At 54.6% G+C, this 230,686-nt stretch carries 207 protein-coding genes, 4 tRNA genes and 1 pseudogene (2 of these 212 running past the window's edge); 105 read left to right on the forward strand and 107 right to left on the reverse strand.

Annotated features, from left to right (window positions below; translation table 11 throughout):
- On the forward strand, positions 1 to 51 hold the 3' end of the coding sequence (locus tag LG297_RS12795) for a hypothetical protein (RefSeq protein ID WP_404420806.1). 399 nt of this gene lie to the left of the window's left edge; 51 of the gene's 450 nt are visible here — the last part of the coding sequence; the start codon falls outside the window, past its left edge; its stop codon occupies positions 49 to 51.
- Between the two features lie 83 nt (positions 52 to 134).
- On the opposite strand, the gene upp is transcribed toward LG297_RS12795, so the two are convergent.
- Together upp and LG297_RS12805 are read right to left on the reverse strand one after the other, a co-directional pair.
- Positions 135 to 785, reverse strand: a complete 651-nt coding sequence (gene upp / locus LG297_RS12800; protein WP_062951457.1) for a uracil phosphoribosyltransferase — start codon at positions 783 to 785, stop codon at positions 135 to 137.
- Between the two features lie 221 nt (positions 786 to 1,006).
- Entirely contained in the window at positions 1,007 to 2,092 is a 1,086-nt protein-coding gene (locus tag LG297_RS12805; RefSeq protein WP_404420808.1) for an SPOR domain-containing protein, read from the reverse strand.
- A gap of 706 nt (positions 2,093 to 2,798) precedes the next feature.
- Between LG297_RS12805 and LG297_RS12810 the strand changes: the two genes are divergently transcribed.
- Positions 2,799 to 5,111 (forward strand): methyl-accepting chemotaxis protein, encoded by a 2,313-nt coding sequence (locus LG297_RS12810; RefSeq protein ID WP_404420810.1) that lies wholly within the window; start codon positions 2,799 to 2,801, stop codon positions 5,109 to 5,111.
- Between the two features lie 69 nt (positions 5,112 to 5,180).
- Here LG297_RS12810 and LG297_RS12815 read toward each other — a convergent pair whose 3' ends face one another.
- A complete protein-coding gene (locus LG297_RS12815) occupies positions 5,181 to 6,332 on the reverse strand; it encodes an alpha-hydroxy acid oxidase (RefSeq protein ID WP_404420812.1) in 1,152 nt (383 codons plus the stop codon).
- A 4-nt stretch (positions 6,333 to 6,336) separates the two neighbouring features.
- Complete coding sequence (locus tag LG297_RS12820) at positions 6,337 to 6,954, reverse strand: helix-turn-helix domain-containing protein (RefSeq protein WP_404420814.1); 618 nt, start codon at positions 6,952 to 6,954, stop codon at positions 6,337 to 6,339.
- Positions 6,955 to 7,366: 412 nt separating this feature from the next.
- Between LG297_RS12820 and LG297_RS12825 the strand changes: the two genes are divergently transcribed.
- From LG297_RS12825 to LG297_RS12845, 5 genes are all read left to right on the forward strand, one after another.
- Positions 7,367 to 8,401 carry a TRAP transporter substrate-binding protein gene (locus LG297_RS12825; protein ID WP_404420816.1) on the forward strand — a complete coding sequence of 345 codons (1,035 nt, stop codon included), beginning with the start codon at positions 7,367 to 7,369 and terminating at the stop codon, positions 8,399 to 8,401.
- A 131-nt stretch (positions 8,402 to 8,532) separates the two neighbouring features.
- A complete protein-coding gene (locus LG297_RS12830; RefSeq protein WP_404420818.1) occupies positions 8,533 to 9,051 on the forward strand; it encodes a TRAP transporter small permease in 519 nt (172 codons plus the stop codon).
- An 8-nt stretch (positions 9,052 to 9,059) separates the two neighbouring features.
- On the forward strand, positions 9,060 to 10,364 hold the full coding sequence (locus tag LG297_RS12835; RefSeq protein WP_404420820.1) for a TRAP transporter large permease: 1,305 nt from the start codon (positions 9,060 to 9,062) through the stop codon (positions 10,362 to 10,364).
- Positions 10,365 to 10,394: 30 nt separating this feature from the next.
- On the forward strand, positions 10,395 to 11,294 hold the full coding sequence (dapA, locus tag LG297_RS12840; RefSeq protein WP_404420822.1) for a 4-hydroxy-tetrahydrodipicolinate synthase: 900 nt from the start codon (positions 10,395 to 10,397) through the stop codon (positions 11,292 to 11,294).
- Between the two features lie 23 nt (positions 11,295 to 11,317).
- The gene (locus LG297_RS12845; protein ID WP_404420824.1) at positions 11,318 to 12,751 is read left to right on the forward strand and encodes an FAD-binding oxidoreductase; all 1,434 of its coding nucleotides are present in this window, start codon (positions 11,318 to 11,320) and stop codon (positions 12,749 to 12,751) included.
- 97 nt (positions 12,752 to 12,848) lie between these two features.
- On the opposite strand, the gene pepN is transcribed toward LG297_RS12845, so the two are convergent.
- Positions 12,849 to 15,476 (reverse strand): aminopeptidase N, encoded by a 2,628-nt coding sequence (gene pepN / locus LG297_RS12850; protein ID WP_404420826.1) that lies wholly within the window; start codon positions 15,474 to 15,476, stop codon positions 12,849 to 12,851.
- A 419-nt stretch (positions 15,477 to 15,895) separates the two neighbouring features.
- Here pepN and LG297_RS12855 point away from each other — a divergent pair, with 419 nt between their 5' ends.
- The 8 genes from LG297_RS12855 (at position 15,896) to LG297_RS12890 (ending at position 23,659) form a co-directional block, all read left to right on the forward strand.
- On the forward strand, positions 15,896 to 16,567 hold the full coding sequence (locus LG297_RS12855; protein WP_404420828.1) for a response regulator: 672 nt from the start codon (positions 15,896 to 15,898) through the stop codon (positions 16,565 to 16,567).
- A 94-nt stretch (positions 16,568 to 16,661) separates the two neighbouring features.
- Positions 16,662 to 17,174 carry a hypothetical protein gene (locus tag LG297_RS12860; protein WP_404420830.1) on the forward strand — a complete coding sequence of 171 codons (513 nt, stop codon included), beginning with the start codon at positions 16,662 to 16,664 and terminating at the stop codon, positions 17,172 to 17,174.
- A gap of 103 nt (positions 17,175 to 17,277) precedes the next feature.
- Complete coding sequence (locus LG297_RS12865) at positions 17,278 to 18,438, forward strand: AI-2E family transporter (RefSeq protein ID WP_404420832.1); 1,161 nt, start codon at positions 17,278 to 17,280, stop codon at positions 18,436 to 18,438.
- A 130-nt stretch (positions 18,439 to 18,568) separates the two neighbouring features.
- A complete protein-coding gene (locus LG297_RS12870) occupies positions 18,569 to 19,366 on the forward strand; it encodes an outer membrane protein (protein WP_404420834.1) in 798 nt (265 codons plus the stop codon).
- 207 nt (positions 19,367 to 19,573) lie between these two features.
- Positions 19,574 to 20,128 carry a PRC-barrel domain-containing protein gene (locus tag LG297_RS12875; protein WP_404420836.1) on the forward strand — a complete coding sequence of 185 codons (555 nt, stop codon included), beginning with the start codon at positions 19,574 to 19,576 and terminating at the stop codon, positions 20,126 to 20,128.
- A gap of 168 nt (positions 20,129 to 20,296) precedes the next feature.
- Positions 20,297 to 21,142 carry an AraC family ligand binding domain-containing protein gene (locus LG297_RS12880; RefSeq protein WP_404420838.1) on the forward strand — a complete coding sequence of 282 codons (846 nt, stop codon included), beginning with the start codon at positions 20,297 to 20,299 and terminating at the stop codon, positions 21,140 to 21,142.
- Between the two features lie 95 nt (positions 21,143 to 21,237).
- Complete coding sequence (locus LG297_RS12885) at positions 21,238 to 21,855, forward strand: LysE family translocator (protein WP_404420840.1); 618 nt, start codon at positions 21,238 to 21,240, stop codon at positions 21,853 to 21,855.
- 886 nt (positions 21,856 to 22,741) lie between these two features.
- On the forward strand, positions 22,742 to 23,659 hold the full coding sequence (locus tag LG297_RS12890) for a Kiwa anti-phage protein KwaB-like domain-containing protein (RefSeq protein ID WP_404420842.1): 918 nt from the start codon (positions 22,742 to 22,744) through the stop codon (positions 23,657 to 23,659).
- A gap of 874 nt (positions 23,660 to 24,533) precedes the next feature.
- On the opposite strand, the gene LG297_RS12895 is transcribed toward LG297_RS12890, so the two are convergent.
- Positions 24,534 to 28,511, reverse strand: a complete 3,978-nt coding sequence (locus LG297_RS12895; protein WP_404420844.1) for a NahK/ErcS family hybrid sensor histidine kinase/response regulator — start codon at positions 28,509 to 28,511, stop codon at positions 24,534 to 24,536.
- A 134-nt stretch (positions 28,512 to 28,645) separates the two neighbouring features.
- Between LG297_RS12895 and LG297_RS12900 the strand changes: the two genes are divergently transcribed.
- The gene (locus tag LG297_RS12900; RefSeq protein WP_404420846.1) at positions 28,646 to 29,038 is read left to right on the forward strand and encodes a hypothetical protein; all 393 of its coding nucleotides are present in this window, start codon (positions 28,646 to 28,648) and stop codon (positions 29,036 to 29,038) included.
- 46 nt (positions 29,039 to 29,084) lie between these two features.
- On the opposite strand, the gene LG297_RS12905 is transcribed toward LG297_RS12900, so the two are convergent.
- Positions 29,085 to 29,588 (reverse strand): winged helix-turn-helix transcriptional regulator, encoded by a 504-nt coding sequence (locus LG297_RS12905; RefSeq protein WP_404420848.1) that lies wholly within the window; start codon positions 29,586 to 29,588, stop codon positions 29,085 to 29,087.
- Between the two features lie 111 nt (positions 29,589 to 29,699).
- Between LG297_RS12905 and LG297_RS12910 the strand changes: the two genes are divergently transcribed.
- Positions 29,700 to 30,359, forward strand: coding sequence for a glutathione S-transferase family protein (locus LG297_RS12910; protein ID WP_404420850.1), 660 nt, complete (start codon positions 29,700 to 29,702; stop codon positions 30,357 to 30,359).
- 99 nt (positions 30,360 to 30,458) lie between these two features.
- Here LG297_RS12910 and LG297_RS12915 read toward each other — a convergent pair whose 3' ends face one another.
- The 3 genes from LG297_RS12915 to LG297_RS12925 all read right to left on the reverse strand — a co-directional run bounded on the left by LG297_RS12915 (position 30,459) and on the right by LG297_RS12925 (position 33,537).
- Positions 30,459 to 31,553 carry a TRAP transporter substrate-binding protein gene (locus tag LG297_RS12915; RefSeq protein ID WP_404420852.1) on the reverse strand — a complete coding sequence of 365 codons (1,095 nt, stop codon included), beginning with the start codon at positions 31,551 to 31,553 and terminating at the stop codon, positions 30,459 to 30,461.
- Between the two features lie 256 nt (positions 31,554 to 31,809).
- Positions 31,810 to 32,904, reverse strand: a complete 1,095-nt coding sequence (locus tag LG297_RS12920; RefSeq protein ID WP_404420854.1) for a TRAP transporter substrate-binding protein — start codon at positions 32,902 to 32,904, stop codon at positions 31,810 to 31,812.
- A gap of 153 nt (positions 32,905 to 33,057) precedes the next feature.
- Entirely contained in the window at positions 33,058 to 33,537 is a 480-nt protein-coding gene (locus LG297_RS12925; protein WP_404420856.1) for a hypothetical protein, read from the reverse strand.
- A gap of 291 nt (positions 33,538 to 33,828) precedes the next feature.
- Between LG297_RS12925 and LG297_RS12930 the strand changes: the two genes are divergently transcribed.
- Entirely contained in the window at positions 33,829 to 35,154 is a 1,326-nt protein-coding gene (locus tag LG297_RS12930) for a protoglobin domain-containing protein (RefSeq protein WP_404420858.1), read from the forward strand.
- 139 nt (positions 35,155 to 35,293) lie between these two features.
- On the opposite strand, the gene LG297_RS12935 is transcribed toward LG297_RS12930, so the two are convergent.
- The 10 genes from LG297_RS12935 to LG297_RS12980 form a co-directional block, all read right to left on the reverse strand.
- The gene (locus LG297_RS12935; protein ID WP_404420860.1) at positions 35,294 to 36,241 is read right to left on the reverse strand and encodes a TonB family protein; all 948 of its coding nucleotides are present in this window, start codon (positions 36,239 to 36,241) and stop codon (positions 35,294 to 35,296) included.
- 3 nt (positions 36,242 to 36,244) lie between these two features.
- Positions 36,245 to 36,661, reverse strand: a complete 417-nt coding sequence (locus LG297_RS12940) for an ExbD/TolR family protein (RefSeq protein ID WP_404420862.1) — start codon at positions 36,659 to 36,661, stop codon at positions 36,245 to 36,247.
- Positions 36,658 to 37,047, reverse strand: a complete 390-nt coding sequence (locus tag LG297_RS12945) for an ExbD/TolR family protein (RefSeq protein ID WP_404420864.1) — start codon at positions 37,045 to 37,047, stop codon at positions 36,658 to 36,660. Before LG297_RS12945 ends, LG297_RS12940 begins: the two co-directional genes overlap by 4 nt.
- Positions 37,048 to 37,073: 26 nt before the next feature.
- A complete protein-coding gene (locus tag LG297_RS12950; RefSeq protein WP_404420866.1) occupies positions 37,074 to 37,952 on the reverse strand; it encodes a MotA/TolQ/ExbB proton channel family protein in 879 nt (292 codons plus the stop codon).
- A gap of 242 nt (positions 37,953 to 38,194) precedes the next feature.
- Positions 38,195 to 38,270: transfer RNA gene (locus LG297_RS12955), tRNA-Lys, on the reverse strand.
- A gap of 232 nt (positions 38,271 to 38,502) precedes the next feature.
- Positions 38,503 to 38,578 (reverse strand) — tRNA-Lys (locus LG297_RS12960).
- 152 nt (positions 38,579 to 38,730) lie between these two features.
- Positions 38,731 to 39,261 (reverse strand): peptidylprolyl isomerase, encoded by a 531-nt coding sequence (locus tag LG297_RS12965; RefSeq protein ID WP_404420868.1) that lies wholly within the window; start codon positions 39,259 to 39,261, stop codon positions 38,731 to 38,733.
- Positions 39,262 to 39,322: 61 nt separating this feature from the next.
- Positions 39,323 to 39,850: a pantetheine-phosphate adenylyltransferase gene (gene coaD / locus LG297_RS12970; protein ID WP_404420870.1), complete on the reverse strand. Its 528-nt coding sequence runs from the start codon at positions 39,848 to 39,850 to the stop codon at positions 39,323 to 39,325.
- 12 nt (positions 39,851 to 39,862) lie between these two features.
- Positions 39,863 to 42,661 (reverse strand): DNA gyrase subunit A, encoded by a 2,799-nt coding sequence (gene gyrA, locus LG297_RS12975; RefSeq protein WP_404420872.1) that lies wholly within the window; start codon positions 42,659 to 42,661, stop codon positions 39,863 to 39,865.
- Positions 42,662 to 42,853: 192 nt separating this feature from the next.
- On the reverse strand, positions 42,854 to 43,816 hold the full coding sequence (locus tag LG297_RS12980) for a DMT family transporter (protein WP_404420874.1): 963 nt from the start codon (positions 43,814 to 43,816) through the stop codon (positions 42,854 to 42,856).
- 140 nt (positions 43,817 to 43,956) lie between these two features.
- On the opposite strand from LG297_RS12980, the gene LG297_RS12985 reads away from it, so the two are divergent.
- Positions 43,957 to 44,349, forward strand: a complete 393-nt coding sequence (locus LG297_RS12985) for a hypothetical protein (RefSeq protein WP_404420876.1) — start codon at positions 43,957 to 43,959, stop codon at positions 44,347 to 44,349.
- A 10-nt stretch (positions 44,350 to 44,359) separates the two neighbouring features.
- Here LG297_RS12985 and LG297_RS12990 read toward each other — a convergent pair whose 3' ends face one another.
- Positions 44,360 to 45,199 (reverse strand): DUF547 domain-containing protein, encoded by an 840-nt coding sequence (locus LG297_RS12990; protein WP_404420878.1) that lies wholly within the window; start codon positions 45,197 to 45,199, stop codon positions 44,360 to 44,362.
- 140 nt (positions 45,200 to 45,339) lie between these two features.
- Here LG297_RS12990 and LG297_RS12995 point away from each other — a divergent pair, with 140 nt between their 5' ends.
- Complete coding sequence (locus LG297_RS12995) at positions 45,340 to 46,134, forward strand: putative metalloprotease CJM1_0395 family protein (RefSeq protein WP_404420880.1); 795 nt, start codon at positions 45,340 to 45,342, stop codon at positions 46,132 to 46,134.
- Positions 46,135 to 46,167: 33 nt separating this feature from the next.
- Here LG297_RS12995 and LG297_RS13000 read toward each other — a convergent pair whose 3' ends face one another.
- The 3 genes from LG297_RS13000 to LG297_RS13010 all read right to left on the reverse strand — a co-directional run bounded on the left by LG297_RS13000 (position 46,168) and on the right by LG297_RS13010 (position 47,897).
- Positions 46,168 to 46,554 carry an ester cyclase gene (locus tag LG297_RS13000; protein WP_404420882.1) on the reverse strand — a complete coding sequence of 129 codons (387 nt, stop codon included), beginning with the start codon at positions 46,552 to 46,554 and terminating at the stop codon, positions 46,168 to 46,170.
- 77 nt (positions 46,555 to 46,631) lie between these two features.
- The gene (gene pyrC, locus LG297_RS13005; RefSeq protein ID WP_404420884.1) at positions 46,632 to 47,684 is read right to left on the reverse strand and encodes a dihydroorotase; all 1,053 of its coding nucleotides are present in this window, start codon (positions 47,682 to 47,684) and stop codon (positions 46,632 to 46,634) included.
- Positions 47,685 to 47,820: 136 nt separating this feature from the next.
- Positions 47,821 to 47,897: transfer RNA gene (locus LG297_RS13010), tRNA-His, on the reverse strand.
- A 320-nt stretch (positions 47,898 to 48,217) separates the two neighbouring features.
- Here LG297_RS13010 and LG297_RS13015 point away from each other — a divergent pair.
- Positions 48,218 to 49,219: a Gfo/Idh/MocA family protein gene (locus LG297_RS13015; RefSeq protein WP_404420886.1), complete on the forward strand. Its 1,002-nt coding sequence runs from the start codon at positions 48,218 to 48,220 to the stop codon at positions 49,217 to 49,219.
- Positions 49,220 to 49,330: 111 nt separating this feature from the next.
- On the opposite strand, the gene LG297_RS13020 is transcribed toward LG297_RS13015, so the two are convergent.
- On the reverse strand, positions 49,331 to 49,567 hold the full coding sequence (locus tag LG297_RS13020; RefSeq protein ID WP_404420888.1) for a 4-oxalocrotonate tautomerase family protein: 237 nt from the start codon (positions 49,565 to 49,567) through the stop codon (positions 49,331 to 49,333).
- 52 nt (positions 49,568 to 49,619) lie between these two features.
- Positions 49,620 to 50,333: an SDR family NAD(P)-dependent oxidoreductase gene (locus LG297_RS13025; RefSeq protein ID WP_404420890.1), complete on the reverse strand. Its 714-nt coding sequence runs from the start codon at positions 50,331 to 50,333 to the stop codon at positions 49,620 to 49,622.
- A 172-nt stretch (positions 50,334 to 50,505) separates the two neighbouring features.
- On the opposite strand from LG297_RS13025, the gene LG297_RS13030 reads away from it, so the two are divergent.
- Positions 50,506 to 51,432 (forward strand): LysR family transcriptional regulator, encoded by a 927-nt coding sequence (locus LG297_RS13030; protein WP_404420892.1) that lies wholly within the window; start codon positions 50,506 to 50,508, stop codon positions 51,430 to 51,432.
- Between the two features lie 12 nt (positions 51,433 to 51,444).
- On the opposite strand, the gene LG297_RS13035 is transcribed toward LG297_RS13030, so the two are convergent.
- Positions 51,445 to 52,311: a LysR family transcriptional regulator gene (locus tag LG297_RS13035; RefSeq protein WP_404420894.1), complete on the reverse strand. Its 867-nt coding sequence runs from the start codon at positions 52,309 to 52,311 to the stop codon at positions 51,445 to 51,447.
- A 116-nt stretch (positions 52,312 to 52,427) separates the two neighbouring features.
- On the opposite strand from LG297_RS13035, the gene LG297_RS13040 reads away from it, so the two are divergent.
- Positions 52,428 to 52,778 carry a rhodanese-like domain-containing protein gene (locus LG297_RS13040; protein WP_404420896.1) on the forward strand — a complete coding sequence of 117 codons (351 nt, stop codon included), beginning with the start codon at positions 52,428 to 52,430 and terminating at the stop codon, positions 52,776 to 52,778.
- 72 nt (positions 52,779 to 52,850) lie between these two features.
- On the opposite strand, the gene LG297_RS13045 is transcribed toward LG297_RS13040, so the two are convergent.
- Positions 52,851 to 54,023 carry an aminotransferase gene (locus tag LG297_RS13045; RefSeq protein ID WP_404420898.1) on the reverse strand — a complete coding sequence of 391 codons (1,173 nt, stop codon included), beginning with the start codon at positions 54,021 to 54,023 and terminating at the stop codon, positions 52,851 to 52,853.
- Between the two features lie 419 nt (positions 54,024 to 54,442).
- Between LG297_RS13045 and LG297_RS13050 the strand changes: the two genes are divergently transcribed.
- The 3 genes from LG297_RS13050 to LG297_RS13060 all read left to right on the forward strand — a co-directional run bounded on the left by LG297_RS13050 (position 54,443) and on the right by LG297_RS13060 (position 58,186).
- A complete protein-coding gene (locus LG297_RS13050; RefSeq protein ID WP_007091888.1) occupies positions 54,443 to 54,781 on the forward strand; it encodes a P-II family nitrogen regulator in 339 nt (112 codons plus the stop codon).
- A 64-nt stretch (positions 54,782 to 54,845) separates the two neighbouring features.
- Complete coding sequence (gene glnA / locus LG297_RS13055) at positions 54,846 to 56,255, forward strand: type I glutamate--ammonia ligase (RefSeq protein WP_404420901.1); 1,410 nt, start codon at positions 54,846 to 54,848, stop codon at positions 56,253 to 56,255.
- A gap of 149 nt (positions 56,256 to 56,404) precedes the next feature.
- Positions 56,405 to 58,186 carry a tetratricopeptide repeat-containing sulfotransferase family protein gene (locus LG297_RS13060; protein ID WP_404420903.1) on the forward strand — a complete coding sequence of 594 codons (1,782 nt, stop codon included), beginning with the start codon at positions 56,405 to 56,407 and terminating at the stop codon, positions 58,184 to 58,186.
- Between the two features lie 32 nt (positions 58,187 to 58,218).
- Here the strand turns inward: LG297_RS13060 and LG297_RS13065 are convergent, their stop codons facing one another.
- Positions 58,219 to 59,913, reverse strand: coding sequence for a diguanylate cyclase domain-containing protein (locus tag LG297_RS13065; RefSeq protein WP_404420905.1), 1,695 nt, complete (start codon positions 59,911 to 59,913; stop codon positions 58,219 to 58,221).
- Positions 59,914 to 60,050: 137 nt separating this feature from the next.
- The gene (locus tag LG297_RS13070) at positions 60,051 to 60,392 is read right to left on the reverse strand and encodes a hypothetical protein (protein WP_404420907.1); all 342 of its coding nucleotides are present in this window, start codon (positions 60,390 to 60,392) and stop codon (positions 60,051 to 60,053) included.
- A gap of 197 nt (positions 60,393 to 60,589) precedes the next feature.
- Between LG297_RS13070 and LG297_RS13075 the strand changes: the two genes are divergently transcribed.
- From LG297_RS13075 to LG297_RS13085, 3 genes are all read left to right on the forward strand, one after another.
- On the forward strand, positions 60,590 to 60,994 hold the full coding sequence (locus tag LG297_RS13075) for an OsmC family protein (protein ID WP_404420909.1): 405 nt from the start codon (positions 60,590 to 60,592) through the stop codon (positions 60,992 to 60,994).
- A 137-nt stretch (positions 60,995 to 61,131) separates the two neighbouring features.
- Complete coding sequence (locus LG297_RS13080) at positions 61,132 to 62,436, forward strand: alpha/beta hydrolase (RefSeq protein WP_404420911.1); 1,305 nt, start codon at positions 61,132 to 61,134, stop codon at positions 62,434 to 62,436.
- Between the two features lie 53 nt (positions 62,437 to 62,489).
- On the forward strand, positions 62,490 to 63,431 hold the full coding sequence (locus LG297_RS13085; protein WP_404420913.1) for an alpha/beta fold hydrolase: 942 nt from the start codon (positions 62,490 to 62,492) through the stop codon (positions 63,429 to 63,431).
- 16 nt (positions 63,432 to 63,447) lie between these two features.
- Here LG297_RS13085 and LG297_RS13090 read toward each other — a convergent pair whose 3' ends face one another.
- Positions 63,448 to 64,386 carry a helix-turn-helix domain-containing protein gene (locus LG297_RS13090; protein WP_404420915.1) on the reverse strand — a complete coding sequence of 313 codons (939 nt, stop codon included), beginning with the start codon at positions 64,384 to 64,386 and terminating at the stop codon, positions 63,448 to 63,450.
- Between the two features lie 140 nt (positions 64,387 to 64,526).
- On the opposite strand from LG297_RS13090, the gene LG297_RS13095 reads away from it, so the two are divergent.
- Positions 64,527 to 65,510 (forward strand): phytanoyl-CoA dioxygenase family protein, encoded by a 984-nt coding sequence (locus tag LG297_RS13095; RefSeq protein WP_404420917.1) that lies wholly within the window; start codon positions 64,527 to 64,529, stop codon positions 65,508 to 65,510.
- Positions 65,511 to 65,549: 39 nt separating this feature from the next.
- Here the strand turns inward: LG297_RS13095 and LG297_RS13100 are convergent, their stop codons facing one another.
- From LG297_RS13100 to LG297_RS13115, 4 genes are all read right to left on the reverse strand, one after another.
- Positions 65,550 to 66,533, reverse strand: coding sequence for an adenosine deaminase (locus LG297_RS13100; RefSeq protein ID WP_404420919.1), 984 nt, complete (start codon positions 66,531 to 66,533; stop codon positions 65,550 to 65,552).
- A gap of 65 nt (positions 66,534 to 66,598) precedes the next feature.
- Entirely contained in the window at positions 66,599 to 68,368 is a 1,770-nt protein-coding gene (locus tag LG297_RS13105; RefSeq protein WP_404420921.1) for a tetratricopeptide repeat-containing sulfotransferase family protein, read from the reverse strand.
- Between the two features lie 106 nt (positions 68,369 to 68,474).
- Positions 68,475 to 69,371 (reverse strand): DMT family transporter, encoded by an 897-nt coding sequence (locus LG297_RS13110; protein ID WP_404420923.1) that lies wholly within the window; start codon positions 69,369 to 69,371, stop codon positions 68,475 to 68,477.
- Positions 69,372 to 69,476: 105 nt separating this feature from the next.
- A complete protein-coding gene (locus tag LG297_RS13115) occupies positions 69,477 to 70,358 on the reverse strand; it encodes a helix-turn-helix domain-containing protein (protein WP_404420925.1) in 882 nt (293 codons plus the stop codon).
- 154 nt (positions 70,359 to 70,512) lie between these two features.
- Between LG297_RS13115 and LG297_RS13120 the strand changes: the two genes are divergently transcribed.
- Complete coding sequence (locus LG297_RS13120; RefSeq protein WP_404420927.1) at positions 70,513 to 72,120, forward strand: adenylate/guanylate cyclase domain-containing protein; 1,608 nt, start codon at positions 70,513 to 70,515, stop codon at positions 72,118 to 72,120.
- A 133-nt stretch (positions 72,121 to 72,253) separates the two neighbouring features.
- A complete protein-coding gene (locus LG297_RS13125; RefSeq protein WP_404420929.1) occupies positions 72,254 to 73,321 on the forward strand; it encodes an EAL domain-containing protein in 1,068 nt (355 codons plus the stop codon).
- A gap of 322 nt (positions 73,322 to 73,643) precedes the next feature.
- Here the strand turns inward: LG297_RS13125 and LG297_RS13130 are convergent, their stop codons facing one another.
- Positions 73,644 to 74,285 carry a TetR family transcriptional regulator gene (locus LG297_RS13130; protein ID WP_404420931.1) on the reverse strand — a complete coding sequence of 214 codons (642 nt, stop codon included), beginning with the start codon at positions 74,283 to 74,285 and terminating at the stop codon, positions 73,644 to 73,646.
- 148 nt (positions 74,286 to 74,433) lie between these two features.
- Between LG297_RS13130 and LG297_RS13135 the strand changes: the two genes are divergently transcribed.
- Positions 74,434 to 75,273, forward strand: coding sequence for an NmrA family transcriptional regulator (locus LG297_RS13135; protein ID WP_404420933.1), 840 nt, complete (start codon positions 74,434 to 74,436; stop codon positions 75,271 to 75,273).
- A 54-nt stretch (positions 75,274 to 75,327) separates the two neighbouring features.
- Here the strand turns inward: LG297_RS13135 and LG297_RS13140 are convergent, their stop codons facing one another.
- Complete coding sequence (locus LG297_RS13140; protein ID WP_404420935.1) at positions 75,328 to 76,227, reverse strand: helix-turn-helix domain-containing protein; 900 nt, start codon at positions 76,225 to 76,227, stop codon at positions 75,328 to 75,330.
- A gap of 204 nt (positions 76,228 to 76,431) precedes the next feature.
- Here LG297_RS13140 and LG297_RS13145 point away from each other — a divergent pair, with 204 nt between their 5' ends.
- Positions 76,432 to 77,340 (forward strand): DMT family transporter, encoded by a 909-nt coding sequence (locus LG297_RS13145; RefSeq protein WP_404420937.1) that lies wholly within the window; start codon positions 76,432 to 76,434, stop codon positions 77,338 to 77,340.
- 48 nt (positions 77,341 to 77,388) lie between these two features.
- On the opposite strand, the gene LG297_RS13150 is transcribed toward LG297_RS13145, so the two are convergent.
- Positions 77,389 to 78,384 (reverse strand): D-2-hydroxyacid dehydrogenase family protein, encoded by a 996-nt coding sequence (locus LG297_RS13150; protein ID WP_404420939.1) that lies wholly within the window; start codon positions 78,382 to 78,384, stop codon positions 77,389 to 77,391.
- Positions 78,385 to 79,224: 840 nt separating this feature from the next.
- Between LG297_RS13150 and LG297_RS13155 the strand changes: the two genes are divergently transcribed.
- The 4 genes from LG297_RS13155 (at position 79,225) to LG297_RS13170 (ending at position 82,877) form a co-directional block, all read left to right on the forward strand.
- Positions 79,225 to 79,413 (forward strand): type II toxin-antitoxin system HicA family toxin, encoded by a 189-nt coding sequence (locus LG297_RS13155; protein ID WP_404420941.1) that lies wholly within the window; start codon positions 79,225 to 79,227, stop codon positions 79,411 to 79,413.
- Positions 79,414 to 79,474: 61 nt separating this feature from the next.
- Positions 79,475 to 79,843, forward strand: coding sequence for a type II toxin-antitoxin system HicB family antitoxin (locus LG297_RS13160; protein ID WP_404420943.1), 369 nt, complete (start codon positions 79,475 to 79,477; stop codon positions 79,841 to 79,843).
- Between the two features lie 710 nt (positions 79,844 to 80,553).
- Positions 80,554 to 81,741: a DUF1611 domain-containing protein gene (locus tag LG297_RS13165; RefSeq protein ID WP_404420945.1), complete on the forward strand. Its 1,188-nt coding sequence runs from the start codon at positions 80,554 to 80,556 to the stop codon at positions 81,739 to 81,741.
- A gap of 2 nt (positions 81,742 to 81,743) precedes the next feature.
- Positions 81,744 to 82,877: an alanine/ornithine racemase family PLP-dependent enzyme gene (locus tag LG297_RS13170; RefSeq protein ID WP_404420947.1), complete on the forward strand. Its 1,134-nt coding sequence runs from the start codon at positions 81,744 to 81,746 to the stop codon at positions 82,875 to 82,877.
- 35 nt (positions 82,878 to 82,912) lie between these two features.
- Here LG297_RS13170 and LG297_RS13175 read toward each other — a convergent pair whose 3' ends face one another.
- Positions 82,913 to 83,086, reverse strand: coding sequence for a hypothetical protein (locus LG297_RS13175; protein WP_404420949.1), 174 nt, complete (start codon positions 83,084 to 83,086; stop codon positions 82,913 to 82,915).
- A gap of 107 nt (positions 83,087 to 83,193) precedes the next feature.
- Between LG297_RS13175 and LG297_RS13180 the strand changes: the two genes are divergently transcribed.
- Together LG297_RS13180 and LG297_RS13185 are read left to right on the forward strand one after the other, a co-directional pair.
- Positions 83,194 to 83,571: a helix-turn-helix domain-containing protein gene (locus LG297_RS13180; protein ID WP_404426954.1), complete on the forward strand. Its 378-nt coding sequence runs from the start codon at positions 83,194 to 83,196 to the stop codon at positions 83,569 to 83,571.
- A 15-nt stretch (positions 83,572 to 83,586) separates the two neighbouring features.
- Complete coding sequence (locus LG297_RS13185; protein ID WP_404420951.1) at positions 83,587 to 84,207, forward strand: hypothetical protein; 621 nt, start codon at positions 83,587 to 83,589, stop codon at positions 84,205 to 84,207.
- A 197-nt stretch (positions 84,208 to 84,404) separates the two neighbouring features.
- Here the strand turns inward: LG297_RS13185 and LG297_RS13190 are convergent.
- The 13 genes from LG297_RS13190 to cysE all read right to left on the reverse strand — a co-directional run bounded on the left by LG297_RS13190 (position 84,405) and on the right by cysE (position 95,006).
- Positions 84,405 to 84,481 (reverse strand) — tRNA-Met (locus LG297_RS13190).
- A gap of 182 nt (positions 84,482 to 84,663) precedes the next feature.
- Positions 84,664 to 85,812 carry a tRNA 2-thiouridine(34) synthase MnmA gene (mnmA, locus tag LG297_RS13195; RefSeq protein ID WP_404420953.1) on the reverse strand — a complete coding sequence of 383 codons (1,149 nt, stop codon included), beginning with the start codon at positions 85,810 to 85,812 and terminating at the stop codon, positions 84,664 to 84,666.
- 290 nt (positions 85,813 to 86,102) lie between these two features.
- On the reverse strand, positions 86,103 to 86,801 hold the full coding sequence (tenA, locus tag LG297_RS13200; RefSeq protein WP_404420955.1) for a thiaminase II: 699 nt from the start codon (positions 86,799 to 86,801) through the stop codon (positions 86,103 to 86,105).
- A 150-nt stretch (positions 86,802 to 86,951) separates the two neighbouring features.
- Positions 86,952 to 87,149 (reverse strand): Fe-S cluster assembly protein IscX, encoded by a 198-nt coding sequence (gene iscX, locus LG297_RS13205; RefSeq protein ID WP_007091921.1) that lies wholly within the window; start codon positions 87,147 to 87,149, stop codon positions 86,952 to 86,954.
- 36 nt (positions 87,150 to 87,185) lie between these two features.
- Positions 87,186 to 87,521 (reverse strand): ferredoxin family 2Fe-2S iron-sulfur cluster binding protein, encoded by a 336-nt coding sequence (locus LG297_RS13210; RefSeq protein ID WP_062952122.1) that lies wholly within the window; start codon positions 87,519 to 87,521, stop codon positions 87,186 to 87,188.
- Between the two features lie 113 nt (positions 87,522 to 87,634).
- A complete protein-coding gene (gene hscA / locus LG297_RS13215) occupies positions 87,635 to 89,536 on the reverse strand; it encodes a Fe-S protein assembly chaperone HscA (protein WP_404420958.1) in 1,902 nt (633 codons plus the stop codon).
- 26 nt (positions 89,537 to 89,562) lie between these two features.
- The gene (gene hscB / locus LG297_RS13220; protein WP_404420960.1) at positions 89,563 to 90,207 is read right to left on the reverse strand and encodes a Fe-S protein assembly co-chaperone HscB; all 645 of its coding nucleotides are present in this window, start codon (positions 90,205 to 90,207) and stop codon (positions 89,563 to 89,565) included.
- A gap of 159 nt (positions 90,208 to 90,366) precedes the next feature.
- On the reverse strand, positions 90,367 to 90,708 hold the full coding sequence (locus tag LG297_RS13225; RefSeq protein ID WP_007091925.1) for an iron-sulfur cluster assembly accessory protein: 342 nt from the start codon (positions 90,706 to 90,708) through the stop codon (positions 90,367 to 90,369).
- A 44-nt stretch (positions 90,709 to 90,752) separates the two neighbouring features.
- Positions 90,753 to 91,157, reverse strand: a complete 405-nt coding sequence (gene iscU, locus LG297_RS13230) for a Fe-S cluster assembly scaffold IscU (protein ID WP_007091926.1) — start codon at positions 91,155 to 91,157, stop codon at positions 90,753 to 90,755.
- Between the two features lie 59 nt (positions 91,158 to 91,216).
- Positions 91,217 to 92,440, reverse strand: a complete 1,224-nt coding sequence (locus LG297_RS13235; RefSeq protein ID WP_404420963.1) for an IscS subfamily cysteine desulfurase — start codon at positions 92,438 to 92,440, stop codon at positions 91,217 to 91,219.
- A 27-nt stretch (positions 92,441 to 92,467) separates the two neighbouring features.
- On the reverse strand, positions 92,468 to 93,598 hold the full coding sequence (locus LG297_RS13240; RefSeq protein WP_404420965.1) for a cysteine desulfurase family protein: 1,131 nt from the start codon (positions 93,596 to 93,598) through the stop codon (positions 92,468 to 92,470).
- A gap of 58 nt (positions 93,599 to 93,656) precedes the next feature.
- Positions 93,657 to 94,139, reverse strand: coding sequence for an Rrf2 family transcriptional regulator (locus LG297_RS13245; protein ID WP_404420967.1), 483 nt, complete (start codon positions 94,137 to 94,139; stop codon positions 93,657 to 93,659).
- Positions 94,140 to 94,277: 138 nt separating this feature from the next.
- Positions 94,278 to 95,006: a serine O-acetyltransferase gene (gene cysE, locus LG297_RS13250; RefSeq protein ID WP_404420969.1), complete on the reverse strand. Its 729-nt coding sequence runs from the start codon at positions 95,004 to 95,006 to the stop codon at positions 94,278 to 94,280.
- Between the two features lie 244 nt (positions 95,007 to 95,250).
- On the opposite strand from cysE, the gene LG297_RS13255 reads away from it, so the two are divergent.
- Positions 95,251 to 95,889: an alpha/beta hydrolase gene (locus tag LG297_RS13255; RefSeq protein WP_404420971.1), complete on the forward strand. Its 639-nt coding sequence runs from the start codon at positions 95,251 to 95,253 to the stop codon at positions 95,887 to 95,889.
- 32 nt (positions 95,890 to 95,921) lie between these two features.
- Positions 95,922 to 96,527 (forward strand): hypothetical protein, encoded by a 606-nt coding sequence (locus LG297_RS13260; protein ID WP_404420973.1) that lies wholly within the window; start codon positions 95,922 to 95,924, stop codon positions 96,525 to 96,527.
- A 24-nt stretch (positions 96,528 to 96,551) separates the two neighbouring features.
- Here LG297_RS13260 and LG297_RS13265 read toward each other — a convergent pair whose 3' ends face one another.
- Positions 96,552 to 97,682, reverse strand: coding sequence for an anhydro-N-acetylmuramic acid kinase (locus tag LG297_RS13265; protein ID WP_404420975.1), 1,131 nt, complete (start codon positions 97,680 to 97,682; stop codon positions 96,552 to 96,554).
- A gap of 109 nt (positions 97,683 to 97,791) precedes the next feature.
- Between LG297_RS13265 and LG297_RS13270 the strand changes: the two genes are divergently transcribed.
- From LG297_RS13270 to tyrS, 3 genes are all read left to right on the forward strand, one after another.
- Positions 97,792 to 98,082 carry a BrnT family toxin gene (locus LG297_RS13270; RefSeq protein ID WP_404420977.1) on the forward strand — a complete coding sequence of 97 codons (291 nt, stop codon included), beginning with the start codon at positions 97,792 to 97,794 and terminating at the stop codon, positions 98,080 to 98,082.
- Entirely contained in the window at positions 98,042 to 98,428 is a 387-nt protein-coding gene (locus LG297_RS13275) for a helix-turn-helix domain-containing protein (protein WP_404420979.1), read from the forward strand. Before LG297_RS13270 ends, LG297_RS13275 begins: the two co-directional genes overlap by 41 nt.
- Positions 98,429 to 98,553: 125 nt before the next feature.
- On the forward strand, positions 98,554 to 99,807 hold the full coding sequence (gene tyrS, locus LG297_RS13280) for a tyrosine--tRNA ligase (RefSeq protein ID WP_404420981.1): 1,254 nt from the start codon (positions 98,554 to 98,556) through the stop codon (positions 99,805 to 99,807).
- A gap of 65 nt (positions 99,808 to 99,872) precedes the next feature.
- Here the strand turns inward: tyrS and LG297_RS13285 are convergent, their stop codons facing one another.
- Positions 99,873 to 103,469, reverse strand: coding sequence for an AsmA-like C-terminal domain-containing protein (locus LG297_RS13285; RefSeq protein ID WP_404420983.1), 3,597 nt, complete (start codon positions 103,467 to 103,469; stop codon positions 99,873 to 99,875).
- Positions 103,470 to 103,756: 287 nt separating this feature from the next.
- Between LG297_RS13285 and LG297_RS13290 the strand changes: the two genes are divergently transcribed.
- From LG297_RS13290 to adhP, 5 genes are all read left to right on the forward strand, one after another.
- On the forward strand, positions 103,757 to 106,726 hold the full coding sequence (locus LG297_RS13290) for a bifunctional [glutamine synthetase] adenylyltransferase/[glutamine synthetase]-adenylyl-L-tyrosine phosphorylase (RefSeq protein ID WP_404420985.1): 2,970 nt from the start codon (positions 103,757 to 103,759) through the stop codon (positions 106,724 to 106,726).
- A 130-nt stretch (positions 106,727 to 106,856) separates the two neighbouring features.
- Positions 106,857 to 107,321 (forward strand): thioredoxin-dependent thiol peroxidase, encoded by a 465-nt coding sequence (bcp, locus tag LG297_RS13295; RefSeq protein ID WP_404420987.1) that lies wholly within the window; start codon positions 106,857 to 106,859, stop codon positions 107,319 to 107,321.
- A 239-nt stretch (positions 107,322 to 107,560) separates the two neighbouring features.
- Complete coding sequence (locus LG297_RS13300; RefSeq protein WP_404420989.1) at positions 107,561 to 108,331, forward strand: hypothetical protein; 771 nt, start codon at positions 107,561 to 107,563, stop codon at positions 108,329 to 108,331.
- Positions 108,332 to 108,471: 140 nt separating this feature from the next.
- Positions 108,472 to 109,290: a ferritin-like domain-containing protein gene (locus tag LG297_RS13305; RefSeq protein ID WP_404420991.1), complete on the forward strand. Its 819-nt coding sequence runs from the start codon at positions 108,472 to 108,474 to the stop codon at positions 109,288 to 109,290.
- Positions 109,291 to 109,428: 138 nt separating this feature from the next.
- The gene (gene adhP / locus LG297_RS13310) at positions 109,429 to 110,451 is read left to right on the forward strand and encodes an alcohol dehydrogenase AdhP (protein WP_404420993.1); all 1,023 of its coding nucleotides are present in this window, start codon (positions 109,429 to 109,431) and stop codon (positions 110,449 to 110,451) included.
- 74 nt (positions 110,452 to 110,525) lie between these two features.
- Here the strand turns inward: adhP and LG297_RS13315 are convergent, their stop codons facing one another.
- The 4 genes from LG297_RS13315 to LG297_RS13330 all read right to left on the reverse strand — a co-directional run bounded on the left by LG297_RS13315 (position 110,526) and on the right by LG297_RS13330 (position 113,673).
- Complete coding sequence (locus tag LG297_RS13315) at positions 110,526 to 111,053, reverse strand: methylated-DNA--[protein]-cysteine S-methyltransferase (RefSeq protein WP_404420995.1); 528 nt, start codon at positions 111,051 to 111,053, stop codon at positions 110,526 to 110,528.
- The gene (locus LG297_RS13320) at positions 111,050 to 112,579 is read right to left on the reverse strand and encodes a DNA-3-methyladenine glycosylase 2 family protein (protein ID WP_404420997.1); all 1,530 of its coding nucleotides are present in this window, start codon (positions 112,577 to 112,579) and stop codon (positions 111,050 to 111,052) included. The genes LG297_RS13315 and LG297_RS13320 overlap by 4 nt, the downstream gene beginning before the upstream one ends.
- A gap of 82 nt (positions 112,580 to 112,661) precedes the next feature.
- A complete protein-coding gene (locus tag LG297_RS13325; RefSeq protein WP_404420999.1) occupies positions 112,662 to 113,264 on the reverse strand; it encodes a nucleoside deaminase in 603 nt (200 codons plus the stop codon).
- A 157-nt stretch (positions 113,265 to 113,421) separates the two neighbouring features.
- Entirely contained in the window at positions 113,422 to 113,673 is a 252-nt protein-coding gene (locus LG297_RS13330) for a hypothetical protein (RefSeq protein WP_404421001.1), read from the reverse strand.
- Positions 113,674 to 113,994: 321 nt separating this feature from the next.
- On the opposite strand from LG297_RS13330, the gene LG297_RS13335 reads away from it, so the two are divergent.
- Positions 113,995 to 114,492, forward strand: coding sequence for a DUF2165 family protein (locus LG297_RS13335; protein WP_404421003.1), 498 nt, complete (start codon positions 113,995 to 113,997; stop codon positions 114,490 to 114,492).
- Positions 114,493 to 114,549: 57 nt separating this feature from the next.
- Here the strand turns inward: LG297_RS13335 and prfB are convergent.
- The 4 genes from prfB to LG297_RS13355 form a co-directional block, all read right to left on the reverse strand.
- A protein-coding gene (gene prfB / locus LG297_RS13340) for a peptide chain release factor 2 (protein WP_404421005.1) occupies positions 114,550 to 115,678 on the reverse strand; the annotation gives its coding sequence in 2 pieces (ribosomal slippage) (positions 114,550 to 115,608 and positions 115,610 to 115,678; 1,128 coding nt in all).
- 171 nt (positions 115,679 to 115,849) lie between these two features.
- A complete protein-coding gene (locus LG297_RS13345; RefSeq protein WP_404421007.1) occupies positions 115,850 to 117,421 on the reverse strand; it encodes an alkaline phosphatase D family protein in 1,572 nt (523 codons plus the stop codon).
- Positions 117,422 to 117,634: 213 nt separating this feature from the next.
- Positions 117,635 to 120,064 (reverse strand): penicillin-binding protein 1A, encoded by a 2,430-nt coding sequence (locus LG297_RS13350; RefSeq protein ID WP_404421009.1) that lies wholly within the window; start codon positions 120,062 to 120,064, stop codon positions 117,635 to 117,637.
- Between the two features lie 250 nt (positions 120,065 to 120,314).
- Positions 120,315 to 121,493, reverse strand: a complete 1,179-nt coding sequence (locus tag LG297_RS13355) for an N-acetylmuramoyl-L-alanine amidase (protein WP_404421011.1) — start codon at positions 121,491 to 121,493, stop codon at positions 120,315 to 120,317.
- On the opposite strand from LG297_RS13355, the gene LG297_RS13360 reads away from it, so the two are divergent.
- Both LG297_RS13360 and LG297_RS13365 read left to right on the forward strand, forming a co-directional pair.
- Positions 121,474 to 121,836, forward strand: a complete 363-nt coding sequence (locus LG297_RS13360; protein WP_404421013.1) for a hypothetical protein — start codon at positions 121,474 to 121,476, stop codon at positions 121,834 to 121,836. The two genes, LG297_RS13355 and LG297_RS13360, sit on opposite strands and share 20 nt — an antisense overlap.
- A 407-nt stretch (positions 121,837 to 122,243) precedes the next feature.
- On the forward strand, positions 122,244 to 125,267 hold the full coding sequence (locus LG297_RS13365; RefSeq protein WP_404421015.1) for a ribonuclease E/G: 3,024 nt from the start codon (positions 122,244 to 122,246) through the stop codon (positions 125,265 to 125,267).
- 87 nt (positions 125,268 to 125,354) lie between these two features.
- Here the strand turns inward: LG297_RS13365 and LG297_RS13370 are convergent, their stop codons facing one another.
- Both LG297_RS13370 and LG297_RS13375 read right to left on the reverse strand, forming a co-directional pair.
- On the reverse strand, positions 125,355 to 126,506 hold the full coding sequence (locus LG297_RS13370) for a pyridoxal phosphate-dependent aminotransferase (protein WP_404421017.1): 1,152 nt from the start codon (positions 126,504 to 126,506) through the stop codon (positions 125,355 to 125,357).
- 83 nt (positions 126,507 to 126,589) lie between these two features.
- On the reverse strand, positions 126,590 to 127,879 hold the full coding sequence (locus LG297_RS13375; protein WP_404421019.1) for a gamma-glutamyltransferase: 1,290 nt from the start codon (positions 127,877 to 127,879) through the stop codon (positions 126,590 to 126,592).
- Positions 127,880 to 127,892: 13 nt separating this feature from the next.
- Between LG297_RS13375 and LG297_RS13380 the strand changes: the two genes are divergently transcribed.
- The 3 genes from LG297_RS13380 to LG297_RS13390 all read left to right on the forward strand — a co-directional run bounded on the left by LG297_RS13380 (position 127,893) and on the right by LG297_RS13390 (position 130,830).
- A complete protein-coding gene (locus LG297_RS13380; RefSeq protein WP_404421021.1) occupies positions 127,893 to 129,317 on the forward strand; it encodes a M48 family metalloprotease in 1,425 nt (474 codons plus the stop codon).
- On the forward strand, positions 129,314 to 129,982 hold the full coding sequence (locus LG297_RS13385) for a hypothetical protein (RefSeq protein WP_404421023.1): 669 nt from the start codon (positions 129,314 to 129,316) through the stop codon (positions 129,980 to 129,982). The genes LG297_RS13380 and LG297_RS13385 overlap by 4 nt, the downstream gene beginning before the upstream one ends.
- An 86-nt stretch (positions 129,983 to 130,068) precedes the next feature.
- A complete protein-coding gene (locus LG297_RS13390; protein WP_404421025.1) occupies positions 130,069 to 130,830 on the forward strand; it encodes a DsbA family protein in 762 nt (253 codons plus the stop codon).
- A 112-nt stretch (positions 130,831 to 130,942) separates the two neighbouring features.
- Here LG297_RS13390 and thiS read toward each other — a convergent pair whose 3' ends face one another.
- Complete coding sequence (gene thiS, locus LG297_RS13395; protein ID WP_404421027.1) at positions 130,943 to 131,938, reverse strand: sulfur carrier protein ThiS; 996 nt, start codon at positions 131,936 to 131,938, stop codon at positions 130,943 to 130,945.
- Positions 131,939 to 132,182: 244 nt separating this feature from the next.
- Here thiS and aroQ point away from each other — a divergent pair, with 244 nt between their 5' ends.
- From aroQ to LG297_RS13420, 5 genes are all read left to right on the forward strand, one after another.
- Positions 132,183 to 132,629 carry a type II 3-dehydroquinate dehydratase gene (gene aroQ, locus LG297_RS13400; protein WP_404421029.1) on the forward strand — a complete coding sequence of 149 codons (447 nt, stop codon included), beginning with the start codon at positions 132,183 to 132,185 and terminating at the stop codon, positions 132,627 to 132,629.
- An 11-nt stretch (positions 132,630 to 132,640) separates the two neighbouring features.
- On the forward strand, positions 132,641 to 133,090 hold the full coding sequence (gene accB / locus LG297_RS13405) for an acetyl-CoA carboxylase biotin carboxyl carrier protein (RefSeq protein WP_404421031.1): 450 nt from the start codon (positions 132,641 to 132,643) through the stop codon (positions 133,088 to 133,090).
- 16 nt (positions 133,091 to 133,106) lie between these two features.
- Positions 133,107 to 134,450 carry an acetyl-CoA carboxylase biotin carboxylase subunit gene (gene accC / locus LG297_RS13410; RefSeq protein ID WP_404421033.1) on the forward strand — a complete coding sequence of 448 codons (1,344 nt, stop codon included), beginning with the start codon at positions 133,107 to 133,109 and terminating at the stop codon, positions 134,448 to 134,450.
- A gap of 181 nt (positions 134,451 to 134,631) precedes the next feature.
- On the forward strand, positions 134,632 to 135,279 hold the full coding sequence (gene aat / locus LG297_RS13415; RefSeq protein WP_404421035.1) for a leucyl/phenylalanyl-tRNA--protein transferase: 648 nt from the start codon (positions 134,632 to 134,634) through the stop codon (positions 135,277 to 135,279).
- A gap of 54 nt (positions 135,280 to 135,333) precedes the next feature.
- Positions 135,334 to 135,816: a GNAT family N-acetyltransferase gene (locus tag LG297_RS13420; protein WP_404421037.1), complete on the forward strand. Its 483-nt coding sequence runs from the start codon at positions 135,334 to 135,336 to the stop codon at positions 135,814 to 135,816.
- Positions 135,817 to 135,898: 82 nt separating this feature from the next.
- On the opposite strand, the gene LG297_RS13425 is transcribed toward LG297_RS13420, so the two are convergent.
- The gene (locus LG297_RS13425) at positions 135,899 to 136,960 is read right to left on the reverse strand and encodes an ElyC/SanA/YdcF family protein (RefSeq protein WP_404421039.1); all 1,062 of its coding nucleotides are present in this window, start codon (positions 136,958 to 136,960) and stop codon (positions 135,899 to 135,901) included.
- 223 nt (positions 136,961 to 137,183) lie between these two features.
- Positions 137,184 to 138,425, reverse strand: a complete 1,242-nt coding sequence (gene serA / locus LG297_RS13430; protein ID WP_404421041.1) for a phosphoglycerate dehydrogenase — start codon at positions 138,423 to 138,425, stop codon at positions 137,184 to 137,186.
- Between the two features lie 228 nt (positions 138,426 to 138,653).
- Here serA and LG297_RS13435 point away from each other — a divergent pair, with 228 nt between their 5' ends.
- Positions 138,654 to 139,802: a GNAT family N-acetyltransferase gene (locus LG297_RS13435; RefSeq protein WP_404421043.1), complete on the forward strand. Its 1,149-nt coding sequence runs from the start codon at positions 138,654 to 138,656 to the stop codon at positions 139,800 to 139,802.
- A gap of 69 nt (positions 139,803 to 139,871) precedes the next feature.
- Here LG297_RS13435 and LG297_RS13440 read toward each other — a convergent pair whose 3' ends face one another.
- The 7 genes from LG297_RS13440 to LG297_RS13470 form a co-directional block, all read right to left on the reverse strand.
- Positions 139,872 to 141,554, reverse strand: coding sequence for a methyl-accepting chemotaxis protein (locus LG297_RS13440; RefSeq protein ID WP_404421045.1), 1,683 nt, complete (start codon positions 141,552 to 141,554; stop codon positions 139,872 to 139,874).
- Between the two features lie 12 nt (positions 141,555 to 141,566).
- Positions 141,567 to 142,184: a hypothetical protein gene (locus LG297_RS13445; protein WP_404421047.1), complete on the reverse strand. Its 618-nt coding sequence runs from the start codon at positions 142,182 to 142,184 to the stop codon at positions 141,567 to 141,569.
- 516 nt (positions 142,185 to 142,700) lie between these two features.
- Positions 142,701 to 143,255, reverse strand: a complete 555-nt coding sequence (locus tag LG297_RS13450) for a hypothetical protein (protein ID WP_404421049.1) — start codon at positions 143,253 to 143,255, stop codon at positions 142,701 to 142,703.
- A 101-nt stretch (positions 143,256 to 143,356) separates the two neighbouring features.
- Positions 143,357 to 145,678, reverse strand: coding sequence for an ATP-dependent Clp protease ATP-binding subunit ClpA (clpA, locus tag LG297_RS13455; protein WP_404421051.1), 2,322 nt, complete (start codon positions 145,676 to 145,678; stop codon positions 143,357 to 143,359).
- 3 nt (positions 145,679 to 145,681) lie between these two features.
- Positions 145,682 to 146,008 carry an ATP-dependent Clp protease adapter ClpS gene (gene clpS / locus LG297_RS13460; RefSeq protein WP_062952188.1) on the reverse strand — a complete coding sequence of 109 codons (327 nt, stop codon included), beginning with the start codon at positions 146,006 to 146,008 and terminating at the stop codon, positions 145,682 to 145,684.
- Positions 146,009 to 146,271: 263 nt separating this feature from the next.
- Positions 146,272 to 147,546 (reverse strand): phasin family protein, encoded by a 1,275-nt coding sequence (locus LG297_RS13465; protein ID WP_404421053.1) that lies wholly within the window; start codon positions 147,544 to 147,546, stop codon positions 146,272 to 146,274.
- A 274-nt stretch (positions 147,547 to 147,820) separates the two neighbouring features.
- Complete coding sequence (locus LG297_RS13470; RefSeq protein ID WP_404421055.1) at positions 147,821 to 148,555, reverse strand: hypothetical protein; 735 nt, start codon at positions 148,553 to 148,555, stop codon at positions 147,821 to 147,823.
- Between the two features lie 189 nt (positions 148,556 to 148,744).
- On the opposite strand from LG297_RS13470, the gene LG297_RS13475 reads away from it, so the two are divergent.
- The gene (locus tag LG297_RS13475; protein WP_404421057.1) at positions 148,745 to 150,058 is read left to right on the forward strand and encodes a serine hydrolase; all 1,314 of its coding nucleotides are present in this window, start codon (positions 148,745 to 148,747) and stop codon (positions 150,056 to 150,058) included.
- 72 nt (positions 150,059 to 150,130) lie between these two features.
- On the opposite strand, the gene pgmG is transcribed toward LG297_RS13475, so the two are convergent.
- The 6 genes from pgmG to LG297_RS13505 all read right to left on the reverse strand — a co-directional run bounded on the left by pgmG (position 150,131) and on the right by LG297_RS13505 (position 156,480).
- On the reverse strand, positions 150,131 to 151,546 hold the full coding sequence (gene pgmG / locus LG297_RS13480; protein WP_404421059.1) for a phosphoglucomutase/phosphomannomutase PgmG: 1,416 nt from the start codon (positions 151,544 to 151,546) through the stop codon (positions 150,131 to 150,133).
- Positions 151,547 to 151,554: 8 nt separating this feature from the next.
- Positions 151,555 to 152,871, reverse strand: a complete 1,317-nt coding sequence (locus tag LG297_RS13485; protein ID WP_404421061.1) for a UDP-glucose dehydrogenase family protein — start codon at positions 152,869 to 152,871, stop codon at positions 151,555 to 151,557.
- A 78-nt stretch (positions 152,872 to 152,949) separates the two neighbouring features.
- Complete coding sequence (gene galU, locus LG297_RS13490) at positions 152,950 to 153,837, reverse strand: UTP--glucose-1-phosphate uridylyltransferase GalU (RefSeq protein ID WP_404421063.1); 888 nt, start codon at positions 153,835 to 153,837, stop codon at positions 152,950 to 152,952.
- Between the two features lie 113 nt (positions 153,838 to 153,950).
- Complete coding sequence (locus tag LG297_RS13495; RefSeq protein WP_404421065.1) at positions 153,951 to 154,766, reverse strand: DnaJ domain-containing protein; 816 nt, start codon at positions 154,764 to 154,766, stop codon at positions 153,951 to 153,953.
- The gene (locus LG297_RS13500) at positions 154,766 to 155,527 is read right to left on the reverse strand and encodes a VWA domain-containing protein (protein ID WP_404421067.1); all 762 of its coding nucleotides are present in this window, start codon (positions 155,525 to 155,527) and stop codon (positions 154,766 to 154,768) included. The genes LG297_RS13495 and LG297_RS13500 overlap by 1 nt, the downstream gene beginning before the upstream one ends.
- A 53-nt stretch (positions 155,528 to 155,580) precedes the next feature.
- Entirely contained in the window at positions 155,581 to 156,480 is a 900-nt protein-coding gene (locus tag LG297_RS13505) for a division plane positioning ATPase MipZ (RefSeq protein ID WP_404421069.1), read from the reverse strand.
- 208 nt (positions 156,481 to 156,688) lie between these two features.
- On the opposite strand from LG297_RS13505, the gene LG297_RS13510 reads away from it, so the two are divergent.
- The 4 genes from LG297_RS13510 to LG297_RS13525 all read left to right on the forward strand — a co-directional run bounded on the left by LG297_RS13510 (position 156,689) and on the right by LG297_RS13525 (position 160,781).
- Positions 156,689 to 157,723, forward strand: coding sequence for a hypothetical protein (locus tag LG297_RS13510; RefSeq protein WP_404421071.1), 1,035 nt, complete (start codon positions 156,689 to 156,691; stop codon positions 157,721 to 157,723).
- A 21-nt stretch (positions 157,724 to 157,744) separates the two neighbouring features.
- Positions 157,745 to 158,878, forward strand: a complete 1,134-nt coding sequence (locus LG297_RS13515; RefSeq protein WP_404421073.1) for an NAD(P)/FAD-dependent oxidoreductase — start codon at positions 157,745 to 157,747, stop codon at positions 158,876 to 158,878.
- Positions 158,879 to 158,979: 101 nt separating this feature from the next.
- A complete protein-coding gene (locus LG297_RS13520; protein WP_404421075.1) occupies positions 158,980 to 160,062 on the forward strand; it encodes a hypothetical protein in 1,083 nt (360 codons plus the stop codon).
- 125 nt (positions 160,063 to 160,187) lie between these two features.
- The gene (locus LG297_RS13525) at positions 160,188 to 160,781 is read left to right on the forward strand and encodes a 2-hydroxychromene-2-carboxylate isomerase (RefSeq protein ID WP_404421077.1); all 594 of its coding nucleotides are present in this window, start codon (positions 160,188 to 160,190) and stop codon (positions 160,779 to 160,781) included.
- A gap of 90 nt (positions 160,782 to 160,871) precedes the next feature.
- Here the strand turns inward: LG297_RS13525 and LG297_RS13530 are convergent, their stop codons facing one another.
- Positions 160,872 to 161,105: a hypothetical protein gene (locus LG297_RS13530; protein WP_404421079.1), complete on the reverse strand. Its 234-nt coding sequence runs from the start codon at positions 161,103 to 161,105 to the stop codon at positions 160,872 to 160,874.
- Positions 161,106 to 161,681: 576 nt separating this feature from the next.
- Between LG297_RS13530 and LG297_RS13535 the strand changes: the two genes are divergently transcribed.
- Positions 161,682 to 162,725 carry a Glu/Leu/Phe/Val dehydrogenase dimerization domain-containing protein gene (locus tag LG297_RS13535; RefSeq protein ID WP_404421081.1) on the forward strand — a complete coding sequence of 348 codons (1,044 nt, stop codon included), beginning with the start codon at positions 161,682 to 161,684 and terminating at the stop codon, positions 162,723 to 162,725.
- An 81-nt stretch (positions 162,726 to 162,806) separates the two neighbouring features.
- Here LG297_RS13535 and LG297_RS13540 read toward each other — a convergent pair whose 3' ends face one another.
- Complete coding sequence (locus tag LG297_RS13540; RefSeq protein WP_404421083.1) at positions 162,807 to 163,877, reverse strand: anti-sigma factor family protein; 1,071 nt, start codon at positions 163,875 to 163,877, stop codon at positions 162,807 to 162,809.
- Positions 163,874 to 164,395 (reverse strand): RNA polymerase sigma factor, encoded by a 522-nt coding sequence (locus tag LG297_RS13545; protein ID WP_404421085.1) that lies wholly within the window; start codon positions 164,393 to 164,395, stop codon positions 163,874 to 163,876. Before LG297_RS13545 ends, LG297_RS13540 begins: the two co-directional genes overlap by 4 nt.
- Positions 164,396 to 164,562: 167 nt before the next feature.
- On the opposite strand from LG297_RS13545, the gene LG297_RS13550 reads away from it, so the two are divergent.
- Positions 164,563 to 164,946, forward strand: coding sequence for a DUF4168 domain-containing protein (locus LG297_RS13550; RefSeq protein WP_404421087.1), 384 nt, complete (start codon positions 164,563 to 164,565; stop codon positions 164,944 to 164,946).
- 261 nt (positions 164,947 to 165,207) lie between these two features.
- On the opposite strand, the gene LG297_RS13555 is transcribed toward LG297_RS13550, so the two are convergent.
- Positions 165,208 to 165,357 (reverse strand): hypothetical protein, encoded by a 150-nt coding sequence (locus LG297_RS13555; RefSeq protein WP_404421089.1) that lies wholly within the window; start codon positions 165,355 to 165,357, stop codon positions 165,208 to 165,210.
- Positions 165,358 to 165,621: 264 nt separating this feature from the next.
- On the opposite strand from LG297_RS13555, the gene LG297_RS13560 reads away from it, so the two are divergent.
- Positions 165,622 to 166,002, forward strand: coding sequence for a DUF4168 domain-containing protein (locus tag LG297_RS13560; protein ID WP_404421091.1), 381 nt, complete (start codon positions 165,622 to 165,624; stop codon positions 166,000 to 166,002).
- Positions 166,003 to 166,254: 252 nt separating this feature from the next.
- Here LG297_RS13560 and LG297_RS13565 read toward each other — a convergent pair.
- The 3 genes and pseudogenes from LG297_RS13565 to putA all read right to left on the reverse strand — a co-directional run.
- Positions 166,255 to 166,380: pseudogene (locus LG297_RS13565) on the reverse strand (bacterioferritin-associated ferredoxin); the annotation flags it as partial.
- A gap of 157 nt (positions 166,381 to 166,537) precedes the next feature.
- The gene (locus LG297_RS13570; protein ID WP_404421093.1) at positions 166,538 to 167,167 is read right to left on the reverse strand and encodes a BON domain-containing protein; all 630 of its coding nucleotides are present in this window, start codon (positions 167,165 to 167,167) and stop codon (positions 166,538 to 166,540) included.
- Positions 167,168 to 167,422: 255 nt separating this feature from the next.
- Positions 167,423 to 171,232 carry a bifunctional proline dehydrogenase/L-glutamate gamma-semialdehyde dehydrogenase PutA gene (gene putA / locus LG297_RS13575; RefSeq protein ID WP_404421095.1) on the reverse strand — a complete coding sequence of 1,270 codons (3,810 nt, stop codon included), beginning with the start codon at positions 171,230 to 171,232 and terminating at the stop codon, positions 167,423 to 167,425.
- A gap of 186 nt (positions 171,233 to 171,418) precedes the next feature.
- Between putA and LG297_RS13580 the strand changes: the two genes are divergently transcribed.
- The 7 genes from LG297_RS13580 (at position 171,419) to LG297_RS13610 (ending at position 178,830) form a co-directional block, all read left to right on the forward strand.
- Positions 171,419 to 171,892: an Lrp/AsnC ligand binding domain-containing protein gene (locus tag LG297_RS13580; RefSeq protein ID WP_404421097.1), complete on the forward strand. Its 474-nt coding sequence runs from the start codon at positions 171,419 to 171,421 to the stop codon at positions 171,890 to 171,892.
- Between the two features lie 125 nt (positions 171,893 to 172,017).
- Positions 172,018 to 172,626: a 2-hydroxychromene-2-carboxylate isomerase gene (locus tag LG297_RS13585; protein WP_404421099.1), complete on the forward strand. Its 609-nt coding sequence runs from the start codon at positions 172,018 to 172,020 to the stop codon at positions 172,624 to 172,626.
- A 279-nt stretch (positions 172,627 to 172,905) separates the two neighbouring features.
- Positions 172,906 to 174,516 carry a carboxyl transferase domain-containing protein gene (locus LG297_RS13590; protein WP_404421101.1) on the forward strand — a complete coding sequence of 537 codons (1,611 nt, stop codon included), beginning with the start codon at positions 172,906 to 172,908 and terminating at the stop codon, positions 174,514 to 174,516.
- A gap of 7 nt (positions 174,517 to 174,523) precedes the next feature.
- A complete protein-coding gene (locus tag LG297_RS13595) occupies positions 174,524 to 175,345 on the forward strand; it encodes an enoyl-CoA hydratase/isomerase family protein (RefSeq protein WP_404421103.1) in 822 nt (273 codons plus the stop codon).
- A gap of 2 nt (positions 175,346 to 175,347) precedes the next feature.
- Positions 175,348 to 177,351: an acetyl/propionyl/methylcrotonyl-CoA carboxylase subunit alpha gene (locus tag LG297_RS13600; protein ID WP_404421105.1), complete on the forward strand. Its 2,004-nt coding sequence runs from the start codon at positions 175,348 to 175,350 to the stop codon at positions 177,349 to 177,351.
- 1 nt (position 177,352) lies between these two features.
- Positions 177,353 to 178,282 carry a hydroxymethylglutaryl-CoA lyase gene (locus LG297_RS13605; RefSeq protein ID WP_404421107.1) on the forward strand — a complete coding sequence of 310 codons (930 nt, stop codon included), beginning with the start codon at positions 177,353 to 177,355 and terminating at the stop codon, positions 178,280 to 178,282.
- 5 nt (positions 178,283 to 178,287) lie between these two features.
- The gene (locus LG297_RS13610) at positions 178,288 to 178,830 is read left to right on the forward strand and encodes a GNAT family N-acetyltransferase (protein ID WP_404421109.1); all 543 of its coding nucleotides are present in this window, start codon (positions 178,288 to 178,290) and stop codon (positions 178,828 to 178,830) included.
- On the opposite strand, the gene LG297_RS13615 is transcribed toward LG297_RS13610, so the two are convergent.
- The 4 genes from LG297_RS13615 to LG297_RS13630 form a co-directional block, all read right to left on the reverse strand.
- Complete coding sequence (locus LG297_RS13615; protein WP_404421111.1) at positions 178,788 to 180,455, reverse strand: methyl-accepting chemotaxis protein; 1,668 nt, start codon at positions 180,453 to 180,455, stop codon at positions 178,788 to 178,790. The two genes, LG297_RS13610 and LG297_RS13615, sit on opposite strands and share 43 nt — an antisense overlap.
- 114 nt (positions 180,456 to 180,569) lie before the next feature.
- Entirely contained in the window at positions 180,570 to 181,967 is a 1,398-nt protein-coding gene (locus LG297_RS13620; RefSeq protein ID WP_404421113.1) for an MATE family efflux transporter, read from the reverse strand.
- A gap of 34 nt (positions 181,968 to 182,001) precedes the next feature.
- Positions 182,002 to 183,360 carry a hypothetical protein gene (locus LG297_RS13625; protein ID WP_404421115.1) on the reverse strand — a complete coding sequence of 453 codons (1,359 nt, stop codon included), beginning with the start codon at positions 183,358 to 183,360 and terminating at the stop codon, positions 182,002 to 182,004.
- Between the two features lie 386 nt (positions 183,361 to 183,746).
- Positions 183,747 to 185,435, reverse strand: coding sequence for a methyl-accepting chemotaxis protein (locus LG297_RS13630; protein WP_404421117.1), 1,689 nt, complete (start codon positions 185,433 to 185,435; stop codon positions 183,747 to 183,749).
- Between the two features lie 598 nt (positions 185,436 to 186,033).
- Between LG297_RS13630 and LG297_RS13635 the strand changes: the two genes are divergently transcribed.
- Positions 186,034 to 186,474, forward strand: a complete 441-nt coding sequence (locus LG297_RS13635; protein WP_404421119.1) for a helix-turn-helix transcriptional regulator — start codon at positions 186,034 to 186,036, stop codon at positions 186,472 to 186,474.
- Positions 186,475 to 186,563: 89 nt separating this feature from the next.
- Here the strand turns inward: LG297_RS13635 and LG297_RS13640 are convergent, their stop codons facing one another.
- From LG297_RS13640 to LG297_RS13650, 3 genes are read right to left on the reverse strand one after another with little or no spacing between them, the layout of a single operon-like run.
- Positions 186,564 to 187,088 (reverse strand): DUF934 domain-containing protein, encoded by a 525-nt coding sequence (locus LG297_RS13640; RefSeq protein WP_404421121.1) that lies wholly within the window; start codon positions 187,086 to 187,088, stop codon positions 186,564 to 186,566.
- Positions 187,075 to 188,730 carry a nitrite/sulfite reductase gene (locus LG297_RS13645; protein ID WP_404421123.1) on the reverse strand — a complete coding sequence of 552 codons (1,656 nt, stop codon included), beginning with the start codon at positions 188,728 to 188,730 and terminating at the stop codon, positions 187,075 to 187,077. The genes LG297_RS13640 and LG297_RS13645 overlap by 14 nt, the downstream gene beginning before the upstream one ends.
- 12 nt (positions 188,731 to 188,742) lie before the next feature.
- Positions 188,743 to 189,036, reverse strand: a complete 294-nt coding sequence (locus LG297_RS13650) for a DUF2849 domain-containing protein (RefSeq protein WP_404421125.1) — start codon at positions 189,034 to 189,036, stop codon at positions 188,743 to 188,745.
- Between the two features lie 218 nt (positions 189,037 to 189,254).
- Between LG297_RS13650 and LG297_RS13655 the strand changes: the two genes are divergently transcribed.
- Positions 189,255 to 189,671, forward strand: a complete 417-nt coding sequence (locus LG297_RS13655; protein WP_404421127.1) for a DUF1489 family protein — start codon at positions 189,255 to 189,257, stop codon at positions 189,669 to 189,671.
- Positions 189,672 to 189,673: 2 nt separating this feature from the next.
- On the opposite strand, the gene LG297_RS13660 is transcribed toward LG297_RS13655, so the two are convergent.
- Positions 189,674 to 190,660, reverse strand: coding sequence for a transcriptional regulator GcvA (locus LG297_RS13660; protein ID WP_404421129.1), 987 nt, complete (start codon positions 190,658 to 190,660; stop codon positions 189,674 to 189,676).
- A gap of 117 nt (positions 190,661 to 190,777) precedes the next feature.
- Here LG297_RS13660 and LG297_RS13665 point away from each other — a divergent pair, with 117 nt between their 5' ends.
- From LG297_RS13665 to LG297_RS13675, 3 genes are all read left to right on the forward strand, one after another.
- A complete protein-coding gene (locus tag LG297_RS13665; RefSeq protein WP_404421131.1) occupies positions 190,778 to 191,023 on the forward strand; it encodes a DUF1127 domain-containing protein in 246 nt (81 codons plus the stop codon).
- Between the two features lie 137 nt (positions 191,024 to 191,160).
- Positions 191,161 to 192,198, forward strand: coding sequence for a polyphosphate kinase 2 (ppk2, locus tag LG297_RS13670; RefSeq protein WP_404421133.1), 1,038 nt, complete (start codon positions 191,161 to 191,163; stop codon positions 192,196 to 192,198).
- Between the two features lie 59 nt (positions 192,199 to 192,257).
- Entirely contained in the window at positions 192,258 to 193,184 is a 927-nt protein-coding gene (locus tag LG297_RS13675) for an NAD(P)-dependent oxidoreductase (protein ID WP_404421135.1), read from the forward strand.
- A gap of 77 nt (positions 193,185 to 193,261) precedes the next feature.
- Here the strand turns inward: LG297_RS13675 and LG297_RS13680 are convergent, their stop codons facing one another.
- Complete coding sequence (locus LG297_RS13680; RefSeq protein ID WP_404421137.1) at positions 193,262 to 194,776, reverse strand: S41 family peptidase; 1,515 nt, start codon at positions 194,774 to 194,776, stop codon at positions 193,262 to 193,264.
- A gap of 314 nt (positions 194,777 to 195,090) precedes the next feature.
- On the opposite strand from LG297_RS13680, the gene LG297_RS13685 reads away from it, so the two are divergent.
- The 7 genes from LG297_RS13685 (at position 195,091) to rsmA (ending at position 204,674) form a co-directional block, all read left to right on the forward strand.
- Entirely contained in the window at positions 195,091 to 196,866 is a 1,776-nt protein-coding gene (locus LG297_RS13685) for an acyl-CoA dehydrogenase (protein WP_404421139.1), read from the forward strand.
- Between the two features lie 218 nt (positions 196,867 to 197,084).
- A complete protein-coding gene (gene lptF / locus LG297_RS13690; RefSeq protein ID WP_404421141.1) occupies positions 197,085 to 198,182 on the forward strand; it encodes an LPS export ABC transporter permease LptF in 1,098 nt (365 codons plus the stop codon).
- Entirely contained in the window at positions 198,179 to 199,282 is a 1,104-nt protein-coding gene (gene lptG, locus LG297_RS13695) for an LPS export ABC transporter permease LptG (RefSeq protein ID WP_404421143.1), read from the forward strand. Before lptF ends, lptG begins: the two co-directional genes overlap by 4 nt.
- Before the next feature lie 4 nt (positions 199,283 to 199,286).
- Positions 199,287 to 201,470, forward strand: a complete 2,184-nt coding sequence (locus tag LG297_RS13700; protein ID WP_404421145.1) for an LPS-assembly protein LptD — start codon at positions 199,287 to 199,289, stop codon at positions 201,468 to 201,470.
- Positions 201,471 to 201,476: 6 nt separating this feature from the next.
- Entirely contained in the window at positions 201,477 to 202,754 is a 1,278-nt protein-coding gene (locus tag LG297_RS13705; RefSeq protein WP_404421147.1) for a peptidylprolyl isomerase, read from the forward strand.
- A gap of 20 nt (positions 202,755 to 202,774) precedes the next feature.
- Complete coding sequence (gene pdxA, locus LG297_RS13710; RefSeq protein ID WP_404421149.1) at positions 202,775 to 203,803, forward strand: 4-hydroxythreonine-4-phosphate dehydrogenase PdxA; 1,029 nt, start codon at positions 202,775 to 202,777, stop codon at positions 203,801 to 203,803.
- A 4-nt stretch (positions 203,804 to 203,807) separates the two neighbouring features.
- Positions 203,808 to 204,674, forward strand: a complete 867-nt coding sequence (rsmA, locus tag LG297_RS13715) for a 16S rRNA (adenine(1518)-N(6)/adenine(1519)-N(6))-dimethyltransferase RsmA (RefSeq protein WP_404421151.1) — start codon at positions 203,808 to 203,810, stop codon at positions 204,672 to 204,674.
- 22 nt (positions 204,675 to 204,696) lie between these two features.
- Here rsmA and gmk read toward each other — a convergent pair whose 3' ends face one another.
- Both gmk and LG297_RS13725 read right to left on the reverse strand, forming a co-directional pair.
- Entirely contained in the window at positions 204,697 to 205,329 is a 633-nt protein-coding gene (gene gmk / locus LG297_RS13720) for a guanylate kinase (protein WP_404421153.1), read from the reverse strand.
- Between the two features lie 10 nt (positions 205,330 to 205,339).
- Positions 205,340 to 206,224, reverse strand: coding sequence for a YicC/YloC family endoribonuclease (locus LG297_RS13725; protein ID WP_404421155.1), 885 nt, complete (start codon positions 206,222 to 206,224; stop codon positions 205,340 to 205,342).
- A 190-nt stretch (positions 206,225 to 206,414) separates the two neighbouring features.
- On the opposite strand from LG297_RS13725, the gene LG297_RS13730 reads away from it, so the two are divergent.
- Entirely contained in the window at positions 206,415 to 207,239 is an 825-nt protein-coding gene (locus LG297_RS13730) for an SDR family NAD(P)-dependent oxidoreductase (RefSeq protein ID WP_404421157.1), read from the forward strand.
- Between the two features lie 23 nt (positions 207,240 to 207,262).
- Here the strand turns inward: LG297_RS13730 and mltG are convergent, their stop codons facing one another.
- From mltG to fabD, 5 genes are all read right to left on the reverse strand, one after another.
- Complete coding sequence (mltG, locus tag LG297_RS13735; RefSeq protein WP_404421159.1) at positions 207,263 to 208,237, reverse strand: endolytic transglycosylase MltG; 975 nt, start codon at positions 208,235 to 208,237, stop codon at positions 207,263 to 207,265.
- A 33-nt stretch (positions 208,238 to 208,270) separates the two neighbouring features.
- Complete coding sequence (fabF, locus tag LG297_RS13740; RefSeq protein ID WP_404421161.1) at positions 208,271 to 209,530, reverse strand: beta-ketoacyl-ACP synthase II; 1,260 nt, start codon at positions 209,528 to 209,530, stop codon at positions 208,271 to 208,273.
- 85 nt (positions 209,531 to 209,615) lie between these two features.
- Positions 209,616 to 209,852, reverse strand: a complete 237-nt coding sequence (locus tag LG297_RS13745) for an acyl carrier protein (protein WP_007090351.1) — start codon at positions 209,850 to 209,852, stop codon at positions 209,616 to 209,618.
- Between the two features lie 169 nt (positions 209,853 to 210,021).
- Positions 210,022 to 210,762, reverse strand: coding sequence for a 3-oxoacyl-[acyl-carrier-protein] reductase (fabG, locus tag LG297_RS13750; RefSeq protein WP_404421163.1), 741 nt, complete (start codon positions 210,760 to 210,762; stop codon positions 210,022 to 210,024).
- A 38-nt stretch (positions 210,763 to 210,800) separates the two neighbouring features.
- Complete coding sequence (gene fabD, locus LG297_RS13755; RefSeq protein ID WP_404421165.1) at positions 210,801 to 211,742, reverse strand: ACP S-malonyltransferase; 942 nt, start codon at positions 211,740 to 211,742, stop codon at positions 210,801 to 210,803.
- Positions 211,743 to 212,248: 506 nt separating this feature from the next.
- Here fabD and rpsF point away from each other — a divergent pair.
- From rpsF to LG297_RS13815, 12 genes are all read left to right on the forward strand, one after another.
- Positions 212,249 to 212,626, forward strand: coding sequence for a 30S ribosomal protein S6 (gene rpsF, locus LG297_RS13760; RefSeq protein ID WP_085644504.1), 378 nt, complete (start codon positions 212,249 to 212,251; stop codon positions 212,624 to 212,626).
- 22 nt (positions 212,627 to 212,648) lie between these two features.
- Positions 212,649 to 212,882: a 30S ribosomal protein S18 gene (gene rpsR, locus LG297_RS13765; protein ID WP_007090355.1), complete on the forward strand. Its 234-nt coding sequence runs from the start codon at positions 212,649 to 212,651 to the stop codon at positions 212,880 to 212,882.
- A gap of 47 nt (positions 212,883 to 212,929) precedes the next feature.
- On the forward strand, positions 212,930 to 213,868 hold the full coding sequence (locus tag LG297_RS13770; protein WP_404421168.1) for a DUF2232 domain-containing protein: 939 nt from the start codon (positions 212,930 to 212,932) through the stop codon (positions 213,866 to 213,868).
- Entirely contained in the window at positions 213,868 to 214,473 is a 606-nt protein-coding gene (gene rplI / locus LG297_RS13775) for a 50S ribosomal protein L9 (protein ID WP_404421170.1), read from the forward strand. Before LG297_RS13770 ends, rplI begins: the two co-directional genes overlap by 1 nt.
- Positions 214,474 to 214,660: 187 nt before the next feature.
- Positions 214,661 to 216,199 carry a replicative DNA helicase gene (locus tag LG297_RS13780; protein ID WP_404421172.1) on the forward strand — a complete coding sequence of 513 codons (1,539 nt, stop codon included), beginning with the start codon at positions 214,661 to 214,663 and terminating at the stop codon, positions 216,197 to 216,199.
- Between the two features lie 43 nt (positions 216,200 to 216,242).
- Entirely contained in the window at positions 216,243 to 217,364 is a 1,122-nt protein-coding gene (alr, locus tag LG297_RS13785) for an alanine racemase (RefSeq protein ID WP_404421174.1), read from the forward strand.
- Between the two features lie 58 nt (positions 217,365 to 217,422).
- Positions 217,423 to 218,196, forward strand: a complete 774-nt coding sequence (locus tag LG297_RS13790; RefSeq protein ID WP_404421176.1) for an MlaE family ABC transporter permease — start codon at positions 217,423 to 217,425, stop codon at positions 218,194 to 218,196.
- 9 nt (positions 218,197 to 218,205) lie between these two features.
- Positions 218,206 to 218,982: an ABC transporter ATP-binding protein gene (locus tag LG297_RS13795; protein WP_404421178.1), complete on the forward strand. Its 777-nt coding sequence runs from the start codon at positions 218,206 to 218,208 to the stop codon at positions 218,980 to 218,982.
- A gap of 55 nt (positions 218,983 to 219,037) precedes the next feature.
- Positions 219,038 to 220,450, forward strand: a complete 1,413-nt coding sequence (gene radA / locus LG297_RS13800) for a DNA repair protein RadA (protein WP_404421180.1) — start codon at positions 219,038 to 219,040, stop codon at positions 220,448 to 220,450.
- Positions 220,451 to 220,512: 62 nt separating this feature from the next.
- On the forward strand, positions 220,513 to 221,199 hold the full coding sequence (locus LG297_RS13805; RefSeq protein ID WP_404421182.1) for a CvpA family protein: 687 nt from the start codon (positions 220,513 to 220,515) through the stop codon (positions 221,197 to 221,199).
- A gap of 62 nt (positions 221,200 to 221,261) precedes the next feature.
- Positions 221,262 to 222,722 carry an amidophosphoribosyltransferase gene (purF, locus tag LG297_RS13810; protein ID WP_404421184.1) on the forward strand — a complete coding sequence of 487 codons (1,461 nt, stop codon included), beginning with the start codon at positions 221,262 to 221,264 and terminating at the stop codon, positions 222,720 to 222,722.
- Positions 222,719 to 223,432 carry an SDR family NAD(P)-dependent oxidoreductase gene (locus LG297_RS13815; protein ID WP_404421186.1) on the forward strand — a complete coding sequence of 238 codons (714 nt, stop codon included), beginning with the start codon at positions 222,719 to 222,721 and terminating at the stop codon, positions 223,430 to 223,432. Before purF ends, LG297_RS13815 begins: the two co-directional genes overlap by 4 nt.
- 53 nt (positions 223,433 to 223,485) lie before the next feature.
- Here the strand turns inward: LG297_RS13815 and LG297_RS13820 are convergent, their stop codons facing one another.
- Positions 223,486 to 224,391, reverse strand: coding sequence for a LysR family transcriptional regulator (locus tag LG297_RS13820; protein WP_404421188.1), 906 nt, complete (start codon positions 224,389 to 224,391; stop codon positions 223,486 to 223,488).
- Between the two features lie 103 nt (positions 224,392 to 224,494).
- Between LG297_RS13820 and LG297_RS13825 the strand changes: the two genes are divergently transcribed.
- Together LG297_RS13825 and LG297_RS13830 are read left to right on the forward strand one after the other, a co-directional pair.
- Positions 224,495 to 225,532: an aldo/keto reductase gene (locus tag LG297_RS13825; protein WP_404421190.1), complete on the forward strand. Its 1,038-nt coding sequence runs from the start codon at positions 224,495 to 224,497 to the stop codon at positions 225,530 to 225,532.
- Between the two features lie 131 nt (positions 225,533 to 225,663).
- Positions 225,664 to 226,248, forward strand: coding sequence for a redoxin family protein (locus LG297_RS13830; RefSeq protein WP_404421192.1), 585 nt, complete (start codon positions 225,664 to 225,666; stop codon positions 226,246 to 226,248).
- A gap of 46 nt (positions 226,249 to 226,294) precedes the next feature.
- Here LG297_RS13830 and der read toward each other — a convergent pair whose 3' ends face one another.
- The 3 genes from der to LG297_RS13845 form a co-directional block, all read right to left on the reverse strand.
- Positions 226,295 to 227,776, reverse strand: a complete 1,482-nt coding sequence (gene der / locus LG297_RS13835) for a ribosome biogenesis GTPase Der (RefSeq protein ID WP_404421194.1) — start codon at positions 227,774 to 227,776, stop codon at positions 226,295 to 226,297.
- A 123-nt stretch (positions 227,777 to 227,899) separates the two neighbouring features.
- Positions 227,900 to 229,240, reverse strand: a complete 1,341-nt coding sequence (locus tag LG297_RS13840; protein ID WP_404421196.1) for a PQQ-binding-like beta-propeller repeat protein — start codon at positions 229,238 to 229,240, stop codon at positions 227,900 to 227,902.
- A gap of 50 nt (positions 229,241 to 229,290) precedes the next feature.
- Positions 229,291 to 229,941, reverse strand: a complete 651-nt coding sequence (locus LG297_RS13845; RefSeq protein ID WP_404421198.1) for a tetratricopeptide repeat protein — start codon at positions 229,939 to 229,941, stop codon at positions 229,291 to 229,293.
- A 476-nt stretch (positions 229,942 to 230,417) separates the two neighbouring features.
- Between LG297_RS13845 and LG297_RS13850 the strand changes: the two genes are divergently transcribed.
- Positions 230,418 to 230,686, forward strand: the 5' portion of a protein-coding gene (locus tag LG297_RS13850; protein WP_404421200.1) for a hypothetical protein. It continues 112 nt past the right edge of the window; 269 of the gene's 381 nt are visible here — the first part of the coding sequence; its start codon is at positions 230,418 to 230,420; its stop codon lies beyond the right edge, outside the window.

The raw sequence follows: 230,686 nt of genomic DNA on the forward strand, positions 1-230,686 counted from the left end.
GGATCGTTTGCCGGATCGACGGTGGATATCACGGTATCGCCCAAAGGCTGATTGCAGCCTGACCTGACCTGAAAAAAACCAAACAAAAAGGGCGCCCGACGGCGCCCTTTCGCATTTTGGTACCGCAAGATGAATTAGCGGGTGCCAAACAGACGGTCGCCTGCATCACCAAGACCCGGCACGATATAGGCCTTTTCATTAAGCTTCTCGTCAAGACCCGCCGTATAGACCGGCACATTCGGGTGCGCGTCATGGAAAACCTTGACCCCTTCCGGGGCCGCCACCAGCGCCATGAACCGAATGTCTTCGTCCTTCACACCGTATTTGTTCAGCGTATCGATCGCCGCCACCGCCGAATTCCCGGTTGCCAGCATCGGATCGACCAGAATGAAGGTCCGGCCTTCGACCTCGGGCAGCTTCACCAGATATTCGACCGGCATGTGGGTTTCCGGATCACGATAAAGGCCGATATGACCGATACGGGCCGAGGGCATCAGTTCGATCAGACCATCGGCCATGCCAAGACCGGCACGCAGGATCGGCACGACGGCAAGTTTGCGGCCCTGGATCATCGGTGCCTTCATCGGGCAGATCGGGGTGACGATATCCTCATAGCTGACCGGCAATTCGCGGGTGATCTCATAGCCCATCAGCAGCGCAATTTCCTTCAGCAACTGGCGGAAGGTTTTGGTCGAGGTATCGACCTTGCGCATATGCGTCAGTTTGTGCTGGATCAGCGGGTGATCGAGAATATGAAGATTGGGAAAATCGTTTTGCGTGGTCATGTTTCTGCCAACCATCCTGATGTGCAAAGCGGCCCGCGTGGCTGTGCGGCTTTGCTTTCCGAAAAACTCTTGGCGTACCGCCTAAAGCCTTTGCCCTGTGATGGCAAGTAGAATGCCGCAAAGAAAGCGCAAAAACAAACCCGTTCATCAGAAAACAGAAAGGGCCGGTGCAGCATCTGCACCGGCCCCGGTATCATATTGATCGACACTATATATATGTGTCAGTCCACTTCGCGGTCATTGGGTTCGGCGCGAACCGGGAACCCTTCAAGGTTCTGGTCCTTTTTGACCGCACTTGCCTTGTCGCGTGCTTCACGCATCGTCGCATATTTTCCGACACGGACATAATACCAGGCGGCATCGCCTTCGGGGCCACGGGCAACAACCGCAACCTCAAGGCCAAGCTTGCGCAGTTCCTCGGCCCGCTGGCTGGCATTTTCATGCACCTTGAAAGCACCGACCTGAACCGAAAACGGCGTTGTCGCCCCCGAAGAGGTTTCCGGGTTTGTCGTTGCGGCCGGTTCCGAATTTTCCGGAACGGCTGCGGTTTCGGCCGGGGCCGCAGGCGCGTCTGGTGCATCGGGCGCAGGCGGCGTCGCATCTGCATCTTCATTTGTCTCTGCGCCGGCATCGGATGATTTGATTTCCGGTGCCTGAAGCCTGCGCGGGGCATTTTCGGCCTGATCCGCACGGGCGGCTGCCTTTTCGGCGTCGCTCATTTCCGGGGCGGCGGGAGCAGCGGAGCCCCCATCAGAACCGGTCGGCGTATTTTCGGTATCGCCAGCCTCCCCGGATGCCTCCGCAGCATCTTCGCCTTCAAGCTCCGCACTGCGTTCGGCAATCAGATCGCCAACCGGGTCATCGGTTTCCGCCGTTGCCGGGGCTGCCGGGGCAGACGATGTTGCCGTGCCCGATGCACCGCCCGGTATGGCGCCGTTTGTCCCGGCCTCGGGCAATTCCGTCGGGCTTGCCGGTTCTTCCGGCAGGGTCGCCAAGATTTCCGCCTGCCCGGCCGCCTCGTCAGTCGCAGCCATTTTTTCATCAGGGTCCATGAACAGCCCTGCGCCGACAAGCATGCCGACAAAGAACAAGACCAGACCGAGCATGCCGGCACCGGTTGCGAGACCCAGTAAGGTTTTGCGATCCATTTCTGCTATCCGCCCATATTGTGTCTGTCGTTGACGTCCACCATCCTCTCCATGTCCGTTCCGGCCATAGATAAATGCCGGTAACGGCGCATCCTTTTGCGGTTCCGCGTCCGGTTCTGCCCGCAATTCGGGGCGCTTGTGTTCGTCTTCGCCAGCCATTTTTCTGCCGGTCCTTTACGACTGAGTGTCTGTAATGCCGATTTCCCTCGCAGTACGTCGCGAGGATGCCTGATTCTTTTAGGGTAAAGGCGGTTTATAAAACGCTAAAGCCTGCCAGGAACGTTTTGGCACGTTTTGCACGTTCCGGGATGTTGCCTGACTTGCTGACATGAAACTTTGGCGATTTCCCGGCAACGCCTGTCGCACGGCCAGGATGCAGGACAAAAAAAGGGAGGCTGGTATATAGCCCGGAATTGTCCCGCACAATTTCCGGATACCAGCCCCCTCGAGTGAGAGAGATCGACCTTCGGGGAGAGAGAGTCCCGAAGAACAGTGGCCATCAGGTACGCCATGTGAGCCTGATGACCCGTCGCAAACGACATTGCCGTCTGCATTTGACAAACACAGTCATAGAGCATCAAAAATGTAATTGCAAACGATTATCACACGCGTTCGCATATTTTTTTGTGTTTTTTCAATAGCCGTTCGATTTTCCGGGATTTTTCATATCCTCAAAGCGGGTTAAGGGGCCTCGGTCATGTACATATAAAATACTATATACGGCGCAAAAACATGGCCCGGCAGGCAACAGGCCTATTGTGTTTGGCCCCAAGCTCTGTTTGGATCAATGCAATTACCCCTTAAGAGGTAGACTGGGAACGAAGCACCAAAAGAACCATAAAAAACTGGCTCTGGAGTGTAATGAATGACGGGAGACAAAGCCGCAAAGACGGCTATTGCAGGGGGTGCTACGGGCCTCCTGACGTTACGGCGTATTCTGCTCGTAACAGGTTTGCTTCTATCGGGTGCAGTCACATGGATGTTGCTGTGGACCGGTGATACCTATCGAAACTTTGCCGTTGATACGCTGAACAATTCTGTCGGCGGCACAGTCAATTTCTTTGTCAGTTCGCGCGTGGCACAGGATTACGGCAACAGGGTCACGCCCATCGCCAATGAATGGTCGCGCCTTGGCAGTCTGGTCAAAAGTTTTCAGGATAGCGATCAGGCCCGCATGAAGGCGGAGCTTAATATTCTTTCCAATGCCAGCCAGGTCGTTCAGGGCGAACTGGTTCTGGTCGAAACCATCGCCTACGATACCGAATTCACCCCGTTGGCAACTTCGGATGCCAATCTGGGATCAAGCGTGACCGACGATCCGGCGGTGCTGGAATACCTTAAAACACGCGACAAGGCCGATGCCCGCAAACCGGTGACCTATATGTGGGCAACCCCAACCGGCAGACCGGTTTTCAGCACCATCGTTCCGGTCGGCGGTTTTCGTGCCGTCGGCTTTATGGAGGTAATCACCGATCCGCTGCCGACCCTGGCCGGGATCGGCAAGGTTCTCGGTGGCAATTTCCGTATTCTTGGCAGCGACGGCACTGTCCTGTTTGAAAGCCTTGAAAACGGTGAAGCTTCTGAGGGCGGCGAAGCCGTGGAAGCCGGGGCCGAAACCACCGATAGCGATGCCCCTGTCACCACCCTGACAGAGGCACAGACAGAGACAGATGCAGCAGAACCGGCGGGTGACACCCACCGTGCCACCGTCGATATTTCGGTTGAAGACGGTCGGGGCGGTGTCTGGGCCACGGCAACATTTGACCGTGATATTACCGGGTTCTATTCCCAGACCGACGATCTTCGCACCCTGTCGATCGAAATTCTGGTCGCCGTCCTTCTGGTTGGCTGGATTGCGGGCTGGATATTGCTCAGAACCACGGTATTTCGCAATCTGCGCGCCTTTGCCAGTGCGATGACATCGATCTCGAACGGGGATACAAGCGTTCGCCTGCCCCGCGTCGGGTCCGATGAAATCGGCGAAATGCGAAAGGCACTCGTCGGCCTGCGCGAAGCCGTGCGCCAGGCCATGATCCTGCAAAACATGGTCGAAAACACCCCGACCATGACCGCCCTGATCACGCCGGAAGGCGACCTGACATATCTCAATGCCAGTGCGCAATCCTATGTCGGCGGGGATGCAACATCGGTTTCGGGTGATTTCCTGAAAGTCGGTCCGGAATTCCAGAAACGCCTTTCCAATCCGGACAACCTGCCCTTTACCGAAGTCGTCCAGACCGAACGCGATCACCTTGAACTGCTGGCTGCCCCGGTGCGCGACAAGGACAATGTCCTTCTGGGCACCATGCTGGCCTGGAATGTGGTGACCGAACGCGAGGAAAGCCGCATCGCGGTTACCGAAATGATGGCCGAGGTCGCCCGCGTGGCGCAATCGGTCACCGAACAGTCCGAGGGGCTTCTTGGCCTTGCCCGTGATCTGACCGGCCAGTCGGAAAACACGGTCGATCAGTCGGGCAGCGCGCTTGACGTCTCGCGCGAGGCGGCAAGCAACACCCAGAACGTCGCCACCGCGGTCGAGGAACTTTCATCCTCGATTGCCGAAATCAACCGTCAGGCATCCGAGGCCGCAGACGTGACCAACCGGGCACGCACCGAGGCCGAAGAAAGCCAGCGCAATATCGTATCCCTTGAAAAGGCAAGCTCGGAAATCGGATCGATCATTGATCTGATCAACGATATCGCGCATCGCACCAAGCTTCTGTCGCTCAATGCGACCATCGAAGCCGAACGTGCGGGCGAACTGGGGCGTGGCTTTGCCGTGGTGGCAAACGAGGTCAAATCACTTGCCGATCAGACCGCAAATGCCACCGGCCAGATCGGCGATCTGACCACCGCGATCCAGCAGGAAGTCCAGAAAGCCGCCCATTCCATCAGCACGGTGGGCGACGTTATTCATCAGGTCAACGACATCCAGTCGACCATCACCCATTCGGTGGATGAACAGCGCCGTGCGACCAGCGAGATTTCGGAAAACGTGCAGCGCATTGCATCAGGCGCCGGATCGATGGATCAGATGATCCGGTTCGTCAATGACGGTGCCCAAAGCACGGGCCGCTCTGCCCATGACCTCAACACCGCCAGCCGCGAACTTTCCGACATGGCGCGCAATCTTTCCGACCGCATGAAGGAATTTAGCGAACGGATGAAACTGACCTGATCAACGCCTGCCTCAAACAGGCCACGACACAAAAAGGCGGCACATCACGTGCCGCCTTTTCATTTGCCATCATCGGGCAATTGCATTCCCATTGACCTCATCCACCCGGCCAATACCGGCAAAGATCATATTGCTTCGCATTTCATCGAGAAGCATCGCAAGAACGTCCTTGGCACCCTGCTCTCCCCCGGCGGCAAGGCCATAAAGCGGCAACCGGCCAATCAGAACCGAACAGCTCCCCAACGCAAGGTATTTAAGAACATCGCTTCCGCGACGAACCCCGCTATCGGCCATAATTTCAAGCTTTCCTCCGACCGTCGCGGCAATTGCCGGCAAGACCGTCGCTGGCGCAGGCGCAAGGTCAAAGTTCCGCCCTCCATGTGCGGACACCACAATACCATCCGCACCGATTTGGGCGGCGTGCGCCGCATCGCCAATCGACAATATCCCCTTAAGGATAAGCCGCCCGCGCCAGCGATCCCGGATTTCGGCGATATCATCCCAGCTCAGGGTCTTTTCGATTTTGACATCATCCGCAACCGTTTGGCGGGTAATTGCCGTTCTGTATTCACGCGGGTAATGCGCATAATTCGGCATACCCGTCGTCATCAGATACCGCAACATGACCGAACATAACCAGCCCGGATGACGCAGAACATCCGAAATGCCGCGCACGGTCGGGATGAACGGTATGGCAAATCCGTTACGCTGGTTATAGTCGCGCTTGGGTCCTTGCGGTGTATCGACCGTCACAACCAGCGTTTCGGCACCGCAGCCCCGTGCACGTTCCAGCAAATTCCACGTCAAGGCCCGGTTCTGCCAGACATAAAGCTGAAGCCACAATTCCGCATCGGGCGCCCCTTTTCGAATGTCTTCGATCGTCATCACGGACTGGGTCGAAACACAAAACGGTATGCCGAACTTTCCCGCCACCCGCGCAAGCTTTGCCTCCCCGTTATGGCACACCAGCCCGGCCAAAGCCGTCGGCGCAATGATCAGCGGACAGGAATATCGGCGATCAAACAGCGAAACCGACAGATCCACATTGTCATGCCCCGCCAGAACAGCCTGCTGCAATTTAATGCGATCAAGCGATTGGCGGATATCGGCCATGGCCAGTTCGGCCTCGGTCCCGCGATCAATATATTCAAACAGCCCCTTTGGAAGCCATTTGCGTGCTACCGCACGATAATCGTCGCCATTCAATAGCCCTGCTGCCATGCGATCAACTCGTCAGAACCCACAGGACAATCGCCTCTTCCGGGCCGCTCCGGGTCCAGACATGCTCAGCACTTGCGTCGTAATACATCGAATCGCCCTCATTCAGCTCCAGCGGTTCGTATATCTTGCTATGCACAATGACAGTACCGCTCAGGACGGTCATGAAAATCTCGGCGTCCGTTTTCGGCCAGACATCGTATTCCTCGACATCCCTGGCAACGACGCGGGTTTTTATCGGCGTCATGCGCTTGTTTTTCAGATCCGAACACAAAAGCTTGTTATCGCAGCTTCCAGAAAGGTGCGGTTTACCCTCGTTCGCCCGCGTAACACTTCGACGCCCCAACAGGGATGGCTGTTCATCCGGATCAGCCAGAAGGCTGATGACATCCATATCAAAGCCCCTCGCGATCCGCTGGATCGTCGAGATGGTCGGTGACAGTTCACTACGTTCAATCTTTGAAAAAGCGGATGCCGAAATCCCCGAAGCCTTGCTGGCATCCTGTAATGTCCAGTTGCGCGCCTTGCGCAATTGATGCAATCGCGGACCAAACGCATCAGGCCGGTCACCCGATGAACTCGTTTGTCGGCGATTGGACTGGAAATCTTCCAGATCGACGTTCATGCCTCGATATTCCCTTTTTCATAATCAATGCCTTTTCGTGCCAGACGCAGCTGTCTTTTGAACAACCGAAGCCTGAACACCCCCTCCGCTTTTTACAGCATCAGTAGCATATACCATATCGGAAAATATGCCATATTTGACAAAAAATATACTATAGGAAATTTTTTATCGTATTCTATTGACTTCGATTGTATCGGATATATTCTGAATTCACCGGATGCGTTTCGAACCTTGCGAAAACATCTCGCCCAATCTTCGCAGCACAACCTTTCGCGATGCGTCCGGCACCAAACCGACTTTGCGGCCAATAAGAAACTCAACCAAACGCAAGTGTCTGAAAATTTATCAGGGAAATACCAGGCCGACATCAAAGCACCATTGCTCTGTGCGCTGCCCGGTATAAGGAGAAAATATGAACATCACTCGAAAGCTTCGGCATGTCACCCTCGCCGCCACCGTTGGCCTGAGTGCATTATTTTCCATATCTGCGCATGCTCAAACGATCGTCAAATTTGCCCATGTCGATGGCGAAGGCGACCTTCTCGATAACCCGTACTGGACCTTTACCGAGGTTTTTGACAACGTCCTTCAGACCCAGTCGGGCGGGCGTTACAAGCTCGAAGTTTATCCAAACGGCCAGCTTGGGGACCTTGAATCCCTTGCCGAACAGAACTCCATCGGTCTGGTTGACATGGTTGGCGGCCTGAATGCCGGCCACCTTGCCGCATACTACCCGCCCGCACAGATCCTTGAAATGCCCTATACCTTCCCGACCACCGAAGTCGCGCGCAAGGTGCTGAACGAGGGTCCGTTTGGTAAAAAACTCTCCGACATGATTGCCGAAGGCAGCGGCGTGCGCGTGCTCAGCTATCTGACCGGCGCGTTCCGCAACTTCTCGAACTCGGTCCGCCCGGTCCGCACCCCCGAAGACATGAAGGGCCTGAAAATCCGGACCCAGACCGTCCCGCTGCATATGGAAATGGTCAAGGCCCTTGGCGCATCCCCGACCCCGATTGCATGGGCCGAACTTTACAGCGCCTTGCAGACCGGCGTGGTCGATGGCCAGGAAAACGCGCCCTACACCATGCTTCTGACCAATCTGCAAGAAGTTCAGAAGTACTACACGCTTGATCACCACCTGATCAACATGCCGCTCATCACCATTAATGATGACTTCTATCAGGGGCTGAGCGCCGAAGACAAAGCCATCTTTGACAACGCAGCCGCCAAGGCGACCTTTGCGATGCTCGGCATTATCGCGGCCAAGGAATCACAGGACCTCAAGGTCATTCGTGACGCTGGCGTCGAGATCTATCAGCCAACCCCGGAAGAATTCCAGAAATTCGTCGACGCCACCAAAAAACCGATCCGCGCTTTCATGGAAGAAAAGGTTGGTGCCGAACTGATCGACGAACTCGAAGCCGCTGTTAAAGAAGCACAGAAATAATATCTCAGAACCCGGCTGTTTTTCAGCCGGGTCTTTTGCGTTTCTGCCTGTTGTGCGAATTGCGTCCGCTTTCGCACGACGTTCCGCGATCCGTGTTTCTCTTCCAAACACGATCCGAGAGAGGACCCCTCATGCTTCAGACCCTCGATAAACTCTCATCGACTGTCGCCCGTGTAACCTCTATCGCCGCCCGACTGATGCTCGCATCTGTCGCGGTCATCCTGTTCGTACAGGTCGTTTTGCGATTTGGCTTTAACTTCTCCCTGCCGTGGCCCGAAGAAGCCGCACGCTTCCTGATGGTCTGGGTGGTGATGCTGGGCGGCAGCCTGCTTGTTCGTGACGAACAGCTCGTCTGTGTCGACTTCTTTGACAGCTTCTGGCCGCGCAGTTGGCTGGGTTATCGCAACGCCTTCTTCCGTTTGCTCCTCGCACTCCTGCTTGGCGTTCTTCTGGTCAAAGGAATTGATTCCGCCGTCTTCGGTCTGCGACGCACATCTGCGGCACTGAACCTGTCATGGTTCTGGATTTATCTCTCGGTCCCGGTTGGTGCTGCCCTGATGCTGTTCCACATGGTCGTCCTTGCCATTCGTGACCTGTTCAGAGGCCCCGACACCGAACAGGAAGCCTCACTTCTGCGTGCCGAACTCTAGGGGTTATTATGGATTACGCACTTCTTACCATGATCGGTCTGCTGCTGTTGCTGATGTTCCTTGGCAGCCCTGTGATCTTTGCGATTGGCTTTGCCGGCCTTTCCTATTTTTTCGTCAAGCCCGGCATGACCGACATGCTGCACATGTATTCCCACAAATTCTTCACCGGGATGGATGTGTTTATCTGGCTTTCGATCCCGCTATTTATCATTGCCGGTGAAATCATGACATCGGTGGGCATGACAGAACGGCTGGTGCAATTCTCCCGCCTTCTAGTCGGTCGCTGGCGCGGCGGGCTGGCCTATGTCAACGTTGTCGGGTCGATGATGTTTTCCGGCGTGTCCGGTTCGGCGCTGGCCGATATCTCCGCCCTTGGCCCTGTCGAAATCGACATGATGAAAAAGGACGGATACCGTGCGGACTTTGCCGCCGCCGTCACCGTCAGTTCGGCCATTCAGGGGCCAATCATTCCGCCCTCGATCCCGCTGATCATTTTCTCAAGCCTGACCAACACATCGGTTGCCGCCCTGTTCCTTGGCGGTGCCGTGCCCGGCGCGATGATGGGAATTGCGCAGATCATCGTGATCTATTTCATCGCACGCAAAAACAACTTTCCGGCAAACCCGATCAAGGCGCTGACACTCGCACTCGCGTTCAAAATTTTCTATAACGCGTTCTGGGCGCTGTTCATGCCGCTGATCATCATCGGCGGGATCATTTCGGGCATCTTCACCGCGACCGAGGCCGCATCAATCGCCGTTGCCTACGCCATTCTGGTCGGCATCTGCGCCTATCGCACCCTGTCGCTCAAACAGATATGGGGCATTCTTGATCGTGCGGTCCGCACATCGGCATCGGTCTATCTGATCGTTGGTTTTGCCAGCGTGATCAGCTGGATTCTGGCTACCGAACGTGTGCCGTCAGAATTGACCATGCTGGTTGAAACGCTTGATATGCAGCCCTGGATGCTGCTGCTGTGCCTGAACATTTTCTTCCTGATCAACGGTCTTTGGATCGGCGATTCCGTTCAGCTTCTTCTGTTTGCGCCGCTTTTCACCCCGATTGTGGCGGCGATGGGCGTGGACCCGGTGCAGTTTGGCGTCATCATGGTTGTGAACGTGATGATCGGGCTCATGACACCGCCTTACGGGCTGGGGCTTTACCTTGGCTCGGCCATAAGCGGCCAACCGCTTGCCGCGATTGTCCGCAAAAGCTTCCCGTTCCTGATTTCCAATATCGTCGTTCTGTTGATCGTAACCTACGTGCCTGCTGTCTCCCTGACACTGCCGCGCATGTTCGGTTTCCTGAACTGATCGCCACCACCCAAAAGACACGAGACGAATATGACTCTTACACAAAACGATATCACCGGCCTTTACACCGCGATTGTCACACCGTTTAACAGCGACAAATCCGTTGATCACAAGGCTCTTGCCGATCTCGTCACCCGACAGCTTGCTGCGGGTGCAACCGGCATCGTTCCGATTGGCGGTACGGGTGAATATCCCGCGCTGTCACGTCAGGAACGCAAGGACATTGTCAAAACCTGTGTGGATGCCGCCGGAACTGCCCCCGTTATCCCCGGCGTTCTTTCTACCGGTTTTCAGGATGCGCTCGAAGCCGGCAGGGACTTCGCGCAAGCCGGGGCTGCCGGGGTCATGACCGTGACCCCCTATTACGCGGCCGGCACCCAGGACGGCATGCGCGAATATTTTGCCAATTATCGTAACGAAGTTGGCGTCCCGGTTCTGCTTTATGAAATCCCCCGCCGCACTACCGTTTCAACCAAGGCCGAAACCATTCAGGCAATGGCCGAAGACGGTTCGATCATCGGCATGAAATGTTCAAACTATGACATGCCGGAATTCATCAAGACCATGAAACTGGCCGGTGATAAAATGGCCATTCTCAGCGGTGAAGAACCGCTCTTTGCCACCCATGTGACCCTTGGTGCCAAGGGCGGTGTTCTGGCATCGGCAAATGTGTATCCGAAAATCTGGATCGAGATTTTCAACCTTGCCCGCAACGGCAAACTGCACGAGGCGCTGAACCTTCAGAAACAGCTCGACAGTGCCATTGACGCCATTTTCCGCGAAACGAACCCCGGTCCCCTGAAAAAATACATGGAAATGGCCGGACAGCCGGTTGGTGGTGTGCGCCTACCCCTTGAAGATCCGTCGGAAATCACGATCAAGGCGCTGAAATCCGCCTTTGATACCGCTTCCCTTTCCAAAGTAGCCTAACCCCTTCTTTCCAAGGACCTGCCATGATTGATCGTCTCCACCAAATCCTCGGCGATAAAGGTTTGATCACCGATCCAAAGGATATGCACCCTTATCTGATAGATTGGCGTGATCGCAGGAAAGGCAAAGCCCTGTGCGTTGCCCTTCCAGCCAATGTCGAGGAGGTCTCCCGGACGATGAAAGTGGCGGCCGAGGAAGGACAGCCAGTATTCCCCCTCGGGGGGAATACTGGCCTCTGCTACGGCGGCGTTCCCGAAAGCCCCTTCCCCGAAGACAAACCGGGCATCGTCATCAGCCTGCAACGCATGAAACAGATCCGCGAATTTGACGCGGCGGCAAATATCGTCACCGTCGATGCAGGGGTCATCCTTGCCGACCTTCATGAAAAGAGCAAACCCTATAAACGCCAGTTCCCGCTCTATCTCGGCAGCGAAGGCAGTGCCCAGATCGGTGGCCTGATCTCGACCAATGCCGGCGGCACCGGCGTTGTCAAATATGGCCCGATGCGTGACCTCGTCTGCGGCATCGAAGTCGTTCTGGCCGATGGCCGGATTCTAAGCGACCTCGAAGGGCTCAAGAAAAACAACACCGGCTATGACCTGAAACATCTGTTCATCGGGGCCGAAGGCACACTTGGAATTGTCACCGGGGCAGCATTGCGCCTGCATCCGGAAAACACCAATGACGCACATGCCTGGGTGTCGGTTGATTCCCCCGAAACCGCCGTCCGCCTGTTTACCGAGTTTCAGGATAAATGCGGTCCCTATATCGAAGCCTTCGAACTGGTTTCCGGCACCGAAATCGACGCCGTGGTCCGCCACATTGACCGGATCACCGTCCCCTTCGACACCGTGCCCGACTGGTCTTTGATGATCGAGCTGACCGCAACCGATACGGCGGTTGATCTTAATGGCATGTTCGAAGACGTTCTGGGGGAAAACCTTGAAAACGGATCGGTTCTGGATGCCTTCATCGCCAGCAATGACCAACAGGCAAAACAGATCTGGCATGTGCGCCATTCCGTGACCGAGGCCAACAAGCTCGAAGGCATGGGTCTTGTCCACGATGTTGCCGTTCGCGTCTCAAAGGTCCCGGCCTTCATCGCCAAAGCCAAGGAAGTCACCGCCGAGAAATTCCCGATGGCAACACCGCTTCTGGTCAACCATCTGGGCGATGGCAATGTGCATTACATCCTGATGTTCCCGCACGATTACTGGAACCAGCTTTCCGACCCGGATCAGGTCACACATGACGTCCAAAGCTGTGTCCACGACATCGCGGCAAGCTTCGGCGGAACCTTCAGCGCCGAACACGGTGTTGGCCGCAAGCTGACCGATGAACTCGAACGCCTGTGCGATCCGTTGCGCTATGAACTGATGATCAGCATCAAGAAAAGCCTTGATCCGGAAAACCGGATGAACCCGGGTGTGTTGTTCAGAAACCTGAAACCAAACTGATCAGCTCTTCACGATCAGACAGATATATCTGCCTGAAACGAAAGAAGCGGCACATAATGTGCCGCTTCTTTGCATTATATGCCGGTTTACAGGTCTGTTAATTCGCCCGCGACTTGCTGGCGATTTCATACAGATCACGCGAAATGTCCGGCTTGGCGAGGATACGGTCAAGCGCTTCCTTCATCAGATCGGCCCGCGCCTCGTCATATTTCGCCCATTTGCCAAGCGGCGCACAAAGCCGTGCCGCGACCTGCGGGTTGATATCGTCAAGCTCGATCAGGCGGTCGGTATAAAACGCGTATCCGCTGCCATCCGCCGCATGGAAATGGCGCGGATTGGCCATGGCAAACGCACCGATAAGCGACCGCACCTTGTTCGGGTTGCGCATGGTAAAGAGCGGATGGCTCATAAGGTCCATCACACGCGCCAGCGTATCATCGCGCGATGACATCGCCTGCAGGCCGAACCATTTATCCATCACCACCGTATCCTTGCCAAAGCGCGCCTCGAAATCGGCAAGTGCTTCGGCCCGGCCCGGATGATCCAGATGGTTCAGCACCGAAAGGGCTGCCATCCGATCCGTCATGTTATCCGCCGTGCGATATTGCTCGGCCGCGAGATCGGCAAATTCGCCCTCCCCGCTTGCCACCAGATAGGAAAGTGCGGTTGCCCGCAATGCCCGCTGCCCGGCCGATTCCGCATCCGGGGTAAAGGCCGCGTTCGACGCATTCTGGTGATAGGCATTGTCAAATTCGGCCCGCAAATCCGATCCGATCCGCTTGCGCAACGCATTGCGCACCTGATGGATCGCTTCCGGGTTGGCCGGTTTGCGCTGCTCGGAAAGGAATTCTTCCCCCGGCAGGACAAGCGCATCGGCGCGAAACGCTTTATCCAGATCATCATTGATCAGGGTCGCCCGCATCGCCGCCACAAACTCGGTCACATCGCCCAATGCCGCATCGGCATCGCCACCATTCTTTTCAAATTCGGCAATGGCCGAAAGCATCAGCGCGGTCGCGTATTTCTGCCCTGCTTCCCAACGATTGAACGCATCGCTGTCATGCCCCATCAGGAACACAAGCTCTTCATGCGGCTGCTCGGTCGCAATATTCACAGGGGCGGAAAAACCACGATTGAACGAAACCACCGGCACCTGATCGATATTGTCGAACACGAATTCCTGTTCATCTTCGGTCAGTTGCACGGTGCGCGAAACAAGCTCCTTGCCATCCCGGCCCAGAAGCCCAATCGCGATTGGCATATGAAGGGCCACCTTGTCGGGCTGGCCCGGTGTCGGTGCGGTTTTCTGCGCAACCGTCAGGCGGAACTGCTTGGCGTCTGCATCATGCTCGCCCCGCCAGCTAAGGCTTGGCGTCCCGGCCTGCGAATACCAGATTTTAAGCTGGCTCAGGTCAACATCATTGGCATCTTCCATCGCCCTGGCAAAATCATCGCAGGTCACGGCCTGTCCGTCGTGGCGATCGAAATAAAGGTCAATCCCCTTGCGATAGCCATCTGCGCCTAAAAGGGTATGCATCATGCGGATCAACTCCGCGCCCTTTTCATAGACCGTCGCGGTATAGAAATTGTTGATTTCCATATAGCTGTCCGGGCGGACGGGATGCGCCAACGGCCCGCCATCCTCGGGGAACTGGCGCGCACGAAGCTGTGCGACATCCTTGATGCGCTGCACCGGGCGGGATCGCTGATCGGCGGAAAATTCCTGATCGCGGAAAACCGTAAGCCCCTCTTTAAGGGATAACTGGAACCAGTCCCGGCACGTCACCCGGTTGCCCGACCAGTTGTGGAAATATTCGTGCGCAACAATCGATTCGATCAATTCATAATCCGTATCAGTCGCGGTATCGGGCTTGGCCAGAATGTATTTGGCGTTAAACACATTCAGGCTCTTGTTTTCCATCGCCCCCATATTGAAGTCGGAAACCGCGACGATATTAAACAGGTCCAGATCGTATTCGAGGCCATAAACCTCCTCATCCCACTTCATCGACCGTTTCAAACTGTCCATCGCGTAATCGCAACGGTCTTCATTGCCATGCTCGACAAAAATCCGCAGCGCAACATCGCGCCCCGACATGGTCTTGAAGCTGTCTTCAACGCATGCAAGGTCGCCCGCCACCAGCGCAAACAGGTAGCTCGGCTTCGGGAACGGATCTTCCCACACCGCGAAATGCCGGTTGCCGTCAAGATCACCGCTATCGATCAGATTGCCGTTGGATAACAAAACCGGGCAGCTCGCCTTGTCGGCATGGATCGTGACCTTATAGGTCGCCATCACATCCGGGCGATCCGGGAAATAGGTGATGCGGCGAAATCCTTCCGCCTCGCACTGCGTACAGAACGCGCTTTGCGATACATAAAGTCCCTCAAGCCGCGTATTGGCCGCGGGCGATATCTGGGTTTCGATATCAACAACAAAGGTTTCGCCCGGTGCGGTAAAGCTTAAGCCCGATGGATCGACACTGTATTCATCAACGCCAAGCCTGCGATCATCAACCGCAATCGAAACCAGCTTCATGTCTTCGCCGTCAAGATGGACCATGTCCCCGCCGCCGGTCCCGCGCACAGGATTCGCATGCACAAACAGCCGCGATTTCACATTTGTAACATCCCGATCAAGCTCGAATACCAGTTCGACCTTCTCGACCAGAAAGGCCGGTGCGGTGTAATCTTCGCGGCGGATGACTTGCGGTTGATCAGACATCAGACAGTCCTTTTTCCCTTGGTCTGCGCGGCCTTGCCGGTGATTGTATAAAATCGCCAATGCTGCAGCGCGGCGCAGTTCTTCAAAACTGAATTTCGTTCATTAACCCAACAGATAAGGTAAATTTCACTTTCCGACAAATGCAGAGTTTACGAGCCCGATTTTAGTCGTCATAATCATCAGTGGTGGCGCGAGGGGGGCCGAAGTTTCACATTTCGTGGGGCGAGAGTGATCTTTGGTTTCCCTCACTCCTTTCTGCCAAAGCAGCAAGGACGCATCAGGGTCGCACCACACCAGACAAACAATGTCATCCCGGTTTATCGTCCCCTCACCTTAATATTATCGTGAGACGCCGTTAACAGATAACGGGATGGAATAATCGCGACCTTTCGGGGAAATAACTTCCGGGGAAACCGCCAATGGCTGACAGCTTCCAGATTCTGATCGCAGACGATCATCCGCTTGTACGCGGTGCACTCAAACAGGCCCTGTCATCAGAATTGGAAAATGTCACGCTATACGAGGCCGGAAGCTTGTCTGAAGCCATCGAACAGATCGAAGCCCATGGCGGCGATATCGACCTTGTCCTGCTGGACCTGCACATGCCCGGCATGAACGGTTTTACCGGCCTGTTCACCCTGCGCGCTTCCTGGCCCGACATTCCCGTTTCCATTGTCTCGGCCAGTCAGGAACTGCCGGTTGTCCGCCGCTCCATTGAATATGGCGCATCGGCCTTCGTTCCGAAATCCGCGCCGGTTGATCAGATCGGGACTGCCATCCGCACCGTTCTGAATGGCGATATGTGGATGCCCGACTGGGCGCGCGATGCCATCGAAAACGGCCCCGCCGATGACGAGGCCACCGGCCTTGCCGAAAAAATCGGTCAATTGACGCCACAGCAATTGCGCGTGCTCAACATGCTGACCGAAGGCAAACTGAACAAACAGATCGCCTACGAGCTTGACGTGACCGAAGCCACCGTAAAGGCCCATGTTTCCGCCATCCTGCGCAAACTTTCGGTCCATAGTCGCACCCAGGCCGTCATCATGGCCCGCGAACTGCAATTGCAGGAACCGGCCATCGACGCCTGACGGGTCATAAACTGTCACATCCCCGCCAGACCGCCACCAATTTATCACCGTAATTGCGCCGGATGATCTTCCTCAACGCAAAGGAGATCATACCATGAAGAAATCCCTATCGCTGTCTGCCGTGGCGATTGCCGCATCTCTTGTCGTCACCGCCCCCGCCCCGGCCTTTGCCCAACAAAACCCGGAAACCACCGCCGCCATGGCCAAAATTCTGGGCGATGTGATTGGCGAGACCATCCGCAAGGCCGCCGAAGATGTGCGCGCCAATACCGGGATCGATCCGCTGACACGCGGTTACGGCGATGATGGAAACGCGGCACCGGCACCGGCCAACCCATCCGATGACCTGCGCCGTGAACTGGCAACATTGAATGCCGCCCATGATCAGGCGATTACCGCACATCTTGAAGAACTGCACGGCTCACTGGAAAAGGCCGAACTGGAATTCCAGAACACGGCCGAACGCGCAGACAATGCCGACGCGGTGCGCGATAACCGCGACAGCCTTCAGGCCAGCGCCGACACGGCCTATGAAAAATTTACAAAAAACATTGCCGCAGAAAACGCGCGCTTTGATGAAAAACGCGCCGCCATCCTTCAGGGCTGATCTGGTCCTGACTCTGGCGGAACATCGCCCTGTCACACGGCGTTAAAAGCAGGTCACCTTCCTGCCGATTGCATCCAGCCCGGCAGCCTTCCGGAGCAATTGCATGGCCGATCCCACCGTCGCCCCCGACAACATCGATAATGAAAATGGTGCCGCGAATAATGTCGACGAAGCCGAACAACGCGCCCTAAGTGCGCGCGCACGCGCCTATCGCCGGGCGCGCACCGTATCGGTCATCGGCACCTTCGTCATTCTGGCATTTGGCTGTTTTTATGTCGCTCAAAGCCTGCTTTTGCCGGTGATCCTTGCCTTTTTGCTGGCACTGGTATTCTCGCCGGTGGTGCGCACGCTGGCACGCTATCGCATCCCGCAAAGCCTGACCGCGCTTGCGGTTGTCCTGACACTGGCGACATCGGTGATCGCCGGGGTTTACGGACTGAGCGAGCCGGTCTCGAAATGGATCGACGACGCCCCCCGGATCGAACGCCAGTTGCGCCTGCGCCTTGCCGATCTTGGCGGGCCGCTTGAAAAACTGCGCGACGTGCAAAAGAAGGTCGAGGAAGCCACCGATCAGGATGACGAAGCCGAAACGCAAAAGGTCGTCGTGCAGGAACCCACCATGATCAGCCAGGCCGCACAGGGTGCCCCGGAAATCGTTGCCGGTATTGCGCTGATGTTTGTGCTGTTGCTGTTCATCTTGTCATCGGGCGACATGATCTATCAGAAAATGGTCCGTGCCCTGCCAACCTTTGGTGACCGGCGCAAGGGACTGCGCATTGCCCACGATATCGAGCGCGAAGTATCGCGATACCTTCTGACCATATCGGCGATCAATATCTGCCTTGGCGTCATCATCGGCACCCTGCTGGCCATTGTCGGCATGCCCAATCCGGTATTGTGGGGCATTGTCGCGGCCGTTCTCAATTTCGTGCCGATGCTCGGCGCTGTTGTCGGTGTCGGGATTGTCGGCATGGTCGCACTGGTATCGATGCCGACCACGGCGACGGCCCTTTTGCCGCCCGCGATCTATCTGTTCTGCACCGTGATCGAGGGACAATTCCTCACCCCGGCCCTTGTCGGCAACCGGCTTCGGATCAATGCCGTCGCAGTGATCCTTGCCATTGCCTTCTGGGGCTGGATCTGGGGCTTTATCGGTGTGCTGGTCGCCGTCCCGCTTCTGATCGTCACCAGCGTCTTTGCCAAGCATGTCGAAGGTCTGGGAGGCCTGCGCGAAATGCTGGGGCCGAACAATAATTCAAATTGATTTACAGTTAAAAAAAACAATCTGAGCGCTATTTCATGCAACCATTGCGATTAAAGTCATTGAAGCCCCGGATAATATAAAATACTGTTCCCCCAATTTCAGCTTATGAAACAAGGAATTGGGGATTACCATGTCATGTAAACCGGGATTTTCAGGCACGTTTGCCTGTCTCGCAATGATCGCGGTTTCCGCCACAATATTTGATGCCAAAGCATCGGAAATGCAAAACTGGCAGGGCTTTTACGGCGGGTTTGCGCTTGGCGGCATGTATGGCGCTTCCAATCCCGATAGCGAAGCCCAAAGCAGCGGCTATTTCAGTGAACAAAGCGACCTTGATCAGCTCCGACCCGGTTTACAGGAAGAAATAGACGGCCATTCTGCCTCCGGATCCGGCCTGTTCGGATATGATCACCGGCAGGGCAACATGATCTATGGCATCGAAGCCGATCTGACAGTCATGGATTATTCCGAAAGCTCGAATGCCGGGCCGGTGACTTTCACGTCCTCTCCCACGGTAGACTTTTCGACGCAAACCACGGTTAAAACCAATTTCGCGTTCAGCATCCGGCCGAAAATCGGCTATGCGTTTGACAACTGGATGATCCATGCGGCCGCCGGCCCGTCGCTCAGCCGGTTCAAATACAATTTCCGTTATGTTGACGATAACGGCAGCGGCCAGCCCGCCGAGTTTGATGAAACAAGCTGGGCCCTGGGTCTGTCGTCGAATGTCGGGGCGGCCTATAATCTCGGGGATGGCTGGTCGTTGCGCGGGGATTACGTCTTCAACTACTATCCCGAAATCGTTGACAAGACTCAGTCCTTTGACAGATTTGTTCCGTTGGCGGCTGCCTCCTTTACCGGTTCGTTCAAACACGAAGCCGATTTCCAGTCGCACACGATCCGTTTTGGCCTGATCAAGCGATTCTAGGGCCACCGGCCTGATACGGGGGATGCGGTATCAGCATCCCCCTCGGCATCCCCAAAAGTCCCATACATCAGTCATCACAATAAATTCCTTGATATATGGAACTCTTTGCTCCCTCGAACTGTCTGTAATACAGGAACTATTTCTGATGGCACCCCAAAAGCCCGGAAATACGAACCTGTCACAGTCATAGCCGAAGGAGAGCTGATTATGGCCAGAACACTCCTCATAAGCACGGCAATCGCCACACTGCTCACCAGTGGCGCAATCGCACAGACTGCCACAACCGCCCCCGCAGCCGATCCGGGCCAGGCCCCGCCGGAAATGGAAATGGTCGTGCATGCGTCCGGGCATCTCGCGTCCGAACTGATGGGCAAATCCGTCTATAACCAAACCGGTGCCGATGCACAGGATATCGGCGAGGTCACGGATATCGTGGTCAACAATGACGGCGAGATCGAGGCCCTTGTCGTCGGGGTTGGCGGCTTTCTTGGCATCGGCCAGAAAGAGGTTGCCCTCCAGTACGATCTGGCAAAATGGACCGAACAGGATGATGCCCGCAGGCTTGTGATCGAAACCAATGCCGATGCCTTGCAGGCGCTTGACGAGTTTGACCGCTCGGCCTTCCGTCCCATGCCCGCAGATGCGAATGTGAATGACCCGAAACCGGCAACCGAAGATGAAGTCAAGGCTGCCGAGCAGGAAGCAGCCGCCAAAGCCGCACGGGAAGAAGCCGAAGCAGCAGCCCCTGTTACCGGCAACTGATCACTGGCGACTGATCAAAATCGTCATTCCGGGCGAAGCACAGCGCAGACCCGGAATCCATATCCCGTTGAAATATAACGGATTCCCGTCTTCTCGGGAATGACAATTCAGGCGGCACCCCTTTGGGTGCCGCTTGCGCAAAACCGGCAAACCTGCCAGCATTTGCTGATGACGCAGGACCGCATTCATATCATCGCCCATGACGCCACCGGGGTTGAGGCCGTTATGGCCGAAACACGCCACAGCTTTGCGCGCCACAGCCACGAAACATTCGGCATCGGTGTGATCTATCGCGGCGCGCAAAAATCGCTTTCCGGGCGCGGCATGGTCGAAGCCGGGGCAGGCAATGTCATCACGGTCAATCCGCGTGAAATTCACGACGGCCATCCGATTGGCGATGGGCCGCGCGGCTGGAACATGCTTTATTTCGACCCGGATCTGATCCGCGATGCCGCATACGACATGACAGATGGCAGATCAGGCGATTACGAATTCACCCGCCCGGTCATCACCTCCCCCGCCGTCGCACACTGCTTCAATGCGCTCTTTGCCGCCATCACCCAGGCTAACAGCCCAAGCAACAGCCAGACCGCAGCCCTCCGGCGCGAAGAAATGCTGTTTCTTCTGCTCCATCACGCCATCATCATACCGGGCAGCCCCGATCATCCTCGCAACCGCTCCTCAAACCGCGCCGATGCCACCATTGCACGCGCCAAAACCATGATCGATGATGCACCGGAGGAAAATCTCTCGCTTGCCGATCTCGCCAATGCCGCCGGGCTCAGCCGCTTTCAGACCGTCCGCCATTTCACCCGTGCGACGGGGCTTACTCCGCATGCCTATATCATCCAGCGCCGCCTTGACCTCGCCCGCCGCCTGATCGCGACGGGTACACCCCTGGCCGAGGTCGCCGCCACCGCAGGCTTTGCCGATCAAAGCCACCTGAACCGGCATTTCATCCGCGCCTATGGCCTTTCGCCGGGGCGGTATGCCAAAGCTCTGCTGGCAAACTGATCCATTTCCGGCCTGCAATTCCGTTCAAGAATACCCGATCAAAACACGCTTAACTGCGCGGATCAGGTCAAACCAAAAAACGGAACCACGCCATCATGATCAGCCCCGACTATCTCCTGACCTCGCTTGTTGTCGTTCTGCTGCCCGGTACGGGGGTGATCTATACCCTTGCCATCGGGCTGGGCCGGGGCATGCGCGCCAGCATCTTTGCGGCATTCGGCTGCACACTCGGCATCCTGCCCGCCATGGGCGCAAGCATCCTTGGCCTCGCGGCCCTGCTGCACACAAGCGCCCTTGCCTTTGAAATCCTGCGCTACCTCGGCGTGGCGTGGCTGCTTTACATGGCGTGGGGCATGTGGCGCGGCACGGGTGCGATGAAAGTCACCGCCAAATCCGATCCCGTCAACGCCGCCAAAATCATCCGCGACGCCATCCTGATCAACGCGCTTAACCCGAAACTGTCCCTGTTCTTCCTGGCCTTCCTGCCGCAATTCATCACCCCGAACGCCGGCGGAACCACCGCCCAGATGACCCTGCTCGGCCTGACCTTCATGGCACTCACCTTCGCGGTGTTCATCCTTTACGGCTTCTTCGCCAGCACCTTGCGCCGCCACGTCATCGAACGGCCAAGGATCATGAACTGGCTGGGGAAAAGCTTTGCCGGGGTTTTCGCTGTTCTCGCCGCGAGACTGGCCCTCGCCGGCCGAGTGTAAAATTCCCCGCCCATTGTGCTGTTGCTAGGTTTTAGGCAACGGCATAGAAGGAGTCCAGCCACAGCGGTTGTGCAGCTTGGTACCAAATTAGCATTTACCGGTTAATAGGCTGACCAACACCGTTACTGTCAGGCACCATAACCCTCAGCAATTTTTATCAGGGGCAACGGAACGCCTCCAAAAAGAACAAAACAAGAACATTGTATGTACGCACTTTTTCTAATAAAATGACTTTCCCTTGAAAAAGAGACCAGTTACAATCTTAACGAGAAATATGGCAGGTTCAAATGCAGCTCCATGTGCTTTCATCTATTCTAATATTTTTGGGATCATACACCCCTCTTAGCCTTATATTATTAATACAAGATATTGATACCAATAAACTTTCTCAGAGCCTCTGCTTAAATTTGAGCAGCAGTTCTTGTTCGTTACCTCTCCATACGCCTTACCTATCTATACCAGCGATATTGGTATGTATCTCCAGTCTCGCTGTAACATTATTGGCTATAAAACAGACATCACCCAAGATAAAAGCAACGATAATTAAAAGGAAATCAATACCAAGTGAGCTGATAAATTATTCTCTACCGTACATCGTCACTCTTATGAGTGTAAACTACAAAGATGGATTGGAAATATTAGGATTTTTTATTTTTATGATATGGATGTTTATTATAAATCATAAAAGTGGGACAATAATACTAAACCCACTACTTACTGTTTTTGGCTGGAAGCTTTACGAGGTAAACTACAAACAATCTTCTCAAAGCAAAATAAACGAAGGAAAAATGTTATTCCGCGGCAAACTATCGAACACAGAAACCGTTAAATACGAACATATACAAGATATAATGATCGCTTTTACAGATGAATAGAGGAGGATTAATTGGACACAATTAACGACCTGAAATTATTTCAAGCTAAAGAAGCTGATGTTGTACTTTGGACATTTAAATCATCCATGCGAGAAAAAAAATATGCATTCAAAGAAAGGTGGATAAAAACAAGTGAAAATTTAGACAACGCCATTCGCGAAATTATAACTTCACAAGCAAGAAAGATCGAAGAAGTTATACAATACAGTATAATTACAGAGAACCACGCTACAAGCGCACTAGAAATAGAATCTGATGAAACAATTATGTCCATATTCATCGAAATGATGAACAACCAAGACGAAGAAAAAAGAGCCCTTAAATCAAAAGAATTGATTAACTCAGAATTCTACATGATAAGAATGATGCACAATGAAGAAACTTTAATTGCAGCTAAAAAACTTCCAAGCACATGGAAAACAAAAAGAAAAAAAGGGGTAAGAAATGCAATCTTCTCAGACCATGAACTTGATATTAGCGAAGAGGAAACATTCGAAATCTACAATAGCGTAGACTTTTTCTATATTAAAGGAAAAATATTCATAATTAACAAGAATAATTTTGAATCAATATTAAGATACAAACTCTCTTACATAAACGATTTTTCAGATTTAAAGAATGAGCCGGATTTCTCAGAAATATTTACCAGTACAGAAAAGCTTTCAGACTATGTCGGAACTAATAAAATACAATTACGAAGATCAACAGCGATCAAGACCAAAGGTTTTTACAAGAACCCAATTTTCATGAAAAATCTAAAAGAAAAATACAAGACATACAAATTAAACATCCACTTCTCGGAAGATGGAAAAATTGACCCAAGCAAAAGCGACTGCAGACATATATTTCAAGCTCTTCTAGATCACAGATTATCATCTGGATTCTCGGAAAATATTTATGACGTCCAAGATACTTCTAGCGTCACTTAGTTGCTAGGATGCCCCAATCCTAGTAGGCTGATCGCTTTTGTAATTAAAGCCCTCAGCTTTGCCGGGTCCTGAGGTTTGTCTAATAGCGAGAAGTGCTAGGCGTACCCTTACCTCATCACGACTAGCCATATCAACATCTACCTTCACAGCACGGAAGGCGTCAGGCTTGTCATCCGAGCAGCAGCCACATGGCGGGAAGTCTGTCATCACTACGACAGAAACCTGGCACACGCCCCTTCTCGCCCCCACCCTCTCCTATCAAGCTACAATCGGCACCTGCCGGTGACACAAGGTCATCGCACCAGTGACGGTCGATGAACGCAGGACGGACGCACTTCCCGCCGTTGGTCACAAGCCTTCCGACATTTCCAAACGCAGTTTTCGGCCCCGTTTCCACGCCAAGCCAAGCCACACCAGACCAAATGATCCCCGACCTCGCCCCACCCCAGATCACCCTGCTCCGAACTTGCCTCCTCACCCAAAGGGCGCATCTCTCCCGTCATGATTCACACCAATTTTCCGCAAGTTCTCCACGGGCTCATCACCCGGACGCAATACCGCCGCAATGGCTTTTCCACCCGCCAGTCATGATCCGTTGGCGATATCGCCGTCGTCCTTTCGGCCTGTCAAATCGCGGCACTGTCATCGTCATTTCCAGCATCATCTTGTTCCTGTCTTTCTGGCCCGAATACGCAAAAACCCGCGAAAGCGAATCACGCTTTGCGGGTTTTGGGTCCGGGTGCATTTCTCCCGTTGACTTTGTCTTTATGCCATAAACGAAAGAACAAATCAAGAACAATTTTTAGGAAACTTGCAAAAAATCCGGATCCCTTAAAAAGATGTTATTTTTCAACATATTGCCAAGACCGAAGCTCTACTCCGCTGCATCCGAGCTTTGCCGGTTCAATGCCCGTGTCATCAATGCGCGCAGTTTCGCCGGGCGGAGCGGCTTGTTGAGCAGTGCGAATCTCTGGGCGCGGATCAGTTCCGCCGTCTCGGTGCTGCGATCCGCCGTAATCACCACGCCGGGAATGTCAAAGCCGTGCTGGTCCCGCAGCCTGATCAGGACATCAAGCCCGGTTTCGCCGGAACTCAGGTGATAGTCGGCAAGGATGATATCGGGGGCAAAGACAGGTTCGAATCCCTCCTTGTCCGCCACTACTTTCTGCGGAACCAGAAGCTTCTCGGCATCAATCCCTGAACGCGCAGTCGCCACCACACAATTCCAGTTTTCCAGCATGGCGCGCATGCCATCCAGGATATCGGGTTCGTTATCGATGCAAAGGACGCGTAATCCACCGAGTTCGCCTGCCATCCGGCGGCGTGGTTTGGGCATAGCTGCCTCGTCAACAATGCCAATCGGCACATCGACCGAGAAAACCGTCCCCCGCCCCGGGCGCGATCGCACCGAAACCGTGTGATCCAGCGACCGGCCAAGACGATCGACAATCGCAAGGCCAAGGCCAAGCCCCTTGACATCGTTGGTTTCCGGCCCCTCAAGGCGATGGAATTCGCGGAAGATGACTTTAAGCTTGTCCTCGGGGATGCCCGGCCCGCTATCCCATACCTCGATCCTGATCTTGTCGCCCCGCATCCGGCACCCGACCACCGCCCCGCCATGCCGGGTATAACGCAGCGCGTTGGAGATAAAGTTTTGCAGGATACGGCGCAAAAGCCTGCTGTCGCTTTTGACCCAGACATCACGCGGATGCACCGCAAACCGAAGCCCGGCCTTCTCCGCAACCGGGGTGAATTCGGTCTTGAGCGCATTGAGCACATCCGAAACCCGAAAATCACGGATCGTCGGCTGCATGGCACCTGCATCAAGCTTGCAGATATCCAGAAGCTCGTTGAGTAACTCCTCGACCCCCTTTAGCGACAGATCAACCTTGCTGACCAGATCATGGATATCGTCCCGAAGCTCCTTGCCGCCCAGCGCCACGGTAAACAGGCGCGCGGCATTAAGCGGCTGCAAAAGGTCATGGCTGGCCGCCGCAAAGAACCGGGTTTTGGTATCGTTCGCCGTTTCGGCCTGTTCCTTGGCGACTGAAAGCTCCGAATTAAGCTCCTCAAGCGCGTGGGTGCGCTCCGTCACGCGGGCTTCCAGCCCCTCGTTGGCATCCTTAAGCGCCCGTTCGGCATTCCGGCGTTCGGTAATGTCGTGATAGATACAGAAATAACCCAAAACTTCGCCGGTTTCGTCAAAGTGCGGGATGTAAGTCCCCTCGGCATAGCGGGCTTCACGTTCGCTGCCGTCACTCGCCCCCCAGCCTTCTTTGGGGGCGGGAAAATCGATCTCGAAGCTTTGGCGATACCCTTCCAGCACCGCGCGGATCATCGGCTCCAGCCGGACATAGCGCTCCTCACCCACCGCTTCGCGCACGGCCATGCCATGCGCCTCGACCCGGCGGATGCCAAACATCCGCTCATACGGGCGGTTGGTAAAACGAAGTCGCTGGTTCTTATCGGCATAGGCGATCATGACCGGAATATTGTCGGTATAGATGCGAATATTGCGCTCGCTTTCGCGCAACGCTTCCTCGGTCCGCACACGTGCGGTGATATCGGCAATGGTCGCGACAAACCCGCCATCGGGCATCGGGTTGGTCCGCATTTCAAGCACCATGCCGTCCGCCCGTTTGCGCTCATAGGTATGGGGTAATCGTCGCATTTGCGGCGCGGCATTGCGGCCCAGAAGGATATCGATATCAACCGCCCGCGCCCCATTCTCCCGGCAGATATCCACCAGTTCCGAAAGCGGCATATTGACCTGAATGTCACTTGCGGTAATGCCCAAAAGGTCGATAAATCGATGGTTCCAGGTCGCCAGACGCAAATTCTGGTCAAACACCCCGACCCCCTGCGAAATGTTTTCCAGCGTATTGAGCAAAAGGTCCCGGTTGAATTTGATCGCCTCGGACGCCTCGTCCAGAAGCTCCATCGCATCGCGCCGCGATACCGCCTTGTCCGGCAGCAAAAGCGCCATAACCACGCGCGATGACGCCGCACCGACCGCGCCCGAAAGCAGATGTTCGGTAAAATTCGCCGCGTCAAAATCGGCAATGTCGGACCGTTTGCTGTCGTCCCCGCGTTGCAGAAGGTAGGTGCGAAACGCACGTTGCGCCCAATGTTTGCCAAGGAACCGAGCGGCAAGGTCTTCAAGATCGCCAAGGGTCACGCGCCCCGGCCATGTGTCATTCCGTGCCTTGGTATCCTTGCGATAGATATCGACAAAAAGCTGTGCCTGACGGCGCTGGGTCACGCCTTGCACGCCAATCGCCGATCCGACAAACATCAGAACGAAATTGACTCCAAGCGACCAGACAACCCCGTGCGTCAGATGGTCCTCGATCCCGACGCCAAGCAACGCCTGCGGCCGCAGGATACCAATGCCCAGCGGCCCGTCCGTCAGGATCGACATCGGCAAAAGCCCGCTCTGGATAAAGCTTGGCAGCAGCAGGGTATAGCTCCATAGCACAAACCCTGAAATCAGGCCAAGCCGCACCCCGGTCCGGTTGATCGATTTAAGGTAAATCGCCGCCAGAACCGCCGGGCCAAATTGCGCGACCGCGGCAAAGGACAAAAGCCCGATATCGGCCAGCGCGTATTTTTCCGACAGGAACCGGTAAAAGCCATAGGCCAGAAACAGGATGGCAATGATCGCGGCCCGGCGGACTTTAAGCAGAACCTGGCTGACATCGCCTGCAAACCGCCCCTGCAATTTCTGCGACCGCAGCAAAAGCGGCATCACCAGATCGTTACAGACCATGGTCGATACCGCCACACACGATACGATCACCATGCCGGTACTGGCCGAAAGCCCCCCGACAAAGGCAAACACCGCCAGCCAGTTTTCCCCGCCCAGCAACGGCAGGGTCAAAACGAACGTATCGGGATTGACCGTCGGATCGCCCCCAAACAGCAGGATTCCGGCAACCGCAATCGGCACGACGAAAATATTGATCGCAATCAGATAGCCCGGAAACAGCCAGCGCGCCGATTTCAAATTCCGGCTGTCGTCATTTTCAACGAATGTCACATGAAACTGGCGCGGCAGACAGAAAATCGCAAACAGCGCCAGCAGCGTCGAAATGAAGAAATGCGATGACAGCCACGCATCGGGCTTGAACATCTCGGTAATGTCTGGATTGGCAGTTGCCTGCAGGTGCATGTCGCCAAAGCCGTCAAACAACCCGTAAACCACAAACAGCCCGACGAATAAAAGCGCAATCAGCTTGACCAGACTTTCGAACGCGACCGCAAGGATAAGTCCGTCATGATGCTCTGACGCATGGATATAACGCACCCCGAACAGGATCGCGAAGACCGCCATCAGGATCGTGACGTAAAACGCCGTATCCTTGGTAAAATCCGCCTCGCTGTGGCGCACGATCTTCTCGCCCACCTCGCCGATCAGAACATCGAATGACAGCGACACCGCTTTGAGCTGAAGCGCGATATAGGCCAGAACCCCGATCACGGCAATGATCGCCACAAGCGCTGCCAGGCTTTGGCTCTTGCCGTATCGCGACCCCAGGAAATCGGCGATGGAGGTAATGTTCTGTTCGCGGCACACGGTCGCGATCTTGGTCATCACGCCAAAACCGACAACCATCATGATGATCGGACCGATATAGATCGGCAGGAACGCCCAGCCGCGCGTGGATGCCGTCCCGACCGAGCCAAAGAATGTCCAGCTCGTGCAATAGACCGCCATCGACAGCGCATAGATACTGGGCTTCAGGCGCGACGCCCGCCATTTTTCGGCATATTTGTCGCCATAATGCGCAATCGCGAACAAAAGCCCGATATAGGCCATGGCAACAATGAAAATAAGTCCGCCCTGAAGCATCCGGCTTATGGCTCCGCGTATCGATCATGCCGCCAAAACAGTTGGTTGGCGTTTGGACTATACCACGACGCGCTTATGGACTAAAACGGCGCAAATCCAAACCCGACCAAAGACCAAGAACGATCAGGATTGTCATGTCTTCCGATTACGGCTTTTACGCAGGAATCCTGCGCTTTGTCGCAAAGAAAACCGAAAGCGACGACCGCGAGATAAAGGTCATGATGGGCCACCTTTCCGGCATTGCCACCGCCATCGAACATTCCGGGCGCTTTGTTATCGAACGTGCCAATTGCGAAAGTGCCGCCCGCGCCTTCGCCGGGGTCGCCAAATTCCTCCAGGAACGCATCCTGCCCGAGGCGCTGGCCGCTGGCAACGAAGGTGCGGTAAATCAGCTCAAATGGGCGATTGAAACCTCGCTCGCACTGGGCTCGGAACTGGTTAAACGCATCGCGCTTGAAGAATATGAAGGCCAGGACAAATTCACCTTCGACCTCCCCCTGCCCCCCGGCGCGCCAACCATGCATTGATCGGAGCTACCGGCGACGGTGTCCTTGCCTTTCCCTGCATCTCGCTCTATCGGTCTGCAGCATCGCGTTCTTCGGCGACGGTCCTCTCATAGGCTGCCTGCAATTGCGACAGCACCGATTTTTCCGGTGCAGGTGCCCCCAGGTGAATGTGGCGCAGTTCATCCATAAATCCCTGCCACATGGCCGGGCCACCCTCTTCCAGCAACTGCGCCCGGATCGACAATTCCCGTGATACCGGCGTATGCCGCCTGCCCCACGCGCCCATATGGGCCAATATCGGCACCAGTTGAATCGCCGGTTCCGTCAGGCTGTAAATGACCTTTTGCCGATGCGTCGGATCGTCGGTTTTCCCAAGCAATCCCTCTTCAAGCAGTCGTTTTAGACGTGCGGCAAGAATGTTGGACGCAATACCTTCTTCGGAATTGGTCAACAGCTCACGAAAGTGACGGCGATTGCCAAACATGATGTCGCGGATAACGATCAGGCTCCAGCGATCACCAAGTGTTTCCAGCGTCAGATTGATCGGGCACCCCGAACGATGATGATCCATTAATTGCAGCCCCTTCCAAGTCTGGTTGCAAAATAGGACTGGTTTTGCTAAAACACAACTGGTTGCAAAATAAAATCAGTCAGCCATCACGCCACCACGGAGGAACTTCTGATGAGCATCCGGTTTTACGGTCATCCCTTTTCATCTTACTGCCAAAAGGTCCTGATCCCGATTTACGAGAACGATATTTCGGTTGAATGGCATCAGGTCGACTTTCAGGATTCCGACAATCTTGCAGAATTTGCGGCCCTTTGGCCGATCCAGAAGATGCCGGTTCTGGTTGATAACGACAAAACCATTATCGAAAGCACCATCGCGATTGAATATCTCGATCTGTATCACCCTGGTCCAGTGCGCATGATCCCGCATGATCCAAAATCTGCACTTGAAGCGCGTTTTATGGACCGTTTTTTTGACAATTACATCGCAGCGCCGCAGATGCAGATTGTTTTCAACGCCATCCGCGATCCTGAAAATCGCGATCCATATGGCGTTGAAAAATCCCGCCAGATGCTTGAAACTGCCTATGGCTGGCTTGATGAAAAGATTAAAGACCGGACATGGGCGACGGGCGATGATTTTGGTCTTGCCGATTGTGCTGCGGCACCTGCGCTGTTTTATGCGGACTGGACACATCCAATTGATGCGAAATTCAAAAATGTCCGGGCCTATCGCAATCGCCTGATTGAAAGGCCATCCTTTGCACGATGTGTTGAGGGCGGGCGTCCTTATCGCGATTTCTTTCCACTGGGCGCACCGGATCGGGATTGATATTGATCGGGGCAGCCCTTTGGGCCTCACATCGGACATAAAAAAGCGGCATCCGGAGATGCCGCTTTTTCCTTATCCGGTCATATTGGCCGAAAGTTCTCAGGCGTCGGCCCAGACATTGGCGCGTTGCAGAAGCCCGGTGGCTTCGAACTCCTTGCCATACGGCGCGGCCTTTTTCACGAAATCCATATAGGACGCATAGATACGTCCGTTCAGCTCGTTCTGATCGGCGATTTCCTTGACCGCTGCCTTGACCTCGGTGGCAAGGGCTGCAATCACATCATCGCTGAAATGACGGATTTCCGCCCCCTTGGCCAAGACGGCCTGATAGGACTGGATGTTGTGGAAGGTGAAATCTGCGAGTGTCTGTTCAAGATTGGCCTGTGCGGCGACGGCAAAGATTTCCTGAAGGTCCTCGGGCAATTCCGCGAACTTGTCCTTGTTGACAAACACCTCAATCCCCGTCCCCGGCTCGGCAAATGCCGGGGTGTAATAATATTTGCCAACCTGGGTCAAACCAAACGCATAGTCGTTCCATGGGCCAACCCATTCGGCGGCATCAATTGCCCCCGACTGCATGGCCGGCAGGATTTCGGCAGCGGGCAACATCGTCACATTGGCACCCAGACGGCGCATCGCTTCGCCACCGATCCCGGCATAGCGCATCTTGATGCCCTTGATGTCGTCGACGGTGTTGATTTCCTTGTTGAACCAGCCACCGGCCTGCAAACCGGTATTCCCGGCCGCGAACGGCTTGACGTTGAACTGGGCATAAAGCTCATCCCAAAGTTCCTGCCCGCCGCCAAAACGCAGCCAGCCCGAAAGCTCCCACCCCATCAGACCGAACGGAATGGTCGAGAAGAAGTTTACACCCGCATCCTTGCCAGCCCAGTAATAAGGGGTGCCATGCGCCAGTTCGGCAACGCCCTGCTCGACCGCATCCATGCATTCGAAAGCCGGAACCAGTTCACCTGCGCCGTAAACGGTGATTTTAAGACGGCCGCCCGACATTTTGGTCACGCGCTCGGCAAACTTTTCGCCATTGGCACCAAGGCCCGGTGTGCCTTTCGGCCATGGCATGACCATACGCCAGTGAATTTGTTCATCGGCCTTGGCTATTGATGGTGCGGCACTGGCCGCGGCGAAAGCACCGGCAGCCATACCGGCACCGGTCAGAAACTGACGACGTTTCATTGTGGGGCTCCCCAGTTCATATTGGCAATTTTTTGCGCAAATCTGCTTCTAAAATAGCATTCGTAACTTTGCAAGGAATTGACGTTCCTGTTTTTGCCGCTACAAACAGTTCATCTGCAACGAACTCTGCATCCCGTAACGTCCATTGCGAAAATAGAAGTTTGTCTCTAAGTCGCCTGAAAGCGGAAAAAACGAAATCGGGGCCCCCGAAGGCGGCCCCGACCCGATGAATATGAATATTCAGGTTTCGAAGGGTTCAGTAACCCCAGACTTTCGCACGTTGCAAAAGTCCGGTCGCCTCGAATTCCTTACCGTAACGTGCGGCTTTCTTGACAAGCGCAAGATAGCTTTCGGCGATCCTGCCGCTCATGTCATTTTTGGCGGCAATTTCCTCGACCGCGGCATTGGACTGCTCTGCCAGGGCCAGGATGACTTCGTCGGGGAACTGACGCACTTCGACACCCTTGTCGATCAGCGGCTGATAGGATTGCAGGTTATTGAAGGTAAAATCGGCCAGGGTGTTTTCGGCAATCGCCTGCGCGGCATAGCGAATGATCGCCTGCAAGTCGGTGCCAAGCGCATCGAACTTGTCCTTGGCGATAAAGATCTCAAGGCCCGGTCCGGGCTCGTGGAAGGCCGGGGTATAGTAAAACTTGGCAACCTGATACAGACCAAATGCCAGATCATTCCATGGACCAACCCATTCAGCGGCATCGATCGCGCCGGACTGCATCGCGGGCAGAATCTCGCCCGGCGGCAGCATGGTGATGTTTGCACCAAGGCGACGCATCGCTTCGCCGCCGATCCCGGCATAGCGGGCTTTAAGCCCCTTAAGGTCCTCGACCGAATTGATTTCCTTGTTAAACCAGCCACCGGCCTGCATGCCGGAGTTCCCGGCATAGAACGGCACGACATTAAACTCGGTATAGGCTTCTTCCCAAAGTTCCTGCCCGCCGCCGAAGCGAAGCCAGGCGGAAAGTTCCCACGCGGTCAGCCCGAACGGAATGGTCGAGAAGAAGTTGAGCGCCGGGTTTTTACCCTGCCAGTAATAAGGGGTACCATGCGCCATTTCGACCACGCCCTGCTCGACCGCATCCATGCATTCGAACGGCGGTACGATTTCTCCAGCGCCAAAAACTGAAATATTCAGGCGGCCATTGGACATTTCCTTGACCATGGCGGCAAATTTTTCGGCATTGGTGCCAAGACCGGGCGTGCCTTTCGGCCACGGCATGACCATCCGCCAATTAAGGCTTTCCTGCGCGGATACGATGGCTGGTGCGGCAACCGTGGCCGCAACCGCGGCACCGGCACCAATTCCGGCACCTTTCAGGAATTGACGACGCTTCATTGATAACCCCCTAAACTCTTTTACTTTGGTGGCTTTTTGCGCAACCACCAGCATGCGTTGGGGGATTTTGGCGAAAAGATCGCGCATATGCCACTATTTTTGCGTAGAACAATGCGGATTTTTTCGCCGACGTTACGTCACCCTGACGGCAACCTAGTTAGTGCCGATATAGCGGTTGTAATTGGCAATGAATTCGTCCGTCGTGCCCTTGCCACCGGCGGTATTGTAATATTGCTTCCAATAGGCCGCGAGCCCCGCGATATCGTTGGCATCGGGCAACGGGGCACTGACCCGCATATACCGCACCCGGCACATCGCCGCAGCATACGCATTGTTGGTTGCCAGCTGATCGGCTTTCGAGGCGGGCTGCGGTGCCAGATAGGCATCTATCTTTGCCTTCAGATCGGCCCGATAATCAAGAAAATTGACATAACAGTCGTCAAGCGTTGCGGGTTCCATCTGGAAAATACCGCGCGCCGGACCGCCACCGATCTGCTCGACATAGGTGCCAAGCCCGCTTTCCTGGGCGGCGGTTCCCATGATCAGGTTTTCGGCGGCCTGTGACCAAAGACCAAGATTTTGCAGAACAGGGCGAACGATGGATTGACGCAACTGGCTGGCATTGATCGGCATGATGTTTCCTTTGCATTCATCAGGAACAGAATTGATCTGCCTGATGACGCAACAGGATCACATCCGTGATTACGTTCACATTTGGCCCCTCTATAGGTGTATAGCCGGTTTAACTGGTGGAAACCGCCGGTAAGCAACTGGTACAAAATGACATATTTTGAAAACAGGCCCGTCAGCCAGAAAACTTCCCACTCTTATGGATAGTTAACATTGAAACACCTCCATCCAACCTAAGGTGTTGCCCCGCAATATAAACGTTTGAGACAGAGAGCGACGAGGAGGGACAGCAGAATGCATCAAGAGTTGAAACGCCGCCTTGAGTTCATCGATTTCGATGACAAAAAGGCAGCCAACCTCAAAAAGGCATGGCCGGTAATAGAGAAAAATCTGGCCCCCATACTCGACGAATTTTACCGAAAGGTCATGGCACGTGGTGATCTGGCCAAAATCATCGGTGATCCATCCAATATCGAGCGATTGAAAAATGCCCAGCGCAAACACTGGGCGAAACTGTTCGATGGCACATTCGATCAGGTCTATTACGACGATGTACGACGGATCGGCAAAGCCCATGAAATCATCGGACTAACACCGGAATCCTATGTTTCGGCCTATAACTTCCTGCTCGCCCGGCTGTGCGATATTCTTTATGCCCATTTCCGCAAGGATTCAGGGGTTTCCCAAATCGTTACAGCCGCGACCAATGCCATTCTGGTTGATATGGAAATGGCGATAACGGTCTATTACGAGGAAACGCAGAAAACTTACAGCAACCGTCTGGCAAAAATGTCGGGCGAGTTCGAAGCAACCGTATCAAAAGTTGTCGAAGCACTGGCAAGTTCGGCCGAAGATATGTCAAGCGCGTCGGAAACCCTGATCAGCAGCATGGGCCAAACCACCGATCAGGTGGAAAATGCCAAGTCAGCAGCCGAAATTTCGGCCGAAAATGCATCCACCGTGGCCGGTTCTGCCGAAGAACTTGATAGTTCCATCCGCGAAATTTCAAGCCAGATTTCCCGGGCCTCGACAATTTCAAACGAGGTGGAAGGTTCTGTAAGGTCAACTTCGGATGTCATTGAGTCGCTGAATGTCTCGGCCGAGCAAATCGGAACGGTTGTCGACCTGATCGACAAGATTGCAAATCAGACCAACCTTTTGGCGCTGAACGCCACCATTGAGGCGGCACGCGCCGGTGATGCGGGCAAGGGCTTTGCCGTGGTCGCAAGCGAGGTCAAGAACCTTGCCAACCAAACCGCCAAGGCGACCGGCGATATCACCGCCCAGATCAACAATGTACAACAAAACACATCTGCCGCCGTCACCGCCATCCGCGAAGTTGCCGAACAGATCGGCGCGATCGTTGATTCGATCACCGCCATTTCCGCCGCCGTCGAACAACAAGCCGCAGCGACCACCGAAATCAGCAACAACATCACGTCCGTTTCATCGGCAAACGGCAACGTTAACAGCAGCCTAGAATCAGTCAGCGGCACGGCACATCATACCGGCACCGTTGCAGAAGAGGTTTACAAGGTTTCACAGGTCTTAAAGGAGCATTCACGCCAGCTTAGGGCCGATGTCAAAAACTTTGTGTCGCGACTGACCGAAACAGGCTGATCCTGACGGATTGTCGATCTTGGGCATCCCGACAAATTCGCATGGCGCGAACAGGTAGTATATGTCCGGGAAGACCGTTCGGAATAAACCGCGTCCTTAAAACCAAAAATGCCAGCCTTTCCGGGCTGGCGTTTTTGTTCTATCGCAGATCGTAGATCACCGGGATCGTCAGCGTAAGCTGTTCACGCCCCATATCCTCGGGGAATGGCGGGAAACGTTTGACCCGTTCGATCATATCCTGGGTGGCACGGTCCAGAATGGAAGAATTACTGGAACTGATCATTTCAAACAGCGATACGGTTCCATCCTTTTCAATCACCAGACGGACCATATTCTGACCCTCGATTCCACGACGCTTGGCCCGGTCAGGATATTCACGATACCGCATCAGCATCTGCACCACGGCTGTCTGATAATCGACAAAGGTGGCACTGCTCATCGCAGCCCCGCCACCGCTTCCCGTGGCGGAACTTGCCGCCTGGCTCTGGGTGGCTTCACCGACCGTACCACGGGATTTGACGGAATCAACCGGGCCGCTTGCCGGCTGTTCAACCGGTTTGGTTTCGGCCTGTTCGACCGGTTTCGGAGCCTTTGCCGGTTCCGGTGTCGGTTTGGGCGGCTCGGGTTTACGCCGGGCCGGAGATACATCGGCCAGAAGCGGCGTAACCTCAGGTTCAGGCTCGGGTTCCGGTTCGGGCTCAACGACTTCCTCGACCACCGGCTCCGGGATCGGTTCGGGTTCGACAACGGGTTCAGGCTCTGGCTCGGGCACAGTTTCAACGACCGGTTCTGGGTCTGGTTCCGGCTCAGGTTCAACAACCGGCTCGGGCACAGGTTCGGGCTCTGGCTTGACTTCCTCTACCGGCTTCTCGCCCTGTTTGCTGTCTTCGGAATCTGCACTTTCCTCGAGGTTTTCTGCCTCGCCCTCAGTTGCCTGCCCGCTGCCCAGCGAAATGCTGATGCTTTGGACCGCCCCAGCACCACCCCAACCAGCAGGCTGGGGTTCGGGCATGGCAAGCACAATACCGCCGACAAGAACAATACCGGTCAGCCCGGTTGCGATCAGGAAATCAATGCGTTTCGACATATTCTATCCGTCTTGGCCCTGATCTGCTTCCATGGCGGTCATCAGCTGGACCTTTTCAATGCCAAGCTCCTGCAACCGTTTCAAAAGGGCGACAACACGTGCGCCCTCGGTGGTGCGATCCGCACGGATTTCGACTGGCCGACCGGTATAATCGGCTGGCAACAAGGCCGCCAGATCGGCAATCTTGCCCTGGCGATCATCAATGCCAACTTCGGCGTTCTTGCCAAACCACAGCACAATCGTATCTTCAGGCTGGCTTTCGGCCGTGGAACTTGCCGGTGGCTCGACATCAAACGGACCCAGCTTTTGCAAACTTCCGGCAATCATGAAGAAAATCAGCAACAGAAAAACAATGTTGATCAACGGCAACATCGGTTCCTGGGCTGGACTGTCATCGGTGATCTGGATACGGCGCTTCATTCGATCAGATCCACATCGGTAACACCGCCACGCCCCAGCGCATCCATGACAACAATCAGATGCTGCAAATCGGCACCATTAACCGGGCGCAGATGAACGGCCGCACCCGCATGCTGGCGCAAAAGGGTTGCGGCAAGATTGGAAATCGGCACAGCCTCGCCATTCAGGGACAGGCCGCCACTGGCATCGACATTGACCGTCACCGGACGGATTTCGCTACTGGTACGTGCTTCACCGTCGCTGACGGTGACCGACATCTCGAACCCCTTCCAGTCAAGAAAACTGGAAGCCAGCATGAAAAAGATCAGCAGGATGAAGACAACATCAATCAGCGGCGTCAGGCCGATCATCGGCGAAGCACCGCGATTTCGATCGCGCAATTGCATAGGACGCATTCCGACCTTGTTCGGGCTTATTCCGCTGCCTGACGCAGTTCGGCGATGTTTGACGCGCGAAGCGCACCTTTCTGCGACAGTTCGTTACGATTGATCACCATGGTGCAAACATCTTCCATCACAGCAGCGGCACGGGCGATAACACCTTGCATCCACATGTGAAACGCGGTCGCCGGGATCGCAACGACAAGGCCGATGGCCGTCGTCAGAAGCGCCAGCCAGATACCGCCAGACAAAACGGACGGATCAATACGGCTGCCCGCACCTTCCATTTTCTGGAACGCCTCAATCATACCCATCACGGTACCCAGCAGCCCCAAAAGCGGGCTTAAAACCGCAATTGCCGACATGATGCGAAGGCCACTGTTAAGGCCGTCTACTTCTTTGCGGGCACGGGCGGCAATAATATCGGATGCGGCCTCGCGATTTTCGGCATTGGCGACCGATAACGACATGCCAAACAAACCGATCTGTGCTGCCGGGTGACGGCGGCGTGCAAGAATTCCGGCAGCCTGTTTTTCGTCACCATTGGCAAGATGCCGTTCGATGTCCTTGGCAAAGCCGTCGGCAAAGATGCCACGACGGATAAACCCGACCAGTTTATAAAAGAAGATCAACATCCCGATCAGCGCAAGGGCCGCCAGAACCCAACCGACAACACCGGCACGATCCACAAGATCATAAACAGGCAGGCTGCTGATGGCATCCGGCACGATAGTGCTTTCGGTAGTAGCAAGCGCACCGTCCACCGGCAGACCGGTCTCGGGATCAAGGGTTACGGTACCCTCTGCTGTTTGCGAGAGCGCACCGTTAGCGGCATCAGTGGTTGTACGATCAAGGCCGAGCGGAGTCTGCGCATCTGGCGATGCGGACAGCGGGTTTACGGGTTCAGGCATGTAACTCTTCCGATCCAAAATACGATCAGCGCCAGACGTCCTGCTCCAGCGCATTTGAAACTGATTTGCATTACTTACAAGAAATCACATTGCGATGCAATCGCAACTGCAAAAAGACGCGCGTTTTTCGTGCATGGCCGCAATGCACCGCACGTTTGGCAGCCGACAACGAGGCACTTGAAAACGGCAGAAATCAGGAAAAGCAAAACCCCCGGAACTTTCGAGTTCCGGGGGTTTTGAAATGGTGAGCCCGACAGGATTCGAACCTGTGGCCAACTGATTAAAAGTCAGTTGCTCTACCAACTGAGCTACGGGCCCTCAACGTTGGTGAGCGGCCTTTTAATGTGCTGATCGCAAAGGGTCAACCCCCCTTTTTCGATCAAACTGCATGACAGCCATTCAAAAGGAAAAAAACATCCATATTCGGCCTGTTCCCGGTCCGTCAGAAAAAGCGGATATCGATCCTGACAAACCTGTTCACAGCAAAAAACGCGACGCAAAACCGGAAAAAGAAAAAGCCCCCGAAACCAGTTGGGTTTCAGGGGCTTATTGGTGAGCCCGACAGGATTCGAACCTGTGGCCAACTGATTAAAAGTCAGTTGCTCTACCAACTGAGCTACGGGCCCTCAACGTTGGTGAAGCGCGTTTTAATGGGACTGGCGGCTGCGGTCAACACCTGTTTTCCATATTTTCCCGGTTTTTGTACTTTCAAGCCCCAAAACGCGAAAGCCGCCCTGATCAAGGACGGCTTTCGGTTGCATTATGCGGATCAAAGCGCTTATTGCGCGTCAGCCGCGACCTGCATTTTCACAATATGATCCGGATCAGCAACCCGGCCATTGGCCCAAGGAGCACCTTTTTTCAGGCCATCGATATATTCCATGCCCGATACAACCTGCCCCCAAATGGTGTATTGACCATCAAGATGCGGCGCGTCGGCAAAGACGATGAAGAACTGTGAATCAGCACTGTCCGGGTTGGCCGAACGTGCCATCGAAACCGTGCCACGCACGTGATGCTCGTTCGAAAATTCCGCCGGAAGTTTCTGGCCCGAACCGCCGGTGCCGTCTCCTTTGGGATCGCCGCCCTGCGCCATGAAACCCTCGATCACGCGATGGAATGTCAGGCCGTCATAAAAGCCTTCACGTGTCAGTTCCTTGATCCGTTCGACATGCCTGGGCGCCAGATCGGGACGCAGTTGAATGACAACGCGACCTGCTTCAACATCCAGATACAGGGTGTTTTCCAGATCCTGCGATGCATCGGCCGACTGGGCCTGAGCACCGCCGCCGATTCCACCGTTCGACATGGCCACTATTCCTAATACGAGTACAAAAAGAGATGCGAGACGAATAAGACGCATGGTTGCGCTATTCCTTTTCTTCGGCCAGCTTTTCGTGCAGACGCTTCAGCACGTTTGCCGGCACAAATTCGGTAACATTACCGCCCAGACGGGCGATTTCCTTCACAAAGCGCGAGGATACGAATTGCTGTTTGTCCGAGGCCATAAGGAACACCGTCTCGATCTTGGGCGCAAGACGGGCGTTCATGCCGGCCATCTGGAATTCATATTCGAAATCCGAAACGGCCCGAAGTCCACGAATGATCGTGCCCGACCCGTTTTCCTGGGCGAACTGCATCAAAAGAGAACTGAACGGCTTGACGATGGAGCGGGCGGCAACTTCGCCGCCCGCCGCCTTAAGGGCCTCTTCGACCAGAGCGCAACGTTCATCGACCCCGAACATGGGGCCTTTTCCCGCATTGACCGCAACGCCGACAATCAGTTTGTCAACGATGCGGGTCGCGCGACGAATAATGTCCATATGCCCCTGGGTTACCGGGTCGAACGTGCCCGGATAAATCCCGATACGCGAGGCGTTTGAAGACTGTTCGTTCATTGATCTTCCGTTTTATACGTCGCTGTCGTCAGAACCGGTTTCTACTGCCTCGCTGTCTTCTTCAACAGCAGATGCATCTTCGCCTGCTGCGATTTCGATGCCTTCAGCACCTTCTTCGCCTTCAAGCTCTTCATCACCATTGTCGCCCAAATTGGACAGACGTTCGACAGCAACAACCTGTTCGTCTTCGGCTGTGCGGAACAAGGTAACCCCCTGTGTCTTGCGACCGGCAATGCGGATATCGTGTGTCGGCATACGGATGACCTTGCCACCATTGGTGACCATCATCAATTCGTCGCCTTCCTCGATCACGAAGGACGCCGCGACATTGCCGTTACGTTCCGACATTTCGATATTGGCAAAGCCCTGACCGCCACGGCCCGTAACACGGTACTCATAGGCAGATGTACGTTTGCCGTAACCGTTTTCGGTAACCGAAAGAATCAGCTGATCGCCCGCCAGAAGTTCGTCGTAACGCTCCTGCGAAAGGATTTCCAACGGCAAAGCATCATCAGCCGAGATTTCCTCGCGGCGCAGTTTGCTTGCAATCGAAAGATACTCGTCACGTTCTTCCATCGAGGCATGGTTGCCAAACAGAACGGACATCGCAATGACCGCATCCTCTTCTGCCAGGCGAATACCACGCACACCGACCGAATTACGACCGGTAAAGACACGAACGTCCCCGACGCGGAAACGAATGCATTTGCCCATACGGGTGGTCAGCAGAATATCGTCGTCATCGGTACAGGTCTGAACCGCAATCAGCTTGTCACCACGATCTTCTTCAAGCTTCATGGCAATCTTGCCGTTCGATTTCACATTCACGAAATCGGCAAGGCTGTTACGGCGTACATTCCCGGTCGAGGTGGCAAACATCACATGCAAGTTCGGCCATTCTTCCTCGTCAGGAAGCGGCAGAACCGTTGTGATATATTCGCCTTCCGACAGCGGCAGCAGGTTCACAAGCGCCTTGCCGCGCGATTGCGGCGTGCCCAGCGGCAGGCGCCAGACCTTCATCTTGTAGACCATCCCCTCGGAACTGAAGAACAGAACCGGGGTGTGGGTGTTGGCCACGAACAGCTTGGATACGAAATCCTCTTCGCGCGTTGCCATGCCCGAACGGCCCTTGCCCCCGCGACGCTGTGCGCGATAGGTCGACAACGGAACACGCTGGATATAACCGGTATGCGATACGGTCACGACCATATCTTCACGGGCAATCAGGTCTTCGATGTCGTGTTCGAACTCGGCTTCAAGGATTTCACTGCGACGTTCATTGGCAAACTCGTTGCGCATTTCCGTCAACTCATCCTTGAGGATGATCATCTTGCGTTCGCGCGAGCCAAGAATATCAAGGAAATCTTTGATCTTCTCGCCCAGCTCGGTCAATTCGGACGCGATTTTGTCACGTTCCAGACCGGTCAGGCGATGCAGACGCAGTTCAAGGATCGCGCGCGCCTGTGCTTCGGACAGCCTGTAATTGCCATCATCCGCACCAACCTGGTTCGGATCTGCAATCAGTTCGATCAGCGGGACAATATCGCCCGCCGGCCAACTGCGTTCCATCAGTTGTTCACGTGCAATCTGCGGATCGGCAGCAGCACGGATCAGACGGATGACTTCGTCAATGTTGGCCACGGCAATACCAAGACCCACCACGAGATGGGCGCGTTCACGTGCCTTTTTCAGCAAATGAATGGTCCGGCGGGTAATGACTTCTTCGCGGAATTCGACGAATGCCTGAATGATTTCCTTCAGGTTCATCAATTCCGGCTTGCCACGGTTCAGCGCCAGCATATTGACACCAAACGACGTCTGCAGGGCGGTAAAGCGGAACAACTGGTTCAAGACGACATCGGAAACCGCATCACGCTTCAGTTCGATCACCATGCGAACGCCCGAACGGTCAGACTCGTCACGTAGATCTGAAATACCTTCAAGCTTCTTGTCGCGAACCAGCTCGGCGATCTTTTCCATCAGGGTTGCCTTGTTCACCTGATAGGGAACTTCGGTAACGATGATGGCTTCACGGTTGGCTCGGATTTCCTCGACATGGGTACGTGCCCGCATGACGACAGAACCGCGGCCGGTCTTGAAGGCCGAATGAATGCCCGAACGGCCCAGGATCAGCGCACCGGTCGGGAAGTCCGGACCGTGTACAAATTCCATCAGTCCTTCGACCGTGATATCGGGGTTATCGACAACAGCCATACAGCCATCGATAACTTCGCCAAGGTTATGCGGCGGAATATTGGTTGCCATGCCGACCGCGATACCGCCCGCACCATTGACCAGCATGTTCGGAAAACGTGCTGGAAGAACCGATGGTTCCTTGGTCGTTTCGTCATAGTTATCGCGGAAATCGATGGTGTCTTTATCGATATCGTCAAGCAGATAATGTGCCGACTTGGCCATGCGGGCTTCGGTGTAACGCATGGCGGCGGCCTTGTCGCCGTCCATCGACCCGAAGTTGCCCTGCCCGTCAATCAGCGGCAGGCGCATGGAGAAATTCTGCGCCATGCGAACCATTGCGTCGTAAATCGCGCTATCACCATGCGGGTGGTATTTACCCATGACATCGCCGACCACACGGGCCGATTTACGGAACGGTTTATTCCATTCAAAGCCGTTTTCATGCATCGCATAAAGGATACGGCGGTGAACCGGTTTCAAACCGTCGCGGACGTCGGGCAGCGCACGGCTGACGATCACGCTCATTGCGTAATCAAGGTAGCTGCGGCGCATTTCGTGTTCGATGGATACCGGGAAAATATCGCGGCTATCTGGATTGGTCTCTTTGGTGGACAAAAGCCGTGACCTCTTAAACGCTTGATCAGAAATGCTTCAATCGGTGTGACATATAGACATATGCCTGACCAGTGAGCCGGAAAGTATCAGGTTTGTCCGGCACAAACAATATTGACAAATACCCCGGTTCCGGCATTACGCACAAACGACGGAAATAATCGTCTTTCGTGCAGTTTTCACCCGGCTGAAACGCTATTTTTTCGTGTCTGGTGCGGTCATGATCGGCGTGACCGGATCGCATTCCATCTCGGCGGTTCCGGCGTCCATTTCCGGCTTTTGCCCGAACCGTATCTGCGACACGGCAATCCCGGCCAGAATAATGCCAAGCGCAACCACGCTGGTTGGCTGCGGGATTTCCTGAAGCACAAGAAACCCGACCATTACACCGACGGCAGGCACAAGGTAATTGTTGAACACCACAAAACTCGCACCTGCCCGCGCAATCAGATACAGGATCAGAAACATTGCGATCCCGGTCGGGAAAATGCCAAGATAAATGATCGACAGGAACCCGTCCGGGTTCCATGTCATTCGCCATGGCTGATCGATAAACAGTGTAAAAGGCATCAGCATCAGCGCAGCAAAGGTCAGGATCACGGCCGACGATCCGACACGCGGCTGATCACGCAGATTGCGCGCCACCAGCGATGAAATCGCATAGCATACCGCCGCGATCAGAACCGCGATCTGAAAGATCAAATTCCCGCCCAATCCGGTCAGGGTTTCCGGCCCGACCAGAACAATCACACCAATCGTGCCCAGCACAACGCCCAACGCCTTGCCAGTCGACAGTTTTTCATCATCGGTGATGAAATGCGCCAGTGCTACCGTGGTCAACGGCACAACCGACATCAGGATCGCGGCCAGCCCGGCATCAATCTGTGTCTCGCCGTAACTGATCAGGAAAAATGGAACCGAATTTCCCAAAAGAGCGACAAAGAAAGTCGAAATCCAGGCGCGCCGTCCCTTGGGCAGGTCGCTTTTGCGGATAAAGGCAAAGCCCCATAACACAAGAGCAGCAACACCAAGCCGCCCGGCAGCAACCACCAGCGGCGAATAGGCATGTACCCCGATCTTGATGAAGGTGAAGGAACTCCCCCACATTAGAGCGAGCAAAAGCAGTAGCGCAAATTCACGAATTCCCGGACGTGTCATCTTCCCAGCCTATTCTTGCCACAGTTATTGGGCTTTATCGGAGTTCGAAAGCCAGATGACAGCGTTAGAGCCAGAAAACACCGGAATCAAGAAAATAGCAGAAAAATAGCCGTTGCAGCCCTTGGCCTGCGACCGGCCGAATGACCCATCAAAAGAAAAACAATGTTTTAGCGTCAAAAGACCCGCCGGATTTTGACGCAGCACAAGGCCTTTGCATCGCAAAGATGAAAAAAGACAATGGTTACAACTTATTTATTGCGAATGATTTTCAATCGCTTTATATTAAGTTCAACAAAATGAATGGGATGCGTGCAATGAAATATGTGGATCAGGAACTGACCATTGACGAAATGCTGGCCGACCCGATCGTTCAGACATTAATGCGTTATGATGGCATTTCTGCCAGTGACGTTCGTCACACGATTGATCAGGTTTTGCAAAATCGCCTGCCACAGCGCCCGGTTCGTCTACGCGGAAGCGGCGTCCCGGCTCATGACTGGCACCTGACGGGCCTTCGCCCGGATGCCGCATAATCCGGTCTGCTCAGGAATCGCTATCGTTTAACGACCAGTCATAATGATAGCCGCTGATTGGCAAATCATCGCCATGGACGCTTAGCCATGTTGCGAATTCCAGCCCGGCATATCGGGCCAGATGATCGGAAAATGCGGCATCGCTGTCGCCAAAATCGGACCGGTACCAGTCAAAAATCGACGATAGTTCGACCTCCGATCCATCCGGGGCCAGTTGCACGGCACGCTCGTCACGGATAAAAGCAAGAGCCGCCTTATCAAGTTGCTCTTCAATTCTATCGGCATCATAGGCACTTGCCGCCAACGCCGGACATCCCACCGAAGCACAATTCAGCGCATAATGAATGCGCGCATCCTGCCAGATCGGACGCAGAATGCGATGTTCGATATCATTCAGGCTGAGCTGCCTGCCCTCAACCACCAGAAGCTTCTTGTCCCATGGCCCGGATGAAAACAGGCCCGGTGAAATGTCGATGTCGCGAATGCTGTCGACAGGATAGTGATCAAGCACCACCGCAACTGTTTGCGCATTATAAAGATTGATCCAGAAGGCCATCTGCTGATCGCGGTTATAACCGTCAATCGCAATTGACTGCATGGCCGTCAGATACCCGCCAAGCTGCGCGCGGCTTGCGGTTTTGGCACTTGCGTAATCAAAGGTGGTAACACCTGGCGAAACCAGAACCAGATGATGATCCAGTATCACCTGCCAGGCAGAGTGATTGATCATGGCATCGCTTGTATCATCGTGGACCTGCCAAGCGGGCCACAGATCGGCATCTGGTGCGGCATTTGCAGCTACCGGTATCATCGCCCAAAGCAAAATCAGCACCGGTACAAAAAAACGCATCAATTCAGCATTTCCCCAAAACCACCCTGTGTGCGCCTGCACCCTATGGGGCAATCGACGCTCAGGGTCAGATCAAACTGCCGTGATGGCAGATCCGGCAATTATATACACTTAACCACAAGTTGATATATAATGCCCCCATGACACAAGCTGGTGCAATCCAGGTTATTCCCGGCAGTGGCGGGCAACTGGGGCAGGTTATTGCCGCACGTGCCCTTCCCGGCCCCGGGCAACAACCGGCAACCTCTGGTTCGGCTGGTAACGGTCTGGCTGTGCCACCGTCAAGGCCCGCCGCCGTCTCAATCCGGCCGTTAGGGACAGGCAATGCCGCCGAAACAACGACCCGTCCGGCTGCAACCGGCCCGACCGCATTGATCAACAGTACCGCATCAATCGTAACGATCATTCAGCAGCTTGATCCCCGCTCCCTTCCCGGCACCATCCCGCCCGAGACCCGAAACAGTGCCGCTCAACAACGCGAAACGCGTGAGGAAACACCTGAAAGTGCGCGCCCACCAACAAGCAACCCGGCCCTTCTGACCCACCGTGAACGTGAAATCGTGCGTGAATTGCAGGCGCGCGACGCAAATGTCCGGACCGAGGAAGAAAGCCATCAGACCCTTGCCGGTGCCAATGCCGGAATGATCAGTTACAGCTATACTGCCGGTCCTGACGGGCGGCTTTACGCCACCGGCGGCAAGGTCAGCATTCACCCGCTTCAGGGCCTTGACGGGATTGCCGCGATTGCCAACCAGGCTGCCATTTCGCGCGCGGCATCCATGCCCGGCACATCGTCGGCCGATTTCAATGTTGCGCAGGGCGCATCACGCAATATCAGTGCGATGATCGCAACACAGGCCATTGCGGCGGCCGAAAGTTATCGTATGTCTCTCGGACTGGGCAGCGCCACCAATCATTTGGATATCAGCGGCTGAATTCGCACGCAAACCGGTCGGCATCAGATTAAATCAAGTCTGGGCCTCGACCGCGGTCTTATCGATAACCGACCAGACCTCAAAAATTTTTCCATCCCGGAATTCGTAAAAAACGTTCTCCGAAAACGAAATTCTTTTCCCGTTCACGTTAACCCCAAGGAATTTTCCTTGGGGAGAACAGTGGAAATCAAGGCGACTGCCAACACGCTTTTCATCAGACACCAAGAATTTGATATTGAACCAAAGATCCGGGATATCTCGGAAATCGCGTTCGAGCATTGCCCGATACCCAGACAACCCAACATGCTCGCCATTGTACTGCACATCATCGTCAACAAATGTGCCAAGATTGTCCCAATCCTGACGGTTCAGACAATCAATGTATCCGCGGTAAATCTCAGCAAGATCAGGAATGCTCACACGCGCCCTCCCGTTGGTTATTTGCCATAGGGTCGTATCCCGAGAAGCCATGCAGATACGACAACAAGGCCTATTCCTTACGCATAGTACCAGTAAATCGGGAAGCCCGGATCAAACACCGTCACCGGACCATCACCGGTATCAATCTTGGCCGGGAATGTTGCCGCCTCGCTGCGCTTTTCCAGTGTAATCTTGTCGGCATTCAGCGGCAAACCATAGAATTGCGGGCCATTGACTGAGGCAAAGCCTTCAAGCTTGTCCAGTGCCCCTTCTTCCTCGAACACATGCGCCAGAAGCTGGACAGTATTATTGGCGGTAAAGATACCGGCACAGCCGCAGGCACTTTCCTTGCGGTCATCGGTATGCGGGGCCGAGTCAGTACCCAGGAAGAAACGCACATCACCGCTGGTTGCCGCCTTGCGCAGTGCCAGACGATGTTTTTCACGCTTTGCCACCGGCAAGCAATAGAAATGCGGATGAATGCCTCCAACCAGAATGGCATTGCGGTTAATGATCAGGTGGTGCGTGGTGATGGTCGCACCAAGGTTCTTGTCATTGGCCTTGACGTATTCGACACCGTCTTCGGTGGTGATATGTTCCATGATCACGCGCAATTCCGGCAAACGTTTGCGCAGCGGATCAAGAACGCGGTCGATGAACACTGCTTCACGGTCGAAAATATCAATCTCGGGATCGGTGACTTCGCCGTGCACGCAAAGCGGAATACCAAGACTTGCCATACGTTCCAGCACCGGCATCGCCTTGTCGAAATCACGCACCCCACTTGCCGAATTGGTCGTCGCCCCGGCCGGATACAGCTTCAACGCCGTGATCACGCCATTTCGATATCCCTCTTCGACATCGTCAGGATTGGTGCCTTCGGTCAGATAAAGCGTCATCAGCGGCGTAAAGTCATGCCCCTGCGGGATGACCGCGTTAATCCGGTCGCGATAGGCAATCGCATCCTCGGTCTTGACCACCGGCGGCACAAGGTTCGGCATAATGATCGCGCGCGCAAAATGTTCGCTGGTTTCGCCAATCACCCCTTCAAGCATCGCGCCATCGCGCAGATGCAAATGCCAGTCATCGGGACGGCGAAGGGTAATGCGATTTACTGAATTTGCGGACATGGGGGCGACCTCCTCGGAACCGGAACAAACGAATGGGCGCGAGCGCACAGGCTAACTAGCAGATCAGTCCCGGTTTTGGAATTGGAAAGCGGCCAGAAAGACAAAAGGCCAGGCATTTCTGCCTGACCTTTTCACATGGGGCGAGTGATGGGACTTGAACCCACGGCCCCCAGAGCCACAATCTGGTGCTCTAACCACCTGAGCTACACCCGCCGTCGTGTGGCGCGGTTTTTATCGCCGGGAGCCCCGGACGTCAAGCGCATATTTTTACTTTTTTGCCCCGTTTTCCCCGCAACTTCGCAAAGTCCCGCAAACCGGGCGACTGCGAGTTTTGTATCTGGTACTTATCATCACAACCAATCCCCCCGAACAGGCCCCCATCCGTTTGAACATCTTGCGCGATCAGGCAAGTCGGCTAATTAAATCAATTCAATATCTTGAACACGCCCGCCATTCCGGGCGAAATTAACACGGCACACAGACCCGAAACAGTCATGCGAGCCACAAAAGAGAAAACAATACGGAGTATCGGAATGAAGTGGGGCGTCATCAGCACGGCAAAGATCGGCACGGAAAAGGTCATTCCGGCTATGCAGGAAAGCGACAAGCTTGAAATTCTTGCTATTGCCGGACGTGATCTGGAAAAAACGCGTGAAACCGCCCAAAGCCTGCGCATTCCGCGCGCCTATGGCTCCTATGAGGAACTGCTGGCCGATCCGTCAATCGAAGCGGTGTATAATCCCCTGCCCAACCATCTGCATGTGGAATGGACGATCAAGGCGCTGGAAGCCGGTAAACACGTGCTGTGCGAAAAACCGATCGGACTGGACACCGAAGATGCCAAACGCCTGATCGCGGCGCGCGATAAAAGCGGCAAACACGTGCTTGAGGCCTTCATGGTCCGTCATCATCCGCAATGGCAGGAAGCCCGACGATTGGTCGAAAGCGGCCAGATCGGTGATGTCACCACAGTGCAAAGCATCTTTACCTATTTCAATGCCGACCCGAACAATGTGCGTAACAAAAAGGATATTGGCGGCGGCGGTTTGCTTGATATCGGCTGTTACTGCATCGTGGGCCCGCGCTATATCACCGGCAAGGAACCGGTGCGTGTGGTTTCCCTGATGGACAAGGATCCGAAATTCGGTACTGACCGTCTGGTTTCAGGCATACTCGATTTCGGAAGCGGCGTTCAGGCAAGCTTTGTTTGTGGCACACAGTCGGCCGCAGTGCAGCGTGTCCATATCCTTGGCACTGAAGGCCGGATTGAAATCATCATGCCGTTCAACCCGGTGCCGGAAAATCCGGCAGTGATCAGGGTCGGCACGCAAAAACAACCGGGTTTTGACGAAGCACGCGAAATCAAATTCCCGATCGGCAACCACTATACCCTGCAAGGCGAAAACGCGACGGCGATCTTTAACGACGAAAGCCCGGTCGATTACCCGATTGAAGACGGGATTGCCAATATGCAGATTTTGGATGCGCTGGCCCGCTCGGCACGTACCGGAAGCTGGGAAATGGTCAATTCCTGATCCTCTTCCCGACATCTGACAGATACAAAGGGCGCAACCGGTTGGCAGCGCCCTTTGTCGTCATATCCGGCACCGGAGCGGGGGCTTCGGAATTGTCCCGGACAATCAGAATTACCGGACTTTCGCCGCAGCCTGTTTTCTGTGTTCGGTTACGGGAATACCACCGACACCCCAGTTATCTGTTTCGACCTCGTCAATAACCACGAATGTGCTTGTACGGGGCTTACCGAGAACTTCGAACAAAAGGTCACTGACACCTGCGATCAGAGCCTGTTTTTCCTCGACCGTAGTGAGGGTTTCGCCTTTGGTGGTTCCTTCGCGGGTGATCTTGATATTCACATAAGGCATCATATCCTCCTTGGGCATTTGCCCGTTTTAAATAATCGGATCTACGTTGGAATTACCAGCGACCGGCGTGCTGGCCGCCATCGACATTCAATATCTCGCCGGTGACGAAATCGGCCTTTTCGAGATAGCGGATGGCATCAAGGATGTTTTCGACTTCGCCCATCCGACCCATCGGGTGCAGACCTTCAAAAAATTCAAAATTTTCCGGCGCATGCATCGGGGTTTTGATGATGCCCGGCGCAACCGCATTCACACGAACACCCTGCTTGGCATATTCAATCGCAAGCCCGCGGGTTACCGCATCCAGCCCGCCCTTTGTCAGGGTTGCCAGACCGGAAGGCACATCCGCCAACGCCTGATTGACCAGCGTCGTCGTGATCTGGACGATATGGCCACGCCCCTGTCGAAGCATCAGCGGAATAACGCGCTGCGTGATGTGGAAGAACCCGGCGACATTCACACGAAGGACATTGTCAAAATCCTCGACTGTGTATTGGTCAAACGGCTTGCTGATGAAAATACCGGCATTGTTGATCAGGGTATCGATCCGGCCAAACCGGTCCTGAGCGGTTTCAACGATTTTTGCGGCAACCGCGGGATCACCGATATCGCCCGCAACGGCAATGATGCCGTCATCCGCACTTGCCGCAATATTGCGCGAATTGGCAATAACGGCATAACCCTGCTGGCGATAGGAAGTAACAATTCCCGCTCCCATCCCTTGGGAGGCGCCGGTGACGATGGCAACCTTCTGTTCGTTACGCATGGTTTTATTCCTTTCGAATCTGAGCGAAAAGGGGCATCACGGCCATATCATCCGCCCACAGAATTTGAATTCGCCCCAACGGGCAACAACATTGCCACCGGTTTAAATTATTGCGCATTTCGTCGGAATTAGTGAAAAATGCAATTCAGCATTTCGATTTAAGGAACGAATAATGGATCGCATTGATGCGATGAAGGTTTTCATCTCCGCCCTTGATGAAGGCAGCCTTGCTGCGGCGGCACGAAAGCTTGGCCGGTCCCCGGCGGCGATCACACGTGCCCTGACATTTCTGGAAAATCATGTCGGTGTACAATTGCTGCACCGTTCCACGCGTGCGCTTCGTCTTAGCGAAGCAGGCGAACGCTATGCTGCGGCATGCCGTCGCATCCTGACCGATATCGAAGAAGCCGACCTTCTGGCAGAAAGCGAGACAAAGGCACCGCGCGGCCTGTTGACCGTAACTGCCCCGATCACCAGCGGGGCTGGCATCCTGCGCCCGATACTTGATGATTATCTTGACCTGCATCCGACGGTGCGGGCAAAGCTTCTGTTGCTTGACCGGATTGTCAGTCTTGTTGACGAAGGCATTGATGTGGGATTGCGCATCGCCCATCTGACTGACTCCAGCATGATAGCCATCCGCGTCGGTGAGGTCCGGCGCCTGCTGTGTGCTTCGCCGTCCTATCTGGATAACAATCCACCGATCCGCGAGATCGTGGATTTGGCTGGCCATCAATGCATTGCCAATTCCCAGTTAGGCGAAACCGGATGGTCCTTCCCCTCAAGAACTGCCGACCGTGCGCCGCGGGTCGTGCGTTTCACACCTCGCCTGATCGCCAACGGCATCGCTGGTACCCTGCCTTCTGCCGTGGAAGGAAAAGGGGTTACGCGGGCATATTCCTATCAGATTGCCGAACATGTCGAACGGGGCCAATTGCGGATATTACTGCCCGATGATGAAGAACCTCCCATCCCGGTTCATCTTGTCATCCCCGAGGGACGTCTATCCACGCCGCGTGTGCGCACCTTTGTCGATTATGTGGTTCCCCGCCTGAAGGCAGAGTTCAGCCGCAGGAATGCAATTTGCGCCGGAAGATAACGAGCAGTTTGTTCATGCCCCACCGGCAAACAGTGCTGATTTGGACTTTAATCGTGCAAACATGAATTCATTGAATGCGCGAATACGCGGCACGGCCTGCAAATCATGATGGATCAAAACCCACAGGTCATTACCCAGTCCGTTGATCGGTTTACCCAGCACCCGGATATTGGAGAAAGCTCGTGCCAGAAAATACGGTAAAACCGCCACACCCGCGCCGCTATCAACAAGACGTGCAACGTTCAAAAGCGAATTGCTGCGTAATGCCACCCGGCCATCAGCGAAGTTTTTATCGCGCCATCGGGCGGCAGCAATATGCGCGAGGCTTTCATCACAGGTGATCCATGGTGCGCTTTCCGGATCATCAAAAACATCCGATCCGCAAACCACCGATGTGATTGCACCGATCCTGCGTCCGACAAGGCTGCCGTCCGGTACGTTCGCCGGGCGGATAGCAATATCGGCGTCATGCCGGTTCAAATCATAAAAACGGTTATCGGTGACAACCTGCACTGTGATTTCGGGAAAGGCCGCGCCAAACGCGGCAATGTCAGGGGCCAGGATGGAATGAAGCAGTGTATCGGTGGTGGTCAGCCTGACCGTACCGCTGGGGCGGATATCCGTTCCTGCCAGCTTGCGCGACAAGACCGATAGTTCACCTTCCAGCTTTTCGGCAGTTTCAATCGCCACCTGCCCGGCATTGGTTGGCTGATAGTCGCCCTGATTACGCTCGAACAGTTTATTGCCCAATCGCCCTTCGATATCTGCAAGACGCCGAAACAGGGTTGAATGATGCAGTCCGGTTCGACGCGCGGCCTGCGTCACACTGCGTGCCCGCGCCACAGACAGAACCAGTCGCAGATCATCCCATTCCAGCATCCAAATCACCGTTCGCTTTTGTGCACATAACATGTGATTTAACACAAATTTACTTCGCAAAATAGCACATCAATAATCAAGGCATCAAACACTACGTCACATACTGGAGACGACAGATGGCTGTTAAAATCACCCGCGACGAACTGAAAACCGCCCTTGCCGGGCCAAACGCCCCGACCCTGATCGAAGCACTTCCGGCAAAATATTATGTTGATGCCCATTTACCGGGTGCGATCAACATCCCCCATGACCTGATCGCAGAAAAAGTCACACAGGTCCTGCCCGACAAAACGGCACCAATCGTGGTTTATTGCGCGAATGGCCCGTGCCGCAATTCCGGCCTTGCGGCCGACACCCTGTCCGATCTTGGCTACAGCAATGTCCTCGATTACCACGAAGGCAAACAGGATTGGCGGGATTCAGGTCTTCCTCTGCAGGGACAAGGAGTACTGCCAGAAACCGCCTGACCAAACATCCCCTTCAAACGCAGACAGGCCGACAATTGTCGGCCTGTCTTGTATACACACCAAAGCTTCGACTTATTTTGCGAAGGCTTTCTTCATTCGTTCGATGGCTTTGGTCATCTTTTCTTCCTGCTTGCAGAAGCAGAACCGCACAAAGTTCCGCACCCCGCCATCTTTACCCTGATAAAAGGCCGAAACCGGGATCGCGACAACACCGGCTTCCTTGATCATGATCTGGCAAAATTCGACATCGTCGCAGTCATAGCCAAGCGGTCGGAAATCGCAGGTGATGAAATAAGTACCTTGCGAGTCCAGAACACCAAACCCGACTTCCTTCAGCCCCTTCATCAGGAAATCGCGCTTTGCCTGCATTTCGGCGGTAAAGCCTTCGAAATAGTCATCGTCCTTGTTCAGACCATAGGCCACACCATGCTGCAATCCCGGCGGTACGGTGAAAACAAGGAACTGATGCGCCTTCTTGATCGGCTCCATCAATTTGGCACATGCCGTGATGTACCCAATCTTCCAGCCAGTCAGCGAGAATGTCTTGCCCGCTGATCCGATGCGCACGGTGCGATCTCGCATGCCAGGGAAGGTCATCAGCGGGCGGTGCTTGCGCCCATCAAACACCAGATGTTCATAAACCTCGTCACAAAGCGCGATAACATCGTGCTTGATACAAAGTTCGGCAATGAAACCAAGCTCGTCCTCGCTAAAGACCTTGGAGCACGGGTTCATCGGTGAATTGATCAGGATCAGCTTCGTTTTATCGGAAAAGGCCCCGGCCAGCTCATCCTTCGGCAAATCCCAGCCTGGTGGCGTCACGCGCACCAGCTTGGGAATGCCACCCGCCAGCTTCACAATCGGCAGGTAACTGTCATAAAGCGGTTCGATCAGGATGACTTCATCGCCTGGCGCAACAAGACCAAGGATGACATCGGCCAGTGCCTCGGTCGCCCCAACTGCGACCAGCACCTCTTCCTTCGGGTCGACGTCGATATCATAAAATCGCTTGTTATGGTCGGCCACTGCTCGAAGCAATTCGGGCACGCCGGCAAGCGGCGGATACTGGTTGGACATTTCCATCGTCGCCCTTGCCGCAGCTTCGCGAATATCGGCCGGGCCATCCGTATCGGGTGCCCCCTGCCCCAGATTGATGGCATTATGTTTCTGGGCCAGTTCGTTCATCACTTCAAAAATCGTGATACCGCCCGAAGCAAAAAGAGGATTGCCGACAAATTCGGTCATAAGGCGTCCTTCTCTGTGTACGATACCGGTCGGTGAAACCGGCCTTGTCTTTATGTCTGGTGGCGCATTTCAATCAGCAGGCAGATAGAATGCATAATGCATTATCCGTCGTGCCGCTGTCATATTCCGTGTTTTCTGTCGCATGGCGCAGGCAGATCAGGCAAGCACGGATCGATGGTAACCGCATTGATGCTGACGCGCACAGGATGTTTGCATATTTTTTGCACATACTGCCTAAAAGTTGACCGACATCAATCAAGAAAATCTTAAAAGTATCATGGGTTTTGCTGGGTTTTCGCGCAGAGACTCCTTAGAATGACGATGCGGGCCAAAACTGGCACGCCCCGTGCAATTAACGCGGCAAAGCAATTGAGCTTGCCGAGTTCTACGCAACTCTCGCAAAAAGCAGAGGGCGCTTAATGAAAAAGATTGAAGCCATCATCAAGCCATTCAAGCTTGACGAGGTCAAAGAGGCCCTTCAGGAGATTGGCCTCAAAGGGATTACCGTTACCGAAGCCAAAGGCTTCGGCCGACAGAAAGGCCATACGGAGCTGTATCGCGGCGCCGAATATGTTGTGGACTTTCTGCCGAAGGTAAAGTTGGAAATCGTCGTTGAGGACACGCTTGTCGAGCGTGCGATTGAGGCAATCCAGCAAGCCGCTCATACCGGTCGTATCGGTGACGGTAAAATCTTCGTTTCCTCGCTTGAGGACGCGATCCGCATTCGTACCGGTGAACGGGGCAACGACGCGATCTAATCGGTCTGTTACCTGACATTGAACATCGTACGGTCACTAATTTTGAGTTTTAAAGGGTTGCATCATGTCTGACGCTGCTTCTGTACTTAAGCTTATCAAAGAAAAAGGCATCCAGTTTGTCGATCTGCGCTTTACCGATACCAAAGGTAAATGGCAGCACACCGCGCAGGACATCTGCACGATCGACGAAGACGTTTTTGTTGACGGCATCATGTTCGACGGTTCGTCGATCGCTGGCTGGAAAGAAATCAACGAATCCGACATGATCCTGATGCCGGATCCGTCGACTGCTGTTGTTGACCCGTTCACCGCACAGCCGACCCTGATCATCGTTTGCGACGTTATCGAGCCGGCCACCGGCCAGGGTTATGAGCGTTGCCCGCGTTCGACCGCGAAACGCGCACTCGCATACATGAAATCCGCTGGTATCGGCGACACCGCATATTTCGGTGCAGAGCCGGAATTCTTCATGTTTGACGACGTTCGCTGGACTACCGCTGGCGAAGGCATGGGCTATCAGCTGGACTCCGAAGAAGGTCCCTACAACACCGGCACCGAATTCGAAGGCGGCAACCGTGGCCACCGTCCGGGTCCGAAGGGCGGTTACTTCCCGGTACAGCCGGTTGACTCGGCCAACGACATCCGTGCCGAAATGGTCAACTACATCAACGAAATGGGCGTGCGTTGCGAAAAGCACCACCACGAAGTTGCACCGTCGCAGCACGAACTGGGTATTGCTTTCGGCACACTGATCGAACATGCCGACGCCGTTCAGATCTACAAATACTGCATCCACATGGTTGCACACCAGTATGGCAAAACCGCAACCTTCATGCCGAAGCCGGTCTTCGGTGACAACGGTTCGGGCATGCATACCCACCAGTCGATCTGGCACGAAGGCAAGCCGCTGTTCGCAGGTAACGGCTATGCTGACCTGTCTGACACTGCCCTGTACTATATCGGCGGTATCATCAAGCACGCCAAAGCACTGAACGCTTTCACCAACCCGACGACCAACTCCTACAAGCGTCTGGTCCCGGGCTTCGAAGCACCGGTTCTGCTGGCTTACTCGGCTCGTAACCGTTCGGCTTCCTGCCGTATCCCGTACACCGCGTCCCCGAAGGGCAAGCGCGTCGAGATCCGCTTCCCGGATGCCCTTGCCAACCCGTATCTGGCATTCTCTGCAATGCTGATGGCTGGCCTTGACGGTATCGAGAACAAGATCCATCCGGGCGATGCAATGGACAAAAACCTCTATGATCTTCCGCCGGAAGAGCTCAAAGAAGTTCCGACCGTTTGCCGTTCGCTGCATGAAGCTCTTGACAGTCTCGACGCAGACCGCGACTTCCTGAAAAAAGGCGATGTGATGAGCGACGACCTGATCGACGCATACATCTCCCTGAAAATGGAAGAAGTTATCCGCTTCGAACAGTCGCCGCACCCGGTCGAATTTGACATGTACTACAGCGGCTGATCCTTTCACCAGAAAGGACCATCGAACACAGAACGCCCGGCCATATGCCGGGCGTTTTTGTTTGTCCCGTTTGTTTTATTCCAGCCGCCAGTTTTTCCGACAACAAACGTGTTTACCCACAGGACATGTTCACAATGCCGGAAAGACTGATGCCCGATCAGACTGCAAAACATCACCAAACCGGAACCATAATCAAGGCCATCGCGGAAATCCGCAATCAATGGGCCTGCGGACATCGCCGAAAGGCGCGCAAGCTGTGTTACCGGCTGCTGAAAGAAAGCCCTGGCCTGCCTGATGCATTGCATATCAGTGCCCTGATGTATCATCAGGAAGGCAATACCCTTGATGCCATTCGAGATATTGAAAAGGCATGCAACAGCCCCGATCCCAAAACAGTCTATTTCACCGACCTGTCGGCCATTCTGGCGGCATCGGGTTACGAGGCACAGGCGAAAACGGTTTTGATCCAAGCCCTTAAGCGCAAACCGCTTGATCCGAAACTTTTGCTGCAGATGGGCATTTTTCTGACCCGCGGCAATGACACACGTCAGGCCATACTTTTCTTGAAACGCGCGATTGCGCTGGCCCCAAATGACTGGCTGGCATGGAATGCAATGGGAGCCGCCTGCCTTGCCCATGATGATCTTCACAGTGCCATACGCCATTTCCAAACGGCAGGAAAACATGCGCGCGATTGCCGGCATATGGATGGCTATATCGATGCCCAAATCAGCGAGGGCGAATGCCTTAAAGAACTGGGCGAAATTGATGCCGCGCGCGCTATTTTTGAAGATATCCTAAGCCGGCATTCCGGTCATATCCGCGCATGGCATTGCCTGACCCTGATCAGTAAAATAGCACTCGATCATCCCATCCGGCAGGTCATGATCACCAAGGCCAAATCCAGATCTTTTGACACCCTGCCCGCCGCGCAAAAGGAATTGCTGCTGTTTGGCCTTGCCAAAACTCATATGGAGGCCGGGGAAATAGAACCGGCCATGCGCACCCTGAATGACGCCAACCATATCAAACGCCAAAGCATTGACTATTCTCCGCAATCAATAGAAAGCCTCCTTGCAGTTGCAAAGGCAGCGTTCCCCGCCGAACGATTTGTCGATTTGCCACACCCTGATAAAAGCAGCCAACAGCCACAGCATGTTTTCATCGTCGGTATGCCACGTTCAGGCACCACACTGCTGGAACAAATTCTGGCCTCCCACCCCGACATGTTTGGCGCAGGCGAGCTTGATACACTGGGCCACCATCAGGATGCCATGATCGAACAACAGGTCAAACACGGACAACCACGTGACGAGGTCCTGAAATTCGACGATGCCTTTATCTCAACCCTTGGCAATATCTATCGCAGGGAGGCACTGGCAAGGATTGCAACCGTTTCAAAAACGGCTGAGACTGGTGCGTTTAAACGCGTCATCGACAAGATGCCCAGCAACTTTACCCGTGCCGGACTGATTGTCCTGATGCATCCTGACACACGGATCATTCATTGCCGTCGCGATGCAATGGATACCTGCTTTTCCTGTTACAGCCGCCGTTTCGGCAGCACCCAGAATTTCAGCTATGACCAGCGCGAACTTGGGGCGTTTTACAACAGCTATCTGAAGTTCATGGAATACTGGCGAAACGTCCTGCCCGCGCATCGGTTTATCGAAGTCGATTACGAGGATATTGTTGACGATCTCGAAGGACAGGCACGCCGTCTTGTCAATTTCACCGGATTGCCATGGAACGACAACTGTCTGACATTCCATAAAACCGGACGACAGGTCCGGACACACAGCACATTACAGGTCCGGCAACCGATCTATCGCAGCAGCATCGGAGCATGGCGACCATATGCCGAATATCTCGGGCCATTGATGGATGCCCTGGGCATTGATGCTGATGCACAAACAAAAAAGGCGGGGTGATCACAAATCATCCCGCCCCGAACGGTGCCATTTCAGGCAGATTCGTCCCGATGCAGATCGGGTTCAAGCTCCGTCCGGTAAAGACAGGCACGCCCCTTGCCCGCAGCCTTTGCCTCGTACATTGCCTTGTCGGCACGGCGTAATTGTTCGTTCATGTCGCAATAACCGGCATCAAAAACGGTAAAGCCGATCGAGGCCCCGATATCGCATTCATGGCCCTCCCACACATAGGGCTTGGCAAGCTCGGCGATGATGTCATCAGCCAGATCTGCCATTTCCTTTTCACCACCCTTGTTGATCAAGAACAGTGTGAATTCGTCCCCGCCCAAACGCGCAACCTCTTCAGCCCGGCGTGCCGACCGTTTCAACCGTTTGGCCGTTTCAACCAGCACCCAGTCCCCCGCTGCATGGCCAAGCGTATCGTTCACCGCCTTGAAACCGTCCAGATCAAGCAGAAAGATCGAAGCTGGTGTCCCGGTGCCACGCAAAACCGTCTCGCACTGGGACAGTTTCTGCATATAGCGCGCCCGGTTTGCCAACCCGGTCAGTTCATCATTATTGGCCTTGTTCTGCAATTCACGCGCGGCAAGCTTTTGCTTGGTGATATCGCTTAACCACCACAGAACGGTTTCCTGACCTTCGAATGTCAGCGGTTCGATGGATGTTTTAAGCCAGCGCGCATCGGAACCGGCCGGTCGGCGAATGCGCAATTCGACATCTTGCAATGCGCCGAGCATATCCATATCTTCCAGACTTTTTTCCCGATACCGTTCCGAAAGAAGCACAGCATCCGTCGGCATCGTGGTTTCACTGTCAAGGGCAAGAAGATTGGCAAACATCTTGTTATAGAACTTGAATTCCCCGCTTTCACGGCCGGAAATACCAACACCGACCGGCGCTTTTTCGAGCAGTCCGGTCAAACGCCGTGCGGCGGCGGCAACTTCGGCCTGCGCCAGTTTAAGCGACGTAATATCAATCAGTGACCCGATGGTGCCCGCAATAACGCCGCTTGGGCCCTTCAGGCTCGCTGCCGCAAACAACGCGGATTTTTCAACACCATCCATCTCGAAATCGATTTCATGCCGAACATTGCCTTCGGACTTAAGCAACGGCGCTTCATAACCGGAAATCCTGGTCACCAGCGGCTTGGGTGCGACGTCGGAAAGCTTGCTGCCGATAACCTTTTTGGGCTCTTGGCCCAACAGTTCGGCAAAGGCATCGTTACAACGATTGATCACACCATCAAGGTTTTTAAGATACACCGGAATGGGCAGGACATCGATCAGATGCTGGATAAAAATCTTGTGGTCAGCCAAGGTCCTGGCAAGTTCCTCTGCCTTGCCCGCCTCGCGAAGGACAAGTGCGATGAATCCTTCCGGTCCCTCGGCCTTGCGCCATGTGAATTTCCTGCCGCCCATCTGAAATGGCTGCAATTCGGTCTTTGCAAGCGTTCTGGAAATCAGGCCTAGCGTTTCACGGACGGCACTGACACTGTCACCGGATGCGAATTCCGCATTCTTTGCCAGAAATGCAAGAAATTGTTTGATTTCCGTGCCATCGCGCAGGGCGGTTTTCGATGCGCTGAAAAGATTGACGGCAACCGGATTGGCGTGGGCGATTTTGCTATCGGACGAACCGATAAATATGATGGCATCACGCGCCAGCGCTGCTGTGGCGACGACGTCTTGGGCAATTGACAATACACGACGCGCCGCTTTGCGACGCACTCCCTTTCCCGCGTTATCAGTAATGCCCCAGAACCATTCGGGTCTTTTGACCCCGACCCGATAGAAGGCCTTTTAGAAGGCTCTTATTTCATACGTAAGCATATGGCAAGACTGCTCTTGCGACCAGAGCCAATCCATCAGGATTTTTTGTCACCCGCAGGAAGATCAATATAGCCCCGATCAATACAATGTTCGAGTTCGCGCGCGGCTGCCAGCATCTCCTGATAACTTTCGCGCAGATGTTTAAGCTTCGCAAGTTCTTCGGTCGTCGGGTGATTATCCTTCCGATCCGCACTAAGCTGAAATGCATATTTCAGATAATCAGCGCGCAATTTGGCGACGTTGATAATCAGCGGCAACGCCGTATCCACACTCATGTCAGGGATCGCAGGACTGATGATTTCATGATTTACTTCACGCAAAACATGTTCCATAGCCATCATGAAACGACTTTTGCTGCGTTCGGCGTCCTGTGTCATGATTTACCCTCCTTGGCGATAACGGTATGGAATGACATACATTATCCCTTGTTAAGGTAAAAACGCCTACAACAGTTTTACACTCCGGCCATTATCGGTTTTCAACGATGACCTGCATCGTGCGATCACGGCTTGCAGGAACCGGTCAGGCACGCTAGACGATGAAGCATGCAATTTTCGAGACAAGGAACCCGATCATGGAAGCACGCGTAAAGTGGCTTGAAAATCTGACCTTCACCGGCACCAGCGGCTCTGGCCACGGCGTTGTCATGGATGGCAACAGGGATACCGGCTTTGGCCCGAGCCCAATGGAAATGCTGCTTCTCGGTCTGGCGGGATGCTCGTCGATTGACGTCGTGCATATCCTTCAGAAAGGCCGTGAAAAAGTCATTGATGTTCAAGCTGATGTGAAGGCCGAGCGCGCAGAAACCGACCCCAAGGTGTTCACCAAAATTCACCTGCATTTCAAGGCGAAGGGTGAAAACCTGAACGAAGCCAAGCTGGCCCGTGCGGTTGAACTTTCTGCGGAAAAATATTGCTCTGCTTCGATCATGTTGTCGAAGGCTGCCGAAATCACGCATAGCTGGGAAATCATCGAATAGGCCATTGCTTCAGACTGTTCTCCCGTCCAATTCAAAGCGGTCCGTTTCGGGCCGCTTTTTTGTCAGTCGCGTCATAATCCAGCCTGAGTTAGAGTTTAACCGATCAGCCACACGGAAACGAAACGGGGAAGCATTCCATGCCCGCAAACGGCCTTTTGCGTTCAACACTTGTCGCTATGGTTTTTCCGGCGATGCTTGCATTGTCCGGGTGCTTTTCCGAAGACCCGCAACATGATCCGTCCGGTCTTGCCATTGGTCCCCCCCCAGCAAACGAACCGTTTGACGATTATGTGCAGAAAACCCGCGAACAACTTCGTACCGCACTTAAAACAAAGCGCTTTGACAACGAAGCCGCGCCATTTGGACAATACGACCTTGATCAGGTGGTCGCGATGCGTGCCCCCTTTGCATCCGGTCCGGACATATCGGCCTGCGACGCTGCGGGAAACGACACCGCACATGGCAAGGATGTTGGCTTTCTGATGGTGCACGGCCTGACAGACAGCCCCTTCCTGATGACCGATATCCGCAACACGCTGCAAACCAGATTTCCCTGTGCAACCTTCCATGCCGTGCTGCTGCCGGGGCATGGAACCGTACCTGGTGATTTGCGTGACGTCAGTTACGAGGACTGGGTCGAAACCGTGCATTACGGTATGAACAGCTTTCCCGATACAACAGACAAAATCATTCCAATAGGGTATTCAACGGGCGCAACCCTTATCGGGCGCGAGTTCGATGCCCATCACCAGAATTCCCGTATGACGGCAATGATTATGCTTTCACCCGGCTTTGCCACCAAAAGCAAACAGGCATGGCTGGCACCCTATGCCCGTTATGTTCAAAGCTGGGTCGGACAGGACGAAAACAGTGATGCCGCCAAATACGGTTCAATGGCAATGAATGCTGCTGCCGAGTTTTACCTGCTGACCGAGCCCTATCGCGACGGCACAATTGGTGAATTTGACATCCCTGTCTTTATGGTTGCCAGTTCTGATGACCAGACGGTTGATCCGGTGTTCACCGCCAATTTCTTCTGCGACAAGGTTGACAGTAATAACAAGCGACTGATCTGGTATCAGGGCGAAGAACACCTGATTGACGAACATCCGCTGTGCGACGGTGTTGACATTGTCAAATCGGCCGCTCCGGACTGGCGCACGCTTAGTCATGCCCACACCGCAATCACCATGCGCCCGGATAATCCGCATTACGGCATGGACGGTGTCATTCGCCGCTGTGATCATTACGACGAACAAAGCCCCAACAGCAAATGCCAGACAAGCAGCGATGCGGTTTATGGCGAGTTGAACCTCGCTGAATCGGCTTCTCCCGGAAGCCTGCGGCGCGGTACATTCAACCCCGACTTCGTCAGTATGCTCGACAAGATGACCCATTTCATCGAAGTGTCACTGGAAGTCCCCGAAAAGTCCGAAAATTGATAAACAGGTTGAAGAACAACTATCTCCGGACCAGATGAAAAGTTCGCGAAGACATGACATTTGCCATTGATCGATTTACCGGACAAAGCGGCCTGACACTGCGTTATGCCCTGCATTCTCCCGAAAATGCCCTTGGCCATGTCCTGATCCTTCAGGGACGCGGCGAGTTCATCGAACGATACAGCGAAACCGCCCGTGAACTTGCTGAACGCGGACTTGGATGCGTTACCTTCGATTTTCGCGGCCAGGGCGGATCGACCCGCGAAGTGACTGAAAGCCATATGGGCTATGTCGGGGATGTCGGACATTATGTCGAAGACACCCATGACGTGCTCCGACACATTGCCGATCACCACAATATTAGCTGTGATCTGCTTCTGACCCACTCGACCGGTGGATTGGTCGGCATGCATATGTTGCTTGAAAACCCGGATCTGTTTGGCAGTGCCGTCATGATAGCCCCGTTCTTCGGGCTTGGCGGGCCGGACTGGATTGCGCTTGCTGCACAGTTTCTGTCAGCCGGACTTTGCCGCTACGGGTTCAACAAACAGTTCCTGCCAGGGCAAAAACTGCTGTCACCCCTGCAACCCTTTACCGATGACAATCTGCTGACATCTGATCGCATACGCTACGAACGCAACATCACCTGTTTACAGGACAACCCCGATCTGGTGGTTGGTGGGGTATCCGCGGGATGGCTTGATGCCTGTTTCCGCGCACAGGCTGAATTGTCCCGGCGCGTGGTGCCCGATAATGATTTTGCGACCGCGGCCCTGCCCCCGGTTACCATGGCCTTGTCAGGCAACGATCAGGTCGTCAGCAACCGCACCACCCAAGAACTGTTTGGCGATCATCCGTCTGTTGTCATGGTTGAAATCCCCGAAGCCCGCCATGAGATCCTTCAGGAAAGCGACCATTTCCGTACCCTTTTCTGGCAGGCATTTGAACAGCATCTGGCAAGTCATCATAGCGATTGGGTCCTGCCCGTTTTCTGACGGGCAACACCCATTCTTACACTGCCTGCAACATTCCCTTCTCAAACCGCTCACGCCGGAACCGGCTGGGCGGCATACCACGATGACGGGCGAATTGCCGGTTAAAATGCGACAGATTCTGAAATCCGGCTTCTTCCGCCACCCGATAAATCGGAAGGTCCGAAGACAGTAACAACGACACCGCACGGCCCAGCCGCAATCCCATCAGATAATCCTGAACGCTTGAGCCTGTATGGCGTTTGAAAAACCGGCGCAGGGTCCGCTCGCTCATGCCGGTCTGAAAGGCGATTTCAGAACTTCCAAGTTGTTCGACATAACGCGAATGCAAAATATCCAGCACCCGGCCAAGCCGGGTTGCCTCATGATAATCAGGCACCGTTGCGTCAAACCTCTCGGACGCAAGCGGTATCCGTTCCCGCGCATCCAGCAAAACCCGCAATACCTCTATCAGCAACAATAACCGATCAGCTGGACCGCCTGCTTCAAATCGCGGCATGTAGGCCGCAACCTTTTGCGCGGTAAGGGCATCGAACTTGACCCCCCGTCGTGCATCGGTCAGGACAGGTCGCAAATGCGCAAATTCCGGCATGGTGGCACAAACATTGTTGATCCACTCGGCCGTAAACCAGAAGACAAAGGCCTGATGTGGCCGTTCACCCGGCTTCGCCTGCAAATCAAGATCATAGGCCCCCATATCGATTTTCCCGGCCGCTGGCGGGGCGGCATTGTCTGAATGCCATGTATGGGGCAGGTTCGGGCCCAGCAACACCAGATCATCGTCGCCATAATGGCCAATATGATCCCCCACATAACGCTGCCCCTCACTTCCAAGCGTCAGGGTCAGTTCGTATTCCGGATGAAAATGCCACTCGAACGGGATCGCACGCAGGTTCCGATGCAAACCACGCCAAGACCGATCCGGTGCAATTTTCACATGTTCGAACAGCAGTTTCATTCAAATACCCGCTTATACGGCTATCAAAATCGATTAATTTGGCCAAATAGTATCATATTATGTCCGCCCTGTCAGTGGGCGCGACCATGGCAACCCTCTAGAATGGTTCCAACATCATGAACCATGCGGGAGGAAAAATCATGAGCATGCTGGCAAACGCAACTACGGCGACAATGGCCCCGACCGGCCCGAATGCGAACCGGCCGGGCAATGCCTCGGTCAAGGAAGTCACCGGCACACAATTGCGTGATCTTGAAAAATCGCTGCCGTTGCGCGTTCTGTCGGAGGCGGATTTCAAACACTGGCAAACCTATGGCTATGTTGTCGTGAAAAATGCCGTCCCGCAGGAACAGGTAAAGGCCACCGTCGACTTCCTTTGGGAATTCGAGGAGAAAGACCCGACCGACCCTGAAAGCTGGTCCCGCCCGCAAATGCGCGACCATGCCATGACCGAACTGAACAATTCCGGCATGGTCGAAGCCTATCATCATCAATCAATGTGGGATAACCGCCAGACACCGCGAATTTATGATGCCTTTGTCGATATCTGGGATCGCACCGATCTTTGGGTATCGATTGATCGTGCCAATCTGAATACCCCCAATGTCGGCGCGCGCGCCTTTGACGGATTCATCCACTGGGACGCCGATACCAGTCAGGACCCGTTACCGATCAATGTGCAGGGCGTTTTATCGCTGGTTGATACCAATGACGATATGGGTGGGTTCCAGTGCGTACCGGACTTGTTTGCCAATTTCGCCGACTGGCTTGCCACCGCGCCAAAGGATCGTGACCCGTTTCGTCCGGACATCGCCAATATTCCGTATGAACCCAAACGCATTCCGATGCAGGCGGGTGATCTTCTGATTTTCAATAGCCTGCTTGCGCATGGTATTCGCGCCAACCGGTCCAACCAGACCCGCATTGCGCAATATATATCCATGGCCCCGGCAACGCCCGAGGAACAGGAACTTGTTGATTGGCGGACACAAAGCTGGTCGGAACGCCTGCCCGCACGCGGTCACGCCTTCCCGGGTGACCCGCGCAATTGGGAACAGACGCGCTATAAACGCGCAAAGCTGACGCCGCTTGGTGAAAAGCTTCTGGGTAAAGTTGCCTGGTAACAGAACAAAAAGCGCCCCAGACTTCTGGGGCGTTTTGTCTTAATTCGCATCAAGCTTTGCGATAAGTCTGGCTTTCGTATCCGCATCCACAAAGGCCGCCTCAAGGGCAGTACGCGTTATACCGCGAAGCTCATTCTCGCTAAAACCAAACACATCTTTGGCACGCTGATATTCCTCGGCCAATGTTGTGTGGAAGAACGGCGGATCATCTGATCCCAGCGTCACTTTGACCCCGGCATCATAAAGCCTGCGCAACGGATGGGACGCGTAATCCGGATATACAGACAGGGAAATGTTCGATCCGGGGCACACTTCCAGAACAATGCCGCGTTTCACCAGTTCTTCGACCAGTTTCGGGTCCTCGATGGATCGGACACCATGCCCAATCCGGGTCACCGGCAATTTGTTGATCGCATCCCAGACACTTTGCGGGCCCTCAACTTCACCGGCATGAGTCGTGCACCCAAGCCCGGCATCGGCGGCGATTTTATAGGCCGGATAGAATGCTTCCTGCGAGAACATACTTTCATTGCCGCCCATCCCAAACCCGACGACATAGGGATGACCACAGGCAACCGTATCAGCCGCAACACCAATCGCCTTTTCCGGGCCGATGTGGCGCACACAGGTCATGATGATCCGTCCGACAATTCCGGTTTCTTTCTCGGCCCGGTCAATCCCTTCAGCAACGCCATTCAAATGATCGTCAAAGGAAATCCCGCATCCCAGCGCATGCGACGGTGAACAGAAAATCTCGACATAAAGCGCACCGGCTTTGGACTGTTCGCACAGATACCAATACGTCAGATCAGCATAATCCTTACCGGTACGGATTGCCGCGCTTGCCTTGTCAAAACTGCCCAGAAATTCGGGGAAATTCGACCAGATATACCGATCCTGATCGTCGTAAATCCCGTCCGGAAGGTGAATACCGTTGCGGGCGGCGAATTTCCGCACCAATGCAGGCGTTAACGCACCTTCCATATGCAGATGCAATTCGGCTTTGGGGATATTCTGTGTCATTTTGCGCGCTCCGGATCTTTTTATTTTCGTTCCTGATCGAGTTCTAACCCGAACAGTTTTACCGGTCACGCCGCAACTGTTTTGCCCTTTGATTTTTTCCCGACCGACTTTTCATCTGGTGCCAAATCCGCAAGCGGCCCGATATAGGGCGCAAAACGACGCCATTTCCCGATAGCATCCCGATTGATCGGACGCCGCACCTGGGTCATGCTGGCAGTACGTGCGGCTTTTTCCTCGCGATAGAACTCAAGACATTCCGGACGCCAACTCAGCCCGCAATGCGCCAGATATGCGCGGGCCACCTTTTCCGGCTCGGCGACAAGGTCCTCATATGGCAGATCGAACAGTTTCCCGTTTTGGTCTGTCTCAAACAAAACAGACATCAGTTTTTGATAAGCACGATAATAATCCGCCAAATCACCAAGGTCATCGGCGTAGCGCATGGGGGCTGCAAAAGGCGTGGTATAAAGAGACAGGCAGGTCGCAAGCGGATGGCGATGGGTGTGCAATATTGGCGCATCAGGAAATACCCGCCGGATCAACCCGATCCGAAGAAAATTGGCAGGCGTTTTATTGACCACAAATTTCACATTCGGATCATAGGCACGCAACGCCCCAAGATAACGTTTGCGAATCTCGCCAATTGTTTTGCGATTAAGGCGTTGTATCTGTTCCGAGATTTTGCCTCTGCCCGTGACATCGACAACAATCTTTGAAAAATCGGCAATTTCGCCTGCGGCAAAAACATCGGGATGCGCCCCCAATATATGCTCGCTCAACGTCGTTCCCGAACGCGGCAGACCGACGATAAAGATCGGGTTGGGACCGGTTTCCGTCATTGTGGCCGCGGGTTCGTCGCCTTCATCCTCGGGCCGGTTGGCATCGGCCTCTACCAGTTCTCCGATACGCGCCATTTCAGCCAGTTCCGCAGGCATATCAATTGGTGATGCTTTTCGATTTGCCGCATGGCCGCGGCGGTACCAGTCAAAGGCAGCTTCCATATTGTTTCCAGCCTCGGCCATTCGCGCCAGTGCAAAGCACGCCTGATAAACCTCACGCGCCGGGGCGTCATCCGAAAGCGCGACCTTTGACAAGGTATCAGCCGCCCCGACCGGCATGGCTTCCGGGCGCAAAAAGGCAATATGCAGATAGGGCTGCGTACCAACATCACCAAAATCATCGATAAGCCGGATGCAGGAACTGATTGCACGATCCACCATTCCGGAAAAGGCGAGAACAGATGCTTCGAACGCCCGCAGTCCTTTGTCATCCGGCGCCTCTGCAAGCAGCTTTTCAAGCAGATCAAGCGCCCTTTGATGCATTTCGCAGTGCATATAAAGACGCAGCAATAATCTCTGAACCTCGGGCAGTCGCGGATAACCAGGTTCAATGCCTTCCAGCAGCGCGATTGCACGATCAAGATTCGCAGAAATACTCCGCCCTGAACCGAATTTCATTATTTCCTGACGGAAAATCAGATCGGCCAGAATTTCGCGATACGCCGGATCCTTGGGCGTATTCAGATGCTTCGGTTCGACAATTTCCATGAACGATTTGAAGTCACCAGCGCGCTCGGAGAAATGCAACAAATTCTGCGCCACCGGTCCGAAATAGCGGTCTGCGGGCTCCAGACTGCGAAACAGACGTCGCAATCTTTGACCTCCGCGCACAAAATGAGATCCCTGCATTTCCGCAACCGCTGTCATAATATGGATTTCAGTTCGTTTGGGATGGATACGGGCAAGCTTCGCGCCGATGGATGCAGCTTTGTCAAACTGGCCCGTCGACATGGCTTTTTTCAACTCGGTGGATATGTCTTTTTGTGCCTGAACCATCAAGGCGTTCCCAAACTAAAAGCGCAATATAAATGAATTGCGGTCATTTATATTGCATGACACAGACATAATTTGGAAACAGAACATTCAATTAATGATGTCAGCTTCAGGATGATATCACGGCCTTGCGACGCAACATTCTGATTGATGCCAAAAGCGCCCCTCCGACAATCAAAAGGCATCCTGCAATCACCGCGGGGCTTGCTTCGGCCTTGCCAAAGGCAATCAATAAAATCGTACTGAGCAAGGGTGCACCATAAGACGCAACGCCAAGCACCTGTATATCGCCACGCTTGGTCCCGTAATCCCAGACAAAAAACGCGACACCAACCGGGCCAAGTCCCAATCCGATAATGGCAGTTGATTGCCAGATATCAGGCGTTACCCAAATCTCGCTCAGGCCGTGCGTTATGAAACCAAGTAATGCTGCTCCGGCGCAAAAGCCGCAAACGGCTTCGACCGGAACATGGCGATAACGTCGGTTCAAAACCGAATAACCCGACCACAGGATCGAACAAATCATCGCAGCCCCATAACCAGCGCCATAGGCTGGATCAAAATCAAACAGCTGTCCTTTGGTCACCAGAACCGCTGCCCCGTAAAACCCCAAAACCGCACCGGCAAGGTGATACCAGCGCAAACGTTCACCAGGCAGGAGTGCCGAAAACAGCACGATGAATAGCGGCCAGAGATAAGCAATCAGACTGGCATCAACCGCAGGCGCATTCGCCAAAGCAACAAAATAGAAAAAGTGATAGCCAAACAGCCCGCCCACCCCAAGCACCCAGGCACCAACCGGTTGCCTGAGAGCCCGAAATGCAGCAAAACCGCCGCGTGCAATCCAGATAAAACTGAAAATGGCCGCAACGGAAAAACAAAGACTGACCAGTTGAAAAGGCGGGATGGCACTGACTTCTGTCGTTAGCAACGCCAGCAAGGCCCAAAGCACAATGGCAATGCCGCCGATCATGGTGGCCTTTGTACGAGGATCAAGCAAAGTCATGAAACCATCCCGAAGTTCAACTAATCGCGAAAGCATACAAGCACAGCATGGCAGCCCGGTCTTTGCCGAAACTCCTGATATTCATCTTCTGCCTTGATGGTTTCTTCAGAGGCGGTTTGAGCGACGAAGCGCAATCGGCGGATGTCCAAATCGCCGGGAGAAGGCACGCGAGAATGCGCTTTGATCGGTAAAGCCGACCTCGTGCGCGATATTACCAAGTGTCATGGTGTTTTTCGGATCACCCAGCATCACATAGGCACGCTGCAATCTTTGTTCGCCCAGCCAACGCATCGGCGTGGTTCCGAGGTAGCTCTGGAATGCGGCAAATAATGCGCTTTCCGATTGTGCAGCAATCATCGCCATATCGGCAATGCTGATCGGTTCGGACAGCCGAAGCTCGATCCAGGCCAGCAAGCGCTGCAACCGCATCGGGATCATGGCATCCGCACCGCCAAGGTCCCCTTGTACTGCCGCCGCATGACCAAGAACCTCGCGCAAACTCTGGCAAACAAACGCATCATCGGCAAAGGCGTTTTCACTCGCCGCAATGCCCTCAATGCCTGCCATGTACAAAAGCGACAGGCTTTCCGATTGCAAATTTCCTTGCCCGTCGGGGGTAAAACGTCGGATCCGCGATATCGCGCGTTTTTGTTCAAGCCCCTGTAAAAGCCCGGTCAGATGACCTGCATATCCTGTCCCAACCTCAAGATAGGGCGATGCTCCCGCCAGCTGCCAAAGCCGTTCAAGCCCGGCACCTGCGGCAACATCGATATCAACATCAAGTACCAGAAACCGGTTCATCCCCACCGCACGATAGGCATGCGTATCCCCAGCCGGAACAAAGGCCAGCCTGCGTCCTGAAACGCAGCCGCCGCGTCCCTGCACCTCAAGTTCGAGCATGCCAAGATCGGCAATGATGATCTGATGAAAATCATCATGGCTGTGACTGGCGGCCTCGGACCGGTATTGGCGAAAACTTGATTGCATGGCTGTTCCTGTCAGGCAGCCCAGAATAGGCGATTGCCGCATTTGCGCAAAGCCCTGTCATATTCACTGATCATAATTCCGTTCGCAATCCATGACGCGATTGAACCCGAGCGCCCCCGACTGCGTAGAACACTCAAAACATCAGGAACATCCCGTGGCAACGGATACCAAACACGCGCAAACCATCCGTCCCCATGACGGGCACGTCATCCCGGCCAACACCACGGCACCGGGGCAAGTCCTGCTGGGTCGCTATATCCTGTCGATGGCCGGTATGGCGATTATCGATGTGTGTTTTTCCGGTGCTTATGTCCTAATTTCGGGCAATTTCGCGGTCATCTGGCGGGCGGCAATCGTCAATGCCGCGATCCTGCTGATCCTTAACGTGATGGGTGCAGCGATCATTTTTCGGCCGGTTTACCGGTTGATCAATGCCCTTGCGCGTGGTGACGCGGTCAAACGTGGCCCCGGCCTGCGCCGTCTGCGCAAGCTCCACGTCCTGTCTGCGATCTGGGCTTTTATTGTCGGCCTTGCCTATTGTCTTGCGGCATTCGGCCTTGGCATTTTCAATGCCAATCCGCTTTATGTTGCGGAAACCGATCTGACCACCAAGGTCTATGCCGCAAGCTGGTTCAGCTTCGCCTATGCCGCCCATTTTTCGATCTATGCCTTTTTCGCCACCGCCGATTGTGTCGAGGTCATCCGCAAACAGACCCATGATCTTTGGGGTATTGATTATCATCCCGGTCGCGGGCGTATCGGTTTGCGTCTGGCAATTGTGATCCTTGCCCTGACCCTGATTTCGTCCATGGCGATTCTGCTTGATATTACCCTGTTTCGCGATATTCGCGCCGCCCAGGGGCTTAGCGTTGAACAGGCCGTGATCCTTGATGTCATCGCAACCGAAACCGCAGCCGTCCTGTGCCTGTTTTTCATCAGCCGCACACTGACCCGCCCGATTGGACAACTGACCGATGCCGTGCGTGAAATCGGGGCGGGTAAAACCGCAACACGGATCGCGGTTACCAGTGACGACGAAGTCAGCCGACTGGCATTCGAATTCAACCGCATGGCCGCCGGGCTTGAGGAAAAGGACCGGATGCGCCGCGCGTTTGAACGTTACGTCAGTCAGGATGTCGTCGATCTCGCCATGGCGCGCGAACAAAGCGGTGATCCGCGGGCTGCCGGGGAACTTCGCTTTGCCACCGTGATGTTTACCGACATCAGCGGCTTCACCCGCCTGTCCGAGAATATGGAACCGGCAGATATCATTGCCCTGCTCAATGAATATTTCGATCTTGTCAATGCCCCGATCCGCAATCATCGCGGTGTGGTTCTGAACTATGTCGGTGATGCCCTTCATGCCGTGTTCAATGTCCTGCATGACGACCCAGATCACGCTGCCAACGCTGTCCGTGCGGCCATCACCATGCAAAACATTACCCGCCATCACAAATTTGCCGGCACCATGCAGATAGAAACTCGTGTCGGCATCCATTCGGGGCCGGTGGTGGCCGGGCCGGTCGGATCGGGGGATCGCATTGATTTCACCATTCAGGGCGACACGGCCAACCTTGCATCGCGCCTTGAAGCGATGAACAAGGAAACCGGCACCGAAATTCTGATCAGTGCCACAACCCGCGAACTGGCCAACACCGTCACGGACGCAAATATAGCGTTCAAACCCTTGGGTTCCTTCACCATTCGCGGCCGACAACAGGTCGTTGATCTGTTCACAATTTCCGATGATGCAAAAGCATAACGGGCACCGGGAAGCAGAGGGTCAGAAGTTTAAGCTTTTTTTGCCCCGCCCGAATGCAATATCCTACCCGAATAAATGCACCATCTGGCGCCCATGATGTCGGACCAACCGAAAACCGAAAGCGGAGACTGTTTTGACTTTCTGCGAGAAATGCGACCGAATTCCTGACGTCGCGCCGAACGAAGGCCGCCTTTATATGTGGCCACCCGTTGCGCATACCGCGGGAAAAATTCTTTCCAATATCAAGGGTGCAGGTCGCACCGCCGAAAAAAGCACGTCATTCGCAACGCTTCACCTTGATTATGTTCGCCCGGGCCTGCGTCCCCTGATTGACGAGATATGCAAAAATCTCCTGCCCGAGGAAATCGAGGACACCAGGGCGCTGATCATGCCAGCAAACACAGAACCTGCAATCGACGATATTGCGCGCATCACATCGCTTGGCGCGATACGTGCCAGAATCGGGGCGGAATGGCTGGGCGAGATGCTAACGGAAAACCGCCTGACATCGGTCTTTCAACCGATTTTCGCAGCCGGTAACATCACCGTCCCCTACGCCCATGAATGTCTGATCCGCGGCAATGACAAAACCGGCAATGTGGTCACACCTGACATATTGTTTGGTGCGGCAAAATCCGCAGACCTGCTGTTCCAGCTTGACCGGGCGGCACGCGCGACAAATGTCCGAAACGCCCATAAAGTCGGCATATCGGGCAATCTGTTTATCAATTTCACTCCCAGTTCGATCTATGATCCGGATTCCTGTCTGCGTACAACAATCGACGTCGTCACAGAATGCGGCCTGGATCGCAACAATATCGTGTTCGAAGTCATCGAAACGGAAAAGGTCCGCAGCATCGAACATCTTGGTGCAATTTTGCAATCCTATCGCGACTCAGGTTTTCGCGTGGCGCTTGATGATGTTGGATCGGGATATTCAACCCTGAATCTGCTACCGCAACTTCAACCAGACATCATCAAAATAGACCGGGATTTGATCGACCATGTCGATCAGGACAAATATAAACAGGCCATCGTCAGCAAGCTGATTGATCTAGCCAAGCAACTTGATATTGACGTCGTCGCAGAAGGGATTGAACGCCAGAGCGAACTTGATTTCCTGACCGATCACGGCGTGGATTATGTTCAGGGATATCTGCTTGGCCGCCCTGCAGCCTTGCCCTTTGTCGCCAGCGCGTAACGAATACCTCGCTGCCATACCCGGTTTCCGATTGCCAAAGCGGCTTTGCACGCTGATGGGCCCTGCAAAAGCCAGATCAGAACCGCTTTCCATTCTGTCGCAGGATCTGATTATTCCCTGGTCGGAATCACCATCGGCGAAGGGGCCGGAGGGCGAGATCGCCATAGATGCGGTAAACAGCCTCATTGAAACGCCAAATAGCCGCCGCGATGTTGCTGCATATTACGGCAACTGGCTAAGCCTAGAATTTTCTGCATCACCTGACGGGCTGATCCCGTCCCGATCCGGAATTCTACCCCCAAGTATCTGACTCCGAGCGTTCTCAAAGGTTCAGCATCGCCTCTAACTCGCGCTGTGTCATTGCCTTGTAACCCGCAACAACCCGTTTGCCTTCATCCCTGGAAACCGAAATTGCCAAGCGCATGGTAGATTCGCACATATACATGATCAGAAGGCATCGTGCCGCGATATCCTCTTTATGAGCACGGGCTGCCGGTGCCAGTCGAAAGATGGTTTGGCACAGGAAATCGGCATGGGACCGGCTGACTTCAAGCTCCATATCGCGCAGGGTTTTGTCGGCCTGGGTGCCCGACCAGATGTCGCAAATTACCGGCTCGGCCAGAAACAGTTCGTAATAAATATCGACCAGCCGTTCAAACGCCGGAACCAGCGCGTCTGCACTGGTAACCACGCCAAGACCGTCTTCAATACAATGGCGCGATTCCGCATTATAGCGATCGGCCAATGCATGAATGATCGCCGCCTTGTCGGGAAAATACTGATACAGTGACCCAATCGAGACTCCGGCGCGTTCCGCCAGTTCTCCCATCTTCATCGCATCACTTCCCTGAACCGAAATCAGCTCGCTCGCGGCATTCAGGATATTTTCCACCCGTTCGCGGCTGCGTTTCTGCGTCGGTGCCCGGCGCAGGGATTTTGCGTTATCCGGCAATATCTTGACCACTTATTCACCTACTGATTTTCAGCTGTTTTCCGGCTGCCTTTCGGCATCTCTGCAACATTAACCTCTTGACGAACAAAATACGAGGATTTATCACATTTATGAATATGAGGATTACTCACATTTAAAAACCCGACAGCAGGAGCCGAAAATGATGGACCCAAACCGCTACCTTATCCTTGGTGCCACCGCCAAAACCGGTCGGCGCGTTGCCGCCAAACTCGACAAGATGGGCTGCTATACCCGCGCCGTATCGCGCAGCACCACCCCGTCCTTCGACTGGACCCGCCCCGAAACCTGGGATGCCGCTCTTGAGGGTGTCAGCGCTGCCTACATTACCTTCCAGCCCGATCTCGCCGTCCCCGGATCGGTCGACATCATTACCGACTTTTCCAAACGCGCACTCATGCACGGTGCGAAACGGCTGGTGATGTTATCGGGCCGTGGCGAGTATGAAGCTCATCGGGCAGAAGATGCATTGCGCCAATCAGGTGCGGACTGGACCGTGCTGCGTGCCAACTGGTTTTTCCAGAATTTCGACGAGGATCTGTTCCTGCCCTATCTGCAACAGGGCACTCTGGCGCTGCCAGCCGGTGACGTGCCCGAACCGTTTATCGATGCTAACGATATTGCCGATTGTGCCGTCGCGGCACTCGTCGAACCTGTTCATATTGGCAAAACATATGAATTGTCAGGTCCGGAGGCACTGACCTTTGCCGAGGTCACGGCGCTGATCGCCGACGCAACCGGACGCGACATTGTCTTTGCCCCAATCACGCTTGACGAACTTGATGCGGGCCTTGCCGCAGATGGTATCCCGGATGACTTCCGTCATCTGATCCGCTATCTGTTTTCCGAGGTCCTTGATGGCCGCAACAGCGCGACCACAGGCGATGTCGAAAAAATCCTTGGCCGCCCACCGCGCGACTTTGCCGACTATGTTCGCGAAACGGCCCGGACCGGTATCTGGAATCAGGTTTCAGATACCTGATAACCCCACCCGTATTATGCAATGATCGCTATATAAACATAAGGCAGGCGCGCCCTACCCGGCGACGGAGCGGAACCTGGCCGGGGTCAGGCCGGTAAAGCTGCTGAACCGCGTGGTCAGATGGGCCTGGCTTGAAAAACCGGTGGCGAGCGCGATATCGGCAACCGACAAAGCCGGATCGCGCAGCATCCGTTTGGCAGCCTCGATCCGGCGGCGCAGAACATATTTATGCGGTGCCTCGCCCACCGACTGGCGGAACATGCGCGCAAAGTGATAGGGCGAAAGCCCTGCCTCTGCCGAAATCTGTTCGAGTGACAGCGGCTGATCCAGATTGGCCTCGATAAAATCAAACACACGGCGCCTGATTTGCGGCGACAGGCCACCGCGCACCCGGAATTCCAGATCCCGTTTCGAGGAATAGCTGCGCAGCATATGCCCCATCAGCATCTGCCCGGCGCTTGACATCGCCATCCGGTCCGCCGGGGCACTCCAGTCCAGCGGCAACATGGCATGGCGGATTGTCTGCTCGATCAGGGGATCGAGGAAAAAGGTCTTTTCGGGGACTTCGACGGCGTTGGGTTCGATGTCGAATGCCTCGACCACCGCGCGCTCCCACGCGGAATGCGGGATATAGAGGTGGAACAGTTCGACCTCGCCATTCACCACCCAATCCGATGTCAGATGGGCCGGCATCAGGCAACAGCGCCCCGGCCCGCCGCCGGTCAATGGATCGGTCCCGATCTGGCGTTTAATCCCGGTGCCGCCATTGACATAGAGGCTGATGGTGTGATGGTCGGGATCGGTATAACGCGTCATGACATCCGCGTTGCGCCGCCAGTGTGCCGCCGAAATGCTGTCGCCAAAATCGCCCGCATTCAGCAGTTCGGCATCACCGATCAGCTGATTGTAGACTTCAAAATTCTGGTATCGGCCATTGGGCACAAACATCGACATATCCTGTTTCCGAGGCCTGATCATCGCATTGCAGCCCCCTCTTGCAAAGCCCGTCGTGCGAATGGCTGCATTGATTTGCGCAAGATTGTGAAAAACACCGCAAGTTCGTGAAAGCCCTACATCCCCCAAACAGACTATAAACTGGCCTCGGATATGCCCCACATATCATTCTCTCCCTCTCGCCACCGGAGTTTCCGCTTTATCATGACCGCCCTGCTTTTTCTGATCGTTACAGTCTGCTGGGGATTTACCTGGTATGCGATCAAGCTTCAGATCGGACCGATCCCGATTGAAATGTCGATCTTCTATCGCTTTGCGCTGGCTGCTGTCGTGCTGTGCGGTTTCCTGATCCTGTCGCGTAAATGGCGGCCGGTTCCGTGGCGGGCCCATCCGTGGATCGTGCTGCTGGGCTGCGGGTTGTTTGGCATCAACTTTATCCTGATGTATTCGGCGACCGGCTATATCGCATCAGGGATCGTTGCGGTGATTTTCACCACCTCGACCATTTTCAATGCGCTTGGCAACTGGGCCTTTTATGGGCAGCGCCCCGGATTGCGTTTTGTTTTCGGGGCGGCGTTCGGCCTTGGCGGTATTGCGTGCCTGTTTGCCAATCAGATTTATGCGCTGTCGCATAATCCGCATGCCATCACCGGCCTTTTGTTGGCCCTTGGCGGGACGGCGGTATTTAGCATGGGCAACATGGTTTCGGTCAAACTGAACGCGATGGGTATTCCCAACCGTGATGCGGTTGCGCGTGGCATGGCTTATGGTGCGGTCATGCTTCTGATCTTTGCCCTGCTGCGCGGCCAGACGCCGGTCCTGCCGACCGATCCGGTCTATATCGGCGGGCTTCTGTATCTGGCCATTCCGGGTTCGGTCGTTGCCTTCATTGCCTATCTGGCGCTGGTGCATCGGGTCGGCGCGGGACGTGCGGCCTATGTCACCGTCCTGTTCCCGGTGGTGGCCCTTACGGTTTCGACCTTCCTTGAGGGCTATGTCTGGACACCGATTGGGGCGACGGGGCTTGTGATGATCTTCCTTGGCAATATCACGATATTTGCCCGCCTGCCCGGCGCAAAAGCCAGAGCCGCCAAAGCCGCCGCCAAGGCATGAACAAAAAACGGTTGCCTGACGATATCGCAGGCGACCGTTTGCATTTTCCTATGCCGGTTTGGCTTTGCGCCCGTGCCAGACTTCGGGGTTGATCATGTGGATCGGATCGCCGTTGGCATAGGCCACCACCTGATCGAAAATATCGCCAAACTGCATGTCCAGCTCGTCCTCGGTCACGAAGCCGACATGCGGGGTTGCCAGTACGCCCGGATGATGGGCAAAACGATCATCCGGGTCGGTCAGGGGTTCGGTATCGAGCACATCCACCGCCGCCTTCCCCGGACGTCCGGCATCAAGGGCCGCCAGAAGCGCGCCCGGCACCACCAGCCCGGCCCGCGATGTATTGACAAACAGGCTGTCGGGCCGCATCCGTGCGAGATCATCGGCCGTAATCGTCCCACGCGTTTCCGGCGTCAGGCGCATATGTACCGTGATGATATCGGGCGTGGCAAAAAATGCCTCGCGCGACGCGGCAACATCAAGCCCGTCCTCAGTAGCAGCCTTGCGCGATGCCTCGGACGCCCAGACCAGTACATTCATGCCGAACGCCCTGGCATAGCCCGCCACCACGCGCGAAATCTTGCCATAGCCCAGAATACCAAGGGTTCGCCCGCGCAATGTCTTGCCGATTCCCATCTGCCATTGGCCTGCTTTGAGCGACGCATTCTGTTCGACGATCTGGCGGGCAGATGCCATGATCAGCGCCCATGTCATTTCCGCCGCCGCATAGGACGGTGCCTTGCCCGCGCCCTGTTTCGAACAGAGCAAAACGCCGCGTTTCGTGCAGGCATCGACATCAATATGGGGATAAGCACTGCGCTGGCTGATCAGTTTTACATTTGGCAAATGTGCCAGCAATTCATCGGTGATTTTGGTGCGTTCGCGAAACAGCACGACCGCCTCCGCATCGCCAATTGCGCCCGCCAGATCAGCCGGATCATCATATTTCTGCCGAAGGATGGTCACGTCATGCCCGGCCAGCTTGCTATAGCACGGCAGATGAAAAATGCTGTCGAGATAGTCGTCAAGAATTGCGATCTTCATTCCAGATCCCGCGTCGTTTGCGAATGCGTTCGTGATACTCGCATCACAGGAATACCGGCACAAGCCAGATCGGCGCAGATATCTGAAAAAAGTTCTTGATTTGTTCTTTTTATTATGGCATAAGAGAAAAATCAACGGGAGAAATGCACCCGGACCGAAACCCGCAAGGCCTTGTGCCTCGCGGGTTTTTGCGTTTTGGGCCGAAGGACAGAGGTGATGATGATCATGCAACGGCAAAGGCCGAGACACGGCAGCGGGGCAACCCGCAGGATATTGATTGGCGGATGGCGGAGCCATTACGGGGGTGCCTTGCCTGTGGACTAACGGCCTTATTGGTCATGACGGGAGAGGTGCGTCTTTTTGGCAACGGAGCGTTGAATTCGCCGGGAGCGGCGGGAATGGCAGCATGAGCAGCAGCGGGCGATCACCCGCCGACGATGGACAGGTGGGGGCCGTGCGCCCGGAGTCCGTCTTCGGGGCCAGAATGGTGAAAACTGGCGAGGCTGGCGAGGACGGCGCAAGCCCGAGGTTTGTCTGGACGCCAGAGCGGCACATTGCTGCCGGGACCGGAAGGTGATCGAGGTGGGCGGAGAGACCGATGGTGGTCCGTCGGCGGGGTTGGCGCATGCCCGAGGTTTGTCCGGGGTCCGTCCGGGCTTCGGTGATTGTGGGGCTTCGGGGTTTGGTCCGGTGTTGCGTGGCGTGGTGCGCCCTTTCGGGGTCGTTTGCCGATCTGCCGATGGTGGCCCTGCCGCCAAACATGCGCATAATGCGCATCGCTCCATTGACCACCACGCCCCAAATGCGCATAATGCGCATAGACCCTGATGGAAGGAGCCGATGGACAGCAAAGCCATCCTGAAAAGGCTTCAGGCGGACGGTTGGGAAATCATGCGCACGAAGGGCAGCCACCATCAATTGAGCCACCCGACAAAGCCGGGGAAAGTGACGGTCCCGCATCCGAAACGCGATTTGCCGATTGGCACCGTCAAAAGCATTGAAAAGCAATCCGGGGTGAAGCTGCTTTAGGCAGCCTTCCGGAAGCACAGCAAAATCGAAGAAGCCCGGGCACCCAGGCGGAGAGAGCGAAATGAAACAGACCTATTGGGGTTTGGTCCACAAAGACGGCGGCAGCGATTTCGGAATTTCATTTCCGGATTTTCCGGGCTGCGTCAGTGCGGCATCAAGCATGACCGAACTGGTTGAAATGGGCACCGAAGCCCTGACCCTGCATATCGATGGCATGCATGAGGACGGCGAAACCATCCCCGCCCCGTCGCCGATGGTAGAACTGCCGAAAGACGCCGACGGAATCGTTGCGATTACCGTCGCCGTGCCGGGCAAGAAACGCCGGATCAACCTGACCATTGATGCCAATCTGATTGACCAGATTGAAGCGAAGCACGGCAAGGGTGCGGTTTCGGGTTTTCTGGAGGATGCGGCACGCAAGGCGCTTTAATCCGCAAGCGTTGTTCCGCCCTTAAACCCATATCGGGGTTCAAGTCCCTCCCCGGCGGCCATTTCCGCATCGTCGCGCCGGGGCCAGCAACCTTCTGCTCGTCACCTTCCTGATCCCGGTCAGCGCGATCCTGCCGGGCGTCCTGTTTCTCGGCGAAACGCTGGCACTACGCCAGATTGGCGGGAGGGCCGTGATCGGATTGGGGCCTGCCGTGATTGACGGGCGGTTGGCGCGGGTATTTGCACGACGAACCGGATAGCATTCCGGCCCAATGCGTTAATATTAACAACAATATTCAAAAATAAATATCTCAAAAATCCTCAAACTTGAAAATAAAATTTTATATTATTCTCTAAATTCAAAAACAATCATAAACAGAAAAATTCCAATTATTATTGTATAACGATCAATACAAGCGCATGGTATTCATTGTTGTTCGTAATTTTTTGCCATCAATGTCAGAAAACAAAATGGCCGCGAACAATATCTTGATCGCCTGTGCAATATTCAGGATCCGTTTCATCCCGCAATCTGGCGGGTCATCCCGTTACGGCGCACAGATATATCGCGATGCACTTGCCTGTCGGGCAAGCTGCACCTCAACTTTATAAACTTCATCAATATTGGCGTTTGCGTGGTCCTGCAAAAGACGACGAGACGGGCAAATGCCCCGCCGCGTCGGCGCACCAATGTTCAGTCCGGGAACCCCCATGACAACCACATTATCAACCGCCCCCCAGAATGCCGAAAATAAAGCCGAAAATGTTATCCAGATGCACGCGGGACCACATTCCGCGCGCCAAGACAACACCACCACGCCAACCGCGATTGTCTATTGCGAGGGCAATTTCGGGTTGCCCGACGGCAAAACCGCCAACGGGCTGATCCGGCATTCCGAAAAATACGAAATTCTTTCGGTCATCGACAGCACACAGGCTGGCCGTGATGCCGGTGAAGTCCTTGACGGAGAGGCCAATGAAATCCCGATTTTAAGCAGCCTGGACGATGCATTTGCCGCCCACCTGCCCGTGCCGGATTATTTTATCTATGGCATGGCCCCGGCAACCGGGATGCTGTCCGCAGCAGAACGCCGGATCGTTCTTGATGCGCTGAAACGCGGCATGAATGTCGTTAACGGACTTCATGAATTCCTCAATGACGATCCCGAATTTGTCGCCGCGGCGCGCGCAAGCAATGTCGCGATCATCGATATCCGCCAACCCCGCGCCAAAAACGATCTGCGCCTGTTTAGCGGCAATATCGACAAGGTCACCTGCCCGCGGATCGCAGTGCTTGGCACGGATTGCGCGATTGGCAAGCGGACAACCGCAAGCATCCTGACGCGCGCCCTGATCGCGCGCGGTATCAATGCGGTCATGGTCACAACCGGCCAGACCGGGATGATGCAGGGGTCGCGATACGGGGTTGCCCTTGATGCGGTGCCGTCGCAGTTTTGCTGTGGCGAGCTTGAAGCAACCATTATCGATGCCTTCACGGGCGAAAACCCCGACATCATCATTGTCGAGGGCCAGGGCGCGCTGAGCCATCCGGCCTTTTGTACCTCGGCCTTTATCCTGCGCGGAACCGTGCCAGACGGCGTTATTTTGCAGCATGCCCCAAAACGCGCACATCGCTGCGACTTTGACCGGATGCCGATGCCCGAACCGAAATCCGAAATCAGCCTGATCGAGGCGTTTTGCGACACCAAGGTCATCGGCCTGACCATCAATCACGAGGATATGAGCGAAAGCGAAATATCGGACAGCATCCTGTTTTATCGCGATCAACTCGGCATTCCTGTCACCGATGCGCTTGCCCGTCCGGTTGAGCAGCTTGCGGAAATGGTCCTGTCGGCATTCCCCGACCTGCAAAGGAAGCTGATCCTCAGCGTGCAGTGAGTATGCCGGAACTGGTCATCGACCTTGATAAAATCCATCACAATGCCAAAACACTGGTCATGCGCCTTGGGGCGCATGACATTTCGGTCACCGGGGTGACGAAGGCATTTTGCGGCGCGCCGCAACTGGCAAAGGTGTTGCTGCGCGCGGGCGTTACGTCGCTTGGTGATTCCCGGATTGAAAATATCGAACGCCTGCGCGAAGCCGGGATTGACGCCACGATCACCCTGATCCGGTCGCCAATGATCAGCCAGGTTGACCGGGTCGTCGCCGCCGCCGATATCAGCCTGAATACCGAACCCGCCGTGATCCGTGCCCTTTCGGTAGCGGCCCGAAAGGCCAACAAACAGCACGGCATTATCCTGATGGTCGAACTCGGCGACCTTCGCGAGGGGATCATGCCCTGCGATATCGAAAACATCCTGCAATCCTTGCGCAGACTGCCCAATATCAACATCATCGGCCTTGGCACCAACCTTGCGTGCAGAAGCGGTATATCGCCCGATGATGACAATATGGCAAGTCTGTCTGCACTGGCGGAGCATATCGACGCCGGGGATGCCGGGGGTGCCGGAGCCGGGCCGTTCATGCCGCCCCTGTCCGTTATTTCGGGCGGCAATTCCAGCAATCTGGACTGGTTTTTCGCGGGCGGCACGGTTGGCCGGATCAATAACCTGCGGCTGGGCGAAGCCATCCTGCTTGGCCGTGAACCGCTGCATCGCCAACCGATCCCCGGCCTTCATACCGATGCGATCCGGTTGATCGCCGAGGTTATCGAAAGCAGGACCAAGCCGTCAAAACCGTGGGGCACAGCGGCACAGACCGCGTTCGGGACGCCCGCCGCGATACAGGACACCGGGGATATTTTTCAATCGATCCTTGCCATCGGCCAACAGGATGTCGACCCGGACGGCCTGCGCCCGCCGCACGGCACCAAAATCCTTGGCGCCAGCAGCGACCATCTTGTGCTCGATACCGGGGAGCGCCCGGTCCCGGTTGGTGCGGAAATAACGTTCCTGCCCGATTATGCCGCCCTTCTGCGGTGCATGACATCGCCTTATGTCGATACGACGTATATTGGCAAGGCCGCAACACTCCGATCAACCTTCAAACCCGTCCCGGTTTTTGAGGGATAAACAACAAAAACAGGGGGATAAATCCCCCCTGCTTGCTACCCTTCGAAATAATAATCCTGATCGATATCGACCAGCAATCCGGCCTCTGTCGGGGACCAGTCCAATTGCCGGCGGGTGATGTCACTTGCCGCCGGGCAATCAAGCTTGGCGAAATGGGTGAACCAGCGGTCAAAGTGATCGATCCGCCCCAGCCAGCCCAACCGCGCCAAATGCCCCCGACATCCCCGACTGGTTTGCGGCGCTATCGGATAAACAGATCGCAACCGCGATTGCCTGCATCCATGGGGACCCCGCCCATCCCTGGACGCTCAAGGAACTGGCCCGCCATGCGGGCATGTCGCGCTCGGCCTTTGCCGCCCGGTTCCGCGATGTCGTGGCCGTCCCGCCGATGACCTATCTGACCCGCTGGCGGATGCTGCTTGCCGGGGACCACGTGACCTATTCGGGGCTGCCGATTTCGGAAATTGCCCTGTCGGTGGGGTATGAGTCTGAAAGTGCGTTCAGTACGGCGTTTAAACGGGTGATGGGGTGCGAGATGAGGGGGGGGGGGGGCAGCACGAGGACAAACATGATTTTTTTGACGAAGCCACTGCTTTCGACGCATGATCCTGATCAATGGGCAATCGTGATATTTAAATCGACTTTGTCGGTTCAGAAACAGGCAAAGTACCGCGCAATGCATTCAGTCACCTGATTACAGATAGTGAACATGTTGAAACATTTTGACAATTGGCTCGTGATCACAGCAGGCGTTGCTTGCTTAGGCCTTGTGCTTTCCGCTTTTTTCATGTCCATAGACAGCGCCTGCAGCCCGACCAGCACCGAAATATGCCGTCAATGGCTGGCGTTTCAGTGGGAAACAGTACTAGCTGGCGCACTTGGGCTATTAGGCGGGATACTGGCATATAATGCAGCTACCCTGAGCTCAAAACTTCTGGAGCTAAAAGCAGCTTATAGAGTTTGTTATGAGTGTAGTTTAGCAATTGACGATTCACATAAAATATTAGAGTCAACAGTGCAAGAAATCTTGGAGAAACCTCAATTCTCGGCACTAATTCTTAACCGTGATCTTGAGTCTGTTTTTGCACTGTTTCCCTTACCTGACAAAGATGTTCCTTCAGAGCTATGGATCCGACACGCAGTCGTAATGCGAGAACTGCAACTTACGAGAGCGACCGCATTGACCGCGACCAAGAACATCGAAAACATCTATAATTCCGATACCGCGAAATCCGATCTAGATCGTTTGAGCAAGGCAATAAAAGATTTTGAGAATTCAATAGAAAAGTGGTCCACACACGCGACAACTTTTATCAGCAAAATTTATTAAGCTAAACCGGAGGGAATTGTAAAAACCAGCCTTTGGGCTGCTTTTTATCCTTGGGCTTTGCCCTGCGGACCATCGCCCGGTGGGCGATGTCTCTCGAAAGCTGCGTTCCTCGCTTTCTCGCGAACCAGAGGGTTAAAGCCCTCTCCGAGGGTGCCAATTTAAAACCCCCTCAGGCAAAGCCTGAGGGGGTTTTAAATTGGTAGCCGAGGAGGGACTTGAACCCCCGACACGCGGATTATGATTCCGCTGCTCTAACCAGCTGAGCTACTCGGCCACAGAGTAGGAATAGCGTATGTATTCTGCGGGTTCCGTAAGCGCCGGAACGGGGCGGTTTTTACGTCAGGGAACCGCCCCCGTCAAGCGCCTTTTTGGTGTTTTGCGGAAAAAAGATATCCGCAAAACCGGCAGGTGAGCAAATGCCCCGCCTGCCCGCCTTATTGATGATCAAGCCGCCGATCAGGCCGCCGTCGGTGCATGTGCTGCCAGAAGTTCCTGACGGGTGATCCAGCCGCCGCCCATTACCCGGTCGCCAGAATAGAAGACGCCCGCCTGCCCCGGTGCGATGCCGAACTGCGGGTCGTGCAGTTCGATGCGGGCAGCACCCGGCCCTTCGGGGTAGATGGTGGCCGGGGCCGGTGCCATGGCGGAGCGGAGTTTGACCTCGACCTCGACCCCGTTCGGGTCAATCGCATCGCCATCAAGCCAGTTCAGTTCCTTGACATAGACCATCTGGATCGCAAGGGCCGATTTCGGGCCGACCACCACCTGCCGCGTTTCGGGCAGGAGTTTGACGACATAAAGCGGTTCTGCGGTGCCACCGATGTTCAGACCGCGCCGCTGGCCGATGGTGTAATGGATCAGGCCGCGATGATCGCCCAGCACATTGCCATCAAGATCAACGATCTGGCCCGGTTCACCGGCTTCGGGGCGGAGCTTTTCGACCAGACGGGCGTATTTGCCATCCGGGACAAAGCAGATGTCCTGACTGTCGGGCTTATCAGCGACTTCAAGGCCGAATTTGGCGGCAAGCGCACGGGTTTCGGCCTTGCTCATCAGATGGCCCAGCGGGAAGCGCAGGAAATCGAGCTGTTCCTGTGTGGTGGTGAACAGGAAATAGCTTTGGTCACGATTGGGATCGGCCGCGCGGTGCAGTTCGGCATGGCCGTTGGCACCGAGTTTACGCTGCACATAATGGCCCGTCGCCATGCAATCCGCGCCAAGGTCATGTGCGGTTTCCAAGAGATCGCGGAATTTGACCGTCTGATTGCATTTCACACACGGGATCGGGGTTTCGCCGCGCATATAGCTGTCGGCAAAATCATCGATCACTTCTTCGCGGAAGCGTGATTCGTAATCGAGCACGTAATAGGGAATGTCGATATCCTCGGCCACCTTGCGCGCATCATAGATATCGCGCCCGGCACAGCAGGATTTGGCGCGTGACGGTGCATTGGCACCCATATCGTAAAGCTGAAGGGTAATGCCGACCACGTCATAGCCTTCGGACTTCAGAAGGGCCGCGACGGCGGAGCTATCGACCCCGCCCGACATGGCAACAACCACGCGGGTATCTTTTGGGGCTTTGTCAAAGCCAAGAGAGTTCATTTTTCCCACCCATCCGCGGGTCAAGGCCGCGGCGACAAGAAGTTGATGTAAAATAGCGGCAGACCGAGACCAGTATCGGCGTCCGGTCCATGATCCCTGCCCCGCGTCATTCCCGCGAAGGCGGGAATCCAGCCCTATCCGATATGCCGCGACGTGCGGCAAGATGGATTCCGGGTCTGCGCTTCGCTTCGCCCGGAATGACGGGAGGAGCAAAGCGGGAAGAGATCAACAAACCGGGCGGTTTTAACCAGCCCAGAAAGCATGTTCGCACTCATATAAGGCATCTGCGCCTATTTTGCCAGATCAAGCCCCATCTGCCAGAAATCGGCTTCAAGGCGGCTTGCCTTGGCGAAGATTTCCGTGAGGCCCGCGATCCTTGCATCACCCCCGCGGGTTTGCGCGGTATGTTCCAGAAGATCAATCTCGGCCTTTGCCACGTCCTGGAATTCGGTCGAGGCATACATCTCGATCCAGGGGCGGTACGGATTTCCGTCCAGCCTTGTATCAGAACTTGCCATCAGGCGGTTTGCGATTTCGGCATAGCCAACCATACAGGGCATCAGGGCGACCTGAAGATCAACCACATCACCACGCAGGCCGCAATCGAGCACATAACGGGTATAGGTGATGCAGGCACGCGCCTCGGGCTCTGCCACGATGTCGGCCTCAGACAGGCCCCAGCCTTTGCAGAAGTCGAGATGCAGGCTCATTTCCATATCAAGGATCGCATGGACCGTGCCGGAAAACTGGCGCATGGCGTGCAGATCATCCGCCTTATAGGTTGCCAGCGCATAGGCACGGGCAAACTGGATCAGGAACAGGTAATCCTGAATGAGGTAGTGCTTAAAGGCGGCCTCTGGCAGGGTTCCGTTGCCAAGCTGTTTGACGAAGTCGTGGCAGACATAGCTTTGCCATGCATCGGGGGCGTTGGCGCGTAGACGGCCAAACAGGCTTTGGGTCGGGATGATATCGGTGAAGGTGTCGGTCATGGTTGTCAAAGCCCTGCCCGTGGTGATGTCGAAATACGGATAAAACAAAGCCAGCCTGCGGAAGGGTCCGGGCTGGCTTGTATCGATGCGGGTTCTGCTGTCTGGATTCCCGCTTTCGCGGGAATGACGTGTCAGCAGATGACCCACGTCCTAATCGTCGCGTTCATCGATCCATGCCATCTGGATGGCTTCGAGGATCTTCTCGTTCGATTTCGCGGGATCGTCGTCGAAGCCGTCAAGTTCACAGATCCATTTATGCAGATCGGTATACCGCAGATTGACGTTATCCTTGTCGGGATGGGCTTCTTCAAGCTCGATCGCGATATCCTGAATATCTGTCCAGCGCATGGGTGTCCCCCTTTTGGCTTGGGCGGAATTTCGGTGTTACTTGTCGACCATCATGTTGCGCGTGGCAGACGGCAGCATGACGCGCAGGCCGTCGAGCTCGTCGCTCATGATGATCTGGCAGCCAAGGCGCGAGGTCTCGGTCAGGCCGAATGCGAGGTCAAGCATGTCTTCCTCGTCTTCGCTTGGCTCGTCGAGCTTGTCAAACCAGCTATCGTCAACAACGACATGGCAGGTCGAGCAAGCCAGCGATCCTTCGCAGGCACCTTCAAGGTCGATGCCATTCTTGTGGGCAGCTTCCAGAACGGACAGACCGTCGGCAACGTCAAATTCCTTTTCGGTGCCATCGGGTTCAACAAAAACGATCTTAGGCATCTGTGCCTTTCTCCTCGGTAATACTTTTTCGTTCGATCTCTGGTCCGACCTGACCTTGGCGGTTGCACGGGACAATCGCCGCAGTTGGCCGGTTTGTCAATTATGTCTGACCTCTAATTCACCTGATCGACATTGCGACCGGCAAGGGCCTGACGGATGCGGGCGTCCATACGGGCCTCGGCAAAGGGACGCGATGCGTCTTCCAGGGCCTCGGCCTGTTCGTTGATAAGGTCGCGATCCTCGCCCGACATGGCGGCTTCGAGTTTGGCAATCGCGGCTGCAATATTGTCTTCGTCCTCTGGCGTCAGAAGGGCACGGTCGGCATTGATCGCGGCCTGCACGGCCAGAACGTTGCGGCGTGCCTCGACCCGTGCCTCGGTCAGGAGGCGCATTTCCATATCCTCGCGGGCATGAACCATGCTTTCGCGCAGCATGTTTGCCATATCGATTTCATTGATGCCATAGGTCGGCTTGACCGCGACTTCCTGTTCGGTGCCCGTCGTTTCCTCGCGCGCTGAAACAGTCAGAAGACCATCGGCATCGACATTGAACGTTACCTTGATGCGCGCGGCGCCAGCCGCCATTGACGGAATACCGGTCAATGCGAAGCGTGCAAGGGAGCGGCACTGATCGACCATTTCGCGTTCGCCCTGCACCACATGGATCATCATGGCCGACTGACCATCCTGATAGGTGGTGAATTCCTGTGCCTTGGCGACCGGGATCGGGGTGTTGCGGTCAATGACCTTTTCGACAATCCCGCCCATGGTCTCAAGGCCGAGCGACAGGGGCGTGACGTCGAGCAGAAGGTTGTCCGAGCCGCCCGTCAGGGCCTCTGCCTGCAAGGCAGCACCTAGGGCGACGACTTCGTCCGGGTCGATATCGGAAAGCGGGTCCTGTTCGAACAGACCGGCGACGGCACGACGCACGGCGGGCACACGGGTGGAGCCGCCGACCAGTACGACACCCTTGACGTCATCGGCCAGAATATCGGCGTCATCAAGGACCTGTTCGGTGATCGCAATCGTGCGCGATACCAGTTTGGCAATCATCGCATCAAACGCGGCACGGGTGACGGTGTGGGTGGTTTCCGCGCCGCCAAGCGAGACGGTGACACTGGTTTCATCGGCATCGGTAAGCGCCTCTTTGACCTTGCGGGCGGTTTTAAGCAGGCGTTTGGCATCCGATGCATCAAGATCATCGGTGGTGCCGCCACTTTTACGTTCCGCCAGAAGATGTTCGGCAATGGCGTGATCGAAATCATCACCGCCAAGTGCGGCATCCCCGCCGGTTGCCTTCACCTGGAAGACGCCCTTTTGCATTTTAAGCAGGGAAATATCGAACGTGCCGCCGCCAAGGTCGTAGACGGCATAAAGCCCTTCGGCGCCGTTATCAAGGCCATAGGCAAGGGCGGCCGCGGTTGGCTCGTTCACCAGACGCAGGACTTCGATCCCGGCCAGACGGGCGGCGTCCTTGGTCGCGGTGCGTGCGCCATCATCGAAATAGGCCGGAACGGTGATGACCGCCTTTTCGACCGGCTTGCCAAGGCTTTCCTCGGCGCGTGCGCGCAGGGCACGCAGGATATCGGCGGAAACCTCGACCGGGGTCAGGACGCGGTCGCCGACATTGAGCCGCACCATCATCGGTTCACCCGATTGGGCGGCATCTTCGGACGGGACTTCGACATGATAGGGCAGCGTGCCGGCAATCGATTTGACATCGGCAATGCCGCGGCCCATCAGGCGTTTGACCGACGATACGACGCGATTGGCATTGTCGTTGATCTGATCACGGGCGGCCTCGCCCACCACGGGATCAGCCCCCGCGCCGTAATAGACGACAGACGGCACGATGGCATTGCCGCCGGATGTATCGCGGAGCACTTCGGGTTTTTCATCGTTCGAGATCGCGACGACGGAGTTCGTCGTGCCCAGATCAATACCAACCGCAAGCTGGCGTTCATCTTCGTGGGGCAGCGGCGTCTGGCCCGGTTCGTGGATCTTTAGCAAAGCCATGAATTCTATCCGTTCTTTTTAAATGATCAGGCGGCGGCAAGACGCGATTTCTTCGCGCGCGCTTCCTCGGTCATTTTCATCAGGTATCTCAGCCGGGTTGTCAGTTTTCTGGCCCGGTCATATGCGTTCTGGTCAAGTGCGTCGGCAACGTCCTGTTCACACGCACGGGCGGCCTTGCGGGTATCCTTGATCATGGCGTCAATCGTGCCACGATCTTCGGCATCATGCAGGGCTTCGCGCATTTCCATGGCTTCCATCAGAAGCTCCGGATCGTTGACCGTGTGTCCCTCGCCGCCTTCGGGTTCGTGACCGGCCAGACGCAGAAGATATTCAGCCCGCGCGACCGGGTTTTTAAGGGTTTCGAACGCGCCATTCAGGGTTGCCGCCTGCTGCGAGGATAATGCCTGTTCACGGGCGGATTTCGATGCGAAGCGGTCGGGATGGAGCAGTTGCTGCTGCTTAAGGTACGTTGCCTCTATCGCATCGACATCGATGATGAAGGTGCGTTCCAGACCAAAGCGCGTGAAATGGTCAAGCTGGCCGGGGGGCTGAATGGCATTGCAGGTATCGCAAAACAGGGAAGTTGCCTCCACCGGGCCCTTGCAGGACCAGCAGACTTTATGCTGCGGCTGTTCTGCGGTGCGCGTTTCTGAGGTACCGGTGTTGCTCACGCTATGCACTTTCAAGATTTAAAAACAAATGACAGAACGACAAAATAGCGACGACCGGGGCTGCTTTCAGTCGATGGCCCCGGTGATCGGAACGTCCATCAGAACATCCATCACCGGGGCCATGACCAATCAAGAAAGCGGGGAAAACCCGGCAGACCGTCAGACGTGGAAGGATTCCCCGCAGCCGCAACGCCCCTTTTCATTGGGGTTACGGAACACGAAACCTTCTTCCAGACTGGTGACCTCGTAATCCATCTCGGTGCCAAGCACGAACATGATGGCCTTGGGGTCAATCAGAAGCTTAACGCCGTCCTCAAGCTCGACGACTTCTTCGAAGCCCGATGCATCGTCTGCATATTCAAGCGTGTAGGACAGACCCGAGCACCCTTTGCTGCGCACGCCAAGGCGGATGCCTTCGGACGGTTTGCCGCGGCTATCAAGCAACGCCTTGATATGAACAAGCGCCTCCGGGGTGACACTGATCGGGGACGGTAATGCCATAGTCTTCTCCTGAATTCCCGAAAACGACAGGGTCGTGAAGCTGCTTATTCAGCAGCTTCGACTTCGCCCTGACCGTTTTTGGTTTTGTAGTCGGCGATCGCTGCCTTGATGGCATCTTCTGCCAGGATCGAGCAGTGAATTTTCACCGGCGGCAGAGCCAGTTCTTCGGCGATCTGCGAGTTCTTGATCGAACCGGCTTCGTCAAGCGACTTGCCCTTGACCCATTCGGTGATCAGCGAGCTTGACGCAATGGCCGAGCCGCAACCGAAGGTCTTGAACTTTGCATCCTCGATGATCCCGTCTGCGGTCACCTTGATCTGCAGTTTCATGACGTCGCCACAGGCCGGTGCGCCGACCAGACCGGTACCGACAGACGTTTCATTTTTGTCCATCGAACCGACATTGCGCGGGTTTTCGTAATGGTCGATCAGCTTTTCACTATAAGCCATGGTAAAGGTCCTCCTAAAAGTCCTGTTTCTCTCTCACGAGAAGGAATAGTTCGTTACGCTTAGTGTTCGGCCCATTCGATCGACTTGATGTCGATGCCTTCCTGGGCCATTTCCCAAAGCGGGCTCATTTCACGCAGGCGTTCGACCGCGACACAGATTGAATCAATCGCCTGATCGAGCTCTTCGCGGGTGGTATAGCGACCGATGCCGATACGAAGCGAGGTATGGGCGAGTTCTTCGTCAACACCCAGCGCACGCAGAACGTATGACGGTTCCAGCGATGCCGAGGTGCAGGCCGAACCGGACGACACCGCAATGTTCTTGATATCCATCAGAAGGCTTTCGCCTTCGACATAGGCAAAGGAAACATTGAGGTTGCCGGCAACGCGCTGCGTTTCATCACCGTTCAGGTAGATGTCGGCAAGGCGGTCACGGAAACGCTTCATGGTGTAGTCCCGCAGCTCCATGATGCGGGCATTTTCTTCGGCCATTTCGTTCATGGCGATGTCGCATGCCTTGCCCAGACCGACGATCAGCGGGGTCGGCAGCGTACCGGAACGCATGCCGCGTTCCTGACCACCACCGGTGATCTGTGCGATGACGCGAACGCGCGGACGACGGCGGACATAAAGCGCACCAATGCCTTTCGGGCCATAAATCTTGTGGCCGGAAATCGACATCAGGTCGATTTTCATCTCGTCAACGTCGAGCGGAATCTTGCCAACCGCCTGTGCGCAATCGGTGTGGAAGAACACACCACGCTCGCGGCAGATTTCGCCGATTTCCTTCAGCGGCTGGATCACGCCGATTTCGTTGTTGACCGCCATGACGGACACAATCGCGGTTTCGTCGGTGATCGCGGCTTTAAGCTGTTCAAGGTCGATCAGGCCGTTATCCTTGACGCCAAGATAGGTGACTTTGAAACCTTCCTGTTCAAGGTGACGGGCACTGTCGAGCACGCATTTATGCTCGGTCACGACCGTGATCAGGTGCGGCTTTTTCTTGCCGTAGAACTTCATCACGCCTTTGAGCGCAAGGTTGTTCGACTCAGTCGCACCCGAGGTGAAAATGATCTCTTTGGACGAGGCACCAATGATCTTGGCGACCTGGTCACGTGCGACCTCGACCGCATCTTCCGCTTCCCAGCCAAAGCTGTGGTTGCGCGAATGCGGGTTACCGAACTTCTCGGTGAAGTACGGCAGCATGGCTTCCACCACGCGCGGATCGGTCGGCGTCGTTGCCTGGTAATCCAGATAGATCGGCTTTGCTTTAAGCTCGTTCATAGTTAAGGCTTCCTCACTCACTCTTTGTCAGGCAGCGTGGCGCGCACTTTTCTTACGCACTGCATTGCCCCGCATCCGGCTCCAAACGCGGATAAATGTATCAATCTCGTCATCGGTGGTTCCCAGTCCCAGACTGACCCTTATGGCCGATCCGGCATCCGTAACCCCCATTTCCTTCAATACGTGGCTTTCACGTACCTTGCCTGATGAACAGGCTGATCCCGAACTGATCGCAATCCCTGCAAGATCCATGGCCATCACCTGGGTTTCCCCCGGCATGCCCGGCAGGATCAGGCAACTGGTATTGACCAGTCGATCCGTTCCTTTTCCGGCGATCAGAAGTTCGGGGGCTTCTGATGCCAAAACCGTTTCCAGACGATCACGCAGATCGCGGATATCGTCCATTTTCGACCGGGTGGCCTCGCACCGTTCGGCCGCAGCGCCAAAGCCCGCGATCCCGATGGTGTTTTCCGTACCACCCCGTCGGTATTTTTCCTGCCCGCCGCCGCGGATTTGCGGCACCAGCATCACACCGGGCGCAATCGCCAGGGCACCAACCCCTTTGGGGCCGCCGATCTTGTGGGCCGAAATCGACACCATATCGACCAGAAGCTGGCCCATATCGACCGGCATGCGGCCCAATGCCTGAACGGCATCACAATGGACCTTTGCACCATATTCGCGCGCCAGCAGGCCGACTTTCGCCACCGGCTGAATGACGCCGGTTTCATTGTTGGCCAGCATCACCGAAACCAGAACTTTTTCACCGGCATCAGATGCGGCTTGCAGCATGGTTTCAAGAGCGGCCAGATCAATGACGCCATTGGCATCAACCGGGATGCGTTTCGCATCAGACCGGGCTTCGATCACCGAGGGATGTTCGACCGCACTGGTAAATACGGTGACATCCTCAAGCCCGTTCAGGGCCAGATTGTTGGCTTCGGTGCCGCCGCTTGTGAAAATCACGCGTTCGGCGTCACCACCAACCAGATCGGCAATCCTGCGCCGGGCATGATCGACGACCTTGCGGGCCGCACGACCGGATGCATGAACCGATGACGGGTTACCCGCGATTTCCATCGCCACAAGCATCGCCTGCCGTGCTTCGTGGCACAGTGGCGCGCTGGCGTTGTAATCAAGGTAAACCGGGTTGGTCATCAGTTTAAAATCATCCTTATTCGCATCTGCTTATTCTGCCCTCGATATAGAGGACAAGTTACTGGGCTGCAACCTGGCTCGGCTCTTTGATTTTCGTGGTGCGCGGTTCGAACATCCGGGTCGATCCGGAAACACGGCGATCCACAACGTCGGCCAGACTGACAGAGGCCAGATAAAGATAAATCTGGTTGCCAAGTTCTTCCCACAATTCATGGGTCAGACACCGGCCCTGATTGGCCTTGCAGCCCTTTGGCGATCCCGATTTGCACCGGGTTGCACGGATCGGCTCGTCCACGGCCAGGATCACATCGGCAATCCGGGTATCCTCGGCGGTGCGGGCCAGCAGATAACCGCCACCCGGACCCCGCACGGAACGGACAAGCCCGCCCTTGCGCAATTTGCCAAAAAGCTGTTCCAGATAGGACAGGGATATTTCCTGACGGTCCGCAATATCGGCAAGCGCGACCGGCCGGTCCCTGCTGCTATCAGCGAGATCGACCATCGCCATCACGGCATAGCGGCCTTTTGTACTCAGCTTCACGGTTCGTCCTCCTACCTGTGGATCAGACCCCGAACTGTCGGGAAATGATCACAAGCTCTGTATTTCCTTATTATGGGCGATCAACATGTCTATTTGATGCCCGAACCTGTCTCCACCCGATCAGGGCGGTTACAAATATTACTCTGATGCCGCGACAATCCGCGGCTTTGCCGGTTTATCCGCACCGGCAGCAGTGCCCGCCTTGTCGGCTTCGAGGGCGGCAACCTGATTGCGCAGCGTCTGGACTTCGCGTCCGAGTTCTTCAAGAGCGCGGGCAACCGGATCGGGCAGATCGCCCAGCGGCGTGCCATAGGCACAGAAACGATCATCTTTTTCCCGACGTACGATGCGGGCGGGAATCCCGACCACGGTCGCACCTTCGGGGACTTCGGACAGCACGACGGCATTGCCGCCAACACGCGCATTCTTGCGCACGATGAAGGGGCCAAGGATTTGCGCGCCGGAACCGACAATCACACCATCCTCAAGGGTCGGGTGACGTTTCAGCCCGCGTTGGCCGTCGCTGTTGACACTGGGTGACGTCCCGCCAAGGGTAACGCCCTGATAAAGAGTGACATCATCACCGATCTCGGACGTTTCGCCGATCACGACACCCATGCCATGATCGATAAAGAACCGTTTGCCAATCTTCGCACCGGGATGAATTTCAATCCCGGTCAACCAGCGCAAAATCTGCGACAGGAAGCGTGCGGTTATGCGAAAACCGCGCTTCCACAGCCAGTTTGTGCCGCGATATCCCATGATGGCATGGAACGCCGGATAACAGAGCGCGATCTCCAGGCGGGAGCGTGCCGCAGGATCGCGGGCAATCATCGCGTCTATTTCCTGACGAATTATCTTGAACATCGGGCTGTCCACTGTGTAATTAGTAGCTTCGATTCCCGGCAGCCGACATCGTTGCCCGCAGCGCGAACCGCGCAAAACGGACAGCAATGATGCCATCGGATTAGCCGGAATATAGGATAACCGAGTAACCTGGTCAAGTATTTGCCCAAAGCAATTTATGCAAAAGAACGAAAAAACCTACAAAAATACTCGGATATATTTTTCACTCACCCCATTCCATTCGTGGACAGGAGCAGTCTGATCCATGCCTGAGGTCATTTTTAACGGCCCCGAAGGCCGCCTTGAAGGTCGCTATCACCATAATGGCGCGGACGATTCGCCCATTGCGCTTATTCTTCATCCGCACCCCCAGCAGGGCGGCACGATGAACAACAAGCTGTGCTTTAACATGTTCAACATGTTCAAGGATCGCGGCTATTCGGTCATGCGGTTCAACTTCCGCGGTGTCGGACGTTCGCAGGGCGTCTATGATCAGGGGATCGGCGAATTGTCGGATGCGGCATCCGCCCTTGACTGGATGCAGACCTATAACGCCAATGCGCGTGCAACCTGGGTTGCGGGTTATTCGTTCGGTTCCTGGATCGGCATGCAGCTTTTGATGCGCCGTCCGGAAATCGACGGCTTTATTTCGGTTTCCGCCCCGGCCAGTGAATATGATTTCACCTTCCTGGCCCCCTGCCCGTCATCGGGCATCATGATCCACGGGTCGCATGACACCAATATCCCGCTGGCATCGGTCAACAAGCTTGCAGACAAGCTGAATGCCCAGAAGGGCATTGAAGTCGATATGTGCGTCATCGAAGGTGCCGATCATTACTTTGCCAAGCAGCAGGACGACGTGATCAAGAAAACGGTCGCCTATCTGGACAAGCGTAGCGCGTAAGCCTTTGTGACTTAAAAAAAGCAGGACTAAAGATGAAGCGAACACTCGCCATTCTTGGAATCATGAGTCTTTCAGCTTGTGCCCCACCGGTGGCGGATCTTTATTTGCAAGTCACAACACAACCGCAACTGATTGCACAAACAGAAAAAGATGCAGTGTCGCGAGCCGAACCAAAGTCGATGAAAGAAGGCTTTTTTCCTCGTTACCACGAAATCAGTGCGCAATCTCCAATCATCCAGCGTGACGGATATCTTTCAAATTACGAGGTATTTAAAGCCAACTTTGAAGCCGGTCAAAACATCATGATGTTTGTAGCATCACAGTGTGATTGCCTTGGATTTGATAAGCGCGTACTGGTGCCCGACATCAGCTTTTTAGATGAGAAAGGTGAACCAGAGAATGCAACAGTCGAAGGTGTCAGCCTTGGGCTAAACTTCTTCGTCACGCTTCGAACAAACATTGAGAGAGACGGAAACTACTATCTACTCGTTGGCGCAAATAATGCCAGTGTAGGTAAAGAAGCACCTAACAAAAATGCTACCGCCCCTCTCTATAGTGGGCAGTCTGCATCTCTCTCAACGTCAACGACACCGAATCCATTCGGGGAAGTCTCCGTTACCTACTTTATCGATGACTGACTCTTCAGCAAAAAGGCCGCCGGATCAGGCGGCCTTTTTGCTGTGATAGAGTTTTCCGCCCCGGCACGGTTCCGGTACACCGGTTGTCCCCGGAAAGCTTAGCGGCAGATCGCACAGGTGGCGTACCGCCAGATAACCGAAACATTCGGCTTCAACGGCATCGCCATCCCAATCAAGTTCATCGACGGATCGCACCGGGACACCGAGCCGGATATTTAGCTGTTCCATCAGATAATCATTGTGCCGCCCGCCCCCGCAGACAAACCATTGCAGGGGGGCTGCGGGCAGATGATTAACGCCTGCAACAATCGCCGCCACCGTGCATTGCGCCAGTGTTGCCGCCCCGTCGGCAACGCCCAGCTTTGCCTCCGCCACCAATCCATCAATGCGGAATGCCATATCTTCGCGATCCAGCGATTTTGGGGGGATGCGGTCGAAATACGGGTCTTCGAGAAATTTGACTTCGATCATCGGGTCCGGCAGGCCGGATGCGGCGGTTGCACCGTTGAGATCAACCGGATTGCCGGTATGGCGCAACATCCAGTCATCGATGCGCGCATTGCCCGGACCGCAATCAAAAGCCAGCAGTTCTTCATCCGGGCCGATCCAAGTCACATTGGAAACCCCACCGATATTGAGAACCGCAACGGGCATTTCGACACCGGTACTTTTCATAAGAGCCGCATGATAAACCGGGGCCAAAGGCGCGCCCTCGCCCCCGGCGGCAACATCGGCCAACCTGAAATCGGCGACCACCGGAATGCCGGTTTTTTCCGCCAGCATATCGGGGGTTCCGATCTGGCGGGTAATCCCCGATGCCGGTTCATGAAACACGGTCTGGCCGTGAAAGCCGATCACACCGATTTCGGTGGGGGAAATTTCGGCGCGTGCCAGAAGCATGTTAACGGCATCAACATGCACCAGCGTCAGATCGTCGGCCACGACATGTTCGGTATTGGTGGCACTGCGATTGCCAAAGCAGGCGCGCATGCGTTCGCGCAATTCGGGGCTGTAAGGCACGAAAACGGCATGACCGGTGCGCCGGACGTCAACCCCGTCGGTTTCGATCAACGCGGCATCCACCCCGTCAAGGGATGTGCCGCTCATCATGCCGATGGCCTTGATCCAGTTCTTTTGCGCGTTTACCACCGCCATTATACTCACTTTAATTGCAGTTCTAAATTATCGTCTATCAGGCGGCATAAAGAATAGCGCGCCCACAGCGTCAAATCCACATCTGTACAAACTACGGAATTCCCGTATAATGAACTTTGAATGGGACACAGAGAAAGACGCCCGCAACCGCCAGAAACATGGCATAGGCTTTGATTATGCCTGCTATATTTTTGCTGATCCTAATCGTCTGGAACACGCGCAGTCCCGCAATGGCGAAGACAGATGGAAAATATTGGGGCAGATCGAAAATGGCGTATTCGTCGTCATTACGCATGACAGAGTGACACGCGAGGGCATTGAAGTCATCCGGATCATCTCGGCACGCAAGGCAACCAGCTATGAACGACACTATTACTTCAAAAACCGTTCTCAATTTTGAAAAACCGCCGAAACTGTCGCGTGATGACAGAGCGCGTCTTGATGCCATGGACGATAACGTCATCGCGCAGGCAGCAAGTGATGATCCCGACAATCCTGTGCTGACATATGACGAGTTACAGGAATTTCGTCCTGTCTCGGACGCCAGAGAAGTAAGGCTGAAGCTAAAACTGACGCAGGAAGCGTTTGCAAAACGTTTTCACATTCCGGTCGGAACGCTGCGTGACTGGGAACAGCATCGAACAGAACCCGACACAACAGCACGCAGTTTGATCAAACTGATAAGCGTTGCGCCGGACCTTGTCGAAAGCGTCCTTGCGCAGGATAAATCCCCTCAGAACACATAACCCAACGTCGCCACGGGTTACATGGATCGAGCGCGTTGCCCTGCCGGGGAAGAATGTGCTAGATCATCGCGTCCGCACATCAAGCGGTTCGCATTTTCTATCACAACCAACATAGCGCAAAAACCATGACTGAACTGAAGTCTGATTTTCTCCGCGTCATGAATGACCGCGGTTACATCCACCAATGTACTGATCTTGAAGGGCTTGATGCCTATGCGTCAGAAAAAAAGGTGGTGTGCTATGTGGGCTATGATTGCACCGCAGACAGCCTTCATGTCGGATCGCTTGTTTCGATCATGATGCTGCGCTGGTTGCAGAAAACCGGCCACAAGCCGATTGTTTTGATGGGCGGCGGCACAACCCGCGTTGGTGATCCGACCGGCCGTGATGATGCCCGCCCGGTTCTGACCGATGAAATCATTGCCGCCAACATGGCCGGGATTAAAAAGGTCTTTCAGCAGTTCCTGACATTCGGCGATGGCCCGACCGATGCGGTCATGGTCAACAATGCCGACTGGCTGGACAAGATCAATTACATCGAATTCCTGCGCGATTTCGGGCGTCATTTCTCGGTCAACCGGATGCTGAGTTTTGATTCCGTCAAGCTGCGTCTGGAACGTGAACAGTCGCTGAGCTTCCTTGAATTCAACTACATGATCCTGCAGGCCTATGACTTTGTCGAATTGCAACGCAAATATGGCTGCGTCCTTCAGATGGGCGGTTCGGACCAGTGGGGCAATATCGTCAATGGTGTCGAGCTTGGCCGTCGTGTTGATGACAGTACGCTGTTTGGCCTGACCACGCCGCTTATGACCACCGCATCGGGTGCCAAGATGGGCAAGACCGCATCGGGTGCGGTGTGGCTGAACGAGGAACGCCTGTCGGCGTATGATTATTACCAGTTCTGGCGCAACAGCGAAGATGCCGACGTCATCAAGTTCATGCGCCTGTTTACCGAGCTGTCGCTTGAACAGATCGAAGAATACGCAAAGCTTGAAGGTTCGGATATCAATGAAGCCAAAAAGGTTTTGGCGTTCGAAGCCGTCAAACTTTGCCGTGGTGAAGAAGCCGCCCTTGCGGCAGCGGAAACCGCGCGCAAGACCTTTGAGGAAGGCGTTCTGGCCGACGATCTGCCGACCGTTGAAATTCCGAAATCGGAAATCGATGCGGGCATCGCGGCATTTGATCTGTTCCGCCGTGCCGATCTTGCCAAATCGGGCGGTGAAGCGCGCCGCCTGATCAAGGGGGGTGGTGCCAAGATCAATGACGAGAAAGTCGATGATGAAAACATCACCATTGGCGGCGATGCCATCAATGCCGATGGTGTCATCAAGCTTTCGGCGGGCAAGAAACGCCACGTACTGATCAAGCCGGTTTGATCGGGCTATCCGGTTTTATCGGATGAGAAATCAAAGGCCCCGGGCATGCGTCCGGGGCCTTTATCTTATCCCGGTTCAGCGCCGGTAATCAGATTGCGGAACACGCCTGGCACAAAGGTCGATAACGGGTTGACCGTGACATCGGGGTCCTCAAGCGCGCCTTCGATGGTGTAGGTCGGGGCGAAAATGCCGCCGCCTTCCTCGCCCACCAGCAAATCCCCCAGAAGCGGGATTGCGCCAAGGGCAGAATTCAGCGCATAGATCGGCACAATCGAGCCTGCCAGCCGGATTTCGGATTTTGCCAGATCAATGGACCCATTGCTGGTGACGCCAACTGCCGATCCGTTGGCGGCAAATTTGCTGAGTGAGAGCACATCATTGGCATAGGTGAAATCGCCATTCAGTTCCGAAAACGCGATGCCATTCCCGCCCAGCACATCGGCAAGCCCGGTCAGGGATGCCGCACCAAGCACACGGGCGGCAAGCGGTGCGTTAACTGCACGGAAGGCGGTAATATTGACCTTGCCGGTAAAGGGTTGCGACCATGTACTGTCATCGACCGTGCCCTCGATGGTCAGTGCCCCGCCCAGCAGGTTTTCATAAAGGTCCACCGCCCGCAGGAATTTGCCCGCGTCATCGCTGGTCAGGCGAACGTTACGCGTTTTCGGGTCCGTGCGCTCGACCTGGGCAAAGACATTGGCCCGATCCCCCATCGTTCCGTTCAGGACCAGACCATCCCATTCGTCGCCAACAACATGAATGGACCCGTCAATGTCATCAACCAATTCACCATTGGCCATGATCAGCTGATCGATTGACAGAAAGATATCGGTCCGCCCGCCGGTGCGGGAGGCATTTTGTCCGATGCCGCCGCTATTGGGGCTTTCGACGGGGCCGGGTTCACGCGGGGCATCGTCATCACCAACAAGCCACGGCTGGGCATCGGCCTGCCGGGCGGTGATTTCAACCTCGCGATTGTCGCCGAGCTGGTTCAGCAGGACCGATGCATCGCGCAGGACAGGGCGATCCCCCTTGATCAAAAAGTCGGCTGCTTCGAGGCGAATATTCATCGCGTCGAAATCACCCGCGGAATTCGTGGATTTTTCCGAATTTTCCTTCGGGTCATCCTCGATAAACGGGCGCAGATCGAACTGCTTGGCCTTGAGGTCAACGAGGATCTTGTCCGCCTGATCAACCGTGATCGCGCCGGAAACCGCGAGGTTTTCACGGAACCGCGTATCGGTCAGGTTAACGGTGAATTTGTCGGCGATCGGGCTGTCGCCGCGCCAGCGCCCCTTGGCCTTTGCCACCAGTTCCGGTGCCATCAGATCAAAGGAACGTACTTCGCCCGCCCCATTGGCCTTGACCGTAAGGTCGAATGCCAGACTGGAATCCTGCCCCGGTGTTTTGCGATAATCGACCATATCAAGGACGATTTCGGTCGCTGTCAGGCTGGTTTGCGCCTTGATAGCAACATCGTTGCTGCGCAGATGTTCGATCGTGACCTTGCCGGTGGCAACCCCGGTCAGATAAGGGTCTGCTGCAAATCCGACCTGTTCGAGCATTGCGAGATCAAGATCGCCGTCAAGATCGTAATGGCTGATCACCGGCGTATCGTCGGCAAAGCTTTCGATCCATTTGATGTCAGTCCGGCCCTTGCCAATTGCAGCCTCGCCCGAAAGTTCCAGCCCCTTGGTATTGACCTGCAATTCAAAGGTGCCGTCGGAAATATCAAGATCGCGAAATGCATTGCTGATCGCGGCCTTTTCAATGCGCGATGCGGCTGCGACTTCGACATCGTCAAAAGACAGGTCCTTGCGCAAAGGAAAACGCAGTTTCACACGAGTTGCCTGTTCGCCTTCGACCTGTGCAGGATCAATCCCAAGCTCTGTTGCAAAGCCAAGCGGCTCTTTATCGATCATCGATAGTGCATTTTGGGCCCCGCCATGGGCAACAATCTCGAAATCAGCCATTTCGATGTCGGTATCAAGCTGCGAGAAAACAAGCGTTGCCTCATCCACGACAATGCCGTCGGCTTCGCCTTCATCGACAAAAATGTTGAAGCTGGTCGCATCGAATTCGGCCCGCCCGCCAGCGCCCAGAACCGGCGGCATATCGCCAAGGTAATGCACGGTAACGCCGGTCATGTTCATTTCGCCGTCCAGATGATCGACAACGATATTGCCGGTTTCGTCCTGATGCAGTCTGGTGCGCAGTTCGGCCTGATGGACGATCCCCTCGGACAGGTTTTCAACCACCCAGGTGCGCGCATTGTCGCCGATGGTTTCCGGCCACAATTGCGGCAGGTCATTGGTCCGTACATCGGTCGCCGTCGCGGTGATATCGATGGCCCATTGGCCAAGCGGGTTTAACGCCTGCCCTTTTAGAACAGCCGCGGTTTCGCCTGCCTCTATCCGGACGTCATCAAAGCTTAGCCGTCCGGGCACAAAGCTTAACCCCACCTTGCCACCGGTTACGTGATAGGCCCCGACCATTGGTGCGGGAAGATCGACCCGGCCCACACCAAGGGCAAAATCCGTTCCCAGTTCGATCACACTGCCATCCGCGCCAAGCTTTGCCGTGACCCGGCCCGATACCGGCACATTGACCCCGGCCAGATCGATAAACATGTCCGAGATGCTGGTCAGGTTCGACGGGATGACTTCGCCGATATCGGCCACCATGTCGATTTCCTCGACCCGGCTGTCATATTCGGCAGTCACATTCATGACGGTCGAAACCAGTCCGGCATTGACCTGCAGTGTGGCATCGGCATGGATACCCATCGGTTTGCGCGACAGTCTGATATCTGCCGACGGTGCGGCCCAGACGATATCAAGCGCCTCGTCCCATACTTGAAGATCCGCGCCAGACACCCCGAAGCTTTCGAAATAGGCGGCAGCCGGAAAATCGGCCATCTCGCCCGACAGGATCGCGACAATTTCGCGCATCGCCGCACTGCCGTCGCGAATGCCACGTTGCGCATCACTAAGCGATTGATCGGGTTCGGTCCGGGTGCCTTCCGGTGTCGAAGGCAGCGGCATATTCACGCCCGGCTGTTCGGCAGTGGTGCCAGCATCATCGCCCGATGCAGGGACGTCCGATGCCGGGTCGCCCGGATTGTTTTGTGCCGGTTGCGGCCTTGTTTCCGGTTCGGGGGATGGCGAGATTTCAGGCGAGATTTCAGGCGGGGTTTCTGCCGGAGTTTCTGCCGGGGCTTCGGTTTCAACCTGCCCTTCGGGGTTATAGCCGATATCGATCTGGCCGTTGGCGCGCCGGACCAGACGCAATTTCGGTGCGATCAGGTTCAGTTCGCGCAGGGCCAGAACCCCGTCAAAAAGTGCGCGGCTGGAAAACACAACATCGGCCTCGGGGACATGCAGCATTTCACTGCCTGCCCCGTCGCGCACCGAGACATCCTGAAGACGGATATCAAACCGTTCTTCCCAGCCGCGCCAGAACAGCACCATGTCACCGACAGCGAATTTGGTATCGCCGCTGCTTTCATTCAGTTCGGCAACGACATAAGGCACAAGACGATGCAGGGAAACCGGGCCTTGCGAGATGCGCCAGACCAGAACGCCCGTGAAAACGCCGACAAACAGGATCACGGCCGCAAGAAACAGCCCACACCAGCCGGTAAATATTTTGATGCGACGCACCTGCCTAATGATCCCGAATTTGCGATGCCATGAATGACATTTCCAACCAATGTAATAACGCGGTCAAACCAATGATGTTTCCCGGCCAGCGAAAAACCCAATAAATGTAAACTGATACTGTTTCCCTGTCCCCTTTTTGGTATCGTCGGGGCAAAGGAAACCTTTCCGTGTCATGTCGCGCGCGTGCCCGGATGCCGGAGATATCCTGCTTTGCGTCACGAAGCCAAGGGATAGCCCGGTTTTACGTCCAAGAGCAACAACAAGAGCAACACAAGGAAAGCAAAAAAGTGTCTCTTTCCTGGATTACGCCAGATCTGCCGAAACCCTTCGATACCGATCGTTGCAATAACGGTTTCGAAAGATGGTCCGCCCTTGCCGATCGCCCCGCTTTCGAGCATCTGGCACAACAGATTGGCGATATTGCGGCCAACAAACCGAAACGCGACGTTTTGGCCGCGATGTTTGGCAACAGTCCGTATCTTGGCAATCTGTGTCTGCGCGATCCCGATATCATCTGTCTGGTGTTCGATCAGGGGCTTGACGCCGCGTTTGACGCGGCCCTTGATCCGGTGCGCAAAAGTTCCGATGCCGCCCAGACCGATCAGGCGACAACCATGATGATGGTGCGCAAGGCAAAACGCCGGGCGGCCCTTGTGATTGCGATTGCCGATATCTGCAAGGCGTGGTCGCTTGATAAAATCACCGGTGCCATCAGCACCACAGCCGAAGTGACCCTTGAATTCGCACTGGCCCATTGCCTTTCGGCGACGGCAAAGCTGCGCAAATTCAATCTGCCCCATCCCGACGATCCGCTGCGCGATTGCGGAATCTTTGCGATTGGCATGGGCAAGCTGGGTGCCAAAGAGCTTAACTATTCATCCGATATCGACCTGATTTTCCTTTATGACCACGAGGTCGTCACCTATAACGACCATGATCGCCTGCAACAGGATCTTGTGCGTATGGTGCGTGACGTAACCCGCATCATGGAAGAACGCACCGGCGACGGATATGTTTTCCGAACCGATCTGCGCCTGCGCCCCGATCCGGCATCCACCCCGCCGATCCTGTCGATGCTAGCGGCTGAAACCTATTACGAGACGGTGGGCCAGAATTGGGAACGTGCGGCCATGATAAAGGCACGTATCGTTGCAGGCGATAAAAAATCAGGGGATATATTCCTTGAAATATTGCGCCCATATGTGTGGCGCAAGCATCTTGATTTTCTGGCGATCCAGGATATTCATTCGATCAAGCGCCAGATCAACGCCCATAAAGGCGGCAGCAAGGTCGTCATTCCCGGCCATAACATCAAGCTTGGCCGGGGCGGCATTCGCGAGATCGAATTTTTCGCCCAGACCCAGCAACTGATCTGGGGCGGGCGCGCCGTCGCGCTTCGATGCAAGGCGACCTGTGATGCGCTTCGCGAGCTGACCAAGTTCGGGCAGGTTTCCGAACAGGTTCGCGATGAAATGCTGGCGGCTTATGCGTTTTTGCGCACGGTCGAACATCGTTTGCAGATGACGAACGACCATCAGACCCAGACCCTGCCCGAAACCGAGGAAGGGCTGAATGCGCTTTCGACCTTCCTTGGCTATGACACGCTTGACGGTTTCAAGGCCGATCTTTTGCATCATCTGCGCAAGGTCGAAAGCAATTATGCCGAATTGTTTGAAGATGATATTCCGCTGGCGGCGTCCGACGGCAATCTTGTCTTTACCGGAACAGAAGACGATCCCGAAACAATTGAAAATTTGCGCCAGATGGGGTTCGAGAACCCGACCAATGTATCGGTCACGGTGCGGGGTTGGCATCACGGGCGGTATCGCGCCACCCGGTCGCGACGTGCGCGTGAAATCCTGACCGAACTGATGCCGACCCTGTTAAAGGCATTGTCGCAAACCACCAATCCGGACATGGCATTTCGGGCGTTTGACGAATTCCTGAAAGGTCTGCCGGCGGGGGTTCAGCTTTTCTCGCTGGTGACGGCGAACCCGGAATTGCTGGAACTTCTGGCACAGATCGCAGGCACCGCCCCGCGCATGGCCAAGTATCTCGGGCGCAATGCCGGGGTGCTTGATTATGTCCTGATGTCGGGTTTCCATGACGAACTGCCCGATGCCGATACGATGCTTGATGAACTTAACAGTCGGCTTGCGCGCGAGGATATGGTCGAAGACTGGCTTGATACCGCGCGGCGCTGGGCGAATGATCAGAAATTCCGCATTGATGTCCAGACGATCCAGAACCGCCATACCCCGCATCAGGCAGGCCGGGCATTGGCCGATGTTGCCGATGTTGCCATTCGGGCCCTTTTCCCGCGCATTGCCGATGATTTTGCGCAGAAGCATGGCAAGTTTGATGACGGTGGGCTTGCCGTTTTTGCGCTTGGCAAACATGGCGGGCAGGAACTTTCGCCCGGTTCCGATCTTGATATGATCTTTGTCTATGAGGTGCCCGAGGATGCCGAGGAATCAAATGGCGAAAAACCGCTTAGCCCCGGCCATTATTACATCCGGCTAAGCCAGCGTTACATCAACGCCCTTTCGGCACCGACGGCCGAGGGGGTCCTGTTTGAAACCGACCTTCGCCTGCGCCCCAGCGGCAACAAGGGACCGCTTGCCACCCATTTCAAAAGTTTCGAGGCCTATCAGCTTAACGAAGCCTGGACGTGGGAGCATATGGCACTGACCCGGTTGCGTCCGGTTTATGGGCCGCAAACCCTGTGTGACAGGGTGATGGAAACCACCAATTCGGTCTTGCAGAAAAAACGCAATCCCGATGATCTGCTGCGCGACGTTTATGACATGCGCAACCGCATGGATGCCGGCAAGGGGGACAATCACCCATGGGCGATCAAGATGCGGCGCGGCGGGCTGGTTGATCTGGAATTCATTGCGCAATATCTGCAACTGGCGCATGCCCATACGCACCCTGAAATACTGTCACCGACCACGCGCGAGGTGTTCAAAAACCTTGGCAGTGCGGGCATTCTGGAGGCTGAGGAAGCCACATTCCTTGCCAATGCCGGGTCGTTCTGGCTTGCGTTGCAGGCGATCTTGCGCCTGACAATCGAGGGGCCGTTTGAACCCCAGAATGCCAGCACCGATTTGCGGCGCATGCTGGCGCGGGCCGGGCAGTGCGATGATTTCGATGCGCTTCAGGTCAAGCTTGACGAAACCGCAACGCGGATCAAGGCCGTCTATGACCGGCTGATCACCGAACCGGCAGAAAAACTTCCGCCGCGTTCGGAATGACCAGAGTGATCCGGATGAATTGGCAATGCTTATAAGGCTTTGTAATTTGGTACGCAGATATTGGCGAAACTTCCTGACATGGCTTTCCGAAGCCGGTCAGGGACATGAAACTTTGAACAAGGATAAAGAAATGACCCTTGATGTTGGTGACAAGGCCCCCGATTTCGACCTGCCGACCGATGGCGCCGGTTCGGTGAAACTATCGGACCTTCGGGGCAAACCGGTGGTGATCTATTTCTATCCCAAGGACATGACACCGGGCTGCACGACGGAATCCTGCGAGTTTCGCGATGCCGAACCCGATTTCAGTGCGGTCAATGCCCAGATCATCGGCATTTCCAAGGACAGTGCGGATCGCCATGACAAGTTCAAGGCCAAACATGATCTGAACTTTATCCTTGCATCGGATGAAAACAGCACGACATGCGAGGATTACGGTACATGGACCGAAAAAAGCATGTATGGCAAAAAATTCATGGGGATCGAGCGCAGCACCTTTGTCATTGATGGCGATGGCGTGATCCGAAATGTCTGGCGCAAGGTAAAGGTCAAGAACCACGTCGCCGAGGTTCTTGCCGCCGTCAAGGCGTTATAATTTCCAGCCCTGCCCTTACGAACAGGACCGGTCGGATGAAAATCCGGCCGGTTTTGCATTTTTTGTAACGGTTAAAAGAAGATAGTTTTCAATCACCTAATAAACCACAGGCTTATTCAATATATTGCCTTGCCTTGTTTGTCGGGCTAAGAATCCGGATATGGGAGTTATGGGTGTAGCTATTTGCACTTCCTGGCGTATGGCGAATGACCGGGCAACCGGCAAGGCAGGATATAATAATGAGCAAGAATGTTATCGATCTCGACGATCAGATGCTCGCCGATTTCCGTGATGAAGCAAATGACATCGTCAACAGCATTGGCGTGTATCTTCAGAATGCGCGCAGCAAACCCGATCCGGCGATCCTGACAGCAATCCAGCGCGAGATTTTCAACCTCCGTTACAAGGGCAAGTCGGTCAATGCGCCACTGGTCAATCTGACAAGCCATCGTCTTGCCGATTATGCCACGACATGCCGCGAACTGACCGACGACGCGATTGCCGATATCCAGGCCTTTATCGACAAGATCGAAGGGCTACTTGATGGCGACGTCACCGGTGGCGGTGCCGATTCAGCCGAATTCGTGCGGGAGCTTCCGTCCAAACGCGCGCCTGATATCGATCCGGCGTGGCTGAAGAAAACCAATGTCGAGGCGCTTCTGGTTATTCCGCAGCGTTCCATGTCCGCGATTGTCGAACGCGAACTGGCGGCCTGCGGCTATCGCAGTTCGGTGACGCAAAGCTCGTTCGAGGCGATTGAACTTGCCGTGCGTACCCGCCCGGATTTCATCATTGTTGCCAAAACCATCGATGAACTCGACGGTGTCGATGTCGCCAATGCGCTTCAGGCCATGCCGAAAACCCGCAGCATTCCGACCGCAGTTCTGACATCTGACGCGCCGAACCATCCGTCTCTTCGGGACCTGCCATGCCGGACGGCTATCATCCGCAAGGGCCCGGCCTTTGGCGAAGACCTGGCCGAGGCACTGGCGCGCTTCAACATTACCTGATCGACAAACAATACCGTTTTTGACAGGGCGACCGTGATTTTCCGGTCGCCCTTTTTCGTACCATCGCCATGCCGGGATTGACCCGCCTTGGCGCACATGGCACAGAAAGCCGACAATCCTTCATTTTCCGGAAAAGCCCCATGTCCCGCCTTACCCTTGCCGAAGCCGCCAAACGCGCCCTTATGACGGCGGACGCCACGGAAAAAGCCGATATAACCGCCGAAATGGCGGCGATGTGGCGCAATGGCGAGATTACCGAGGTCGGATCAACCGATCTTCCGGACCGCCCCGGTCGTCCGGCAAAGCCCGAACTGCTGCCGCCCAACAAAATGCCCAAACGCAAAAAGGGCAGCGTTCAGGGGCGCATCGGGCTTTTGCATGCGTTGGCGCATATCGAACTTAACGCCATTGATCTGGCGTGGGATCTTTGCGTGCGCTTTCCCGAAGCCGACATGCCCAAGCATTTTCACGACGTCTGGGTTCAGGTCGCCGATGACGAGGCGCGTCATTTCAAGATGATCAACAAACGTCTGGGTGAAATGGATGCGGCCTATGGCGATTTGCCGGCGCATGATGGCCTGTGGCAGACATCGATGGATACGGCCTATGACATTTTGCCGCGCCTTGCCGTGGTGCCGATGGTGTTTGAGGCACGCGGCCTTGATGCCACCCCGCCCACCATCGAACGGTTGCTTTCGCATGGTGATACCGAAAGTGCGCGCATCCTTAAAATCATCGCCCATGATGAAATCGCCCATGTCGCGGCGGGGCGGAAATATTATGAGTATGTCTGCGATCAGCGCGGCCTGCCCTATTACACGACATGGCATGACATGTTGCGAAAACATTTCCGCGGGCCGCTTAAACCGCCATTTAACGACGAAGCCCGTTATGAAGCCGGAATGCCGCCCGACTATTATCAGGACTATGTTCTGGAACTGCCGGGCGAGGATGAATAGGGTCAGGCCTATGCGGTTTTTATCCCGTTCCTTGATACAGCGCAAAGTTTAGAACCACATCAACCTATACCCTTCTCGCGCGTTTAAGGCGTGCCCGCATTTTCGGGCACAAAATCATTCCGCAAGGAGGATACGAGCATGCCTGCTACCATGAAGGCCGCCGTCGTGCGGGAATTCGGCAAGCCATTGTCGATTGAGGAAGTCACCGTTCCTAAAGTCACGCCCGGCAAAATCCTTGTAAAGATTGAGGCATCCGGCGTTTGCCATACCGATCTTCACGCTGCCGAAGGTGATTGGCCGGTAAAGCCGAACCCGCCCTTTATCCCCGGCCATGAAGGTGTCGGTATCGTTGCCGAAGTCGGCGAAGGTGTGACATCTGTCAAGGAAGGCGACCGGGTTGGTGTGCCGTGGCTGCATTCGGCCTGCGGGCATTGTCATCACTGCATTACCGGCTGGGAAACGCTGTGCGGTGAACAGCTTAATACCGGTTATTCGGTCAATGGTGGTTTTGCCGAATATGTTCTTGCCGATCCGAACTATGTCGGCCACCTGCCCGGCCCGCTTGAGTTTGGCAATGCCGCACCCGTCCTTTGCGCCGGGGTTACGGTTTACAAGGGGCTTAAGGAAACCGAATGCAAACCCGGCGAAACCGTTGTCATTTCCGGTGTCGGCGGGCTTGGTCACATGGCCGTGCAATATGCCAAGGCGATGGGCATGAAGGTGATTGCGGTTGATATCAGCCCGGACAAACTGAAACTTGCCAAGGACCTTGGTGCCGACTGGGTTTTGAATGCCAAGGAAACCGATGTGGTTGCCGAAGTGCAAAAACAGATGGGCGGTGCCAACGGGGTTCTGGTAACTGCCGTTTCCAAATCCGCCTTTGCGCAGGGTGTCGGCATGCTGGGCCGTCACGGCACCATGGCATTGGTGGGCCTGCCGCCCGGCAAGTTCGAACTGGATATCTTTGACACCGTCCTGTCGCGCAAAACCATTCGTGGCTCCATCGTCGGTACACGTGCCGACCTTCAGGAAGCATTGGAATTTGCAGGCGACGGCAAGGTGCATTCGCACTACACCACCGAACCGATGGAAAATATCAATTCGATCTTTGACCGCATGCGGGCCGGAACCATTGATGGCCGTATCGTGATGTCGATCTGACAATCGTTTGAGGATCAACGCAAAACCCCGCTATCTCCCCATGGAAATAGCGGGGTTTTGTTTTTCCATGATTGTCAGGCGGCGCGACGGGCGATTGCCGCCTCGTGATCAAGCAGCCAGCGTTTGCGATCAAGCCCGCCGGCATAGCCGGTCAGGGTGCCGTCCGATCCGATGACCCGATGACACGGCACGATGATTGAAACCGGGTTCAGCGCATTGGCACGCGCCACCGCCCGCACTGCTTTGGGGTTACCAAGGATATCGGCCTGCCCGGCATAGGACCGGCTTTCACCGCTGGGTATCGCAATCAGGGCATCCCAAGCCGATTTCTGAAAATCGGTGCCGATCATCCGGACATCATCCATCGGCAAGGGCATGAGGCGACCGGCAAAATAACCGTCCAGCCAGTCCGTAACCGATTTCGGGGCAACGCCGCCTTCGTGCCAATCGAGATTTTTGAAACGTCGCGTCTGGATGATGTGCAGGCGGTCATCGTTGTTTTCGAAATCCAGATGCACCAGTTTGCCATCCACCATCGCAAGGCTGAGCTTGCCAATCGGGCTGTGATAGCGGGCAACGTCAATACGCGTTGTCATGGTCATTTCCCTTTCCTTGGAGGCTGGGGCTTTGGCTTTGGTGCATGTTCCTGTTCAAGTGCGGACCACAGATATTGCGCGGCATAGGCCCGCCACGGGCGCCAGCGTTCTGCATGCTGTTCCAATGGCTTGGGCTTTGCCGGGCCCCCACCCATTTCCGATGCCTTGAGGATGCCAAGATCAGCCGCCGGGAAGGCATCCGGATCGCCAAGCCCGCGCAGGCCAAAATAATTTAACGTCCACGGGCCGATCCCCTTGGTTGCGGCCATTTCAGCCAAAATGTCATCGCCCGATTTGCGATCACATTGCGGATCGGCAAACAGATCGATGATATCGGCAAGTGTCCGGGCGCGCCGGGTCGTAAGCCCGATCGATATCAAATCCTGTTGTTGCAGGGTGGCGGGTTTCGGGAACAGATGGGTGATGCCGGTTCCGGCAATCAGGTTTTCAGGCAGAACCTCGCCAAAGCGTGCCACCAGTCGCCCGGCCAAGGTACGGGCGGCGGCAACCGAAACCTGCTGCCCCAATACCGCCCGGATCGCCAGTTCGAACCGGTCCCAGCATCCCGGCACACGCAAGCCCGGGCGTTTATCGACCAGCGGGCGCAGCAATTCATCATCGGCAAACAGCGCCGTGATAGATGGCACATCGGCATCAAGATCGAACAACCGCCGCACCCGGCCCCCGATTTCAAGCACGGCATCACGCGCCGGACCGCGCAGGATGATTTCGACCCCGCCCTGATCGCTCGCAAACCGGCATATCATCAGACCGACGGTATCATGGATGCGAAAACCACGCGCATAGGTGCGATCCCCCACCGCCTCCAGCCCCGGAATGGCGCGCGCCCGGAAGAATGTCAGAAGATAGTCGGCATCAAAGGGCTGGCGCGCGCGCAGGCGCAGGATCAGATCGTCGCTTTTGGGGGCGAAGGGATCATTTTCGTTTTTATCTGACACGGGTTCGGCCTTTATGCCGCGCCGGAACGCGGTCGGAGCGTGGCCATAGGCGGTTTTCATCGCATCGTTAAACCGGCGCAAGCTGCCAAACCCGGCAATATCAGCGATTTCCGTCATTGACAGGTTGCTGTCGACAATCAGTTGGCGTGCGCGCAGCAAACGACGTGCCTTGGCGTGATCCTGCGGGGTGACGCCGGTATGTTCCTTGAAGATACGGCGCAGATGCCGATCCCCGACACCAAGCCGCCCGGCAAGCTGTTCGACCGATCCGGTTTCAAGGGCGCCTTCCTCGATCAGCCTTACCGCACGGGCAACCGTGGCGTGAACCCCGGCACTGGCCGGGGAGCCGGGAGCGGCTTCGGGGCGACAGCGCAGGCACGGGCGGAACCCGTGGGCAATTGCCGCCTCGGCACTGGGATAAAATTGCACATTCACGCGCTTTGGCGTGACGGCAGGGCATATCGGACGGCAGAAAATCCCGGTGGTCAGAACGGCGGTATAAAACCGGCCGTCAAATCGGCGATCCCGGGCCTTTAATGCGTGATAGCAGATATCATCATTGAGCTGTTCCATGCCCGGCAGCTTAGCAGAACACAGCAATAAAACTCGCCAGATTCGGACTCAAACGTAAAACCGCCGGAACGCACCGGCAATCTCAGTTCAGCGGGATATCGTTTGCGCCCTTGCCGTCCTGATACTGATCGGAAAGCGCATCGTATTGCGCGGCAATCGATTTTGCCTTTTCAAGCCAAGCTGCACGGTCGGCTTCGGGCAGTTCGGCGATCATGCCCATCATGGAATGACTTTGCCAGAATGCGTTGGATTTGTTGTATTCCCCGGCATCAAGGGTGAAGACTTCCTTGAGGATTTTAAGGTCATGGGGGATTTCAAACGCGTCGCGGGAATCCTCGTGGCTGAAGAAATAGTAGAAATTATCAAACCCGGCCCAGGTGATCGCCGACAGGCACATCGAACAGGGTTCGTGTGTTGACAGGAAAATCAGATCCGACGTTGCGGGGCGCGCATCGGCAGGCATTTCGTAAAACCGTTTCAGGCAATGGACTTCGCCATGCCAAAGCGGGTTTTCGGTTTCGTTATTGGTTTCGGCCAGCACCAGCGAATGATCGGATTTGCGCAACAGGGCCGCCCCGAAAATCTTGTTTCCGGCGGCGACACCCATGCGGGTTTTCGGCAGGATATCGTTTTCAAGTGTGGCAAACAGGGTGGCAAGAAGGGCGGTTCTGTCATTGCGTGGCATAAAGGCGGTCCCTGATGAAATGTTTGATGCTTTTTGATGGCTTCCATTTCATCGTCAATGAACCGCCCTGCCAACAAGTTTTATCGCAGGCTTTATTGCAGGACGAACGAAACACTATGCATGACACATTGATAACGGCATTTGACGAAAGGCGCGTTTAACCGCGCAAAATACCGTCATTGTAATCTTCGTAACGTTGATCGGCGGGAACCGGACGATAGAAATCCGGGTCGAGCAACGTGGTTACCGCGATAAGAGTAGGCGACTTTCGATCCCGGACCTTGGTGATCAGGGCATGATCGACCGGTTTCATTTCCCGGATTTTGATTACTTCGAAAACAGGACCGTTCGGGGTGGCAAGCTTGAACTGATCGCCAACAGCGACCTGGCCATGGGACTGACGCGGCATTTTTGGACTTCACCTGACTGATAGACGTTTGCTCAAGACGCGAAACCCGCCGAGGCCCTATTTTTCAACGACTTGGCCCTTTCGTTTTTCAGCGGATTTTGCGTATGGGCAATATACTGCCAGACATATCAGGCGAGACTATGACAGAAGCGGGATTTTTACGGGCAGAAGACATAAAAATGCAGCAATCGAAATCACGGTATTCCTGCCTTGTCGACCGTTCGGGCACGGGCATTATCCCTGACCAAACTTTTCTGCCGGTTTGCAATAGATTAGACTGCGTCTGATCGATATTGCACTTTCATGCCGGGGGCCATCAGCATGCTTGCGATCCGTTTATCCAAAATCCTGACTGTGGCGGCAATCGCCCTGTTTGCAACATTGGTCGCATTCGGCAACATCACCGATTACGGCAGCAATTTCGAATTCGTCCGTCATGTTTTGATGATGGACACTATCTTTCCCGACAGCACCATCAAATACCGCGCGATTGAAAGCCCCGCCCTGCATCATGCTGCCTATATCGCGATTATCGCGGCGGAGGGATTGACCGCGATCCTGTGCTGGATCGGGGCGTGGAAATTGTGGTCGGTCCGCTATGCCACGGGTGCGCTTTTCAACAACAGCAAGGGATATGCAATTGGCGGCCTGACTGTTGGCTTTTTGCTGTGGCAGGTCGGGTTCATGTCGATTGGCGGCGAATGGTTCGGCATGTGGATGTCCAACACATGGAACGGCATTGAATCGGCCTTTCGCTTTTTCATCACCATCCTTGCGGTCCTGATCTATGTCGCACTTCGCGATGGAGACGTGGATTAAACAAAACACCCCGCCAGTTTCCTGTGCGGGGTGTTTTGTTTGGCAATCAGGTTCGGATCAATCGATGTCTTCGACTTCACCAGCGGAACCGGTGACCTTGGCGGCCAGGGCGGCGGCCATGAAGTCATCAAGATCGCCGTTCAGAACACCCTGGGTGTCGGATGTTTCGACACCGGTGCGCAAATCCTTGATCATCTGATAGGGCTGCAACACATAGGAGCGGATCTGATGGCCCCAGCCGATATCGGATTTGGTATCCTCAAGCGCCTGGGCTTCGGCTTCGCGTTTCTGAAGTTCGGCCTCGTACAGGCGGGCTTTGAGCATCTTCATCGCGGTATCGCGGTTTTTGTGCTGTGAACGGTCGTTCTGGCACTGGGCGACGATACCGGTCGGAATATGCGTGATACGCACCGCCGAGTCCGTTCTGTTAACGTGCTGACCACCGGCACCCGATGCGCGATAGGTATCAATCCGAAGGTCCTTGTCGAGCACTTCGATATTGATGTCGTCATCAATCACCGGATAGACCCAGCAGGACGAGAAGCTGGTGTGGCGGCGCGCGGCACTGTCATAGGGCGAAATACGCACCAGACGATGCACGCCGACCTCGTTCTTCAGCCAGCCATAGGCATTGTGACCGATGACTTTATAGGTCACCGATTTGATGCCGGCTTCCTCGCCATCACTTTCTTCGAGCATTTCAAGCTTGTAGCCTTTTGACTCCGCCCAGCGCACATACATGCGTGCCAGCATGCTGGCCCAGTCCTGTGCCTCGGTCCCGCCGGCACCGGCGTGGATTTCGAGATAGGCATCATTGGCATCGGCCTCGCCCGAAAGCAGGCTTTCAAGTTCGCGCTTGGCGGCGATTTCGCGAATATTGCGCAGGCCCTGTTCGGCCTCGGCAACGGTTTCGTCATCGCCTTCGGCTTCGCCAAGTTCGATCAGACCGATATTGTCTTCGAGTTCCTGGGCGAGCGCCTTGTAACCATTGATGGCATCGTCAAGCCGGGTGCGTTCCTGCATGACTTTCTGCGCGTTTTCCGGCTTGTCCCACAATGTGGGATCTTCGGCCAGCGCGTTCAGTTCGTCGAGGCGTCTAAGAGCGTTATCCCAGTCAAAGATGCCTCCTCAGCAGTGCCATCGACTGCTTGATTTCATCGACCAATGCCTGTGCTTCGGCGCGCATTGATGTCTCCGTTATTCATATGAAATTCTGTAAGGCCGCGAAGGATCGCAGCAACTTCGGCGGCGCTTATAGCAGTTTTTGCCCTGATTGAAACCCCCGCAGGGACGCACGGCAGGCATGGAAAAACCCGGCACATCAAATGCGCCGGGTTTAAAGGTGGTATTGCGCGGCCTAGCTGTAAACCGGGTCAAGCGTCACGGTATAAAGTTCTTCATCCGCCACATCACGAAGCGAGACGCGGAACTGTTCGTTTTCGGCGTCGATATCGACAAGGCCAAAGAACTGCAACCCATAGGATGGCGGCAGGTTGATGCCCTGTTCCTTGGTCGGGTGTTTGGTGAACATCACCTGCGGGCCAAAGGTATTGTCCATCGCATTCGGCCCGAATGTTCCGGCATGAAGCGGACCTGAAACAAATTCCCAGAACGGTTCGAAATCCTGGAATTGAGCCTTGTTCGGGTCATAATAATGCGCCGCGGTGTAATGCACGTCCGCCGTCAGCCAGACGGTATTGAGGATGCGGGCCGATTTGATGAAACGCAGCAATTCGACAATGTCAAATTCGCGCCCGGCCGGGGCACCATCGCCATTGGCAAGGTTTTCGAAATTGTCGCCATCGCCAACCACCATGCCAATCGGCATGTCGGACGCGATGACCTTCCAGGTGGCTTTGGAATTCAGAAGGCTGCGTTTAAGCCATTCGATCTGCTCCCGGCCCAGGAAAACGGTTTTGTCGTTTGGTTCCGGGCTGTTATTGGCATCGTTCGCTGCGCGATAGGTACGCATATCAAGGAAGAAGATATCAAGCGACGGGCCATAGGATACCTTGCGATATACCCGGCCCGGTTCGGTTGCATGTTCGGTGATCGGCAGCATTTCACGGAAAGCCCGGTTGGCGCGTGCAGCCAATAACGACACCGATTTTTCGCTGTAACGATCATCCCCGGTCAGCATTTCACCCGGATACCAGTTGTTGGTTACCTCGTGGTCGTCCCACTGGTAATAGACCGGGATCAGGCGGTTAAACTCGCGGACGTTTTTATCAAGCATGTTGTATTTGTAATTGCCGCGAAACTCGGCAAGGGTTTCGGCGACCTTGCCGGTATCGTCGGTCGTGATGTTTTTCCAGATATCGCCATCGGGCATTTTTGCCTCTGCGGCGAACGGGCCATCGGCATAGATGGTATCGCCGGAATGGATGAAGAAATCCGGGTTATGCCTGGTGATCGTGGCATAGGTTTTCATGCCGCCGCGATCCTCGTCGATGCCCCAACCCTGCCCGGCGGTATCGCCCGACCAGCCAAAACGGATATTGCGTTTTGCCGCCGGTGCCGTGCGGAAATGACCGATCACCGGTTCGGACGATGCGCGGCCATCATCGAGATTTTCGAAATGGATTTTGTAAAAGACGTCCTGCCCGGCGGGCAGATCGCCCAAGACAAGTTTACCGGCAAAATCACGTTCTGGCAGGACATCGACATGCGGAATTTTGACCGAACGTACGAAATTTTCCGTTGTGGCAATTTCGGTGATCATGCGCGACGCCCGATCCGCACGGCCCCAGATGCAGGCGGAATTGGCGGTAACATCACCACTTTGCACCCCATGCGTGATCAGCGGACGATCCGCCGCGCGCGAAATCGACGGCATGAAGAATCCACCCATCGCGGATGCCGCACCGGCGGTGGCTGTTACAGAGGCGGTCGTGGTCAGGAATTTTCGGCGGGAAACACGAAAAGACATTGAGGGAACCCCTTCAAAATTTGAAGTAACACCTTGAAGAGTATGGCAAATTCAAATGACAGGACCGTTGCGGCCTCTTGATGGTTTTATCAACATTTGATGACAAAGGCGCGCGCAATACGACACCCGCGTCCCTGCCCGCTTTTCAAATGAAAAGGCCGGATGCAATTTGCACCCGGCCCGTAATATATCAACGCAACATCGCGACAGATATCAGTAAATACCACCCGGGCTTGAGGCCCCGCCGGTATTGCCTTCGGCGCCGACACCACTGTATCCCTCGTCACCGCCATCAATGACACTGTCATTCGATGACGGGATGCTGCCCGGCTTGAAGGCTTCCCAGATCACGTTCTGATCGCCCGGACGGGCCGGAAGACCGGAACGGGCTTCGACGCGGACCATGCGGATACCGGGCGGCGTTCTGAACGGCACTGCTTTGGTGCCTTTAAGCGCATCGCCCATGAACTGCTTGAAGATCGGGGCGGCGGCACTGGCCCCCTGTTCCTGATCGCCAAGCGAACGGTTATCGTCAAAGCCGACATAAACCCCGACCGCAAGGTCAGGCGAGAAGCCGACGAACCAGGCATCGCGGCTGTCGTTCGTGGTGCCGGTTTTCCCCGCAAGCGGATAGCCGAGTTCACGAATGCGACGCCCCGTACCGCGTTCAACCACGCCTTCAAGCATCGAAACCATCTGGAACGCGCTTGCCGGATCGGCAAGCTGTTCGCGATTGTCCGGAAGTTCCGGCGGCGTCTGATTGCGGAATTCGACATCCTGACATTCGGCACATTGGCGCTCGTCACGGCGATAGATCACTTCACCGCGACGGTTCTGAATACGATCGATCAGGGTCGGGGTGATTTTCTTGCCACCATTGACCAGTTCGGCATAGGCAGCCGTCAGGCGCATCGCGGTGGTTTCGGCCGCACCAAGCGACATTGACAGAACCTGCGGCAGGTCATCGACGATCCCGAAACGTTCGGCATAATCGGCAACCTTGTCCATGCCGATGGTCTGCGCCAGACGCACCGTCATCAGGTTACGCGAAAGTTCGATACCAAGACGCATGGTCGAGGGACCATAGAACTTGCCGCTATAGTTGCCCGGTTTCCATTTGCCAAGTCCCGGCCCCTGATCGATCACGAACGGCGCATCAAGCACCATCGTCGAGGGGGTAAAGCCCTGATCAAGGGCCGCCAGATAGACAAATGGCTTGAAGGCCGAACCCGGCTGGCGGCGGGCCTGTGTCGCGCGGTTGAATTTCGACATATCGTGCGAAAAACCGCCAGACATTGCCAGAACACGCCCGGTATGCGGGTCCATTGCAACCAGCGCACCATTGACCTCGGGAATCTGACGAAGGCCATAGGTGTTTGGCGGCAGTTCTTCGCCATCCAGTTCGGTAAAATGCTTTACATAGATCACGTCACCGGCTGACAGCACGTCGGACGGGCTGTTGACAGCCGGACCAAGCGTCTGACCTTTTTTCCACGCGCGTGCCCATGTCAGGAAACGCAGCGGAATGCGCCCCTGCTTGCCCGACAGAAGGCCCAGCGTGACTTCATCGCTGCCCACGCGCAGGACAACGGCCTTGTCCCACGGCACATCACTGGGGGTTTCGACCTCGCGCAGTTTCTGCTGCCAGTCATCGGCCAGATCGATATTGGTGATCGGCCCGCGCCAGCCATGACGGCGGTCATATTCGACCAGCCCTTCGACCAGCGCCTGATCGGCAATGGTCTGCAAGCGCGGATCAACCGTTGCACGCACCGAAAGCCCCCCGTCATACAGCATGTTTTCACCGTAACGGTCGACAAGCTGACGGCGGACTTCCTCGGCGAAATAATCGGCGCGATATGTATCGACAGACTGGCGTTCCTTCGCGATCAGCGGACTTGCCCAGGCAGCTTGTGCGTCGGCCTCGGTGATGAATTTTTCCTCAAGCATCCGCCCGATCACCCAGTTCCGGCGTCCCTTGGCTTCGTCATGATTGCGGACGGGATGATAGTTTGACGGTGCTTTTGGCAAGGCGGCAAGATAGGCGGCTTCGCCAACATCGATTTCGTCCAGCGATTTGTCGAAATAACGCAATGCCGCCGCCGCCACGCCATAGCTTCCGCCGCCAAGATAAATCTCGTTCAGATAAAGTTCGAGAATATGTTCCTTGGAAAAGGCCCGTTCGATACGGAAGGACAGGATCGCTTCCTTGATCTTGCGTTCATAGGAAACTTCGTTGGTCAGAAGGAAGTTCTTGGCAACCTGCTGGGTGATGGTCGAGGCACCGACCGGGCGTTTACCCGTGCCCATATTGACCACGTTGGTGACCGCTGCACGCATGACGGATGCGAAATCGATCCCCGGATGGCTGAAGAAGTTCTTATCCTCGGCCGCGACAAACGCATCGACAACAATGCGCGGAATCGCGGTGATCGGCACGAAAACGCGTTTTTCGCGCGCATATTCCGCGATCAGGGCCCCGTCACCGGCATGAACACGCGTCATGACTTCGGGTTCATAGGTGTCAAGCTGGGTGTAGTCGGGCAAATCCTGACCGTAATGCCAGAAGATCGCCATAACCCCGATCCCCCCGGCAATTGCCATCAGGAAAAGTACACCGAAAATACTTAGTAAAATACGCATAAACAGGTCTTTATCATTTTGCTGTTTTGGCCTGAACCGACTGGCGCGCACCAAAGCGCATGTTCCGGAGAATTGCAATCAGCCCTATCATAGCGGCAAAAAAGTGACGGCGTTGTGACAGCGCGCACGATCACCGTTTTTTCTGTCCCGACCGGGCATGGATTATACCCCTAGTCCCGCCTTAAAGCGAGGATCGGGAACTCCGCTGCATCAAAAATCCTGCATGCCCGACAAGCGGCCCGGTGATTTCCTAGAACTTATGTTTTTCGAAATAGATATCGATGGCCCGCATGACCGCCTCGGCGACCTTGCGACGGTGTGCCGCACTTTGCAAAAGCTTGGCATCGGTTGCATTCGACAGATACCCCATTTCAAAAAGTGCCGATGGAATATCGGGGGCCTTCAGCACGGCGAACCCGGCGAAACGATGGGTACGCCGTTGCAACTCAATGCTTTTTCCCAGTTCTGCGACCATGTTCGCGGCAAGTGTCGCCGACAGGTTCATGGTTTCGCGCTGTGCCAGATCGATCAGGATGCTTTGCACCAGCGAGTTTTCCTCGGACAGGTCGATACCGGCGATGACGTCGGCCTTGTTTTCCTTGGATGCCAATGCGGCCGCTTCTTTATCCGATGCGTTTTCAGACAGGGTATAGACCGACGCGCCGCGATGCTTGGAATTGCCAATCGAGTCTGCGTGCAGCGAAATAAACAGATCGGCACCGCTTTTGCGCGCAATCTCTGTCCGCTGGCGCAATTTCAGAAACACGTCCTTGTCGCGCGTCAGAAGCACACGGTATCGCCCGGAATCGGTTAATACCTTTTCCAGTTCGCGCGCGGCTGCAAGGGTCAGGTCCTTTTCATAAACACCGTCAACGCCGATGGCACCGGGATCAACGCCGCCATGACCGGCATCAATCGCAATCAGCGGTTTGTCCGAACCGCCACGACCGGATTGCACAGCGACATCGATACTTTGTTCCGTCGAACTGGTGTCGTTACGACTTCTTGCAGAATAAGCCGTCATGCTTTCATGCGACGCCTTCATAAAGGCATCCCGCCCAATCGGTGACAGATCGACAACCAGACGATGCGGCTTGTCCCCCGACGCAGGCAGGGTAAATATTTTCGAAACCAGGGCCGGTTCGGCAACATCAAGAACCACACGGAACGTTCCCGGCTTGAACAAGCCGTAACGCAATCCCGAAATCAGCCCCCCGCCCGACGTTACCTTGCCGGGTGGTGCGCTCCATTCGATTTCGGGCATGTCGATGATGATGCGATACGGATCGGGCAGCAGGAAATAGCTGAATTCGACATTGTGATCGAGATCGATGACAAAGCGGGTATAGTCGGGATAAACGCCAAGACGCGCGCCCAAAACCTTCGTTTCCTGGGCGCTTGCGGTCGCGATGAAACCAACGGAAAGCATCAGCAGCAGACATAAAGCCGCAACCAACCGAGCGGACTTTTGCCCGGCCAAAGACAGCTTTTCTGTCGCCGCGTTAAACTGCGAACCCGTTCTCACTGATACCATCGCCCTGCTGCGTTATTCTGATGACGCCGGAGTATTCATGGATGCTTATAGCAATGCGTTGGTTAACGGGCAATTGACCGCCCCCGAAAGATGCGACGCGGACGACGTGCCTTGTTTTGTTGTCCGTCAACCCGATGTAAACGGCAAAAACATTGCAGTATCATGGATTTGGCCGAACGCGTCCGTGACTGGCGCAATCGGGCGAAAAACTTCGCGTTTTTCAATTCAACCGCAATAAAGTCATCGGGTAGCGTAACAAAACTGTTTGTCGCGCGACTTCAAAAGGGATATGTTGCACGCGAGATTCCTATGCTTTGCGGTGTGAACCTTATTAATCCGCCAAGCTGAGGACGCGACGAGGCCAGTTCTCGGGTCGGTGTCTCGGTGACGCGGCAATTCCCGCTCCCGATAGAGCCCTCCCATTCAAGGCTGTCTTGGCGCGCTCGAGATTACGCAACCAATTTTTGTTTCAACACCAAAACCAGGTCCGAACCGGAAGAGCAGCCGAAACGCGATGAACCAGATATATACAGGACATATCGCGACCTTTATGGACGGCGCCTCCGGATACGCCGGTTTATTTGCATACCAGCGCAACATCGCTTTACGCAGGAAACTGGCGGGACCTTTAGGAACAGGTTCCGAATGGTCAAACGCATGCTCATCGATGCAACGCACGCGGAAGAAAGCCGCGTCGTTGTTATTAATGGAAATCGCCTAGAAGAATACGACGTCGAAACTTCGACCAAGAAGCAAATAAAAGGAAATATCTATCTCGCGAAAGTGACGCGTGTAGAACCGTCCTTGCAGGCGGCCTTCGTCGATTACGGCGGAAACCGCCATGGTTTCCTCGCTTTCAGCGAAATCCATTCCGATTATTACCAGATCCCGGTCGCTGATCGCGAGGCACTTTCGCGGAATCATGCCGACGTCAAGGATGCTGACATCGTCGAAGACAATATCGGCGACGCATCCGAGGGCAACGATACCCCGAAAAAAGAAAAGAAACCGGCCCGTACCCGCAATCGCCGCAAACCGCGTGCGAAAACATCGGACGAAACCGCGGTTGAAACCGATGCAGACGCACCGGCAACCGACGAAAATGCCGATGGTGCGGCAACTGTTGCGGCAGACGCCCCGCAGGAAAATGACACTGCCGGAAGCGACGATGCCACCGACGACGACAAGCCGCGTCGTCGCCGTACGCGCAACCGCCGCAAAAAATCGGACGATGTCGAGGCATCGGGCGATGAGAATGCAGATGCATCTTCGGATAACGGTGGCGACACCGATGGTTCAGGTGGCGGAAATGCTGCCATGTCTGCCGAGATTTCAGAACTGACCGTCGATATCGAAACCGAACCGGCCGGTGCCGCCGAGGACGAAGAAGAAATCGACGATCTGGGCGGCGATGACGGGGATGAATTCTCCGACAGTCATCGCCCGCAGATGCAGAAACGCTATAAAATTCAGGAAGTGATCAAGCGCCGCCAGATATTGCTGGTGCAGGTCGTCAAGGAAGAACGCGGCAACAAGGGGGCCGCCCTTTCGACCTTCCTGTCGCTGGCGGGTCGTTATTGCGTTCTGATGCCCAACACCCCGCGCGGTGGCGGCATTTCGCGCAAGATCACCAATGCGCAGGATCGCAAGCGTCTGAAAGCCATTCTGGCCGAACTGGAAATTCCGGACGGCATGGCTGTCATCGTGCGTACCGCCGGTTCGGAACGCACCAAGGCCGAGATTAAACGCGACTTCGATTATCTGATGCGTTTGTGGGATCGTATCCGCGAAACCACGCTTCAGAGTCAGGCTCCGTGCCTGATTTACGAAGAAGCCGATCTGATCAAGCGTTCCATCCGTGACCTTTATGCACGCGATGTTGATGAAGTTCTGGTCGAAGGTGACGAAGGTTACCGGATCGCCAAAGATTTCATGAAGATGTTGATGCCGTCACATGCGAAGCGTGTGCAGCCCTACAAGGATCAGGGCGTGCCGCTGTTCCACCGTTTCCAGGTGGAAAGCCAGCTTGACGCGATGCTCAATCCGGTTGTTCAGCTTAAATCGGGTGGCTATATCGTCATCAACCCGACCGAGGCACTGGTCGCGATTGACGTGAACTCGGGCCGTTCGACCCGCGAACGCAACATCGAAGAAACCGCATACAAGACCAACCTTGAAGCCGCCGAAGAACTGGCACGTCAGTTGCGCCTGCGCGATCTTGCCGGTCTGATCGTCGTCGACTTCATCGATATGGAAGATCACCGCAATCAGGGGGCGGTTGAACGCAAGCTTAAAGAAGCAATGCGCAATGACCGGGCCCGTCTGCAGATCGGCCGTATCAGCCCGTTCGGTCTTTTGGAAATGTCGCGTCAACGCCTGCGTCCGTCGCTGGTCGAAAGCGCGTTCGAGGTTTGCGCCCATTGCCGCGGTGTCGGCCTTGTCCGTTCGATCGAAAGTGCGGCTCTTCATCTGCTGCGCGTACTTGAAGAAGAAGGCATGCGTCGCCGTTCCGGGGCGCTTACCGTTCATGTCGCCAGCGAAGTCGCCCTTTATGTTCTGAACCGCAAACGTGACACGCTCGCCGAAATCGAACAGCGTTACGGTTTCTCGGTCATGATCTTTGGCGATGACAGCCTGATTTCACCAGATCACCGTATTGAACGCACACGTGCGAAAAAAGGTGATGAGGAAGAAGCAGTACCGGTTCTGAATACGGACAGTGTTTCACTGACCGCGATTGAAAGCCCGGTCGAGCCAGACGAGGACGAGGAAGAAGAAGACGTCGCCGAAACCCGCGACAGCAATCGCGATCAGCGCGATGATGACGATCAGGGCAACAAACGTCGCCGTCGCCGTCGCCGCCGTCGCGGACGCAATGATGATCGCGATGATCGCAGCGACCCGCAGGACGCCGACGTATCGAAAGATGCCGACGACGCGACGGATCGCAATGATCAGGACGACAACGAAGATGATGACGACGACGAGGCACAGCGCAAACGCCGTCGTCGCGGCAAGCGTGGCGGTCGCCGTCGTTCGCGCCGTCAGGAATTTGAAAACGCACCGCGCACCAAATCACCTGCCGACGATGCACAGGCCACTGCCCTTCGCCGGGAACGCGATCATAGTGCGCCGGAAGGTCAGGTCGAGGATCAGGTTGTTGATGCCGACAGCGAAGGTCAGGATGCCGACAGCTTCGATCAGGAAGGTGTACGTGCCGGCCGTCAGCGCAGTACAACCGCCCCGGCACCGGCACGACCGCGCCGCGAACGTCGTGATCGCAATGACAATCGCCGTAATCGTCGGGATCGCAACGACCGTGGTGATGTGAAAAACATCCCGATCCAGAGCGGCCCGGCCCCCGAGACCGCGGAAGAAATCGCCAAGGAAACGGCTTCGGCAACAGCCCAAAGCCCAGCGGAAATCGTGGCGGAAAAACCGGCAAGTCCGGTGCCCACCCCGGAATCTTCACCGGCAGCTTCAACCGAAGCATCACCGGCATCCGCCCCGGCTGCGGAGAAATCCGAGCCGAAGCCTGCTGCCAAGAAACCGGCTGCCAAAGCCGAAAAGGCACCCGAGCCGGTGGCGAGTGAACCGGTTGCAACTGAGCCGGCAAAGGATGAAAAACCCAAGCCGAAAAAACGCGGCTGGTGGAGCCTTGGTCGTTAAGACCGGGAATGGACAAAATAAAGAAAGGGCTGCCGAAAACATTCGGCAGCCCTTTCTCGTTGCGGCGCAATCAGAAAGAAAAAGCGTTTATCGCTGCCAGTTCTTCAGCGCCTTGGCCGCACCCAGCATGGTGGCTTCGCTATGTGCGAACGAGAAGCGGACATACTGTTTGCCGCGCAGCCGGTCAAAATCGGTGCCCGGCGTGGTAGCAACACCGGTTTCGTCAAGCATGCGGCGGCAGAAAGCCTCGCTATCGGTCGTCAGATCGCGGACATCGGCATACAGATAAAACGCGCCATCCGCCGGGGCGAATTTGGTGAAACCCGCAGCGGGCAATTCATTCAGCAGAATTTCGCGATTGCGGGCATAGGCCGCAACATTGGCCTGCAATTCGTCCTCGCAATCAAATGCGGCGACGGCGGCAATCTGCGACAATGCCGGGGCAGAAATAAACAGATTCTGTTGCAGGCATTCAACCGCGCGCATCAGATCAGGCGGTACAACCGCCCAGCCCAGACGCCAACCAGTCATCGAGAAATATTTCGAAAAGCTGTTGATGATGATCGCATCATCGCCGAATTCAAGAGCGGTGCATTCCCGGACATCGCCAAATGAAATGCCCTGATAAATCTCGTCACTGATCAGGCGAATGCCGTTTTCCCGGCAATAGGTCGCCAGTTCGCGGTAGGTGTCGACATCAATCATGCTGCCCGCCGGGTTGGACGGGCTTGCAACGATCAGACCGTCAATCGGGGCTTCGAGGTCGCGCAGCATGGCAACGGTCGGCTGATAATGGCTTTCGGGACCGGCAGGCAGGTTGACGGTTTCAATGCCAAGTGCGGTCAGGATGTTGTGATAGGCCGGATAGCCGGGGGCGGCCATTGCGACACGATCACCGGCATCAAAGGCCGCCAGAAACGCCAACACAAAGATCGAGGAAGAACCACTGGCAACGCAGATGCGCGACGGATCGACCGAGGTGTTGAATTTACGCTGATAATGCCCGGCGATGGCTTCGCGCAGGGGATCAATTCCCATGGCATTTGTATAGCCGATCAGATCGTTATCAAGCGCACGTGCCGCGGCCTCGCGGACCTTGCGCGGGGCCGGGGTGCCGGGTTGCCCGACTTCAAGGTGATAGACCGCCTTGCCGTCCACCTCGCGCGCGTTGGCGGCACGCATGACATCCATAACGATAAAAGGCGAAATAGCGCCGCGACGCGATTGTTTCAAAGCCATTTGCGGGGTCCAGACTTCCTAACTTGCAATTGAAAAATCGGGGCAGGAAAACCTGCCCCGATGAAATATCTGTCAAGGGTGGCTTACTGCGTGCCGGCCATACCGCCGCCCGCAGGGTCGGCGATGAACTGGCAGCTTTCGGGATGTGGCGGGATCCCTTCAAGGCAACGCACGATATTGACCGCCGGTTTGTCATCCGAATTCATCGGGACATTGGCAGCCGCCCCCTTTTCGATCAGGTCTTCGGCCATGGTCGCGATCTGTTTGGTCGCCCCGGCCGGTGTGCCGGTTCCGGCGATGCCATAATAATATTCCCAGACAAACGGGTTGACCATAAGGGCCGGGCCCATCAGCGGGGTCTGGGCATAGCCCGCATCCCCGGCGGCAAGGTTAAGACCGAACGCATCGGCACCCAGTCCTGCACCAAACGGCTTGTTCATCGTGGTCATGCAGGCAACCGCATTGGCCGCACGGTCCAGCACGACAAAGCCGCTGCGGCCTGTATTGGACTGAACGTTGCTGTCAGCAGCTTCGATATCGGCAAGATAGCGGTTCAGGATCGCGCCAAGTTCGGTGCCGGCATCAATAACCGCACGTCCGGACTCCGAACGCGGCGGATAGGCCAGATACAGCGTTTCGTTGCCGACCTTGACCTCGGTCGCGGCTTTCCATTGCGGTTTGTAATCGCGCATGTCATCCGCGGTCAGTGTACCGCCGGCATTCTGTACCGCTGTTGCGATCTGGGTACCAAGGGCACCGTTATAAAATTCGCCCGGCCCCTTGACCCGAAGGGATGTCAGAAGTGCGCCGAGATTGACGGAGCGAATCCGGTCGCCAACCTGCAATATATTGCCATCAGGCATGAAAACATCGCGAAGGATCGGGCTTGCCTCGATGCGGTCGCGATTGGCTTCGATGTCAGCAACCATCGAACGCGACACCGGAACACCAAGGCGGGCATATTGTTCAGCCGCCGAAAGAAGCTGCGGCCATTGCAGGCGACCGTAACGCGCGCTTAGCGCATAAAGACCGCGCGGCACGCCCGGAATGGTGGTTGCGGTCTGGCTGTCTGCCGTCCGGGTGCCCGGACGCGGCCAGAAATCAAGGACTTCGACCTTTTTCGACTGACGATCATGGACAACGCACACCCCGCCGCCACCGATACCGGCGACCGAGGATTTGGTCACGGTCATGGTCGCATAAAGGGCCACAGCCGCATCGGCCGCCGTGCCGCCAGCCGAAAGAACGTCGCGCGCAATACGGACCGCACGGGGTTCGTCGGCGACCACGCCACCAAGGAAACCACTAACGGCCCCTATTTGGCCAAGATTTTCAGTATTATCGCTACTGCAGGCAGCAAGTCCGGCAGTCATTGCGATTGCCGCCATGATCCGCCATGATGGCTTGCGCGTCGGCAACCTGTCCGCACGGGTCGGATCGACATCGGATGAACGAGAACACGGAACGCACATTTTGCTTAGACGCATCATAACTCTCACTGCCATTTTCCTTGTTGCCCTGCCCAGCACGGTTTTTGCGCAGGGTCGTTCTTTTATCCGGGATACCGAGATTGAGGAAACCCTTCATCTCTATGCGACCCCGATATTCAAGGCTGCCGGGCTCGATCCGCGCGGCGTTGCAATCTATATCATTTCGGACCCCAGCCTGAACGCATTCGTTGCAGGTGGCCAAAAGCTTTTTATCAATACCGGCCTTTTGTTGAAAGCCCAGACTCCCGAGCAGGTTATCGGCGTGATGGCCCACGAAACCGGTCATATATCGGGTGGGCATCTTTCACGCATTCATGATCAGCTTCGAAATGCATCGGCGATCTCGATTCTGTCAACCATCGTCGGTGTTGCTGCCGGTGTTGCCGCCGGACGTTCCGATGTCGGTACGGCGGCCGTTCTTGGCGGCCAGAACGTGGCGGAACGCAATTTTCTGGCTTATTCGCGGACACAGGAAAGCAGTGCCGATCAGGCCGGTGTCAATTTTCTGACCGATGCGGGTATTTCGGCCCGCGGTCTGATGGAATTCATGGAAACGCTTGAAGGTCAGGAATTACTGAGTACGGCGCGTCAGGACCCGTATCTGCGCAGCCACCCGTTGACCACCGAACGTGTCGAATTCCTTGAAAACTATGTGGCGAATTCACCGCTGAAAGATACCAAGGTCGACCCGGTTCTGTATGAACGCCATGACCGGATGCGCGCCAAGCTTTATGCTTTTACCAACCATATCCAGCATACTTTGCGGACCTATCCCGAGTCTGACACCAGCATTTCGGGACGTTATGCGCGCGCGATTGCCTATTACCGGGATTCACAAATCGAACCGGCGATGAAGCTTATTGACGAACTGATCGCCGAAGAACCCGAAAACCCGTATTTCGAAGAACTTAAAGGTCAGGTTCTTCTGGAATTCGGCAAGGCCAAAGAAGCCACCGATCCGCTTCGCAAGTCGGTCGAATTGTCCAAAGGGGCCCCTTTGATCCGCCTGCTGCTGGCACATGCCCTGATTGAAAGCGGCGATGAAAGCGTGCTGCCCGAAGCCAAAGAAAACCTTCAGAGTGTTCTGTCGGCAGAACGCGGCAATGCGTCGGCCTGGCGGTTCCGGGCAATCATTGAAAATCGTCTTGGCAATGAAGGCGAAGCGTCGCTTTCGCAGGCGGAATACAGTCTTTTGACCGGGGACCGGGAAGCCGCGAAATACCATGCGGTTCAGGCCGACCGGAAACTTGAAAAAGGCACGGCCACCTGGCAGCGCGCGCAGGACATTATCCGGGCAACCGATCCCGAAGGTCAGAATTGATCGGCATCCTGTCGATGGTATCGCGCCGTATGGGCCTTGCCATCATGACATTATATTGGCTGAGCGGATGCGGATTACCCGGTGCCGGAGTGAGTGTCGAGGGGGATTTAAAGCTTTTTTATGCCCCCTTCCCGCTGAATAATCCGCCGCGGTACTGGCATTATGCGGAACGTCCGGCAAAACTGGACAGCGGCGAACAGTCAAGGGCCAACAGTCTTTACTGGGATGATATCGGCGGGCGCATCGCCCTTGCCATGCGTCCGGCTGTGGCACCGTTTGAACTGGGCCGCCGTACCAATATATCGGTCCTTGCATCCCCCTATTTATCGTTCGACTGGTTGATGAACGCATCGGCACGCCCCGGCGATACCGAACTTGTCCTTGGTTTCCGGGCACAATCGCATGGCGATTGGGGGGAAAGTGATCTTGGTGCAGGCAAACCGCCTGTCGATCATGTGATCCGCCTGCCGATTGGTGGCGAGATGACGGATATCAATGAATGGCAACGCGATTATTTCGATCTTTCGGCACTGCATCGCCGATACTGGCCCGACACAGACACCATCGATGTCCGTCTGGTATGGATCGGGATTTCGTCATCGGCTGATCAGAGGGCGGATGTGGCCGGTGTCACATATCTCTCGCATATTTTACTTTCCCGTTAGGGCGCGCGTCCCGTATCAATGGGGCAAGGAATAAAGTCTCGCATGATGTGCTTGGCATCAGGGACAAAGACAACAAAGGATTTTCGATGACTTCGCACATGATCAAACGTCTTCTTGGCAGCGCCGCCATCATGCTTTCGCTGGGTTTTGCCAATGGCGCACAGGCCGCCGACGAAAAATTCAGCAATGCGCAGAAGGCCGAGATTGAAGGCGTGATCGAACAGTATCTGATGGAAAACCCGGATGTTTTGCTGCGTGCGATCCAGAATATTCAGGTCTGGCAAACCACCGAACAGGCCCGCCAGCAGGCAGAAGCCATCGAGCCGGTATGGGATGCGCTGGTGGCGGACAGCTCGGTGCCGTCGGTTGGTCCGCTGGATGCACCGGTGACCGTGATCGAGTTTTTCGATTATCATTGCGGTTATTGTAAACGCGCCTTTGAGGGTGTGAAGGAACTTACCGAAAATTCCGATGGCAAAGTCCGCACCATGTTTGTGGAATTCCCGATCCTGCGCGAAGAAAGTGCCGATGCGGCACGTGCGGCACTGGCCGCGGCCAAGCAGGACAAATACATGGAAATTCACGCAGCCTTTATGGAAAACCGTGGCGTTCTTGACGAAGCACAGATCAACGAACTGGCCAAAAGCGTTGGCGTCGATGTCGATCAGATGCGCAAGGACATGCAATCGCCGGAAATCAACGGCATGTTGCAGCAATATTCCGCCATGGCACGTTCGATTGGCGTCAATGGCACCCCGGCCTTCCTGATCAACGGTCAAATGGTATCGGGCGCGGATATGGAACGCGTTGACGCACTGGTCAAGGCCGGGCTTGAGGAAGCGTCCTGATTTTATGCCAAGGCGCTACTACGGATGCAGTCAATCCGTTACGCAGCCTGAATAAAGCAAAAGCCCCCGTTTCGGCATCGAAACGGGGGCTTTTTATCGGGCCTTTATGCGATCAGATCAAACCGGCCAGCGGCGATGACGGATCAGCATATTTTTTCTTGGGCATCCGCCCCGCAAGGAAGGATTCACGCCCGGCAATGATCGCGTGTTTCATCGCGCGCGCCATGCGGATCGGATCCTTGGCACCGGCGATTGCGGTATTCATCAAAACACCGTCACAGCCCAGTTCCATGGCAAATGCCGCGTCGGACGCGGTGCCGACACCGGCATCGACGATCACCGGCACATTGGCGTTTTCCTTGATGAGCGCAATATTGACCGGATTCAAAATCCCCATACCCGATCCGATCAGGGATCCCAGCGGCATGATCGCGACACAACCCATTTCTTCAAGCATCTTGGCCTGAATGGGATCGTCGCTGCAATAAACCATCACATCGAAACCGTCCTTGATCAGGGCCTCGGCGGCCTTGAGGGTTTCGGGCATATTGGGATAAAGCGTTTTCTGATCGCCCAGAACTTCAAGTTTCACGAGATTCCAGCCCCCGGCCTCGCGGGCCAGACGCAGGGTCCGCACCGAATCATCGGCCGTAAAGCAGCCCGCCGTATTGGGCAGATAAACGTATTTTTTCGGATCGACATAATCGACCAGCATCGGCTGCGACGGGTCGGTCAAGTTAACACGACGCACGGCAACCGTGACCATTTCCGCACCTGATGCCTCGATTGCGATGCGGGTTTCGTCGAAATCCTTGTATTTACCGGTACCGACGATCAGACGCGATTTGAATTTATGGCCCGCGACGACAAAACCCTCGTCATCGGCGGACGCAAGATCGGCATCCGAGGAACCCCCACCAATAAAATGAACGATTTCAAGCTTGTCGCCATCGGCAAGTGCAGTATCGCCATAAGCCGTTTTCGGCACGATTTCGAGATTGCGTTCCACCGCGACCTTGGTTGCCGTGATCCCGAGTTCGCCGAGAAGATCGGCAACGGTCGTTGCGGTTTCGATGGTGCGGTCTTCACCGTTGATGGTCAGGCGCATCTGTTCGTCTTGTCCTTGTGGTATCAAAATATTCACCTATTGGCGCGCAGTATGCGCAGCTGCCGGGCGAGAGGCAAGCTGTGATCGGCGGATTCTGCCATGCGGGGCACACAAAGCTGCACCGATGGCGATGAGGCCAACATGATCGTGTGGTTACAGTCACATGCCGCGCCCGAATGCAACGTTGCGTCAGACTTTGGTCGTGTTATAAACGCATCACTATATGTTGGGCATGTGGGAACGGATGACAAAACCCGTCTACATTCTGAATGGGCCGAATTTGAACCTGCTGGGACAGCGTCAGCCGGAAATCTATGGTGCGACCACCTTGCAGGATATCGACAGCATGTGTTCGGCACATGGGTCGCAAATTGGCCTGTCCGTCGTCTTTCGCCAAAGCAATCACGAAGGCGAACTGGTTGACTGGATTCAGGAAGCCCGGCAAGAAGCTGCTGGCATTATTATCAATGCTGGGGCATATACGCACACATCGGTTGCGATCCTTGACGCTTTGCTGGCATCCGATTTGCCGGTCGTCGAGGTGCATCTTTCAAATATTCATCAGCGGGACGCATTCAGACATCATTCTTACGTCTCGAAAGCTGCAAAAGGCATGATCTGTGGTTTTGGCGCACAGGGTTACATTCTTGGCCTTGATGCCATCAGATCACTGATCCACACACCATCATAAAAGATATCGAAATGAGCAAGTTCAACATCGACAACGATACCATTCGCCAGCTCGCCGAGCTGCTGGACGAGACCAACCTGACCGAGATCGAAGTTGCCGCAGGCGACAATCGCATTCGCGTCGCCCGTCAGGGCACCATGGTTGCAGCCGCACCGGCAGCTGCACCGGTTGCGGCGGCTCCTGCTGCGGTGGCTGCTCCGGCGGCACCTGCTGATGCGGGTTCCCATCCGGGTGCCGTAAAATCACCGATGGTTGGCGTGGTCTATTTCGCACCGGAACCCGGTGCCGCACCGTTCATTTCGGTCGGTTCCAGCGTTTCCGAGGGCCAGACCCTGATGCTGATCGAAGCGATGAAAACCTTTAACCCGATCCGTGCACCGAAGTCCGGCAAGGTTACCCAGATCATCGCAACCGACGGCCATCCGGTCGAGTATGACGAGCCGCTGGTCATTATTGAATAAGCCGGGGTAACACCGCATGTTCGACAAACTCCTGATAGCCAACCGTGGCGAAATCGCGCTGCGTATTCAGCGCGCCTGTCGCGAAATGGGCATCAAAACTGTCGCGGTGCATTCCACCGCCGATGCCGATGCCATGCATGTCCGTCTGGCAGACGAAGCCGTCTGCATCGGCCCGGCAGCATCGAAAGACAGCTATCTGAATATTCCGGCGATCCTGTCGGCAGCCGAAATCACCGGGGCGGAAGCCATCCATCCGGGCTACGGCTTCCTGTCGGAAAATGCCGACTTTGCCGCCATGGTCGAAGAACACGGCTTTGCCTTTGTCGGCCCGTCGGCGGAACATATCCGCATGATGGGTGACAAGATCACCGCCAAACTGACCGCGGCAAAACTGGGCATTCCGGTTGTTCCGGGGTCGGACGGGGAAATCACTACCGTTGCCGAGGCGCAGAAATGCGCCAAGGAAATTGGTTATCCGGTCCTGATCAAGGCATCGGGTGGCGGCGGCGGTCGCGGCATGAAAGTGGTCGAGCGCGACGAAGATCTTGCCGAAGCCTTTTCCATGACCCGTAAGGAAGCATTGCAGAACTTTGGCAATGCTGCGGTTTATATGGAAAAGTACCTTGGCAAGCCGCGCCATATCGAACTTCAGGTTATCGGCGATTCCCACGGAAATGCCGTCCATCTGTTCGAACGCGACTGTTCGTTGCAGCGTCGCCACCAGAAAGTGCTTGAAGAAGCACCTTCTCCGACCCTGACACCGGAAGAACGCGAACGCATCGGTTCGACCGTTGCCAACGCGATGCGTGGCATGGGCTATCGCAATGCCGGGACGATCGAATTCCTGTATGAAAATGGCGAGTTCTATTTCATCGAAATGAACACCCGCCTGCAGGTCGAACATCCGGTTACCGAAGCCATTTCGGGCGTTGACCTTGTGCGTGAACAGATCCGCGTTGCCGCGGGTCTTGAGCTGTCCTTTACACAGGCAGATCTGGAAATTCACGGCCATGCGATTGAATGCCGCATCAATGCCGAAGATCCGGAAACCTTTGTGCCGTCACCGGGCAAGATCAAGGAATATCATGCACCGGGCGGTTTGGGCGTCCGCGTCGATAGCGGCATCTATACCGGTTATTCGATCCCACCCTATTACGACAGCATGATCGCGAAACTGATCGTGCATGGGCGTGACCGCGAGGAATGCATGATGCGCCTGCGCCGTGCGTTGGCCGAATATGCGATTGGCGGGATCAAAACCACCATTCCGCTGCATCAGAAGCTTCTGGCGCAGCCTGATATCCAGAAAGGTGATTACGATATTCACTGGCTGGAAAAATTCATGGGCATGAAGAAATAATTCCTGCCTTGGGAATTTTCGCAAACGGGGATCCATTCGGGTCCCCGTTTCCATTTTTTAACAACTGTTGGCCGATAATAATCTTGTTGCACCACAAAACGTGCACATATGTCCAATTACGGCCCCTTGCACGGCACAGGGCTGCACGGCAAACAGGATCAAAGACATTATTACCGCAATTATGTCGAGCCAACTGACACCAGACCTGCTGATCCGGGCTTATTCCGTCGGTCTGTTTCCAATGGCCGAAAGCCATGACGATCCGACATTGTACTGGATTGATCCGGAATGGCGTGGCGTTTTACCGCTGGACGGCTTTCATGTACCGCGCAGCTTGCGCAAGGTCGTGCGCAAGGGCACCTTCACGGTGCATGTGAACAAGGCGTTTCCCGATGTCATTCGCGCCTGTGCCGAACAGACCGAGGTTCGTGACGATACCTGGATCAATGAAAACATCCTTGATGCCTATTGCGCGCTCCACAAAATGGGCTGTGCGCATTCGATAGAGACCTGGCTGGATGGCAAGCTGGTCGGCGGACTTTATGGCGTCAGCCTAGGGCAGGCGTTTTTTGGCGAAAGCATGTTTTCGCGCGCGACCAATGCATCAAAGGTGGCACTGGTGCATCTTGTCGCCCTTTTGCGGCAGGGCGGTTACACCCTGCTTGATACCCAATTCGTCAATGATCACCTGAAACAGTTCGGGGTGGTCGAAATCCCGCGGGAACGCTATCGTTCCGATCTTGCCCGTGCGCTTGCCGGGCGGGCAAGCCTTCCGTTTGAAGCCGATCCCGAATTTATCGAACAGGTATTGCAGCAAGGTGATCGTTGACGCCATCGCCCCTGCGCGACCCCACATCCCTTCCAGAAAAGACTGAACATCCCGATGCAGATACGGCCTGCCACACAGAATGACATCCCGAAAATCCTTGAGATCGTTGCCCCGGTCCTGCGTGCTGGTGAAACCTATGTCATGCCAACCGACATGACCGATGACGAAGTGCGTGCCTATTGGATGGGGTCGGACAAGGAAACCCTTGTTGCCGAGGAAGACGGGCAGATTGTCGGCACCTATTACCTGAAGGCCAATCAACCCGGCAATGGGACGCATGTGGCCAATTGCGGCTATATGACTGCCCCGGATGCAGGCGGACGCGGGATTGCGCGGCGAATGTGCGAAGATTCGCTGATCCGGGCCAAGAATCGCGGCTTTAGGGCCATGCAGTTCAATTTCGTCGTCGCCAGCAACAAGGCCGCCGTGCATCTTTGGCCGCAGCTTGGCTTTGAAATTGTCGGACGGTTGCCCGGTGCCTATTTGCACCCGGTACATGGCGAAACCGACGCGCTGATCATGTATCGCAAACTTTAATCCTACTGCTGCGCCCCTAAACGAAAACTGACGCCACATGGGCGTCAGTTCACTGTTTGATCGGCGAGTTCGAATTGCCTGACTATTGCTGCAGGCCGGGGAATGCCCAGATGCCTGATACGCGCAGCATATCGCGATAGACGACAAGCTTTTCGCTGTCGCTAACTTTCGATGCTTCTTCGATGCTGTCAAAATCCAGTGCGATCAGGGGATGAACCGGTGCATCCAGACCATATTGATCCAGCGCATCCTGAAGCACGGTTTTGGCGCGACGCATATGGCTGGCACTGGTGACCAGAATGACATCATCGGTGGTGTGCCGGTTCAGAAGGTTTGCGATATTCAGCATGTTGCCAACGGTGTCTTTTGACTTGTCCTCGACCATAATCCGATCGCGATCAATGCCCTGCTCGACCAGCCAGCGCATCATCATGTCGCCTTCGGTCACACCCGATTGCGGCTGCCCCCCGGTTACCATGACACGCGCGGTCGGATTTTCTTTTGCCGCCTTCAGGCCGATTTCAAGGCGCTGCATCAGCGGTTCGCGCATGGTGCCATCTTCGGCAAGCGCATAACCCAGAATGACGATGGTGGATTTTTCGCCCAGTACCGGGACGTCCTGATTGGGGGTCTCGGCCATGTTGGCATCCGCGCGCAGAAAGCGTTTGCGATAGGCATCCGCACTGTCGCGGTCAATGCCGGCCATCGCATCCATATAATTGCGATACTGATCGTCATCACCTCGAATATGGGCCAGTGCCGCCAGCCAGGTATAGGCGTCAAAGGCATGCGGATCGACGCGCGTGATACCGATATAGGTTTCGGCCGCCTCGTCGAGTTTCTTTTGCAGAATACGGGCCGATGCGATCCCGTATCGCAGATCAATCCGTTCCGGTGCCAGTTTCGACGCCTCGGCAAAGGCCTGTTCAACGACATCGTATCGACCATGCAGGGTGATGCCCTTGAACACCTCGGCCTCGGCCTTTTTGATGTCACCACCCGACCAGTAATAATGCATTCCCGTGTCGACCAGTTCGCGAATACGCGCCCCGTCCGTGGCATCGGCCGCCATTGCCGGGCTAAAACCAGCCCCCGCCAGCATTAGCGATATACCAAACCCGACTGCCATTCTCTTTATTGTCATTTTTCTTCTCCTACTGTGAAGCCAACCAAACGCAGCAGGACAATCCAATCATGAATAATACCTTTTGAGTACCACAATGTTCAGGATAGCCGGGAATGATCATAATTCCGTAAAATTGGTATTTATTGGTATTACATTTTCAATACCAGCACCCCGTCACGGCCAATAAAAAAGCGGCGATGCAAATAGCACCGCCGCCTTTGTGACTCGATTTCAGGTCCGATCAGAACAGGAAGCGAACCCGAAGCGTACCGTCAATGGCTTCCAGTTCCTTGCGGATGCCAAGACCCGGCTGGATTTCCTCGTCCACCTCGACGACGACGTAACCCACACCGCCTTCGGAACGCAGATACTGGCCGCTGATATTCATGCCGCGGGTGGCGAACACGTCGTTGATTTTCGACAGAACGCCCGGAACGTTGCGGTGAATATGCATGAAGCGGGTATGCTTGCGATCCTTCACCGGCAGGGAAACTTCCGGGAAGTTGACCGCGCCCAGCGTCGATCCGTTATCGGAATAAGTGATCAGCTTGTCAGCGACTTCGACACCGATATTTTCCTGTGCTTCCTGGGTGGAACCGCCGATATGCGGGGTCAGGATAACGTTCGGCATACCGCGAAGCGGGCTTTCGAAGACTTCATCCTTGCCAGCAGGTTCGACCGGGAAAACGTCCAGTGCCGCACCGGCCAGATGACCGCGCTCAAGCGCAGCCGCCAGATCATCAATAACAATGACATTGCCGCGTGCCGCGTTAATCAGATGCGCGCCCGGCTTCATCTTGGCAATTTCGGCTGCGGTGATCATGTTTCTGGTCTGCTCGTTGGCCGGAACATGCAGCGACACAACATCCGAGCGCGCCAGTAGTTCATCCATCGAGCTGCACGAGGTGGCATTGCCCATCGCAAGCTTGTTGATCACGTCATAATAAATGACATTCATGCCAAGCGATTCTGCCAGAACCGACAACTGCGACCCGATATGGCCGTAACCGATGATGCCCAAAGTCTTGCCGCGTGCCTCGTAGGAGCCCTTGGCATTTTTAAGCCAGCCACCGGCATGGGCGGCCTTGTCACGCTGCGGGATACCGCGCATCAGCATGATGATCTGGCCCAGAACCAGTTCGGCGACCGAACGGGTATTGGAATAGGGTGCGTTAAAGACCGGAATACCGCGCATCGCGGCGGCTTTCAGGTCGACCTGATTGGTGCCGATGCAGAAACAGCCGATAGAGGTCAGCTTGGAGCCGGCATCAATAACGTCTTCGGTCAGTTTGGTGCGGGAACGGATGCCCAGAAAATGCGCTTCGGAGACAACGGATTTCAGTTCATCCGCATCCAGAGCAGCAGGGTAGTGGTCGACATTAGAGTAGCCGGCCTCTTTGAACATCTTTACAGCGTTTTCATGGATTCCTTCGAGCAGGACGATCTTGATCTTGTCCTTCTCCAACGAAAGCTTGCTGTTCACGGCGCACCATCCTTTTCTTTGCGAGGGCGACACGGGCATTTCCCGAGCCGTAGGGCCGTAACGTTACGCGCCCTTGGACCAATGAAATAGGGCCTAAGGCGGCTTGCGTCAAAGGCTTTCCCTTGCGCAAACACGCAATACGCCTATCTTCTGAACGCATATACCGGCTATTGCGTATAGAATGCAGGTCCGGACGGCGACCAAGGATTGAATACAGGGGATCCCATCTTGCCTGCCGAGATAAGAACCGTTACCGATATCCATAAAATTGGCCAAACCGACTGGGACCGATGCGCGGGCCCGGACAATCCGTTTGTCAGTTTTGCGTTCCTTTCGGCAATGGAAGATAGCGGCTCGGCCAGTGCCGATACCGGCTGGCAGCCCTTTCATCTTGTGGTCACCGACGATGACGATACGATTGCCGGTATTGTGCCGCTTTATGTCAAATCCCATTCCTACGGCGAATATGTTTTCGACTGGAGCTGGGCAGAGGCATATGAACGTGCGGGCGGACGATATTATCCGAAATTGCAGGCCGCCGTGCCGTTTTCCCCCGTTCCCGGCCCGCGCCTTTTGATCCGGGCCGACCACCCGGCACAGGATCGCATTCGCAAACTTCTGATTGGCGGGCTTTGCGCCCTGCCCGAACGACTTGGCATCGCCAGCCTGCATGTGACCTTTTGCAGCAGCGATGAAAGCCGGGCAATGGAAGATGCCGGGTTTCTGCCCCGCACCGGCATCCAGTATCACTGGTACAATCGTGATTATGCCAGCTTTGATGATTTTCTGGGCGCGTTGAATTCGCGTAAACGCAAGAATTTGCGCAAGGAACGAAAGCAGGTCCTTGATGCCGGATACCGTTTTCAGGCGCTTTCAGGTGACGACCTTAAAGCCGAACATTGGGACCGGTTTTACCAATTTTACCGCGATACATCCGACCGAAAATGGGGGCAGGCTTACCTGACGCGCGATTTCTTTGATCTTTTGCACCAGCGACTGCGTGATCGCACCGTTCTGGTCGCGGCGTATCTCGACGGGGAAATGGTCGCAGGTGCGTTAAACATGATCGGTTCGGAAACACTTTACGGACGCAACTGGGGCACGATGGATCGCACCCCGCTTCTGCATTTTGAAACCTGCTATTATCAGGGGATCGATATCGCAATCGAACGCGGCCTTAAAACCGTTGAAGCCGGCGCACAGGGTGAACATAAAATCCAGCGCGGCTATGAGCCCGTCCTGACCCATTCGGCACATTTGATCGCTGATACAGGTCTGCGCAACGCAGTTGCACGGTTTCTGGATCAGGAACGGCATCATATCGCACAGGATCGCGATTTCATTCTGGCGGAACACAGCCCCTATCGGCAGGAATAAAAAAGAAGGGGCGCGATTAATGCAACCGCGCCCCTTCCGGCTCTCCGGCAAAATTACGCTGTCAAACGATCACACTGCCCTGACATCCGTCAGGAAGCCGTTTACGTGGCTGCGCAATTCATCATTGGCGGCAGCCAAACGACCAACACAGTCAAGTTGCCCATGCGAAAGATCGCCACTTTCTGTCGTTGCCTCGGCCACGTTTTTCACCGCATTTGAAATCGCGACGTTGCCGTTGGCCGCCCCTTCGACACTGCGCGAGATTTCCTCGGTGGCCGCCCCCTGCTCTTCGACCGCACTGGCAACAACCGACATCAGTTCATCGATTTTGTGGATGGTTTCGGCAAATCCACGAACCGCCTCTGCCGCAGCACCGGTTTCACCCTGCATCTCGGTAATTTTCGCAGTGATCTGTTCGGTTGCCTTGACTGTCTGTGCGGCAAGGTTTTTGACCTCGCCCGCCACAACGGCAAAACCTTTGCCCGCTTCACCGGCACGCGCGGATTCAATCGTGGCGTTCAGGGCCAGAAGATTGGTCTGATCGGCGATATCACTGATCAGACTGACAACTTCACCAACACTTTGTGCAGCGTCATTGAGCATTTCAACCCGCTGGTTGGTACGTTCGGTTTCCTCCACCGCCATCTGGGTAATTTCGGTGACGCGGGCAATCTGCGACGCAATTTCGGCGATAGAAGCTGAAAGCTGTGCCGTTGCCGATGCGACTGTTTCAATGTTGCTTGACGATTCTGCTGCCTGTTCTGCCACACTTTTGGCATCCTGATTGGCACGAACCGAATGGGATGAAAGGGTTTCCGAAGCACTCCGAACCTCGTCCAGCGCAACATTCACCGCCGAGAGAACTTCCTGAATTTTATGATCGAAACCGGCAGTCAGGGTCCCCATACGCTTGCTGCGTTCGATCTGGCGTTCGGCTTCGATACGCTCCTGTTCCGCCATCCGGGCACGTTCACGGGCGTTTTCCCGGAAGACTTCGAGCGATTTGGCCATCGCACCCACTTCGTCGGCGCGTTTCATATCTAGGATTTCGATATCAAGGTTACCCGATGCCAGGCTTCCCATCGCATCCGTCATCTTGCGGATCGGGGTTGCAATCATCCGCGACAGGGTGCCACCAAACAATGCCGCCATGGCAATCAGCAATGCGACGCCAATACCCAATGTGGTTTGAAACAGCATCATCGCCTGATCAACGCGGTTTTCGACTTCAAGGCTCATCTGGTCAATATTGTCTGCTAGTTCCTGTGCAATCATTGACACACTGTCAGACAGTTCGCGCGGCTCGCCCGATGCCTCAATGGCACGGGCGTGGTTGACGGTCAGGTAATGACGCATCAGTTTGGCCTGCTGGCTTGCGATTTCTTCCCAACGGTCAATCGCCCCGTCCATCTGCTCGATCAGACCGGCAATTGTCGGGTTGATCGTTGTGTAGCCTTTCAGGACATCTGTGCGGGCATCAATCTCTGTCAGAGAATTTTCATAACTTTCAAGCCCGGTCCGGTCACCGGTTGTCAGGAAATAAACCAGTTCCTGACGCGCCATCAGATAGGAGCGGTCCAGATTGCGATAGTCGCGTTCGAAATCGGCCAGATAATCACGCTGTTCGTTGGCAGACTTGACCTGGAATGTTGCAAACATCCCTGCCCCTGCCACCATCAGGATAACGGCAATCATCACAGCAAAGCAGGTTGTCAGCTTTGCAGGTATGGAAAGGTTTTTGAAGAAGTTCATTTTCCGTCTCCCCTAAAGCTGCTGACGACGTGCGAGCTCATTAAGATTGACCTCGATCGTGACGGCACCGATGGGCGTACCTTGTTCATCACTCATGGTCATATTAAGCTGCGATCGCCATGTATCGGTTTCTTCGTTATATTCGGCTTCATCTATGAAGACCGCATTGGCTCCGTTGGGGAAGGTATTCTTGAACTTGGCCTCGTCCCCCTGCCAGAAATCGGATGTGATCGAACTTTGCCCGACATTAAGGCCAATAGCGTCCATCACGAATATTTCGGCAAACAAGCCGCCAGAACGCGCCTGTATCTGTGTTAGATAGCTTGAAAGAGGGTTGGTAAGAATGGCCGCGACCAGTGGCTGGTCATCAGCTTCGCGTTCCGAAACCCATTGTTTGTCGGCTGCGTCGATCTGCTCCTGCGTCATGCCTTTGCGCAACCGGTTTTGCGACGAGATCGAAAGCTCGACCACCGGATTTGCAAGCCATTCACGCATCCCGCGAACCGTATCGTCCGTGATCAACTGATCCGGTGCTCCCGGTAGTTCCGACTGGGCATGAAGAGGCGGAATGCCTGATAGAGCCCCAATCATCAAACCAGCCATAAAGACAAGGTGTTTTTTCGTTTCCATAATCCCTCCTCCTGCTTCCTGCGGGTGGAACAATGCTATTCATTGGTATGAATGGCACAGGCCAAAACCTATCCGCAAACAACCATTTTCAGGTGTAGAACAGCATATGCAGGCAAGTGTACAGACCTGATAATCCCCATATGGGGATGCCTGATAAGCCATTGGAGGGGCTGGATGATGATAAAGGGAGTATAAAAGAAAAAAGCGGCGGAAAAACCGCCGCTGAGTTTGGTTGGGACACGAGCAAACTGCAGAAGATTACGTTGTTCCAGGCGCAAGATGCGCCCCTGCAAAGAACAACTGTCCACTCCCACTAATGCATAGGCCGTGCCAGTTTTTATAAATACTCGCAAACCCCGGTTTTGTGCGGGTTAGTGGACTAAAAAACATTGAAAAGACAATAACTTCAAATTTAATTTGCAATTTGCAATAACAATCTTCGCAATTTGCAATGATGATCTTTTGCAATTTGCAAAACGCAACTGCGCAATATTTCTTTGAAGCCTATCCGTTGGATCAGTTTGTGCGACGGTTGGCGACCTTGCGCTTTTTCTTCCCGCCGAAATTCAGCAAAGCCGGAGCATTTTCAATGATTTCCTGAAGAATTTCCTTGGCGATATCAAGGTCATCCTTTGCGGACTCATCAAGATGACTGATATATCGCGGATTGGAAATCATGCGCTCGGCTTCATAAAGTGTACGAAGTTCACTTTGAAACATTTCGCGCGCCCCCAATGGCAGAACCGGCTTGGCGCTCATCACAAAGAAGAATTTCAGACTGGTTTTGATCACAATGCGCAGCATCAGAATCTGCAGCTTATGAAATTGCTCTTCGAGTTCGTCCTTTTTGGGGTGCTTTTCAAGCCTTGCAAGACGGTCTGTAACCACCAGTGAAAGAGCCTTGAAATTGTCGACCTCTTCGCGAAAGGGCCGGTAACCGTTCACTTCGGTTGTATCGACCGTCTTTTCAATCACATCCGCGAGCGCAACAAGTTTACGCGCCTGCAATTCAAGCTTGGACAAAAACGTCTCGACTTCGTCCCGATATTTTCGCTGTGTCGCCTGGTTCATTGTTCTTGTACGCCATCAAAAGCAATTGCCCGAAACAACTGTTCCGGGCAATCACCATAACGCGACAAAACTTAATGACAAGGTAATCGATCACAGGGCAATCAGTTTGCCATCTCCGGATCTTTTTCCTTTTTCGAGCCACCGCCGTTTTCTTCCGGGTAACGGAAAACAACAGCGTCATCCTCGATATCGACCAGAACGGCCCCGCCTTTCTCGAGCTTGCCAAACAGCAGCTCTTCGGCAAGCGGCTTTTTGACGTGCTCCTGAATGACACGCCCCAGCGGACGCGCCCCAAAGGCCGCATCATAGCCCCGCTCGCCAAGCCAGGTCCGCGCAGCTTCGGTCAGTTCGATCGAGACATTGCGATCCGCAAGCTGGACTTCAAGCTGCAGGATGAACTTGTCGACAACCATCTTGACGACATCGGGCTGCAGGTTGGCAAACGGTATAACCGCATCCAGACGGTTCCGGAATTCCGGCGAGAATGTCCGCTTGATCGCTTCTTCGTCCTCGCCGGTACGCATTTCGCGTTTAAACCCGATGGGCGGTCTTGCCATATCAGATGCACCGGCATTGGTTGTCATGACCAGCACGACATTGCGGAAATCAACGGTCTTGCCGTTATTATCCGTCAACTTGCCATGATCCATGACCTGCAGAAGGATGTTGAACAGGTCCGGGTGGGCTTTTTCGATCTCGTCAAGCAGCACGACCGCATGCGGATGCTGATCGACCGAATCGGTCAGAAGACCACCCTGATCAAAACCGACATAACCGGGCGGTGCCCCGATCAGGCGCGAAACGCTGTGGCGTTCCATATATTCCGACATGTCGAAGCGAATAAACTCGATCCCCATGACATGCGCCAGCTGCTTGGTAACCTCGGTCTTGCCGACACCGGTCGGGCCGGAGAACAGATAGCTGCCGATCGGCTTTTCCGGCTCGCGCAGGCCGGCACGCGCCAGCTTGATCGCACTGGCGACCGCTTCGATTGCGGCTTCCTGACCGAACACAACGGTTTTAAGGTCACGTTCCAGATTGGCCAATGCCTTCCGGTCATCGGTCGATACAGATTTTGGTGGTATGCGCGCAATCTTTGCGACGATTTCCTCGACATCACGCTTGGAAATCGTGCGCTTGCGTTTGCTTGGCGCCACCAGCATCCGGGATGCCCCGACTTCGTCAATCACATCAATCGCGCTATCGGGTCGTTTGCGGTCATTGATATAGCGTGACGCCAGCTCGACCGCGGACCGGATGGCCTCGTTGGTGTATTTGACGTGATGATGTTTCTCGTAATAGGGCTTGAGCCCCTTGAGAATCTTGATGGTGTCCTCGGGTGACGGTTCCTCGACATCGATTTTCTGGAAACGACGCACAAGGGCGCGGTCTTTTTCAAAGTGACCGCGGAATTCCTTGTAAGTCGTCGAACCGATACAACGGAGCGAACCGCTGGCAAGTGCCGGTTTCAGCAGGTTCGAGGCATCCATCGCCCCGCCCGATGTCGCACCGGCACCGATCACCGTATGGATTTCATCAATGAACAGAACCGCACCGTCGAACTCTTCAAGCTCCTTGACGACCGCTTTCAGGCGTTCTTCGAAATCACCACGATAGCGGGTACCGGCCAGAAGGGCCCCCATATCAAGGGCAAAGATCGTGGCATCCGCCAGAACTTCGGGGACATCGCCGTCAACAATGCGCCGTGCCAGTCCTTCGGCGATGGCGGTTTTGCCAACACCCGGATCGCCGACATAAAGCGGATTGTTCTTGGTACGACGGCACAGAACCTGAATGGTGCGTTCAATTTCACTTTGGCGACCGATCAGCGGATCAATCTTGCCATTCTGCGCCTTGACATTAAGGTTCACGCAATAGGCCTTGAGCGCCTCGCCCTCGCCAGCGGCGGCACCTTCTTCAGCGTCGGTTGTCGCACCGGGTGCAACTTCTTCTTCTGCACCACGCGGAATGCGGCGTTCGTTCAGTTCCGGTGCCTTGGCAATTCCATGTGAAATGTAATTAACCGCGTCAAGACGTGTCATATCCTGCAATTGCAGGTAATAGACCGCGTGTGATTCACGTTCGGAAAACAGTGCGACCAGAACATTCGCCCCGGTGACTTCTTCGCGCCCGGAAGACTGAACGTGAATGGCGGCGCGCTGTATCACGCGCTGGAACCCGGCCGTCGGTTTGGGATCGACCAGTCGCGCACTGATCAGGCCGGAAAGTTCGCTGTCGGCGAATTCCAGCAGATCCGAACGCAGACGATCAACATCGACCCGGCAGGCCTTAAGCACCGACAGCGCATCCTGATCTTCGGTCAGCGATAACAGAAGATGTTCCAGCGTTGCATATTCATGACGCCGTTCAGACGCATAAGCCAGCGCACGATGTAAGCTTTCTTCAAGGTTACGTGAGAGCATGTTTCACTCCTTCTCTAACGTGCACTGCAGCGGGTGCTGGTTTTGCCGCGCCAGATCCATGACCTGGTTGACCTTGGTTTCCGCAATTTCATAGGTAAAGACACCACAAACCCCGACCCCCTTGCGGTGGACCTGAAGCATAATCGCGGTCGCCTCTTCCCGGCCTTTTTCAAAGAACCGTTCAAGCACATGGACAACGAATTCCATGGGGGTGTAGTCGTCATTCAGCAACAGCACCTTATACATGGACGGCTTCTTCGTCTTTGGCCGTGTCTTCGTTACGATCCCTGTATTCGGGAGACCGCCACCGTCATTGTCCTGTTCACTCATAATCTGCTTACCGGAACCCTTTTGTTCTGCATTGTCTCCATGATAGGTCATTGACCATCTGTTTCAAAGTCCGCAGCGACAAAACACTTATTAACCTTATCCCAAATTCATGTAGGCCGAGAATGACGCGCTGCAAGATCATCGATCAAACTTCGTTGTTTTTGCCGTAAATATCAGTGCAAAAACGAAAAACGGACATGGCCGTCGACCATGTCCGTTTTTATACGTTATTTGCAGCCAAACCGGCCTTGTATCAGGCACACCTATTTAAGCGGAACACCTGCAACCCTGGTCATGGCGGCAAATCCGTCGGTAAAGGCAGCAAACATCATTTTCTGGATTTTTTCGCCTTCCGACATACCGGATTCGACGTAACGCTTGAAGATACGCTCGTTAAGCTCCTGCAGATCAGAAAGGCTTTCGACCTTCGCAAGCGCCTCGAGATCAGCCTGCGAGGCATCCATTTCCCGCTGCGCCCATGAAACCAGCTCGGCCCCGAATGAGCCGCCTTTTTCCATCATGTCAGAAGACACCTGCCAAACACCATCGAAGCTTTTCTGCTGCGTTTCGATCAGCTCTTCGTATCTCGCCATCATATGCGTTCCCGCGTCGGAAAACACATCTGCCTGTTCAGAAAATGTCTCGGCCAGTTGGGCAAAAACGTCGCTGGCGGCAGTAACACTTTCTTCGAACGCACCTTGGGTTGCCGCAACCATGGCATCAACTTCCGGCACCTTCCACAAATCCATGAACGGCTCGAACGACATCATGGTAAACCCGGTCACATCAGGGATATCCACCTTGCCTGCCACGGCAGCCGGTTTTGCGGCTGCCTTGACTTCGACAGTTGCATTTCCGGTATCTTTCGGCGCGATCTTTGCCTCCGCAGCCGGTTTCGCGGCGGTAACAGGTTTCTGTTCCTGGGTCACGATAGAAGCCTTCTTTGCTGGTTGAGCGGGTTTGGCAGTGGCGGCGCTCACGGTATTTTCCGGTACGGATGGTTTCGGAGATGCCTTAGTGCCGGAATTAGCCAGAGATTTTTTTGACTTGGCCGTTGCCTTCGGACGGCTGGCCGGCTTGGGACTGGCCGAGGTTTTTACATCCGAACTTTTCGATGCAGGCTTGGGTTCGGATTTGCTTTCTGCCGCGGCGGGTTTTGCCGGCTCATCGGTCTTGACCGCTGCCATAGCCTTTGGCGGAGCGAAAGAAGACATGTCGTTCGCTTCATCCTGATTTGGCTTCGGCTCGTCAATCAAGACCTTGGATGTTTCGCCAACAGGTGACTGCCGGGCAGGTTCTGCCTCCAACGCGCTTGCGGTTGTTACCACACGTTTTGGCGGCGCAGTCGGGCTTTGGGCGATTTCGACCGCGGCCGCCTTGGCCGGAGCTGCGGACAGCTTCTTCACTCTACCAGAAGGCGATTTATTCGCCACCTTTGCACGAGGGGAGACTTTTGATCGGGTTGCCTTAGCGGAACCGGAAGCGGGATTTTTACGAGGAGTCACCATGTGCCGACCTCCTTGAGCTGGGCTTGGCATTCAGAATTTATGCTGCATCGCAACATAACCCTAGATGGAATACCCCACCAAGGTCAAGGCCGCTTTGGTGACATTTTTATATGGATGATCACGTTTATCAGGACTTACACACCGGCTGACGGACCATCCCCAAAATCGATTTTAAAAAACCGGATTACGTTCAACTGTTTAGACTGGAAGTTGTGTTAATGCTGATATTCAGCCTGATCGAAAAATAAAAACGGCACCCCGATAAGGAATGCCGTTTTTATCGGTAAATCCGCGATGAAGTCATCTATCGCAGTTGATTTCCGCGAACCGTACGATAGAAATTGCGGGACTCGGCCTGTTTGTCATTCCTGCTGTAAAATGGATCGGGCAACTTCGGTGCCCCAGCAGCGGGTGGCTGCGGCAGCGGCTTTTCCAGACCGGAAAGATTTTCAATCACATTCGGGAATGTCAAGGCGCGCAGGTCATCCTTGGCAGATGTCCAAGCTGCAAGCGTGATGTTTTGAGACGAACATCCAATGGCGACCCAATAATAATCGTCGGAGTGCAATCGCAGGCCGTCGCGGCTTTGATACCCGAACCCATCGGCCTGAAGTGCATCGGTCAGCGCAAGATATTGCCCGCGCGAGAGAGTTTGCCGCGATTCTTTGCCCCCGAAGGCACCAAGCGGTGCTGTCACCTCGACATTAACCTGACTGACATCAAGCGGACCGAAGATTCGCGAAACCATTTCAAACCGCTCGCTTCCGGTTTGCGGGATCAGGTCAAAACTCCGCGTTTCTTTATAATAATCAGCATTGTAGACAATTCGAATCCGGCCTTCTGCATCGCCCGCAGAACATGCCGTCCGGATGTCGTCAGCATTGATAAACGAGAACCAGCTCCCCTTTCTGACTAGCGGATTTTCGATATCGCTTGTGCCGGTGAAACTGCAAGCAGAAAGGGCCATCAGTCCGGCAACAGAAAAGACGCTTGCTCTTAAAATTGGTGATTTTGTTCTTATGTTACTGACAACAGACATTATTTTTTTCCGCATTCGATCCTCGATTTTTGGCGCTTTGCCGGATATAAATTGAGACTGACGAAAAAATAAGACCGCAGCAAGGCGGCAATTCAGTTTATCCGGACACGCGTTAAGCTTTTTTTTAATGCCGCGATGAGACACTGACCATATTTCGTCTTGGGGATCACCGAAAGCCGAGCCCGTATAATGCGTTTTAAGACCCGTCTTGGGCCAAAAGCGATGGCCACCGTTAGTACTGATCAAAGTCGACCGATGTGGCAATCGCAAGGTCTCAGGATTTGCTATGCCCTGTCTGTGCTGATGCTGATGATCATTGCTGCTGTTGTGCTTACAACGCCAGCAGCGATGGCGCGCACCTATACCGCAATGGTAATCGATGCCGAAACCGGCGATGTGCTGCATGAATATCGCCCCGACCACAAGGTATACCCCGCGTCGCTGACCAAGATCATGACGCTTTATATGCTGTTTGACGCTTTGGAGTCCGGCAAGGTATCGCTTTCAAGCCGCATGAACGTTTCCAAACGCGCCTGGGGGCAGGCCCCTTCGAAGCTTGGCCTTCAACCCGGTGAAACGATTTCGGTCAAAGATGCCATACTGGCACTTGTCACCAAATCGGCGAACGACATTGCTGTTGTGGTCGCCGAACATCTTGGTGGGACCGAGATAAAGTTTGCCCAGATGATGACGGCGAAGGCGCGTCAGATCGGGATGAAAAACACCACTTTCCGTAATGCGTCGGGCCTTCCGAACCGCGGCCAGTTGACGACAGCCCGTGATATGATCCGGCTTGCCGTGTCACTTCGGAAAGATTACGGCAATTATTACCACTATTTCAGCACCCAGAAATTCAGTTACGGCAAACGCACCTATGGCAACCATAACAATCTTCTGGCGTCCTATTACGGTACAGATGGCATCAAGACCGGCTATATCAATGCGTCGGGCTTTAACCTTGTGGCTTCGGTCAATCGCAATGGCCACCGTCTGATTGGTGTCGTATTTGGAGGTCGTACAGCGCGGTCGCGCGATGACCAGATGAAGAAGCTGCTTGATCAGGCATACCTTGACCTGAAGAAAGGCGGGGAAATCATTGCACCGCGCCCGCGCATCAGTCCGGATGGCAAAATTCTTCCGGCCGATACCCAGCTTCTGATGGCCAAACAGAACAATGCGAATGAGGCAGAGCAGCCCGGTCGCATCGATACCGAAACGGTTGTTGCCCGCCTATCGCCTGAAACCGGCGGCTGGGGTATTCAGGTTGGTGCGTTCAGCGATCAGCGTCGCGCACAGGAGGCCGTCCTTACGGCGGCACGAACGGCACCGGATGTTCTGCGGCTGACCCGTGCGGCTGTTGAACAGCAAACCAACGGATCGGGTATTGTGTACCGTGCCCGCCTGCTTGGATTTGGTGGCGAGCAGGAAGCGCGCAGCGCCTGTGCCGCCCTTCGCAAAGAAAAGGTCGCGTGCATCCCGGTGAATGCTGGTGGCGCCGGATAACACCCTGCACATACACATCAAAAAGCCCGCTGAATTGCTTCAGCGGGCTTTTTTGTTGTTTTTCCGGATAGCCTAATGACCGCCCCCCGGCGCAAAGAAATCATCCGAGGTCAGGCCGCTTTTTTGAAGCTGTACGGTGACCTGCGTTTTCAAACGCCCCAGACCGTTTTCATCGGCAGCCTCGCAACGGGCAACGATTGCAGGCTGGGTATTGGATGCACGCAGCAGCCACCAACCGTCATCGGTACTAACGCGAACGCCATCAATGCCGCTGACTTCGGCACCGGCTTCGGACAAGCGACCACGCACTTCCTCAATCAGGGCAAATTTGCGGTCATCCGGGCAGTCGATGCGGGTTTCCGGGGTATTGACGGCCACCGGCATGGCATCGCGCCATTCATCAAGGCTTTTGCCGCTCTGAACCAGAATGCGATACAGCCGCACGGCGGCATACATCGCATCGTCATAGCCATAGTAGCGTTCTGCAAAGAAGATATGGCCGCTCATCTCACCGGCAATCGGTGCCTTTGATTCAACCATTTTGGTTTTGATCAGCGAATGGCCGGTTTTCCACATGATGGCGTTGCCACCAAGACGGGTGACTTCATCAAACAATGTCTGGCTGGCTTTGACATCCGCAATGATCGATGCGCCCGGCAAACGGCCAAGAACGTCGGCGGCATAAATCTGCAGCAGCTGATCGCCCCACAAAACACGCCCCTGCCCGTCAACAACACCGATACGATCACCGTCGCCGTCAAAGGCAACACCCCAGTCGGCATTCAGCGACGCCACCTTGGCCTTCAGATCGACCAGATTGGCTTCGACCGTCGGGTCCGGATGATGATTGGGGAAAGTACCATCGATCTCGTCAAACAGCAGATGATGCTTGCCCGGAAGCTTTGCGGTCAGTTTGCGAACCACATCCCCCGCAGCGCCATTTCCACAGTCCCAGACAATCGTCATCGGCTTAGCAACATCACAATCAAGTTCGGCCAGCAACCGTTCGACATAGTGGTCTTCGATATCAATATCGGTCACCGACCCGTCACCGGTTTCGAAATCGCCCGATGCGGCAATTCGACCCAGTTCCTGAATGGCTTCGCCAAATACCGATTTACCGGCATTGAGCATCTTGAAACCATTGTAATCGGATGGGTTATGTGACCCGGTTACCATGATGCCCGCATCGGTTTTCTGATCGTAAACCGTGAAATACAGCATCGGAGTCGGTCCGCGCCCGATCCGGACAACATCACAGCCCGTCGAAGCAATCCCTTCGACAAGCGCGCTTGCCAGTTCGGGAGAACTCAGACGTCCGTCCCGGCCAACGGCAACCCGTTTTCCGCCAGACTGGCGCACTTTGGTACCAAAAGCCTTGCCAAGAGCAAGTGCATCGGCCGCATGCAGGGTTTCACCCACGACACCACGCACATCATATTCGCGCAATACGGAAGGATCAAAATTGTGTCCGGCAGAGATGATCATATTCTAACTTAGCCTCCGATTGATGCTCGCCCGATGCAGGAATAACTAAAGCCATGCTCGGCCATTTCTGCGGGGTCATATACATTTCGCAAATCCACCACGATAGGTTGGTTCAGCGCAGATTTGATGCGATCCAGATCCATGCCGCGGAACTCGTTCCATTCGGTCAGAACCACCATCGCGTCGGCACCTTCAAGGGTGTCAAAGGCGGTATCGCAATAAGTTACGTCTTCAAGAATCTTTTTGGCTTCTGTCATGGCTTCCGGATCATAAGCCTTCACCACTGCACCAGCGGCAATCAGGGCCGGAACGATATCAAGGCTTGGCGCGTCACGCATATCATCGGTATTCGGCTTGAATGCCAAACCAAGGATGCCGATGGTCTTACCCGCAACTGAACCGCGACATGCCGCAATGATACGATCCGCCATGGCTTTTTTGCGTCTGGCATTGACATCGACCACAGTTTCAATAATGCGCAACGGGCTATTATGTTCCTGCGCGGTGCGGACCAACGCCAATGTATCTTTCGGGAAGCAGGACCCGCCGTAACCCGGCCCCGGATGCAGGAATTTCTTTCCGATACGGCCATCAAGCCCGATCCCGCGTGCAACATCATGAACGTCGGCACCAACCTTTTCACAAAGATCGGCGATTTCGTTGATGAAAGTGATTTTAGCCGCAAGGAAGGTATTGGCCGCGTATTTGATCATTTCCGACGTTTCGCGCGAGGTGAAAACAATCGGCGTTTCGATCAGATAAAGCGGTCGATAAAGATCACGCATCACGTCACGTGCCCGTTCATCACTTGTCCCGATGACCACGCGGTCCGGGCGCATGAAATCACCAATTGCCGATCCCTCGCGCAGGAATTCAGGGTTCGAAACCACGGCGAATTCCGCATCAGGACGCCGTTCCCGAATAATGCGCTCAACCTCGCGCCCGGTTCCCACCGGAACCGTTGATTTCGTTACAATGACGGTGAAGCCTTCGATGGCATCGGCAATTTCTTCGGCGGCAGCGTAAACGTAGCTAAGATCGGCGTGACCATCACCACGGCGGGTCGGTGTTCCCACCGCGATAAAGATGGCCTCGGCCCCTTTCACACCTTCTTTGAGGTCAGTGGTGAATTTCAGGCGACCTGCCTTGACGTTGTTTTCAACAAGAACATCCAGTCCCGGTTCATAAATCGGCATGATACCGTCTTCGAGACGGGCGATCTTGGCTGCATCCTTGTCCACACAGATGACTTCTGTACCGAATTCCGAGAAACAGGCACCGGAAACAAGCCCCACATATCCGGTCCCGATCATTGCTACGCGCATGAATTTTTACCCTGGTAGTGATGATAGCTGGCAGAAGTCTGTCCCGGCTCCTGCCAGCAAATTTAAAATGGATTTCTGCTATTCTGCGGCTTCGCCTTCGGCGAATTCATGAATAAGGTTGCGCACATCATCGCGCATGTCTTCACGTGCGAGCGCAAAGGACATGGTCGCCTTGAGGAAGCCAATCTTGTTACCACAGTCGAAACGACGTCCTTCGAAGCGATAGCCGTAGAACGGTACTTTTCCGATCATGGCAGCCAGTGCGTCAGTCAACTGGATTTCATTACCTGCCCCACGCGGAATATTCTCAAGAACTTCAAAGATGCCCGGATCAAGGATATAGCGGCCAATTGCCGACAGGGTTGACGGTGCGTCTTCGGGCTTCGGTTTTTCGACCATGCCACATGCGCTAACCAGTCGGCCATTGGTGCCTTCGACTTCAAGCACGCCATAACGCTGGGTTTCCTCGCGCGGGACGTCCATAACAGCAACCATGTTGCCACCTGTGCGGCCATAGCTTTCGACCATCTGCTTCATGCAGGGTACTTTTGACTGGATAAGGTCATCCGCCAACAAAACGACGAACGGTTCGTCGCCGACAAGGGATTTGGCGCACAGAACCGCATGGCCAAGCCCCAGCGGGTTACCCTGGCGGGTATAGGTCACGCGACCATTTTCCGGAATCATCGCAAGCGAGGTTTCCAGCGCATCATGTTTGCCACGTTCCATCAGGATCGCTTCGAGTTCGGCGGAACGGTCAAAATGGTCCTCAATCGCGGTTTTGCCGCGACCGGTTACAAAAATGAATTCCTCAATGCCTGCTGCAATAGCCTCTTCGACAGCATATTGAATAAGCGGCTTGTCGACGACCGGCAGCATCTCCTTGGGCATCGCCTTGGTTGCTGGCAAAAAGCGGGTTCCCATACCCGCCACCGGGAATACTGCCTTCTTGATTCGCTTCGACATGCCTTTTTTCCTCTGTTTTGGCCGCGTCATACCCGCTTCTCCGCATTCGGCCAATCTTATGCTTCTGCCACATTTCAAGAACGCGGATCAAGCGAGCGCACTGTTCATCCGTTTCAATCTTTACATAGCTGTAACAGGAGGCTTCGGGCAGCATTGATTTTGGACGCAAGATAATCCGATCCGCCGTGATCCGGATGGACCGCTTTGATCAGAGTCTGATAAGCACGATTGATATCTTCGCGGGTCGCACTTTCCGACACGCCAAGAATCTTTCGGGCTTCGTCTGCATTCATTTCTCCGCTACGAAATCCCTTGTCAGCTTGCTCGTTACCCTGTCCGGCTCTTGTGTTTCCATCATCATGTGCATCCCGGGTTTCATGCCAGTTATGCCAACCGGAACAATCCGGTCGCCGTTCCAGATAGGATTCCAGAACAGTCCGGCTTTGATCTTGCGCGTTGCAACATTCAATATAAAAAGCCCGTAGCTCGTCAACCCCGAGTGCATCAAGATCCCGCCCGGCCATTGCGCCCAGCACAATCGTGCCACCCAACTGACCGCTATCGTGATCAAGATACATATGCAGATAGTCCGTTTTTATTTCAGACACCCGTCCCGAACCGGTACCGGAACGCCCCGAAGAACGACCACCACCGCCCCACGACCGGGCAGGACCGAACATCCTGCGCAATAATGGCCACAATAAGCCGATTTTGAGGATTCTAACGAGGAAGGGTATGGCAGCAACAAGGGCGGCAACCATCGCCGCGAGCTTGCCGGTCAGAAGCAACCAGGCAGCAAGCCCGCCCAACAACAGGACAATCGCCCATAAGCCGAGCCTTTTAACGTCCTTCGGCTCAGCCGATGATAACCACCGAATGCCAAATCCGACACCGATGAAAAGCCCGACCCCCAGTAAAAACCATTGCATTACGAGGGTTTCCGCAGTTGGTTGCCCAAAAGTTTCACTTCCTGTGACGACTTTTTACTGCCGTATTCATCAAGAGCGACAATACCCCCTACAGCATAGCTCGCCACAGCCCCCAACAAGTCGCGTAAACGATCCGCAGCATTGGCATCAAATCGCGCAAAGGCCCCACCGGTAATCCGGGCGATCTCGCGAAAAGCTGTTTCTGCCTTCGGGTCATATCCTTCCTGAAACATGAATGCCTTTATGCCTTTCAAGGCCAACTGCCCGGCCAACCCGGCCAGATTATCAAGGTCTTCCTCAAGGCAATCACCGACATAAATCAAGGCATTGATCTTTTTATCGCGCGCCTGACCTTCGACATGACCCAAAACGCGTGCAAGCTGTGTATGCCCGGCCTGACAGGTAACTTTGGTCATGAAATCGCGTAACTTCGTCGCATCCCTGCACCAGCCGCTGGCCTTGCATTCCGAAAGACCGCGGAAGAACACCAGTTGGATATCAAGTGTGCTGCCGGTTTCAGAAACCGCATCGAACATTTCCGCCTGCAGAACCGCGGCGTTATCCCAACTGGGCTGACGGCTGGCCGTCGCATCCATGGCAAAGATCAAGCGGCCCTTTGCAGGTCCGGATGCCGGTGCAACATTTGCCAGCACACGTGCTTTGTCCAGAAAAGCATCAACATCCGTCCGGCTTGAATATCCGGGCGCAAGATGGCCTTTCTGCGTGGTTTGCTTTGCGGACGTCGTTTTCTTTTCAGACACAGGCACCAACCGGTTTTATCGGGCTCTATCGTCCTGATATAGGGGCGCTTATATCAGATCGGCAACTCTTCGCCATCCGCCGGTGTGAAGCCGATTATTTCAAGCAACGCACGAACTTCCTGCCGGGCCGCCATATGCGACATGCTGAGCGGGATGCCAACCCCCTTCTCGCGAAGGTCAAGCAGCGTCAAACCTTTCAGGAACAGTTCCCTGTAGATTACGCGTTCGCCAAAGCCGGGCGCAACACGGAAGCGTATGCGGGCGGCCAGCTTGTCGACGATTTCGGCGATGTCACGTTTGTTGCGCGCATCAAGATGCGACAAACGATTTCGCATCACGATCCAGTCAATGGTTCCGCCGTCAACAGCCGCACGGCGTTTACGCGCATCCCAGACCATTTCGGCATAAATGCTTGGCCCCTTGATATCAAGGCTATCGGGATCAATACGCGCCAGCATATCAAGATCAATGTAACTGTCATTGATCGGGGTCACCAGCGTATCAGCACAGGAATGCGCAAGACGCGACAGATAATTGTCACTGCCCGGGCAATCCATGACCACGAAATTGCGGCTCATGACCAATTCACCAAGCGCCTTGGTGAAGCGGTCCCGTTCGTCAAGCTTGGCGGCATTGCCATCATCAAGCTCGCTACGGTAAATCGGACGATGATCCGGAACGGGCAGTTTCAGCTTTTTCTGCCCGTTGAATGAAATACGGTTTTCAACATACCGGGTCAGCGTTCCCTGGCGGGCATCAATATCAAGCGATCCGACGGAAAATCCCATTTTCATCAGCGATACAATCAAATGCATCGCGGTTGTCGATTTGCCGGACCCGCCTTTTTCATTGCCAATCACGATCACATGAGCGCGCTTCGTGCCCGGCTGTTTGGCGGTAGCGGTTTGTTGGCCTGCGCTTTCCCCGGTTGCGCCGGTCTCTTGCACCGTCATTGCAGTTTGCTCCGTTATTCAGGCAATTTCTGTCCGCTGGGCCGAAACCCTCACCCCAATGACCGTCTTTGCCCGGAAAAATCAAGAACAAAGAATTTCATCGACAGCAAGTTGTATACTGGTCCCTAGCCAATCTATCACCGTACAGGTAAAGATAGGAGTAGGGAAAAATGATTTCCCCAGCAATAACATGAAGGAAGGACGCAAGGTGACCTATCGCGGAGCCCTGTTGGGCGGCGTCATGGCCGGCACTTTGATGATTCAGGGGATGGCACCTGCAAATGCGCAGGATGCCGGCGGATTCGAGCAAATCCCGGCCGACCAAAGCCCGCTTTCATTCGAAGCAGACATGCCCGTGACGACCGTCTTTTTGCGTCAATATCGTGAAAACAGCACTGTCTTTGTAGGTCGCTGGCTGGCCCCCGCACCAGAAGGCAGCCTGAAGGGAGCAAATGAGGACCTGTTCCTGGAGAGCGTTTTTTCGACTTCCGCCCCCGGATTCACATTCAGCACCGAAATACCATCCAGCCAGTTGCTGGAAATGTTTGACGGATTACGCGATAACACTACCACCAACGGTATCAATTTTACGCAGGACACCCGATACGGGCCAATCACGATGACACCGTTCACCCGGGCCGGATCGCAATGCGTGTCGTTTGTCGGCCAATGGAACCCGGATACCCCGACAACGCGCGGCAGTCGTCTGCTGGGGTATTACTGCGATCCTGTTGCCTACCAAAACGTGACCGATTTTATGCCGCCAGCCGAAAAACTCGATGCGGTTGATGCACAGCTTTTCGGAGCAAGATTCTTTGCCAAACTCGACATTCAGCTTCCGGACGGGGTTGTAAAACCTGCGCCGACAGTCATCCCCGAAACCGTTGGCAATCCCGTTCCGGCGGAATTGCCTGACAGCAATGTTGCGGTAGCACCGGCAGAAGGCCTGCCGATCAGCAGCAACTGGCAAGGGTCGCGGGGTCAGGGCATTCTTAAATTCGATCAGCCATCGGGCGAAGGTACGATGATTATCGATAGCGACGCGCGCCATTGCGAGGGCATCTGGCGTCACGATGGCGGTGCCTATCAAAGCAACACATTGCCGTTTGGCAGCTGGTATGTTTTCTGCGACGATGGGGCATCCGCCCGCGGCCACTACACCAGTGAAGACCCGGGCAGCGTTACCGGCGAAGGTCAGGACAATCAGGGCCAAGCCGTCTATTTCCGCCAACTCAATTCTTAAGCCCCGGACAAATTTGCCAATATGACCACCGATATCCAAACCGTCATCATCGGGGCCGGCGTCGTCGGTCTCGCCTGTGCGCGTAACCTTGCCAGAACGGGCCGCGAAGTTCTGATCATCGAACGCCACGATGCAATCGGAACCGAAACCAGCGCTCGTAACAGCGAAGTCATTCATGCGGGCATCTACTATCCAAAAGACAGTCTGAAGGCGAAGTTCTGCGTTGCCGGGCGGGACATGCTGTATCGCTATTGCGCAGAAAACGGCATTGATCACAAACGTACAGGCAAACTGATTGTTGCCACCCATGAAGACCAGATTCCCGCGATGCGTGACATCGAAAAGCGCGCCCGGGAAAATGGTGTAACCGACCTTGTCTGGCTGGATGGCCGTGAAGCAACCGCACGAGAACCGGCATTGAGCTGTGTCGCGGCCCTTGAGAGCCCGTCGACCGGTATTGTCGATTCCCATCAGCTTATGGTGACCCTTCTGGGCGAAGCCGAGGCAAATGGTGCAACATTGGCGCTTAATACCGAGGTTACGTCGGCAAAGTTCGAAAACGACATTTTTACCATCGAAACGCGTGATCGCGACGGTCAGGAAATGAGCCTGACCTGTGCGGAACTTCTTATAGCGGGCGGTCTGCATAGCCAAACACTGGCCCATAACTTTACCGGCTTGCCGGAAGCCAGCATTCCGCCACAGCATTATGCGCGCGGTTGTTATTTCACATTGTCGGGCAAAGCCCCCTTCTCGACCCTGATTTATCCTGCACCGGAAGATGCCGGACTTGGCATTCACCTGACCCTTGATCTCGGCGGCCAGGCGCGTTTCGGCCCGGATGTAACCTGGGTTGACGAGCCGAACTATGACGTGCCCGAAGAAAAACGTGCCGGATTTGCCGCCGCAATTCGCAAATATTATCCGGCGCTGGATGAAAATGCCCTGCAAACCGGTTATGCCGGGGTGCGTCCGAAAATACAGGCACCAGGCGAAACGGCACATGACTTTCTGATTTCTGCACGGGATCGCCACGGCATTGACGGTTTGGTTATACTTTATGGCATTGAATCACCGGGATTGACGGCATGCCTTGCAATAGCAGACCATGTCGAAGGTGTCCTGTCACGGCAGCAGGTAAAGGCAACGTCATAATGGCAGAAACAGGCTGGCAAAAAGTATCGTATCCGATCAAGGATGATGCTTCAAAAGCACAGAGCAGATCGCCGCTCGGCTGCCGCTGGAGGTTTGTACTTGTGGCATGTGGTGTCCTGCTTGGCAGTCTGTGTACTGTCATGCCTGTCGAGAACAAGGCCTATGCCCAGCAGCTTGAACCTTTTGTACCTGCCCCGAATAGCTTGAGCACACCCGGCAATCGAAATGAAGCAACTGGAACCGAAAAGCCGGATGTTCAGTTCGCCGATGAAATGCGCAATTTTGTCATCCAGCTCAGCCGATGGGCAAAATCATATCGCAGCGATTTTTCGATCATTGCTTTAAACGGGTTGGAACTGACGGAATATCTGGAAACCACCCTGTTTGCATCGCGTGGCACTGCCGAGCCGGCACGAAATTATTTGCGTGCGCTTGACGGTATCATGATCGAAGCACCGTTTTACGGTTATGATAACTATGGTGAGCCGACCGATAGCGAGGAAACCAAATATATCCTTGATTATATGGATCGCCTGAAATCGGCCGGGCTGGAATATTTTGCCCTGGATTATACCGATAAAAGCGATGCACAGCAGTCTGCCCGCCAGAAGCTGCGTGATTTCGGCGCACTATATTATGCTGCCCCGCCACCGGACAAACAGCTTTCGACATTGGCAAAGGTGCCGCGCACGCCGATCAGTGCCAATCCGCATATCATTGACAATATTCGGGATGCGAAGAATTACGGGATTGTGCTGGACAGTTCGCCTTATGGCACCAAGGAAGCCTTTATCGATGCGCTGATTGATACCAATTACGATGTCCTGATTATCGATCCGTTCCATCGCGGTACAATCCCGTTGACCTATGACGACATGAAGCGCCTGCGCTACAAGAAGGTCGGCACGCCGCGCACCATTCTGGCCTATCTCAATATCGGAACGGCAGAAACCTATCGCTATTACTGGCAGAATAACTGGCGTGCCGGCAGCCCTGAATTTATCAGCGAAGGCAGTCTTGACGGCCGTTGGGGGCAGGAGCACCATGTTTATTACTGGTCACCAGCCTGGCAGAATATCCTGTTTGGCAGCGAGAACAGCTATCTTGGCGGTATCATGAAGCTTGGATTTGATGGCGTGGTGCTGGGCGGATTGGGTGAATACAGCTGGTGGCTGGATTATTAATCCGTAGCCTCATCACAAGTCCGGGATGTACATTTTGACCATTTGACGGTGACAGAGCAGATCGGGCACTCTTGCTTCATTGTAAAAACAATGTGCTGCGGATTTGCAGCCGCCGGAGGCTTTGAATGTCGACCCCGATCATCCATTATTTCTTTGTTCAGTCACCCTGGTCGTTTTTCGGTTTTCGCCGCGCTGTCGAAATCGCGCGCAAACATAACACGCCGATCATCCACAAGCCCTGCCGGGCAGCGGATGTGTGGCAACATGGCGGCGGCGTTCCCCTGGCACAACGTCCAAAACCGCGTCAGGAATATCGCATGGTGGAAATGAAACGCTGGGCGGACTTTCTGAATATTCCGATCAATTTGCAGCCCGCCTCGTTTCCGGTGGATGAAACATTGGCAGCACGCACCATCATTGCAGTTCAGGAAGAAGGCAAGGACACGACCGGACTGATTGAAACGCTGATGGGGGATATCTGGCTCAGGGACCGTAATATTGCCGAACCACAAACTGTCCGCGAGGCACTGACCAGTAACGGTTTGTCCGGCGAATATCTTGAGCATGCCGATTATCCGTCAATCGCCAACATTTATGATGCCAATTGCGAGGCAGCAAAAGCCGACAACATTTTTGGCGTCCCGACCTATTTCGCAAACAGCGAAATGTTCTGGGGACAGGACCGGCTTGATTTCCTTGATCGTGCTCTTGCGAAATAAAGGCTCATTCAGACCTTCTTAAAACAACAAGGGCGGGGATCAACCCGCCCTTGTTGTTTCGGCCAATGGCCCAATATCCCGTTCTGCCGGTTAGTCACGGCGTTTGACGTGATCGACAACAAACCCGTCGCAAGACGGATAGGTGTTTTCGATCATGGCAAGTGCCTTGTATTCGTCCTTGGCAGCAACTTCATGGGTCTGCACATCCGCCCAGCGATCATCAAAAACCTCGTGGGAACGATTTTCTTTGACGCATTCACGAACGGCCTGATTGTGCAGTTCAACCTGAAATACGGTCTGGCGTGGGTCTGTAAAAGCAGACATGTCCGCCCGGTCTCCTTACTTTTGCCTGCGACGTCCGCCCAGACGTCGCTTTGTCCTGAACCGGGAATTTCATAAAAATGAAACGCCCAACCACGAGTGTGGAACAAGTGGCTTAACGAGCCGTAAATCGTCCGGCTGGATTTCATATTTAATTGAATTGATCCGGAATGAAGTGTGCCGGTTTTGCATGGCAGGGGCCAAAACGGCGCAATTCTGCGGCGCAGCACGAATTTTGCGGCAATGCGATTTTGCAGATTTCGCGGCATTACTGATCAAGAAGACGTTTTTTTTTCGCGTGGGCATCCATATGGATAAAAGGACACACGACGCGGAACAGCCAGTACATAAAATTGCTATCGCCCCTTAATCCGCATTTCAGTACGCGAAATATTATTTCAAAGCGTCGCCTCCACGATCACAAAATTCCATCTTTTGTCGCCCGTTTTATGGAAACGGTCTTTTTTAACCCAGACGCGATTTTGAAATTGATCAAAAGGCCAAGGCATCAAACATAAAGGGATAACCAAGGGCCCACCCTTGCAAAATAACGAGCTTGCGCCAGGAGGCGACACCAGGATGAACGTTTTTTCCGATCCCGCATTTGATGGCCACGAACAGGTTGTTTTCGCGAGTGATCCCGACACCGGCTTGAAAACAATTATTGCCTTGCACAATACCAATCTTGGCCCGTCGCTGGGCGGTTGCCGCATGTGGCCGTATGCAACCGAACAGGAAGCAATCCACGATGTACTGCGCCTGTCGCGCGGCATGACCTATAAGTCGGCCCTTGCCAATCTGCCGCTTGGAGGCGGCAAGTCGGTCATCATCGGTGACCCGCGCAGTCAAAAAACCCCGGAACTGTTTCGTGCCATGGGCCGGGCCGTGGAACGGGTCGGTGGGCGATACATCGTCGCCGAAGATGTCGGCACCAGCCCGGCTGACATGGAACAGATCGCAAGCCAGACAAAGCATGTCGGCGGTATCAATGACGGTAAAGACCCGGCACGAACCGGCGACCCGTCCCCCTTTACCGCCTATGGCGTATTTATCGGCCTGAAAGAAGCAGTGCGTTTCAAAAACGGTCATGAGGATTTGGCCGGTCTGCGCGTTGCGGTTCAGGGACTTGGCAATGTCGGATATCACCTTTGCCGCATGCTGCATACAGCGGGGGCGCGTCTGGTCGTGTCCGACCTGAATGCGAACAGCGTCAACAGGGCTGTCGACGAGTTTGGTGCCACTGCCGTTTCAGTTGACGAAATCCTTTATACCGATGCCGATATTCTGGCACCTTGTGCGCTGGGCGGTGTCGTCAATGATCGCAGCATCGACAAAATCCGCGCACGCATCATCGCCGGAGCAGCCAACAATCAGCTTGAAGCAGATCGCCACGGCGAGATGCTGCGCGAGGCAGGCATTCTTTATGCGCCAGATTATGTGATCAATGCCGGTGGCGTGGTCGAAGTTTACTATTGCCGTGAAGGCAGGCCGGTGAGCGAAACCAATAAGCATATCGAAGGTATCGCTGGCACCGTACGGGAAATCTTTGAACGTGCAGACCGCCAAAACCTGTCGACCGGTTTTGTTGCGGATCGTCTGGCCGAAGAACGGTTCGGGAAGTAACGTCGATACTATTCAAGTTCCACAAAAGAACCGCAATCACGGTGCGATTGCGGTTCTTTTGTTCTTTTCCCAAACGGATGATCAGTTGTGCTGATAAACCGGCGTTCCCTGAAATTCCGTCGCATTGGGCGTAATATTATCAGCAACCGGACCTTCCATAAGCGGGCTGTCAACGGCTTGCTGTTCAGGAACAAAATCACCGGGAAGAAAGCGATCAGGGGCAATGGGGGCCTGATCGATCATTTCCGGAAAGGATCGCGTATCAGGTGACAATGCAGGCTGGCTGACACCCGGTTCACGCATCGCGTGGCGGATATGTCCAGCGAGATCGAAAACGCGCTGCACACCACCGTCCGATGCCAACCCATAAGCCAGCGGTCCATCAGCCCAAGATGCGATGGCAACACCGCCACGCTCATCGATCTGAATATCGGAAACCCCGGTCCGCCAGCGTGGATGAAGCATCAACACCAGCCTTTGCCCCTGATCGTTGATATAACTGATCTTTACCGCATTCCCGTTATCCGATGGAATCGTCTGGTTTCCAGCCATCTGGAAACCTTCCGCTGACAAGTCGGGTAACCGCATTTGCAATGCAATATGCCCTGAAAGCCATGATGTCGAACGCGATCCATCCTGCAATCCCAACGACATGTCAGTATTGTTACCTTGTTCATTGCCCGGTGATTGCAGTGAAACCGCTCCTATGCCAGATCCCTCTTCGCCAACAGCGGGTCCGGTACTCATTCCTTCGACGCTGCGCTGATAGCTGCTAAGCGCACTATGAACAACGGCCTCTCGTTGCCACACAGCACTATCGTTGGAAATCCGGCCAAGATACCAACCGGTCATACCTGTCGCCAGCAACACACTCGCGGCCACAGTGCCGCGCATTATATGAGCCATAAGATGACGCGGTCCGACAACAAGAGCATTCCGCAACCTTTCCGGGACCGGTTCATACAGGACCGGATCATATAAACCCCGAATTTCCTTGTCCTGACGGGCAAATGCATCAACCCGCACAGCCACTTCGGGATTGTCGTGCAAATATTGCTCGACTTCGGCATGACGTTGCGGATCAGCGGCCAAACTGCCATCGGCATAAGCCAGCAGGTCAATTTCGGTTATTGGCTCTTGCGGCTGACTCATTTCACCCTCCTGAGCTGGACATTGGCATCCCCCGAATACAGACTGCGCAAATGGTCACGTCCGCGCGATAATCGGGATCGCACTGTTCCCACCGCGATTCCGAGAATTTCAGATGCCTCGTCATAAGTTACACCTTCAAGGGCAACCAGAAGAATAACCGCCTTTTGCTCTGGCACCAGCAGCTCAAGCGCATCCCCGATATCGCGACAAACAGCTCTCTTTTCCTGACGGGCAGGGACAGAAAGCTGTGCGTCAGAAACATCATCGACAGATGTTTCACTACGCTGGGCACGTTTCTGGTTCAAAAAGAGATTATAAAGCATCCGAAACATCCAGCTGCGTACGGAACCCGTACTGTGCCACAAATGCTGTTTGCGAATAGCGCGCTCGAGACAATCCTGTACGAGATCATCAGCACGATCCTGATCGCGAACCAGCGACCTTGCGAAGCGGCGCAAATGCGGAATCTCGCGCGCGATGCGCCACTTGATATCTTGTTGCTCTGATTTTTTTGCCATGACAGCACAACAACACTTGGCGCAACCGAAAAGTTCCCAGAATTTTCTGATTCCGCTGTTTTTCATTTTTTATGGAACTCATTGGCCCAAGGCACTGTCAGTAATCATAACGGTCGGTTTTCAGACCACCCGGACTGCAATCTTGTAACAGGACCAAGAGGTATAAAATGAAGCGTTTCCCGATGGCCTATGCCCTATCCATCGTCACCGGTGGCTTTCTTATGACGATGGCACCTGCCATTCACGCGGAAAGCATGAACAGCGCACCACAGCAAATCGCACAGGCTGCGCAAACCGAGTTCAGCGATGAAAAACTTCAGCAATATGCCGATGCAGTCACTGAAGTTCAGGAGCTGAATATCAAATGGCAGCAGCGCGTTCAGGAAAACCAGGATCCCGAAAAAACGCAGGAACTCCGTCAGGAAGCCACCCAGGAAATGGTTGTTGCCATCCGTGAAAAGGGACTTACAGTTGAAGAGTACAATCAGATCACGGAAGCTGCGACCAACGACCCTGAACTAAGCAACAAGATTTCGCAGTATATTCAATAATTTGCGATCTTCCGTCTGCACCTTCCCCAGGATACAGACTGTGTTTTCCATGCACACTCGACCCCGTTCCGAAAGGAGCGGGGTTTTGTTATTCGATCTACGGATAAAGCAAAAAAAAGAAAAGCTGTGACACATGCAGAAATCACAGCTTTTCAAAAAAGATACCGCATCATTTTGAGGGAGGCTATTCGTGATACGGTATCTTGGGACACTCGGGAAAATATCCGGCTCGAAACCGGACCATCATCAGGTAATCTGTTGTTACTGCCCGGCTGGCGGCTGTTCCTGCGGCTGCGGCATCTGTTGCTCGCCATCTTCAGGGGCATCACAGGCAGCAAGTCCAAGTGATGCTGCGAAAAAGACAGCCGGGAGAGCAGCGAACTTTTTTGTCCGGGTTAATAACTTCAACATGATTGTCTCCTGTTTTAGCTCGAACCAGCAAAAGAGAGCGCATGGCTGCAATCACTCTTGCGATATGCGAACGGTACAGTAACCGCTTCATGTCAAAGACACGTGCAGCAAGCAAAAAGTTCCGGACAAAACGAAACCTATTGCATTGAAAGAACCTGCATTCATTTCTTGTGGAACCATTTTTCCTGACCGGGTGTCTGTAATGTGAAAGTCGGCTCCGATAAGGGCGATAAAGCGAAGACAAACCGGTAAAGAGGTATTCCCATGAAACGCAAATCACTGATCCCTGTATTGGCCCTTTTGGCAGCAGGTGCAATCATCACAGGCCCTACCGTGTCCCACGCTCAAGGCACCCAAACCCAACAGAGTGATCAACCGGCACCGGCAACCAACTTTAGCGACTCTCAATTGGAAGATTACGCAGATGCAGCTGTCGAGGTTCGCGATCTGAACGTCAAGTGGCAAAAGCGTGCACAGGAAAGCAGCGATCCCGCCGAGGTTCAAACAATACGACAGAAAGCCAGCACCGAGATGGTGCAAGCCATTCGTGATGAAGGATTATCGGTTGAAGAATATAACCAGATCACGCAAGCCGCCCTTCAGGACGCGGAACTCAGTGAACGTATCAACAGCTTTATAGAATAGCTTCGGAGTCTCCCTCAGAGTTTCCTCCCTGAACCGAAGCTCTTGGCACCCTCCTTTTGGCGGGTGCCATTTTTTTGATGATGCATAGAAAAAACCCCCACTTCCGGAGGCTTTGGGCAAATTTTCAAAAACCGGGTTTTGCGCCTATTCGGCGGCAATCGGCGCTACATTGGCCGTGACTGCAGCAGCATCATCGCAATCGCAGTTGCCACAGGTTTTCGCCTGAAGCAATTCAGCCCGCATATGGCACGCGCATTTCCCGCATTGCGGTGCGCAACCATGGAAACGGAACACGTCTGCAGGACGCCTGGCACCGCCCTCTTCGGCAGCACGACGAACATCGCGTTCTTTTATCGCGTTACAAATGCACACATACATCGGCGTAATTGCAATCAGTTATTAATGACGGCACCCCACCTGTAATCTACATGCGAATAGTTTTCAAACACTTTTGCAACAAACACGCCAAAAAAAATCCCCCGCAAACTCCCGGATTTGCAGGGGATTCAGGAAAAGTCTTTTAATCACAAGGTGATCATACTGTCGCGATATGGCTTACGACACGTTTAACACCCTTGATGCGACGGACGATCGACAACACTTTGTCGAGCTCCTCACTGCTTTGGGCATCCCCCATGATGTAGACGATGCTGTTTACAGACTGCCAGCGGTAGTTCACCGAACTCACCCCTTTTTCGGCCAATAACAATGCCTTGATCTGACTTTCGATCCACACGTCAGATCCGGTCCGGGTTGCCGAATCCGCGGGTACGGCATTTTTGCCGTATTCTTCCTCGGCCTTGTGATATTCTTCAATGGTTGCGGCATCCGCGACCTCAAGATGGTCATAGACCGTCTTGATACGGTTGTCCTGTTTGACCAGCGACATCACGTCATAATATTTTCCTTTGGAATCGACCATGCCGGTGACCATCACCTGCTGCTTCCAGATATCGATATTCACGTCGATAAGATAGGTATGGTCCACCTTCGAGAATTCGCCAAGGATGCCAGACTTGATCTGGGTATCAAGCCACTGGTCATTCCCCGTCCGGTCTTCCAGCGGCATCTGTAACGGTCCACAGGCCGCAAGCGGTGTCGCCAGCAAGGCACATACCGAAACAGCCTTCATCGCGTTGCGCCAGCCTCGGGAAATCGTGATCATCTTTGTGCTCCTTCTTATGCCGGTGGATCGGCATATTCCAATTCCATTGAACCCCTAAAACAGCATATCGCAATAAAGCTTTAACGCCCTGAGCTGCCAGTGGTTCCGGCACATCTTGTCGCAGGCGATTATGACAAAAAAAAGCCCGCGCACGATTGCCCGTGCATATTTCAAAGGCACAATATCGATACATCAAAGAAAAAGACCGGGGCGATATACCCCGGTCTCTGATGATGGATATAGCGATCCGTAAGATCAATTTTCTTCCATCGACATCAGCGATGCGTTACCACCTGCAGCCGTCGTATTGATGGTGACGGTTTTCTCGGTCGCAAAACGATGCAGGAAAACCTCGTCGGGCAATGCACCGTCATCGTCCGCACCGCTATCGGAAATCAGCGACAGGATCGCACCGTCACGCTTTGCCAGAAGCTGTTTGAAGGCCGTAACGCGATCAAGCGGTGCCACACAGGAAACACCGGCCACGTCGCCGTCATACATCACGGCAATACCGACCCTGGATGCCACGACACGGATCAACCCTGCCGGCAGTCCGGCGTCGCTCGCGGGGCTTACAAATTCAGCCAGCCATTTCTGATCCCCGGCAACAATCACCGCATTACCCGCGGCAAGGGCCGCTGCAATGTGGCGGATGACACGTGCCGCTTCGGCATCCTTTTCTGCCTGCACCAGATAAACACCACGGCCGAGCATATAAAGGTCGTTGGTTTCTCCGGTCGGCCCGGGCATCCGGGTCGGTGCAACAAAGCCGTTTTCCGAAATTGCGGCAAAGTTTGCGATCAGTTCTGCATTTGCCGACAGATCACTTTTCGACGATCCGGCAAGTTTCGCAGCAAGATTTTCCAGAAGGCGGACCCGTTCATTGCCATCTGTCGCCTGCCATTTGACCTGTACTGCCTGCATGAAGCGGTATTCCTCGTCTGCCAGCGATGCCTTGATCACGATTGGTGAACGGTCATCAGCAATGGCGGCACTACCGGCTGCTTTTTTGCCAGCCTCGGTTGCGGGTTTGGCAAAGCGTTCGACATAGTGCGGGCCGCCTGCTTTCGGGCCAGTACCAGATTTGCCCTGCCCGCCGAACGGTTGTACGCCGACAACGGCCCCAATCATGTTCCGGTTCACATAGCAGTTACCGACACGCAGCTTTTGCGAAATCTGGCGCACGGTGCTGTCGATACGCGAATGGATGCCCATCGTCAGGCCATAACCGGACGCATTGATCTGATCAAGAACCTTGTCCAGATCACGCGCCTTGTAGCGCACAACATGAACAACCGGACCAAACACTTCGCGTTCAAGAACATCAAGCGACGGAATTTCGAAGCAATGCGGCGCAAAGAACGTCCCGTTTTCACATTCCGGCAGGATATCGCAGGCATGAAGCAGTTTTGCTTCTTTGGTCATGCGTTCGGCATGCGCGACAAGGGTCTTGCGGGACTTCTCGTCAATCACTGGTCCGACATCGATATCAAGGAATTTCGGATCACCAACGCGCAGTTCCTTCATCGCCCCGACCAGCATATGGCAAAGTTTGTCGGCGATGTCTTCCTGCACGAACAGGACACGGAGAGCCGAGCAACGCTGCCCGGCGGACTGGAAGCCGGAAATAATTGCGTCCTGCACGACCTGTTCGGGCAGTGCGGTTGAATCGACAATCATCGCGTTCTGACCGCCGGTTTCGGCAATCAGCGGCAACGGAACACCCGGACGTTTTGCCAATGCCTGATTGATGACCTGTGCCGTTTCAGTCGAACCGGTAAAGGCAACCCCGGCAATACGCGGATCGTTGATCAGGATATTGCCAATCACCCGACCCGGCCCCGGCAGCAGGGTAAACGCAGCCCCCGGTATTCCGGCAGCAAGGATAAGTTCGGCCGCCTTGGCCGCAACAAGCGACGTCTGTTCGGCCGGTTTGGCGATCACGGCGTTACCAGCGGCAAGTGCGGCACTTACCTGACCCAGGAAAATCGCAAGCGGGAAGTTCCACGGGCTGATGCAGACAAAAATGCCACGGCCTTCGAGAATGCTGCCCTCGCGGAAGCTTTCTTCTGCCCGGTTCGCGTAATAACGGCAGAAATCGACAGCTTCGCGTACTTCGGCAACACCATCGGAATACAGTTTGCCTGCTTCGCGTTGGCAAAGGGCAATGAACTCGTCCATGTTTTCTTCAAGAAGATCACCAAGACGACGCAGGCACGCGGCACGCTCAGTTGCAGCAGTCTTGTTCCATATTTCATAACCTTTGGCGGCGGCAACAATCGCAGCCTCGACATCGGCTTGACCGGCCTGAACCAGTTCGCCGACTTTCTCATTGCGGTTCGACGGGTTCAGGACATCAATCGCCTCGCCCGAAACAAGCTTGCCGTCAATCAATGGTGCTGAATGCCAGATTTTCCCATGGATAGAGGCCAGCTTCTCCGCCAACGGCAGAAGCTTGGTCGTATCGGTCAAATCAATCCCCTTGGAATTGACGCGCCCCGCACCATAAAGATCAATCGGTGCCGGAATTTTCGGATGGGCCTTGCGTGGCAGCGCCGCCATTTTCTCCACTGGATCGGCGATCATTTCCTCAATCGGAAGCTGTTCGTCCTGAATGCGGTTCACAAAGCTGGTATTTGCACCGTTTTCAAGCAAACGGCGGACGAGATAGGCCAGCAAATCTTCGTGTGTGCCAACCGGTGCATAAACGCGGCACGGCACGTTCTCACCGTTCTTGTCGACAATCTGCTCGTAAAGGGCCTCGCCCATCCCATGTAGCCGCTGGAATTCAAACGTCCTGTCATTGCCGGCCATTTCCAGTACCGATGCCACAGTGTGGGCGTTGTGGCTGGCGAACTGGCAATAAAATGCATCACGGCGCGACAGCATGAAACGCGCGCACGCCAGATAGGAAACATCGGTTGCGGCCTTGCGGGTGAAGACCGGATAACCTTCAAACCCGTTTTCCTGACTGTTTTTTACCTCGGTATCCCAATAGGCACCTTTGACAAGGCGCACCATCATTTTGCGCCCAACCTTGACCGACAGGTCGGCAAGCCATTCCAGTACGTGATAGGCACGTTTCTGATAGGCCTGCACCGCTAGACCGTATCCCTCCCAACCATCAAGATCAGGATCGGCAAAAACGGCACCAATAACATCAAGCGACAAATCAAGACGGTTGGCTTCTTCGGCGTCAACGGTGAACCCGATGTCATATTTCTTGGCCAGCAACGCAAGCTTCTTGAGGCGCGGCACGAGTTCAGTCATGACGCGATCATAGTTGGCGAAATCGTAACGCGGATGGATCGCCGAAAGCTTTACCGAGATGCCGGGGCTGTTGATCGGGCCGCGATTATTCGCCACCTTGCCGATATCGTTGATCGCATCAACATAGGATTTGAAATAGCGATCCGCGTCTTCCATCGTGCGCGCGGCCTCGCCCAGCATATCATAGGAATAGCGATAGCCTTTTTCCTCGTTTGCCTTCGCCCGTTCGGCCGCCTCCGCAATCGTGCGGCCCATGACGAACTGACGCCCCATAATGCGCATCGCATGGTTGAACGCCTTTCGGATGACCGGTTCACCCGAACGTGCGATCATGCGTTTCAACAATGCGCCCGGATCGGCCTTTTCCACCTTGCCAAACTTGATCACCTTGCCCGTCAGCATCAATCCCCAGGTCGACGCATTGACAAAGAAGCTGTCGGAATGGCCCAGATGGCTTTGCCAGTTGGCGTCAAACAGCTTGTCCTGAATAAGTTTATCGGCGGTGACGGCATCGGGCACTCGCAAGAGCGCCTCTGCGAGGCACATCAGAATAACGCCTTCCTTGCTTGACAGCTCATATTCATGAAGCAGTGCATCGATGCCGCTTTTGCCATTGTCGGCTTTGCGAACACGGGCCACCAACTGATAGGCGCGATCCTGCACACGCGCCGATTGATCGGGTGCCAGTCGCGCCGCATCAATCATGCGTTCGACAACGGCTTCTTCATCAGTGCGATAGGTTTCGCGAATTTTGGCGCGGATTTCGTTAGCCTGGGGCATATCGATGCGAAACATGGCGATGGCTTCTCCCTGCAAATGCAATTCTCCGGTTCCACATTGGGAACGCAGAGTTTTCTCCTCATATGGCCACAGACAATATATATGCACTCAAAAAATGTGCTGCCATTTTCCTAAAAAATACGATATATCATCCATTGAAAAACTTTTAGTGCAGTCATAATCACTGGTTAATAGATTGAAATGCAGAAGAATCATAAAAGCTTGGACAAGATCGACAAACAGATCCTGCGCGAACTTCAAAGCGATGGGCGCATGTCGAATGTTGAACTGTCACGCCGCGTCAATCTTAGCCCGACACCGTGCCTTGAACGTGTCCGTCGCCTTGAACAACACGGCTTCATCACCGGCTATATGGCACTGCTTGACCCCCGCAAACTCAACCAGTCGCTGGTGGTTTTTGTCGAAATCACGCTGGACCGGACGACCCCCGATGTATTTGACGTGTTTGCCACAGCCATCCGCAAACTGCCGGAAATCGAAGAATGCCACATGGTCGCGGGCGGTTTTGATTACCTGATGAAACTGCGGGTTGCCGACATGTATGCCTATCGCGAATTCCTTGAACGCCTGTCTTCTGTACAGGGCGTCAGTCAGACCCATACATATGTCGTCATGGAAGAAGTAAAAGTCCGCCCCGGCATCACGATCCCGTAGAATCGATCATTTTTGTTGCAATACAATCGCTTAGTGACGCATCATCGGGTACTATCTTATAGATGTCTCCACCGGTATCGCCACAAGGCACTCTGTTTTGCATCAATGTTTACGGGCCCCACAGCATGTCGGAAGTTACTTTCTATTTCGATTTTTCGTCACCTTACGGTTATCTGGCAGCAGAACGAATCGATGCGTTTCAGGCCCGAACGGGGGTGACTGTCGAATGGCGCCCCTTCATGATCGGCGCTGCCTTTAAACAGACAGGACAAAGCCCTCTTCTGCAACAGCCAATACGCGGGGACTATTTCAGACGTGATATGGAACGCTGTGCGAAAATGCAGAACACACCGTTCCACATTCCCGATAAGTTCCCCTATTCCGCCCTGGTACCGACCCGGGCCTATTACTGGATCGCCTCGACCAAGCCGACACTGGCAATCAAATTCGCCAAGGATATCTATCGTGGATACTTTGCCGACGGGCTTGATATGTCTGATCCGGAAGTCGTCTTTGCCACCGCAACCCGACATTCGATAGATGCAGGGCAGTTGCGGATCGCGGTCGAAAACCCGAAATGGAAACTGCATGTCCGCGAAGTGACCGACGAGGCGATTGCACATGGCGCATTCGGGTCCCCCTTCTTCTTCTACGAAGAGGAAGCTTTCTTTGGAAACGACCGACTGGAACACCTTGAACGCTGGATCAAGCTGCGGAAGCAGATCGGCGATTGATCCCAAAATCGGTGGCAGAAAGAGCAAGACCGCCGACTGGAAACAGAGCGACAGTGCGCAGAAAACAAGCATTTTCAACCGCATGCCGGAAACTGATCATTGCATTTAGGCACCGTCCCGAGGTGGGCCTCATTCAATATAAGTAAATTCGGTACTGAATTACCTATTTAATATTGACGTTTACGTAAACTTCCACCATAACAGCAGTCATAAACGCCATTCACTTCGGGACCGATTCCCTGTGCAAACGGACCCGGCAACAAACGGTGTCGACTGACGATGACGGTTCTGAAATCTGCGGTAAATCCCCGCTCGGAAGATTTCCGCAACAATGCCCAACAGATGGAACAACTGGTTGCCGATCTTCGTGATCAGATCACGCAGATCAAACTTGGCGGCGGCGAGCGTGCACGTGATCGCCATACTGGCCGCGGCAAACTTTTGCCCCGCGAACGTATCCGTCAATTGCTGGATATCGGCTCCCCTTTCCTTGAGCTTTCCCAGCTTGCCGCCTATGGCATGTATGACGATGAAGACGTTCCTGCGGCAGGCATCATCACCGGCATTGGCCGGGTTTCCGGCGTTGAGTGCGTCATCGTTGCCAATGATGCCACGGTCAAGGGTGGTTCCTATTACCCGATGACGGTGAAAAAACATCTGCGCGCCCAGGAAATCGCACTCGAAAACAATCTGCCCTGCATTTATCTGGTGGATAGCGGTGGGGCGAACCTGCCACGGCAGGATGATGTTTTCCCGGATCGCGACCATTTCGGCCGCATCTTTTTCAATCAGGCAACCATGTCTTCCAAAGGCATTCCGCAGATCGCGGTTGTCATGGGCTCCTGTACGGCGGGCGGTGCCTATGTTCCGGCGATGTCAGATGAAAGCATTATCGTTCGTAAACAGGGCACGATTTTCTTGGGCGGGCCGCCGCTGGTGAAGGCCGCAACCGGCGAGGTTGTTTCGGCCGAGGACCTTGGCGGTGCCGATGTTCATTGCAAGACATCGGGGGTTACCGACCATTACGCACAGGACGATGCCCACGCATTGTCCATCGCACGCAATATCGTCAAGAACCTGAACTGGTCGAAAAATCCCGGTTTGACCCTGACTGCGCCGCGCGACCCCGCCTACGACCCGCGCGAGATTTATGGTGTCATTCCAAGTGATTCCAAGAAACCCTACGACGTGCGCGAAGTCATTGCCCGCATCGTGGACGGATCAGACTTCGACGAGTTCAAGGCCCAGTACGGCACGACACTGGTTACCGGCTTTGCCCGGATTTTCGGCTATCCGGTCGGGATCATCGCCAATAATGGCATTCTGTTTTCCGAAAGCGCGCTTAAAGGTGCGCATTTCATCGAACTGTGTTGCCAGCGCGGTATTCCATTGGTGTTCCTGCAGAACATCACCGGTTTTATGATCGGTCGCAAATATGAAAGTGGTGGCATCGCCAAGGATGGCGCGAAGCTCGTAACCGCCGTTGCTACCGCCAAGGTTCCCAAATTCACGGTCCTGATCGGTGGCTCATTTGGTGCTGGTAACTATGGCATGTGTGGCCGTGCTTATAGCCCGCGCTTCCTTTGGATGTGGCCAAATGCCCGCATTTCAGTCATGGGCGGGGAACAGGCGGCAAACGTTTTAACCCAAATTCGCGCCGATGCACAGGAAAAGCGCGGTGAAACATGGCCAATCGAAGAACAGGAAGCCTTCAAAGGCCCGATCCGCGACCAGTACGAAGAACAGGGACATCCCTATTACGCGTCCGCACGACTTTGGGATGACGGGGTAATCGACCCGGCGGATACCCGCATGGTGCTTGGACTTGGCCTTTCGGCGGCACTCAACAAACCGGTCGAGGAAACACGCTTTGGCGTGTTCCGGATGTGAGGTCGGCATGAGCAATGTAAACACCGATAACACCCACCCATCAACCGATGCCGTGATTTGCCAAATCAGCGCGTCGGGCGTTGCCCGCATCACGCTGAACCGCCCGGAAATCCACAACGCGTTTGACGATATCCTGATCGGCGATCTGACGGCCAAGCTGGACGCGCTGGATGCCGATCCGGCGGTACGCGTGATAATCCTGACCGGGGCAGGCAAAAGCTTTTCGGCTGGTGCCGATCTTAACTGGATGAAACGTATGGCCGGATACAGCCACGCGGAAAACCTGACCGATTCACGTGCTTTGGCGCGGTTGATGAAGACACTTAATTTCTGCAGCAAACCGACCATCGCGCTCGTCAACGGGGCGGCCTTTGGCGGCGGGGTTGGGTTGGCGGCATGCTGTGACATCGTGATTGCATCTGATCGGGCCAGTTTCTGCCTGTCAGAGGTCAAGCTGGGCCTGATCCCGGCGGTTATTTCACCCTATGTGGTCGAGGCCATCGGCGTGTCACAGTCACGTCGCTATTTCCTGACGGCGGAACGTTTTGATGCCGCCACCGCCCATGCCATCGGATTGGTTCATGAAATTGTTTCAAGTGATGATCTGACCGCACGGGGCGACGCCATGGCAAAGCTATTGCGGGTCAATGGGCCGGACGCCATGCATGCCGCAAAATCACTGATCTATGCCGTGGCTAATAAACCGGTTGACGATGACGTTATTGACGACACCGCGCAACGCATTGCCAACCAGCGCGCAAGTGCCGAGGGCCGTGAAGGTGTCAGCGCGTTTCTTGAAAGACGCCCCGCGAAGTGGAGTGAGAATTAATCATGCCGCGCAAAATACTGATCGCCAACCGTGGTGAAATTGCCTGCCGCGTGATTGAAACCGCACGCCGCATGGGCATCCAGACAGTCGCGGTTTATTCCGATGCGGATGCCAATGCCCTGCATGTCAAACGCGCCGACGAGGCCTATCACATCGGTGGCCCGGCCCCGAAAGACAGCTATCTGCGCGTTGATCGTTTGCTTGACGTCATTACGCAATCCGGTGCTGATGCGGTTCATCCGGGTTACGGTTTCCTGTCGGAAAATGCCGGGTTTGCAGATGCCCTTGAAAAAGCGGGCTGTGTCTTTGTTGGCCCACCGGCAAGTGCGATCCGTGCGATGGGATCGAAATCCGAAGCCAAGAAAATCATGGGCAAGGCGGGTGTTCCGCTGGTTCCCGGTTATCACGGCCAAGATCAGGACCCGGACCTTCTGGCCGCAGAAGCAGACAAGATCGGATATCCGGTTCTGATCAAGGCATCGGCGGGCGGCGGCGGTAAAGGCATGCGGGCGGTTGAAAAACCCGCCGATTTCAAGGATGCCCTTGTCAGTTGCAAACGAGAAGCCGCCAGCAGCTTTGGCGACGATCATTGCCTGATTGAAAAGCTGATCGTCAAGCCGCGCCATGTTGAAATTCAGGTCTTTGCCGATAGTCATGGCAATGCGGTTTATCTGTTTGAACGTGACTGTTCCCTCCAACGTCGCCACCAGAAAGTCATTGAAGAGGCCCCGGCCCCGAACATGCCCGAAGATCTTCGGGCACAGATGGGCAAGGCCGCCGTTGATGCCGCAAAGGCGATTGGTTATCAGGGGGCCGGTACGGTCGAATTCCTGCTTGATGCGTCGGGTGCGTTCTATTTCATGGAAATGAACACACGCCTTCAGGTCGAACATCCGGTGACAGAGATGATCACCGGCGAAGACCTTGTTGAATGGCAATTGCGTGTTGCTGATGGTGAAAAGCTGCCCAAGGCACAGGAAGAATTGACCATTAACGGTCATGCCTTCGAAGTCCGACTGTATGCCGAAGACCCGCATAATGATTTCCTGCCCGCCACCGGCACACTTGTGCATATGCGCATGCCCGCGGCCAATGATCACGTGCGGATAGATACCGGCGTTTACGAAGGCGGCGAGGTTTCCATTCATTATGACCCGATGATTGCAAAGCTGATCACCTGGGATACGGATCGCACATCGGCACTGCGCCGGATGGCAACCGCACTTAACGATGTGCAGATTGTCGGCGTGACAACCAATACCGGTTTTCTTGCCAATATTGCGCGCCACCCAGCCTTTGAACGCGGCGAAGTCGAAACCGGTTTCATCGGCCTGTATCTTGATGATCTGATCCCAGCACCGGCCGCACCGGATAATGATGCATTGGCCTTTGCCACCCTTGATATTCTGATGCGTCGCGATGCCGAGGCCAAAAGCCATGCGGCGCAAAGCAACGACCCCTATTCCCCGTGGCACAGCACGTCGGGATGGCGGATGAATGATGACAACCATCATAATCTGATCCTGCGCCATGACTCTGCAGAACTGAAAATCAGGGTACATTACCGCACGCACGGTTATGTCATCGATATGCCTGACGGCAATTCGGTTACGGCCCATGCCGAATTCGACGGTGATGGGGCCATTCATGCAACACTTGATCAGGTGCGCAAACGTGCAAGTGTCCTTCGCGATGGCAATCGACTGACGATCTTCTGCGACGGACGTTCTGACCGGCTGGAAATTTTTGATCCGGTTGCTGCCGCAGGCGGCCAAGAAGGCACCGGCGGCGGATTAACCGCACCGATGCCCGGTAAAATCATTGCCGTGCTGGCAGAACCGGGGCAATCTGTTGTGGCAGGCGACAAGCTTGTGGTGATGGAAGCAATGAAAATGGAACACACCATTTCAGCACCGGTTTCGGGCTCGATCCGCGAGATATTCTTTGCCGTTGGCGATCAGGTTGATGATGGCGCCGAACTGATCGCCATCGAGGAGGCAAAATAGAATGCCGCGCCTTTCGGATTTGCCCGCGCGTGTCAAAATCGTTGAAGTCGGTCCGCGTGACGGGTTACAGAACGAAAAGGCTATGGTTGCGAGCGACATCAAGGTTGAGCTGATCCATCGCCTTTGCAATGCAGGTCTTTCGGTGATCGAAGCCACTGCCTTTGTCAGCCCGAAATGGGTTCCGCAAATGGCCGATGCATCCGACGTTATGGCCCGCATTGCGCGTAAACCGGGCGTCGCCTATCCGGTTCTGGCCCCCAACCTGAAAGGGCTTGAAGCCGCCATCGAAGCAGGTGCAACCGAAATCGCGGTTTTTGGTGCGGCATCGGAAAGCTTTTCGCAGAAGAATATCAATTGCTCCATCGCTGAAAGCCTTGATCGGTTCCGCCCGGTGGTCGCCGCAGCACATGACGCCAACATCGCCGTGCGCGGGTATGTTTCCTGTGTTCTGGGATGCCCATACGAAGGCGACATCGCCCCGCAAAAGGTCGCCGAGGTTGCTAAAGCCCTGTTTGATATGGGCGCTTACGAAATCAGTCTGGGTGACACCATCGGCACCGGCACACCGGGCAAAGCACAGGCCATGATCGAAGCCGTTGCAAATCATGTTACCATCGAAAAACTTGCCGCCCATTTCCATGACACATACGGCCAGGCATTGGCAAACCTTCTGGCGGTATTGCAGATGGGCGTTGCAACGATTGATAGCTCCGTCGCCGGTCTTGGCGGTTGCCCCTATGCCAAAGGGGCAAGCGGCAATGTCGCCACCGAAGATGTCGTCTATATGCTGAACGGTCTTGGCATTGAAACCGGTGTCGATCTTGAAAAACTTGCCGAAACCGGTCGCTGGATCACGGCAAAGATCGGTCGGATATCGGGATCAAAAGCCAATCTGGCGCTTACCGCCAAACACGACACTGTCGGGGCCTGATCGCCATGGCTGCCGCCGAGACATATCGTTTCCGGCGGGCCGCCCCCAATGATTTACCCATGATACGGCGCTGGCTGCGTGTGCCGGAAGTCGCGCGTTGGTGGGGGGACCCTGCCGAGCAAATCGAACTGATCACCGAAGATATCGAACTGCCCGAAATGGCAACGCTGATCGTATCCTATCGTAATCGTCCCTTCGCCTTTGCCCAGCATTATGACGCCCATCAGTGGCCCCAACCCCATTTATCCCATTTGCCCAAAGGGACGCGCTGCATCGATGCCTTTATCGGCATCCCCGACATGATGGGATGCGGTCATGGAAAGATGTTCTTGAGATTGCTGGCACAAATGCTGATTGATCGCGGCGCACCGATGGTCGCGATTGACCCGGACCCGCAAAATATCCGGGCGCGGAAAAGTTACGAAGCCGCCGGTTTCAAAGGAAATACCGAATATGAAACCGGCGATGGCCCTTGTGTTCTGATGTTGTTCAATCCCGATGGGGATCAGGCATTCTTGACGCCGGACAGGAACGTCTCCACCTTCTGACGCAATGTTTCAGCCTGTTCGGACAATTCACCCGATGCACTTAGAACCTGCTCGGCAGCGGAACCGGTTGAAGCTGCGGCCTCGTTCACACCATGGATATTTTCTGTTACCTCGCTTGTACCGGCTGACGCCTGCTGAACATTACGGTTGATTTCCTCGGTTGCTGCCCCTTGCTGTTCGACGGCACTGGCAATTGCGGCAGCAATTTCGCTGATTTCCGCAATCGTTTTCCCGATGGAATCAATCGCGACGACGGCCCCCTCGGTTTCAGCCTGAATGCCTGTGATCTGGGCTGTGATCTCGTCGGTTGCCTTGGATGTCGCATTGGCAAGATTTTTGACCTCTGCCGCGACAACAGCAAAGCCCTTGCCTGCTTCACCTGCGCGCGCAGCCTCAATCGTTGCGTTAAGCGCCAGAAGGTTCGTCTGCGCAGCGATATCGCTGATCAATCCGACGACATCGCCGATCTTCTGGGCGGCTTCGGCAAGACCGCGCACCTGCGCATTGGTGCTTTCGGCCTCGGTCACGGCCTTGTTTGCCACCTGCGCAGACTGATTGACCTGCTGGCTAATCTCGGAAATCGAAGCACTGAGTTCTTCCGATGCACTGGCAACGGTTTGCACATTGTTTGACGCCTGTTCTGCGGCGGCAGCCACCACTGTCGACTGACGGCTGGTTTCTTCGGCCGTTGCCGTCATCGAGGTCGCAGTTGCCTGCATTTCGGTCGCCGCCGAAGAGACACTTTTTAGCACGATTGAAACATCGGCATCGAAATCGTTGGTCAGTTTTTCGATAACCTTCGCACGGGCTTCGCGCTGTTTTTGGGCTTCGACTTCCTGTGCTGCGAGATGTTCAGCCTTGATCATGTTTTCCTTGAACACCAGAACGGCCTTGGCCATATCGCCAATTTCGTCCTTGTGATCCTGTCCCGGAATATCCGAAGCCTTGTCCCCTTCGGCGAGATTTGTCATCGCGGTTGTGATTTTCCGGATCGGGTTCGATATCCCCGTACCGATCAACCATGCAGCCAGGCCGCCAATCACCACAGCGACAACGGCAAGAATTTCGGAGATGAGCACCGCATTGCTGATCGTTCTGGCAGCATGCGGACCCAATGTATCCTGTACCTGCTTGATCCCGAGTTTCAGGTTTTCGAGATCGGCAGCAACTCGTGGACCGATCACATCAAGGGTTTGGGTTACCAGTTGATTGCGATCTGCATTCCCGGCAGGCATACCCACGACCTGTTGAAAGGCGGCCTGATATTCCAGAAGGTCGGTTCCTGCCTTTTCAGCAATGGCGCGCACATTATCGTCATCTGCCAAGGCGAAAAGTTCGTTATTAAGTACAATCGCCTGCTCTATCCGCTGCAGGACCTGATCACGCGATGATGCGCGATCCGTCAGAAGGTAATCTTTCACCGCAACCCGGGCTTCAAGCAGATTGGCCTGAACACGTGCAGCCTGATTTGATTCCAGCGCAATCTGCCGATAGCGGATAAAATCGTTATTTGCACTGTTTAAAGAAACAACACCAAGCACCGAGATCAGCACAAGCAACGCGAGAATAATGCCAAATCCGCCATAGACTTTATGCGAGATTTTAAAGCGCTTTAGAAAAGACATTTACTCCCCCTTTCCTCAACGGTAAGTACCTGTTCTTTATGTAAGTGTCGGCATAGACAAAGACGTCCAAAACCGTGAACAGGATCACAGAGGAAAGGGTAATTTTTACGCGAATTAGCCTTGCTTGATGTTGGGGCCATCAAATACCGGCAAGCCTTCAGGATTTTGAACATCCAAAGACCGCACAGCACGCATGCGACAGGCCAACCGATAACTGACATACCCTGTAATCGCACCAAACAGCACGATACCTGCCGCCTGCCCGACCAGGACACCGGCCGCCCCCAGATAATAACTGCCAAGCCAGACCAGCGGGATCACGCCCAGCAATTCCTTGGCAAGATCGAAGGTCATCGCAAGATTGGGGCGTCCGGTAACATTGAAAAAGGTATGCGATGAAAATTGCAGCCCCAGAAACACATAGAACGGTGCGGTAAAGCTGCAAAAGATCGAAAGATAGAGCGTTGTTTGAGACGTTGCGCTGAACAGACTGGCGATCTGCCCCTGAAACAGGAACAACGCACCACAAACGATCAGTCCATAAACAGCTATCAGCCCCCAGATATTGTGCCAGATACGTCGAACCCGATCCGCCTTTGCTGCTGCGAAGTTCTGGCCGATGATCGGGCCGATTGCCTGGGGCAACGCCATGTAGCCAACAAAGGCAAATGGCGCGATGCGTTCGATGATCGCCATGGCTGCCACTGCATCCGGTCCGAACTTTGCCATGCTCGCCATGATAAAGGCGCTGGCGACCGGCGGACCGACCTTGGCCAGCCCGACAGGTACGGTAACACGAGCAATTTCCCCGATATCCTTGCGAAATTGCGTCGCATCGAACCGGCCCAGCATATGATGCACATTGCGAACCCCGTAAAAGGCTATAGCCATGATCGCAATGCGCGATATGACCGTTGCCCATGCCGCCCCTTCGACCCCCCAACCGAACCCGAAAATAAAAACCGGATCAAGGATCGCATTGACGGCCGCCCCGGCCATTTTTGACCACATCGCGCGCTGCTTTGCCCCGATAGCGCGCAGCAATGCCCCTGATGACATGCTCAGCACCAGAACCGGTAAACACAGGATCACGATCTGAACATAGGTGATGCCGATATCACGCGCCCTGCCAACTGCCCCGAATATATCGAGCATCCACGGTGCTGACAGCCACAATACGACCGTCATCACGCCCGATAGCACAAAACCGAATACCAGCACATGCGTGGCATAAATCTTTGCCCGTTCCCGATCACCAAGCCCCTCGGCACGGGAAACAAGTGCTGTCATTGCGGTCGATATGCCAAGCGACACAGCGAGTGTGAAAAAGATAATCGGCCAGGCAAAGCCAAGACCGGCGATGATTTCAACATCGCCCAGAAGGCTGAGGAAAAACAGATCAAGCGCATCAACAAGCACCATCGCCACCAGCGCAAGCATACTGGTATGCGCCATTGAAAAGATGTGACGCAGGATTGAACCCGAGACGAAATATTGCGACTGCATGGCCATCGAATTTCACACTATGCAGAGCTGAGAAGCGCGTTCAGCCATCATTATTTGGCCGCAGGATAAATTCGAATTCGCGTTCTTCGGTTGCTGCACAATCATCCCCCGATAGCAAAGGCATGCGGGAGTAACTGTCCCGCGTCAGAGACTGCATCGGCATTTCTGCGGCACTGGTGGCATCGGGACCGATCTTCCATTTAGCAGCAATCACGCTGGGATTTTCAGCATCAAATTCATCAAGTTTGCGCCGTATGCGAGACTGCAGGATCGGAGCATAGGGAAATTTCTGCTGCGTCCAAAAGCGTTTGGAAGGCTGGAAATAACCTACCTCGTCCAGAAAGGAGACCCCGAAATAATAACAGGATTCAAGCGAGTTATAAAACTGGCTATCCGATACAAAACTGCCGTCACGCTTAAGCGACTGGCCAATACACCAGTCGAGCATGGAGGCAATCTGATCGCGTGCCAGAACACGCTCACCCGGCCGCATATGGGGCCAGCCATAGCGAAAGATTTTGGCGACATCGTAATTATTATGGTTGTTGAATGTCCCTCGGCTGAGCCAGCCTTGCGGGTATTCCAGTGTCCGGCTTTCAAGGGTTGTACGAATGATATCGGACCAGTGCCCTACCCGTCCCTTGCGATAGGATACGATATGGAACGTATAGCTCAGATCGTCGTAGCGATGGGTCTTGCCATCAGATACATACCAGGGTCCCCAATAACCGGTTTCGGGATTCTGGATTTCATCAAGGAAATCACAAAACGCATCGACATAGCTTTGGTCAAGCTCGATCCCGCGTACATGTTCCTGTGCATAACGCCGCAATAGCGGTTTGAAGCACAACTGCGCCAGACAGCAAATCACACTGCCAAATTCGTCTCGCTGGTTACGTCCCGTTGCCGCGATATCGGAAACAAGAAGCTTTTCCAGATAGTCGCGCATCGCCGGTGCGGTTGCGATCGGTTCAAGAAAACGCAGCGGATAACGCGGTGCGCGGCCCTCGTTGGCCAGTTCATGCAGACGCACGATGGTCGCATCAAATTTGTGGTGGAACTCGTTATATTGCCACCCCCACGAACCATCGACAGATGACTGGCGTGCAACATAACTTTGATCGGCGTCTTCAAAACTGTTTTCAAGCCGGTCAACGAGCCGGTCGAGTTCCGGCCAATAAGCAGTATACCGCGCCAGCCATTTGGCATAGATATAAAGCTGCTGGGAGGCCAGCATGGTCCGGCTATATTCGGAAAACTTGCGCAGCGCGAGTGACAGCGAGCCCAGATAGTCGATATATTTGAGCGCCTTGTCCTGATAACCGTGATCATAGCGCGTAAAATCCCGCATAATAACGCAGTTATCACCAATTCCAGTCAGGCTTTGCTCGGTCGACATTGGTTGCCTTTTCCTGTTGAAACCAGAAACGCGAACCTGCTTCCCCGCACCGGATCGTTACCGGTGCCAACTGATGAGGCAATACATCCTTTCCCGCACCGCTCAACAGAACTGCATCCTGTTGTTGGGATTGATATTTACATGCTCGCCTTTTCGGCCGCCTGTTTCAACCTGTCATTTTACCAAGGTTGTCACATTGCGGCTTTTAAACAGCTAATAAGTGTATAGCCTGAAATCACTCAAAATACCATCCTTAAGGTGAATGAGGATTAAACATTCATATACATAAGGATATGTTTTTAGAGCAAAAGAAAGGGCACCCGCATGGGCACCCTTATCCAAACTTGAAGTATAGTCCGAACCAGAATGTGTTCTATGCTTTGAACCTATGCCGCCTTTACCGCAGACAGGAACGCTTCGACCTTGTGGCGCAAGGTTTCGGCTTGCTCGGACAGATCACCGGACGCGGCCAAAACCTGATCGGCGGCGGCACCGGTTGAGGCTGCCGCCTCGTTCACACCATGGATGTTTTCGGTAACTTCATTGGTCCCGGTAGATGCTTCCTGAACATTGCGGTTGATTTCTTCCGTCGCAGCGCCCTGCTGCTCAACCGCACTTGCAATAGTTGCAGCAATTTCACTGATTTCGGCAATGGTGCGCCCAATGGAATCGATTGCAACTACCGCGCTGTCAGTCTCGCCCTGAATGGCGGTAATTTGGGTCGTGATCTCTTCCGTCGCCTTGGATGTTGCATTGGCAAGGTTTTTAACTTCGGCTGCCACAACAGCAAAACCCTTTCCAGCCTCGCCAGCACGCGCGGCCTCAATCGTTGCATTAAGTGCGAGCAGGTTGGTCTGGGCTGCAATATCACTGATCAGGCCAACAACATCGCCGATCTTCTGAGCTGCTTCTGCAAGACCACGAACCTGGATATTTGTACTTTCAGCCTCATTCACCGCGCGGATTGCCACCTGCGCCGACTGGCTGACCTGTTGGCTGATCTCAGAAATCGATGCACTTAGTTCTTCTGACGCACTGGCAACGGTTTGAACATTGTTGGATGCCTGTTCCGCTGCGGCGGCAACCACGGTCGACTGACGACTGGTCTCCTCAGCTGTTGCCGTCATTGATGTTGCAGTTGCCTGCATTTCGGTTGCAGCAGAAGCGACGGTTTTAAGAACAGTCGACACATCGTCATCGAAGTCATTGGTCAGTTTTTCGATCAGTTTTGCACGCTCCTCCCGACGCTTTTGAGCTTCGGCTTCTTGTGCTGCGAGCTCTTCGGCCTTGATCATGTTTTCTTTGAACACCAAAACGGCTTTTGCCATTTCGCCGATTTCGTCCTTGTGATCCTGCCCCGGAATCAAGATCGTTTTATCACCATTAGCCAATGTCCGCATCGACGCGGTAATCGAAACAATAGGACGCGAAATACCGGTACCGATCAGCCATGCCGCAACCGATCCAAGAAAGATAACAACAACCACAAGCACTTCAGTTATCAAAGCACCATTCTCGATCTCGGCCGCGGCTCTTGGACCGAGCTCATCCTGCTCTGCCTTGATTAAAAGCTTGAAATCCTCCATTTCCGTGGTGATTTTCGGCCCTATCACATTCAGGGTTTCGCTCGATATCCGTTCTGTTATCACGGGGTCTTTAGCGGCAATCATATCGCGAACCCCCTTGAAATAAGAGGCAATATTCCGGGAACTACGTTCTATGGCCTCAATCTTTTCAGGCTCATCCACAAGAGAACGCAATTCCGTATTCAGCGCAGCTGTTGCCTCCAGACGCTCGATTGCATCGTCTGCCACCTCTGTCGTCGGCTCTGACTGATAAATGCGCACGGCAAGCCGTGCTTCAAGCATGTTGGCTTGTACACGGCCAGCCTGATTGGACTGCAAAGCAATCTCACGATATCTGGTAAAATTATCGTCCGCTGTGGTCAGTGAAAGGACGGCAATCACCGCCATGACAGAAAGTAACAACAAAACGATGCCAAATCCGCCAAAAACCTTTTTGGAGATTTTGATATTCTTGAGAAAATTCACTTCTGCCCCCTGATAATTTTCCATCCCGGAGCGCAAAGAAATCAAACCAGCTTGAACATTTTGACTTGATGCTCATCTTGCAGATAGTTGATTCCATTGGCATGACATGTCTCGCGGAAACAACGATGCATGCGAACTTGTACATATTTTCAGATGTAAAACGGCAGGTGGCACGACCAATGTCAGGAGACTCTCGTCAGTGACTTGGAACCGAACACGCCGTATTATTATGGGTTGAGGCAACCTAGCCTTCCGTATCTCCCCGTCTGGCGGCGATGCTGCACGAGAAGGAGAATACACTCATGCGAACGCACGAATGATGCGCCGGAAAAACATTGATTCCCACGAAACCGGATATGCAACGCCCCCTAAACGTTTGGTACTGACCTTTCGACCCGGCCCCGGAACTATATTTCAGCGAGTATCCCGATCCCAGGAACTGGAAAACAATGGAACAAATAATACCCATTTTCAAGAATAAATTGCAGGTCAAATCCCAAAAATGGATTTATTTTAAACCATTATGGCAAAAACAGAACTTCCGGGGAAGTTCTCTCACCCCTGCTGCAGATCATTTTTCAAAGGCATTGCGCGGCTGCCCTCCTCCCAAAAGGAAAGCCACATGAGCAGCAGCCTCCATCAAAGAATAAGACTGGCTCGCAAACATGTCGGCCTGAGCGCAACCGCAGCCGCAAGCATGTCGGGCCTAACCCGCAAATCCTGGGAAAGATACGAACTGGACAAAAATGAACCAAAGGCATCCTCCCTCTCCATGCTTGTGGAATTGGGAATTGACGGCACCTGGCTACTGACCGGCAAGGGCGAAATGCTGCGCGAAAGCCGCACAACGAAAGATGAAGCCACCCTACTGGATCGGGATGTCCTGCATATGGTGATTGATGAGCTTGAACAGTTTCGCAGCAAGCATCACCCAAGCTGGGACAGCGGACAACTGGCAGAAATCGTTGTCCTTGGTTATGCGATGCTACTTTCCGAAAAGACCCGGGGTAGCGAACCGAACCCCAAGAATCTTTGTTTCCTGATGAAGGCTGCACAGCTTTAAAATACGCAAACCATCACAAAAATGGGGAGAGGCAAACCTGCCACTCCCCTTTTTTCATCGCACGGCTTCAACTCTTTAAAGTCGATATGTCACACTCTGGTCGCCAATCCTGCCCGGCGGCGTTCACGCAAGGAGGCCGCTGTGGCGCGACCATCACCGGTAGGCTGGTAATAGACCGACATTTCCTTAAGCGCGGTGCGCACCTTAGTCAGAGCCGTTTCGCCATCAACCTTGAGCTCATAGGCATCAAAACCACAACGATGCATGTAAAGAATCTGGTCGCGCAGCACGTCACCAATTGCACGAAGTTCACCTTTGAAACCAAGGCGTTCGCGCAACACACGCGCATAGGAATATCCGCGCCCGTCCGTGTAGGCCGGGAAATTGATCGTGATGATCGAAAGCCGGCCCAGATCGTCTGCCAAATCTTCGGGAGCGTCGCCCGGATTGAGCTGCACGCCAAGACCACCATTTCGACCGACCAGCGTTTCGCGTTCTTCCTTAAAACGCGCAAGAGGCACGATAATGTTTTCCTCGCCCGGCGGAAGGTCGGCTTCGGCGTCAAGTGTGATCCATTCCTGATCAATCACACTGTCATTCTTAACGATCGCCATAAAGCACCTCCTTGAACGGGTCCATGCCGACACGGCGATAGGTATCGACAAAACGTTCGCCGGTTTCGCGAATGCCAAGATATTTGGTCACCAGACTTTCAATGGCATCGACGACTTCGGCTTCGGAGAAACCGGCACCGGCGATTTTGCCGATTTCGGCATTCTCGCTGGCGTCGCCACCAAGGGTGATCTGATAGAATTCCTTGCCACGTTTATCGAGGCCCAGAATGCCGATATGGCCGACATGGTGATGCCCACAGGCATTGATGCAGCCGGAAATCTTGATCTTGAGTTCGCCGATATCATGCTGGCGATCCAGATCGGAAAAGCGTTCCGAAATACGCTGCGACAGCGGGATCGAACGCGCCGTTGCCAGTGCGCAATAATCCAGCCCCGGGCAGGAAATTATGTCGGTAACATAGCCAAGGTTCGCAGTCGCCAGATTGGCATTTTTCAGTTCTGCCCAAAGCGAGAACAAATCGGCCTTTTTCACGTGCGGCAAAACCAGATTCTGTTCGTGGGTTACACGGACATCACCAAAACTGTACTGCTCCGACAGATCGGCAACCAGTTCCATCTGGGTATCGGTTGCATCGCCCGGAATACCACCAATCGGCTTCAGCGATACGTTGGCAATCGCATAACCCGGTTGCTTGTGCGCAATGACGTTCGAACGCACCCAGTTGGAGAATTCCCGGTTTTCGGCCTTACGACGTTCAAATTCGGCATCATCGTCGGAAAGGGTTTCGAATGCCGGAGGGGCGAATTGTTCGATGTAATGCGCAATTTCGGCATCATCGACGCGCAGTGATCCGTCCTTGATCTGCGCCCATTCTTCCTCGACCAGGCGCTGCATTTCCTCGACCCCAATTTCATGGACGAGGATTTTGATGCGTGCCTTGTACTTATTGTCACGACGGCCAAAACGGTTATAAACCCGCAGGATCGCCTCAAGATACGAAAACAGATCGTTCTTGCCGATAAAGTCGCGCACGGTTTTACCAACGAATGGCGTGCGACCAAGACCACCGCCCACGATAACCTCGAACCCGACCTCGCCCGCATCATTCTGATGCATGTGAAGTCCGATATCATGGACCTTTACTGCGGCACGATCATTCGGCGACCCGGTCACCGCGATTTTGAATTTGCGCGGCAGATAGGTGAATTCCGGGTGGAAGGTCGACCATTGACGGATCAGTTCGCAATAGGGCCGCGGATCTTCGATCTCGTCGGCCGCAGCACCGGCATACTGATCGGTGGTCGTGTTGCGAATGCAGTTGCCCGACGTCTGAATGGCGTGCATTTCGACCTTGGCCAGATCAAGCAGCGCATCGGGGATTTCGGCAAGCTTCGGCCAGTTATACTGGATATTCTGACGGGTCGTAAAATGGCCGTAACCCTTGTCATAGCGCCGCGCGATATAGCCAAGCTGGCGCAACTGATCGGCGCGCAGCGTGCCATAGGGAACGGCAACGCGCAGCATATAGGCGTGAAGCTGAAGATAAACACCGTTCATTAGACGCAGCGGGCGGAACTGGTCTTCGGTAATATCGCCAGAAAGACGACGTTTTACCTGTTCACGGAACTGCTCGGTACGTTCCAGCACCAGTTGGTGGTCAAAATCATCATAGCGATACATGGTGTATCCTCCTTACCCGGCCTGATAGCCGAGATCCTGCCGCACACTGGGACCTTTGGTGCGCAGAACTTCACGATATTTCGTCGGAACCAGCCCACCGTCCTGTTGTTCGACCTCGATCAGATAGGGTCCGACAATGACAGTATCGAGCTCAGGTGCACTGGCCTCTGCCAGCAAGGCGTCACCCGCCTCTTTTCCATCGGCAACACGCGACTGGTCTATGTTTTCGCTCCAACCGCCATCAGCGGTCAGAAACACCACCAGCCCGTCATCAAGCCGGTTTGCCGTGACAACTTGCAGGGACATTCGGTTCTCTCAGCCTGTAAATCTCTCTGGTTGATGTCCTGTCTGTGGACATTTTCTGCGTCAGAATTTGGATGATTATACACTATTGGTCAAGTTTTTTTGTGAAATACATATAATTACAATTTTTATTTGTAATTATTAATCACCCCTTGACCAAACCACGCATGACTTCTAGGTCAGATAACATCCTGTCTTGCCCGAAAGAATACGAACAAACCATGCCCCTTCACCTGATCAAACTTAGCGTTGGTACAGAAAGCCCTGAAACCCTGCGTCAATGGCAGGCCTATTTTGGCGGGCTTCATGGCCGGATTTACCACACCACAAGAATGACTCCGAAACGCAAGGCGGAGATTCTCGATGGCGGTTCGATCTATTGGGTGATCAAGGGGGCTATTCGTGCCCGTCAGCGTGTTCTTGATCTGGAAGAATTTATTGACGAGGAAGGCATCAAACATTGCCGTATCGTCCTTGACCCCGAACTGGTCGAAACCCGCACATGGCCCCATCGCGCATTTCAGGGCTGGCGATACCTTCCCGAAGACAAATGCCCGCCGGATGAAAAGCAGGTCGGTGGCGCAGAAACGCTTCCCGAAGACATGGCAGACGAGTTACGTGAACTTGGCCTGATCTGAATTCAGGTATCGGGATTAGGCGTAACGATTTTCAACGCTGGCTGACTTTCCTCTATATCCATGAGCGTTACAGCGACTTCATCCTTTAACCAGCGGATAAAGGCCTGCACACGCGGCCGATTCAGGTTTTCCTCGGGACAGGTCAGATAATAGGCATAGCTTGACGCAACGGTTTGCGGAAATGGCCGGACAAGCAGACCGGCTTTCAGGTCCTGCGCGGCCAGGCTAGTACGTGCCATACCAACACCATGCCCCATCAAAGCCGCCTGAATAACCATATCGCCGGAATTGAAGCGCAGCCCGCGACGCAGATCAATCCCCTTGACCCCGACCCCCTCCAGCCAGAACTGCCAATCCGCTGCACGGGGCTGTTCTATGTGCGAGGTGGCATCATGCAGTAACTGGTGCCCTGCAATATCAGCCGGTTTGTTCAACGGGGCGCTGGAGGCGAGGTAGTCAGGGCTGCAAACCGGAAACACCTCGTCGCGCATCAACAGTTCGGTATAAAGATTTGGATACCTACCACGACCGAAACGAACAGCAAGATCAATACCTTCATTGCGAAAATCAACCAATCGATCATCGGCGTGAATGCGAACATCAATATCGGGATGGGCTTCACGAAAATGCCCAAGACGTGGCACCAGCCACTTAACGGCAAAGGATTGAAGGACACTGACCGTAACAACCCCGGCTTCCTCAACCGCCCGAAGACTTTCGATTTCTCCGGCGATACGTGAAAAACCTTCGTACGTTGCACGTGCCAGACGGTCGCCTTCATCGGTCAATTGCAATCGCCGCGGCAAACGAAAGAACAATCGAAAACCCAAATATTCCTCAAGCTGGCGAATCTGCTGACTGATAGCGCCCTGGGTTACAAAAAGCTCCTCGGCCGCGCGGGTAAAATTAAGATGCCGGGCAGCCGCGTCAAATGCACGCAAGGACTGTAACGGGGGTAAACGCATTTTTGCCTCAAACCAACTCGTCATTAGATCAACTAATACTTAACCCCAGAAATACTCGTTTGTCACGCAAGACGTTTGGCGTGAATATGGCCTTCAACAATCGACACCCTCATTAGAGGAACTCAATTCAGGAGAACGACCATGGCACATTTAATTTGCCAGACGACTTCTGGCCAGAACCGTGTACACAGCCACGCCAGTAGCCTTCAGCAATTTGCCGGAAACCTGCAGCAGGGAATAAACACGGCATTGAATATTCTCGCAGATACTCTGGCCAAGCGGTCGCAACGACGTGCCCTTATGCGGCTAAGTGACAGCCAGCTTGCCGATATCGGCCTGTCGCGCAGCGACGCCGAAGCCGAATACCGGAAATCCTATCCGATTTAATCTGACAGACCGCCGACTGCGCCATGATCGAACACCGATCCGCCCCCGGATTTGATCTACCTCCTTGCGCCCCCTTTCGATCATGGCGCATTTATGCCACTGTAATTTCCCATTAAAGTTGCAGAGGCATCAACAGAATGGCGGCGAAAAAGCAAAGCACCACGACAAAGAAAGCAGAAAGCAGTGACAGTTCGATCCGCAACGCGGTGAAACACACTGCACGCAGCCGCAAGGCATCGAAACAGCATCCCGACCTTTCCAGTCTTGATAGCGAAGCACGCGACCGTTTTCTGCTGGATGCCGAAAGCATGACGATGGACCGTCTTGATGATCGTCCGACGAACAAACGCAGTGCCCATGAAACGGAATCTTCCGATGATTATCTTCCTCCGGATATCGATCTTGATCCCAGTGCTCGTGCCAAGAAGATGCACGGCAAGCAGTATCTTGAACTGATTGCACCGCTGCATATCGAACTTCTCAAGCTGCAAAACTGGGTCAAGGCCGAAAACATCAAATCCCTGGTCATTTTCGAAGGCCGCGATGCGGCTGGCAAGGGCGGCACGATCAAACGTTTTACCGAACATCTTAATCCGCGCGGTGCGCGTGTCGTCGCCCTAGGCAAACCGAACGACCGGGAAGTGACCCAATGGTATTTCCAGCGTTATGTCGAACATCTGCCGTCAGGCGGGGAAATCGTCCTGTTTGACCGGTCCTGGTATAACCGGGCGATGGTTGAACGGGTTATGGGCTTCTGCAACATGTTCGAAGTCAGCGAGTTCCTGCAATCGGTTCCTGCTCTGGAACGCATGCTGATCCGCTCCGACATTCACATGACCAAATTCTATTTTTCGGTCAGCAAAAAAGAACAGGCGCGCCGGTTTGATCAGCGCAAACAAGACCCGCTTAAACAGTGGAAGCTGAGCCCGGTTGATCTGGCATCCCAGAATCTTTGGGATGCTTATACCGAAGCCAAGACAGAGATGTTTTTCCATACCTCGACTGCCGACAGTCCGTGGATCATTGTCAAATCCGATGACAAGAAACGTGCGCGCGTCAATGCCATCCGGTATTACCTGTCCCAGTTCGAATATCCGGGAAAACGATCAGAACTTCTGACCTATGATCGCCGGATCATCCACACCGTAAGCGAGGAACTGGCACTCGACGACTGAGATATGACCGATATGTATTCCGGATCGTGGAAACATTGTCTCCGTGACATTCCCTTGCATTGACATTCGGAAGGCTGCCTCCTTTACTGGTAAGATCAATTCACGGGAGGCACGAAATGGCAAAATGTGCATTTATCGGGCTGGGCGTCATGGGCTATCCCATGGCCGGCCACCTGCAAAAGGCAGGGCACGACGTTACTGTTTTCAACCGCACCGCCGCAAAGGCAGATAAATGGGCGGGTGAATATGGCGGAAAATCCGCTCCCACCCCGGCCGAAGCTGCCAAGGGTGCAGAATTTGTTTTCATCTGCGTTGGCAATGACGACGATCTGCGCAGTGTTGTTCTGGGCGATACCGGGGCACTTGCCGGTGCGGCAAAGGGCGTTGTCATGATCGACAATACGACCGCCTCGGCCGATGTTGCGCGCGAACTTTATAATGCTGCCAAAGAGGCTGGTGTTGCATTTATTGACGCCCCGGTTTCCGGTGGGCAGGCTGGTGCCGAAAACGGCGTTCTTACCGTCATGTGTGGCGGTGATCAGGCAGCGTTTGATCGCGCAGCCCCTGTAATCGATGCTTTTGCCCGATCCTGTCAACTGATGGGCGAAAGCGGCTCCGGCCAACTGACCAAGATGGTAAACCAGATCTGTATTGCCGGTCTGGTTCAGGGCCTTTCCGAGGGCGTTAATTTCGGTCGCAAGGCCGGACTTGATATGGGCAAGGTCCTTGACGTGATTTCCAAGGGTGCGGCGGGTAGCTGGCAAATGGAAAACCGCGGCAAGACCATGGTTGAAAACAAGTTCGATTTCGGTTTTGCAGTCGACTGGATGCGCAAAGACCTTGGAATCTGCCTTGAAGAATCGAAACGCAATGGCGCGCGCCTGCCGGTAACCGCGCTTGTTGATCAATTCTATGCGCAGGTTCAGGAACGCGGCGGCAATCGCTGGGATACATCCAGCCTGATCGATCTTCTTTCACGCGGATAAACGGCTATCCCATTCTGACAAAACAAAACGCGGCCAGCAGTTGGTCGCGTTTTTGTTTTTAATAATCAAGAATGTTCTTAGAGTCCGGCCCGCAGAAGCGGCTCCACCTGATCACGATAAACAGCAAGCTGGCCATCACTGAAATAGCCAACAGCACATTCCAGAACCGTGTCACGCTGCAATTCCTTGGCCTCTCCGTCGGCTTCGGCCTCAACCGGGGTATCACTGGCCGCGGATTTCCCGATCTGCGTAACATTGATGTCGCGCTCGCAACTTGCCGCATCCATTGATGCCAGAACCTTGCGCGGGTCACGACGGAGCGGCGGCAATGCGTGCTCCAGATCGACTTCGCGTTCGAACGCCTCGGCATCCTGAAGTTTGACCTCGATATCCGGAATGACGCCGTTACCCTGAACGATATGGTTTTCCGGCGTGGTATAATAACCGGTCGTGATTTTAAGCCCACCGCCCGATGTCAGCGGCATGATGCGCTGCATCGACCCTTTGCCAAAGGACTGTTCACCAATGATAACGCCTCGACCGTTCTCGCGTAAGGCAGCTGCCATCAGTTCAGCCCCGGATGCCGAGCCGCGATCCAGCAGGATCGCCATGGGCACACCATCGAAATAATCACTGCTGTCAGCTTCATAACTGCGCAGCTTGCGTTCACCCCGTCCTTCGGTCGCGACAATCAGGCCGTCGCTCAAGAACTGATCGGCAATGTCGGCTGCACTGTCAAGCAACCCGCCCGGGTTCCTGCGCAAGTCGACAATGATCCCGCGTGGCGTCCCGATCCGGTCTTCCAGCATTTCAAGATATTCGCGTGTCTGATCAAGCGTGCTTGCGTCAAAACGCGATACCCGAACATAGGCGAGATCGTTATCAATGATTGATGCCGTCACGGACGGGACTTCGATCCGGGCACGTTTAACGGTGACGTCAAAATTTTCCTGCTTTCGCTGGATCGTTAAAGTCACCGGGTCACCAACGCGACCGCGCATCAGCCGGACAGCTTCCGCAATCGGTTCACCCTTCATATCATGACCGTCAATATGCGTAATCCGGTCGTTGGGTTGCAACCCGGCCCGGGCGGCAGGCGTATCGTCGATAGGCGAAACGATACGGATCAATTTATCTTCGTCCTGCGAAATAACGATACCGACACCGGCAAAGCTGCCTTCCGTACTTTCCTGCAGACGGCGAAACATTTCATCGGTCATATAGGCGCTGTGCGGATCAAGGTCATGCAGGCTTTCATCCAGCACCGCGCCGACAATCCCACTGGGTGTGTGATCTTCGGTTTCAAGGTCGGGCAAACTTGCAATTGCCCTTTTAACGAACGCCGACCGATCAATATTTTCGACATAGGTATCCGAGAGAACCTCAACCGCTTCTACAAACAGCTTGTCTGCACGATCATACTGATCGCTGGTGGCGCCGCTATCAGCGACATAATCGCGATAAGCATCCAGAAACTGCTGTTCATCATCGCTTGGCCAAACCGGACCGGCACATGCCACCAATCTTGTTCCGGCAAATGAAATCACCACCGCAAGCAAAATCGGTAATATTCCTTTGCGCAGCACCGCCATACTCCTGTGTTTTTTCGTTCTTTCGGACCTTGTCCGGATCGTCAGAGGGGCAGTTTAGCCCGCCAGAACCCGAATGGCGACCCCGCAACATCGTCTTAATTTGATTTATATCGGAACGAATGTGCATTTTCGCCAGTACCGCAGCGCATCCCGTCCTGATACGCGACGAATGTCTGACAAGAATTTGGCGGTTCCGCGGTGAAACAGACTCGATATTCCCGGTTCATCCGATTATGCTGTAACGGAAGAACGACGCCCCGTAACGAGGGCGATACTGAGCGGGCGCCTCACAATTCAGGGAGACGCTTTTTTCCATGAGCGATTTTACGCCACCAATCCATGATCTGCGGTTTCTGATCCATGAAGTGATCGGCTTGCAAGCCGTTTCAGATATGCCGTGCTTTGCCGAAACCACTCCTGATCTTGTAGATGCGATCCTCGAAGAGGCAGGCAAGCTTGCCGCAAATATTCTGGCGCCGTTAAACCGTGTCGGCGATCTCGAAGGGGCGGTACTTCAGGCTGACGGCACGGTGCGCACGCCGACGGGATGGAAAGATGCCTATGACAAGTTCTGCGAGGGTGGTTGGCAAGGTATCAGCGCCCCGGAATCCGAGGGCGGTATGGGCCTTCCCCTCCTGCTGGGTGCTGCCGTCGGAGAACTTTGGCATTCATCGAATATGGCGTTTGCGCTTTGCCCGATGCTGACGGCAGGCGCGATAGAGCTTCTGGCCACACACGGGTCTGACGCACAGCGCGAACTTTATCTTTCGCGCATGGTCAGCGGTGAATGGACCGGCACCATGAATCTGACCGAACCGCAGGCAGGGTCCGATCTTTCAAAAGTGCGCAGCGTAGCTGTTCCCGTAGATGATGGCTCTTACCGTATTACCGGGCAAAAGATTTTCATCACCTATGGTGATCACGAGATGACAGACAATATCGTTCATCTTGTGCTGGCGCGAACACCGAATGCACCTGATGGGGTTAAAGGAATTTCGCTTTTCATCGTGCCGAAATTCCTTGCGAAGGAAGATGGGACGATAGGCGCACGCAACGATGTAAAATGCGTATCCCTCGAACACAAGCTCGGCATTCATGGCAGCCCGACGGCCGTCCTTTCATTTGGTGATCAGGGCGGTGCCACCGGCTATCTTGTCGGTAAGGAAGGCCAAGGCTTGGCCTGCATGTTCACCATGATGAACAATGCCCGCCTTGCCGTTGGCCAACAGGGTGTTGCAATCTCAGAAAGGGCTTATCAGCAGGCCGTATCTTATGCGCAAGATCGCAAACAGGGTAAGTCACCCGTTACCGGGCACGATGATAGCATTGTTCATCATGGTGATGTGCAGCGCATGCTGATCCAAATGAGGGCAACGACAGAAGCCGCCCGTTCGCTTTCGCTTTATGCGGCTCTCCAGCTTGACATTGCCCATCACCATAGGGATTTGGGTACCCGCAAAACTGCGCAGGCACGTGCAGATCTGTTGATACCGATGGTAAAGGGTTGGTCAACCGATCTGGGGGTGGAGAATGCCTCTCTCGGTATTCAGGTTCATGGTGGCATGGGCTTCATTGAAGAAACAGGTGCCGCCCAACACCTTCGCGATGCCCGCATTGCTCCGATCTATGAAGGAACCAATGGTATTCAGGCTCTTGACCTGATCGGCCGGAAGCTCCTGCGTGACAAAGGGGAAGCGATGCAAGCGCTTGTTGCAGATATGCGCAAAACCATTTCCGCAGCACGCGGAACTAGGGAGGTGATCAAAGCCGGAAAAATGCTTGAAGCTGCACTGAACCAACTTGAAGAAACCACAGCGGACATCCTTGATCGATGCGAAAATGCCCCGGCCCTCTCACAGGCGTTGGCATCTCCCTATCTTCGGCAGGCTTCGATTTGTGTTGCAGGCTGGCTGATGTTCCGCTCACTCCTGAAAATTGCCGACAGCGGATTGGATAACGGGTTCACCAAGACCAAACGCCTGAGTTGCAATTTCTTTCTTGGGCAGATCCTCCCGGAGGTCGACTTCATGGCAAGACAGATAACCAATACCGAAAATGATCTGTTGCACGAAACGGCGCCATTATTCTGACACAGCTTTGCCGTTGTAATCCCGTCATGCCTTCGGGGCTTCAAATGCCCCGAAGGCATGTGTTTTCGCCTTTTACGACAATCGGTTGCAATATAATTCACCGCAGCCACCCCACCACGCCACGACACAGTGCAATTGCCGGGATTTATCCCTAATTTCTTGTTTCGGTTTTTGAACGCTTCTCTATAATCCGGCCAATGAATCGTTTAACCCGATATATGCTGAAGCAGCAGTTTATCATGATGGTGTTCGTGACACTTGGCTTGCTATGTGTCATCTGGCTGTCGCAGAGCCTGCGTTTCATTGAAATGATTGTAAACCGGGGCCTCTCAGTCTCGGTCTTTTTGCAATTGACGTCTTTGCTGCTTCCCAGTTTTTTGGCAATTATTTTACCTATTTCGCTCTTTTTCGTTGTTGTTTTTACCTACAACAAACTTATTCAGGACCGCGAACTGATCGTGATGCGTTCTGCCGGGTTAAGCCAGTGGGCTCTGGCGAAACCGACACTCATACTGGCATTGCTGACTGCCGCCTTTGGTTACTTCCTGACACTGTTTTATCTGCCCTACAGCTATCAGCATTTCAAGGAACTGCAATTTTCCATTCGCAATGATTTCTCGTCAGTGTTGCTGCAGGAAGGCAGTTTTACCGACCTTGACGGTTTGACCGTCTACATTCGGGAAGTCGGGCAGGACAACGAACTGCTTGGAATTTTGGTTCACGACTCAAGAAATCCTGCTGCACAAGCAACAATGATGGCCAAGAATGGAGCGCTTGTAAGAACCGAAAACGGCCCGAGGATCGTGTTGCTTGACGGAAACCGGCAGGAAGTCAACACCAAGGACGGTACGATGTCGATCCTCTATTTCGACCGTTATGCTGTTGATATTGCCCACGACACAGAAGATCCCGCCTTGCGATATCGGGAAGCGCGTGAAAGAAGCGTAGCCAACCTTCTGACAGCAATGCCGCCAGATATTTATCAGAATGACCTAGGTCCGTTCCGTGCTGAGGGACATGACCGGTTAATTTCGCCATTATACGCAATCGGTTTCGCAAGCATTGCGCTTGCGGTTCTGGTTTCAAGCAGTTTCTCCCGTCGGGGTCAGACGGGTCGACTGCTGCTGGCGATTGCTGTCATGATTGTTTTTCAGGTTATCGGCATTGCCATGAAAAACCTTGCAGCAAAGAATCCGGACCTCGTGCCGCTCATGTATCTAAATGCAATTCTTCCGATCATCGGGGGCCTTTACTGGACATTCCGCGGGCCGCAAATCCAGGCGAAGGCAGCGAACCGTGACGAGGTTACCGCATGAGGATATCCCCAACGCTGACTTTGTATTTCGGCAAACATGTCCTGATTTCCATTCTCGGGATTCTTGCTCTTTTGATCGGTTTGATCCTTATTGGCGATACCATCGAATTGTTACGCAGAGCAGGCGGAAAACCCGATGCCACGGTTGGTATTGTTTTCCAGATGGCCACTAGCAGAATTCCTTTCATGACAGAAAAGGTCCTGCCTTTTGCCGTCTTGTTCGGATCGATGTTTTCGTTCTGGAAGCTGACCGGCAATCAGGAACTTGTTGTGACACGTGCAGCAGGTGTATCCGCATGGCAATTTCTGCTGCCGCCAATCATGTGCGCGATCTTGCTTGGCTCCATTCAGGTCATGGCCCTCAATCCGCTATCCTCAATATTGCTGCAACGTTACGAAACACTTGAGGCACGTTACCTTCAGGGTAACAGCAGCATCATGAACCTGTCTTCAAGCGGGTTATGGTTACGTCAGGGCACACAGGATGGTCAGGCGGTGATCTATGCACGTGAAGTACGTGGTCAGGCAACAGATCGGGTAGACCTGCGTAATGTCACCGTCTTCCGGTTCGAGAATGCGGATGATTTCACGACCCGAATTGATGCCCGGCGTGCGGTGCTTGAGCCCGGTACCTGGCATTTCTATGATGCATGGACGTTTCATCCCGGACAGGTCAGTGAGTTCTCATCCGAATTGATGTTACCCACCAACCTGACAGTCCGAAAAATTCAGGACAGTTTTGCGTCACCGGAAACGATGTCGTTTTGGGATTTAAGGCCGTTTATCAATCTTCTGGAACGGGCCGGTTTCAACGCAACCCGACATCGCATCCATTTTCACAGCTTGCTGTCACGTCCTTTGCTATTGTGCGCCATGGTACTGATTGCGGCTGCATTCTGCCTTAAATTTTCTCGACGACGCCGTGCATCTCTTGTTATCGGTGGTGGTGTTGCAACCGGTTTCATTCTTTACTTTTGTACCGATGTCATTTCAGCACTTGGCGTTTCAGGCGGAATCCCGCCTGTTCTGTCAGCTTGGGCACCTGCAGGTATATCTTTGCTATTGGGAGTTTCGACCTTGCTGCATCTGGAGGATGGCTAGCTGAATGGCGTGTACTGGGGGAATGATAAAAAGACTGGCAACGAAGACAATACTTGGCTGTGCATTTGCACTTGCGGGGGCGTATCCGATTGCAGCCAAAGCCCAACAAGCTGGTAATGTGGCAACCGAAACTGAAGAACAATCGAAGATTTTGTTCAGTGCCGACGAGGTTGACTATAACCGGGAACTGCAAACGGTAACCGCACGCGGAAATGTTGAAATCTCCCGTGACGGGCGAATTTTGCTTGCCGATACGGTCAGCTACGACAGATCGCAGGATGTGCTTACCGCTTCTGGCAATGTCAGCATTACCGAACCCTCTGGCGAAGTAACATTTGCAAGCTATGTCGAACTTACGGGGGACTTCAAGGAAGGCATTGTTGAAGACATTTATGTTCTTCTTGATGAAAACACCCGCATTGCAGGTACTGGTGCCCGACGCAGCGGCGGAAACTTTACGGAAATTGCCAAGGCGGTTTATTCTCCCTGCAAGGTTTGCGAAGATGATCCTGAAACGCCCCCCCTGTGGCGGATCAAAGCAGCGCGTGTCCTTCATGATGCCAACGCAAAAACGGTTGAATACAAAGACGCGCGGCTGGAATTTGCGGGGGTCCCGGTTTTTTACTCGCCGTATTTCCAGCATCCGGATCCGACCGTAAAAAGGCAATCTGGCCTGTTGGCACCGTCCTTTGGCAATACAAGCTATGTCGGCTCATTCTTCGAATTGCCCTATTACTGGGCAATTGATCAAAGCAAAGACCTTACACTTCGCCCAATTTACACAACAGACGAAGGACCGGTTCTCGCAAGTGAATACCGGCAGCGCTTTGACAGCGGTGAAATGGACGTCGTCAGCAGCGTTACCAGCGACAGCAATGACGACTGGCAAGGCCATATTGATGCCGAGGGACGCTTTGACATAGACGAGACCTGGCGTTGGGGCTTCGATGCCGAACAGGCATCAGAAAAAACTTATATGAACCGATATGGTTTTGGATCGCCGTCTGTTCTGACCTCAAACCTGTTTACAGAAGGATTTCGAGGTTCAAGTTATAGCCGTGTTGACGGTTATTATTTTCAAGGTCTAAGAGGCCGTGATGATCGTGACACGACTCCGATCATTTTACCTCACGCGCAATTTCACGGACAATCAGCCCCGGCAAAGTACGGCAGTTACACAACTCTCGATCTGGATGCCCTGTCTCTTACCCGAGAAGAAGGAACGGATTCCCATCGTCTCTCAGCCAAGGCAGGATGGGCTCTACCCTATATTGGGACATTGGGAGACGTGACGAAACTGTCTATGTCGGTTCGTACGGATAATTACATGGTCTCGGATGTATCCCGGGATGGACAACAAAATTACAGCGGATATGCAGGGCGCATTCTTCCTTTAGCTGCTGTCGACTGGAATATGCCGTTTGTCAACAATCAGGGCCCTTACCACCATATCGTCAAACCGATGGTCATGGCGGCGTGGTCACCGAATGGTGGCAATCCGGACGAGATTCCAAACGAAGACTCCCAATCCTTTGAATTCGACGACATCAACATTTTCTCTCACGACAGATATAGCGGCCTTGACCGCGCCGAAGACGGGTTCAGGACCAGTTATGGACTTGAATGGGGAATTTATGGCGAGGAAGGCGGTTACACCAGTGCCATGTTCGGACAAAGCTATCGTGCCAACAAAGGTGATACTTTTGCCGAAGGATCGGGTTTGGAAGATCACCTGTCTGATTATGTTGGTCGGGTAACTGTTGCGCCTAACAAATACGTCGACTTAACTTACCGCTACCGGCTCGATAACGAGGATTTCTCTACACGCCGCAACCAGGTATCCGCAGGCGTTGGGAGCAAAGAAACTTTGCGTCTTAATCTGGATTATGTTCACTTTGCCGAAGATGGTACCACGGATGAGTTCGGGCAACGTGAAGAGGTTTATTTCCGAGCCGAACGTCAGTTCAGCGAATTCTGGTCGGGCACAGTATATAGTCGCTACGACCTTGATCAGAACGACCCGCTTGAATATGGCTTCGGGTTCGCTTACGAAGATGAATGCTTCATCTTTGACGGGCGTGTTAGAAGAACCTTCTACGAAGATCAGGATCTCGGTCAGTCGGATGAGTTTATCTTCCGCTTGGTATTCAAAACGCTTGGCGAATTTGCATCAGCAGCCGGATTATAAGGCAGTATGACTTTGCGTATCACTAGAATCTCACTTCTCGTTGCATCACTTGTCGTTGTGGCTTTTGGGTTAAACCCGATCTCTTCGGCGAAGGCCCAAAGCACGATTGGCGTCGCAGCTGTAGTTAATGATGCTCCGATTTCAGTGGTTGATCTGTTGGAACGTATCAAACTCGTCGCGGCATCTTCCAATATCCCGATGAGCCCCCAGCGAAGTCAGGAAATGGCACCGCAGATTTTGCAGCAGCTGATCAATGAAAAACTGCAGTTGCAGGAAGCAGAACGTCGCGGCTTCGAGGTTACCGAAGAGGATATTGATCGCGCAAAGGGTCTGATCGAGCAGAATTCCGGCTTACCATCCGGGGGGCTCGACCGCTTTCTGGCCCAAAACGGGATTGCACCGGAAACAATAAGAAACCAGATACGTCCACAGATCGGCTGGCAAAAGCTTTTGGGCTCCATGCGTCGCGAAGTCCAGATTTCCGATACCGAAATCGATGACAATCTGGAACGCATTCGCAGCAACCAAGGTAAGCCGCGCAATAACGTTCAGGAAATATTCCTGCCTGTCGACAATCCCCAGGACGAAACCAAGGTCTACCAGAATGCCCGGGAAGTGATACGGTCTCTGGAACAGGGAGCAAACTTTGGCGGACTGGCAAGGCAATTCTCGGCAAGTTCCAGCGCTGCCAATGGCGGCAATCTTGGTTGGCTCTATTCTGGTGAAATGGCAGGAGAATTGCAGCAAGCCGTCAATCAGATGCAGCCCGGTGATATCAGCGCTCCGATCAGAACCATACGCGGATATTACATTCTGAAACTTCTTGATCGTCGTCGCGGGGATGCCAATGCCCTGACTGACGTCCGGCTTGATCTCTATCAACTGTTTGTTCCGATTGCAGCGAATACCCCGCAAGAAGAAGCGAACACCAAACTCGGGATTCTGCAAAACGCCAAACAGTCTGCCGACAGCTGCCAGTCGCTGGCAAATGTCGCTGTCGATCTGGGGTCGGAAATGAGCGGCAAGACCGAGGGCATCTCGCCAAATGATCTGGCCGGTCCGGTAAGAAATGCCGTTGCCAATCTGAACAAGGGACAGATTTCCGATATCATTCAGGTGGACGGCGGCGCACTTCTGGTTATGGTTTGTGACAAAACCGAAGAAAGCTCGCTTCCTGACCGTGAAAGCATTCGCGAGCGGCTTGAAATGGAACGCCTTGAAATTCTGGCACGCCGCAAGTTGCGTGAATTGCGCCGTACCGCGTTTATCGACATCCGGATTTGATCCGGAAAGGACGCAAAACCGTGAACGATATCAGGCCGATTGCAATGACCATTGGCGAACCGGGCGGTATCGGCCCGGAACTTGCCATCAAGGCTTGGCACGCGCGTACAGAACAGAACTTGCCAACATTTTGCGTCGTGAGCCCCAAGTCGATTATTGATAAAATCGTCGATGTTCTCGGTCTGAAAACCCCGGTTAAGGCGATAGACGACATCAATCAGGCGACACTTTTCTTTGATAACGCTCTTCCGGTTCTTGAAATTTCAGGAAACGCCGATGGAGCAAAACTTGGCATGGCATCAAGCACCACAGCGTCCATAGTCATCGACAGCATTACCAAGGCCGTCGAACTAACGCGCTCGGGGAAGGCAAGTGCCGTCGTCACTAATCCGATCCAGAAAAGTGCTCTGTATCAGGCCGGTTTCAAACATCCCGGCCATACCGAATTTCTGGCCGAACTTGCTGGTTCCGGTAGCGTTCCGGTGATGATGCTGGCTAACAGCCAGTTGCGCGTCGTACCAATGACCATTCACATCGCCTTGGCCGAAGTGCCAAAGCACCTGACCGAAACCATGATCAAGCAATTGGTCCGAATTACTGCGCAGGCACTACAACGCGATTTCGGCCTGCCGAAACCACGCCTAGCCATTGCCGGGTTAAACCCGCATGCCGGTGAAGACGGATCAATGGGCAGCGAGGAAATTACGATCATGCGCCCGGCAATAAAAGCACTGCAAGAGGAAGGCTTTGATGTCATAGGCCCCCTGCCCGCCGATACCATGTTTCATGCCGAAGCACGTGCGCATTATGACGTCGCTCTTTGCCCCTATCATGATCAGGCGCTGATTCCGGTCAAAACCCTTGATTTCCATGGCGGTGTAAATGTCACACTCGGATTGCCCTTTATAAGGACCTCCCCGGACCACGGCACAGCACTCGACATCGCCGGTAAAGGCATTGCACGCCCCGACAGTCTGATTGCCGCCATCCGGATGGCAGCCGATATGGCACGCAAACGTGCCGCACAACATCCCTCTCAGGGAGCCTGACACAGTGTCAGACCAGAACAAAGACACAGGCAATCTTGCCAATGACGGATTACCTCCTTTGCGCGAAATTATCGCGATACATGACCTGTCGGCGCAAAAGAAATTTGGCCAGAACTTTCTGTTTGATCTGAACCTAACGGGGCGTATTGCGCGGGCAGCGGCGCCACTTGATGATGCCACGGTGATCGAAATCGGCCCTGGCCCGGGCGGCCTTACCCGTGCGCTTCTATATAACGGCGCAAAGAACCTGACCGTGATCGAACGCGATCCCCGATGCCAGCCGGTGCTTGAGCAAATAAGCAATCATTACCCCGGTGTCCTGCATGTTATTGATGGCGATGCACTGGAAGTTGATGTCACGTCACTTGGCCCCGCCCCGCGCAAAATTGTCGCCAACCTGCCCTACAATATTGGCACGCAGCTATTGCTGGGCTGGTTGATGCAGATAGATCAGTTCGCAAGCCTGACGCTAATGTTCCAGAAAGAGGTTGCCGAACGCGTTGTCGCCTCTCCCAAAAGCAAGGCATATGGTCGTCTGTCGGTGCTGTGCCAGTATCTGTGTGATTGCCATATACTGTTTGACGTCCATCGCAGTGCCTTCACCCCGCCCCCCAAGGTGACATCAGCCGTGGTTCAGCTACGTCCCAAATCAGATCGCGGCACAGACGTAAACCTTAAAAGTCTTGGTAAAATCACCCAAGCCGCTTTTGGTCAGCGTCGCAAAATGCTGCGTGCCAGCCTGAAAACGCTGAATATTGATGTTGGCCTATTGCTGGAGCGTTCCGAAATTTCGGAAACATCACGGGCAGAAGAATTGAGTGTCGCTGATTTTGTCCGACTGACACGGGTCCATGACGAAATGACCGCCTGAAAAGGCGACCATTCCACATCCATCAATCCGTCAGAAGCTTCTTCACAAAGCCCGGTAATTGCGATTGCCGTTCGCGCTTCACACGCTCTGCCCCAATGATATGCTCAACATCGGCAAGACAGCGTTCCAGATCATCGTTGATCAGAACATAGTCAAATTCTTCCCAATGGCTGATTTCGGCCCCGGCTTTCGCCATACGCTTCATGATCACATCATCGGCATCTTGCCCGCGATCACGCAGACGACGTTCGAGTTCGGCCGAGGATGGCGGCAAAATGAAGACGGAAACGACATCATCCCCACCCTTCTCGCGTATTTGCCGCGCCCCCTGCCAATCAATATCGAACAGAACGTCGTGCCCTTCCGAAAGTGCCTTTTCGACCGGACCGCTTGGCGTACCATAATAATTGCCAAACACTTCTGCCCATTCAAGCAACTCGTCATCGGCAATCATATGCTTGAAGGCATCAACGGATTTGAAGAAGTAGTGTATCCCCTCTTCCTCGCCCGGGCGCGCTGCGCGTGTTGTTGCTGAAACCGAAAGCGAAATCTGGCTGTCCTTTTCCAAAATCTGGCGTGTGATTGTTGTCTTCCCTGCCCCTGAAGGGGCACAGAATACCAGCATCACACCACGACGTTTTACCTGATCCGTCATCGGCTTGTCCTTATTCAACGTTTTGAACCTGCTCGCGCAGTTGATCGATAATGACCTTAAGCTCCATACCGCAATTGGTCAGTTCGATATCGTTCGCCTTGGAACACAGCGTATTGGCCTCACGATTGAACTCCTGACACTGAAAATCGAGCTTGCGGCCAATCGCCCCGCCTTTCTTGATCATGTCACGTGCCGCGGCAATATGCGCTTTCAGTCGGTCAATTTCTTCGCGAACGTCGGCCTTCGTCGCCAGAAGTGCTGCTTCCTGATGAAGACGTTCAGGATCGAATTTGCCGGTTTCCATCAGTTCATCAATCTGACGCTTGAGCTTCGCCTTTATGGCATCACTTCTCACCGATGCGCAGCTTTCTGCCTGTAAAACGGTTTCCTCGATACGGTCGATATGTCCGCGCAACATTTCGTCAAGCTTCGCCCCTTCTTCTGCACGGTGGGCCGCCATCTGATCAAGCGCCTCGGTAAAACTTTTAAGGATCGCAGCATCAAGTGCTTCACGACTGTCGTCATCTTCCTGACGCTCGACCGTTTCAAGAACACCGCGCACATTCATCAGATCGGCAATGGTGCCTGCCGAAAGGCTGCTGTCGCGATCGAATTCTTCGGCCAGTGCGACCAGTTCCGCAAGCAGGTCCCGGTTAATGCGGTAGGCACTCGTTTCACCCGGACGAACGACAGTCAACGTCACGCCCATATTTCCACGTTTAAACCGCTTCGATACGGCATCGCGTATCGCCGGTTCAAGACGTTCGAAACCGCCATTCAGGCGCGTACGCACATCCAGCCCCTTGCCATTGACGCTGCGCAACTCCCAGGTCCAGCCAAAGCCTTCTGCAGCACCATCGGTGCGCGCGAACCCGGTCATGCTTGATACGGTCATGTTCTTATCCAGTCTGATTTATCGGTTGGCCGTTTATAACGTTTGTACCCCGAGGCGCCAAGGTATTGTCGCAACCACTGTACAATGTAAAGACAGACTGTACTTGTCCCCTTTTCATAATGCTGCCCTAATGCTGTCCCATGTTCCGGCCAAACAATCCGGAACACGTCCAACAGGATCACGAGCAACCATGTCACTACAATACCACGCCATCCTGATTACCGGTGCCAGCTCGGGCATCGGTGCTGCCCTTGCCCGTCACTATGCCCGCACCGGTGTCACCCTGTTTATCAGTGGTCGGGACCAGACACGTTTGAAACTGGTCGAAAATGAATGCCGTGCAGCCGGTGCCAATGTATTCGCCGATGTGCTTGATGTGACCGAGCGCGAAACAATGGCGGAATATGTCACCAAGTGCGATCAGATCACACCGCTGAGCCTGATTGTCGCCAATGCCGGTATTTCTGCCGGAACCGGCAGCGAAGGCGAAGACCCCGATCAGGTACGTGATATTTTTGCAACCAATGTTGCGGGTGTTCTCAACACGATTGATCCTGCCATCGCCCTCATGTCCGCACGTGGGCACGGCCAGATCGCACTGGTTTCGTCACAGGCATCATGGCGGGGGTTGCCCTCCGCCCCGGCCTACTGCGCAAGCAAGGCAGCCGTTCGAACCTATGGCGAAGGATTGCGCGGGGCCCTCGCCCCGTTCGGGATCAAAGTCAATGTGATCTGTCCGGGCTTTGTGAAAAGCCGGATTACCGATGCCAACGATTTCCCGATGCCGTTTTTCATGCAGGCTGATAAGGCTGCAATCAAGATTGACAAAGGGCTCTCGAAGAACAAGGGAATGATCGCATTCCCCTGGCAAATGAATATCCTGATCGGTGTTTTGAAGATGGTGCCGCAATCACTGCTCGACATAGCCGCATCTCGCATTCCGCGCAAGGCTTCGAAAAGTGAATCCAGCCAAAGACTGGGATCATCCTCCGAACATGCGCATCCCCATCAGTAGCAGGGGACTATGACCAAGTTCCTTTATTGGCTGTCCTGGATTCGACGCCACCGCGCAACATTGCGGTTATGCTCGTCCAAAGTTCTGGCAAAGGCATGACCGCCTGTACCATCGGCAACGAAATACACCTCGTCTGTTTCGGCGGGGTGCAAAACCGCATAAATAGCATCCCGACCGGGATTGGTAATCGGCCCGGGCGGTAATCCCGATGAAACATAGGTGTTATAGGGGCTGTCAAATTTGAGATCGGCACGAGTCAATGCACGATCAAGCGGCTCTTGCGGACTGACCGCGTAGGCGACTGTCGGGTCGGATTGCAACCGCATATTCATCCGTAGCCGATTGATGAACACACCGGCTACGCGCGGTCGTTCGGCGGCTACCCCGGTTTCCCGTTCCACGATAGAAGCCAGAATGACAGCCTGTTCGATTGAATCAAATGGCAGGTTTTCCTGTCGTCCGGACCACAATTGTGTCACCAGTTCATCATGGGCAGCAGCCATTCGGTCAATGATGCTTTGTTTGGTATCGCCAAACGAGAATTGATAGGTTTCAGGCAATAACATGCCATCAGGCGGTATGTTGGAAATTTCCCCCGCCAGACCATCGACCAGATTGATACGATTGACAATCTCGCTCGACCGAAGGCCTTCGGGGATGGTTACAAACCGCTTAACCGTCTCGCCGGCAGCAAGGATTTCAGCCGCCTGTTTCGGGCTGACACGTGCCGGAAAATGATATTCACCGGCGCGCAATGCACGATCCAGCCCGGCCATACGCACGCCAAACAGAAACACAAGCGGTTCCTGAATGATGTTTTCACGCCGGAAGATGTCTGCAATCCCGCGAACACCTGTGCCCTGCGGAATAACAATATCACTGCCCTGAGCCAGTTTGCTGGGCGAGGTATATTGCACATAAACATACACCGCCGCCCCACCAATGGTGAGAGCGGCGGTGATGCACAAAAAGCCAAGCACAAACAGAAAACGCTTCAAGGGGTTTCCCTCTGTCAGGTTAGATCTGCTGTCTTAAACGCCTTTAAAGACCAGCGAAGCGTTGGTGCCGCCAAAGCCAAACGAGTTCGACAGGGCAACATTGACCTTACGCTGCTTGGCTTCAAGCGGCACCAGATCCATGCCCTTGCATGCATCGGACGGATTTCGCAGGTTCAGAGTCGGAGCAACTACACCTTCGTGGATTGCAAGGATCGAGAACACAGCTTCAATCGCACCAGCCGCACCCAACAGGTGACCGGTTGCCGATTTGGTCGAAGACATCGAAAGCTTAGATGCATGATCACCAAACAGGCGCTTCACCGCTCCCAGTTCGATTTCATCACCCAGTGGAGTCGACGTACCATGTGCATTCACATAGTCGACGTCTTCGGGATTGATGCCCGCATTGCGAAGCGCATTGCGCATCGAACGGAAACCGCCATTACCATCCTCGGCTGGTGCCGTGATGTGATAGGCGTCGCCCGACATGCCATAACCGGCGACTTCGGCGTAAATTCTCGCACCGCGCGCCTTGGCATGCTCATATTCCTCAAGAACAACACAGCCTGCACCCTCGCCCATGACGAAACCGTCACGGCCCTGATCCCAAGGACGCGATGCTTCGGTCGGAGTGTCATTATAACTGGTGGACAATGCCCGTGCAGCAGCAAAGCCTGCCATGCCCAGCCGACAAACTGCCGCCTCGGCGCCACCGGCAACCATCACATCGGCATCGCCCAGCATGATCATGCGCGATGCATCGCCAATAGCGTGCGCACCGGTTGAGCATGCGGTAACGACAGCATGGTTGGGGCCTTTAAGGCCATGTTTGATCGAAACCTGACCGGAAACCAGATTGATCAGGCAGGACGGAATGAAGAATGGGCTGACACGGCGGGTTTTGCCGTTATTCACCAGTTCTGTGGCTTCGGAGATCTTTGGCAGACCACCAATACCCGAACCAATCAAAACACCTGTATTTTCCTGATCTTCATCAGTTTCGGGCTTCCAGCCGGAATCGGCCAGTGCTTGATCGGCAGCCGCAATACCATAGACGATGAAATCGTCCATTTTTTTCATGTCTTTGATCGAGACATGATCTTCCGCGTTGAAAAGTCCTTCATCCACACCGCGCGGCACAAGGCCTGCAATCTTGGCCGGGATATCGGACACATCGAAAGTATCGATGCTTTTGATTCCGGATTGGCCGTCCAGCAGTTTCTGCCAGGTGTTCTGTGCGCCGCTGGCAAGCGGAGTAACAGCACCAATACCGGTAACAACTACGCGTCTCATCCCGCATACGCCTTTATTTTATGAATACAGCAAAGACGAAAAGGGCGCCCGAGGATGCCTCTGGCGCCCATGTCTCACGGCAAGATTAGCCGTTCGCCTTTTCGATGAAGTCGATCGCGTCTTTAACGGTCAGAATTTTTTCTGCTGCGTCATCAGGAATTTCGCAACCGAATTCTTCTTCAAACGCCATGACCAGCTCGACAGTGTCCAGGCTGTCGGCGCCCAGATCGTCGATGAAGCTTGCGTTTTCGGTGACCTTGTCTTCCTCGACACCGAGGTGCTCGACAACGATCTTCTTCACGCGATCTGCGACATCACTCATAGCTCAAATCCTTCAATAGGTTTTCTGTCAGTTGGTTTTGGTTGGTTCTTCGCGCCTTCCCCCTATTGAAGGAATTTGCGAGGACCGGAATCCGACAACCGCAATTGCCGGTTTCGTGATTTTCTATAGCGGCCTCTTTTAAACAGAAAAGCAAGCAACCCGCAACGGGTTAAATCATCGCCATTCCGCCATTCACATGCAAGGTCTGCCCGGTAACATAAGCAGCTTCGTCGCTTGCCAGATACAGAACAGCTGCTGCGATCTCTTTGCTTTCTCCCATGCGCCCGGCCGGAATATTGGTCAGAAGCTTGTCTTTCTGCCCGTCGTCAAGCTCGTCGGTCATCGCCGTGGTAATGAAACCCGGTGCAACACAGTTAACAGTAATTCCGCGCGATGCAACTTCCTGTGCCAAGGATTTTGACCATCCGATCATCCCGGCTTTCGCCGCCGAATAGTTGGTCTGGCCCGGATTCCCTGTCACACCAACAATCGAGGTGATGTTGATGATACGGCCATGACGGCGCTTCATCATCCCGCGCAACGAATTGCGTGCAAGCTTGAAGGCCGCCGTCAGGTTCACATCAAGGACCGCCTGCCAGTCTTCGTCTTTCAAGCGCATCGCAAGCTGATCACGGGTAATACCGGCATTATTGACCAGAATGTCAAGCTGCCCGCCAAGGGCCTCTTCGGCATCCTTGATCAGACTGGCAACCGATTCAGGGTCAGAAAGGTTACCCGGAACTACAACAGCATTTTCACCAATTTCCGCGGCAACAGCCTGAAGGCGTTCTGCACGCGTGCCCGAAAGAGCAACCTTTGCACCGGCTGCAGCCAGAATTTTGGCAATTTCACCACCAATGCCGCCGGTCGCGCCTGTCACGAGTGCGGTTTTGCCTGCAAGATCAAACATCAATCTATCCCTTTGGGTTCGTCTGTTTCGGGCTGCTATCAAAGCGCGCCGAGGAAGCTTTCAATGTCGGCCGGGCCATTAACGGCCGAACCGCTAAGATCACGGTCGATACGGCGAACCATACCACTCAAAACTTTACCTGAGCCCAGCTCCACCAGATCGGTGACACCCTGCTCTTTCATATAAAGAACAGACTCACGCCAGCGCACGGTTCCGCAAACCTGCTCCACAAGGAGTTTACGAATGGTTTCCGGATCAGCAGTTTTTTCGGCAATCACGTTTGCAACAACCGGCTTCCCCGGTGCGTTCATCGCAACAGATGCCAGCGCTTCGGCCATACGATCCGCAGCAGGCTGCATTAACGGGCAATGGAACGGTGCAGATACCGGAAGCAAAACGGCACGCTTGGCACCTTTTTCCTTGGCAATCTCAATCGCACGTTCAACAGCCGCTTTATGACCAGAAACAACGACCTGCCCGTCGGCATTGTCATTTGCAGCGGTGCAGACATCCCCTTGGGCAGCTTCTTCGGCAACCGCAACGGCCTCGACATAGTTAAGCCCCAGAAGGGCAGCCATCGCGCCAACCCCGACCGGAACGGCTGCCTGCATCGCCTGCCCGCGAATTTTAAGAAGGCGGGCCGCATCTGCAATGGCAAAGGTACCGGCAGCAGCAAGGGCGGAATATTCACCCAGCGAATGCCCGGCAACCAGATCACACTTATCGGTCAGTTTGAAACCACCTTCGGCCTCCAGAACGCGGGTAACCGCAAGGCTGACCGCCATTAGTGCCGGCTGAGCATTTTCAGTCAGCGTCAATTCGTTTTCAGGGCCTTCGAACATCAGGGTGCTGAGTTTTTGCGAAAGCGCATCATCAACTTCCTGGAAAACTTCGCGAGCAACCGGAAATGCGTCTGCCAGTTCCTTGCCCATACCTACCGCTTGCGACCCCTGACCGGGGAAAACGAATGCGCGTGTCATTATATGTAATTTACCCTTGTCTGCTTTCTTCAGAACCCGGTTCGAACGGGTCCCCTTTTTCGAGCTACCCTTGATACTGCGCGCTAGCTCTGTGTCAAGAACAGACGACAATGTCATACGACTTTCCGTCACTTTCTGGCCCGAAAGGTAACAGACTTGCCAAACGCCGAAAACAAAACCTTGTTGCGCAGTGCAACGTACCCTGCCCGACGATCCGTTTGTGGCACTCTATATATAATGGCCATCCTGTCCCGCAACGGATGAAAGAAAGCCATGATTTCTGCTATTTACTACCGCCGCATACCCGACATGCCTCTCGCGCTTTGTCACCGCAGCTTTCTGCCGGTTTTCCGTAAAAGTTTCACGGGGGATTTACGGTTGCATGCCCTGTGGAAAAGTGTATATTCCGCCGTCTCACGGCTCCTTGCCGGGTATTGCCCGGCTATGCCTGCATGGCACGAGGCCATGCAAGGAAGAGATAAGCCAAAAGGAGTAATAGGAGTATTATGAATAAGTACGAGAGCGTGTTTATCGCACGTCAGGACTTCTCGACCGCACAGGTCGAAGCCCTGAATGAAAAACTGACCCAGACCGTTGAAGGTCTCGGTGGCAAAATTGCCAAAACCGAATATTGGGGTCTGCGTTCCCTGACATACCGTGTCAAGAAGAACCGCAAAGGCCACTATACTCTCTTCCAGATCGAAGCCGACAACGCCACGATCGCGGAATACGAGCGTCAGATGCGCCTGAACGAAGACGTTCTGCGTCAGATGACTGTCAAGGTTGAAGAGTTCGAAGAAGAACAGTCAGCCATTCTGCGTAACCGCGACGAGCGCGGCGGCCGTGGCGGCAATCGCCGTGGCGGTCCCCGTCAGCACGGCTAACAGATAGCGAGGAGAATTTATTATGGCTGGACGTCGTCTGTTTTTCCGTCGCCGCAAAACCTGCCCGTTCTCGGGTGCGGATGCGCCGAAGATTGACTACAAAGATGTCAAACTGTTGCAGCGTTTCGTTTCCGAACGCGGCAAAATCGTTCCGAGCCGTATCACTGCGGTTTCGGCCAAGAAACAGCGCGAACTGGCGAAAGCCATCAAACGTGCCCGTTTCCTGGCGCTGCTGCCGTATTCAGATCAAGTCTGAGGCAGTCGGCAAGAGACCCTCTTGCGGTCTCGGGCCGGGAGTAGCTGATGTCGCGTAACACTTTAATGGCAGTCGGTGCAGGTTTGGGCAGTTCTGTCCTGTTCCTGCTTGTATTGTCGGGTAATCCGCTAGCTCTGCTGCTCTCATATTTCGGGCACCTGCCGCTTTTCCTTATCGGATTGTGGCAAGGTCCAAAACGCCTGCTGGTTGCGGCAATTGCCGCATGCAGTTCCCTGATGTTACTGGGAGGACTGCTGCCTTTCACGGTCTTTATGGTCGTGTTTGCCGGACCGGCGATGTTGTTGACCCGCATGGCGCTGGTCATCCGCAAGAACGAAAACGGGAAACCGGATTTTGTTCCGACCGGAATATTGGTCAGTGCCATGGCCGTCATGATTGCAATGGTGATGATTGTCATCACCGGCAGCGTGACGGCGGAAGGTTTGGACATTCAGGAATTCATTTCGCAGTTCCTGGGCCAGATGTATTCGGAAATGGGCGTTCCTATGACGCCCGAAGTTCAGAATGTCATCGGAATGTTCCAGACGTATTTCCCGGCGATTGTAGCGGTAAGCTGGCTTCTTATGCTGTTTGCCAATGCTGCAATCGCACAGGCAATTCTGGTGCGGTCCGGTCGCAATTTGCGTCCGTCGCCCGATCTGGCCTCGATGGCCTTGCCTGGTTGGTCACTGTTTGCGTTCGCCCTGGCCGGGTTTTTGGTCGGCTTTGCCGATGGATCGCTGGCCTATGTGGCGCGAAACGTCGCGGTGGTGTTGGCAGTGCCCTTCCTTTTACAGGGATTGGCACTGGTGCATGGGCAGGCAGCCCGTTGGCCGCAAAAACGTATGATACTGACGGTATTTTATATCGTCGCGGTTCTGTCCACATGGTCGTTTATCGCGATCACCGGACTTGGAATTATTGAGCATTTAATCAGGCTGCGGGGGAAACAACCGATGACCCGTAGCAATGAGGAGGATCGGTGATGGAAGTTATTCTGCTCCAGCGGGTAGAAAAACTCGGTCAGATGGGTGACGTAGTCACCGTCAAGCCGGGCCACGCCCGCAACCGTTTGCTGCCGCAGGGCATGGCCCTTCGCGCAAACAAAGCAAATCTTGCAGTTTTCGAAGCTAAAAAAGCACAGCTCGAAGCTGACAACCTTGACCGCCGCAAAGAAGCCGAAGCGGTTGCCGAAAACATGGGTGAACTTGCCGTTACCCTCGTTCGCCAGGCATCCGATGTCGGTCACCTTTACGGTTCGGTTACCGCACGTGATATCTCGAACGCGGTTACCGAAGCAGGTTTCACTGTTGCCCGTACCCAGGTCGTTCTTGATCAGCCGATCAAGACCCTTGGTCTGCACCAGGTCAAAATCAATCTGCACCCGGAAGTTTCCGTTGAAGTGACCGCCAACGTCGCACGTTCCGAAGAAGATGCCGCCGAGCAGCTTCGCAAGGGCGGTGCGGTTCTGGGCACCATCGACGAAATGGAAGCCGAGGAAGCTCTGGAAGCCGCTGAAGAACTCTTCGAAGAAGACGTTCCGGCTGAACTTGCTGACGAAGCAGAGGGCGAAGAAGAAGCCAACGTTTAATCGTTGCCTTCCATTCGAAGCCAGTTTGGAAACGGCGTATCCGCAAGGATGCGCCGTTTTCTTATGTTTTTGTAATATATTTCAGTTTTTTAGTCGCTGCCCGACCTCTGCGCTTGCGGAATACCCGCTATGAGTTATACCGATTAGCCCTTTCGGCCCAACAAGATGACTGATACCTTTTTGCGTCATGACTGATCCCCAGCTAGATGCCCTGTTCGCACCCCTCGAAGAAAACCACGGTGGCAACACCGAAATGGTGCTCGAACGGACTCCGCCTCATAACTTCGAGGCAGAGGCAGCACTCCTTGGTGCTATCCTGAACAATAACGCCGCGTATGAACGCGTTTCAGATATCCTGCGTCCCGAGCATTTCGCAGATGCCCGCCATGGCCGTATTTTTGAAGCCTGCGGCAAACTGATTGAACGCGGACAGCTTGCCAACCCGGTCACCCTGTCGGCGTTTTTCCGTCAGGACGAACATCTGGCCGAAATCGGCGGCGCACAATATCTGGCGGAATTGTCAAACAACCTTGTCTCGGTCATTAACGCTGGTGATTACGGCAAGCTGGTCTACGACCTGTATCTGCGCCGCGAACTGATCGAAATCGGCGAAGACACCGTCAACGAGGCCTATCGCTACGAAATTGAAACCGACGCCGCCAATCAGATCGAGAAAGCCGAACAGAAACTTTTCTCTCTGGCGACGGCGGGTGCTGCAGAATCCGGTTTCGTTGCTTTCGGCCCAGCCCTGACCAAGGCATACGAGAATATCGAACACGCCTATAAGAACGCTGGCAAGGTTGTCGGGGTTACCACGGGCCTGCGCGATATCGACCGCAAGCTTGGCGGTCTGCACGCTTCTGACCTGCTGATCCTTGCCGGACGTCCATCAATGGGTAAAACCGCGCTTGCAATGAACGTGGCATTTAACGCAGCCATTGCATCGCATCAGAACCGAAATACCGGTGCAGAGGCGGGCGACGAACTCAAGACCGGCGCTGTCGCGGTTTTCTCGCTCGAGATGGCGGCAGAACAGCTGGCCGGTCGACTTCTGTCCCAGGCAGCCGAGGTTTCGGGCGACAATATGCGCCGTGGTGATTTGAACGAAGACGATTTCCAGCGTCTTGTCGTTGCCACCCAGGAACTCAATACCGTTCCGCTTTATATCGACGATACACCGGCCCTTCCGGTTTCGACCCTGCGGACACGTTGCCGCCGCCTGAAGCGCCAGCACGGCCTTGCAATGATCGTTGTCGATTACCTGCAGCTTCTCGCACCGCCGACCAACTTCCGGGGTGATGGCCGTGTGCAGGAAGTTTCCGAGATTACCCGTATGCTCAAGGCAATCGCCAAGGAACTCGAAGTACCGGTCCTTGCCCTCTCGCAGCTCTCGCGTGCGGTCGAGCAGCGAGAAGACAAACGTCCACAGCTTTCGGATTTGCGTGAATCCGGCTCTATCGAGCAGGACGCCGACGTCGTCATGTTCATTTACCGTGAACAATATTACCTCGAACGTGCTGAACCGGCACAGCGCCCGGAAGAAGCCACCGACAAGTTCGGCGAACGTTATGCCCACTGGCAGGACCGCCTGAACCACGTCTACAACACCGCAGAAGTCATCATCGCCAAGCAGCGTCACGGCCCGGTGGGCAACGTGCGTCTGTTCTTTGACGGGAACTACACCAAGTTTGGCGACCTTGACCATACCGAAGAAGAATATGAATAGGCCTTGGGCCTGAACCTGAAACGGACTCCACGGGGTATTGCGAATGAGCGTTCTTCCCGCCGCCGGCCGTGCTGCTGAGTGTGCCGAACTTCAGATCAATCTGAAGGCGATTGCCGACAACTATCAAATCATCAAGAAACGCTATAAAGGGCGGACTTGTGGTGCTGTTGTCAAAGCAGATGCCTATGGCCTTGGCGCACAAACCATTGTGCCGGTTCTGAAAAAGCAGGGTTGCCGTCTTTTCTTTGTCGCACAGGCAAACGAGGCAGCCGACCTGTTCCCGCTTTTGCGGGGCGGCGGTCGCATTGCTGTTCTGAACGGCGTTCTGCCCGGTGACGAAGAATTCTTTATCGAAAATGATGTGATCCCGGTCCTCAATGATCTTGGCCAGATTGAACGCTGGTCCAATCTGTGCCGTGAATATGAACGCCCGGCACCGGCATTCATTCATCTTGATACCGGCATGAACCGACTGGGTCTTTCCCCGCACGAAATGGGCGAACTGGTTGATCGTTATTCGTCGCTTCTGTATGGCTTCGAGAAGGCTGGCTATATGACCCATCCGGCTGCCGCCGATGAAGCCGGCAACCCGGTCACCGGCGAACAGTACGAACTGTTCATGAAATGGTATCGCCGCCTGCCGCCTGCCCCGCGCGGTTTTTGCAATTCGTCGGCGATTTTCCGCAACAACGATTACCATCTTGAATTCTGTCGACCGGGCTTTGCACTTTGGGGGGGCAACCCCACCCCGGAAACCGCCAATCCGATGCGCCCGGTGGTCACCCTGAATGCCAAGGTGCTTCAAGTTCGCCAGATCGAACCCGGTGAAGCTGTCGGATATGGCAACACCTGGCATGCAAAACGCGCAAGCCGTATTGCAACCGTCGCTGTGGGGTATGCAGATGGTTGGCTGCGTTCGCTGTCAAACAATGGCAAGGTTCGCATCAAAGGGCATGAAATCCCCTATGTCGGGCGCGTTTCAATGGATGCCATCAGCATAGATATCACCGATCTTCCGGGAAAACCGATACAGCCCGGTGACATGATCCCGCTGATCGATGGCAAAATGACGGTTGACGACGTAGCAAGTGCTGCGGGTACAATCGGTTATGAAGTACTGACTTCTCTTGGACATCGCTACCGGCGGGTCTATACAGAAAGCTGACTTGAACAAATCGGCCAACGCCACTGACTGGCCAGCAACAGGGGAAATAATAATTCCAATGCCGATCTTTGCGCCGGTTGGCCGTATGTTTCTTGCCTTTTTGGCCGTTGTCGGTCGCGTTACGGTCTTTGCCGGGCGCACCGTTGGCCACATGGCAACACCACCATTCTATTTCCGCCTGATTTTCAAACAGATGCGCGAGATCGGATATTTCTCGTTGCCGGTCGTCGCCATGACGACCCTGTTTGCCGGGATGGTCTTGGCCCTGCAATCCTATTCGGGCTTTTCACGCTTTTCTGCCGAAAGTGCGGTTGCCACCGTTGTCGTGATTTCCATGACACGTGAACTGGGTCCGGTTCTGGCGGGGCTCATGGTTGCCGGTCGTGTGGGGGCTGCGATTGCAGCTGAAATCGGCACCATGCGTGTCACGGAACAGATCGACGCATTGGTGACCCTGTCGACCAATCCATTCAAATATCTGGTTGTTCCACGTGTCGTTGCCGGACTGATCACCCTGCCGGTACTGGTTCTGATCGGGGATATCATCGGGGTTCTGGGCGGATATCTCGTCGGGGTCAACAAGCTTGGCTTTAATGACGGGTCCTATATTCGCAACACGTTCCAGTATCTTGAACAGCTTGATGTGATTTCCGGTCTGGTGAAGGCTGCGGTTTTCGGGTTCCTGATTACGCTGATGGGCTGCTATCACGGTTATCATTCGCGTGGCGGCGCGCAGGGTGTCGGCCAGGCAACGACCAATGCCGTGGTTTCGAGCTCCATCCTGATCCTGATTTCGAATTACATCGTCACCGAACTTTTCTTCACACGCTAAGGGCGGGATATGAGCGAAACAGCCAAAATCTCGCTTCGTGATGTGCACAAATCCTTTGGCTCCAAAAAGGTGCTTCAGGGGGTTAATCTGGATGTCGCATCAGGAGAATCCGTTGCCATCATCGGCGGTTCGGGAACCGGAAAATCCGTTACACTGAAATGCGTTCTGGGTTTGCTGATACCCGAACAAGGATCCATAAGGGTCAACGGTGTTGAAATGGTCGGGGCATCGCGGTCCGCCCGTGAAGACATGCTTGATCATACCGGCATGCTGTTTCAAGGGGCCGCGTTGTTTGACTCCCTGCCTGTTTGGGAAAATGTCGCCTTCGGTCTGATCGAAGGCCGCGGCATGAAACGCAAACAGGCACGTGACATTGCGATTGCACGCCTTGCCGATGTCGGCCTTGGCTCCGAAGTCGCCAATATGTCGCCTGCCTCCCTTTCGGGCGGCATGCAAAAGCGTGTTGGTCTGGCACGTGCCATTGCGACCGAACCGGAAATCCTGTTTTTCGATGAACCGACCACCGGCATTGATCCGATTATGGGTGATGTGATCAACGACCTGATCGTCAAATGCACCCGCGAACTCGGTGCTTGCGCCATGACCATCACGCATGACATGGCAAGTGCGCGCAAGATCGCTGATCGTGTTGCCATGCTGTATCAGGGAAAAATCATCTGGGATGGTCCGATATCTGAAATCGACAATGCCGATAACCCCTATTTGCAACAGTTCGTTTCGGGTGATATCGAAGGTCCTCTGGATCTTGATCTGAAGCATCTCTGATCACAGATCAAGCCCCCTCGCCCGTATCGTTTCATCCTTATGCGCGGAGCCATCAGTGGCCAAAACCCAAAGTCGTTTCATTTGCCAGAATTGCGGTGCCGAATACCGGAAATGGACGGGGCGTTGTGACGCGTGCGGGGAATGGAACAGCATCGAGGAAGAGCGTATTGAAGCCAGCCCCAAGGCAACCGGCAGCATCGCCACCGGATCAAAAGGCAAACAGCTTGATTTCGTTGCACTTGAAGGCGAAAGCGCAAGCCCGCCCCGCATCATAACCGGGATTGCCGAACTTGATCGCGCGGTTGGTGGCGGCCTTGTGCCGGGGTCGGCCCTTCTGGTTGGCGGCGATCCGGGGATTGGTAAATCGACGATCCTGTTGCAGGCCGTTGGCGTCCTGTCAGCCGGACATAAATGCGCCTATATCTCGGGCGAGGAAGCGGTTGATCAGGTACGCATGCGCGCCGCCCGTCTTGGACTTGAAAAATCAAAGGTCGATTTTGCCGCCGCCACCAGCCTGCGCGATATCATCGCAACGCTCGATCAAAGCACGCATGAAGTCGTGGTCATCGATTCCATCCAGACCATGTATGCCGACACCCTTGATAGCGCACCGGGTACAGTCTCGCAGGTTCGCGCCTGCGCACTTGAACTGATCCGCCTTGCCAAACGCAAGGGATTTGCCGTGATCCTTGTCGGCCACGTTACAAAGGAAGGCCAGATTGCCGGTCCCCGTGTTCTGGAACACATGGTCGATACAGTTTTATATTTCGAAGGCGAACGCGGCCATCAATTCCGCATTCTGCGCGCGGTTAAAAACCGTTTCGGTGCCACCGATGAAATCGGTGTATTTGAAATGGGCGATGCCGGCCTGGTCGAAGTCCCGAACCCATCCGCTCTTTTCCTTGCCGACCGCGAAGCGCCGGTATCTGGTACTGCCGTTTTCGCCGGGCTTGAAGGCACACGCCCAATGCTGGTGGAAATACAGGCACTTGTCGCACAATCGGCACTCGCCACACCGCGTCGTGCGGTTGTGGGCTGGGATTCGGCCCGCATGAACATGATCCTTGCGGTTCTTGATGCGCGTTGCGGCCTGCCGCTTAGCCAGTTTGACGTTTATCTGAACGTTGCTGGCGGCATGCGTGTTGGTGAGCCGGCTGCCGATCTTGCCGTCGCTGCCGCCCTGATATCCGCTGTGGCAGATGCGCCGGTTCCCGCCGAAACCGTCATTGTCGGTGAAGTCGGTCTTTCCGGTGAAGTTCGCCCGGTGGGACAAATCGAATCGCGCCTCAAAGAAGCCGCCAAACTTGGCTTTGTGAATGCCTATAGCCCGCGAACCGGAGCCAATGGCAAGAAGAAGATCACGATCAAGGGCCTTAACCAGCGTGAAATCGGCCATCTTCAGGATTTGGTAAATCTCTTCGGCGACGATGTCCGCGACAAGGTGCGCCCGCGCGAAGGCATGTATTGATCATTGCCTTGGTGTTTTTCGTGCCTATTGCGAACAGACTGATCAACAGGATTTACTGAATTATGGACTTCTCCAGCCTGCCCGATCTGGGTGCACGGGACGTATTCGATCTGGTGATTGTGGGCATTGTCCTGATCTCGGGTCTGTTTGCATTTTTCCGGGGCTTTATTCATGAAACCCTGTCGATGATGGGTTGGGTCGGGGCCGGGGTCTGCGCACTTTACGGCTATCCGATTGCACGCCCTTATGTTCGCGACCTGATCCCGTCCGAACTGATCGCCGATCTCGCAACCGGGGTCGGCCTGTTTCTGATCACCTTCCTGATCTTTTCCTTCATCAGCGGTCGCATTGGCCGTGCCGTTCAGAATTCCGGCCTCGATAGTCTCGACAGCACGCTTGGCTTTGTTTTTGGGCTTTTGCGCGGCGGGCTTATCGTCTGCATCGGTTTTCTGGCTTTGTCCTGGCTTCTGCCGGCAACCTCGCAACCCGACTGGGTTCGCGATGCCCGTACCCGCCCGGTTCTGGAAGAAGGTGCGTTCCTGCTGATGCGCGCAATGCCCGATGAAATCTTTGACACAACCGCCGAAGAAATGGCCCGCGCGCAACGTGATGCAGAAATCAACGAGCAGACATACCGTCAACTTCTGGGTCCGGAGCCAAAAGGTGCTGGACCCAAGCCCATAAACGGGTATACAAGGCCCTCGCGCGATGATTTGGATCGTCTGATTGAGGCGACCACCAACGAGTGAGGCGACAGGGTTTCGCATGGGTGCGGCATCCTGCGCCACCGGCGAGAGAGCGGAACCCACTCATGCTGACCACCAATCCATTTGACGACGACAAGCTGCGTGAAGAATGCGGTGTTTTCGGTGTTTTCGGATCGCCCGATGCGGCGGCCCTGACGGCCCTTGGCCTGCATGCGCTTCAGCATCGCGGGCAGGAAGCCGCCGGCATCGTTTCCTATGACGGCGAAGATTTCCCTGCGCACCGGGCGTCCGGTCAGGTCGGGGATATCTTCGGTTCTGAGGACGTAATCAAAAGCCTGCAGGGCCACCGTGCCATCGGCCATGTGCGCTATTCCACTGCCGGGGGCAAAGGCCTACGCAACGTGCAGCCACTTTTTGCCGATTTCGAATTCGGCGGACTGGCAATTGCGCATAACGGCAACCTGACCAACGCGCTCGCGGTGCGTGAACGTCTGGTCAAACGTGGCTCGATCTTCCAGTCGACCTCGGACACCGAAACCTTCATTCACCTGATCGCAACCAGCCTGTACGAAAAGATCGTTGATCGCCTGATCGACGCCATCCGTCAGGTCGAAGGCGCATATAGCCTTGTGGTCATGACCCAGAAGAAACTGATCGGTGTGCGTGATCCGCTGGGTGTGCGTCCGCTGGTTCTGGGCAAGCTGAATGACAGCTATATCCTTTCATCGGAAACGGTTGGCCTTGATATCGTTGGCGCGGAATTCATTCGCGACGTCGAACCGGGCGAAATCGTTGAAATAACAGATGACGGCCTCAAATCGATCAAACCGTTCAAGCCGGTCAAATCGCGCTTCTGCATTTTTGAACATGTCTATTTCGCCCGCCCCGACAGCATCGTCGAAGGCACAAGCGTTTATGACGTGCGCAAAAATATCGGTCGCGAACTGGCACTGGAATCCGGTGTTGAAGCCGATGTGGTCGTACCGATCCCCGATTCCGGCGTTCCGTCCGCGCTTGGCTATGCCGAGGCAAGTGGCGTCCCGTTTGAACTGGGCATCATTCGCAACCATTATGTCGGTCGGACCTTTATCGAACCAACCGATCAGATCCGCCACCTTGGCGTGAAGCTGAAACACAACGCCAACCCCGGCAAGCTTAAGGGCAAACGCGTTATTCTGGTCGACGATTCCATCGTTCGCGGCACCACCTCGACCAAGATTGTCGACCTGGTCCGTCAGGCCGGTGCGGCCGAAGTGCATATGCGCATCGCAAGCCCGCCGACCACCAATCCATGCTTCTATGGTGTTGATACACCATCAAAAGAAAAACTGATGGCGGCCAATCACGACATCGAAAGCATGGCAAAGATCATTGGTGTCGACAGCCTTGCCTTTGTCACCATTGATGGCCTTTATCGCGCAGCCGGTCTCCCGGGACGCGACAATGACAGTCCGGCCTTCTGCGATGCCTGCTTCACCGGTGATTACCCGATCCGTCTGGTCGATCATCAGGCAGAAAACAAGGACCGTAAACTCAGCCAGCTTGTCGAAAGGCAGTCCGCATGAGTAACGCGAAGCGCCTTGAAGGCCGTGTAGCCCTGATTACCGGGGCCTCGCACGGGATCGGTCGCGCGGTTGCAAAACGTTTTGCTGCCGAAGGTGCCACTGTCATTGCGCTCGGTCGGAATGTCGGTGCGCTCGAAGAACTTGATGATGAAATCCGGGCTGATGGCGGCAAACTTGTGCTGCTACCAATGGATTTGACCATGTATGAAAAGATCGATGCCATGGGTGCATCGATCTATGAACGCTTTGGCAAGCTTGATATCGTCGTTGGTAATGCCGGACTTCTGGGGGAACTTGCTCCGGTCGGTCATATTGATACCCAGGTATTTGAAAACACATATGCGACCAACGTCACGGCGAATTTCCGCCTGATCCGCAGTGTCGACAAACTCCTGCGCCTTTCCGATGCCGGTCGTGCGATCTTTGTGACCTCGAATGCCTCGTCCAAGGGACGTGCTTTCTGGGGCCTTTATGCGTCGACCAAGGCCGCGCTGGAAAGTCTGGTGCTATCCTATGCCCAGGAAGTCGAAGAAACGCCCATACGCGTTAATCTGATCAATCCGGGCCGTATCCGCACCAAGATGCGCGCCGAAGCCTATCCGGGTGAAAATCCCGAAGCACTTCCGACCGCCGAAAGCATCACCGACGTGTTTGTCGATCTGGCGGCCGCCGATTGCACACGTCATGCAGAAGTCGTCGACGCCTACTGATACGACACTGATCGATACTGCGAAGGCCGGACGGATTGATTGTCCGGCCTTTTTCAATTCAGGCGGATGTTTTCAGCACAGAAATCCAGAAATGCCCGAACACGGGCCGGTAAATGCCCCCGCCCGCCAATATAAACGGCGTTAATATCAACACCGCCACCGGGGTAAAATTCGTCCAGCAAGGGTTCAAGCCCGCCATTTGCCAGATCGTTTTCGATGTGAAACCGGGCAAGCCGCACGATACCGCCCCCGGCAACCGCCAACTGACGCGCACTTTCGGCATCTCCGACATCAAATACACCACCCGGGGTTACCGAAACATCCTGTCCTTTTACCCGGAACGGCCAATCGGAAATAACCCGCTGAAAGTTGTATCCGATCAGCGTATGGTTTTGCAGATCATCGACAGTCATCGGGCGACCGTGTTTCGCAAGATAAGACGGCGATGCGGCAATCGCCATGCGGCATTGCCCAAGCTTCCGCGCGATCAGGCCCGATGACTGTAACGGACCGCTCCGGATTGCGACATCGGCACGTTCTTCATAAAGATCAATCACCTTGTCACTGACCGTAACGTCGATGGTGATATCGGGATAACGTTCGCGAAAATCTGGCAACAGCGGCACCAGACGATGCAGTCCGACAGGGACGTTGACCGTGACCCGCAACCGCCCGCGTGGTACCATTGCGGTTGCCGCTTCCTGCTCCGCCTCATTCAGATCGGCAATGATATCAAGTGCCCGCTCATAAAACCGCTGCCCTTCGGATGTCAGATGTAGCTTGCGGGTTGATCGGTTAAACAATCGCGTGCCCAGCCGGTCTTCCAACCGCCCGACAAGCTTGCTGACGGCGGATGGTGTCATGTTGAAATCACGTGCCGCAGCAGAAAACCCGCCGCGTTCAACAACACGCACGAAGACTTCCATCTCGCCGGACCGGTTGGTTTCAAGTCGCGCCACAGTGAATTCAACTCACAAATCTTCTTCTTCGGATAGCACTAGTTGAAAATAAGCCATTTGTCCATATTCCCCTCATAAACCATTTCCTGTGACGGAGAAGACAATGGAATACAGACAATTGGGGAATTCCGGTTTGCGTGTCCCGGCACTCAGCTTTGGTGCAGGTACCTTTGGCGGCCAAGGCCCCCTGTTCGGCGCATGGGGTACAATTGACGCCCGCGAAGCCAGCCGCATGATCGATATCAGCCTCGAAGCAGGTTTGAATATGTTCGACAGCGCCGACGTCTATTCCGATGGTGCATCCGAACAAGTTCTGGGTGAAGCCATCAAAGGACGCCGTGACAAGATCATCCTGTCGACCAAGCTTGCCTTGCCGGTTGGCGAAGGCCCGAATGACTTTGGCACCTCGCGCTACCGTCTGATCACCGCAACCGATGCCGCCCTGAAGCGCCTTGGGACTGATTACATCGACCTGCTGCAGCTTCATGCCTTTGATGCCTTCACCCCGGTTGAGGAAGTCTTATCGACGCTTGATGACCTCGTACGGGCCGGGAAGCTACGTTATATCGGTGTTTCGAACTTTGCTGGATGGCAGATCATGAAATCGCTTGCCGTGTCTGATCGTCTTGGGTACAGCCGCTATGTTGCCCATCAGGTTTACTATTCACTGGTGGGGCGGGATTACGAATGGGATCTGATGCCGCTGGCACAGGATCAGGGATTGGGCGCACTGGTCTGGAGCCCCTTGGGCTGGGGCCGGTTGACCGGCAAAATCCGCCGCGGCACACCGATCCCTGATGGCAGCCGCCTGCATGAAACCGCACAATTCGGCCCGCCGGTTGATGAAGACTATCTATATGACATTGTCGATGTGCTTGATGAAATAAGTGCCGAAACCGGCAAAACCGTCCCGCAGATTGCCATCAACTGGCTGCTGCACCGGCCTACCGTGGCATCGGTGATTATCGGCGCCCGCAATGAACAGCAATTGCGCGACAATCTGGGTGCGGTTGGCTGGTCTCTTTCCAGCGAGCAAATCACCCGCCTTGATGCCATCAGCCAAAGGCAACCACCCTACCCGCATTACCCCTATTTTATTCAGGAAGGCTTCGCCCGATTGAACCCGCCATTATTTGCATAAAGGTAATACAAACGCCTGTAACAGGACCGATCATCCGATGTTGATCACAACGGATTGATCGGCCCTGTCTTGTCTTTGCCAACATCAACGGTTAGTCGGAATATCCGGTTTGATCATACCACGGATGCCCGATGCAATTTCTGCGCTGCCTTCTCGTTTCTGCAATCTTTACAATCTCGGCATCTGCCATCGGGGGGACTGAAGCGTCACCACTGACTCTGATTGGCGAAAGCAGCCAGTTTGTCGAACTTGATCCCCAACGGATTGCGCGCAACACCCGCTTTTATGACCGGCGAAATCACCCGACCGATATCGGCGCCTATCGCGGCAAGGTGGTTCTGATCAATTTCTGGGCCAGCTGGTGCCTGCCCTGTATGGCCGAAATGCCATCGCTTGATCAGTTGGCCAATGATCACTCCAATGATGACCTTGTCATTATTCCGGTCTCGATAGATAAAGACGGTTTGTTGGCAGCCATTCCCTTTTACCGCCGTTTAGGCCTTGAAAATATTGACCTTTTCGTCGACCCAAACGGTGAAACCGCCTATAGCGACCATGACAATCCAAAGAATGCCGAGTTTGCCCTTTATGGCCTGCCGATCACATACGCCCTTGATCGTGATGGCCGCATTCTTGGCTATATAACGGGAATGGTCGACTGGCAATCAGACGATGCCGCGGATTTCATTGACCGCCTCCTGCGGCCTGCCAAATAAAAACGGGGGCATTTCCGCCCCCGTTCAATGTTATCCGTATCAATCCCTAACGCTTTTTCTTTTTGTTGCCATAGGGGTTATCGCTGCTGCGCAGATAGATGCGGATCGGAACGCCCGGCATGTCGAAATCTTCGCGCAGACCATTGATCAGGTAACGCGTATAACTTTCGGGCAGCTCAGCCGCCTTGGAACAGTTGATAAAGAAACTTGGCGGGCGCGATTTTGCCTGGGTCATATACCGCAAACGGATACGACGACCGGAAATGACCGGCGGCAAATGGCGTTCGGTAATGGCTTCAAGCCAGCGGTTCAGCTGCGATGTCGGGATACGGCGGCTCCAGATATCATAGATATCAAGAACTGTCGGCATCAGGGTATCTGTCCCGCGACCGGTCAGGGCCGAAAATGTCAGGATCGGGATACCCTTGGCCTGCGCAAAGGACGTATCAAGCTTGTCGCGAAGCGCCGACATCACACCGGATTTGTCTTTGACCGCGTCCCACTTGTTTACCGCAATGATCAACGCCCGGCCTTCTTCAAGGACCATGCGCGCAATCGTCAGGTCCTGTTTATCAAGCGTATTGGTCGCATCCAGCATAATGACAACCACCTGCGCATAACGGATCACGCGCAATGTATCGGTCACCGAAAGTTTTTCAACGCGATCATCAATCTTCTTCTTGCGGCGCATCCCGGCGGTATCGACCAGACGGATCGGGCGGCCCTCATAGGACCAGTCAACCGCGATCGAGTCCCGGGTCAAACCGGCCTGCGGACCGGTCATCACACGGTTTTCACCCAAAAGCTGGTTCAGAAGGGTCGATTTACCTACATTCGGACGACCGACAATCGCAAGCTGGATTTTCGAATTATCCTTGCGAACAACTTCTTCCTCGCCCTCGTCGTCCTCGTCATATTCGATTTCAAAGGACGGGAACGAACCATCGTCTTCGTCCATTTCATCATCTTCGAAATCGTCATCAATGGCGGCAATGTCGCCTTCCTGGCGCGCCTTGCGCTGCTTGTCGCGATATTCTTCCCAATGGGGGCGCATGATATCGATCAGCAATTCCATGCCAAGACCATGCTCGGCCGAGATCGGTGCAACATCGCCAAGGCCAAGGCCATAGGCCTCGTAAAGACCGGCATCCTGATCCTTGCCCTCGTGCTTGTTGGCAATCACATAGACCGGTTTCTTGCGCTTGCGCAGCCAATCGGCAAAGTGATTGTCAAGCGGTGTCAGACCGGCACGGGCATCAATCAGGAAAAACGCAATGTCGCATTCCTCAAAGGCCATTTCGCTTTGCTGGCGCATTTTGCCTTCGATGGAATCGTCAAACGCCTCTTCCAGACCGGCGGTATCGATAATGTCGAACCCCATATGGCCAAGACGCGCCCTGCCATAGCGGCGATCACGCGTGACACCCGGTTGATCATCAACCAGCGCAAGTTTCTTGCCGACCAGACGGTTGAACAGGGTCGACTTCCCGACATTGGGGCGACCGATAATGGCTACTTTCAGCGACATCTGACTTTCAGACTCTTTGTTATAAAACGGCGATGTGCGCCGAGGGGCAGTTTACCCCGTTCCGGCGCACGCGCATATCAAGCAAAAGATCGGATCTTTTGCGAAAAAACTGTGTTCGACCTGTTAGCGATACGCGATTAAATCGGCATCCGCAGTCAGGAAGTAAAGACTGTCACCTGCAACCGACGGCGGCAAAGTGATCGGGCCGGAAACCTCATCCTTGCCCATGATCTCGCCGCTATACGGGGAAACAGTCATGATTTCACCCTGCTCGTTTCCGACAATCAACCTGTCACCGACAAGAACCGGACCGGTCCACACCATCGGCTCTTCCTGATCTTCGGGATCGACGAATCGTGGCAAAGCGGTCACCCATTTAACCTGTCCGGTGTCCCGACGCAAGGCAATCAGATCATTTGTGTTGGTAAGAACGAAAACATAATCGCCCGCAACCCACGGCGACTGGATGCCACCGGCCTCCAGTTCCCACACGCGGTACCCGGTACGCAGGTCAATCGCAACCGTCAAACCGGCATTACTGGTGGCAATCACCAGATTATTGTCGATCACCGGAAGCCCGCGAATATCGGCAATCGCCGATACGGCATCGGTACGACCGGCCGAAGCCAGTGCATCCGACCAGACCACCTGACCGTTTTCAACACGAAGGGCATAAATCTCGCCCGTGGTATAGGCAGAAATAACAATCCCCTGATCAACTGCCGGGCTGGCACCGCCGATAAAGGACGCACCTTCGGATGCACCACGGTGGCTCCAAAGCGTATCGCCAGTCATCGCATTCAGGGCAACGGTCTGGTTATCGACCGTTACGGCAAATACGCGACCGCCACGCACGGTCGGTGCACCACGCATCGGAGCAGTCATCTGTGAACGCCACATGACAGTGGCACTGGGCGCATCAATCGCAATCACCTCGGCAAAGCCGGTGGTGGCGTAAAGGATACCGTTCTCATAGGCCAGACCGCCGCCCAGAAGGGTGCTGTCTTCGTCTTCATCCTTTGCCAGTTCAAGCGACCAGATCCGTTTGCCGGATTTTGCACTGAAAGCACGAACAACCGCATCGGCATCAATTGTAAATACGACACCACGCGCCACAATCGCCTGATTTAGCAGAAGATTGTCATCCATCGATCCTTCGCCGATGCCAACCGACCAGTCCTGACGCAGGACATCGTTATCAAGACCGACATGATGCAATGCATGGCTTGCAAACCCGCCATTCTGCGGCCAGTCAATCATCGGCTCGGGCTCGGGCAAGATCACACGCTGGTCGCTCAGTTCCACATCGGCCTGAACCGTACTTTCAAGCGACAGAACCGCAAGACGTTCACCGGGAAGCGGCGGGTCTTCGGATTCACCAAGCCAGCCGGAACACGCCGAAACGGCAACCGACATGCCCATGACGCACAAAAGAGATTTAATGTTGCGTGGTCTCAAAACCATATCCTCTGATCCAGTCCCTGTGAACAGGTCGCCTGTGCCATTCCCGTCAGTCAGGCGTCGACAGCTTTCAGAATTTCACTTGCGCGCGCGCGCATACCCGACGGTGCTTCGCTGTCATCGGCAATTTCGGTCAGCAGCGGTTTGGCTGCCTCGATTTCACCTGCTGCAATATGAAGCATCGCAATCATTTCACGCGCAGAGTAGTACCAGGGATTTTCCGGCACAGCGATCGGGTTCAGGCGCCAAATCAGGTCGTTGGCATTTGATGCATCGGCATTGTTCATGGCGATCTGAACCACTGCCAGATCACGATAGATCTTTTCGACATCATTGTTCGCGGCGATCGCCTCAAGCTCGGCCACCGCAGAATCCTTTGCCCCGGCCCGCAGATAAACCGCGGCCTTCTGGAAATGTCCAAGTGCGACCAAACCGGCATTGCCATCGGCAATGATCGCATCAAGGGCGCCCAGTGCCGCATCCTGCTTTTCTTCGCCAGCCTGCACCAGTTCGATGGCATTTGCCATGCGCGTACCGTTTTCAATGCGCGAATTTTCTTCGTAGCTTTTCCAGCCCTCACGTCCGGCAACGCCCAGCACGATCACTGCGGCGACACCAACGACATATTTACCGTATTTGCGCCACAGCGCTTCATTGCGCTCGCGCTTGATGTCTTCTTCGACTTCCTGGAAAATATCAACCACGAAAACCGCTCCAATCCGATCAAAAGAAAGCGGGCAACGGCCCGCTTGTCAGAATTAATTCCGGCAAGGATTTAACGCGCCAGCGCACAAGGGGTCAAGTCCGGTCCGCAGGCCATTCCCCCAATATCGCAATTAAATCTCTGACAACGTCGTTTCCGACATCAAACAGCCCCCAATTAGGGCTGATAATACTGACTGTGAACATGCTCACGGAAAGATTTGCCGCCTTTGGAAGAAGCATTGCGTACCATAAAGGACCTTATCTTCGCACCAAAGCACTCTGTCCGCCCGACGTAATCGGGAAAACGGGCTGAAATGTGGCCAATATCGTGCGCCCGAAAAAAGGCACGTGGATTGCATAATAAAATGCAGGAAACGGAATATTAATCGCCACCGGGCAAATACTGACCGGTCGATGCTCGGAGATCACGATGAAAAGCCTGCACAAAGCCCAAAGCCGACAAAAGGCGAAACGAATGATCAGGCAACGCATTCTGGCCGGATTATTCGCGACACTTCTCGGCGCGGGAGTATCGGGCTGTGACACCACTGCATCGGATATTGCGGGAACGAACCTGTTTACCGGTGTGGAATGGTATATCGCTTTTGACGTCGTCAGCATCATCAACACCGACAAAACCCTCGTCGATCACGTTGTCTCCCTTTCCACCGGTCGGGATTGCTCGACCATCCGCAAGATCGACGGCAAATCCTATTGCAAAAAAGACCCGGTTCCCGAACCGCC

Source organism: Thalassospira australica, assembly GCF_044790785.1.
Lineage (GTDB): Bacteria > Pseudomonadota > Alphaproteobacteria > Rhodospirillales > Thalassospiraceae > Thalassospira > Thalassospira australica_A.

What these genes read in the sequence shown, in the direction of transcription:
- LG297_RS12875 (WP_404420836.1), top strand. Translation starts at nt 19,574, where the DNA reads ATGGCCAGAACACTCCTCATAAGCACGGCAATCGCCACACTGCTCACC.
- LG297_RS13335 (WP_404421003.1), top strand. Translation starts at nt 113,995, where the DNA reads ATGCTTGCGATCCGTTTATCCAAAATCCTGACTGTGGCGGCAATCGCC.
- LG297_RS12935 (WP_404420860.1), bottom strand. Translation starts at nt 36,241, where the DNA reads ATGTCGAAACGCATTGATTTCCTGATCGCAACCGGGCTGACCGGTATT.
- hscA (WP_404420958.1), bottom strand. Translation starts at nt 89,536, where the DNA reads ATGGCTTTGCTAAAGATCCACGAACCGGGCCAGACGCCGCTGCCCCAC.
- LG297_RS13140 (WP_404420935.1), bottom strand. Translation starts at nt 76,227, where the DNA reads ATGTCGATGTTTGTGCCCAATGGCCGATACCAGAATTTTGAAGTCTAC.
- lptF (WP_404421141.1), top strand. Translation starts at nt 197,085, where the DNA reads ATGCTGAAGCAGCAGTTTATCATGATGGTGTTCGTGACACTTGGCTTG.
- LG297_RS13160 (WP_404420943.1), top strand. Translation starts at nt 79,475, where the DNA reads ATGAAACAGACCTATTGGGGTTTGGTCCACAAAGACGGCGGCAGCGAT.
- rplI (WP_404421170.1), top strand. Translation starts at nt 213,868, where the DNA reads ATGGAAGTTATTCTGCTCCAGCGGGTAGAAAAACTCGGTCAGATGGGT.
- LG297_RS12965 (WP_404420868.1), bottom strand. Translation starts at nt 39,261, where the DNA reads ATGTCGAACGGTGGAATCGGCGGCGGTGCTCAGGCCCAGTCGGCCGAT.
- LG297_RS13050 (WP_007091888.1), top strand. Translation starts at nt 54,443, where the DNA reads ATGAAAAAGATTGAAGCCATCATCAAGCCATTCAAGCTTGACGAGGTC.
- LG297_RS13605 (WP_404421107.1), top strand. Translation starts at nt 177,353, where the DNA reads ATGCCGCGCCTTTCGGATTTGCCCGCGCGTGTCAAAATCGTTGAAGTC.
- LG297_RS13035 (WP_404420894.1), bottom strand. Translation starts at nt 52,311, where the DNA reads ATGCTGGAATGGGATGATCTGCGACTGGTTCTGTCTGTGGCGCGGGCA.
- clpS (WP_062952188.1), bottom strand. Translation starts at nt 146,008, where the DNA reads ATGAGTGAACAGGACAATGACGGTGGCGGTCTCCCGAATACAGGGATC.
- LG297_RS13305 (WP_404420991.1), top strand. Translation starts at nt 108,472, where the DNA reads ATGTCCCGCCTTACCCTTGCCGAAGCCGCCAAACGCGCCCTTATGACG.
- LG297_RS13240 (WP_404420965.1), bottom strand. Translation starts at nt 93,598, where the DNA reads ATGACCAACCCGGTTTACCTTGATTACAACGCCAGCGCGCCACTGTGC.
- LG297_RS13080 (WP_404420911.1), top strand. Translation starts at nt 61,132, where the DNA reads ATGCCCGCAAACGGCCTTTTGCGTTCAACACTTGTCGCTATGGTTTTT.
- LG297_RS12855 (WP_404420828.1), top strand. Translation starts at nt 15,896, where the DNA reads ATGGCTGACAGCTTCCAGATTCTGATCGCAGACGATCATCCGCTTGTA.
- LG297_RS13545 (WP_404421085.1), bottom strand. Translation starts at nt 164,395, where the DNA reads ATGGCAAAAAAATCAGAGCAACAAGATATCAAGTGGCGCATCGCGCGC.
- LG297_RS13325 (WP_404420999.1), bottom strand. Translation starts at nt 113,264, where the DNA reads ATGCCACGCAATGACAGAACCGCCCTTCTTGCCACCCTGTTTGCCACA.
- LG297_RS12810 (WP_404420810.1), top strand. Translation starts at nt 2,799, where the DNA reads ATGACGGGAGACAAAGCCGCAAAGACGGCTATTGCAGGGGGTGCTACG.
- LG297_RS13650 (WP_404421125.1), bottom strand. Translation starts at nt 189,036, where the DNA reads ATGTCCCTGCAAGTTGTCACGGCAAACCGGCTTGATGACGGGCTGGTG.
- LG297_RS13640 (WP_404421121.1), bottom strand. Translation starts at nt 187,088, where the DNA reads ATGGCGATCGTTAAGAATGACAGTGTGATTGATCAGGAATGGATCACA.
- fabD (WP_404421165.1), bottom strand. Translation starts at nt 211,742, where the DNA reads ATGACACGCGCATTCGTTTTCCCCGGTCAGGGGTCGCAAGCGGTAGGT.
- LG297_RS13475 (WP_404421057.1), top strand. Translation starts at nt 148,745, where the DNA reads ATGCGTTTTAAGACCCGTCTTGGGCCAAAAGCGATGGCCACCGTTAGT.
- tyrS (WP_404420981.1), top strand. Translation starts at nt 98,554, where the DNA reads ATGACTGAACTGAAGTCTGATTTTCTCCGCGTCATGAATGACCGCGGT.
- LG297_RS13600 (WP_404421105.1), top strand. Translation starts at nt 175,348, where the DNA reads ATGCCGCGCAAAATACTGATCGCCAACCGTGGTGAAATTGCCTGCCGC.
- LG297_RS12870 (WP_404420834.1), top strand. Translation starts at nt 18,569, where the DNA reads ATGTCATGTAAACCGGGATTTTCAGGCACGTTTGCCTGTCTCGCAATG.
- LG297_RS13805 (WP_404421182.1), top strand. Translation starts at nt 220,513, where the DNA reads ATGGACTTCTCCAGCCTGCCCGATCTGGGTGCACGGGACGTATTCGAT.
- LG297_RS12895 (WP_404420844.1), bottom strand. Translation starts at nt 28,511, where the DNA reads ATGCTTCAGGGCGGACTTATTTTCATTGTTGCCATGGCCTATATCGGG.
- LG297_RS13515 (WP_404421073.1), top strand. Translation starts at nt 157,745, where the DNA reads ATGACCACCGATATCCAAACCGTCATCATCGGGGCCGGCGTCGTCGGT.
- LG297_RS13440 (WP_404421045.1), bottom strand. Translation starts at nt 141,554, where the DNA reads ATGAACTTCTTCAAAAACCTTTCCATACCTGCAAAGCTGACAACCTGC.
- LG297_RS13620 (WP_404421113.1), bottom strand. Translation starts at nt 181,967, where the DNA reads ATGGCCATGCAGTCGCAATATTTCGTCTCGGGTTCAATCCTGCGTCAC.
- LG297_RS12830 (WP_404420818.1), top strand. Translation starts at nt 8,533, where the DNA reads ATGCTTCAGACCCTCGATAAACTCTCATCGACTGTCGCCCGTGTAACC.
- LG297_RS13040 (WP_404420896.1), top strand. Translation starts at nt 52,428, where the DNA reads ATGGCTGTTAAAATCACCCGCGACGAACTGAAAACCGCCCTTGCCGGG.
- LG297_RS13795 (WP_404421178.1), top strand. Translation starts at nt 218,206, where the DNA reads ATGAGCGAAACAGCCAAAATCTCGCTTCGTGATGTGCACAAATCCTTT.
- glnA (WP_404420901.1), top strand. Translation starts at nt 54,846, where the DNA reads ATGTCTGACGCTGCTTCTGTACTTAAGCTTATCAAAGAAAAAGGCATC.
- LG297_RS13360 (WP_404421013.1), top strand. Translation starts at nt 121,474, where the DNA reads ATGAAACCAACGGAAAGCATCAGCAGCAGACATAAAGCCGCAACCAAC.
- rpsR (WP_007090355.1), top strand. Translation starts at nt 212,649, where the DNA reads ATGGCTGGACGTCGTCTGTTTTTCCGTCGCCGCAAAACCTGCCCGTTC.
- LG297_RS13685 (WP_404421139.1), top strand. Translation starts at nt 195,091, where the DNA reads ATGAGCGATTTTACGCCACCAATCCATGATCTGCGGTTTCTGATCCAT.
- LG297_RS12865 (WP_404420832.1), top strand. Translation starts at nt 17,278, where the DNA reads ATGGCCGATCCCACCGTCGCCCCCGACAACATCGATAATGAAAATGGT.
- LG297_RS13700 (WP_404421145.1), top strand. Translation starts at nt 199,287, where the DNA reads ATGGCGTGTACTGGGGGAATGATAAAAAGACTGGCAACGAAGACAATA.
- LG297_RS13665 (WP_404421131.1), top strand. Translation starts at nt 190,778, where the DNA reads ATGGCACATTTAATTTGCCAGACGACTTCTGGCCAGAACCGTGTACAC.
- LG297_RS13525 (WP_404421077.1), top strand. Translation starts at nt 160,188, where the DNA reads ATGTCGACCCCGATCATCCATTATTTCTTTGTTCAGTCACCCTGGTCG.
- LG297_RS13840 (WP_404421196.1), bottom strand. Translation starts at nt 229,240, where the DNA reads ATGGTTTTGAGACCACGCAACATTAAATCTCTTTTGTGCGTCATGGGC.
- alr (WP_404421174.1), top strand. Translation starts at nt 216,243, where the DNA reads ATGAGCGTTCTTCCCGCCGCCGGCCGTGCTGCTGAGTGTGCCGAACTT.
- LG297_RS13590 (WP_404421101.1), top strand. Translation starts at nt 172,906, where the DNA reads ATGACGGTTCTGAAATCTGCGGTAAATCCCCGCTCGGAAGATTTCCGC.
- LG297_RS13015 (WP_404420886.1), top strand. Translation starts at nt 48,218, where the DNA reads ATGAAGTGGGGCGTCATCAGCACGGCAAAGATCGGCACGGAAAAGGTC.
- LG297_RS12940 (WP_404420862.1), bottom strand. Translation starts at nt 36,661, where the DNA reads ATGAAGCGCCGTATCCAGATCACCGATGACAGTCCAGCCCAGGAACCG.
- LG297_RS13540 (WP_404421083.1), bottom strand. Translation starts at nt 163,877, where the DNA reads ATGAGTCAGCCGCAAGAGCCAATAACCGAAATTGACCTGCTGGCTTAT.
- LG297_RS12820 (WP_404420814.1), bottom strand. Translation starts at nt 6,954, where the DNA reads ATGAACGTCGATCTGGAAGATTTCCAGTCCAATCGCCGACAAACGAGT.
- LG297_RS13170 (WP_404420947.1), top strand. Translation starts at nt 81,744, where the DNA reads ATGCCGGAACTGGTCATCGACCTTGATAAAATCCATCACAATGCCAAA.
- LG297_RS13505 (WP_404421069.1), bottom strand. Translation starts at nt 156,480, where the DNA reads ATGACGGTGCAAGAGACCGGCGCAACCGGGGAAAGCGCAGGCCAACAA.
- adhP (WP_404420993.1), top strand. Translation starts at nt 109,429, where the DNA reads ATGCCTGCTACCATGAAGGCCGCCGTCGTGCGGGAATTCGGCAAGCCA.
- clpA (WP_404421051.1), bottom strand. Translation starts at nt 145,678, where the DNA reads ATGCTCTCACGTAACCTTGAAGAAAGCTTACATCGTGCGCTGGCTTAT.
- LG297_RS13560 (WP_404421091.1), top strand. Translation starts at nt 165,622, where the DNA reads ATGAAACGCAAATCACTGATCCCTGTATTGGCCCTTTTGGCAGCAGGT.
- LG297_RS13780 (WP_404421172.1), top strand. Translation starts at nt 214,661, where the DNA reads ATGACTGATCCCCAGCTAGATGCCCTGTTCGCACCCCTCGAAGAAAAC.
- LG297_RS13315 (WP_404420995.1), bottom strand. Translation starts at nt 111,053, where the DNA reads ATGACCATGACAACGCGTATTGACGTTGCCCGCTATCACAGCCCGATT.
- LG297_RS13630 (WP_404421117.1), bottom strand. Translation starts at nt 185,435, where the DNA reads ATGGAAAATTATCAGGGGGCAGAAGTGAATTTTCTCAAGAATATCAAA.
- LG297_RS13615 (WP_404421111.1), bottom strand. Translation starts at nt 180,455, where the DNA reads ATGTCTTTTCTAAAGCGCTTTAAAATCTCGCATAAAGTCTATGGCGGA.
- LG297_RS13030 (WP_404420892.1), top strand. Translation starts at nt 50,506, where the DNA reads ATGGATCGCATTGATGCGATGAAGGTTTTCATCTCCGCCCTTGATGAA.
- LG297_RS13485 (WP_404421061.1), bottom strand. Translation starts at nt 152,871, where the DNA reads ATGCGCGTAGCAATGATCGGGACCGGATATGTGGGGCTTGTTTCCGGT.
- bcp (WP_404420987.1), top strand. Translation starts at nt 106,857, where the DNA reads ATGACCCTTGATGTTGGTGACAAGGCCCCCGATTTCGACCTGCCGACC.
- LG297_RS13635 (WP_404421119.1), top strand. Translation starts at nt 186,034, where the DNA reads ATGAGCAGCAGCCTCCATCAAAGAATAAGACTGGCTCGCAAACATGTC.
- LG297_RS13210 (WP_062952122.1), bottom strand. Translation starts at nt 87,521, where the DNA reads ATGCCTAAGATCGTTTTTGTTGAACCCGATGGCACCGAAAAGGAATTT.
- LG297_RS13585 (WP_404421099.1), top strand. Translation starts at nt 172,018, where the DNA reads ATGTCGGAAGTTACTTTCTATTTCGATTTTTCGTCACCTTACGGTTAT.
- LG297_RS13375 (WP_404421019.1), bottom strand. Translation starts at nt 127,879, where the DNA reads ATGACTGCCGGACTTGCTGCCTGCAGTAGCGATAATACTGAAAATCTT.
- upp (WP_062951457.1), bottom strand. Translation starts at nt 785, where the DNA reads ATGACCACGCAAAACGATTTTCCCAATCTTCATATTCTCGATCACCCG.
- LG297_RS13450 (WP_404421049.1), bottom strand. Translation starts at nt 143,255, where the DNA reads ATGAACCAGGCGACACAGCGAAAATATCGGGACGAAGTCGAGACGTTT.
- LG297_RS13610 (WP_404421109.1), top strand. Translation starts at nt 178,288, where the DNA reads ATGGCTGCCGCCGAGACATATCGTTTCCGGCGGGCCGCCCCCAATGAT.
- LG297_RS13550 (WP_404421087.1), top strand. Translation starts at nt 164,563, where the DNA reads ATGAAGCGTTTCCCGATGGCCTATGCCCTATCCATCGTCACCGGTGGC.
- LG297_RS13365 (WP_404421015.1), top strand. Translation starts at nt 122,244, where the DNA reads ATGGTCAAACGCATGCTCATCGATGCAACGCACGCGGAAGAAAGCCGC.
- LG297_RS13110 (WP_404420923.1), bottom strand. Translation starts at nt 69,371, where the DNA reads ATGACTTTGCTTGATCCTCGTACAAAGGCCACCATGATCGGCGGCATT.
- LG297_RS12995 (WP_404420880.1), top strand. Translation starts at nt 45,340, where the DNA reads ATGACACAAGCTGGTGCAATCCAGGTTATTCCCGGCAGTGGCGGGCAA.
- purF (WP_404421184.1), top strand. Translation starts at nt 221,262, where the DNA reads ATGCTGACCACCAATCCATTTGACGACGACAAGCTGCGTGAAGAATGC.
- LG297_RS13345 (WP_404421007.1), bottom strand. Translation starts at nt 117,421, where the DNA reads ATGTCTTTTCGTGTTTCCCGCCGAAAATTCCTGACCACGACCGCCTCT.
- LG297_RS13355 (WP_404421011.1), bottom strand. Translation starts at nt 121,493, where the DNA reads ATGCTTTCCGTTGGTTTCATCGCGACCGCAAGCGCCCAGGAAACGAAG.
- LG297_RS13390 (WP_404421025.1), top strand. Translation starts at nt 130,069, where the DNA reads ATGACTTCGCACATGATCAAACGTCTTCTTGGCAGCGCCGCCATCATG.
- LG297_RS13745 (WP_007090351.1), bottom strand. Translation starts at nt 209,852, where the DNA reads ATGAGTGATGTCGCAGATCGCGTGAAGAAGATCGTTGTCGAGCACCTC.
- LG297_RS13145 (WP_404420937.1), top strand. Translation starts at nt 76,432, where the DNA reads ATGACCGCCCTGCTTTTTCTGATCGTTACAGTCTGCTGGGGATTTACC.
- LG297_RS13165 (WP_404420945.1), top strand. Translation starts at nt 80,554, where the DNA reads ATGACAACCACATTATCAACCGCCCCCCAGAATGCCGAAAATAAAGCC.
- der (WP_404421194.1), bottom strand. Translation starts at nt 227,776, where the DNA reads ATGTCGCTGAAAGTAGCCATTATCGGTCGCCCCAATGTCGGGAAGTCG.
- LG297_RS13255 (WP_404420971.1), top strand. Translation starts at nt 95,251, where the DNA reads ATGCCTGAGGTCATTTTTAACGGCCCCGAAGGCCGCCTTGAAGGTCGC.
- fabG (WP_404421163.1), bottom strand. Translation starts at nt 210,762, where the DNA reads ATGTTTGATCTTGCAGGCAAAACCGCACTCGTGACAGGCGCGACCGGC.
- LG297_RS12805 (WP_404420808.1), bottom strand. Translation starts at nt 2,092, where the DNA reads ATGGCTGGCGAAGACGAACACAAGCGCCCCGAATTGCGGGCAGAACCG.
- LG297_RS13495 (WP_404421065.1), bottom strand. Translation starts at nt 154,766, where the DNA reads ATGCAATGGTTTTTACTGGGGGTCGGGCTTTTCATCGGTGTCGGATTT.
- LG297_RS13660 (WP_404421129.1), bottom strand. Translation starts at nt 190,660, where the DNA reads ATGACGAGTTGGTTTGAGGCAAAAATGCGTTTACCCCCGTTACAGTCC.
- thiS (WP_404421027.1), bottom strand. Translation starts at nt 131,938, where the DNA reads ATGCGCCTGACCATCAACGGTGAAGACCGCACCATCGAAACCGCAACG.
- LG297_RS13705 (WP_404421147.1), top strand. Translation starts at nt 201,477, where the DNA reads ATGACTTTGCGTATCACTAGAATCTCACTTCTCGTTGCATCACTTGTC.
- LG297_RS13570 (WP_404421093.1), bottom strand. Translation starts at nt 167,167, where the DNA reads ATGATCACGATTTCCCGAGGCTGGCGCAACGCGATGAAGGCTGTTTCG.
- pepN (WP_404420826.1), bottom strand. Translation starts at nt 15,476, where the DNA reads ATGTCTGATCAACCGCAAGTCATCCGCCGCGAAGATTACACCGCACCG.
- LG297_RS13425 (WP_404421039.1), bottom strand. Translation starts at nt 136,960, where the DNA reads ATGACAATAAAGAGAATGGCAGTCGGGTTTGGTATATCGCTAATGCTG.
- LG297_RS13470 (WP_404421055.1), bottom strand. Translation starts at nt 148,555, where the DNA reads ATGTCTGTTGTCAGTAACATAAGAACAAAATCACCAATTTTAAGAGCA.
- LG297_RS13830 (WP_404421192.1), top strand. Translation starts at nt 225,664, where the DNA reads ATGCAATTTCTGCGCTGCCTTCTCGTTTCTGCAATCTTTACAATCTCG.
- LG297_RS12980 (WP_404420874.1), bottom strand. Translation starts at nt 43,816, where the DNA reads ATGACACGTCCGGGAATTCGTGAATTTGCGCTACTGCTTTTGCTCGCT.
- LG297_RS13300 (WP_404420989.1), top strand. Translation starts at nt 107,561, where the DNA reads ATGAGCAAGAATGTTATCGATCTCGACGATCAGATGCTCGCCGATTTC.
- rpsF (WP_085644504.1), top strand. Translation starts at nt 212,249, where the DNA reads ATGAATAAGTACGAGAGCGTGTTTATCGCACGTCAGGACTTCTCGACC.
- LG297_RS12900 (WP_404420846.1), top strand. Translation starts at nt 28,646, where the DNA reads ATGTCTTCCGATTACGGCTTTTACGCAGGAATCCTGCGCTTTGTCGCA.
- LG297_RS13060 (WP_404420903.1), top strand. Translation starts at nt 56,405, where the DNA reads ATGCCCGATCAGACTGCAAAACATCACCAAACCGGAACCATAATCAAG.
- LG297_RS12825 (WP_404420816.1), top strand. Translation starts at nt 7,367, where the DNA reads ATGAACATCACTCGAAAGCTTCGGCATGTCACCCTCGCCGCCACCGTT.
- LG297_RS13185 (WP_404420951.1), top strand. Translation starts at nt 83,587, where the DNA reads ATGTTGAAACATTTTGACAATTGGCTCGTGATCACAGCAGGCGTTGCT.
- LG297_RS12860 (WP_404420830.1), top strand. Translation starts at nt 16,662, where the DNA reads ATGAAGAAATCCCTATCGCTGTCTGCCGTGGCGATTGCCGCATCTCTT.
- dapA (WP_404420822.1), top strand. Translation starts at nt 10,395, where the DNA reads ATGACTCTTACACAAAACGATATCACCGGCCTTTACACCGCGATTGTC.
- LG297_RS13155 (WP_404420941.1), top strand. Translation starts at nt 79,225, where the DNA reads ATGGACAGCAAAGCCATCCTGAAAAGGCTTCAGGCGGACGGTTGGGAA.
- galU (WP_404421063.1), bottom strand. Translation starts at nt 153,837, where the DNA reads ATGTCGAAGCGAATCAAGAAGGCAGTATTCCCGGTGGCGGGTATGGGA.
- LG297_RS13535 (WP_404421081.1), top strand. Translation starts at nt 161,682, where the DNA reads ATGAACGTTTTTTCCGATCCCGCATTTGATGGCCACGAACAGGTTGTT.
- LG297_RS13105 (WP_404420921.1), bottom strand. Translation starts at nt 68,368, where the DNA reads ATGGTTCAGGCACAAAAAGACATATCCACCGAGTTGAAAAAAGCCATG.
- pgmG (WP_404421059.1), bottom strand. Translation starts at nt 151,546, where the DNA reads ATGATCATCTCTGCCGGACACAATTTTGATCCTTCCGTATTGCGCGAA.
- accB (WP_404421031.1), top strand. Translation starts at nt 132,641, where the DNA reads ATGAGCAAGTTCAACATCGACAACGATACCATTCGCCAGCTCGCCGAG.
- LG297_RS13260 (WP_404420973.1), top strand. Translation starts at nt 95,922, where the DNA reads ATGAAGCGAACACTCGCCATTCTTGGAATCATGAGTCTTTCAGCTTGT.
- LG297_RS12990 (WP_404420878.1), bottom strand. Translation starts at nt 45,199, where the DNA reads ATGCGTTTTTTTGTACCGGTGCTGATTTTGCTTTGGGCGATGATACCG.
- iscX (WP_007091921.1), bottom strand. Translation starts at nt 87,149, where the DNA reads ATGCGCTGGACAGATATTCAGGATATCGCGATCGAGCTTGAAGAAGCC.
- aat (WP_404421035.1), top strand. Translation starts at nt 134,632, where the DNA reads ATGTCGAGCCAACTGACACCAGACCTGCTGATCCGGGCTTATTCCGTC.
- LG297_RS13815 (WP_404421186.1), top strand. Translation starts at nt 222,719, where the DNA reads ATGAGTAACGCGAAGCGCCTTGAAGGCCGTGTAGCCCTGATTACCGGG.
- LG297_RS13320 (WP_404420997.1), bottom strand. Translation starts at nt 112,579, where the DNA reads ATGGAACAGCTCAATGATGATATCTGCTATCACGCATTAAAGGCCCGG.
- LG297_RS12925 (WP_404420856.1), bottom strand. Translation starts at nt 33,537, where the DNA reads ATGCCGATCAATGCCAGCCAGTTGCGTCAATCCATCGTTCGCCCTGTT.
- tenA (WP_404420955.1), bottom strand. Translation starts at nt 86,801, where the DNA reads ATGACCGACACCTTCACCGATATCATCCCGACCCAAAGCCTGTTTGGC.
- LG297_RS12950 (WP_404420866.1), bottom strand. Translation starts at nt 37,952, where the DNA reads ATGCCTGAACCCGTAAACCCGCTGTCCGCATCGCCAGATGCGCAGACT.
- LG297_RS12880 (WP_404420838.1), top strand. Translation starts at nt 20,297, where the DNA reads ATGACGCAGGACCGCATTCATATCATCGCCCATGACGCCACCGGGGTT.
- LG297_RS13645 (WP_404421123.1), bottom strand. Translation starts at nt 188,730, where the DNA reads ATGTATCGCTATGATGATTTTGACCACCAACTGGTGCTGGAACGTACC.
- lptG (WP_404421143.1), top strand. Translation starts at nt 198,179, where the DNA reads ATGAGGATATCCCCAACGCTGACTTTGTATTTCGGCAAACATGTCCTG.
- LG297_RS13790 (WP_404421176.1), top strand. Translation starts at nt 217,423, where the DNA reads ATGCCGATCTTTGCGCCGGTTGGCCGTATGTTTCTTGCCTTTTTGGCC.
- LG297_RS12845 (WP_404420824.1), top strand. Translation starts at nt 11,318, where the DNA reads ATGATTGATCGTCTCCACCAAATCCTCGGCGATAAAGGTTTGATCACC.
- LG297_RS12910 (WP_404420850.1), top strand. Translation starts at nt 29,700, where the DNA reads ATGAGCATCCGGTTTTACGGTCATCCCTTTTCATCTTACTGCCAAAAG.
- LG297_RS13350 (WP_404421009.1), bottom strand. Translation starts at nt 120,064, where the DNA reads ATGCGTATTTTACTAAGTATTTTCGGTGTACTTTTCCTGATGGCAATT.
- fabF (WP_404421161.1), bottom strand. Translation starts at nt 209,530, where the DNA reads ATGAGACGCGTAGTTGTTACCGGTATTGGTGCTGTTACTCCGCTTGCC.
- LG297_RS13445 (WP_404421047.1), bottom strand. Translation starts at nt 142,184, where the DNA reads ATGGAAACGAAAAAACACCTTGTCTTTATGGCTGGTTTGATGATTGGG.
- LG297_RS13225 (WP_007091925.1), bottom strand. Translation starts at nt 90,708, where the DNA reads ATGGCATTACCGTCCCCGATCAGTGTCACCCCGGAGGCGCTTGTTCAT.
- LG297_RS13070 (WP_404420907.1), bottom strand. Translation starts at nt 60,392, where the DNA reads ATGACACAGGACGCCGAACGCAGCAAAAGTCGTTTCATGATGGCTATG.
- LG297_RS13770 (WP_404421168.1), top strand. Translation starts at nt 212,930, where the DNA reads ATGTCGCGTAACACTTTAATGGCAGTCGGTGCAGGTTTGGGCAGTTCT.
- LG297_RS13020 (WP_404420888.1), bottom strand. Translation starts at nt 49,567, where the DNA reads ATGCCTTATGTGAATATCAAGATCACCCGCGAAGGAACCACCAAAGGC.
- accC (WP_404421033.1), top strand. Translation starts at nt 133,107, where the DNA reads ATGTTCGACAAACTCCTGATAGCCAACCGTGGCGAAATCGCGCTGCGT.
- LG297_RS13270 (WP_404420977.1), top strand. Translation starts at nt 97,792, where the DNA reads ATGAACTTTGAATGGGACACAGAGAAAGACGCCCGCAACCGCCAGAAA.
- LG297_RS13275 (WP_404420979.1), top strand. Translation starts at nt 98,042, where the DNA reads ATGAACGACACTATTACTTCAAAAACCGTTCTCAATTTTGAAAAACCG.
- LG297_RS13235 (WP_404420963.1), bottom strand. Translation starts at nt 92,440, where the DNA reads ATGAACGAGCTTAAAGCAAAGCCGATCTATCTGGATTACCAGGCAACG.
- ppk2 (WP_404421133.1), top strand. Translation starts at nt 191,161, where the DNA reads ATGGCGGCGAAAAAGCAAAGCACCACGACAAAGAAAGCAGAAAGCAGT.
- LG297_RS13655 (WP_404421127.1), top strand. Translation starts at nt 189,255, where the DNA reads ATGCCCCTTCACCTGATCAAACTTAGCGTTGGTACAGAAAGCCCTGAA.
- LG297_RS13595 (WP_404421103.1), top strand. Translation starts at nt 174,524, where the DNA reads ATGAGCAATGTAAACACCGATAACACCCACCCATCAACCGATGCCGTG.
- LG297_RS13420 (WP_404421037.1), top strand. Translation starts at nt 135,334, where the DNA reads ATGCAGATACGGCCTGCCACACAGAATGACATCCCGAAAATCCTTGAG.
- LG297_RS13730 (WP_404421157.1), top strand. Translation starts at nt 206,415, where the DNA reads ATGTCACTACAATACCACGCCATCCTGATTACCGGTGCCAGCTCGGGC.
- LG297_RS13085 (WP_404420913.1), top strand. Translation starts at nt 62,490, where the DNA reads ATGACATTTGCCATTGATCGATTTACCGGACAAAGCGGCCTGACACTG.
- LG297_RS12945 (WP_404420864.1), bottom strand. Translation starts at nt 37,047, where the DNA reads ATGCAATTGCGCGATCGAAATCGCGGTGCTTCGCCGATGATCGGCCTG.
- LG297_RS13330 (WP_404421001.1), bottom strand. Translation starts at nt 113,673, where the DNA reads ATGCCGCGTCAGTCCCATGGCCAGGTCGCTGTTGGCGATCAGTTCAAG.
- LG297_RS13045 (WP_404420898.1), bottom strand. Translation starts at nt 54,023, where the DNA reads ATGACCGAATTTGTCGGCAATCCTCTTTTTGCTTCGGGCGGTATCACG.
- coaD (WP_404420870.1), bottom strand. Translation starts at nt 39,850, where the DNA reads ATGAACGAACAGTCTTCAAACGCCTCGCGTATCGGGATTTATCCGGGC.
- LG297_RS12915 (WP_404420852.1), bottom strand. Translation starts at nt 31,553, where the DNA reads ATGAAACGTCGTCAGTTTCTGACCGGTGCCGGTATGGCTGCCGGTGCT.
- LG297_RS13100 (WP_404420919.1), bottom strand. Translation starts at nt 66,533, where the DNA reads ATGACACAGAATATCCCCAAAGCCGAATTGCATCTGCATATGGAAGGT.
- gmk (WP_404421153.1), bottom strand. Translation starts at nt 205,329, where the DNA reads ATGACGGATCAGGTAAAACGTCGTGGTGTGATGCTGGTATTCTGTGCC.
- LG297_RS12835 (WP_404420820.1), top strand. Translation starts at nt 9,060, where the DNA reads ATGGATTACGCACTTCTTACCATGATCGGTCTGCTGCTGTTGCTGATG.
- mnmA (WP_404420953.1), bottom strand. Translation starts at nt 85,812, where the DNA reads ATGAACTCTCTTGGCTTTGACAAAGCCCCAAAAGATACCCGCGTGGTT.
- iscU (WP_007091926.1), bottom strand. Translation starts at nt 91,157, where the DNA reads ATGGCTTATAGTGAAAAGCTGATCGACCATTACGAAAACCCGCGCAAT.
- LG297_RS12920 (WP_404420854.1), bottom strand. Translation starts at nt 32,904, where the DNA reads ATGAAGCGTCGTCAATTCCTGAAAGGTGCCGGAATTGGTGCCGGTGCC.
- pyrC (WP_404420884.1), bottom strand. Translation starts at nt 47,684, where the DNA reads ATGTCCGCAAATTCAGTAAATCGCATTACCCTTCGCCGTCCCGATGAC.
- LG297_RS12930 (WP_404420858.1), top strand. Translation starts at nt 33,829, where the DNA reads ATGCATCAAGAGTTGAAACGCCGCCTTGAGTTCATCGATTTCGATGAC.
- LG297_RS13370 (WP_404421017.1), bottom strand. Translation starts at nt 126,506, where the DNA reads ATGGCTTTGAAACAATCGCGTCGCGGCGCTATTTCGCCTTTTATCGTT.
- LG297_RS13135 (WP_404420933.1), top strand. Translation starts at nt 74,434, where the DNA reads ATGATGGACCCAAACCGCTACCTTATCCTTGGTGCCACCGCCAAAACC.
- aroQ (WP_404421029.1), top strand. Translation starts at nt 132,183, where the DNA reads ATGACAAAACCCGTCTACATTCTGAATGGGCCGAATTTGAACCTGCTG.
- LG297_RS13380 (WP_404421021.1), top strand. Translation starts at nt 127,893, where the DNA reads ATGATCCGCCATGATGGCTTGCGCGTCGGCAACCTGTCCGCACGGGTC.
- LG297_RS13680 (WP_404421137.1), bottom strand. Translation starts at nt 194,776, where the DNA reads ATGGCGGTGCTGCGCAAAGGAATATTACCGATTTTGCTTGCGGTGGTG.
- putA (WP_404421095.1), bottom strand. Translation starts at nt 171,232, where the DNA reads ATGTTTCGCATCGATATGCCCCAGGCTAACGAAATCCGCGCCAAAATT.
- LG297_RS13465 (WP_404421053.1), bottom strand. Translation starts at nt 147,546, where the DNA reads ATGCCAAGCCCAGCTCAAGGAGGTCGGCACATGGTGACTCCTCGTAAA.
- LG297_RS13825 (WP_404421190.1), top strand. Translation starts at nt 224,495, where the DNA reads ATGGAATACAGACAATTGGGGAATTCCGGTTTGCGTGTCCCGGCACTC.
- LG297_RS13090 (WP_404420915.1), bottom strand. Translation starts at nt 64,386, where the DNA reads ATGAAACTGCTGTTCGAACATGTGAAAATTGCACCGGATCGGTCTTGG.
- LG297_RS12905 (WP_404420848.1), bottom strand. Translation starts at nt 29,588, where the DNA reads ATGGATCATCATCGTTCGGGGTGCCCGATCAATCTGACGCTGGAAACA.
- LG297_RS13150 (WP_404420939.1), bottom strand. Translation starts at nt 78,384, where the DNA reads ATGAAGATCGCAATTCTTGACGACTATCTCGACAGCATTTTTCATCTG.
- LG297_RS13580 (WP_404421097.1), top strand. Translation starts at nt 171,419, where the DNA reads ATGCAGAAGAATCATAAAAGCTTGGACAAGATCGACAAACAGATCCTG.
- LG297_RS13555 (WP_404421089.1), bottom strand. Translation starts at nt 165,357, where the DNA reads ATGTTGAAGTTATTAACCCGGACAAAAAAGTTCGCTGCTCTCCCGGCT.
- cysE (WP_404420969.1), bottom strand. Translation starts at nt 95,006, where the DNA reads ATGTTCAAGATAATTCGTCAGGAAATAGACGCGATGATTGCCCGCGAT.
- LG297_RS13725 (WP_404421155.1), bottom strand. Translation starts at nt 206,224, where the DNA reads ATGACCGTATCAAGCATGACCGGGTTCGCGCGCACCGATGGTGCTGCA.
- LG297_RS13530 (WP_404421079.1), bottom strand. Translation starts at nt 161,105, where the DNA reads ATGTCTGCTTTTACAGACCCACGCCAGACCGTATTTCAGGTTGAACTG.
- LG297_RS13095 (WP_404420917.1), top strand. Translation starts at nt 64,527, where the DNA reads ATGAGCATGCTGGCAAACGCAACTACGGCGACAATGGCCCCGACCGGC.
- LG297_RS13265 (WP_404420975.1), bottom strand. Translation starts at nt 97,682, where the DNA reads ATGGCGGTGGTAAACGCGCAAAAGAACTGGATCAAGGCCATCGGCATG.
- LG297_RS13625 (WP_404421115.1), bottom strand. Translation starts at nt 183,360, where the DNA reads ATGTCGACCGAGCAAAGCCTGACTGGAATTGGTGATAACTGCGTTATT.
- LG297_RS13115 (WP_404420925.1), bottom strand. Translation starts at nt 70,358, where the DNA reads ATGCAATCAAGTTTTCGCCAATACCGGTCCGAGGCCGCCAGTCACAGC.
- LG297_RS12985 (WP_404420876.1), top strand. Translation starts at nt 43,957, where the DNA reads ATGACCCATCAAAAGAAAAACAATGTTTTAGCGTCAAAAGACCCGCCG.
- LG297_RS12885 (WP_404420840.1), top strand. Translation starts at nt 21,238, where the DNA reads ATGATCAGCCCCGACTATCTCCTGACCTCGCTTGTTGTCGTTCTGCTG.
- LG297_RS13075 (WP_404420909.1), top strand. Translation starts at nt 60,590, where the DNA reads ATGGAAGCACGCGTAAAGTGGCTTGAAAATCTGACCTTCACCGGCACC.
- LG297_RS12815 (WP_404420812.1), bottom strand. Translation starts at nt 6,332, where the DNA reads ATGGCAGCAGGGCTATTGAATGGCGACGATTATCGTGCGGTAGCACGC.
- LG297_RS13025 (WP_404420890.1), bottom strand. Translation starts at nt 50,333, where the DNA reads ATGCGTAACGAACAGAAGGTTGCCATCGTCACCGGCGCCTCCCAAGGG.